Annotated in this window: 209 protein-coding genes and 4 tRNA genes; 100 read left to right on the forward strand and 113 right to left on the reverse strand. The window is 36.6% G+C overall.

Annotated features, from left to right (window positions below):
* Positions 1 to 596 precede the first annotated feature (596 nt).
* Entirely contained in the window at positions 597 to 3464 is a 2868-nt protein-coding gene (locus ACLI50_RS16525) for a M16 family metallopeptidase (protein ID WP_411414256.1), read from the forward strand.
* 114 nt (positions 3465 to 3578) lie between these two features.
* On the opposite strand, the gene ACLI50_RS16530 is transcribed toward ACLI50_RS16525, so the two are convergent.
* The 3 genes from ACLI50_RS16530 to ACLI50_RS16540 all read right to left on the reverse strand — a co-directional run bounded on the left by ACLI50_RS16530 (position 3579) and on the right by ACLI50_RS16540 (position 7860).
* Positions 3579 to 4655 (reverse strand): GNAT family N-acetyltransferase, encoded by a 1077-nt coding sequence (locus ACLI50_RS16530; RefSeq protein WP_411414257.1) that lies wholly within the window; start codon positions 4653 to 4655, stop codon positions 3579 to 3581.
* Complete coding sequence (locus ACLI50_RS16535; RefSeq protein ID WP_411414258.1) at positions 4652 to 5650, reverse strand: polysaccharide deacetylase family protein; 999 nt, start codon at positions 5648 to 5650, stop codon at positions 4652 to 4654. Before ACLI50_RS16535 ends, ACLI50_RS16530 begins: the two co-directional genes overlap by 4 nt.
* Positions 5651 to 5721: 71 nt before the next feature.
* Complete coding sequence (locus ACLI50_RS16540; protein WP_411414259.1) at positions 5722 to 7860, reverse strand: S46 family peptidase; 2139 nt, start codon at positions 7858 to 7860, stop codon at positions 5722 to 5724.
* 292 nt (positions 7861 to 8152) lie between these two features.
* Here ACLI50_RS16540 and ACLI50_RS16545 point away from each other — a divergent pair, with 292 nt between their 5' ends.
* Positions 8153 to 8638: a copper resistance protein NlpE gene (locus ACLI50_RS16545; RefSeq protein ID WP_238349695.1), complete on the forward strand. Its 486-nt coding sequence runs from the start codon at positions 8153 to 8155 to the stop codon at positions 8636 to 8638.
* Between the two features lie 40 nt (positions 8639 to 8678).
* Here ACLI50_RS16545 and ACLI50_RS16550 read toward each other — a convergent pair whose 3' ends face one another.
* Positions 8679 to 9326: an MgtC/SapB family protein gene (locus ACLI50_RS16550; RefSeq protein ID WP_411414260.1), complete on the reverse strand. Its 648-nt coding sequence runs from the start codon at positions 9324 to 9326 to the stop codon at positions 8679 to 8681.
* Between the two features lie 223 nt (positions 9327 to 9549).
* Between ACLI50_RS16550 and ACLI50_RS16555 the strand changes: the two genes are divergently transcribed.
* Positions 9550 to 9948, forward strand: a complete 399-nt coding sequence (locus ACLI50_RS16555; protein ID WP_411414261.1) for an immunity 22 family protein — start codon at positions 9550 to 9552, stop codon at positions 9946 to 9948.
* Between the two features lie 225 nt (positions 9949 to 10173).
* Positions 10174 to 10761 carry a zinc ribbon domain-containing protein gene (locus ACLI50_RS16560; RefSeq protein WP_411414262.1) on the forward strand — a complete coding sequence of 196 codons (588 nt, stop codon included), beginning with the start codon at positions 10174 to 10176 and terminating at the stop codon, positions 10759 to 10761.
* Between the two features lie 57 nt (positions 10762 to 10818).
* Here the strand turns inward: ACLI50_RS16560 and polA are convergent, their stop codons facing one another.
* From polA to tssO, 22 genes are all read right to left on the reverse strand, one after another.
* On the reverse strand, positions 10819 to 13653 hold the full coding sequence (gene polA / locus ACLI50_RS16565; RefSeq protein ID WP_411414263.1) for a DNA polymerase I: 2835 nt from the start codon (positions 13651 to 13653) through the stop codon (positions 10819 to 10821).
* A gap of 158 nt (positions 13654 to 13811) precedes the next feature.
* Positions 13812 to 14225: a type VI secretion system tube protein TssD gene (tssD, locus tag ACLI50_RS16570; protein WP_062675327.1), complete on the reverse strand. Its 414-nt coding sequence runs from the start codon at positions 14223 to 14225 to the stop codon at positions 13812 to 13814.
* A gap of 365 nt (positions 14226 to 14590) precedes the next feature.
* A complete protein-coding gene (tssD, locus tag ACLI50_RS16575) occupies positions 14591 to 15004 on the reverse strand; it encodes a type VI secretion system tube protein TssD (RefSeq protein ID WP_053328223.1) in 414 nt (137 codons plus the stop codon).
* A gap of 272 nt (positions 15005 to 15276) precedes the next feature.
* The gene (locus tag ACLI50_RS16580; RefSeq protein ID WP_227943607.1) at positions 15277 to 16194 is read right to left on the reverse strand and encodes an ankyrin repeat domain-containing protein; all 918 of its coding nucleotides are present in this window, start codon (positions 16192 to 16194) and stop codon (positions 15277 to 15279) included.
* 1 nt (position 16195) lies between these two features.
* Positions 16196 to 17443 carry a Tle-like phospholipase domain-containing protein gene (locus tag ACLI50_RS16585; protein WP_411414264.1) on the reverse strand — a complete coding sequence of 416 codons (1248 nt, stop codon included), beginning with the start codon at positions 17441 to 17443 and terminating at the stop codon, positions 16196 to 16198.
* 17 nt (positions 17444 to 17460) lie between these two features.
* Positions 17461 to 18318: a hypothetical protein gene (locus tag ACLI50_RS16590; RefSeq protein WP_343643206.1), complete on the reverse strand. Its 858-nt coding sequence runs from the start codon at positions 18316 to 18318 to the stop codon at positions 17461 to 17463.
* A gap of 32 nt (positions 18319 to 18350) precedes the next feature.
* Complete coding sequence (locus ACLI50_RS16595) at positions 18351 to 20537, reverse strand: type VI secretion system Vgr family protein (protein WP_343643207.1); 2187 nt, start codon at positions 20535 to 20537, stop codon at positions 18351 to 18353.
* A 193-nt stretch (positions 20538 to 20730) separates the two neighbouring features.
* Positions 20731 to 21144 (reverse strand): type VI secretion system tube protein TssD, encoded by a 414-nt coding sequence (tssD, locus tag ACLI50_RS16600; protein ID WP_053328223.1) that lies wholly within the window; start codon positions 21142 to 21144, stop codon positions 20731 to 20733.
* Between the two features lie 343 nt (positions 21145 to 21487).
* Complete coding sequence (locus tag ACLI50_RS16605) at positions 21488 to 22351, reverse strand: lytic transglycosylase domain-containing protein (RefSeq protein ID WP_411414265.1); 864 nt, start codon at positions 22349 to 22351, stop codon at positions 21488 to 21490.
* Between the two features lie 60 nt (positions 22352 to 22411).
* Positions 22412 to 24910 (reverse strand): ATP-dependent Clp protease ATP-binding subunit, encoded by a 2499-nt coding sequence (locus ACLI50_RS16610; RefSeq protein WP_202843210.1) that lies wholly within the window; start codon positions 24908 to 24910, stop codon positions 22412 to 22414.
* Between the two features lie 265 nt (positions 24911 to 25175).
* Positions 25176 to 25577, reverse strand: a complete 402-nt coding sequence (locus tag ACLI50_RS16615; protein WP_202843212.1) for a hypothetical protein — start codon at positions 25575 to 25577, stop codon at positions 25176 to 25178.
* 39 nt (positions 25578 to 25616) lie between these two features.
* Positions 25617 to 25823, reverse strand: a complete 207-nt coding sequence (locus tag ACLI50_RS16620; RefSeq protein WP_411414266.1) for a hypothetical protein — start codon at positions 25821 to 25823, stop codon at positions 25617 to 25619.
* Positions 25824 to 25920: 97 nt separating this feature from the next.
* The gene (locus tag ACLI50_RS16625) at positions 25921 to 26556 is read right to left on the reverse strand and encodes a PepSY domain-containing protein (protein WP_202843214.1); all 636 of its coding nucleotides are present in this window, start codon (positions 26554 to 26556) and stop codon (positions 25921 to 25923) included.
* Between the two features lie 88 nt (positions 26557 to 26644).
* Positions 26645 to 27181: a hypothetical protein gene (locus ACLI50_RS16630; RefSeq protein WP_123278824.1), complete on the reverse strand. Its 537-nt coding sequence runs from the start codon at positions 27179 to 27181 to the stop codon at positions 26645 to 26647.
* A 119-nt stretch (positions 27182 to 27300) separates the two neighbouring features.
* Positions 27301 to 27909 (reverse strand): toxin-antitoxin system YwqK family antitoxin, encoded by a 609-nt coding sequence (locus ACLI50_RS16635; protein ID WP_238349696.1) that lies wholly within the window; start codon positions 27907 to 27909, stop codon positions 27301 to 27303.
* Positions 27910 to 27915: 6 nt separating this feature from the next.
* Positions 27916 to 29244: a hypothetical protein gene (locus ACLI50_RS16640; RefSeq protein WP_238349697.1), complete on the reverse strand. Its 1329-nt coding sequence runs from the start codon at positions 29242 to 29244 to the stop codon at positions 27916 to 27918.
* A gap of 62 nt (positions 29245 to 29306) precedes the next feature.
* Positions 29307 to 31238, reverse strand: coding sequence for a type VI secretion system Vgr family protein (locus ACLI50_RS16645; protein ID WP_411414267.1), 1932 nt, complete (start codon positions 31236 to 31238; stop codon positions 29307 to 29309).
* Positions 31239 to 31412: 174 nt separating this feature from the next.
* A complete protein-coding gene (gene tssD / locus ACLI50_RS16650) occupies positions 31413 to 31820 on the reverse strand; it encodes a type VI secretion system tube protein TssD (RefSeq protein ID WP_062675339.1) in 408 nt (135 codons plus the stop codon).
* A 357-nt stretch (positions 31821 to 32177) separates the two neighbouring features.
* Positions 32178 to 34583: a type VI secretion system protein TssR domain-containing protein gene (gene tssR / locus ACLI50_RS16655; RefSeq protein ID WP_202843221.1), complete on the reverse strand. Its 2406-nt coding sequence runs from the start codon at positions 34581 to 34583 to the stop codon at positions 32178 to 32180.
* A gap of 47 nt (positions 34584 to 34630) precedes the next feature.
* Positions 34631 to 35542: a PKD domain-containing protein gene (locus ACLI50_RS16660; RefSeq protein ID WP_110011661.1), complete on the reverse strand. Its 912-nt coding sequence runs from the start codon at positions 35540 to 35542 to the stop codon at positions 34631 to 34633.
* A gap of 48 nt (positions 35543 to 35590) precedes the next feature.
* The gene (locus tag ACLI50_RS16665; protein WP_411414268.1) at positions 35591 to 36115 is read right to left on the reverse strand and encodes a type VI secretion system transmembrane protein TssO; all 525 of its coding nucleotides are present in this window, start codon (positions 36113 to 36115) and stop codon (positions 35591 to 35593) included.
* Between the two features lie 11 nt (positions 36116 to 36126).
* The gene (tssO, locus tag ACLI50_RS16670; RefSeq protein ID WP_395972643.1) at positions 36127 to 36663 is read right to left on the reverse strand and encodes a type VI secretion system TssO; all 537 of its coding nucleotides are present in this window, start codon (positions 36661 to 36663) and stop codon (positions 36127 to 36129) included.
* A gap of 179 nt (positions 36664 to 36842) precedes the next feature.
* Between tssO and ACLI50_RS16675 the strand changes: the two genes are divergently transcribed.
* The 8 genes from ACLI50_RS16675 to ACLI50_RS16710 all read left to right on the forward strand — a co-directional run bounded on the left by ACLI50_RS16675 (position 36843) and on the right by ACLI50_RS16710 (position 44093).
* Positions 36843 to 37514, forward strand: coding sequence for a response regulator transcription factor (locus ACLI50_RS16675; RefSeq protein WP_047429454.1), 672 nt, complete (start codon positions 36843 to 36845; stop codon positions 37512 to 37514).
* Positions 37515 to 37832: 318 nt separating this feature from the next.
* A complete protein-coding gene (locus tag ACLI50_RS16680; RefSeq protein WP_002984212.1) occupies positions 37833 to 38123 on the forward strand; it encodes an HU family DNA-binding protein in 291 nt (96 codons plus the stop codon).
* Positions 38124 to 38491: 368 nt separating this feature from the next.
* Positions 38492 to 40051: an Rne/Rng family ribonuclease gene (locus ACLI50_RS16685; protein ID WP_110011658.1), complete on the forward strand. Its 1560-nt coding sequence runs from the start codon at positions 38492 to 38494 to the stop codon at positions 40049 to 40051.
* A gap of 207 nt (positions 40052 to 40258) precedes the next feature.
* A complete protein-coding gene (locus ACLI50_RS16690; protein WP_411414269.1) occupies positions 40259 to 40726 on the forward strand; it encodes an OsmC family protein in 468 nt (155 codons plus the stop codon).
* Between the two features lie 105 nt (positions 40727 to 40831).
* A complete protein-coding gene (locus ACLI50_RS16695) occupies positions 40832 to 41461 on the forward strand; it encodes an NUDIX hydrolase (RefSeq protein WP_110011656.1) in 630 nt (209 codons plus the stop codon).
* 27 nt (positions 41462 to 41488) lie between these two features.
* Positions 41489 to 42295: a lysophospholipid acyltransferase family protein gene (locus ACLI50_RS16700; protein WP_062675350.1), complete on the forward strand. Its 807-nt coding sequence runs from the start codon at positions 41489 to 41491 to the stop codon at positions 42293 to 42295.
* 16 nt (positions 42296 to 42311) lie between these two features.
* On the forward strand, positions 42312 to 42749 hold the full coding sequence (locus ACLI50_RS16705) for a hypothetical protein (protein WP_202843226.1): 438 nt from the start codon (positions 42312 to 42314) through the stop codon (positions 42747 to 42749).
* A 6-nt stretch (positions 42750 to 42755) separates the two neighbouring features.
* Positions 42756 to 44093, forward strand: a complete 1338-nt coding sequence (locus tag ACLI50_RS16710) for a UDP-N-acetylmuramate--L-alanine ligase (protein ID WP_343641527.1) — start codon at positions 42756 to 42758, stop codon at positions 44091 to 44093.
* A 46-nt stretch (positions 44094 to 44139) separates the two neighbouring features.
* Here ACLI50_RS16710 and ACLI50_RS16715 read toward each other — a convergent pair whose 3' ends face one another.
* The 3 genes from ACLI50_RS16715 to ACLI50_RS16725 all read right to left on the reverse strand — a co-directional run bounded on the left by ACLI50_RS16715 (position 44140) and on the right by ACLI50_RS16725 (position 46933).
* The gene (locus tag ACLI50_RS16715) at positions 44140 to 44754 is read right to left on the reverse strand and encodes a hypothetical protein (protein ID WP_343641529.1); all 615 of its coding nucleotides are present in this window, start codon (positions 44752 to 44754) and stop codon (positions 44140 to 44142) included.
* Positions 44755 to 44828: 74 nt separating this feature from the next.
* Positions 44829 to 45887 (reverse strand): NAD(P)H-dependent flavin oxidoreductase, encoded by a 1059-nt coding sequence (locus ACLI50_RS16720; protein WP_411414270.1) that lies wholly within the window; start codon positions 45885 to 45887, stop codon positions 44829 to 44831.
* A 170-nt stretch (positions 45888 to 46057) separates the two neighbouring features.
* On the reverse strand, positions 46058 to 46933 hold the full coding sequence (locus ACLI50_RS16725) for an aldo/keto reductase (RefSeq protein ID WP_411414271.1): 876 nt from the start codon (positions 46931 to 46933) through the stop codon (positions 46058 to 46060).
* Positions 46934 to 47399: 466 nt separating this feature from the next.
* Here ACLI50_RS16725 and ACLI50_RS16730 point away from each other — a divergent pair, with 466 nt between their 5' ends.
* Positions 47400 to 47834, forward strand: coding sequence for a GNAT family N-acetyltransferase (locus ACLI50_RS16730; RefSeq protein WP_411414272.1), 435 nt, complete (start codon positions 47400 to 47402; stop codon positions 47832 to 47834).
* Positions 47834 to 48301, forward strand: coding sequence for a GNAT family N-acetyltransferase (locus tag ACLI50_RS16735; protein WP_411414273.1), 468 nt, complete (start codon positions 47834 to 47836; stop codon positions 48299 to 48301). The genes ACLI50_RS16730 and ACLI50_RS16735 overlap by 1 nt, the downstream gene beginning before the upstream one ends.
* Here the strand turns inward: ACLI50_RS16735 and ACLI50_RS16740 are convergent.
* Together ACLI50_RS16740 and ACLI50_RS16745 are read right to left on the reverse strand one after the other, a co-directional pair.
* Positions 48278 to 49174, reverse strand: a complete 897-nt coding sequence (locus tag ACLI50_RS16740; RefSeq protein ID WP_202843240.1) for a LysR family transcriptional regulator — start codon at positions 49172 to 49174, stop codon at positions 48278 to 48280. The two genes, ACLI50_RS16735 and ACLI50_RS16740, sit on opposite strands and share 24 nt — an antisense overlap.
* Positions 49175 to 49214: 40 nt before the next feature.
* On the reverse strand, positions 49215 to 49961 hold the full coding sequence (locus ACLI50_RS16745; RefSeq protein WP_411414274.1) for a metallophosphoesterase family protein: 747 nt from the start codon (positions 49959 to 49961) through the stop codon (positions 49215 to 49217).
* A gap of 317 nt (positions 49962 to 50278) precedes the next feature.
* On the opposite strand from ACLI50_RS16745, the gene ACLI50_RS16750 reads away from it, so the two are divergent.
* The 6 genes from ACLI50_RS16750 to ACLI50_RS16775 all read left to right on the forward strand — a co-directional run bounded on the left by ACLI50_RS16750 (position 50279) and on the right by ACLI50_RS16775 (position 55222).
* A complete protein-coding gene (locus ACLI50_RS16750; protein WP_202843244.1) occupies positions 50279 to 50896 on the forward strand; it encodes an NAD(P)H-dependent oxidoreductase in 618 nt (205 codons plus the stop codon).
* Positions 50893 to 51777: an NAD-dependent epimerase/dehydratase family protein gene (locus ACLI50_RS16755; RefSeq protein ID WP_202843246.1), complete on the forward strand. Its 885-nt coding sequence runs from the start codon at positions 50893 to 50895 to the stop codon at positions 51775 to 51777. Before ACLI50_RS16750 ends, ACLI50_RS16755 begins: the two co-directional genes overlap by 4 nt.
* Positions 51778 to 51779: 2 nt before the next feature.
* A complete protein-coding gene (locus tag ACLI50_RS16760) occupies positions 51780 to 52067 on the forward strand; it encodes a putative quinol monooxygenase (protein ID WP_110010915.1) in 288 nt (95 codons plus the stop codon).
* A 2-nt stretch (positions 52068 to 52069) separates the two neighbouring features.
* Positions 52070 to 52822, forward strand: coding sequence for a type 1 glutamine amidotransferase domain-containing protein (locus ACLI50_RS16765; protein ID WP_202843248.1), 753 nt, complete (start codon positions 52070 to 52072; stop codon positions 52820 to 52822).
* Between the two features lie 228 nt (positions 52823 to 53050).
* Positions 53051 to 54034: an aldo/keto reductase gene (locus tag ACLI50_RS16770; protein WP_411414275.1), complete on the forward strand. Its 984-nt coding sequence runs from the start codon at positions 53051 to 53053 to the stop codon at positions 54032 to 54034.
* 219 nt (positions 54035 to 54253) lie between these two features.
* Positions 54254 to 55222, forward strand: a complete 969-nt coding sequence (locus ACLI50_RS16775; protein WP_411414276.1) for a cyclase family protein — start codon at positions 54254 to 54256, stop codon at positions 55220 to 55222.
* A 469-nt stretch (positions 55223 to 55691) separates the two neighbouring features.
* Here ACLI50_RS16775 and ACLI50_RS16780 read toward each other — a convergent pair whose 3' ends face one another.
* The 3 genes from ACLI50_RS16780 to ACLI50_RS16790 all read right to left on the reverse strand — a co-directional run bounded on the left by ACLI50_RS16780 (position 55692) and on the right by ACLI50_RS16790 (position 57211).
* The gene (locus ACLI50_RS16780; protein ID WP_411414277.1) at positions 55692 to 56135 is read right to left on the reverse strand and encodes a carboxymuconolactone decarboxylase family protein; all 444 of its coding nucleotides are present in this window, start codon (positions 56133 to 56135) and stop codon (positions 55692 to 55694) included.
* An 8-nt stretch (positions 56136 to 56143) separates the two neighbouring features.
* A complete protein-coding gene (locus ACLI50_RS16785; RefSeq protein WP_411414278.1) occupies positions 56144 to 56575 on the reverse strand; it encodes a DoxX family membrane protein in 432 nt (143 codons plus the stop codon).
* Positions 56576 to 56638: 63 nt separating this feature from the next.
* A complete protein-coding gene (locus ACLI50_RS16790; RefSeq protein ID WP_202843258.1) occupies positions 56639 to 57211 on the reverse strand; it encodes a Crp/Fnr family transcriptional regulator in 573 nt (190 codons plus the stop codon).
* 65 nt (positions 57212 to 57276) lie between these two features.
* Here ACLI50_RS16790 and ACLI50_RS16795 point away from each other — a divergent pair, with 65 nt between their 5' ends.
* From ACLI50_RS16795 to ACLI50_RS16810, 4 genes are all read left to right on the forward strand, one after another.
* Entirely contained in the window at positions 57277 to 57642 is a 366-nt protein-coding gene (locus tag ACLI50_RS16795; RefSeq protein ID WP_047429381.1) for a DUF1304 domain-containing protein, read from the forward strand.
* Positions 57643 to 58171: 529 nt separating this feature from the next.
* Positions 58172 to 59422: a quaternary amine ABC transporter ATP-binding protein gene (locus ACLI50_RS16800; protein WP_202843260.1), complete on the forward strand. Its 1251-nt coding sequence runs from the start codon at positions 58172 to 58174 to the stop codon at positions 59420 to 59422.
* Position 59423: 1 nt separating this feature from the next.
* Positions 59424 to 60251 carry an ABC transporter permease gene (locus tag ACLI50_RS16805; RefSeq protein ID WP_202843262.1) on the forward strand — a complete coding sequence of 276 codons (828 nt, stop codon included), beginning with the start codon at positions 59424 to 59426 and terminating at the stop codon, positions 60249 to 60251.
* Position 60252: 1 nt separating this feature from the next.
* Positions 60253 to 61107, forward strand: a complete 855-nt coding sequence (locus ACLI50_RS16810; RefSeq protein ID WP_202843264.1) for a glycine betaine ABC transporter substrate-binding protein — start codon at positions 60253 to 60255, stop codon at positions 61105 to 61107.
* Between the two features lie 284 nt (positions 61108 to 61391).
* Here ACLI50_RS16810 and ACLI50_RS16815 read toward each other — a convergent pair whose 3' ends face one another.
* Positions 61392 to 61775: a winged helix-turn-helix transcriptional regulator gene (locus ACLI50_RS16815; protein WP_202843266.1), complete on the reverse strand. Its 384-nt coding sequence runs from the start codon at positions 61773 to 61775 to the stop codon at positions 61392 to 61394.
* A 92-nt stretch (positions 61776 to 61867) separates the two neighbouring features.
* Here ACLI50_RS16815 and ACLI50_RS16820 point away from each other — a divergent pair, with 92 nt between their 5' ends.
* Together ACLI50_RS16820 and ACLI50_RS16825 are read left to right on the forward strand one after the other, a co-directional pair.
* On the forward strand, positions 61868 to 62863 hold the full coding sequence (locus ACLI50_RS16820) for an NADP-dependent oxidoreductase (RefSeq protein ID WP_411414279.1): 996 nt from the start codon (positions 61868 to 61870) through the stop codon (positions 62861 to 62863).
* On the forward strand, positions 62853 to 63326 hold the full coding sequence (locus ACLI50_RS16825) for a cupin domain-containing protein (RefSeq protein ID WP_395972610.1): 474 nt from the start codon (positions 62853 to 62855) through the stop codon (positions 63324 to 63326). Before ACLI50_RS16820 ends, ACLI50_RS16825 begins: the two co-directional genes overlap by 11 nt.
* A gap of 202 nt (positions 63327 to 63528) precedes the next feature.
* On the opposite strand, the gene ACLI50_RS16830 is transcribed toward ACLI50_RS16825, so the two are convergent.
* On the reverse strand, positions 63529 to 63990 hold the full coding sequence (locus tag ACLI50_RS16830; protein ID WP_395972608.1) for a thioredoxin fold domain-containing protein: 462 nt from the start codon (positions 63988 to 63990) through the stop codon (positions 63529 to 63531).
* Entirely contained in the window at positions 63987 to 66056 is a 2070-nt protein-coding gene (locus tag ACLI50_RS16835) for a TonB-dependent receptor plug domain-containing protein (protein WP_202843278.1), read from the reverse strand. The genes ACLI50_RS16830 and ACLI50_RS16835 overlap by 4 nt, the downstream gene beginning before the upstream one ends.
* Before the next feature lie 123 nt (positions 66057 to 66179).
* Between ACLI50_RS16835 and ACLI50_RS16840 the strand changes: the two genes are divergently transcribed.
* From ACLI50_RS16840 to ACLI50_RS16885, 10 genes are all read left to right on the forward strand, one after another.
* Positions 66180 to 67331 (forward strand): homogentisate 1,2-dioxygenase, encoded by a 1152-nt coding sequence (locus tag ACLI50_RS16840; protein WP_202843284.1) that lies wholly within the window; start codon positions 66180 to 66182, stop codon positions 67329 to 67331.
* A gap of 425 nt (positions 67332 to 67756) precedes the next feature.
* Positions 67757 to 69268: a succinyl-CoA:acetate CoA-transferase ScpC gene (scpC, locus tag ACLI50_RS16845; RefSeq protein ID WP_202843290.1), complete on the forward strand. Its 1512-nt coding sequence runs from the start codon at positions 67757 to 67759 to the stop codon at positions 69266 to 69268.
* A gap of 220 nt (positions 69269 to 69488) precedes the next feature.
* The gene (locus tag ACLI50_RS16850; RefSeq protein ID WP_110010900.1) at positions 69489 to 70763 is read left to right on the forward strand and encodes an acetyl-CoA hydrolase/transferase family protein; all 1275 of its coding nucleotides are present in this window, start codon (positions 69489 to 69491) and stop codon (positions 70761 to 70763) included.
* Between the two features lie 137 nt (positions 70764 to 70900).
* On the forward strand, positions 70901 to 71692 hold the full coding sequence (locus tag ACLI50_RS16855; protein WP_411414280.1) for a hypothetical protein: 792 nt from the start codon (positions 70901 to 70903) through the stop codon (positions 71690 to 71692).
* Between the two features lie 237 nt (positions 71693 to 71929).
* Positions 71930 to 73060: a 4-hydroxyphenylpyruvate dioxygenase gene (hppD, locus tag ACLI50_RS16860; protein WP_202843296.1), complete on the forward strand. Its 1131-nt coding sequence runs from the start codon at positions 71930 to 71932 to the stop codon at positions 73058 to 73060.
* Positions 73061 to 73129: 69 nt separating this feature from the next.
* The gene (locus ACLI50_RS16865) at positions 73130 to 73591 is read left to right on the forward strand and encodes a hypothetical protein (RefSeq protein ID WP_202843298.1); all 462 of its coding nucleotides are present in this window, start codon (positions 73130 to 73132) and stop codon (positions 73589 to 73591) included.
* A 52-nt stretch (positions 73592 to 73643) separates the two neighbouring features.
* Positions 73644 to 74891, forward strand: coding sequence for a fumarylacetoacetase (fahA, locus tag ACLI50_RS16870; protein ID WP_202843300.1), 1248 nt, complete (start codon positions 73644 to 73646; stop codon positions 74889 to 74891).
* Positions 74892 to 74924: 33 nt separating this feature from the next.
* Positions 74925 to 75056 carry a GxxExxY protein gene (locus tag ACLI50_RS16875; protein WP_411414281.1) on the forward strand — a complete coding sequence of 44 codons (132 nt, stop codon included), beginning with the start codon at positions 74925 to 74927 and terminating at the stop codon, positions 75054 to 75056.
* Positions 75057 to 75079: 23 nt separating this feature from the next.
* Complete coding sequence (locus ACLI50_RS16880; protein ID WP_411414282.1) at positions 75080 to 75331, forward strand: GxxExxY protein; 252 nt, start codon at positions 75080 to 75082, stop codon at positions 75329 to 75331.
* A gap of 60 nt (positions 75332 to 75391) precedes the next feature.
* Entirely contained in the window at positions 75392 to 76216 is an 825-nt protein-coding gene (locus ACLI50_RS16885; RefSeq protein ID WP_411414283.1) for a flavin reductase family protein, read from the forward strand.
* A 173-nt stretch (positions 76217 to 76389) separates the two neighbouring features.
* Here ACLI50_RS16885 and ACLI50_RS16890 read toward each other — a convergent pair whose 3' ends face one another.
* Positions 76390 to 76899 (reverse strand): Ivy family c-type lysozyme inhibitor, encoded by a 510-nt coding sequence (locus ACLI50_RS16890; protein WP_411414284.1) that lies wholly within the window; start codon positions 76897 to 76899, stop codon positions 76390 to 76392.
* Between the two features lie 49 nt (positions 76900 to 76948).
* Positions 76949 to 77791: an alpha/beta hydrolase family protein gene (locus tag ACLI50_RS16895; RefSeq protein ID WP_411414285.1), complete on the reverse strand. Its 843-nt coding sequence runs from the start codon at positions 77789 to 77791 to the stop codon at positions 76949 to 76951.
* Positions 77792 to 77852: 61 nt separating this feature from the next.
* On the opposite strand from ACLI50_RS16895, the gene ACLI50_RS16900 reads away from it, so the two are divergent.
* The 5 genes from ACLI50_RS16900 (at position 77853) to ACLI50_RS16920 (ending at position 83360) form a co-directional block, all read left to right on the forward strand.
* Complete coding sequence (locus ACLI50_RS16900; protein ID WP_411414286.1) at positions 77853 to 79109, forward strand: PKD domain-containing protein; 1257 nt, start codon at positions 77853 to 77855, stop codon at positions 79107 to 79109.
* A gap of 15 nt (positions 79110 to 79124) precedes the next feature.
* Positions 79125 to 79898 (forward strand): HipA family kinase, encoded by a 774-nt coding sequence (locus ACLI50_RS16905; protein WP_202843319.1) that lies wholly within the window; start codon positions 79125 to 79127, stop codon positions 79896 to 79898.
* Entirely contained in the window at positions 79885 to 80268 is a 384-nt protein-coding gene (locus ACLI50_RS16910; RefSeq protein WP_110010891.1) for a DUF3037 domain-containing protein, read from the forward strand. The genes ACLI50_RS16905 and ACLI50_RS16910 overlap by 14 nt, the downstream gene beginning before the upstream one ends.
* A gap of 19 nt (positions 80269 to 80287) precedes the next feature.
* Positions 80288 to 81322, forward strand: a complete 1035-nt coding sequence (locus ACLI50_RS16915) for an alpha/beta hydrolase (protein WP_202843323.1) — start codon at positions 80288 to 80290, stop codon at positions 81320 to 81322.
* A 196-nt stretch (positions 81323 to 81518) separates the two neighbouring features.
* The gene (locus ACLI50_RS16920; RefSeq protein ID WP_411414287.1) at positions 81519 to 83360 is read left to right on the forward strand and encodes a carbon starvation CstA family protein; all 1842 of its coding nucleotides are present in this window, start codon (positions 81519 to 81521) and stop codon (positions 83358 to 83360) included.
* A gap of 73 nt (positions 83361 to 83433) precedes the next feature.
* Here the strand turns inward: ACLI50_RS16920 and ACLI50_RS16925 are convergent, their stop codons facing one another.
* Together ACLI50_RS16925 and ACLI50_RS16930 are read right to left on the reverse strand one after the other, a co-directional pair.
* Complete coding sequence (locus tag ACLI50_RS16925) at positions 83434 to 86214, reverse strand: TonB-dependent receptor plug domain-containing protein (protein ID WP_411414288.1); 2781 nt, start codon at positions 86212 to 86214, stop codon at positions 83434 to 83436.
* Between the two features lie 418 nt (positions 86215 to 86632).
* Complete coding sequence (locus ACLI50_RS16930; protein WP_202843329.1) at positions 86633 to 88963, reverse strand: ATP-dependent helicase; 2331 nt, start codon at positions 88961 to 88963, stop codon at positions 86633 to 86635.
* 303 nt (positions 88964 to 89266) lie between these two features.
* On the opposite strand from ACLI50_RS16930, the gene ACLI50_RS16935 reads away from it, so the two are divergent.
* The 3 genes from ACLI50_RS16935 to secG all read left to right on the forward strand — a co-directional run bounded on the left by ACLI50_RS16935 (position 89267) and on the right by secG (position 93160).
* The gene (locus tag ACLI50_RS16935) at positions 89267 to 90580 is read left to right on the forward strand and encodes a M16 family metallopeptidase (RefSeq protein WP_047429324.1); all 1314 of its coding nucleotides are present in this window, start codon (positions 89267 to 89269) and stop codon (positions 90578 to 90580) included.
* Positions 90581 to 90633: 53 nt separating this feature from the next.
* Complete coding sequence (locus tag ACLI50_RS16940; RefSeq protein WP_411414289.1) at positions 90634 to 92679, forward strand: M16 family metallopeptidase; 2046 nt, start codon at positions 90634 to 90636, stop codon at positions 92677 to 92679.
* A gap of 133 nt (positions 92680 to 92812) precedes the next feature.
* Positions 92813 to 93160, forward strand: coding sequence for a preprotein translocase subunit SecG (gene secG, locus ACLI50_RS16945; RefSeq protein WP_110010885.1), 348 nt, complete (start codon positions 92813 to 92815; stop codon positions 93158 to 93160).
* A 51-nt stretch (positions 93161 to 93211) separates the two neighbouring features.
* Here secG and ACLI50_RS16950 read toward each other — a convergent pair whose 3' ends face one another.
* Both ACLI50_RS16950 and recR read right to left on the reverse strand, forming a co-directional pair.
* Positions 93212 to 94051 (reverse strand): glycosyltransferase family 2 protein, encoded by an 840-nt coding sequence (locus ACLI50_RS16950; protein ID WP_411414326.1) that lies wholly within the window; start codon positions 94049 to 94051, stop codon positions 93212 to 93214.
* Positions 94047 to 94658, reverse strand: a complete 612-nt coding sequence (gene recR / locus ACLI50_RS16955) for a recombination mediator RecR (RefSeq protein ID WP_202843333.1) — start codon at positions 94656 to 94658, stop codon at positions 94047 to 94049. The genes ACLI50_RS16950 and recR overlap by 5 nt, the downstream gene beginning before the upstream one ends.
* Before the next feature lie 237 nt (positions 94659 to 94895).
* Between recR and ACLI50_RS16960 the strand changes: the two genes are divergently transcribed.
* The 5 genes from ACLI50_RS16960 to ACLI50_RS16980 all read left to right on the forward strand — a co-directional run bounded on the left by ACLI50_RS16960 (position 94896) and on the right by ACLI50_RS16980 (position 98723).
* Positions 94896 to 95501: an LURP-one-related/scramblase family protein gene (locus tag ACLI50_RS16960; RefSeq protein WP_202843335.1), complete on the forward strand. Its 606-nt coding sequence runs from the start codon at positions 94896 to 94898 to the stop codon at positions 95499 to 95501.
* Positions 95502 to 95524: 23 nt separating this feature from the next.
* Entirely contained in the window at positions 95525 to 96016 is a 492-nt protein-coding gene (locus ACLI50_RS16965; protein ID WP_202843337.1) for a hypothetical protein, read from the forward strand.
* 80 nt (positions 96017 to 96096) lie between these two features.
* The gene (locus ACLI50_RS16970) at positions 96097 to 97539 is read left to right on the forward strand and encodes an aminoacyl-histidine dipeptidase (protein ID WP_202843339.1); all 1443 of its coding nucleotides are present in this window, start codon (positions 96097 to 96099) and stop codon (positions 97537 to 97539) included.
* A gap of 215 nt (positions 97540 to 97754) precedes the next feature.
* A complete protein-coding gene (locus ACLI50_RS16975) occupies positions 97755 to 98336 on the forward strand; it encodes an LOG family protein (protein ID WP_343641612.1) in 582 nt (193 codons plus the stop codon).
* Positions 98337 to 98354: 18 nt separating this feature from the next.
* A complete protein-coding gene (locus tag ACLI50_RS16980; RefSeq protein WP_411414290.1) occupies positions 98355 to 98723 on the forward strand; it encodes a hypothetical protein in 369 nt (122 codons plus the stop codon).
* A 64-nt stretch (positions 98724 to 98787) separates the two neighbouring features.
* Here the strand turns inward: ACLI50_RS16980 and ACLI50_RS16985 are convergent, their stop codons facing one another.
* Together ACLI50_RS16985 and ACLI50_RS16990 are read right to left on the reverse strand one after the other, a co-directional pair.
* Positions 98788 to 99117, reverse strand: coding sequence for a 2Fe-2S iron-sulfur cluster-binding family protein (locus ACLI50_RS16985; protein WP_034697026.1), 330 nt, complete (start codon positions 99115 to 99117; stop codon positions 98788 to 98790).
* 12 nt (positions 99118 to 99129) lie between these two features.
* The gene (locus ACLI50_RS16990) at positions 99130 to 100185 is read right to left on the reverse strand and encodes an NAD(P)/FAD-dependent oxidoreductase (protein WP_062675398.1); all 1056 of its coding nucleotides are present in this window, start codon (positions 100183 to 100185) and stop codon (positions 99130 to 99132) included.
* 153 nt (positions 100186 to 100338) lie between these two features.
* On the opposite strand from ACLI50_RS16990, the gene ACLI50_RS16995 reads away from it, so the two are divergent.
* Positions 100339 to 101109 carry a DUF3108 domain-containing protein gene (locus ACLI50_RS16995; protein ID WP_202843345.1) on the forward strand — a complete coding sequence of 257 codons (771 nt, stop codon included), beginning with the start codon at positions 100339 to 100341 and terminating at the stop codon, positions 101107 to 101109.
* A 408-nt stretch (positions 101110 to 101517) separates the two neighbouring features.
* Here the strand turns inward: ACLI50_RS16995 and pheS are convergent, their stop codons facing one another.
* Together pheS and ACLI50_RS17005 are read right to left on the reverse strand one after the other, a co-directional pair.
* Positions 101518 to 102528 (reverse strand): phenylalanine--tRNA ligase subunit alpha, encoded by a 1011-nt coding sequence (gene pheS, locus ACLI50_RS17000; RefSeq protein ID WP_343641627.1) that lies wholly within the window; start codon positions 102526 to 102528, stop codon positions 101518 to 101520.
* 126 nt (positions 102529 to 102654) lie between these two features.
* Positions 102655 to 103314, reverse strand: a complete 660-nt coding sequence (locus ACLI50_RS17005; protein WP_343641629.1) for a YceI family protein — start codon at positions 103312 to 103314, stop codon at positions 102655 to 102657.
* Between the two features lie 75 nt (positions 103315 to 103389).
* Here ACLI50_RS17005 and ACLI50_RS17010 point away from each other — a divergent pair, with 75 nt between their 5' ends.
* Positions 103390 to 104325: a sulfate/molybdate ABC transporter ATP-binding protein gene (locus tag ACLI50_RS17010; protein ID WP_411414291.1), complete on the forward strand. Its 936-nt coding sequence runs from the start codon at positions 103390 to 103392 to the stop codon at positions 104323 to 104325.
* 249 nt (positions 104326 to 104574) lie between these two features.
* On the opposite strand, the gene ACLI50_RS17015 is transcribed toward ACLI50_RS17010, so the two are convergent.
* Positions 104575 to 104919: a zinc ribbon domain-containing protein YjdM gene (locus ACLI50_RS17015; protein WP_062675403.1), complete on the reverse strand. Its 345-nt coding sequence runs from the start codon at positions 104917 to 104919 to the stop codon at positions 104575 to 104577.
* A 583-nt stretch (positions 104920 to 105502) separates the two neighbouring features.
* Here ACLI50_RS17015 and ACLI50_RS17020 point away from each other — a divergent pair.
* The 14 genes from ACLI50_RS17020 to ACLI50_RS17085 all read left to right on the forward strand — a co-directional run bounded on the left by ACLI50_RS17020 (position 105503) and on the right by ACLI50_RS17085 (position 119655).
* Complete coding sequence (locus ACLI50_RS17020; RefSeq protein WP_411414292.1) at positions 105503 to 106708, forward strand: RsmB/NOP family class I SAM-dependent RNA methyltransferase; 1206 nt, start codon at positions 105503 to 105505, stop codon at positions 106706 to 106708.
* A gap of 185 nt (positions 106709 to 106893) precedes the next feature.
* On the forward strand, positions 106894 to 108561 hold the full coding sequence (locus ACLI50_RS17025) for a GLPGLI family protein (RefSeq protein WP_202843351.1): 1668 nt from the start codon (positions 106894 to 106896) through the stop codon (positions 108559 to 108561).
* A gap of 321 nt (positions 108562 to 108882) precedes the next feature.
* Positions 108883 to 110550: an asparagine synthase B gene (gene asnB, locus ACLI50_RS17030; RefSeq protein WP_411414293.1), complete on the forward strand. Its 1668-nt coding sequence runs from the start codon at positions 108883 to 108885 to the stop codon at positions 110548 to 110550.
* Positions 110551 to 110814: 264 nt separating this feature from the next.
* Positions 110815 to 111657 carry a hypothetical protein gene (locus ACLI50_RS17035; RefSeq protein ID WP_343643444.1) on the forward strand — a complete coding sequence of 281 codons (843 nt, stop codon included), beginning with the start codon at positions 110815 to 110817 and terminating at the stop codon, positions 111655 to 111657.
* A gap of 137 nt (positions 111658 to 111794) precedes the next feature.
* On the forward strand, positions 111795 to 113198 hold the full coding sequence (locus ACLI50_RS17040; protein WP_343643445.1) for an MFS transporter: 1404 nt from the start codon (positions 111795 to 111797) through the stop codon (positions 113196 to 113198).
* A 101-nt stretch (positions 113199 to 113299) separates the two neighbouring features.
* Positions 113300 to 114175: a pirin family protein gene (locus ACLI50_RS17045; protein WP_411414294.1), complete on the forward strand. Its 876-nt coding sequence runs from the start codon at positions 113300 to 113302 to the stop codon at positions 114173 to 114175.
* 154 nt (positions 114176 to 114329) lie between these two features.
* A complete protein-coding gene (locus tag ACLI50_RS17050) occupies positions 114330 to 114641 on the forward strand; it encodes a GNAT family N-acetyltransferase (protein ID WP_062675410.1) in 312 nt (103 codons plus the stop codon).
* 57 nt (positions 114642 to 114698) lie between these two features.
* Entirely contained in the window at positions 114699 to 115598 is a 900-nt protein-coding gene (locus tag ACLI50_RS17055) for a pirin family protein (RefSeq protein WP_411414295.1), read from the forward strand.
* 21 nt (positions 115599 to 115619) lie between these two features.
* Positions 115620 to 116150 carry an NADPH-dependent FMN reductase gene (locus tag ACLI50_RS17060; RefSeq protein WP_202843361.1) on the forward strand — a complete coding sequence of 177 codons (531 nt, stop codon included), beginning with the start codon at positions 115620 to 115622 and terminating at the stop codon, positions 116148 to 116150.
* Positions 116151 to 116729 (forward strand): TMEM175 family protein, encoded by a 579-nt coding sequence (locus ACLI50_RS17065; protein WP_202843363.1) that lies wholly within the window; start codon positions 116151 to 116153, stop codon positions 116727 to 116729. It abuts the gene before it with no gap.
* 1 nt (position 116730) lies between these two features.
* A complete protein-coding gene (locus ACLI50_RS17070; RefSeq protein WP_110010863.1) occupies positions 116731 to 116949 on the forward strand; it encodes a (4Fe-4S)-binding protein in 219 nt (72 codons plus the stop codon).
* Positions 116949 to 117344: an OsmC family protein gene (locus tag ACLI50_RS17075; protein WP_202843365.1), complete on the forward strand. Its 396-nt coding sequence runs from the start codon at positions 116949 to 116951 to the stop codon at positions 117342 to 117344. Before ACLI50_RS17070 ends, ACLI50_RS17075 begins: the two co-directional genes overlap by 1 nt.
* 1 nt (position 117345) lies before the next feature.
* Positions 117346 to 117633 carry a GNAT family N-acetyltransferase gene (locus ACLI50_RS17080; protein WP_171006298.1) on the forward strand — a complete coding sequence of 96 codons (288 nt, stop codon included), beginning with the start codon at positions 117346 to 117348 and terminating at the stop codon, positions 117631 to 117633.
* A gap of 462 nt (positions 117634 to 118095) precedes the next feature.
* Positions 118096 to 119655 (forward strand): sodium:solute symporter, encoded by a 1560-nt coding sequence (locus tag ACLI50_RS17085; RefSeq protein WP_411414296.1) that lies wholly within the window; start codon positions 118096 to 118098, stop codon positions 119653 to 119655.
* A gap of 75 nt (positions 119656 to 119730) precedes the next feature.
* Here ACLI50_RS17085 and ACLI50_RS17090 read toward each other — a convergent pair whose 3' ends face one another.
* The gene (locus ACLI50_RS17090; RefSeq protein WP_411414297.1) at positions 119731 to 121965 is read right to left on the reverse strand and encodes a reprolysin-like metallopeptidase; all 2235 of its coding nucleotides are present in this window, start codon (positions 121963 to 121965) and stop codon (positions 119731 to 119733) included.
* 322 nt (positions 121966 to 122287) lie between these two features.
* Between ACLI50_RS17090 and ACLI50_RS17095 the strand changes: the two genes are divergently transcribed.
* From ACLI50_RS17095 to ACLI50_RS17105, 3 genes are all read left to right on the forward strand, one after another.
* On the forward strand, positions 122288 to 122806 hold the full coding sequence (locus tag ACLI50_RS17095; protein WP_411414298.1) for a hypothetical protein: 519 nt from the start codon (positions 122288 to 122290) through the stop codon (positions 122804 to 122806).
* Between the two features lie 77 nt (positions 122807 to 122883).
* Positions 122884 to 123768, forward strand: a complete 885-nt coding sequence (locus tag ACLI50_RS17100) for a transketolase (protein ID WP_227944265.1) — start codon at positions 122884 to 122886, stop codon at positions 123766 to 123768.
* Positions 123769 to 123867: 99 nt separating this feature from the next.
* Positions 123868 to 124812, forward strand: a complete 945-nt coding sequence (locus ACLI50_RS17105) for a transketolase family protein (protein WP_110010857.1) — start codon at positions 123868 to 123870, stop codon at positions 124810 to 124812.
* A 195-nt stretch (positions 124813 to 125007) separates the two neighbouring features.
* Here ACLI50_RS17105 and ACLI50_RS17110 read toward each other — a convergent pair whose 3' ends face one another.
* The 5 genes from ACLI50_RS17110 to ACLI50_RS17130 all read right to left on the reverse strand — a co-directional run bounded on the left by ACLI50_RS17110 (position 125008) and on the right by ACLI50_RS17130 (position 128113).
* Entirely contained in the window at positions 125008 to 125526 is a 519-nt protein-coding gene (locus tag ACLI50_RS17110; protein ID WP_343643448.1) for a hypothetical protein, read from the reverse strand.
* Complete coding sequence (locus ACLI50_RS17115; RefSeq protein ID WP_343643449.1) at positions 125504 to 125983, reverse strand: hypothetical protein; 480 nt, start codon at positions 125981 to 125983, stop codon at positions 125504 to 125506. Before ACLI50_RS17115 ends, ACLI50_RS17110 begins: the two co-directional genes overlap by 23 nt.
* Before the next feature lie 135 nt (positions 125984 to 126118).
* Positions 126119 to 126652 (reverse strand): DUF4303 domain-containing protein, encoded by a 534-nt coding sequence (locus ACLI50_RS17120; protein ID WP_343643450.1) that lies wholly within the window; start codon positions 126650 to 126652, stop codon positions 126119 to 126121.
* A gap of 140 nt (positions 126653 to 126792) precedes the next feature.
* Positions 126793 to 127746 carry a DUF3829 domain-containing protein gene (locus tag ACLI50_RS17125; RefSeq protein ID WP_343643451.1) on the reverse strand — a complete coding sequence of 318 codons (954 nt, stop codon included), beginning with the start codon at positions 127744 to 127746 and terminating at the stop codon, positions 126793 to 126795.
* 46 nt (positions 127747 to 127792) lie between these two features.
* Positions 127793 to 128113: a magnetosome magnetite crystal formation protein family gene (locus ACLI50_RS17130; protein WP_343643452.1), complete on the reverse strand. Its 321-nt coding sequence runs from the start codon at positions 128111 to 128113 to the stop codon at positions 127793 to 127795.
* A 238-nt stretch (positions 128114 to 128351) separates the two neighbouring features.
* On the opposite strand from ACLI50_RS17130, the gene ACLI50_RS17135 reads away from it, so the two are divergent.
* The 6 genes from ACLI50_RS17135 to gwsS (ACLI50_RS17160) all read left to right on the forward strand — a co-directional run bounded on the left by ACLI50_RS17135 (position 128352) and on the right by gwsS (ACLI50_RS17160) (position 134945).
* Positions 128352 to 130202: a helix-turn-helix transcriptional regulator gene (locus ACLI50_RS17135; RefSeq protein WP_343643453.1), complete on the forward strand. Its 1851-nt coding sequence runs from the start codon at positions 128352 to 128354 to the stop codon at positions 130200 to 130202.
* Positions 130203 to 130814: 612 nt separating this feature from the next.
* Positions 130815 to 131042 (forward strand): TIGR04139 family peptide modification target, encoded by a 228-nt coding sequence (locus ACLI50_RS17140; protein ID WP_343643454.1) that lies wholly within the window; start codon positions 130815 to 130817, stop codon positions 131040 to 131042.
* A 51-nt stretch (positions 131043 to 131093) separates the two neighbouring features.
* A complete protein-coding gene (locus ACLI50_RS17145) occupies positions 131094 to 131912 on the forward strand; it encodes a GLPGLI family protein (RefSeq protein WP_343643455.1) in 819 nt (272 codons plus the stop codon).
* Positions 131909 to 132811 (forward strand): grasp-with-spasm system ATP-grasp peptide maturase, encoded by a 903-nt coding sequence (gene gwsG / locus ACLI50_RS17150; protein ID WP_343643456.1) that lies wholly within the window; start codon positions 131909 to 131911, stop codon positions 132809 to 132811. Before ACLI50_RS17145 ends, gwsG (ACLI50_RS17150) begins: the two co-directional genes overlap by 4 nt.
* Positions 132812 to 133050: 239 nt before the next feature.
* Entirely contained in the window at positions 133051 to 133857 is an 807-nt protein-coding gene (locus ACLI50_RS17155; RefSeq protein ID WP_343643457.1) for a GLPGLI family protein, read from the forward strand.
* Positions 133858 to 133874: 17 nt separating this feature from the next.
* Entirely contained in the window at positions 133875 to 134945 is a 1071-nt protein-coding gene (gwsS, locus tag ACLI50_RS17160) for a grasp-with-spasm system SPASM domain peptide maturase (RefSeq protein WP_411414299.1), read from the forward strand.
* An 85-nt stretch (positions 134946 to 135030) separates the two neighbouring features.
* On the opposite strand, the gene ACLI50_RS17165 is transcribed toward gwsS (ACLI50_RS17160), so the two are convergent.
* From ACLI50_RS17165 to ACLI50_RS17175, 3 genes are all read right to left on the reverse strand, one after another.
* Positions 135031 to 135408 (reverse strand): hypothetical protein, encoded by a 378-nt coding sequence (locus ACLI50_RS17165; protein ID WP_202843392.1) that lies wholly within the window; start codon positions 135406 to 135408, stop codon positions 135031 to 135033.
* Between the two features lie 69 nt (positions 135409 to 135477).
* Positions 135478 to 135948: an Lrp/AsnC family transcriptional regulator gene (locus tag ACLI50_RS17170; protein ID WP_002984446.1), complete on the reverse strand. Its 471-nt coding sequence runs from the start codon at positions 135946 to 135948 to the stop codon at positions 135478 to 135480.
* 134 nt (positions 135949 to 136082) lie between these two features.
* Positions 136083 to 140873: a translocation/assembly module TamB domain-containing protein gene (locus ACLI50_RS17175; protein WP_411414300.1), complete on the reverse strand. Its 4791-nt coding sequence runs from the start codon at positions 140871 to 140873 to the stop codon at positions 136083 to 136085.
* Positions 140874 to 140877: 4 nt separating this feature from the next.
* Between ACLI50_RS17175 and tsaD the strand changes: the two genes are divergently transcribed.
* From tsaD to ACLI50_RS17190, 3 genes are read left to right on the forward strand one after another with little or no spacing between them, the layout of a single operon-like run.
* Positions 140878 to 141894, forward strand: coding sequence for a tRNA (adenosine(37)-N6)-threonylcarbamoyltransferase complex transferase subunit TsaD (tsaD, locus tag ACLI50_RS17180; protein ID WP_110010838.1), 1017 nt, complete (start codon positions 140878 to 140880; stop codon positions 141892 to 141894).
* Complete coding sequence (locus ACLI50_RS17185) at positions 141891 to 142286, forward strand: hypothetical protein (protein WP_110010837.1); 396 nt, start codon at positions 141891 to 141893, stop codon at positions 142284 to 142286. The genes tsaD and ACLI50_RS17185 overlap by 4 nt, the downstream gene beginning before the upstream one ends.
* On the forward strand, positions 142283 to 142978 hold the full coding sequence (locus ACLI50_RS17190) for an RsmE family RNA methyltransferase (protein WP_110010836.1): 696 nt from the start codon (positions 142283 to 142285) through the stop codon (positions 142976 to 142978). The genes ACLI50_RS17185 and ACLI50_RS17190 overlap by 4 nt, the downstream gene beginning before the upstream one ends.
* A 47-nt stretch (positions 142979 to 143025) precedes the next feature.
* Here the strand turns inward: ACLI50_RS17190 and ACLI50_RS17195 are convergent, their stop codons facing one another.
* Positions 143026 to 143706, reverse strand: a complete 681-nt coding sequence (locus ACLI50_RS17195) for a TrmH family RNA methyltransferase (RefSeq protein ID WP_202843407.1) — start codon at positions 143704 to 143706, stop codon at positions 143026 to 143028.
* Positions 143707 to 143865: 159 nt separating this feature from the next.
* Between ACLI50_RS17195 and ACLI50_RS17200 the strand changes: the two genes are divergently transcribed.
* From ACLI50_RS17200 to ACLI50_RS17215, 4 genes are all read left to right on the forward strand, one after another.
* Entirely contained in the window at positions 143866 to 144882 is a 1017-nt protein-coding gene (locus ACLI50_RS17200) for an asparaginase (protein WP_202843409.1), read from the forward strand.
* 55 nt (positions 144883 to 144937) lie between these two features.
* A tRNA-Ser gene (locus ACLI50_RS17205) sits at positions 144938 to 145024 on the forward strand.
* Positions 145025 to 145210: 186 nt separating this feature from the next.
* Positions 145211 to 145627, forward strand: a complete 417-nt coding sequence (locus ACLI50_RS17210; protein ID WP_034696971.1) for a hypothetical protein — start codon at positions 145211 to 145213, stop codon at positions 145625 to 145627.
* A gap of 404 nt (positions 145628 to 146031) precedes the next feature.
* Positions 146032 to 146826: a DUF2490 domain-containing protein gene (locus ACLI50_RS17215; RefSeq protein WP_202843411.1), complete on the forward strand. Its 795-nt coding sequence runs from the start codon at positions 146032 to 146034 to the stop codon at positions 146824 to 146826.
* 121 nt (positions 146827 to 146947) lie between these two features.
* Here the strand turns inward: ACLI50_RS17215 and ACLI50_RS17220 are convergent, their stop codons facing one another.
* The 7 genes from ACLI50_RS17220 to ACLI50_RS17250 all read right to left on the reverse strand — a co-directional run bounded on the left by ACLI50_RS17220 (position 146948) and on the right by ACLI50_RS17250 (position 157324).
* Positions 146948 to 147643 (reverse strand): hypothetical protein, encoded by a 696-nt coding sequence (locus ACLI50_RS17220; RefSeq protein ID WP_110010832.1) that lies wholly within the window; start codon positions 147641 to 147643, stop codon positions 146948 to 146950.
* A gap of 604 nt (positions 147644 to 148247) precedes the next feature.
* Positions 148248 to 149780 carry a M20/M25/M40 family metallo-hydrolase gene (locus ACLI50_RS17225; RefSeq protein ID WP_202843419.1) on the reverse strand — a complete coding sequence of 511 codons (1533 nt, stop codon included), beginning with the start codon at positions 149778 to 149780 and terminating at the stop codon, positions 148248 to 148250.
* 321 nt (positions 149781 to 150101) lie between these two features.
* The gene (gene map, locus ACLI50_RS17230; RefSeq protein WP_202843427.1) at positions 150102 to 150866 is read right to left on the reverse strand and encodes a type I methionyl aminopeptidase; all 765 of its coding nucleotides are present in this window, start codon (positions 150864 to 150866) and stop codon (positions 150102 to 150104) included.
* Between the two features lie 201 nt (positions 150867 to 151067).
* Positions 151068 to 152525: a TolC family protein gene (locus tag ACLI50_RS17235; RefSeq protein ID WP_202843429.1), complete on the reverse strand. Its 1458-nt coding sequence runs from the start codon at positions 152523 to 152525 to the stop codon at positions 151068 to 151070.
* A complete protein-coding gene (locus tag ACLI50_RS17240) occupies positions 152497 to 155688 on the reverse strand; it encodes an efflux RND transporter permease subunit (RefSeq protein WP_395972559.1) in 3192 nt (1063 codons plus the stop codon). Before ACLI50_RS17240 ends, ACLI50_RS17235 begins: the two co-directional genes overlap by 29 nt.
* A gap of 21 nt (positions 155689 to 155709) precedes the next feature.
* Positions 155710 to 156792, reverse strand: coding sequence for an efflux RND transporter periplasmic adaptor subunit (locus ACLI50_RS17245; protein WP_411414327.1), 1083 nt, complete (start codon positions 156790 to 156792; stop codon positions 155710 to 155712).
* Between the two features lie 145 nt (positions 156793 to 156937).
* Positions 156938 to 157324 (reverse strand): hypothetical protein, encoded by a 387-nt coding sequence (locus tag ACLI50_RS17250; RefSeq protein ID WP_110009503.1) that lies wholly within the window; start codon positions 157322 to 157324, stop codon positions 156938 to 156940.
* A 635-nt stretch (positions 157325 to 157959) separates the two neighbouring features.
* Between ACLI50_RS17250 and ACLI50_RS17255 the strand changes: the two genes are divergently transcribed.
* The gene (locus tag ACLI50_RS17255) at positions 157960 to 158352 is read left to right on the forward strand and encodes a multicopper oxidase domain-containing protein (RefSeq protein ID WP_120233455.1); all 393 of its coding nucleotides are present in this window, start codon (positions 157960 to 157962) and stop codon (positions 158350 to 158352) included.
* Between the two features lie 38 nt (positions 158353 to 158390).
* Positions 158391 to 158825 (forward strand): META domain-containing protein, encoded by a 435-nt coding sequence (locus ACLI50_RS17260; protein WP_110009505.1) that lies wholly within the window; start codon positions 158391 to 158393, stop codon positions 158823 to 158825.
* Between the two features lie 54 nt (positions 158826 to 158879).
* Here ACLI50_RS17260 and ACLI50_RS17265 read toward each other — a convergent pair whose 3' ends face one another.
* From ACLI50_RS17265 to ACLI50_RS17305, 9 genes are all read right to left on the reverse strand, one after another.
* Positions 158880 to 159140, reverse strand: a complete 261-nt coding sequence (locus tag ACLI50_RS17265) for a SemiSWEET transporter (RefSeq protein WP_343644050.1) — start codon at positions 159138 to 159140, stop codon at positions 158880 to 158882.
* Positions 159141 to 159174: 34 nt separating this feature from the next.
* Entirely contained in the window at positions 159175 to 160209 is a 1035-nt protein-coding gene (locus ACLI50_RS17270) for an NAD(P)/FAD-dependent oxidoreductase (protein WP_343644052.1), read from the reverse strand.
* A 138-nt stretch (positions 160210 to 160347) separates the two neighbouring features.
* Complete coding sequence (porN, locus tag ACLI50_RS17275; protein WP_110009508.1) at positions 160348 to 161286, reverse strand: type IX secretion system ring subunit PorN/GldN; 939 nt, start codon at positions 161284 to 161286, stop codon at positions 160348 to 160350.
* A gap of 22 nt (positions 161287 to 161308) precedes the next feature.
* Complete coding sequence (gene porM / locus ACLI50_RS17280; protein ID WP_202843440.1) at positions 161309 to 162901, reverse strand: type IX secretion system motor protein PorM/GldM; 1593 nt, start codon at positions 162899 to 162901, stop codon at positions 161309 to 161311.
* 51 nt (positions 162902 to 162952) lie between these two features.
* Positions 162953 to 163645, reverse strand: a complete 693-nt coding sequence (gene porL / locus ACLI50_RS17285) for a type IX secretion system motor protein PorL/GldL (RefSeq protein WP_110009510.1) — start codon at positions 163643 to 163645, stop codon at positions 162953 to 162955.
* Between the two features lie 56 nt (positions 163646 to 163701).
* Positions 163702 to 165123, reverse strand: coding sequence for a T9SS ring complex lipoprotein PorK/GldK (porK, locus tag ACLI50_RS17290; protein ID WP_110009511.1), 1422 nt, complete (start codon positions 165121 to 165123; stop codon positions 163702 to 163704).
* Between the two features lie 108 nt (positions 165124 to 165231).
* Positions 165232 to 167085, reverse strand: a complete 1854-nt coding sequence (glmS, locus tag ACLI50_RS17295) for a glutamine--fructose-6-phosphate transaminase (isomerizing) (protein ID WP_110009512.1) — start codon at positions 167083 to 167085, stop codon at positions 165232 to 165234.
* 30 nt (positions 167086 to 167115) lie between these two features.
* Positions 167116 to 168765 (reverse strand): DUF4270 family protein, encoded by a 1650-nt coding sequence (locus tag ACLI50_RS17300; protein WP_411414301.1) that lies wholly within the window; start codon positions 168763 to 168765, stop codon positions 167116 to 167118.
* A gap of 14 nt (positions 168766 to 168779) precedes the next feature.
* Positions 168780 to 169550 (reverse strand): glycogen/starch synthase, encoded by a 771-nt coding sequence (locus ACLI50_RS17305; RefSeq protein ID WP_411414302.1) that lies wholly within the window; start codon positions 169548 to 169550, stop codon positions 168780 to 168782.
* A 170-nt stretch (positions 169551 to 169720) separates the two neighbouring features.
* Here ACLI50_RS17305 and panC point away from each other — a divergent pair, with 170 nt between their 5' ends.
* Positions 169721 to 170569, forward strand: coding sequence for a pantoate--beta-alanine ligase (gene panC / locus ACLI50_RS17310; RefSeq protein WP_330745365.1), 849 nt, complete (start codon positions 169721 to 169723; stop codon positions 170567 to 170569).
* A gap of 183 nt (positions 170570 to 170752) precedes the next feature.
* Here the strand turns inward: panC and ACLI50_RS17315 are convergent.
* The 3 genes from ACLI50_RS17315 to ACLI50_RS17325 form a co-directional block, all read right to left on the reverse strand.
* Positions 170753 to 170825 (reverse strand) — tRNA-Lys (locus ACLI50_RS17315).
* Positions 170826 to 170880: 55 nt separating this feature from the next.
* Positions 170881 to 170963 (reverse strand) — tRNA-Leu (locus tag ACLI50_RS17320).
* A 35-nt stretch (positions 170964 to 170998) separates the two neighbouring features.
* Positions 170999 to 171071: transfer RNA gene (locus tag ACLI50_RS17325), tRNA-Lys, on the reverse strand.
* 115 nt (positions 171072 to 171186) lie between these two features.
* Between ACLI50_RS17325 and ACLI50_RS17330 the strand changes: the two genes are divergently transcribed.
* Complete coding sequence (locus ACLI50_RS17330) at positions 171187 to 171702, forward strand: shikimate kinase (protein ID WP_047428102.1); 516 nt, start codon at positions 171187 to 171189, stop codon at positions 171700 to 171702.
* 19 nt (positions 171703 to 171721) lie between these two features.
* On the opposite strand, the gene ACLI50_RS17335 is transcribed toward ACLI50_RS17330, so the two are convergent.
* Complete coding sequence (locus tag ACLI50_RS17335) at positions 171722 to 172159, reverse strand: RNA-binding S4 domain-containing protein (protein ID WP_110009516.1); 438 nt, start codon at positions 172157 to 172159, stop codon at positions 171722 to 171724.
* A gap of 55 nt (positions 172160 to 172214) precedes the next feature.
* On the opposite strand from ACLI50_RS17335, the gene ACLI50_RS17340 reads away from it, so the two are divergent.
* Positions 172215 to 172982 (forward strand): hypothetical protein, encoded by a 768-nt coding sequence (locus ACLI50_RS17340; RefSeq protein ID WP_411414303.1) that lies wholly within the window; start codon positions 172215 to 172217, stop codon positions 172980 to 172982.
* 64 nt (positions 172983 to 173046) lie between these two features.
* On the opposite strand, the gene ACLI50_RS17345 is transcribed toward ACLI50_RS17340, so the two are convergent.
* The 5 genes from ACLI50_RS17345 to ACLI50_RS17365 all read right to left on the reverse strand — a co-directional run bounded on the left by ACLI50_RS17345 (position 173047) and on the right by ACLI50_RS17365 (position 179800).
* Complete coding sequence (locus tag ACLI50_RS17345; protein ID WP_202843453.1) at positions 173047 to 174564, reverse strand: FMN-binding glutamate synthase family protein; 1518 nt, start codon at positions 174562 to 174564, stop codon at positions 173047 to 173049.
* Positions 174565 to 174618: 54 nt separating this feature from the next.
* Positions 174619 to 175965 (reverse strand): tRNA (N(6)-L-threonylcarbamoyladenosine(37)-C(2))-methylthiotransferase MtaB, encoded by a 1347-nt coding sequence (mtaB, locus tag ACLI50_RS17350; RefSeq protein WP_202843462.1) that lies wholly within the window; start codon positions 175963 to 175965, stop codon positions 174619 to 174621.
* 66 nt (positions 175966 to 176031) lie between these two features.
* Complete coding sequence (locus ACLI50_RS17355; protein ID WP_411414304.1) at positions 176032 to 176622, reverse strand: DUF1572 family protein; 591 nt, start codon at positions 176620 to 176622, stop codon at positions 176032 to 176034.
* Between the two features lie 84 nt (positions 176623 to 176706).
* A complete protein-coding gene (locus ACLI50_RS17360; protein WP_411414305.1) occupies positions 176707 to 178809 on the reverse strand; it encodes a T9SS type B sorting domain-containing protein in 2103 nt (700 codons plus the stop codon).
* Between the two features lie 193 nt (positions 178810 to 179002).
* On the reverse strand, positions 179003 to 179800 hold the full coding sequence (locus tag ACLI50_RS17365) for a hypothetical protein (protein WP_202843467.1): 798 nt from the start codon (positions 179798 to 179800) through the stop codon (positions 179003 to 179005).
* Between the two features lie 203 nt (positions 179801 to 180003).
* Here ACLI50_RS17365 and glgP point away from each other — a divergent pair, with 203 nt between their 5' ends.
* Positions 180004 to 181668: an alpha-glucan family phosphorylase gene (gene glgP / locus ACLI50_RS17370; RefSeq protein WP_202843469.1), complete on the forward strand. Its 1665-nt coding sequence runs from the start codon at positions 180004 to 180006 to the stop codon at positions 181666 to 181668.
* Positions 181669 to 181670: 2 nt separating this feature from the next.
* Here the strand turns inward: glgP and ACLI50_RS17375 are convergent, their stop codons facing one another.
* The 5 genes from ACLI50_RS17375 to ACLI50_RS17395 all read right to left on the reverse strand — a co-directional run bounded on the left by ACLI50_RS17375 (position 181671) and on the right by ACLI50_RS17395 (position 187140).
* A complete protein-coding gene (locus ACLI50_RS17375) occupies positions 181671 to 182768 on the reverse strand; it encodes a formylglycine-generating enzyme family protein (RefSeq protein ID WP_238349700.1) in 1098 nt (365 codons plus the stop codon).
* A 42-nt stretch (positions 182769 to 182810) separates the two neighbouring features.
* A complete protein-coding gene (locus tag ACLI50_RS17380; RefSeq protein ID WP_411414306.1) occupies positions 182811 to 184421 on the reverse strand; it encodes a sulfatase in 1611 nt (536 codons plus the stop codon).
* Between the two features lie 16 nt (positions 184422 to 184437).
* Positions 184438 to 186033, reverse strand: coding sequence for a sulfatase (locus tag ACLI50_RS17385; protein WP_395972542.1), 1596 nt, complete (start codon positions 186031 to 186033; stop codon positions 184438 to 184440).
* A gap of 430 nt (positions 186034 to 186463) precedes the next feature.
* On the reverse strand, positions 186464 to 186652 hold the full coding sequence (locus ACLI50_RS17390) for a DUF6496 domain-containing protein (protein WP_202843477.1): 189 nt from the start codon (positions 186650 to 186652) through the stop codon (positions 186464 to 186466).
* 14 nt (positions 186653 to 186666) lie between these two features.
* Complete coding sequence (locus ACLI50_RS17395; protein WP_062675487.1) at positions 186667 to 187140, reverse strand: hypothetical protein; 474 nt, start codon at positions 187138 to 187140, stop codon at positions 186667 to 186669.
* A 120-nt stretch (positions 187141 to 187260) separates the two neighbouring features.
* Here ACLI50_RS17395 and ACLI50_RS17400 point away from each other — a divergent pair, with 120 nt between their 5' ends.
* On the forward strand, positions 187261 to 189390 hold the full coding sequence (locus ACLI50_RS17400) for a S9 family peptidase (RefSeq protein ID WP_343643734.1): 2130 nt from the start codon (positions 187261 to 187263) through the stop codon (positions 189388 to 189390).
* 55 nt (positions 189391 to 189445) lie between these two features.
* Here ACLI50_RS17400 and ACLI50_RS17405 read toward each other — a convergent pair whose 3' ends face one another.
* The 3 genes from ACLI50_RS17405 to ACLI50_RS17415 form a co-directional block, all read right to left on the reverse strand.
* Complete coding sequence (locus ACLI50_RS17405) at positions 189446 to 190267, reverse strand: GLPGLI family protein (protein ID WP_343643735.1); 822 nt, start codon at positions 190265 to 190267, stop codon at positions 189446 to 189448.
* 6 nt (positions 190268 to 190273) lie between these two features.
* Positions 190274 to 191833 carry a vitamin K epoxide reductase family protein gene (locus ACLI50_RS17410; RefSeq protein ID WP_202843488.1) on the reverse strand — a complete coding sequence of 520 codons (1560 nt, stop codon included), beginning with the start codon at positions 191831 to 191833 and terminating at the stop codon, positions 190274 to 190276.
* Positions 191834 to 191905: 72 nt separating this feature from the next.
* Positions 191906 to 192094 (reverse strand): hypothetical protein, encoded by a 189-nt coding sequence (locus ACLI50_RS17415; RefSeq protein WP_120233440.1) that lies wholly within the window; start codon positions 192092 to 192094, stop codon positions 191906 to 191908.
* A 262-nt stretch (positions 192095 to 192356) separates the two neighbouring features.
* Here ACLI50_RS17415 and ACLI50_RS17420 point away from each other — a divergent pair, with 262 nt between their 5' ends.
* The 6 genes from ACLI50_RS17420 to recG all read left to right on the forward strand — a co-directional run bounded on the left by ACLI50_RS17420 (position 192357) and on the right by recG (position 201317).
* Positions 192357 to 194012, forward strand: coding sequence for a peptide MFS transporter (locus ACLI50_RS17420; RefSeq protein WP_202843490.1), 1656 nt, complete (start codon positions 192357 to 192359; stop codon positions 194010 to 194012).
* 134 nt (positions 194013 to 194146) lie between these two features.
* A complete protein-coding gene (locus tag ACLI50_RS17425) occupies positions 194147 to 195901 on the forward strand; it encodes a peptide MFS transporter (RefSeq protein ID WP_343641818.1) in 1755 nt (584 codons plus the stop codon).
* Positions 195902 to 195959: 58 nt separating this feature from the next.
* On the forward strand, positions 195960 to 196952 hold the full coding sequence (locus tag ACLI50_RS17430; RefSeq protein WP_202843498.1) for a PDDEXK nuclease domain-containing protein: 993 nt from the start codon (positions 195960 to 195962) through the stop codon (positions 196950 to 196952).
* Between the two features lie 23 nt (positions 196953 to 196975).
* Positions 196976 to 198487 (forward strand): peptide MFS transporter, encoded by a 1512-nt coding sequence (locus ACLI50_RS17435; protein WP_343641814.1) that lies wholly within the window; start codon positions 196976 to 196978, stop codon positions 198485 to 198487.
* A 41-nt stretch (positions 198488 to 198528) separates the two neighbouring features.
* A complete protein-coding gene (locus ACLI50_RS17440; RefSeq protein ID WP_202843502.1) occupies positions 198529 to 199062 on the forward strand; it encodes a thioredoxin family protein in 534 nt (177 codons plus the stop codon).
* A gap of 167 nt (positions 199063 to 199229) precedes the next feature.
* On the forward strand, positions 199230 to 201317 hold the full coding sequence (recG, locus tag ACLI50_RS17445) for an ATP-dependent DNA helicase RecG (RefSeq protein WP_202843505.1): 2088 nt from the start codon (positions 199230 to 199232) through the stop codon (positions 201315 to 201317).
* Between the two features lie 613 nt (positions 201318 to 201930).
* Here the strand turns inward: recG and ACLI50_RS17450 are convergent.
* The 4 genes from ACLI50_RS17450 to dapA form a co-directional block, all read right to left on the reverse strand.
* Complete coding sequence (locus tag ACLI50_RS17450) at positions 201931 to 202377, reverse strand: response regulator (RefSeq protein ID WP_202843507.1); 447 nt, start codon at positions 202375 to 202377, stop codon at positions 201931 to 201933.
* On the reverse strand, positions 202370 to 202951 hold the full coding sequence (locus ACLI50_RS17455; protein WP_110009546.1) for a helix-turn-helix domain-containing protein: 582 nt from the start codon (positions 202949 to 202951) through the stop codon (positions 202370 to 202372). The genes ACLI50_RS17450 and ACLI50_RS17455 overlap by 8 nt, the downstream gene beginning before the upstream one ends.
* A gap of 293 nt (positions 202952 to 203244) precedes the next feature.
* Complete coding sequence (locus tag ACLI50_RS17460; RefSeq protein ID WP_411414307.1) at positions 203245 to 203748, reverse strand: GNAT family N-acetyltransferase; 504 nt, start codon at positions 203746 to 203748, stop codon at positions 203245 to 203247.
* Between the two features lie 117 nt (positions 203749 to 203865).
* Positions 203866 to 204738 (reverse strand): 4-hydroxy-tetrahydrodipicolinate synthase, encoded by an 873-nt coding sequence (dapA, locus tag ACLI50_RS17465; protein ID WP_202843509.1) that lies wholly within the window; start codon positions 204736 to 204738, stop codon positions 203866 to 203868.
* Positions 204739 to 204845: 107 nt separating this feature from the next.
* Between dapA and ACLI50_RS17470 the strand changes: the two genes are divergently transcribed.
* The 4 genes from ACLI50_RS17470 to recO are packed head-to-tail and all read left to right on the forward strand — an operon-like array spanning position 204846 to position 209494.
* A complete protein-coding gene (locus tag ACLI50_RS17470) occupies positions 204846 to 205601 on the forward strand; it encodes a 5'-nucleotidase C-terminal domain-containing protein (protein WP_202843511.1) in 756 nt (251 codons plus the stop codon).
* Positions 205602 to 205603: 2 nt separating this feature from the next.
* A complete protein-coding gene (locus tag ACLI50_RS17475; RefSeq protein ID WP_202843513.1) occupies positions 205604 to 206554 on the forward strand; it encodes a bifunctional metallophosphatase/5'-nucleotidase in 951 nt (316 codons plus the stop codon).
* Position 206555: 1 nt separating this feature from the next.
* On the forward strand, positions 206556 to 208808 hold the full coding sequence (gene porZ, locus ACLI50_RS17480; RefSeq protein WP_202843518.1) for a type IX secretion system anionic LPS delivery protein PorZ: 2253 nt from the start codon (positions 206556 to 206558) through the stop codon (positions 208806 to 208808).
* Positions 208808 to 209494 (forward strand): DNA repair protein RecO, encoded by a 687-nt coding sequence (gene recO / locus ACLI50_RS17485; protein ID WP_411414308.1) that lies wholly within the window; start codon positions 208808 to 208810, stop codon positions 209492 to 209494. Before porZ ends, recO begins: the two co-directional genes overlap by 1 nt.
* 6 nt (positions 209495 to 209500) lie before the next feature.
* Here the strand turns inward: recO and ACLI50_RS17490 are convergent, their stop codons facing one another.
* The 10 genes from ACLI50_RS17490 to ACLI50_RS17535 form a co-directional block, all read right to left on the reverse strand.
* On the reverse strand, positions 209501 to 212161 hold the full coding sequence (locus ACLI50_RS17490) for an MGH1-like glycoside hydrolase domain-containing protein (protein ID WP_411414309.1): 2661 nt from the start codon (positions 212159 to 212161) through the stop codon (positions 209501 to 209503).
* Positions 212162 to 212289: 128 nt separating this feature from the next.
* On the reverse strand, positions 212290 to 213099 hold the full coding sequence (locus tag ACLI50_RS17495) for a glucose 1-dehydrogenase (RefSeq protein WP_343641800.1): 810 nt from the start codon (positions 213097 to 213099) through the stop codon (positions 212290 to 212292).
* A gap of 73 nt (positions 213100 to 213172) precedes the next feature.
* Positions 213173 to 213646, reverse strand: coding sequence for a GNAT family N-acetyltransferase (locus ACLI50_RS17500; protein WP_411414310.1), 474 nt, complete (start codon positions 213644 to 213646; stop codon positions 213173 to 213175).
* 4 nt (positions 213647 to 213650) lie between these two features.
* Positions 213651 to 214268 carry a DUF1684 domain-containing protein gene (locus tag ACLI50_RS17505; protein ID WP_411414311.1) on the reverse strand — a complete coding sequence of 206 codons (618 nt, stop codon included), beginning with the start codon at positions 214266 to 214268 and terminating at the stop codon, positions 213651 to 213653.
* Between the two features lie 381 nt (positions 214269 to 214649).
* On the reverse strand, positions 214650 to 215711 hold the full coding sequence (gwsS, locus tag ACLI50_RS17510) for a grasp-with-spasm system SPASM domain peptide maturase (RefSeq protein ID WP_411414312.1): 1062 nt from the start codon (positions 215709 to 215711) through the stop codon (positions 214650 to 214652).
* Between the two features lie 175 nt (positions 215712 to 215886).
* On the reverse strand, positions 215887 to 216789 hold the full coding sequence (gene gwsG, locus ACLI50_RS17515) for a grasp-with-spasm system ATP-grasp peptide maturase (RefSeq protein ID WP_411414313.1): 903 nt from the start codon (positions 216787 to 216789) through the stop codon (positions 215887 to 215889).
* Positions 216786 to 217697, reverse strand: a complete 912-nt coding sequence (locus ACLI50_RS17520; RefSeq protein WP_411414314.1) for a hypothetical protein — start codon at positions 217695 to 217697, stop codon at positions 216786 to 216788. The genes gwsG (ACLI50_RS17515) and ACLI50_RS17520 overlap by 4 nt, the downstream gene beginning before the upstream one ends.
* 89 nt (positions 217698 to 217786) lie before the next feature.
* A complete protein-coding gene (locus ACLI50_RS17525; protein WP_277115577.1) occupies positions 217787 to 217975 on the reverse strand; it encodes a grasp-with-spasm system A modified peptide in 189 nt (62 codons plus the stop codon).
* Between the two features lie 560 nt (positions 217976 to 218535).
* Positions 218536 to 219336: a GLPGLI family protein gene (locus ACLI50_RS17530; RefSeq protein ID WP_411414315.1), complete on the reverse strand. Its 801-nt coding sequence runs from the start codon at positions 219334 to 219336 to the stop codon at positions 218536 to 218538.
* A 21-nt stretch (positions 219337 to 219357) separates the two neighbouring features.
* Entirely contained in the window at positions 219358 to 219678 is a 321-nt protein-coding gene (locus tag ACLI50_RS17535) for a hypothetical protein (RefSeq protein WP_411414316.1), read from the reverse strand.
* 328 nt (positions 219679 to 220006) lie between these two features.
* Here ACLI50_RS17535 and ACLI50_RS17540 point away from each other — a divergent pair, with 328 nt between their 5' ends.
* Positions 220007 to 221587: a GMC family oxidoreductase N-terminal domain-containing protein gene (locus ACLI50_RS17540; RefSeq protein ID WP_411414317.1), complete on the forward strand. Its 1581-nt coding sequence runs from the start codon at positions 220007 to 220009 to the stop codon at positions 221585 to 221587.
* Positions 221588 to 221589: 2 nt separating this feature from the next.
* Here ACLI50_RS17540 and ACLI50_RS17545 read toward each other — a convergent pair whose 3' ends face one another.
* The 4 genes from ACLI50_RS17545 to ACLI50_RS17560 all read right to left on the reverse strand — a co-directional run bounded on the left by ACLI50_RS17545 (position 221590) and on the right by ACLI50_RS17560 (position 225730).
* Positions 221590 to 222456 carry an AadS family aminoglycoside 6-adenylyltransferase gene (locus ACLI50_RS17545; RefSeq protein WP_395972522.1) on the reverse strand — a complete coding sequence of 289 codons (867 nt, stop codon included), beginning with the start codon at positions 222454 to 222456 and terminating at the stop codon, positions 221590 to 221592.
* A gap of 6 nt (positions 222457 to 222462) precedes the next feature.
* Positions 222463 to 222864 (reverse strand): hypothetical protein, encoded by a 402-nt coding sequence (locus ACLI50_RS17550; protein WP_034693615.1) that lies wholly within the window; start codon positions 222862 to 222864, stop codon positions 222463 to 222465.
* Positions 222865 to 222927: 63 nt separating this feature from the next.
* Positions 222928 to 224433 carry a malate dehydrogenase (quinone) gene (gene mqo, locus ACLI50_RS17555; RefSeq protein ID WP_343641783.1) on the reverse strand — a complete coding sequence of 502 codons (1506 nt, stop codon included), beginning with the start codon at positions 224431 to 224433 and terminating at the stop codon, positions 222928 to 222930.
* 256 nt (positions 224434 to 224689) lie between these two features.
* Positions 224690 to 225730, reverse strand: coding sequence for an NAD(P)H-dependent glycerol-3-phosphate dehydrogenase (locus tag ACLI50_RS17560; protein WP_343641820.1), 1041 nt, complete (start codon positions 225728 to 225730; stop codon positions 224690 to 224692).
* Positions 225731 to 225955: 225 nt separating this feature from the next.
* Between ACLI50_RS17560 and ACLI50_RS17565 the strand changes: the two genes are divergently transcribed.
* Positions 225956 to 226981 (forward strand): M23 family metallopeptidase, encoded by a 1026-nt coding sequence (locus tag ACLI50_RS17565; RefSeq protein WP_411414318.1) that lies wholly within the window; start codon positions 225956 to 225958, stop codon positions 226979 to 226981.
* Positions 226982 to 227283: 302 nt separating this feature from the next.
* On the opposite strand, the gene ACLI50_RS17570 is transcribed toward ACLI50_RS17565, so the two are convergent.
* The 4 genes from ACLI50_RS17570 to ACLI50_RS17585 all read right to left on the reverse strand — a co-directional run bounded on the left by ACLI50_RS17570 (position 227284) and on the right by ACLI50_RS17585 (position 230613).
* Positions 227284 to 228456 carry a MoaF-related domain-containing protein gene (locus ACLI50_RS17570; RefSeq protein ID WP_411414319.1) on the reverse strand — a complete coding sequence of 391 codons (1173 nt, stop codon included), beginning with the start codon at positions 228454 to 228456 and terminating at the stop codon, positions 227284 to 227286.
* A gap of 17 nt (positions 228457 to 228473) precedes the next feature.
* Entirely contained in the window at positions 228474 to 229127 is a 654-nt protein-coding gene (locus tag ACLI50_RS17575) for an NAD(P)-dependent oxidoreductase (protein WP_227942311.1), read from the reverse strand.
* Between the two features lie 59 nt (positions 229128 to 229186).
* Positions 229187 to 229597 (reverse strand): Rrf2 family transcriptional regulator, encoded by a 411-nt coding sequence (locus tag ACLI50_RS17580; RefSeq protein ID WP_202843540.1) that lies wholly within the window; start codon positions 229595 to 229597, stop codon positions 229187 to 229189.
* Between the two features lie 65 nt (positions 229598 to 229662).
* The gene (locus tag ACLI50_RS17585; RefSeq protein WP_202843542.1) at positions 229663 to 230613 is read right to left on the reverse strand and encodes a hypothetical protein; all 951 of its coding nucleotides are present in this window, start codon (positions 230611 to 230613) and stop codon (positions 229663 to 229665) included.
* Positions 230614 to 230686 lie beyond the last annotated feature (73 nt).

Here is a 230686-nt window from a genome sequence, read left to right on the forward strand (position 1 = left end):
AGACCTTAGATATTATCCTGCCAACTTACAAGCGTTCTTGTAAAGAATTTGGATTCCTGCGGAATGATACAATGGGAATAGGGATTTATACTCAATAATATGTTTACATAGAAATCTGCAATATGAAAATTCAATACCAATATTCCTTTTCTACCTGGAAACCCGAACCTCGAAACTCAATAACCAGAACCTCATCATTCATCATTCATCATTCATCATTCATCATTAACCACTTATCATTAACGACTCCTACCCTAGCCCTGATAGAAATGGTTACCCCGCAGCTTGGGTTAGAGGGTGGGGGGCTCTTCGGCTTCGCTCAGGGTGACAGCGTTGGAGTGCGTGGGCGCGAGGAGTATGAATGGATAGCAGGAAGTAGCTCCTGAAAAAATTGGAGAGTTGGAGAGTGAAAAAGTTTGAGGGTATTGGATGAAGAATTAAAAAGCTTATTCCTTTCTGCATAGCTGATTCTTGCTTATAATTCACTTTTTCAACCGTAACAATAGATGTAATAATGATAAAAAAGGATCAACATTTTTTTTGAATCCTTACATTTGTAGTCCATTCCGGTTTCTAAGGAATGAAATGAGTTTTATATGACAGACAGAAAATATAAGGAAACGGTACATACGGATAAAAACCAATACAAATATATTACGGTAACCCATGACGAAAATAACGTCAGAATCTATACTTTGAAAAATGGATTAAAGGTTTTTCTTGCTCAGAATTTTGATGCTCCGAGAATACAGACCTTCATTCCGGTAAGAACAGGAAGTAATAATGATCCAGCTGATAATACAGGGCTGGCACATTATCTTGAGCATATGATGTTTAAAGGAACTTCAAAAATCGGAACTCAGAACTGGGAAAAGGAAAAAGAACTTCTTGATCAGATCTCGGCTTTGTATGAAGAACATAAAGCGGAACAGAATCCTGAAAAGAAAAGGGAAATCTACAAGAAGATTGATGAAGTTTCCCAGGAAGCCAGCCAATATGCCATTGCCAATGAATATGATAAAGCGATTTCTTCTCTGGGAGCCAGTGGTACCAATGCGCATACCTGGTTTGATGAAACGGTTTACAAAAACAATATTCCGAATAACGAACTTGAAAAATGGCTGAAAATAGAGAAGGAAAGGTTCTCTGAAATTGTACTTCGTCTTTTCCATACTGAGCTGGAATCGGTATATGAGGAGTTCAACAGAGCGCAGGACAATGACACAAGACTTGTGAACTACGAACTGATGGATGCTCTTTTCCCGACTCATCCTAACGGGCAGCAAACAACACTGGGAAAACCGGAACACCTGAAGAATCCATCGATGAAGGCTATTCATAAGTATTTTGATGAATATTATGTTCCTAATAATTATGCTATGGTACTGGTTGGGGATCTTGACTTCGATGAAACGATCCAATTAATTGATCAGTATTTCGGGACTCTACCTTATAAGGAGCTTCCTAAAAAGACACCCATTACTGAACAGCCTATTACAGAAGTTGTAGTCAGAACGGTAAAAAGTCCTACTACTCCACGTACTCAGATTGCATGGAGAACGGATAGCTATGGAACAAGAGAAGCAATGCTGACTGATGTAGTTGCGAATATTCTCAGCAACAGAGGAGAAGCCGGATTATTGGATTTACACATTAACCAGACGCAGAAGATGCTTTGGGCTCAAGCCTTTTCTGTAGGACTAAGACAGTATGGATATTTCTCCATTGTTGCGGTTCCTAAGGAAACACAGACTCTGGAGGAAGCAAAGAATATGGTATTGGATGAAATTGAGCTGATCAAGAAAGGAGATTTTCCGGATTGGATGCTGCCAGCCATCATCAATGATTTCAAACTTCAGAGAATGAAAGGTCTTGAGACCGCCGAAGGTCTTGCCACCAATCTTTACGATTCTTATATAAAAGGAAGAACCTGGGAAGAGGAACTGAATGAAATGGATGAGTATGCCTCTTTCACCAAAGATGACGTAGTGAATTTTGCCAATGAGTTTTTCAAGGAAAACTATGTGGTTGTTAATAAAGAAAAAGGGGTAAACGACAAACTGATCAGAGTTGAGAATCCAGGTATCACTCCTGTTAAGATCAACCGTGATACGCAGTCAGAGTTTCTGAAAGAGATTTTAGCGGATAAAACTGAGGATATCAAGCCTGAATTTATTGATTATCAAAAAGAAATCGTTACAGATCAGCTTAACGGAAAGAAATTAAGTTTCGTAAAGAATAAATACAACGATATTGCTCAGGTACATTTCATTTTCTCTTTTGGAAGTGATCATGACAGAGATTTAGGGGTTTCAACTCAGCTTCTTCAGTATTTGGGAACTGATACCCTTTCGCCGGAGGATTTAAAAAAGGAATTTTTCAAAATCGGAATCAGCAATGATTTTAAAACAACGAACAATCAGTTGACCATCTCGCTGAGCGGACTGGAAGAAAATATAGAAAAAGGAATTGCCCTTCTGCAGCATTGGATGCGTGATGTGCAGCCTGATCAGGAAATCTATAATCAGTTTGTGGGAACAGTACTGGAAAACCGCCAGGCCATGAAGAAAGATAAAAACCGTATTATAACAGCCCTGAACAATTATACAAAGCTGGGCAGCAACTCACGTTTTACGGATGTTATTTCTAAGGAAGAGCTTGAAAACAGCAGTGCTGAAGTTTTTACAGACAGAATGAAAAAGCTTTTCCAATATCCTTACCAGGTATTTTTCTATGGTAAAAATTTTGAAACCTTTACAAAATACATCGGTGGGTACATAGAACCTGAAACCCTTCAGATACCGGAAGCCAAACTGTATCCGGAACCGGCAACGGGAGGAAACGTGTATTTCATCAACTATGATATGGTTCAGATGGAAATGAGCAAGATTGGTAAAGGAAACGAAGTGAACCCGCTTCATTTTGGAAAGATCAATGTTTTCAATGAATATTTCGGAAGAGGATTATCTTCCATTGTTTTCCAGGAGATGCGGGAAAGTAAAAGCCTTGCCTACTCTGCCTATGTATCTTACGCGGCAAATTCTGAGTTGAACCATCCTGATTATGTAACGACCTATATCGGAACCCAGCCTGACAAGCTTATGATCGCTGTAGATACCCTGAATGAACTGATGAACGAGCTTCCGGAAGTTCCTATTCAGTTTGAGAATGCCAGAAATGCAGCTTTGAAACAGATTGCTTCAACAAGGGTTACCCGAAACAATATATTCTTCAATACCTTAAGACTGCAGAAATTAAATATCTATCATGATTTCAGAAAAGATATTTATGAACAGATCCAGCACTTGGCATTTGAGGATATCAAGCATTTTTATCAGACAGAAGTCAAATCAATACATTTTAACACCGCTATTATCGGCAAAAAAGAGAATCTTGATATGGAAGCTGTCAACAAAATGGGGATATTTAAAGAAGTAAGTCTGAAAGATATTTTTGGACATTAAAAACAAACCGCCTGATCATTCTATCGGGCGGTTTGTTTTTTTATAAGTAATGAATGATAATTGATCACGTGTAGCTCATCCTTCATCATTCATCATTCATCATTCATCATTCTATTACGTCATCATGCAATCTCCGTCACCATCCTGATAGTTTGGGTTAAAATGACCGGGAAGCAATTCCAAAAGATTTTTATGAAACAGGTACTCCCTTTTAAAATCACGTTCATAGATAGGGGAAAATACTTTTGACTGTTGTATTTCCCTGTTTAGTACGGTTTGATAAGAAGTAAAGCCTTTTACTTTATGACTCACGATGAAATACTGTAAAAACCGGATAACCTCATCGAAATTACCGTCCGTAAAAAGGTAAGGTATTTTAAGATAGCCATCACGGAGCTGCAGCAGAAAACAGGATGTAATCTTGTTATTTTTATTTAAAATTTTGATCCAGAAATATTTAAAGCTGTCGGCAAAACTTGAAAACAGGTATTTTTCATCTTTTTTGCCTTCCAAAACCCAGGGATTTTCTATAAAAGAATTGATTTCGTCTGCATTGCGCATCCCGGGAAACCTGTTCATAAAATATGCACTTTCTTTGTCGATATGATCCAGAATTTCATATTTAAAATCTGGTTTTGGTGCGGCCAGGTTCTTTATTGAGATCACTCCATTGGCAGCGGCATCCAGAATTTGAAAAAGAGGTTTCAACGGTTGTGTTCCCGGTTTCTTTTCAGGAATCATTTTAGCGGCATCGGTTCTGAAGTAGTAGCGTTTGCCTTCTTTGGGAAAGACATATTCAAAAACACCCATAATATTGTAGAGTGCTTCTGCTTCTTTGGTAAATTCTGTAATGGCAATCCGGCCTTCGTATTGTTCAAAAACTTTTTTCAGCAATGCTTTCGCCGGTCTTTTTTTTCTGTATTCCGGGTTTACATACAGGGTACTGAGCCAGGCATAGCGGATTTCTTTTCCATCAATGATAAAACAATCCGGAAAACATCCCACATAACCGATCAGTTTATCTTCATAAAAAGCAAGAATAAGAAGTGCATCTTCGTCTGCTGCTTTTGGATTCTGAATATGAGACAGCGCACGGTGTCTGGTAACCGGAAGAAAATCATACTGCCGGAAAGCTCCGGAGGATATAAAATCTTCCAGTTCTTTTCTATTGAATGTTTTCAGCGTTATCATTTTCTCACAATCGTATTTTTATTCATCAGGCTTTTCAATCTGAAGTAAGCTGTTTCTTTTTTCAATATCTGTGCTCCGCTCTCTCCCATTTCCATTGGAATTCTTTGAAAGTTTCTCTTCACACTGTCCAGTTTTATACCGGCACACCCAAAGCTGCAGTAGATCTCTTCATTTTTATAAAGTTCATCAAAAAAATCTTTCTTTACTTCAAAATCGGTAAAAGGGAATGCAAAACTTTCGTACAAAAAACCATTTTCTTTTAAATAGCCAAAAGTTCTGTTGGTTGTTGCCATTTGTTCTTTCAAAGACAGATCGCCATATTTGGGATGATCCCAGCTGTGCGAAGAGATTCCGAAGCCTTTTCGGGTAAGTTCTTTTAATTGATCTGTACTTAAATAAGGTTGGTACTGTTTTGAATAGGCTTTAAAATCTACCTCAAGTTTTTCACCAAGCTGATCCAGAATATCTTTTTCCTGATAATTTATGGATAAAATTTTCTTTTGTAAAACCCTTCTATCCATATTTTTCAACGACAGGATAAAATAAATTTCGGGATCTATGGTTTTTATTTTTTCAGCAGCATCGGCAACAAGGCTCGCTTTGCACCTGAACATCATCTCTTTATTATCTATGAAAGCCGGATTGATAAAATTACAGGCATATATTCCTTTTCGTTCCAGAATGGGAGCCGCAATATCGTAAAACTCTCTGAAACCATCATCAAAAGTTAAAAGGGCAATTTTTTTTGAAGGTTTAAAGCTTCCGGCTATATAATCCTTAAACTCCTGCCAGTTCACAAACTGAAAATTACTGGCCATGTGATCCAGATCGTCTTCAAACTGCTGAGTCGTTTTATAACGGATCACATGTTTTAAATGAGGAAGTTCTTTATCGGAAACACTGTGATAAAGCGGCAGACAGTAATCCAGCGGAAATGATTTTCCGATATTCCCAGTTTCAAAAGCTGCCAAAACATTGATGATCCTTTCTTTCATCCTATTGTAAATAAAAAAGAATCTATTCAAAATTAAATTCAAATAGATTCTTAAAGGTATAACTTTTAAAATTATTTTATAATCTTCATTTCATCAACAATCCACTTTGAGTCTGCGAACTTATCAATAATGAAAAGAATATATTTTGTATCTACCATGATGTTTCTGCTGAAACGCGGATCATAATTGATGTCACTCATTGTTCCTTCCCACTGTCTGTCGAAATTCAATCCGACAAGGTTTCCGTTAGCATCAAGAGCCGGGCTTCCTGAGTTTCCTCCGGTTGTATGGTTGGTAGCAGTGAATCCTACAGGAACATCACCTGTTTTATCTTTATAGATTCCGAAATCTTTTTTGTTGTAAAGATCAATCAGTTTCTTTGGAACATCAAATTCGTAATCTCCGGGAACATACTTTTCCATTACTCCTGCAAGGTGAGTCTGGTATCCGTAAGAAACGGCATCTCTAGGAGTGGAACCTTTCACTTTACCGTAAGTTACACGAAGCGTTGAGTTGGCATCCGGGAAGAATTTTCTGTCTTTATCCGTCTTCATCTGCTGCGCCATGAATTTTTTCTGCAAAGCATCAATTTTTGCCTGCATTGAAGTGTATTGCGGATCTGCAGTTTTCATATAGGTTTCTTTCATCGAAACATATAATTGATAAATAGGGTCTTTCTTTAAAGTTCTGATCAGTTTATCCTGATTAGAAAATGCTTTATCAATATCAGCAGTTAAAGTTCCTCCGTTTACAGCAGTTCTTCCTGTAATGACAGAGTTTTTAGACATATCTTCTACAACAGGAATATTAGCGTTCTCATCTTTATATTTGCTGAATCCTGCCGGTAAAAACTGTGGTGCTGTTTTATTAACGTACAAAGCCAATAGTTTTGCAGTTACTTTTGCATCAAGCTCAGCACTGTAATCTTTATAGAAAGAAGTTAATTTCGTTTTCAGCTTTGATAGTTCTTTTTCATCCATTCTTCCTGCTTCTACAGACGCAACGAAATCATAATAATCACCAGCTAATTTCAAAGTCTCCGCATTTTTGATTACTTCTGTATAGTAAGCGTTGTTTAATGCATAAGGAGCCTGATCGTTGTACAGTTTATTCAGCTGATCCAAAGTAGTCTTGATCTCAGGATTTTTAGCGACCAAAGAACCTTCATACATTACTTTCTTTTCTACAGCATTGGATTTTTTCAATCCTTCTACTTCACCGATCCATTTTTTCCAGTAGTTGGCTACTGAAGCATATTTTGAAGCATATTTGATACGGGTTTCATTGTCAACACGCATTTTTTCGTCCAACGTTTTCAGAGCCACATCACGTACCGCAATTCTTGCAGGGTCAATATCTTTCATGATCTTCTCTACAGCGATTGCAGGAAGGTATTCTGTAGTTCTTCCCGGGAATCCGAAAACAAAAGTAAAATCGTTCTCGTTTTTATCTTTGATAGAAACCGGTAAATAGTGCTTTGGAACGTATGGTACATTGTCTTTTGAATATTCTGCAGGTTTGTTGTTCTTGTCTGCATAAATTCTGAACATCGAGAAATCTCCGGTGTGTCTCGGCCAAACCCAGTTGTCTGTGTCGCTTCCGAATTTCCCGATGCTTTGAGGCGGAGCTCCTACAAGACGGATATCTTTATACGTTTCGATGGTATAAGCATAGTATTTGTTTCCATAATACATTGGTTTTACCATGATTGACTGGTAAGATTCAATTTTCTGAGAGTTTTTATACACCTCAATATTGTTGTTGATCTTTTTAGTAAGTTCAGGTTCTGTAAGATTGTCCGTACCTTCTAAAATAGGATCAGTAACTTCTTTTATATCTACAATAAAATCTACTTTTACTCCCGGATTAGGAAGTTCACCTTCTGTATTTTTTGCCCAAAATCCGTTTGAAAGAAGATCATTCTGAACGGTAGAGTGTGCCTGAATCTGCCCAAAACCACAGTGATGGTTCGTTAAAAGCAATCCTTTAGGCGAAATAATTTCTGCAGTACATCCGCCGTTAAACTGTACAACCGCATCTTTAATGCTTGGTTTCTGAGGATTGAAAATATCTTTTGCAGAAATCTTCATTCCTAAATCCTTCATTTCCTTTTCATTCAGCTCTGTAGGAATCCACATTCCTCCATATTGTTGCGCAAATGCCATTGCAGCTGGCAAAAGAAATACAGATAAAAGTATCTTTTTTGTCATAATCAAAATTTTGCCCCAATTTACAAAGAAAAATAGGAACAGGCTTTATAAAACGGGTGGAAAAGTTACTAAGAGTTCGTTTTTGGAAAATAGTGATGGTCAATAGTGAATCTTGCTTCACAAGTGAATAGTGAATTTTTATAATCAAACAGTAAGTAAATTCATTAAAAATTGACAAGCGGAGCGAATTGACTATTCACCATTGCTCAATCTGCTGTTCAATGTTCTTCTGGCTCAATTTTTGTTGATTGGAAGTAACTTTATTATTAAAAACATCCTTAAATTAATTATTATGATGAAAAGTAAAATGCTCATGTTGGGAATGGCATCAGCTCTGTTCCTTGCTTCATGTTCTAAAAAAGAAACCACTGAAACAACAGCGACTACAGATTCTGCTACGGCTGTACAACCTGTTGCTGCAGACAGCATCACTAAAGCTACTCCTACAGCTGCTGGTGATACGTCTGAAAATGCTCTGGACTGGGCCGGAACTTATGAAGCAACAGTTCCTTGTGCAGACTGTCCGGGAATCAAGACTTCTTTAACATTGAATGATGATAAAACATTCAGTATCACGGAGGAATATCTTGAGAGGAATTCAAAAAATCAGGATAAAGGCACTTTTGAATGGGATGCTACAGGAAGCATGATTACTTTAAAAGGGAAAACAGCCCAATATAAATATAAAGTGGGTGAGAATATGTTGATCCAACTGGATATGGAAGGAAAAGAGATCGATGGCCCTAACAAAGATCTTTATGTATTTAAGAAAAAATAAAAATAAAGGCTTCGGCCTTTATTTTTTTGCTTTTTACCGTCTAAAACTGATACGCTTTAATTTTCGGATCATCCACCAGACGGCCGATGACTTCCTCATGATGGCTATTTTTTCCCGTAAGCCTCCATATTACGGTAAAGCTTTCCTGGGAATACTGCTGTTTAAGCATCTGATATCTTAAATGATTTTCTTTAAATATATTTTCACAATATTTAATATCCTGCGAGTCTGTTACGGCAATTTTGTATTCCCTTACTTTATTATAATTATCAATAAAATTCTGGAGATAAGTCAGGGCACTTAAAATAAGTAATACCAACGTAGTTCCCAACAATGCAATATAAACATAGCCGGAACCTACAGCCATTCCAATAGAAGCAGTTGCCCAGATAGTGGTTGCTGTGGTAATTCCTTCAATTTTATTATCTCCTTTGAAAATGACTCCTGCCCCCAGAAATCCGATTCCTGTAATAATATTGGCGGCAAGACGATCCGGATTGTCCACACCTATTTTTATAGAAAGTATCGTAAAAAGGCAGGCACCGAAGCACACGAGAATAAAGGTCCTGAGACCGGCCGACTTATTACGGTATTCACGTTCAGCACCAATAAACAGTCCTAGAATAACTGAAATAAGGATCAGCAGCAATTCATTTTTAATAATATAATGGTCCTGAAGAAAATCCATCTTTTATAATTTAAACAGAGAATAAATTTACAATAAATCCTATTAAGGAACTATCTTTGCTGAGGAGATTTTGCGTTGCTGCCTCAAAAAATTTGTTTCACAAAAAACTTTTGTAATGTTACATTTTAATTGCGGAAATTTTCTTGTATAAAAGGGATATTCATCAACGCAGGAAAATGTCACTTATTAAAAAAATCAAAAAAAATAATACTTATATACTATTATGGATAAAGAAATTTCACACTTCTGGTTAGGATATTTCAAGAGTGAAGAAGACTTTTACAACTTTGTAGAAGAGGATGAAAATTACTATATAGAGGAAGAAACTGATGATCAGTATGTTTCCAGGTTTGCAGAATCACAGAACATCAAATGGTTTGATGATGATTTTATTGAATATGGTTTTGAGGATGAAAGCCTTAGTCTTTATGATAAGTTTGCAGAGTATTCTTATGCTGACCAATGGCTTCCGGTTCTGGAAAATAAATTAAACGAACTCAGTCTGGATACACCCGTAAATGCTATTATTTTCGCCACAAGATTTGTTATTCCTAATCCTGTTTCTGTAGAAAATGATGATTTTTCACTGCATTATGTGGGAGAAATAGAATACGATATTTAATAACCAAAGCAAAACTGCTTTCTCAACACCGGCAACAAGTGATTTCATGATACGTGTGATCACTTGTTGTTAATAGAAGAATAAAAGCATTTGGGAAAGAAGATAACAAAAGAAATTGATCTTTAATTTATAGAAAAACACTTTTATAATTTGGCGCTCTAATTACGGAAAACCGTAAGTTATTCTCGGTTGTCCAAAATATTTTTGCTTATCAAAAATATAATTATGTCTATTAAATGTCCAAAGTGCCAAAAAGAATTAAGTAGTACCGATATCTTTTGTTCACAATGTGGCTATTCCATTAAAAATGAATCCACAAAAAATTCTTCACAAAAAATTTCTTATAATACACCTCAAAAAAAGGGTAATGGATGTGGTATTGCTTTACTCATATTTATTGCTTTTTTATTTACAATATTTCTGATTAGAACCTGCTCTAAAACAGAAAATACGTCTAGTCTAACAACCAATTCAGTATCTCAATTATCTAAAGAGGATAGCATTAAAAATAAAATACGAATTGACAGTATTGATAAACAACAAAAAATTGAGGAAGAAAAATTCTTAAAAACAAAAGCAGGAAAAATTTATAAAAAGCATCGCGAATGGTCTAAGGAAGACTGCATTAAAATTGCAGAACATCAGGTGTGGATTGGAATGCATTATGATATGCTCGTATATATGAGAGGAAAGCCTAATAATGTCAACACATCAAACTATGGTGATGGCCCACATTATCAGGCATGTTGGCATGATTATGACCCATCTTGTTTTTATTTTGATGAAAGTCAAATTATAACTTCTTATAATTAAAAAGGTGAGCAAATAGCTCACCTTTTTACCTATTTTTAAACTACTATTTAATAAAAATTAATGTGCTTCAAGCCAGTTATTTCCTACTCCAATTTCTACCAATAAAGGAACCTGCGTTTTCAGGGCACTTTCCATTTCAGTTTTGATCAGTTTTGAAGCGGCATCAATCTCATCTACCGGAGATTCAAAAACAAGTTCGTCATGTACCTGAAGAAGCATTTTTGTTGTAAGCTGCTGCTCTTCAAGCTCTCTGGCGATTTTGATCATGGCAATTTTAACGATATCGGCAGCACTTCCCTGAACTGGTGCGTTTACCGCATTTCTTTCTGCATGACCTCTTACCACGAAATTGTTGGAATTGATATCTTTCAGATGACGCTTTCTTCCCAATATGGTTTCCACATACCCCAACTGGCGTGCTTTGCTCACCTGCTCAGCCATGTATTCCTTCAGTTTCGGATAGGTTTCGAAATATGCTTCGATCATTTGTTTAGCTTCTGTACGGGACAATCCGGTTTGTTCTGCCAAAGCAAAAGCTCCTTGTCCGTAGATAATTCCAAAGTTTACAGTTTTAGCCTGGCTTCTCTGGGTTTTGGATACCTCAGCCAAAGGAATTTTAAAGAGTTTTGCCGCTGTGGAAGCGTGGATATCTTCTCCATCCTGAAAAGCTTTGATCATATTATCTTCTCCTGAAATTTCAGCAATTAAACGAAGTTCAATCTGTGAATAATCGGCAGAGATAATCTTTTTTCCTTCTCCGGAAACAAAAGCACCACGAATCTGTTGTCCTCTCACCGTTCGGATCGGAATATTCTGCAGGTTGGGGTTTACACTCGCCAAACGGCCTGTAGCCGCTGTGGTCTGTGAGAAGTTGGTGTGTACTCTGTTATCTTTTTTCTCGATCTGTGAAGGCAAAGCGTCTACATAGGTTGATTTTAATTTCTGGTATGTTCTGTATTCCAGGATGTGTTTGATGATTTCATGTTTTGAATTCAGCTTCTGAAGCACATCTTCTGATGTTGCATATTGACCTGTTTTTGTTTTCTTCGCTTTTGGATCGAGCTGTAATTTTTCAAACAGAATCTCTCCCAGCTGCTTCGGTGAATTCATATTGAATTCTTCTCCTGAAAGTTCAAAAATCTTTGTTTCAAGCTGTTTCAGATCATTCTCAAGGTCAACACTTTCCTGTGCCAACCATTTTTCATCCAAAGAAATCCCTGAAAGTTCCATTTTTGCAAGTACTTCCATCAGAGGCATTTCAATGTTAAAGAAAAGCTCTTCCAGGTTCTCCTTTTTCAGCTGTGGTGCGAATAGCTCATACAACTGGAAAGTTACATCTGCATCTTCTGCTGCATAATCTGTTTGTGTTCTCAGATCAGCATCTCTGAAATTCCCCTGTTTTTTCCCTTTTTTTCCGATAATGGTTTCAATGGATACCGGTTTATAGTTCAGATATACTTCTGAGAGATAATCCATCCCGTGTCTTCCGTCCGGGTTCAGGAGGTAGTGGGCAATCATGGTATCAAACATGGCGCCTTTCACGGTGATGTCGTATTGTTTTAAAACTTTGTAATCAAATTTAAGGTTGTGCGCTACTTTCAGCAGGTCTTCTTTTTCGAAAAACGGTCTGAAAATCTCCAGGGTCTGCAACACTTCTTCCTTGTTTTCAGAGAACGGAATATAGTAAGCAAGTCCTTTTTTATAAGAGAAGCTCATTCCTACCAGTTCTGCTTCAAGCTCGTTTAATGATGTCGTTTCCGTATCGAAACATACCACTTTCTGCTGCAGCAGATTGTCAACCAGTTTTTTCTGTGCTTTCGGGTTATTGATAAACTGATACAGATGATCATTATTCTCAATCGTAGACTTTGTAGAAGTTGCCTGATCCAGTTCCTCAAAATTGGCAAAAAGATCAAGCTGCATAACCTGTCCTTTTACTTCGGTTCCGGCCGGAGTCTGTTTTACTTCTACTTCACTTACAACCACTGTTTCTACAGCTGCAGGAGCGAAAGCCCTGTAAAGGTTTTCGTATAGTCTTCTGAATTCTATTTCGTCAAAGACCTCTTTTACTTTTTCAAAATCCGGAGTTTCCAGGTCGTATTGTTCCTGATGGAATTCTACAGGAGCATCACAGATGATAGTGGCTAATTTTTTAGACATAATACCACGTTCTGCGGAAGCTTCTACTTTTTCTTTCAGTTTTCCTTTCAGTTTATCCGTATTGGCTAATAAATTTTCAATGCTGCCGAATTCTTTCAGGAATTTCATAGCAGTTTTCTCTCCTACTCCTTCCAATCCAGGAATATTATCTACTGCATCTCCCATCATGGCAAGGAAATCAATCACCTGCTTAGGATCATCAATCTCATATTTTGCCTTTACTTCTTCTACTCCTAAAATTTCAATGTCACCGCCTTTTAAACCTGGCTTATAAATTTTAATTTTATCCGTAACCAGCTGTGCAAAATCTTTATCCGGTGTCACCATGAAGGTGGTGTATCCTTCTTTTTCGGCTTTGCATGCAATAGTCCCAATGACATCATCGGCTTCATATCCTTCTACCCCAAGAATCGGGATATGCATTGCTTCCAGAATTTTGTGGATATATGGAATCGCAATTTTGATTGCTTCGGGAGTTTCGCTTCTGTTGGCTTTATATTCTGAGAAATCATCAGTTCTTACACTGGCCTGTCCAACATCAAAAACTACTGCCAGGTGTGTTGGTTTTTCTCTTCTGATCAATTCGATGAGAGAATTGGTAAAACCGAAGATGGCAGAAGTATCCAGACCTTTGCTGGTGAGTCTCGGATTCCTGATTAATGCGTAATATCCTCTGAAAATCATCGCATAAGCATCGATGAGAAACAGCCTTTTATCTTGTGTTGCGTCCATATTTTGAATAATGAACAAATATAAGAAAATAGGAGTAAAAGTTGATAGTTTGAGGAAGGGTTTCGGGGTATCGGGATGCGAGGTTCGGGATGGGGTTAAAAAAACAAAACAGCATACCCGAAGGTACACTGTTCCTTTTTTTATTTAAGTTTATGGGATTATTTACCTGAAGAAGGCCATAGTCCTGCGTACTGAGAAGTACCGTAATCAATGGTTTCAGCACTTACTACGAAGCTGATCAGCATACTGTTGCTGTCTACTGCATCGAAATCTACTTCGTGCTGGATTACGTATCCGTTCTCCCATTTCAAAGTGATCAGTGTTCCTTCTTCGTGAGATTTGTTGAAAGTGATCTCTCCTACTGTCGGCTTGTATTTACCGTTTAGTAAGCTTTCAAGGATGTCTGACTTTTCAGTAGCTTCTACTGTCACCTTGATTAATGCATTGGAAGGATCTGATGCTACACGTCCTGAAACGTCTGTAGATCTTGATACACTGTAGTTCATTTTTAACAGTTTCTGCCCTTCACCGTTGTTGAATTTTAAGATTCCTCTTGAATTTCTTTCTGCCATGATTGTAAATTTTAATCGTTAGTAATAAATTGTAATTCAATAATTATATAACAAAGATAGCCTCCTTGGGTTTGATAAAAAAGCAATTGAAGGGAAATCTGAAAAAGTGTCGTAATTGTACGATTTGATGTCGTAGTTCTACGATTTATTGTCGTAATTCTACGACATTAGATTTAAAAACAGAAGATAAATACCTTATAACAAATATAGTAAGGGCATAAACAGAAATTTATTATTACACCTTAAAGAGATATATTACTTTAATATGATTTTAAAAATTCTGATCCTGCTAAATAAAAAACAGAACAGCGTCTCTTGTCCGCTGTTCTGTACCAATTTTATTTTTACTAAGATGATGAATAGGCTTATTTACCTGCTGAAGGCCATAGCCCTGCGTACTGGGAAGTACCGTAGTCGATGGTTTCAGCACTTACCACGAAGCTGATCAGCATACTGTTGCTGTCAATAGCATCGAAATCTACTTCGTGCTGGATTACGTATCCGTTCTCCCATTTCAAAGTGATCAGTGTTCCTTCTTCGTGAGATTTGTTGAAAGTAATCTCTCCTACTGTCGGCTTGTATTTACCGTTCAGTAAGCTTTCAAGGATGTCTGATTTTTCAGTAGCTTCTACTGTCACCTTGATTAATGCATTAGAAGGATCTGATGCTACACGTCCTGAAACGTCTGTAGATCTTGATACGCTGTAGTTCATTTTTAACAGCTTCTGTCCTTCTCCGTTGTTGAATTTTAAGATTCCTCTTGAATTTCTTTCGGCCATGATTGTAAATTTTAATCGTTAATATTGTTATTCAGTGATTGTGTTAGCAAATATAGAAGCTCTTTACGGCTTAAAAAAAAATTTGAATATAAAACTGAAAAAGTGTAGTAATTCTACGATTTCTTGTCGTAATTCTACGACAATGGATTTACATATTAAATTAATACACTAATTATAAACACGTTACATAAAAAACAGAAAATCTTTGAAATTAAAATATTTCATACGTCAAAGACAAAAAATCGTCCGGAATAATCATGTTATAAACACTGTCATTTTCCTTTAACTCTGTTTAAATCTTCCTGATAAAGATTTTCTCCGTAATTTTTTTTGAAATTCACGGATAGCTTATCTTTAGAACTTAAAGATTCATACTGTCTTATTCTAAGTTTTGCTTCTTCTATTGTGTCTTTTTTATACGGGAACGCTACATTATATTGATCAACCAGCTGTTTTTTAATTCCGAATAATTTTTGATAATAAGGAGAGTCTGGCAGATTACGGTCACTTTTCTGCTTTTCCTTATACTGAATATAATCTGCCATTGGGCAAAGGTCTGTTCCTTTTATTTTAGGCAATCCTCCTTTGGACAGAAAGTATTCTGCCATATCCAGATCATCCCTGGCTGCACTTTCCATAATGTTGCTTCCGTTATAAGAAACATTATTGATGTCAGCGCCATTCTGAAGTAAGTAATCAATCATTTTCTTTTCGGTACTTTCCTCACCTCCAAGGGTCATTGCATCAGATAACGGGGAATTCCCTACAGCTGGGTTAGGACTGGCTTTATATTTGAAAAGTAATTGCAGCATTTCGTAATTATTAAGTGCTACAGCATGATTCAGAGGAGACTCAAAACCTTCATGAGGTATTATAATATTGGGATCAGCTCCCAGCTCTAAAAGCTTTTCCATAGCTTTCAAATCTTCAATAATAGAAGCATACATCAGTAAGGTATACCCTGTGTTCTCCTGTAATTTATTGATATCAATATTTTTTTCCTTAATAATTTCTTCCATGCCTTTCAGATCTCCATCAAACATTTTCTGGGCAGCTGATAAACCGTCTCCTGTAAACATTCTTGAAGGAGGATATTGATTTCTATTTTCGTTTTTACGCGACCTAAGATTAAAATCTGAACAGGAAAAAAGTGTCATGATAGAAAGTATTATTAAAATAAATGGTTTCATATTATATATTATTAGCTACAACATCAGTATTTATAGTGGCCAGCATCGCCTGAAACGCATCGTTGTATGCGCTATGTCCGCTTCCAATGGTTTTTAGGCCAAGCCCTTCATTATCCTCAATGTACCCGAAGATTTCATTCTGTTCTCCCAGCGCTCTCGGAACACCTCCTGTAAGACCTCCGAAAATTGCAATTTTGTTGAGCCCCGGAATTCTGGATAAAGCCAATGTAGAGAGCAGACCTTCCCTGTTATTTTGCAGCCCGTTAAGAATATCATTACTTGTACTGTAATTGATAATTCCGGAAGTTGATTTTACGGCTCCTTTTTTATCGAGATAATCGAGTGTATTGCCATGTACTCCTCTTGCATTGAAGGTATATCCCGGAAGTCCTGTGTAATAGGAAGCCATGGCACTGTTTCCTCCTCCTAATGAGTGTCCGGTAAATTTCACTTTTCCTCCGGTCGCATTATCCATTTTTTCCGCAAGCATTCTCGTTTTTTCTATCTGAGGCGTTGCGAAACCAAGAGCCTGTCCTCCATCTTCGATGAACCAGTCATGATAAAACTGCATTCCTTTAGGTTCTGAGCCTCTGAATGCCACAAAATAATCTCCTGTTTCTTTATTATAATATAAAGAGGAAAAGAAGCCGTTATCTTTATTGGTATTGAAATCTTTGCTGGTTAACACGCCCGGACCGAACAGCTTATCCAGCTCAGCCTGATCATCTGTATTGATTCGTGTGTACCCATCAATACTGGTATTCTTCCCGTTATCTTCGTAAGAATCCTGGGCCATTCTACTGGCAATAGAGGCTTCCTGCAGCTGGGCAACAGGTAAATGAAAGGTGATTTTACCTCCTATGAAACAGTGTAGACTGGAATTTTGCAACAGAGGTTTTTTATTTTCAATTTTTACTTTTGGATGGGTATTTTGCCAGTCGCTTCCCTTGCATAGAAATGAACAGATATTGAGGCAGTCATCTATAAGGGCACTTCCTGCCCAGGCGGCTGCCGCTAAAACAAAAAGCCCACCGGAGAAAGCTGCCGCTACTGCTACCCCTGCTAATGCTCCTGCCATCATCATTTCAGGACAGATAAAATTGTCTTTAAAACGGTCCTTTTCCGTGGCCATCAGCTTAGCTCCTTTTTTCAATTTTACGGAAGACTGGGAACTGACTCCAATTCCTATAAGTCTTCGGCCTTTACTACAAGTAAGCGGAGTATCCTGTGCGATATATAATTGACTCATAGTGATCGTATTAATTGTTATTTTTCACTTAATCTTATGTGGTACCTGCATACATAGATCATCTTTTCATTCAGTTCTTCTTTCACATGAAATATAACCTCTGATAGTACAGAATCTTCATTATAAATATACTCTCCCTCGATGGCATACTTATATTCCAGAGCATTTCCGAGCGTTCTCTGATATTTATCTTTATAAATACTTTCAAAGCGGGACTGATTTCCTTTACTTTTTCCATCCAGTTTCACAGTGAAGCCTCCTTCTTTGTTTTTTAAAATTTTATACGAGGAACTATAATCAAGTTCTTCTCCCGGAAAAAGGGTTGACAAAGCTGTTCTTACAGGAATTTCATCTGTAAAACTTCCCCCGCTGAATGCCGGTAAAGGATAAAACATGATCTGATACAAAAAGTTTTGTCTGATATTACGATCTATATTGTTAAATTCTTTATCATAGATCTGAATAAATACCTTATAACTTTCTTTTACCAGCTCAAAAAAATGCAGATCCTTCTTTATCTCTTCCCACCTGCTTACAATTTCACCTTTATTGGTTACTTCGTGGATACTTTTATCCGTATTTAAAGATAATTCAACAACCTCAGTCGCTTTATTTATTTTTTCAAGAATTTCATAAAATGGCTGCATCTGCCCGTCTGCCTGAATATATCGCTGGGTAGAAGACTGTATGGTAATATGATTATATTCTCCCGGTATTACTACCCAGTCTTCTTCTATTTCCGTCTGGTTGGCTTTTCCTGTCCCTAAAGTAAGATAGGATTTTATATTGATATTATATTCTCTTTTTTTGTACCAGGCATATTTGAATCCTGCCAGCTGGTCATTTTTTTCAACTTTATTCGGTTCCAAAGTCATGTTTTAATACGTTTTAGAATATATTCGCGGCATCAGTTGATATCAACATTACTTCCGGTAATAAATATATCTCCTGTAGCATTCATTGAAGTGACTGCTTTACTGTGAATACTCAGGTTATCCTGTGTTACCAGTAATGCATTTTTTAATGAATTCAAATCCAGCATTCCTTCTTTTGCAGATATAGTAATCCCTTCTTTAGTGATTGTGATACTGTTTTCACCAACTCTTAATTCAATTTTTGTTTTTCCTTCCAGAGCAATATTTCCGGCTGCGTCCATTGTCAGGACTGAATTGGCTGCCCCGCCTTCTTTTCCTCCGACATTAATAGAATTTGTACTGCCGGCATTTACCGTATTATTATTTCCTACGTTAACCGTTTTATTGTTATTGGCATTCGTCTGGGCATTTCCAGCCCCGTCAAACTTCATGTTGGCCCCGCCCTGATCCGTCAGAAATACAGAGCCTTCACCATCATTTAATTCTAATTTATTTCCACTTCTGCTGCTCAGGCTTTTGATATTGTTACCGGCTCCGCCACCGCCACCTATTCCCCCATGGAACATTCCTCCCATCACAAACGGACGGTCCGGGTGCTGATGTACAAAATTGACAATAACCTGGTCTCCCACTTCCGGAACAGCCATAAATCCTCTGTTCTTATTTACTTTATCACTGCTTCCTGCATCCGGGGTCATTACGCGGACAAATTCAGTAGTATCAGGTCCGCTTTGCCAATCGAACTGCACACGTACTCTTCCCTGATTTAAAGGATCTGTATTTGAAATCACTTTTCCAAACTGGGCTTCTGCTTTGGGCATCTGAAATTCGGGACGAGGAATAAATCCTGTATCTGCTGCAATTGCTTCAAATTTGCCATCATAATAGCCTCTGGCATCCACTTCATGAGAAACTTCAATAATCATCAGTTTTGTAAAATAAGCGGTTTCATTGCTCTCTGTTTTACGCATTTCGATATCTGCGATACATCCCGGATATAAGAAAGGAACTGTTGTAGTTCCCGAAGTAACGAAAACTTCTGCAGCCTTGCTTCCTGCGGTTCCCTTCTGGGAAGCATTAATATCCATAAAGGAAGATGCTTTAATAGGCGCCACTCTCAAAGAAGGAGTGGTAAAAGTTTTTTCTGATATTTCGTAAGCACGTCTTGCAATATCTGAAGTATGGTTAATTTTCGAACTACCAGCCGTCAGCTTCTCATTTTTACTGCTGTTATAACCATAAAAAGTGGGACTTACATGCTGGGCCTTCATTTTGATGGCTATGTCACTTACACTACTTCCGTAAGTAAGCCTGACAGGTTTCTCCTGTGGCGGCAGCTTTCCGAAGTGCAGAACTTCTCCATCATAATAAAATTGCTCTCCATAAGCTTCTGCCATTCTTGCGAGATAATTATAATGGGTTTCTTCATACTGTGAGCTGTACGATATATTTCCATGCTGGGCATCTACTCTGAAATCAAATTTATGCTGTCCCAGCCCTTCTTTAATTACCTGATCAGCAATACTGTTCAAACTTACAGGCTGACTTCCTCCAAAGCTCTGAATATGAGGGGCTGCATCCAAAAGTACAGTTGGACTGTAACCTTTGATGATAATATTTCCAAGACTTCCTTTCTCCTGGCTGAAACCTACTTCTGTAACCACTCCTACAAAATTACGTTCGGCTCCTTTCTCAATATCTTTATATTTGAAAACAACTGTGATTCTTTTTCCTAAAAATTTCTGAGCTTCTTCCAAATTGTGATTTTCCGGTTTACCCAAAGTATCATGAGCCAGTATCAGACTGAACTCATGGTGTCTGGTAGCACTCTGTACCAGCTTAAAATGCTTGAAATGATTAATGATCTCACCTTCTATGATTACATCAAGCTTGATAACCCGGTTGATTCCTGCTATATAGCTCTGAGAAATTGCTTCTGCATTATGTATTTTTGAAGTAGGCTGTTTGGCCCATACTTTTGTCTCAACAACGGAAGGGTCGTTAGAAACCAGCGTTTGATTCAGAAACTTTCCTGTTTCCTGTGCTGAATTTAAATGCTGTGCCGCTTCTGCTGTCTTTTTTATTTTATTCCCTGCCTCGTTTACCTTTTCATCTGCTTTCGTAACCGCATTTTCCTGCGCAGTTTTTTTGATCGTCTCTGTATCCTGGCTGATAGATTGCTGAGAATTCTTTACTCTAATTTTATCATCTTGAAACATAGTGTTACGTGTTTTTAAGTTAATAAATGTTGAATTGATGCTGTAGGTATCATTACAGGCTTTGTAAATTCCAGATATTGGTTTCTGTAAGGATTATTTATCTGAAACTTATTGTAAAGCAGAAAACAGAACAGCAAACTTTTACAAGGGCTGTTCTGTACCAATTTTATTTTTACTAAGATGATGAATAGGCTTATTTACCTGCTGAAGGCCATAGTCCTGCGTACTGGGAAGTACCGTAATCAATGGTTTCAGCGCTTACTACGAAGCTGATCAGCATACTGTTGCTGTCGATAGCATCGAAGTCTACTTCGTGCTGGATTACGTATCCGTTCTCCCATTTCAAAGTGATCAGTGTTCCTTCTTCGTGAGATTTGTTGAAAGTAATTTCTCCTACGGTTGGCTTGTATTTACCGTTCAGTAAGCTTTCAAGGATGTCTGATTTTTCAGTAGCTTCTACTGTAACTTTGATCAAAGCGTTGGAAGGATCTGATGCTACACGTCCTGAAACGTCTGTAGATCTTGATACGCTGTAGTTCATTTTTAACAGCTTTTGTCCTTCTCCGTTGTTGAATTTTAAGATTCCTCTTGAATTTCTTTCGGCCATGATTGTAAATTTTAATCGTTAATATTTTGTGATTCGGTGATTGTGTTAGCAAATATAGAGGCTCTTTTCCGCTAAACAAAGCATTTGAATGGAAATCTGAAAATTTGTAGTAATTCTACGATTTCTTGTCGTAATTCTACGACATTGGATTTAAAAAACCTACCACAAACCCTATTAACAAAGGATTTAACTCATTAAAAAGAAGTATAAAAAATCAATAATTTTCCACATCATTGAGAAATATTAAGATTTTATTAGTAAAAAATTGGTCTGTTTTTAACAGATTGTACAATAAAAAAAGCAATCAGTTTTGCTGATTGCTTTTTTATATCGTTGATATATTTTACTGCTGAATTTTTCCTCCTTCTTTTAGGGAGCGAACCAATATTTTATTTTTCCTTAGCAGAAAGTCCGGCATCAGATCCATCGGAAGATAGAATGGGCTTTCTCCTTTTTTCTGAAGCTCTTCCATAATTCCGGGATTCCAGGCAAGAATTTTATCCACTTCTACATTCAGTTCAGCGGCGACAATATTAAGGTTGAATCCTGCATTGATCTCCGTTTCTGAAAGCGCTGCAGCAGTCTCTTTCCGGTTTCCCTGAAAGAAAATCTTATTGATTCTTGCAGAGTTATAATTATTCAGTACACTCTGAAGTTCTCCTGTGGCATAGCATGCATTAAGATATTTCTTTACATGATTAATGGTTTCCCCCGGAAGGTATTTATAAAATTCATGGTATTGGGTAGAACCTGCAGCTTCCATCGCTTTGGCAATATTCCCTTCTCCGCAGTTGTAAGCAGCGACTACTGTCACCCAGTTATTGTACTTTTTATAAAGATTACTCAGTGAAATAGCAGCTGTTTTGGTACTTTTATAAATATCGGTACGTCCCTGCTCGGTAAGTCCGTATTGGTTGGCATGTGCTGTCATAAACTGCCAGATCCCTACTGCTCCGGCTCCTGAGGTAATATTTCTGTCAAAATGGGATTCAATCAGGGCCAGGTTTCTCAAATGTTTGGGAAGACCTTTCTGAAGGAGTAACTGTTCAATAAATTCTACAAGATCTTTATTGGCATTAATAATACCCTTATACTTCTTCACACTGCTTTCCGAGGTGTCGGAAGCAGCAAGAAACTGTCCGTTGATCATAATCACGGATCCTAATAATAGAAAACCTGTAAAGATATTTCTGACAATTGTTTTCATTTTAATTTTATTTATAAGCAAAAGGGTAAAAGCTGGCTGCAAATACCCTTTGCTTTATACTTAATCTACTTTCCAGCTTAGTTTTTCTTCGTCTTTATTCCAGTCTACATGAATAGTCTGGCCGGATTTTACTTCTTCTCTCACAATCATTTTAGAGATCGGTCTTGCAAGCTGTGCACGGATGACTCCAGAGATCTGTCTTGCTCCATATTTGCTGCTGAATCCTCCTAATGCAAGATTTTTAACCGCTTCATCAGTAATTTTTAAAGCAATTCCCAATCTTGTTAATGAAGTATGAAGTGACTTCAGCTGAATGTTAAAGATTCTTTCTGCAATAGATTCCGTGATCGGTGCAAAAGGAATGATCTCCGTAATTCTTGCCAGGAACTCAGGTCTGAATCGTCCGGAGTTTGACATAATCTGCATCAGTGAAGATGATTCCGGAATTTTTCCTTCTTCGAACTGTTTTACAATTTCTTCACTTCCGATATTAGAGGTAAACAGGATCAGTGCATTGCTGAAATCTCCTTCCTTACCTAATTTATCATGAACTTTTCCTTCATCCATAATCTGAAGGAATACATCAAAAACGGAATGGTGAGCTTTTTCAATCTCGTCAAATAACACAACGGTATAAGGCTGTTGTCTGATTTTGTTTACCAGCATACCACCCTCTTCGTATCCTACGTATCCCGGAGGCGCTCCGTATAGCAAAGCTGCGGAATGCTCTTCTTTAAATTCTGACATATCAAAGCGTACCATGGCTTTCTCGTCATTGAACAGTAATTCTGCCATTGATTTCGCCAGTTCTGTTTTACCGGTTCCGGTAGGTCCCAGAAGGAAGAAGGATCCGATAGGCTGTCCCGGTTTATTCAATCCGCTTCGGTTTTCAACAATAGCGTCGGAAAGGATTTTCAATGCATGGTCCTGTCCTACGACTCTGTTCAACAGAAGAGATTCCATATTCAGGAGTTTTTCTTTTTCCTGAGCCTGGATTTTTCCGATCGGAATATTGGTTTTGGCGGCCATTACAGCAGCAAGCTCCAGTCTGTCTACTTTTTCTCTTTTTTTGGCGGCATGCTGTAAAAGTTCTGCGTAAGTATCTTCAATAATCTTCTGGATCTGATCTACGGGCATAGAGTTGTCGATGGACGGCTGCTCACTCAGTGATCCCCAGAGAATCGGACTTATTTTGTCTCTCAGCAGGTTGTAAGTCCAGATCAGTTCATCCGCTTTATCTTTGCTGTCGGCATATTCTTCTGTTAAAATCGCATCATAACTTTCTTTCCAGCTTTCAAGTTCTTTTTCGGAAAGTTCATCAAGCATTTTGATGGCTGCCATTGTTCTGTCTAATAAGTCAATAGCGGCATCCGGTAATTTTTTACCTTTGGCATATCTTTTTGCCAGACGTACACATTCGGGAAGGGCAGTTTTTTCCACTTCAATACCATGGTGTTTTTTGTAGCCTTCCAATAGGACATCAATCATTTTGACACAGGTCTTCTCATCCGGTTCAAGAACGGTTAACACTTCAAAACGACGGTTGAAAGCCTGTTCCGGCTCTATAATTTTTCTGTATTCTTCCTGCGTTGTAGCTCCGATTACGGTAATTTCACCTCTCGCAAGTTCAGGCTTAAGGAGATTAGCAACATTTCCAATACTTCCTTTCGGGTCTAAAAGGGTGTGGATTTCATCAATAAAGAGAATGGCTTTTTCAATTTTCTTACATTCATTGATTACTTTTTTCAGGCGGTCTTCAATTTCACCTTTATAAGAAGTTCCCGCCAGTAATGCTCCGGTGTCCAGTTCTAAAAGGGTACCGTTTTTAAGCATTTCAGGAACATTTCCTTTAATAATTTCTGTAGCAAAACCTTCTACCAAAGCTGTTTTTCCTACTCCCGGCTCCCCGATGATGATCACATTCGGTTTGCTTCTTCGGCAAAGGATTTCCACCAGCATTCTGAGTTCTTTGTCCCTGCCGATGATATTTTCGATTTCTCCTTTTCTCGCCTGCGCCGTTCTGTCTACACAATAGCTTTTAATGGAAGGAAAGGAAGAGTCTGAATAATCTGCTGAACCATTTGAAAATAATGATGAAAAATCTCCTTCTTCTGAAACAGTAAACGGAGTATCTTTTCTGTACAGATTGAAGATCTCATGTTCTCTCAACGGAAGTGATTTTAACTGTTGAAGAGAAAATACAACCTGTGGTTTTACAATGGCTGTCAGAATACAGATAGGAGTAATCTCATCCAGTCCAAGCTTTAAACGGATATCATCAGCTTCTTCAATAAGGGTATCTACCGCTTCATCCTGTCCTACTTCATCGGGAAGATGGCTGGTTTTCGGATATTCTTCGATACGAACATCTGCCCATTCATAGAAATAACCCGGATCTTTATCTATACTTTTCAGGAATTCATTAAGGCCGATATCTTTATGCATTAAAGCCTGCAGGATATGCGGGCCTCCATAAGTTCCATTATAGTTTTCCTTCGCTATCGACTGAGCAATATGAAATAGTTGCTTTACTGTTTCGTTGGTTACTAGTACTCCCATTTATAATTTTCTTATATTAATATATTTGCGTTCTGTTTATTATGCAGATTTGATGATTTTGATCTTTATTTTTCATTCATTTTACCAAGACATAAAAAATCGTTCTTTTTGTGATGCTAAAATTAATTATTTTATTCTAAACGATATAAAGATAGTTAATTCTTCAATTAGAGAAGTAACAACGGTGTTTTTTGTTTTAAGACTGATTTTGAAGGTCCATTTTTATGGCAAATTACCCCCCTACTTGAATAGTATGGTTAAGTTTTTATTGAAAATGATAGGATTCACCATTTTCAAGATAAGGTTTGTAAGCTCTTAACCATATTCCAGTTTCCATATATTTTGCAATCCCCGTTTTACTATCAACCCATATTCCACTTGTTGAAGCTTCTGGAACTTTCGGATGAAAATAAGAGGTAAAAACATAATTATTGTCTATTATAAAGAAGCTATAAGATTCAGGTTTCTTATTATTTTTTATAGCAAAAGCTGCTTGAATCTGTTTTGCTTCGTCAGGTTTTATGTTTGCAGTATTAATAAAATCTTCTGCTTCCTTAGTCTCATAAAGAATTACTTTATGATTATCCAAAAATTTTTGCTCTTTACTTTTGCATCCTAACAATGAAAATAAACTACATATTAATGCCATGTAAATTAATTTTTTCATAACTACCTAATTTATAAAAAGAATCTCCATGATAAATACTTATTCTGTATACAGCTTTAGAAGCAGAAAAGATTTCTTTTCTTTCCTCTGGAGTTTCAATACATCTGTCATCATCTTTTTCTTAGAATTCTGTATAGTAATCTTTTCAAATTCATTAGTAATTTTTGGAATCATTGTCTTTTGTAATTCCTGCGATTGAAATTGAGTAAAAAAAACTAACCCAGCTAATATTATTATTTTATTCATAATATTCTTTTTGTACATTGATTGTTTTTCAATAATACAGTGTATATGTTAATGACATTCAAAATGTAATTCCCACTGTTAGTTCATAACTAAAAAATCAATTGTTTATAAATTCTGACTCTCTTCTTGAAATTACTTTACCGGAAATACCATCCAAAATTATATTTTCAACACGATTCGACTTCTTTAACCATTCTATTTCCCAAATAGGTTTTTCATTTTCTATTCTTCTTGAAATTATAGTATGAAAACCTGTACTTTGTAATACTGGACCTTTTGTAATGGGAATAGCTTCTTTTTCACAGAATTTTAAAATATCTTCAAATGTATATTTGTAAGGCTTATCATAATCAATCTCTTTAATCAGCTTTCCATTTTCATCAAAACCATACCAAATTCCTTTTTGAAAAGGAGCTCCCCAAGGAACATTAAACATGATACCTTTATCTTTTATATTTCCACTGGTGTAATAAGATTTAGATATCATAAAATAGGAATCTTTATATGATTCGGTATAATATTTACCAGAGTTTGCCATACTCATTTCAATATAGTTTCCATTGGGCAGAAACTCTCTTACAACATCAGTTTCTTTTTTTGTTGATTTACTAAATTTATCTATATCAAACTTTTCAAATTTGTTACTAATTTTAGGGATCATTGTCTTTTGTAATTCCTGAGATTGAAATTGAGTAAAAAGACCCAACCCAACTAATATTATTATTTTATTCACAATATTTTTTATAGGTTATTGTTTTTTTACATTGGGAAAAATAAAAGTATAACAGTAAAAAAAAACTTTTAATTTCATAATTTAAAAGCTACTTAACTTCATCAAAAAAAAGCTGGTTATACTTTTCTATCGTTTTATCATCTGAAATATTATTAGCTTTATAAAAATCGTTTTTTGGCATCAATGTTTTCATAAATCCATGATGCTTAACCACATCTGATTCTCTTCCGATATAAATAACATTTATACTATTATTTTCTTCATTCAAATAAATATGATTAATATGATCATTTGCATTTCTCATTACATTTTCAAATTTCAATATATTAACTAATGAATCTTTATAAGAAACATAAAGTTCATAGGTAGCACCTGCTTCCGTTTCTGCATTTATGTCATATTCTTTTCCTAAAAACAATAATGTATTTTCAGTTTTTGCTCCTCTATCATCTATCTTTATGATATTAATTTTAGTATTCTTCAATATATCTTCTTTTCCAAATACTTTAAATGTTTGTTCATTCATTTTTGTACAAGCTACAGTAGTTATTAATAATAATTGTAAGAAAACCTTAACGATGGTTGTTGAAAATCCCTTGATGTGTTGATTTAATAAGTTTTCCATTTTTATAGCAATTCATATTGTTAACTTTTAAATATCTTACCATACCAGCCGTTCTTTTTTCATCAAGGCTTCTTGCTAAATTAAATGCTCTAGTAATCTGTTCATAAAAGTATTAGCAATTATGGGTTATAAAAAGGTACTGTATTCTTTTGAAGCTCTTTTCCTGTTTTACCATCCAGAATGACTTCTTCTATTTTGTCGCCAGCAATTTGATGAGAAATCCGCCATACTTTTTTGCCTTCCAAATCTCGTTTTAGTACTCTTGTCTGATAACCTGAATCATGATAGCCTTTTGGGAGATTAATTTTATTTTTTTCGCAGTATGAAATAACATTTTCAGGTTTAAAATCGTAACCTTCATCCGTGTTTTCCTTCTTCACAAGTTTACCAGATTCATCATAGTAAAACCATATGCCTATTTCAGTACCATTATTGAACGTAATTCCTTTTTCCTTAATTTTCCCAGTCGGGTAATATAGGACGGTATGACAAAAAATATCATCTTTCTTGTATACCTGTTTTATAAATCCATATGATTGTTTATCCTCTAAGACAGTAGCATTATTAGACTTTAAAATCAAGGTTCCTCTTACAGAATTTTTTTGAAAATTTTCAATATCAAATTTTTCATACTTATTGTCAACAATTGGTATCATATACTTATCTATTTTTTGAGACTGGCATTGTATAAATATACTCAACCACATTAACATTATTATTTTATTCATAACTATCTATTTTATAGATGAATTGGCTTTTTTCCATTGCCAGTAATATAATGAACATCGCTTATTATCATTTCCTCCATGATGCGAATAGTCCAGTAAATTATCTGTCTTTTTATATTCATAAGTATATAACGCATGAGAAGACGCTTCTTTATTGGAAAATGTATGGGCTAAATTCATAGAATGAAGAAACTCATGGGCTGCAGTCTGATCATTTTTGCTTTTAAATACCACTACATAATCCGCTCCATAATTTGAATAGCCAGAGACATGTCCTCCTCCTGCATTGTAACCATGTTCTGCAAAATAAAAAGCTTTGAAATGCTTAGTATATTTCTTGGGATAGACTTTTTCCAATTGAACTTTCAAATAATCCTGCAATTCTTTTCCACTGCTCTTTTTATCAGAATCTACTTCTCCATTGGTTACAAAATCAACAAAATTTTTGTCTGTCGTTAAATCTAATTCAACAATATCAGAGTCATTAGATAACTTGATATATGCTTGCTCGAGATACTGATTAATCCTATTTTTCTCATCATTTATTGAGGGCTTTTCTTCTTTTTTTGAAGATATAGCGGGAGTTTTTATTTCCACAAATACAACATCTTTTTTCTTTTGTTTAGTATTATCATTTGCCCAGACATTTAGTTTTCCTACAATAGCCTCAATGGTTTTCCCATCTTCAGTTTTAAAAGCTTTTAACTCTATAGTTTGGTTACTTGTAAACTCCTTTATGCATTTGATTGTCACTTCATAATCATTCAAAGATATTTTCTTTTTCCCTTTTATCTCTATTTTATTTGGAGTAAAAGTAAAATAATCAGACTTTGTAAATTCCAAATAATCAGCCTCCTGTTGAATTTCTGCAAAAAAAGTGATCTTAACTTCTTTATCTTTTATAATGGACAACCATGGTATAAAATATTCTTCCGGAATATCTTTTCCAGTATTTTTATCTTTTTTCGTTTTCCATAAAATAGAGAAAGGATTATATTCTTTTTTAAGGTTATTAAACATTGTTTCATCAATCTTAAAATATCCCTTATATTTATTACCATCTTTTACTTTCGTAGTAAATTTAGCATCCTCATACTGATAAGCTATAATATCACTAAACTTTTGATCATTAAAAAGACTGGTATCACCTATTCTCATCCAATCAAACCCAAATTCTCCTTTCCACCCCTTATTAGGTCTGAACTGAACAATAAGTTGAATGGGCTGAGGAGCTAATGGAGGAGATTGTGGCGTATTATGACTCACTCCTTTATCATTACCCTTTTCAGAAATCCATTTCATGGCACGTGAAATAATACTCTCCTGAGAATACATATTATGATTTTCATGAGAGATTTTGTTGTAGGTGCCTTTTACAATTCTCGTTCTGCTCATAATTAATAGGCTTTAGATCTTTCTCCGCTGTTGTTTTGTACTTCTTGCTGGGCGTGTTTATTGATGGAAGCATTGGAGGTAATGTTAATTTCTTTTTCAGAAATTTCATTTCTTTCCTTCTTTGTTTCGCTGTATACATCTCCTTCAATAATTTCAGTAAGTTTACCCGTAATGAATGTACTTACATTTCCTATAACCGAAGTAAGTTTCATAGCGCCTACAGTCTCAGTATTATTTAATCCGATACTATCAGACTTATTCATTCCCACCGTCGTCGTCATATTCTCTCCTACATTAATATTCATATTCTTACAGTTCAGGGTCATGGTTTCCGGTGCCGTGATATTGATATTACTGCCCGTCGTATCCAGATGGATCTCATTGCCGCTTTTGTCTGTAATAATGATACTTTCATCTTCTGTGAAAACGATTCTGTGGCCGCTTCTTGTCTGAATAGATTTCACACGGTTGTCAGCTCCTCCACCAAGGCCTACTCCGCCATGAAACATTCCTCCCATTACAAATGGTCTGTCCGGATGACTGTGTACGAAATTAACCATCACCTGATCGCCTACCTCGGGAATAGCTACATAACCACGATTTTGAGTGATCTGATCGGTTCCTCCTGCATCGGGGCTCATTACTCTTACAAAGTGAGTGGTATCATTGATCTGCCAGTCGAATCTTACCTGAACTCTTCCCTGTCCTTCCGGATCAGTATTGGAAATTACCGTTGCAATCTGTGGCTGAGCAGCCGGTACCGTAAATTCCGGTTTGGGCAGAAAACCCGTGTCTGCTGCAATGGATTCGAAAGTTCCTGTGTAATGTCCGATCGTATCAATTTCATGAACGGCTTCTGTCACCATAACCTTCGTAAAATAAGATGTTTCACTGCTGTCCGGTTTTCTCATATGAATATCAGCAATACATCCGGGATGCAAAAAAGGAACGGTTGTAGATCCGGAAACCGAAAATACATTAACCGCTTCACTTCCTGACGCGCTTCTTTGAGAATGCTCCACATCCAGGTGTGTTGTTGCTTTAATAGGTGCAACCTGCAGTGCCGGAGTTTTATATATTTTATTGTTATGGCTATATGCTGTACGGGCCAGATCACTTAAATGGTCAACCGGAGTTTCCCCGGAAGTCAGTTTTTCATGTTTACTGCTGTTATAGCCATAATACTGAGGTTTTGTATGAACCGCTTTTAGTTCTACCCTGATATGATCCGCATTGCTCCCATATAATAATTTTATAGGTTTATTTTGTGGAGGAAGCTTTCCAAAATGCAAAACTTCGCCATCATAGTAAAATTGTTCTCCATAAGCTTCTGCCATTCTCGACAGATAATTATAATGGGTTTCGTTATACTGGCTGCTGTAAATGATCTGGGAATAATCATTGGTATCGACTCTTATATCAAACCGTTCTTTATCTATTCCCTGCTGTATTACTTCTTTGGCTATGATTCCCATATTAACGGGCTGGCTGCCGCCAAAGCTCTGGATATGCGGAGCACCGTCCAGCAGGATCGTCGGGCTGTATCCGGAAAGCACAATATTTCCCAGACTCATTTTTTCCTGACTGAATCCTACTTTGGTAATAACCCCAACAAAATTCCTTTCCGGACTTTTCTCAATATCTTTGTAGGAAATAACAGCTGTAAGACGTTTTCCCAGAAATTTATTGGCTTCCTCAAGGGTATGGCTCTGCCGGTCTCCCAATGCATCGTGAGCGAGAGTAAGGTTGAATTCGTGATGGTGACCCGCTTTCTGTTTAAGAGTGAAATGCTTATAGTACTTAATAATTTTACCTTCTACAACCAGTGATAATTTGACCAGCCGGTTGATCCCTGCGTGATGATTCGCGGATATCCCGTCCGCATTCTGAGATGGACGGAAAGAAGATCCTTTGGTCTTTGATTCGGTTTTCATATGCTTTGTGTTTGTGTTTAGTATTAAAGATAACAATATTTTATATAACAGACATTATATAAACACGTTATAAAATAAAATTCTCAGGTTATAATTTTTCTTTCAGGCAAAAAAAGACCGTCTTAAATAGGGACAGTCTTTCTTCTTATGAATGTTGATAATGTGTGTCAGTATTTAGCTGGATGGCCATAGCCCGGCGTATTGAGAAGTACCATAGTCTATTGTTTCAGCACTGATTACGAAGCTGATCAGCATACTGTTGCTGTCGATGGCGTCGAAATCTACCTGATGCTGGATTACATATCCGTTCTGCCATTTCAGTGTAATCAATGTACCTTCTTCATGAGATTTGTTAAAAGTAATCTCTCCTACAGTCGGCTTATATTTACCGTTCAGCAAACTTTCAAGGATATCTGATTTTTCAGTAGCTTCTACTGTAACCTTGATTAATGCGTTGGAAGGATCTGATGCTACACGTCCTGAAACATCTGTAGATCTGGAAACGCTGTAATTCATTTTTAACAGCTTTTGCCCTTCTCCATTATTGAATTTTAAGATTCCTCTTGAATTTCTTTCAGCCATGATTAGTAAATTTAATCGTTAGTAATATTTTGTGATTCGGTGATTGTGTTAGCAAATATAGAGGCTCTTTTCCGCTAAAAAAAACTTTTCCCTATAAATCTGAGATTTTGTAGTAGTTCTACGATTTCTTGTCGTAATTCTACGACAATGGATTTATCAACCTTACGATAACAACCATAAATACAGCGTTTTAAATTATTTCTCTTTTTTTAGATAAAAAATAATTTTACACATCAAAGAGAAATAACAAGGGTTCAAAGTTTAAAAATTTAAGATTTAAGGTTTGTTGATCTGTCTTTATACTACAAAAAAAGCAGAAGTATATACTCCTGCTTTTGATATCATAAAAAAATGTTTTTAATGCTTTGTGTATTCCGGTTGTTCTGTTGGAATTCTGGATGGAGTAAAGTACTCATTAAGCCAGTAGAAAGTTTGTCCGTTCTGCTGAATTTTTACAGCAGGGTTGTTTCTGTTGGCAAGCATTCTGTCCGCTAAGTTTTTATAGTGCTGGAAATAATTTTTTACCGTTTCACTAGGAACGACTTTTGATTTTTTCCAACCTTTCAGCTTATATTTAGCCATCAATTCTTCTTCAGAAAGATCAAATCCGGTACTCATTCCGATCGCATAAGACATTGGCAGCTCATAAAGCGCTCCTTTATCCAAGAATTTTATCGTAGGATTGTACTTCTTCAGTAATTTAACATATTCTTTAATGGCTCTTCCCTGATTAAAATCTGCACGATCTGCCTGAGTATTTCTGTATACTTCCGTGTAGAAAGCTTTTAAGTTATCATATTCCGATTCAGAAATAAGGATTCCCTTTTCTATTGCCGGAGTAAAATCTTTCAGATCTTTTGGAATATATCCTTTTACAAGGAATGGGCTTCCATAGTTGATCAGCTGTGCGGCAATTCCTGCAGAAACCGGATTGGTAAGTCCCGGATACAGGTATTTATATTTTAAATCCACATCTGTTCTACCTGCTCCTACGGATGAATGGAAATATTCATTAAGAGATTTATCAATAGTCTGATTATCCAGAGTAACCTGTGCAATAAGGCTGTCAACAGATTTTTTCAGGAATCCCGGAGTCGTAATGTCTCCTTTCTTAGGGAAAATAACGAATCCCTGAGACATACTCTGTTTAGGGTAAGCTAAAGAGAAGAATCCTGTATCTCCTTCCACAAGGCTGAAATTATTCTTGGTAAGCACATCATTTTGGTTGATGATCTTTTGTTTTTTAAGTTCAGCAATATTTTTGGCTGTATTGGTAACCACATTTTCCGCCATCAATACAAAATCATTGTAGGTATCTGATGATCTTGCACTGGTCTGGAACATGATCAGTCTTGCCTGAGCCTGGGTAAGAGAACTGATTACACTGTACATATTTCCGCTTTGGTTGGCAGAAGTTCCTACAGTAACAACGATATTGGTTTCATCAGGAACATTGGAAAGAAGGTTTCCTGCTGCCGTAAGAGCTTCTCCTACCGGCTGATAGCCGCTATTGCTGGCACAGTTCATTTCATTCGTTTTCTGATCAATAAATGATGAAATCTTACTGTAATCTGTACTTAAGCTGGAGACAGAAACATTATCTCCGCAAGGATTGTTCTTGTATAAAACCGCTCCATATTTAACATTGCTAAAATAAGAAGGTTTTTCAAACCTAAGCTGAAGATCCTGTAATAATGATTTTACAATAGGTGCATAAGGCGCATTACCGGCACTTACATCTAATGCAAAGACAATATTGATGTTTTTATCTTTTTCCGTGATCTCTCTGTAACGGTCGAAATAAATCGGTTCACCCAGTACATTGGATACGAAATTCTTGCTGTAATCTAAAATATTGGTGAAATATTTTGTCTTGGTATCAGGAGTCGGAGCTTCTTCTAAAGGAAGATTTACCGGAAAGATATTTTCCAGCTGTGTTCTCTTATTCACATCGGTAAGAAGAATAGCTGTTTTGTTGGACGCATCCGATGCTGATCCACCCGGATACCCTTCATGAATTCCCAGCGTTGTATCGGTAATTCCTGTTGTATTTTTAAGTCTGATAGCGGAACGTTCTCCCCAGGTGGAGATTACATTGGAGCTTACCCATCCGTAAAGTCCTTTATTGATACTGTCCATATCAACAGACGGTTTTTTACCTACCAGAAAACGTTTGTTATTTTCGGCCATCTTGTACACATATACAATTTGTCCGTTAGGAATTTTTACATTGGCTGTTTCAATAAGGCTTGGTGAGTTGAACACCATAATAGAGTCGTTTTTATAGTATCTTTCAGCATTTCTGATGACTTCGCTGTTATTAGGTACTACTGCCACTCTTACAGGATAACCTGTCTTTTCACTTTTTAAAGCGTTATTCCAGAGAAGGAGATCAGACTCCTGAATCCAGCCATATGTTTTGATCGATTTTGACGAAACTTTCTTCATTAAAGCATCCGGAACATATTCCGCTACTTTTACCATTCCGTCTCTATGTTTTAAAACCATTAAAGGTTCAAGGAATTTTACTTCTTTGTAAGACTTCTCATCATCTTTATCCAGATAAGCCGTATTTCTTGACCGGTCTGAAATAACGATCCATGGCACTGACTTTTTCGGATATCCGTTAACGACAGGGGATGCATCCACCTGCCCATACTGTGAAGGCTCCGGGGTTTTCTTTGACGGCAGTTTTACCTGACAACTCGTCAATAATACTGTTAACCCTATATAATATGCTGCTAGAGGAAATTTATTTTTCATCCTATTTAATCTTTTTATGATTGGTACATCCGTAAGACCGGATGAAATTATTTGCTTTGATTAATATCTACTTTAGTTACACAGTTCTGTGTGTCGTCCAGGTTTACTTTTACCGTCTGAATCACTGTATTCTTGTCAAACTGAAGGCCTGCACAATACATGTAGAAGTTATTCACTTTGCTGTCATTTACTTTTACCACTGTATTTTCATTGTTACACAGATAGGTTTTCAGCAGGTAATTGTAGTGCATATTGAAACTGTTTCCGTTGGCAATCTGCTGCAGGTGATATTTAAAATCATTATCTACTTTGGCATAAGAGTCTTCCACTGAAACTTCATCTTCAGCAAGAGCATCATAAGCAGGAAGAATTTTAATACGGTGATAAATAGGATCCTGGCTTTGTTCTGTGTAAAGAGTCACCAGATACTCTCCAGGTTTTTTATAGGAATAGATGGTAAATTTGTCCTTAGCATCTGTATTTCCGGACTCACCGAATTTCCATGCAAACTGTTTTGCATCAGAAATAGCACGGAAGGTCACGTTTTCATTTTGCATTGCCTGACTTACGGCTTCGATCGTTGTTTTTGCCGTTGCAGTATCTTTTGGTTTCTGAACGCTTCTTGCGCTTACCATTACAGGGAAAGATTTCGTGTACTTGTTGTCGACGATCAAAATCACCTGATAATATCCCGGTTTATTATAGAAGTGAATACCACTGTTTTTATCTGAAGTTGTCCCATCTCCGAAATTCCATCTCTTGGTTTTGGCAAACTGGGTTTTATCTTCGAATAAAAGCGTGTCTCCTACCGCCAGTGAAGACGGATAAACCACCCCAACAATATCATCTGCTGAATGTATTACCTTTTTCTGCAGCCACAGAGCAACCAATGCTGCGATCAGCAAAGTTGCAATAACACCGATAATAATGTTTTTCTTGTTCTTTTGAAAATAATTCATAGTTAGTAATTGTGATGTGTTTTATGTATGTTCCTAGTATTTATTTGCTTACTGCATTCTTGCTTTCAGATCCTGCTCGCGCTGATAAAGCTTATTCTGCTTATCTTTAAATCCGATTCTGCATTCATCCACCTGTTTCTGGAAAATTTTAATGTCTTCAGAAGTTGTTGAAATGACTTTTTTGTCATCAAAATACATTTTATAGAATTTCGCGATCTGCGGATAGGCATCTTTACGGATATCCACAACATCGGTACTGTTGAAATAGCTGTTAAGGTCGTTAACACCCAGCTGGATATTGTTTTCGATAAAAGGCTGGGGTCCGTTATCAGTAAGCTTGGTGATCATGGTGTAGGTACTGTCCATGATGGGAAGAACAACTTTCTGGTGTTGTTCAAATTCGGCTTTCTGCTCAAGATTCTGAATGCCTCTTACATCTTCATCAGAAAAAGGGGATTCAAATCCTTTCAGAAAGATCACTCCCAAAAATAACATGGCAGTCACCAGCATCAGTATTAAATAAAAAAACTGATAATGCCTTTCTTTCTTCGATAATGTGATTTGTCCTTGCATATCTTTTCTTTTTATCTTCTTCTTCTACTTCCTGTGAAATTTCTCGTAGGGTCTTTCCGAAGTTCGTTGTTGGTTACTTTAATCTTGCCCATGCATTCATCAAGATCCCGTAAAACGGTTTTTTTCTGATACTCTACTTCGATGATCTTTGCTTTTAAAGTCATCATCGGTACAATCTGCTTCATCAGTACGGCATAATGTTTAAAGCTCTGCACACTGTCTTTACCCATAATATTTTTGGCATCTCTTACATTATCCATAATACTGGTTCTCAGAAATACCTCATTCTCCACCTTATTGATGCTAAGCTGGTTCATTTTGTCGTAAATATCATCAATGTGATCCTTAAGCACGTCGCTTCGAAGCATCAGTTCTTTATACGCTTCAGCTTCACGGCTAATTCCTTCCCGCTGTATATCATAACTCTTAAAAAAGAGAAATAAGCAAGCAAAAGATACAACCGACAAAACGACAAATGACAGAATAAACTTCCAAATGCCCGTTCTGACGTCAGATTTGTTTAATTTTTTTTCCCTGTTAGAAGACATAATTTGCGATTTGTTTGGCCTGTGAAAATATAAAAAAAAATTTTTATGCACAATACGTAATTTCCCCAACCCTGTTTCGTGAAAACCCTGATTAAATTAATATTAATTTTCACTTTGATAAGTTTTTCATAAATTAGACCTCTGAATTTTAAATATCATTCGCCAAATCGATATTAAGAATGAGTAAAATATTATCTAATACCGTACGTTTTTCCATTGCTGACAGTGATTTTTATTTTAAAAAAATAATGATCAAAACACTTATGGAAAATCCTTTCTATATGCTTCTGAATGATTGTAACAATGGGCATGAGCTGGTAAACAGAATCTACAGAAGACAGGAAGATGTGTTCATTATTGAACTCTTTATGCCGGTATTAAGTGGAATTGAAGCTATTAAGTATATCAGAAAAAACAATACTGAAACCCCTATTATTACGTATTCCGGCACTTATCAGGAAGATATGGCGGAAATCCTTTCAAAGATTCCCAATATCTATTACTGTCAGAAAAAAAGCACCATTATAAAGGATATTATTAAAGGAAGTATTGCGTCTGACGACTTCGACTATCAGGCTTATTCCAAAGAATGGGAACAGCAGCCGCTTGCCGTACAGGAATATATGGACAGGCAGAAAAAAGGACAGGAAGAACTTTCCCCATCTGAAATACAGCTCATGAGGTTCTGCTATGAAGGATTCAGCAATAAAGAAATTGCAGAAAAGCTCAATCTCAGTACCAGAACAATCGATACCTATATCAACAGACTTACTGAAAAGCTGGGATTGAAAACCAAACTTCATCTTATCCGCTTCTGCGTAGAAAACGGATATTATAATTCCAGTTTATAAAAAATCTGATTTCAATTGAAAAATTCAATTCCAGGAGGCTCGATAAGGGCAGATAAAGAATCTCAAAAATAGTATACTAAGGACCATAAAGCGCTGCCAGACCTGTTATAACCAGCATTTATTAAATTTTGTTCATCAATTTTTTGTACCTTTATCCGGTTACATTATTTTATTGTTAAATTATCACTATCCTGCCTTAATATAGTGTATACATAAAAAGTCCAACTCTTTGAATAAAAATATTTTGCCACTAATTTGCTAGTATTCAATTTTTTTAACTAAATTTGCACACCTAAAATTTAAAATTAAAATAAGGAAATGACAAAGGCAGAATTGGTAAACACCATCTCAAATAAGTTGGGAACAGAAAAGAATGAAACACAGAAAGTTGTAGAAGCTTTTATGCAGGAGATCAGAACTTCTATGTATAATGGGGATAACGTTTATCTAAGAGGTTTTGGATCTTTTATCATTAAAACAAGAGCTGCTAAAACAGGAAGAAATATTTCTAAAAACACTGCAATTGAGATTCCTGCTCATAACATTCCTGCTTTCAAACCTTCAAAATCTTTTGTTGAGAAAGTAAAAACTAAAGTTGCAGTAAAATAAGAACATTAACTGAATATTAACTAGTTACTAAAAAATTAAAATTATGCCAAGCGGAAAGAAAAGAAAAAGACACAAGGTTGCGACTCACAAAAGAAAGAAAAGGAGAAGAGCAAACAGACATAAGAAAAAATAATCTCTTTTTCTCGAGATTTACAATATAATAATATAGTTGGTGGATTTAAATTTTTAAAGTTCACTAACTATATTTTTGTTTGCAACTATAAGATTCCGCGGAAAACGGAGGGTTTCAAATATTATTTTAATAAAAATATAATGGTTTTCATTCAAAATCCTTATATTTAATAGATGAATTAATCAATAAAAAACATCCACTTCCTATAATCTTAACAATTTTATCTTATTAAAAAATGAAGAAAGAACTAATAGTTTCGCATGAAGATGATCTTACAAAGATTGCGCTGCTGGAAGACGGAAGACTATGTGAACTTCATGAGCAAGAAGACAAAAGCGATTTTATAGTTGGAGATCTGTTTATAGGAAAAGTAAAAAAACTTGCCCCAAACCTGAATGCAGCATTCGTCAATATCGGATATGACAAAGATGCATTTCTGCATTATCAGGATCTGGGACCTCAGTATCTTACGTACAGAAAGTTTTTAAAAGATACTATTTCTAAAAAACAAAGCACTTCGAGCTTAAAAAATTTCGAGATACAACCCGAAATAGACAAAAACGGAACGGTAGACAAAGTAATTGCCAAGGACGATCTTGTTCTGTTACAAATTACCAAAGAACCTATTTCTACCAAAGGTCCAAGAATTTCTACCCAGATTTCATTAACAGGACGTTTCCTGGTTTTAATTCCTTTTGACAATAAAGTTTCTATTTCCAAAAAAATCAGAAGCTCTGAGGAAAAAGAAAGACTGAGAACCCTTATCGACAGTATTAAGCCTGAAGGATTCGGAGTGATCATCAGAACAGTGGCAGAAGGAAAAAAAGTAGCCGACCTGCATAATGACATGAACCAGCTGGTTCAGAAATGGGAAAGTACTTTCAAAAACATCCAGAGAAATAAAGTTCCGTCTAAAGTTTTAAGCGAAGAAGACAAAGCTTCAGCTATTTTAAGAGACAATTTTAATCAGGACTTCGTCAATATCATTTGCGATGATGAGCAAATGGTGAACGAAATGAAAAATTACATTGAAGTAATTGCCCCTGAAAAGAAAAATATTGTCCAGTTTTATGATTCCCATATTCCACTTCTGGAATATTACAATGTTGAAAAACAGCTTAAACAGAGCTTCGGAAAACACGTCAACATTCCGAGTTCCAAAGGAGCCTATCTTGTTATTGAGCACACAGAAGCACTTCACGTAGTGGACGTCAACTCCGGAAACAATATTACAACCGGAGCAGCTGTCAACAAAGAGCATGCACTGAAAGTGAACAAAATGGCTGCTACAGAAATCGCAAGACAACTTCGCCTCCGCGATATGGGAGGGATCATCGTTATCGATTTCATAGATATGCCGAATTCTGATCACAGAAGAGATCTTTACGAGCATCTTAAAGAGGAAATGAAGCGCGACAAAGCACGCCACAAAATCCTTCCTCCAAGTAAATTTGGTCTGATCCAGATCACCAGACAGAGAAACCGTCCGGAAAAACAGATCGACACCAAAGAAGAAAACCCGAACAAAGACGGAGAAATTGTAGCTCCTATTGTTATCGTAGAAAGAATGGGTGAAACCTTAAGAAATATCCTGCAGAAAGAAAAAGGAAAAATCTACCTGCACGTACACCCATTTGTGGAAGCCTACCTTACAAAAGGCATTAAAAGTATCCAGATGAAATGGTTTATCAAATACAAAAAGTGGGTAACCATTGTTCCAAGGGATTCTTTTAAATATTTAGAATACAAAATCTACAATGCCAAAAAAGAAGAATTGATAGAATTCTCTAATTAAAAAATTTAAAACCTTCAGTTTTCTGGAGGTTTTTTTATTACCTTTCTTGCTATAAGTTTCGGCTAAAGCCAATAGATGTTTTTTGTTTATGTAGGCGGGCTAAAGCCCACCCCTATTGAATTTTAACAGCAAGATCTTTTATCTTTTATCTTTTATCTTTTATCTTTTATCTTTTATCTTTTATCTTTTATCTTTTATCTTTAAAATATGAAAAACCACCATTACAAAATGACCATCCAGTGGACGGGAAACCAGGGAACAGGAACCAGCGGTTACAGAGATTACGGGAGAAGCCATACTATTTCAGCAGAGAATAAAGTTGTAATTGAAGGATCATCTGATCCGGCATTCCGTGGCGACCGGACGAAATATAATCCTGAAGAAATGTTTTTATCTTCACTTTCTTCCTGTCACATGCTTTGGTACCTTCATTTCTGTTCTGAAGCAGGCATTATTGTTACAGATTACACTGACGAAGCAACGGGCATCATGGCAGAGACAGCCGGTGGCAGCGGCCACTTCACAGAAGTAACTTTACATCCTAAGGTAACTGTTGCAGCAGAATCCATGAAAGAAAAAGCAGAACAACTTCATCATAAAGCCAGCGAATATTGTTTCATTGCCAATTCCGTCAATTTTCCGGTACAACATCTCCCTGTTATTTCAGTTAAATAATTACCCTGTAAGATTAAGGGGGTTAAAGCTTTAAATCCTGATATTTCACAGGTTAATTAATGTTAAGGCATTTATTTCTTCGAGATATATTGCTAAATTTGAGCTATGGAAAATTTTGGAAAAGATTTATTGAGAAAAATAAAAAGCGTGGAACTTCCAGGTGAGCACGCCCATGGAGTATTTTCACCTCCCTACCGCCCCGTTTTTACGTATGATGAAGTATTGTCAAAGAATCCCAAATTTGCGGCGGTTAATATTGTTTTATATCTGAAAGACAACGAGTGGTATTTTCCATTGATCCAAAGGACAATTAATGAACACGACAGACACAGCGGACAGATATCTCTGCCCGGAGGAAAGCGTGAGGAAATGGACAGGGATTTTGCTGAAACGGCAGTTCGGGAAACCTCCGAAGAAATCGGAATAGATAAACATTATGTAAGAATCATCAGGGAAATGTCTCCGATTTATATTCCACCAAGCAATTTTTATGTCTATCCCTATATTTCTTATACAATAAAGAATCCTGCTTTCGTTCTTCAACAGACGGAAGCTGTGGAAACCATAGAATTTCCGATCACTTCCTTTTTAAACCTGTCGGACACCCCGGAAATCATGGCTTTGCCAAGTGCAGGCGGACATGAAGTGCCCGTGATTAATTTCAACGGATACATTATCTGGGGAGCTACAGCGATGATATTAAGTGAATTCAGTCAGTTGCTGAAAAAAATGTAACTTTGCACTACCGTGTTTAATTGAGAGATGGCGAAGAAAAATATTTTCACCGATGCATTCGGAACTCCTTATTTTTTGAAAAGGTTTATTATTTTTATTTTAGGAATTGTATCTTACAGAAGATTCAATGGCTTTAATAAGTTAAAAATAACCGGTACAGAACACCTTGTGGATCTTCCGGACTCTAACGTACTGTTTGTATCCAACCATCAGACCTATTTTGCAGATGTGGCGGCCATGTACCATGCCTTCTGTGCTGTGAACAACGGATATCTCAATACAATAAAAAACCCGATCTATCTTTTGAATCCGAAGATCGATTTTTACTATGTGGCAGCAGAGGAAACCATGAACAAAGGTATTCTTCCCAAAATTTTCAAAATTGCAGGAGCTGTAACGGTAAAAAGAACATGGAGATCTGAAGGGAAAAATGTCAACAGAATGGTAGACATGAGCGAGGTAGATAATATTATGAAAGCATTGGACAATGGCTGGGTAGCTACTTTCCCTCAAGGAACTACATCGGCTTTTGCACAGGGACGAAGAGGAACTGCCAAACTGGTAAAAAATCAGCGTCCTATTGTAATTCCAATCAAAATAAACGGATTCAGAAGAGCTTTTGATAAAAAAGGACTCCGCGTAAAGGTAACCGGTGTAAAACCTACGATGGAATTCAAAGCTCCTTTGGATATTGATTATGATAATGAAAAAGCACCGGAAATTTTATTGAAAATTATGACTGCCATTGAGCAGACAGAAGATTTCAATCTATTACACAGTTATGATGAAGAACTTAAAGCTAAAAAATTAGAACAAAAGGATTCAAATAATTAAAGTAAATAGAAAAATTATGAAAAAAATACTTGGAGTATTATTCGCAATCATAGTATTAGTTTCATGCAACAGCCAGAAAGTATATTCGGATTTTGATATCAGTTATTCGAAAAGCGGAGGCTTTGCTCCTGTCTATGAAAATCTTCTGATCAAAGGGAATAATGTACACTACTCTTTTGAAGGCCAGGGAAAAAAATATAAACAGGATTTTAAAATTTCAGATGAAGATTTAAAGAAACTGGATCAGGTTCTTTCTCAGAATAATTTCAGAAGAATACAGGAAGACCGTAAAAAATTGTACGACAATATTTCAACGTCCATCAATGTCAAGAAAGGTCCCAATGAAGGCAGTAAATCGGATGCGAGTATGATCATTCCGAATTATCAGACCAACTGGAACAATATTCTTGAAGCTTTCCAGCAGATCATTAATATTAATGTTAAAAAACAGTAAATACAATTGAAAACCCACTTCATTGCCATTGGCGGAAGCGCCATGCATAATCTCGCCATCGCATTAAAAGACAAAGGATATCAGGTAACAGGTTCTGATGATGCTATTTTTGAGCCTTCAAAAACCCGTTTGGAAAAGAAAGGAATTCTGCCTCAGGAAATGGGCTGGTTCCCGGAAAAGATTACTCCGGATATTGATGCTGTTATTCTCGGGATGCATGCCCACCAGGATAATCCTGAGCTGGCAAGAGCAAAAGAACTGGGCCTGAAAATATATTCTTATCCTGAATTCCTGTACGAACAGTCTAAAAACAAGACAAGAGTTGTTATTGCAGGATCACATGGTAAAACAACCATTACGTCAATGATTCTCCACGTTTTGAATTTCCATCAGAAAGATGTGGACTTCATGGTAGGTGCGCAGCTTGAAGGTTTCGACTGTATGGTAAAACTGACTCAGGATAATGATTTCATGGTACTGGAAGGTGATGAATACCTTTCCTCTCCTATTGATCTACGTTCTAAGTTTTTACTGTATCAGCCGAATATTGCTTTAATGAGCGGCATTGCATGGGATCACATCAATGTATTCAAAACATTTGATGATTATATTGATCAGTTCAGAAAGTTTGTGGCAAGCATTACGGCAGGCGGAGTTCTTGTGTATAATGAAGAAGATCCGGAAGTAGTGAAAGTAGTGGAAAATGCAGAAAATTATTTCAGAAAAATCCCTTACAAAACTCCTGAATACGAAATCAATAATGGTAAAGTATATTTAAAAACTGAAATGGGAGATGTTCCGCTTTCTGTTTTTGGAGCACACAACCTGCTGAACCTTGAAGGTGCAAGACATATCTGCCAGCAATTGGGTATTATGGATGAGGATTTCTATGAGGCAATCATGAGTTTCAAAGGAGCTTCCAAGCGTCTGGAAAAAGTGGAAAGAGAAGATAAGGGAATCCTTTACAAAGATTTTGCCCATGCACCAAGTAAGGTAAAGGCTGCGGTAAAAGCCTTTGCAGAGCAATTTAAAAATAATAAGAAATACGGATTCCTGGAGCTTCATACCTATTCCAGTCTGAATCCGGCTTTCCTTGAGCAATATGATCATGCAATGGACGGTCTGGAGGAAGCTGTAGTTTTCTATTCTGAAGATGCCTTGAAGATCAAGAGAATGGAACCTATCTCTCCTGAATTTATCAAAGAAAAATTCAAGAATGAAAAGCTAAAGGTTTTCACGAATGCTGAAGATCTACACGCCTACTGGAATACATTGGATAAAACAGATGGTGTTTATCTCATGATGAGTTCCGGAAATTTTGGTGGATTAGACTTAACAAAATAAATAAAAAGCTTCAGAAATTCAATCTGAAGCTTTTTTATTACGTATACTAATTATCATTCAATTTTTTGTTATTGGTCAGTTCGATACTTTTTATGGAACCTATCGGAGCTATTTTTATCGTTTTATTTCCTTTAGCAAGATAAATATAATACATACTGTTGGATCCTATCAGATGTACCTGATCAAAGCTTTCATCTCCATAGTTTAATTTATAGTCATATTTAAGCTTATTCTCCTTGATCTTCCTGGTGAGCCCAAGACCTTCCCCCCATCCTATTCCTACAAAGAAAGACAATAACATCATGGCAAGAAATCTCACAAACATATTGGTAAAATGATTCTCAATAGCTTCTTTACTCATGTTTTCATGTTCTTTAAGAGATGCCATTTGTAATGCCCAACGTTTATTTTTATTAGCTTGTTTCGATAAAAAAGAGGGAAAAGCAAATGAAAATACAACAACCCCAATCAGGGCAATCAGTATTACCGGATGAGCCGTTAAAGTAGCAATCGGACTTATCAGAATGTCCATGATTGTTGAATATTTCAGAATATTGATACCTATCTGATAATAGAACACACTCTCTTTTAATATTCCCATTATGACGAGAAAAAGATACCCGAATGGAAGTGATCTCTGAATTCCTTCTGAATATTTCATAGATATATTGGCTGGTTTTAGTTTTTATATTTCACGAAAATAGAAAATTACCAGCAAATGGAAAACATATGGATCTATATTTCACATTCTTTGATCAGTTTCTTTAAAATTTCCTCTGTAGACTGTTCGCTGTACCGGTGAATGGACTGCCCCACCCAAATTCCCACAAATTCTGGATTTTGCAGAGTTTTAGCTGCTTTTCGTAAAGCATTCGTCAGTTTGTTCTGATAAGGGTATGGTAAAATATATTCAGAATTCTCAACTTTTTCTATAAACTTGTTTTTCACTCCTCTTGCATACCGTCCGGAAAAGCTCTTCGTAAGAACAATTTCTTCTTCTTTCACTTTTTTCAGTCTTTCCTTTTCAAAAGGCAGTAAAGCACTTTCCTGAGAAGCCAGCAAAAGATTACCCACCTGGAAAGCCTGTGCACCTAAGTCTTTAACGGCTTGTAATGTTTTTGCTCCATAAATTCCTCCCGCATAGATCAAAGGAACATTTACGTGATCGTAGATCTGTGATAGTAAAGATAATCCTCCGATCTGGGGAATATTTTCGGCTTCAAAACTACCTCTGTGGCCACCAGCTTCTATTCCCTGCACACAAATAATATCAATACCGGATTTTTCAAGCAACAAAGCTTCCTTCACAGAAGTACAGGTTCCGATAAGAGTAACTCCGTTTTCATGTAATTTCTGAATACTTTTATCATCAAGATTTCCGAATGTAAAACTTACAATTTTACATCCTTCTTCAATAATGGCATCAACCTGTTCATGATAGCTGTTGACACTGATTTCTTCGATGTCGGGAAGATTTACTTCTATATGATTTTCTCCGGCCAGTTCTTCGATAAACTGCTTGGTTTTGCTATATTTTTCTTTTAAATCGTCCGTCACTTCAGGAATGTGATGGACAAATATATTGGCAGCAAAGGGCTTATCAGTCAGTTTTCTTGTTTCCCTGATTAATTCCACAGACTGGTCTGCAGAAAGATCAGCCAGTGCCAGTGATCCCAGACAGCCTGCTTTTGCAGCGGCAACAGCCATTTGTACAGTACTTACTCCAAACATCGGAGCCTGAATAAGAGGATATTGTATTCCTAGTTTTTTACTGATTGTATCCGGCCAGAACATAAAAAATTATTTTAATTAAAAAGTACAAAAAATAAGAACACCTCATTTTCAACAGGATATGATATTCCTCACCTGAATAAAAATACAATTCCCACAGATCTCACAGAAAACACAAATCATAATCTGTGAACTAGTGAAAACTGTGGGAATATTTTGATTCTTTATTTTTATTAAATATCCGCTACAGAATTTAACATTTTCTGTTCCCAATCAGGATCTTTAGGGTCAAAAAATAATCTTTTTCCTGTATCTAAAGAACGGACAACATTCATTTCATCTTCTGTCAGTTCAAAATCAAATACGTTAAAGTTCTCTTCAATTCTTGACGGTGTCACCGATTTTGGAATTACAACGAAACCTTCCTGAAGGTGCCACCTCAAGATTACCTGAGCTACTGTTTTACCATATTTTTCTGCAATAGCTTTCAGGTCAGGATTGCTTAAAAGATTAGCGTTACCGTTGCCTAGCGGGCTCCATGGCTGTGTTATGATATTATTTTCTCTGTCATACACCTGCAGTTCTTTCTGCTGAAATACAGGATGCAGCTCAATCTGATTGATAACCGGTAAAACAGTTGAATTTGCTTTTAATTCTTCAAGTTTTTCGACGGTAAAATTACATACTCCAATTGCTTTGATCTTCCCCTCCTGATAAAGCTCTTCCAAAGCTTTCCATGTTCCCAGAAAATCTCCATACGGCCAGTGGATAAGATACATATCAAGATAATCCATCTGTAATCTGTCCAATGTTCTCTGAAAAGCGCTTTTCGCCTTTTCGTATCCATGATCCTGAACCCATACTTTGGAGGTGATAAACAGTTCGTCTCTGTTTACACCACTATTTTTTACGGCTGTACCTACTGCAGTTTCATTCTGATAAATAGCAGCGGTATCGATCATTCTATATCCTGTCTGAATAGCTTTGATTACTGCATTTTCACATTCTTTCAGATCTTCCATCTGCCATACTCCAAATCCTAAGGCCGGAATATCCACACCGTTATTTAATGTTACCACAGGTTGTCCTGTATAGGTTTTCTTTTGCATAAATCTTTATTTTAATGATTAATATAAAGTGATAAACAAATTTGCAATAAAAAATTGAAAATTCTGCCTACCATTTTTACTGTTTTTCTTCTAAGAAAGGTATTTTATTAGCCCCAGAATAGGTTAGAAAATGTAAAGGTGTAAAGTTGTTTATTTTGATTAATCAATTTTATCGAAGATAAAATCTTTGCGTCTTATCTATTACGTCTTTAGAAAGATTTCTTGCGTCTTTGCGTTAACCAAAACATTATATACCTTTTAACTACCCCGTCTTTTTGCTTTGCAAAAATCCACCCCTTCAGAGAAGGGGAATAAAGTGGTCGATAAAACCAATCGTGCACACTTCTAACTTCCATCACCCAGCTTCCAGCCTCTAGCCTCTAGCCTCTAGCCTCTAGCCTCAAAATTCACCCTTCTCCTGGCATCTCCCCTCTATTTTCCCTATTTTTGCTTAAAATTTAAAATCATGTCACAACATATCAGATTGGCTACAGCAGAGGATTATCCGAGAATTATGGAAATATGGGAATCAGCAGTAAAAGCAACTCACGATTTTCTTGCTGAAGAGGATTTCAATTATTTTAAAGAAGTCATTCCAAGAGACTATCTTCCTCATCTGGAAGTCTATTTAATTACTGAAGATCATGAAACTAAAGGATTTGCTTCCGTAGCAGAAGGCAACCTGGAAATGCTTTTCATCCACAACGATACACGTGGAAAAGGCTATGGTAAAACACTTTATCAGTTTATGAAAGAAAAAACCGGACTGACGAAAGTAGATGTCAATGAACAAAACCCTCAGGCCATCGGTTTTTATGAAAAAATGGGTTTCAAAAAAGTCGGAAGGTCTGAAAAAGATGGTTCAGGAAAAGATTATCCACTTATTCATATGAGTCTGTAATGGAAGATTTCACTTTTCATCAATTAAATTCCGATTCGGAAATTCCCTACCATCTCCTGTTATTGGCGGATGAAACCAAGGAAGCGATTAATCAATATATTTTCAATTCCGATATTTATCTTTTGCATAGCGGTACTGAAAACATTGCAGTGATGGCATTGTACAAGAAAAGCAATACGGAACTGGAAATAAAAAATGTTGCCGTCATTGAAAGCTACCGTAGCAAAGGAATCGGAAGTATCCTGATGAACAAGGCTAAAGAAATTGCCAAAGAAAACCACTATAAAATACTGACTGTCGGAACCTCGGATACGGGATTCCAACAGATCAGATTTTATGAGAAAAACGGATTCATCAGAAGTGGAATTCTGAAAGACTTTTTTATTAAAAATTATCCTGATCCAATCTATGAAAACGGTTTACAGATGCGCGATATGGTTGTCTTAAGCCATCACCTGGCGGAATAAACCTTTAATGTGTTCTATTTCAGCCTGGTAATTGGTTTTCTTACGACATCCGAAATACAGTGTGTTTTCCAGTTTCTTTTTTCCTTCCCAGATCAGCTGTACTTCACCGCTTTCGATATCATTCCTGCAAAGAAAATCAGGTACAACAGCTAATCCTGTTCCTCCCTTCAGACAGCGGATAATTGAATTCAGGTTGGGAACGATATAATTGGGGCGGAAATTCGGTTTATGACCAAAATTTAAGGTCCAGAACTGGAAAAGGTGTTCCATATCTCCGGTGGTTCCATACCATTTTTCATTCTTCAGCCACTCTTCAATCTGCTCTGCATCTTTTGTTTTCAACACTTTATTGAAAGCTGCTTTATCTACATCTTTCCCCCCAACCAGAATAATTTGTTCCGAAGAGAAGGCTTCATGCTCGATATTGGGTGAAGACCCTTTTTTAGGAGTGATGATCAGATCGAGAATTCCCTTATCCAATTGATCCAGCATTTCGGGGTATTCTCCAAAACTGATGATCAGATTAAAAGGTAATGAAGAAACATATTGCTCCAGAGTAGTCTGAAAAGTCTCAAAACACATCCCTACACTGATGGTAGGCGTATGTTTCTCTGTAGATTTCTGAAAATTCTTTTCTACATCTTCCAGCTTAGTGAGCGGTTCAGCAACTGCATTAAACAATACTTTACCACGCTCTGTCGGAATCATTTTCCTACCGGTCCTGTCAAACAGCTTGTAACCCACATAAGCTTCCAGAGAACTTAAGTGAAGGCTTACTCCCGGCTGTGATATGAATAAGGCATCAGCTGCACCTGTCAATGTCCCGGTTTTATAGATCGCCTTAAAAGTACGATACCATTCTAAATTAACCATGACTTAATTATTAATATTATAATGCAAAGTTACAAAATAATTATAATATTAATACATTTTCATTCTTCAGAAACGAAGCATAATAATCCGGAATCCCGCTTTCATGTATCTGGCGGATAGTTTCATCAATCGGATAAGATAACTGTACAATTTCAGGGGTGATTTTTTCTTCATCCAAAGTCAGTACCAGATAAGAAGCCAGTCTGTTTTCTTCTTTGGAGCGGCCTACAGAACCGCAATTAACGGCCCATGTATTATTTCCGAACTGTTTTTTAAATGATAAATGGGTATGTCCCATTACGATCAGATCGGCTTTTGCCCATTTCAGCATAGATGTAAAAACCTCATCATTTTCTGATTCATACAAATAAGTATCATTGCTTTCAAGACTGGAATGAACCAGCTGGATGTTCCAGTGCTTTTTACCTGTTTTGTAATTTAACTTTAAGTGAAAAGGCAACCCGGAAAGAAACTTTTTATTCGGTTCTGTAATATATTTTTTAGAATGATCTATAGCAATAAAGCGGGCAGTAGTTTCTTCTTCTGAATGCTTAGGCAAAGGAACAACAGGAATATCAAAAGCAATTCTTTCATCGTGATTTCCCATCAGACATGGAATGTTCAGACTCCTTATTTTTTCTATTACTTCATTTCCCCAGGGTGCAAAATCTACCAGATCTCCCAGGCAGAACTTCTGGCTTATTCCTCTCTGCTCAATATCCTTCAACACCACTTCCAGTGCAGGAAGATTTCCATGCACATCACTAAAAACAGCTATCTGTATCATTGTCCTTCAATTTGTTAGGCAAATTTACCTGTCGGAAAATAATTCCGGTTCAGGGATTATATGATATTTTACCATGAAAGGGGAAATTGTCAATCGTCAATTTTTGCTTCGCAAAGTCAATAGTGAATGATTAGCTGCTGGTTAAAATAACCTCGAAACCCACAACCCATAACCCGTAACCCGCAACCCGAACCTCATAACCCGAATCAAAAAAACAAGCTATCACAAAAATAATAACATCCTATAATTTATATTATTTTTATTATACAATAATCTGATCTAACTTTGCAGAGTAAAATTTAAACAATCATAAAAAAATGAAAAAAGTACTAATCATCAACGGAGGACAGAATTTCGGACATTCCGGAGGAAAATATAATCAGACTATCGCAGACAATACATTAGCCGTTCTTAAAGAATTTGAAAATGTAGAAGTAAAGATAACGAATGTAAGTGAAAATTATGACAAACATGAAGAAGTGCAGAAGTTTGTCTGGGCAGATTACATCATTTACCACACTCCTATCTGGTGGTTCCAGCTTCCGAACGGATTGAAAAAATATATTGACGAAGTCTTCACGGCAGGTCATGCAAAAGGAATTTATATGAGCGACGGAAGAAAGGCTGAGAGTCCTGAAATCAACTATGGTACAGGAGGAATGCTTGGCGGGAGAAAATATATGTTAACAACAAGCTGGAATGCTCCTGCAACTGCTTTCACACTTCCCGGAGAATTCTTTAATGAAAAAAGCGTGGACGAAGGTCCTTTATTTGGATTCCACAGAATGAATGCCTTTGTTTCAATGGAAAAAATGGAAAGCTTCCACTTCCACGATGTGGAGAAAAACGCCAATATAGAACGCGATATGAAGCTTTACAAAGAACATGTGAGAAATGTTTTTGAAAAAGAATTAAGATCTGAACTGGTATCATGAAAAAAATACTGATCACAGGTATTACCGGCTATATAGGCGGAACTATCGCAAAAAAACTCCTCGACAGGAATTATGAAGTGACAGGACTAGTTCGTAATGAAACCCATGTGCAGGAACTGGAATCATTAGGAATCAAAACCATTGTGGGAAATATTCATGAGGAAGACCTCATCAGAACAGCGGTTTCTGATATTGATGCTGTGATCCATAATGCAGATTCAGCAGATGATGCGTATGCAGCAGATAACTTTATCAAAGCTCTGGAAGGAAGTCAGAAAACCTTTATATTCACTTCAGGCTCTGCCATTTTTGGTGGAAAAGAGAATGGTAAAAAAAGTGACTTTATATTCAGAGAAGATTTCCCTTTGCAGCCAAGACTGGAAATGGCATCAAGAGTATTGATCAACAATTACGTCCTGCAATCTGCCAGCAAAGGCATACGAAGTATTGTTATTGTTCCTACCATGGTTTACGGAGAAGGTTTAGGAATTAAAAAAGACAGCATTCAGATTCCGGCTCTTATCAACTTTTCTAAGGAGAAAGGGCATGGAGTTTATTTTGGTGAAGGTGAAAATATCTGGTCCAACTTACATATTGAAGATCTCGCAGATCTGTATGTACTCGCATTGGAAAAAGCAAAAGGAGGCTCTATCTATTATGCAGAAAACGGTTCATCTTCTCTGAAAAACATTGCAGAAAAGATCAGTAAAAAATATAACTTACAATCAGCTAAATCATTAAGCATACAGGATGCGGTTGACAAATTTGGTCCTGCAGGAGGTTATTTCGGTTTTGCATCCAACAGCAGATGCAGTTCAGATAAAGCTAAAGCAGAACTGGATTGGAAACCTATCTATAACTCTATTGAAAATTTTATTTAATTATGAAAATTCATCTTACAGCCATTATAAAATCCAAGGAAGAACATCAGGCAGAAGTACTGGAAGTTCTTCAGAATATGGTAAAAGAAACAAGAAAAGAAGAAGCTTGCGAGCTTTACAGCCTTCACCAGGGAATTGAAGACAAAAATGAATTTGTTTTCTACGAAATCTGGAAAAGTAAAGAAGGACTGGATCAGCACAATCAGCAGCCTTATATCCAGGCTTTCGGAGCTTTGGTTGAGGAGAAACTTCAGGAAAAACCACAGATTTATACCACCAATCTTATTTAACAATGAAAAAATTAGTGTTTTTAATGCTTGCGGTCTTTACGATAGGATTCGTACAGGCACAAACCAAAAAATCAAAGAATATGAAAAAGAAAATATTATTCGTCGTAACCAGTCATGACAAAAAAGGCAGTACAGGTGAAGATACAGGATATTATCTGGGTGAAGTTTCTCATCCGTGGGAAGTTCTTCACAAGGCAGGATATGAAATAGACTTTGTAAGTCCGAAAGGCGGAACTCCTCCGGTAGACGGCTTCGATTTGAAAGATCCTGTCAACAAAGAATTCTGGGAGAACAAGGAATATAAAAACAAAATTGATCACTCAATGACTCCGTCACAGGTCGATCCTAAAGAATATTCAACCATCTTTTATGCAGGAGGACACGGAGCAATGTGGGATTTTGCAGACAATAAGGAACTTTCAGATATCGCTTCCAAAATTTATGAAAACGGAGGTATTGTTGCCGGAGTATGTCATGGTCCCGCAGGTTTGGTGAATATCAAACTGAATAACGGGAAATATCTTGTAGACGGTAAAAAAATCAATGCTTTTACCAATGAAGAGGAATCTGAAGTAAAATTAACAAACGTTGTTCCATTCTTACTGGAAGATAAACTGAAAGAAAGAGGAGCAAAATTTGAAAAATCCGGGCTTTGGCAGAATCATGTGGTAACCGATCAGAGAGTGATCACAGGACAGAATCCACAGTCAGCAAAAAGCGTTGGAGAAGCTATCGTAAAGGAATTAAATAAGTAACAAACAATTTTTAACCACAAAAGTCACAACAGTTTTCAGTCACTTAAGTAAAAAAAGATGCTATTCAGAATACAGAGAAGAACACTTAAGTTCTTTTTAAATCCGAAAAGTTCTTAGAAGTGTCACTATTGAAACAGCGAGAATTCCCCTCCTCCGGAGGGGTGGCGAAAATTCAAAGAATTTTTGACGGGGTGGTTTAACACAACAACAATTTTTAAACAAACAAAAATGGAATATAGAAAATTAGGAAACACAGATTTAGAATTATCAACTATCACACACGGTGCTTTTGCTATTGGTGGAAATATGTGGGGCGGTAATGAAAAACAGGATTCTATCAATTCTATTCACGCATCATTAGATCATGGTGTAACTTCTATCGACACGGCTCCATTCTATGGTTTCGGACTGAGTGAAGAAATGATCGGTGAAGCTATCAAAGGAAAAGACCGTTCAAAAATTCAGCTTTTAACAAAATTTGGATTGGTATGGGACGGAAGCAACAACGGAAAAGGAGAATTTTTCTTTGATGCAGAAGATGAAGGAAAAACACTTCCGGTTTATAAGCTGGCTTCAAAAGAAAACATCATCAAAGAAGTTGAAGAGAGTTTAAAAAGATTAGGTACAGATTATATTGACCTTTTACAGCTTCACTGGCCGGACAGCACAACGCCTATCTCTGAAACTATGGAAGCAATGGAACTATTGATCCAGCAGGGAAAAATCCGTGCTGCTGGAGTAAGCAACTACAGCGTGGCTCAGATGGAAGAAGCTAACAGGACTTTAAACCTTGCCAGCAACCAGGTTTCTTACAGTATGCTAAACCGTGCAATCGAAAATGATCTTGTTCCGTATTCTCTGGAAAACAATTCTGGAATTATCGTGTACAGCCCGATGGAAAGAGGTCTTTTAACCGGTAAATATTTCAAGGAAACCCAATTGAAAGATAACGACCACAGAAACGGATATTTCTCTCAGTTTGATCTGAATAAGGTAAAAACTTTCTTAGAAAAAATTGAGCCTATTGCACAGGAAAAAGGAGCCAGCCTTTCTCAACTGGTATTAAGATGGACTACGTTACAACCAGCTATTACAGTTGTACTGGCAGGAGCCAGAAATGCACAGCAGGCTATCGAAAACGCAAAAGCAATGTCTATCGACCTTTCACAGGAAGAATTGAACTTCATCAATTCTGCTTTGAACGAAATATAATATAAAGCTGGAAGAAGGAGGCTGGAAGATGGAAGTTATTGATGTCGGATAACCAATAGATTGGTTTACGATTGAACTTCAACTGTCATTCCGACGAAGGAGGAATCTCTTTGTTACATGCAGAAAAGTGCATAGAAACCACCTAATTATCAATACACTAATAGAACTTCCCTCTCCCAGCTTCTGCTTCCCTCTTTTAACCCCCAAATCTTTTTAAAAATGAAAAATAATCTGATCAGAATGTTCGGGTTAGCTACACTATTGACTATCAACAACATTAATTTAAAAGCTCAGACACTCGTCAATCCTGAAGATCAATCATGGTATCCTTCGGCTTACGGTGCGAAAGATGAGATTGGAGCAGCCAATCTGTTAACACCGGAAGTTGTAAAACAAGCACTAGGACTGGTAAAACAAGGTAAAACGTTAGCACTTGCCGTTCCTATTGATAAAAACCTGCCTGCTTTCAGACACAGAAGTTTCAATTTATACAATATCCAACCCGGAGAACAGGGCGGAAAAAGCATAGGTCCTAATAAATTTACTTTCAATGACGAACTGGTGAACGGATGGACCGGAGTAGGAACACAGCTGAACGGTATCGGACACATTGGTATTGACAATACTTACTACAATGGAAATAAAGCAACAGACTTTGTAACGGTAGAAGGCGTAAAAAAACTGGGTGTCGAAAAAGTACCTCCTTTTGTAACCCGTGGTGTGGTCCTTGATATGACTGTCCATTATGGTAAATCAATAGTACCCGGAGGAACAGAATTTACTGTAGAAGATATTAAATCTGTTCTCAAGAAACAGGGCCTTACCCTGAGAAAAGGTGATATCGTTCTTTTCAATACCGGATGGCTTGAATTGATCGGTAAAAACAATCAGCAATTCCTGGAAACAGAACCCGGAATCGGAATGGATGCCGCAAAATGGCTTGCCGATCAGGGAATCGTAGCTTTTGGCGGCGACACCTGGGCTTCCGAAGTATATCCTAACCCAAAAAGTAAGGAAGAATTTCCCATCAACCAGTTTATGCTGGCAAAAAAAGGAATTTATAACCTGGAGCTGATTGACAGCCGTCCATTGGTGAAACAAAAAGTCTGGGAATTTCTATTCGTACTGGGCCAGCCTTTATATGTAGGTTCTACGCAGGTGAATGTAAATCCTGTGGCTATTTATTAATTTAAATGCTTACAGTAGGTTGTTTAAACTTTTATATTTATTATTTTAACCACAAAAGGCACAAAAGTTTTTTCAGAACCAAGCCTCATACGTAATAAGTACACCTAAGTTTTGTGAAAATCTCTGATTTTCATCTTGTGTGAACTTTTCTGCAGTATCATTTTAAACTTACTTAAGTGAACTCAAGTGTTTTAAAATGAACCCTTTTGTGACTTTTGTGGTTTGGTAAAATTCAAACAACTTTTATATCCGAGAAACGAAGAGACAATGTAGTTCTGTTTAAAAAAATAAAGCTAACCTTAGAATTTATTTTAGAATTAATACCTGAACCGTGTTACACTGCCACTTTGCATCTTGCATCAAAACGGCCTTTCAAAAATTTGAAAGGCCGTTTTTATAAAAAGTAAACATCCGTAATTACGCAGCCTTCATCAACTTCCATCTTCCATCACCCAACTTCCTGACTCCGTTATTTTGCAATTGGAAGGTGCGTGCTCACTGCAATTCTGTTCCAGGCATTGATGGTAATGATCGCCATAATGATCTGAGCGATCTGGTGATCATCAAAGAATCTTTTCGCCTTCTGGAAGGTTTCTTCTGTTAATCCGTTTTGACTGATCAGTGTAATTTCTTCTGTCATTGCCAAAAGTACCTGCTCTTCTTCAGTGAAAAATTCTTTTGCTTCTGTCCATCCGTTCAGAATAAAGATTCTTTGAGGATTTTCACCGTATTTGATGGCATCTTTGGTGTGCATATCAAGGCAGAACGCACATTTATTGATCTGTGAGGCCCTGATTTTAATTAATTCCTTCTGAATATGGGTTAAAGAAGTGGTCTGTAAGTATGCTTCTAATCCCATCATTGCTTTGTAAGCTGCTGAATCTACTGTTGCAATATTTAATCTTGCGCTCATAATATGTATTATTTTTTGGTTAATTGATCTATACTTAAAGAATAATGCTGCTGTACCGCCAGTAAAAGAGTGGCTGCACTTCCCACCCATACAGAATAGTTTAGTGGGGCTTTCGGACCAGATGCAATGGTCATAGAGATGGCAAAAATTAACAGCAGTGCACTGCTTCCATAGGCTGCAAATTTTGTTTTAAATCCAAAAATCAGCATCAAAGGAAAAAGAATTTCTAAAAAGGTTGCGGCATACGCTGAAACCGTACTCAATGCTTCCGGTAGAAAAAATGTAAGCTGTCTTGTGTATTCTTTAAAACTCTCCATGTTTCCCCATGAAGAATTTTCTTTACTCCACCATCCGAAACGGTCTGCCACCGCAGAAAGCATTGTAACGGCGAGAGCCAGTCTTAAAAAAAGTTGAGGAAATTGATTTTTTTGATCTGTCATTGCATTAGCTTTTAATCACATGACAAATTTCCGGCTTATGATCCGTAAAAAACTTAAACTGGTTTAAGATCGTAATTTTGCTCTGATTTCACTCAGATATTCCGGAGTAAGATTCAAAAAAGAAGCTATAAGATATTGAGGAATCCTTTGAATAAACCACGGATACAATGTACTGAAATGCATATAAAGCTCTTCTCTGGACATTTCATACAAATAACGGATCCTGCGTTCCGCAGCAGCATATGCCCGCTGGTAGATCATGCGGAAATACCTTTCCATAACAGGATGCTTTTGTAATAATTCTTCCTGACGGTCCAGATCAATCATCAAAACAGAAGAATGTTCCACCGCCTGTATCGAAAAGTTAGTTTGTATCTGCCTTTCGTAAGCGAATGTATCTGTAATCCACCAGTTTTCAATGGCAAATTCCGTCGTCTGCTCTACCCCTTTTTCATTGATAAAGAACTTTCTCAGACATCCTTTCACTACAAAATACATGGTCCGGCAGACTTCACCTTCCAGCACCAGATTTTGCTTCTTTTTTACATCCATTACCTCGAAAAATGATACAATAGAAGTATATTCCTCGTCAGTTACCGTAATAAATTTGTTTAAATGTGATTTGAATAAGTCCATGGTAAGAATTAATACTCAAACTTAACTTTATTTTTTTAGTTTTACAATGAGAAAAATATTGAATCATGGAAATCGTTGCTAAAATTCTGATCGCTGTCGTTGCACTGGAACACCTTTATATTCTTTGGATGGAAATGTTCGCATGGGAAACCAAAGGAAAAGAAGTTTTTAAAGCAGCTCTGCCTGCAGAAATGTTTAAACCAACGAAAGGACTTGCTGCCAACCAGGGACTTTACAATGGTTTCCTGGCTGCCGGACTGATCTGGTCATTCCTGATTAAAGATCCGCAATGGCAGACCAATGTGGCATTATTCTTTTTAGGATGTGTAGCCGTTGCAGGAATCTATGGAGCAATCTCTGCCACTAAAAAAATATTCTTCGTACAGGCACTGCCTGCCATTCTTGCTATTATTGCCGTTTTATTGAAATAATCTTACAGGTTATCTTTTAAAATAATTACCATATCCATCTGCTCTTACCTTTAATGATAAGAGAAAAATTCGTCATGAAATCACCTCTTTAAAACTATATTGAAAATCAACAATTTACATAAGTAAAAATCCATTTAATATAAAATTCGTAAATTTGCACCGTCATAAAAAATTGATATACAGTTTTTTGATGCTGGCAAGCATTTTGATGAAATGTAGCCATTCAAGTTGTTCAGTATACATATCTTTAATTACCTCATCAGTAATTTAATTGTAGAATCTATGTAAAAGATCAGTTTCTTTTTACATAATACACTCTTTTTCTAGAGTATAATCTATTGAAATATTTAAAATAAACATAAGGCCAGCAGGTCTTTATGCTATTATTTTTTTGTTTAAAGCTTTTATCACCAAAGGCTTGGCAATTTATTTTATCCTATTGCCAACAGCAGAACAACGAAAGCTAAATATATATAATGAATTGGTGTACAATTTTTTATATCAAATTATTAATTGAAAAATTCTGAATATGGAAAAAAATGAAAACACTCGAAAAGTAAAACTTAAAGTGGAAGACCTGACGATTATCTTTGGTAAAAACAAAGAAAAGGCACAGGAACTTCTGGACAAAGGTTTTTCCAAAAAGGAAATTCTTGAAAAAACAGGCTGCACCATAGGAATCAACAAAGCCAGTTTTGAAATCTATGAAGGAGAATTCTTTGTGATCATGGGACTTTCAGGAAGTGGAAAATCAACTTTACTGCGCTGTTTGAACAGACTGAATGAACCCACGTCAGGAAAAGTATTCATCAATGACGATGATATTACCGGGAAAAACAACAAAGAACTGCTGGAAGTAAGAAGAACAGAAATGAGTATGGTATTTCAGAAATTCGGATTACTGCCTCATCATACAATTCTCGACAATGCTGGTTTCGGGCTGGAAATAAGAGGAGAAGACAAAGCTTCACGCGATAAAAAAGCACAGAAAGCGCTGGATATCGTTGGATTAACTGGTTTTGAAAATCAATATCCTTCACAGCTTTCCGGAGGAATGCAGCAGAGAGTAGGATTGGCAAGAGCGTTGGCCAATGATCCTGAAGTTTTGCTTATGGATGAAGCATTCTCTGCACTGGATCCGCTGATAAAATCTGAAATGCAGGATCAGATGCTTGAACTGCAGAATACCTTACAAAAAACCATTGTCTTTATTACGCACGATCTGGATGAAGCCATTAAAATCGGAGACCGCATCGTCATCATGAAAGATGGTGTCATAGAACAGATAGGAACTGCTGAAGATATTCTAACCAATCCGGCAAGTGATTATGTAAAAGCGTTCGTAGAGAAAGTAGACCGTAAAACGATTATTACCGCCAGATCTTTAATGTTTGACAAAGCGACAGTTGTACGTTTCAGAAAAGACGGTCCTGAAGGAGCTTTAAGAAAAATGAGAGCTACGGGGCTGGAAAACTTACCTGTAGTAGATTTTCAAAATAAATTTCTGGGTTTTGTAACCCTTAATGATGTTGTCCGCATTGCCAAAAAGAAAGAACCTACGGTAGAATCCATTATCAACAGTAATGTTCCTTCGGTTTATCCTGAAGTAACGGTAGAGGAAATGCTGCCGCTGATCTCAGAAAATAAATCGTCCATTGCTGTTATTGATGAAGACAATAAATTTTTAGGTCTTGTCACCCAGTTATCTCTGGTCATAGAAGCGACCAAATTTAACGAAGAAGAGATTATTGAATTAAAAGAAATCGCAAACAACCAATAAGATGAATAAAACTATAGATATAGGTCAATATGTAGAAACTGCAATCAATTGGCTCACAGAAAACGGAAAACCTGTATTCGATGTTATAAAACACTTAGGAAATGCCTCTATTATGGGGATTGAATGGGTTTTAACAAACACACCTTTTTATGTAATCATTCTCTTTTTTACCCTGCTGGCGTTATGGAAAGCCGGAAAAGGCATTGCTGTAGTAACGGCTACCGGATTAAGTTTAATATTTTTAATGGGTCTATGGAAAGAAACCATGGAAACGCTGGCACTTATCTTTGTATCCACCATTACCGCTCTTATTCTTTCTATTCCTTTGGGAATTTTAGCAGCTAAAAGCAAAATAGCCGACAAAATCATTCGTCCTTTACTGGATCTGATGCAGACCATGCCCGCTTTTGTCTACCTGATCCCGGCTGTACTGTTTTTCAGTATCGGTAAAGTACCGGGTGCTTTTGCAACCATCATTTTCGCCATGCCGCCAGCAGTTCGATTAACGACATTGGGAATTGAAGCCGTTCCCAAAGATATTGTGGAAGCTGCCAGAGCTTTTGGAGCCACCAACCGTCAGATCCTGTTCAAAGTAGAGCTTCCTTTAGCGATGAAAACGATTTTAACGGGAATCAATCAGACAATCTTGTTATCATTATCCATGGTCGTTATTGCAGGAATGATTGCTGCAGGCGGTTTAGGAGAGAAAGTACTGGAGGGAATTAATAATCTGGATATCGGATTAGGATTTGAAAGTGGTTTATCCGTAGTGATATTGGCCATTATCCTCGACCGTATTACCCAGGGATTTGTAAAGAAAAAGCAATAAGATGAAACAATTTAAATATCTGTTTTTGCCCGTTTTAATGTTACTATTTACAGCATTAAGTTCGTGTGAAAACATAAAAAACTCAAAATACATTACCATAGGAATGGTAGATGGCTGGGCAGAAGATGTTGCGATGACGCATGTTGCAAAAGCCATTCTGGACGAGCAGGGATACCACGTTATTATTCAAAAAGCTTCTACGGATATGATCCTGGCTTCGATGAATAATGAAGATACAGACCTTTTCATGGGAGTCTGGCTTCCTTATACTCATGCTAAAAAACTGGCTAAATTTCCGGAATTAGTTCGTCTGGGAACCAATTACGACAATGGACGTATAGGACTGGTGGTTCCTGATTACGTTCCTGTTAACTCCATTGAGGAGCTCAATCAATATAAAAAACAGTTCAATCACAGAATTATTGGGATTGAAAAAGGAGCCGGGCTAACCACCGGAACGGATAAAGCTATTGTTGACTATAAACTGGATTACCAACAGATCAATTCCTCTACGATTGCCATGATCACCGAATTACAGAATGCTATTCAACGTAAAGAATGGATTGTGGTAACCGGATGGCAGCCTCACTGGATGTTTGGAAAAATGAAGCTTAAGTTTCTTGACGATCCCAAAAAGATATTTGGTGAAGCAGAACAGATTAAAACTTACTCCAGAAAAAGCTTTGCAAAAGATCATCCTGAGCTGGCCAAATTCTTTTCAAAACTCCATTTTGATGATGAAAATATGTCTGATCTTTTAATGAAAATGGAACAGAGTAAAAATAAAGAAGCCACCGCCAAAGAATGGGTGAAAGATCACCCGGAACTGGTACAGTCCTGGCTAGATAAAAATTAATAAACAGTTTGGTATTATTTAAAAATCCTCAACTCAACATGGGCTGAGGATTTTTTATCGACATAGATTAGTTGATTTTTTCTCTATGAAGCCATATTATTAGTAATCGCAAAGACGCAAAGAAATTTAATAACATACTGCTTTAAGGCGCAAGAAAATCAAAGATTTTCAGCAAGTTTGTTTCAGTTAAAATTCAACAGAATTAAATTTTATCAAAGATAAAATCCTTGCGCCTTAAGGCATATTTAAAAGAAAATTGTTGCGTCTTTGCGTTTTTCAATATCTCATAACGATCCCATTGATTCTTTGATTTTCTCACGATGAAGGATCCCCCAATTCACCAATGTTTCTGTGACCGGAAATACAGATTTCCCGTATTCGGTCACCGCATACGTTACCGTAATCGGCTTTGTATCCTGAATGGTTCTGGTGATCAGGAGATTCGTTTCCAGTTCTTTTAATTCTTTGCTTAACATTTTCGCAGAGATACCTTCTATACTGCGTTCCAACTTTTTAAAATGAATCATCTGATCCGGTCTGTTCGTCAGATACCGTAAAATCATCAGTTTCCATTTTCCTCCCAAAACGTCCAGACTGTCGCGCATCGCGAACAATTCCTCTGTGCAGCTGGCCTCTCTTTCAATGCCGTTTTCAATGATTTTTGCCATAATAGTTTCATGAAGGTAACTAGTTACCATTGGTTAACTAGTAGCAAATATAAACTATTCCCGCTTTACATTTGTGTATCAAATTTTAAAGTATGAAAACAGTTATTTTAAATAAAAACGGAAAGTTGGAAGACGGATTTGCAGAACAGCCAAAACCCAAAGGCAATGAAGTTTTAATTCAGATTAAAGCAAGTGGTTTCAACCCCATCGATTATCAGATGCTGGAAAATGAATTGGAACGGAAACTGATCAGTTCCCCGATATTAGGAAGAGAACTATCCGGAATTGTAGTGGATAAAGGTTCAGGAGTTAAAGAATTCAATATTGGAGATGAAGTCTATTGTGGCAGCGGTTCCATGGGAAGCAACGGCACTTACGCTGAATATATTGCAGTTCCTGAAGCCATTGTTTCCTTTAAACCAAAAAATATTTCTTTTGAACAGGCGGCTGCCATTCCTTCAGCAGGGCTTACTTCTTTACAAATTTTTAATCGTCTGAAATTAAACCCCGAAAATACAGTTTTGGTAACAGGAGCAACCGGAGGAGTCGGTTCATTTCTGATCAAACTTTTATTAGCACATAATATCCGACAGATCACAACCACAGTGGGCAGTGAAGAAAACAGACAGATCCTTCTCAATCTGGGATTGAAAAATCATCAGATCATCAACTATAAAGAAGAAAATCTTATCAGTAATATTCTAAAAGCCAATAATGATCAACCTTTCGAATATGGAATTGATCTGGTGGGAAACTATATGTCTGAAATCACCGCAGAAGTTTTAAAAATCAACGGAACCTATGTGGATGTCACGGCTTTGGTAACAAACGAAGCTCATGAAATACTGTTCAACAAAGGAACACTGATTATGAATATTTCCAATTACACTTACGGAATGATTAAAAAATATGAGTATTATAAAAACAGTTTATTAGAAATAAAAAGACTCATTGAAAACGAAACGATCCTTCCTCCTCAACATAAAATCATAGGAAATCTTTCTTTAGAAACTGTTCTGAAGGCGCATTCTCTATTAAAAAATAATCAGACTCAGGGTCATAAACTTATCATGAGAAATGATGAATAAAATACCACGACGAATTGTTACAGGAATTAAAGATGGAAAATCCGTTATTATAGAAGATCAGCAGGTTGAAAACGCTGTAGAACATTTTCCGGGACTTATCATTTCAGATATATGGAATACGCAAACAATGCCTGCAAGTCTGGATTTTGAAGCCAGAATTCCCAACATAGGATTTCCACAGACTCCTAAAAATGGAACTTACTTCCGGTATGTCGTTGTTCCTCCCGATAAAAATTTAGGTATAGAATGGAAAAAGAATGAACCTCATCCAATGATGCATCAAACGCCAACACTGGATTATATCATTATTCTTTCCGGCGAACTTTACCTCATCATGGAGGAAGGAGAAACGCTTTTGAAACCTGGCGACATCGTCATTCAAAGAGGAACAAATCATGCTTGGAGCAACCGGTCTAATGAACCTTGCATTCAGCTGGCTGTTTTGATTGATGCAGAAATTTAATTTGTTGGAAAAACGCAAAGACGCAAGGATAAATAAATAATGTATTGTTTTTAAGGCGCAAGAAAATCAAAGATTTTCAGCAAGGATTAATGCATATAGTATTAGAATTAGACAATTTTATCGCAGATAAAATCCTTGCGCCTTACAGCATAATAATAGAAAATACTTTGCGCCCCTGCGCTTTCCAATAAAAACTCCCAATTTACAAAGCAGAAATCTCCAACAGTTTCTGCTTCATTTTTTCAGTCGTCATCTGCCCTTCCTGATAATACACCAGATTCTGATGCTTATCCAGAAATATCCACAAAGGATAAACAGGCTGATTTTTATTTTTTGACAATGCCAGCGCCAGCTCATGAATTCCGGAATTTCCATTCTGCAGATATTCAAACTCCTGATTCTGGAAATGAATTTTCTCCTTTGTCTTCTCTGACTCAAAGTTGATAAAATAAAAGTGATCATTGATCATACTCACCAGCTCTTTATCTTTATTCATACGGTAAGACTCAATCTTACAGACCGCACACCAATCTGTATATAGATGAATCACAACCGGTTTAGGATTTTCTTTCTGCTGAACCTCAAGATCAGAAAAAGTGCCTGTCTTCATCTGAGACAGATAAAAACAGGGCACTAACATTAAAAATAAAGCTATTTTTTTCATTTCAAAGTATATTTTACACCCAGAAATCCTCTGATTCCCTGCATCGGGGCGTAACCGTATGCCGTATCAAAAGTATAGTGATTAGGATTGTTGACAGGATCATCAACATATTTATCAAACGGGTCAAACGGTCTCATCAAAGGATCTTTAGGTCTGAAATTGAATAGGTTTTTTATTCCGCAATACACTTCAAATCCGGATTTAAAGCTCTTAGACACCTGAATATTGGCCAGAGAATAAAACGGTGAATATTCAGGGCGGTAGTCGTTTACCAGAACAGGAAGCCTCATGGGCCCGTAGAATTGTCCTGTAAAATCGATGGTCAGATTATTGGCGAACTTATATGTCAGATTATAAGTACCACTCCATTTCGGAGCATGCAATTGCTGTGTTTTTTGATTTTCATTATCAAATTTCTGATAGACATCCAGATACGTCACTCCCAGATTGACACTAAGAGGGAATTGAAAACTAAAATCCACATTCAGGGAAGCTCCCCGTGAAATTCCGTACCCATGAAGATTGTCATAAATAATTTTATCAGGGTCCGAATCAAAATCTCCCACGATTTTATTACTGAAATACGTATAAAATGCCGACGCATCAAGATTCACCATTCGGTTTCCTACAGGAATTTTCCAGATATAATTCAAGTTTCCGTTGATCGATCTTTCGGGCTTCAGGTCAGATTTTACCACCACTTCCCTTGAACCTGTCAAAGCAGCATGATCTTCCGTAAACAAATTCACTACTCGGAAGCCTGTTCCAAAGTTAAAACGTAAGGTATGGTATGGATTAGGATTAAATTTCCATGCAAACCTCGGTGAATGTACGGAATGATGCACTTTATCATAATCATATCTGTATCCAATCAGCAAAGTATTTTTATCATTGATTTCCCACTGATCCTGGATAAAAGCTCCCCAGATCGGTGATTTCATCGGCGCATTAGTGATACCATCCGCAGCTAATGTTCCCGGAGTATTATCATCGTAAAAAGTTCTTTTGAAAGTAAGTCCGGCCGTGATATCATGTTTCCCGAAACTTCTGTCCCAATACGTCTGTATGAAAGCTACTTTCTGTGTCGCATTGAATGGATTGGAGCCATAAAATGAATTCTGGTCATGGTAATTATAAGAAAACTGAGTTACAATATGTTCTTTCATCGGCCATTCGTACAATCCGAAAACCTCTGCTCTGTTCGTATAAATACTTTCTCCGTATACTTCATCACTGCCACGGAAAGATTTATTCCACTGCATTTCACCGCCAAAGCGGTCTTCATACAGATATCTCATGGCAAAACTTGCCTGTCTGTTTTCCTTTCTTTTAAAATTCCACTTATTGAAAACCGAAATTCTGCTTTGTAAAGTAGCATCGGTGAAATTATCTTTATTCTGATCTATTCTTTCCTGAAAACTGAAATAATTTAAACTTAATAAAGAAGCAGCTTTCTTTCCTACGTTGAATTTGGTGGAAAGATCCAGATTATTTTCAAACCAGCTCGATGTCATCAGGTCAACACTTAATTTAGGAGCAGTCAGTGCATTTTTGGTGATAATATTAATGACCCCTCCCATGGCTTCAGAACCATAAATAGAAGATGCAGGACCTTTTACAACTTCAATTCTGTCTACCAGACTATTGGGGATTCCGCTTAATCCATATACGGTGGAAAGCGAACTTACAATCGGCATTCCGTCAATCAGAATCATGGTATATGGCCCTTCCAATCCATTAATATGGATATCTCCCGTATTGCACACAGAACAGTTCAGCTGAGGTTTTACTCCATTCACCATGGCAATGGCCTCAAAAATACTGGGAGTAGGATTTTTCTGGAAAAATTTCTGACTATAAATCTCTACAGCGACAGGACTTTTCGACCTGCTCATCGGTTTTATGGTTCCGGTAACTACTACATCTTCAATGTTACTGGTCTTGAATTCCCTCTTCATAACTTTTGCAGAATCCTGCCTTTTAGACTGCTGTAAACTCAAACTGTCCGTCTCCTGCGCAAAGCAATAGCTAGATAAAAAAGTAATAGAAAATAATATTCGCTTCATGAAATTAAAATTGTTAGACAAATCTAACAATTATTTTTCAAATACAAAACTTCTTCAAAAAAATATAGATGGATTGAATTCATGAAAAATGATTAAATTTGAGAAACTACATATGAAAGTAAAATGAGATATCATCAATTGGGAAATATCCCACAAAAAAGGCATACGATCTTTAAGTCTCCGGAAGATAAATTTTACTATGAACAGCTTTTCGGTACAGAAGGCTTCCATGGTATTTCTTCTCTGTTATATCATATCCACCGCCCTACACAAATCAAATCTATCGGTGAACCGAAAGATGTTACTCCAAAAATCGCTGTGGAAAAAAATGTGGCTCCGAGAATGTTTAAAGGAATGAACGTCACTCCTGAAGATGATTTTATGGACAGCCGAAAGATCCTTTTGATGAATAATGACCTGAAAATGGGACTGGCCAAGCCAAGAAAATCGATGGATTACTTCTACAAAAATGCAGAATGTGATGAACTTTTATATGTTCACCAAGGAAACGGAATCTTAAAAACATTTGTAGGTGATCTTGAATTCGTAACCGGAGATTATCTTATTATTCCGCGAGGAACTATCTATCAGGTAGAACTAAAGTCTGATGACATTGTGTTTTTCGTATTGGAAAGCCACTCTCCTATTTACACTCCGAAAAGATACAGAAACGAATTCGGGCAGCTTTTGGAACATTCTCCATTCTGCGAAAGAGATATAATTGCTCCTACTTACAGAGAACCCATCGATGAAAAGGGAGAATTCTTAATTAAAGTAAAAAAAGAAAACCAGATTACCGATTTCATCTACGCGACTCACCCGTTTGATGTAGTAGGCTGGGACGGATATTTTTATCCTTATAAATTCAACATTAAAAACTTCGAACCGATTACCGGAAGAATTCACCAACCACCACCTGTTCACCAGAATTTTGAGGGACACAATTTTGTAGTCTGCTCATTCTGTGCAAGAATGTATGATTATCACCCACAGGCGATTCCGGCACCTTACAACCACTCCAATATTGACTCTGATGAGGTATTATTCTATACGGAAGGAGACTTCATGAGCCGTAATCATATTGATTTGATGGACTTCACCCTTCACCCGGGAGGAATTGTACACGGACCTCATCCAGGTGCTATGGAAAGAAGTATCGGCAAAAAATTCACAGAAGAATATGCCGTAATGGTAGACCCTTTCCGCCCTTTGAAAATTACTGAAGAAGCTTTAAAAGTGGAAGATCCATCTTATAAAACTTCATGGCTGGAATAGTCTACAAAGAATTAAAACAGTTTTAAACTTTACTATCAACCACAAAAGTCACAAAAGATATAAACACTAAAGGTTTATAGGTGAATCTTTATTAATTATAAAGAACACAAAAGTCTTGAAAATCGAAGATTTTCCTCTAATGTAAACTTTATGCAGTATTAATATTGGCTTTTTCATTAAACAAGAGTATTTAACCAAGCTTTGTGACTTTTGTGGTTGAAAATTCAAATAGATTTATCTAATATTAAAAAAGTCTATTAAGTTCATATTAAAAAGTATTACTGAATACATACAAAAGACGCTTTAAATCCTTTATTTAAAGCGTCTTTTTTTGTAAATTTGTGAGGTATGGTTACCATATTGGCCATCATTATTTTTCATGACGCATCCTAAGTAATGGTGGTTTAAAACAAAATCAATATTACATGTTAGAAAGAATCAGATTAGAAAGTCTACGCGAAAAAGTAACTACCGCTGAAAACGCAGTAAAAATCATTAAAGACGGTATGACCATCGGGTCCAGCGGCTTTACGAAAGCAGGTGACAGCAAAGCCATTTTGCCGGCACTGGCAGAAAGAGGAAAAACCGAAGACCTTAAAGTCACTTTAATGACGGGAGCTTCACTAGGCCACGGTACCGATGGAAAGCTGGCTGAAGCCAATGTTCTGAAGAAAAGGATGCCTTTCCAGGTAGATCCTGTTTTAAGAAATAAAATTAACAATGGCGAAATTCTATTCATCGACCAGCATTTAAGTGAAAGTGCCGAACTCCTTCACACCAAAAATCTTCAGAGTATTGACGTAGCTATTATTGAAGCGGCCTATATTGAAAGAGACGGAAGTATTGTTCCTACCACTTCTGTAGGAAATTCGGTGACATTTGCTGCTTTGGCTAAAAAAGTGATTATTGAAATCAATACCGAAGTTCCAGAAGAAGTTTACGGAATCCACGATATTTACCAGGCTGAAGATTATCCTTACAGAAATGTTATTCCAATCGTAGCGCCATGGAATAAAATCGGGAGAAAAAGCATTCCTGTAGATCCTGAAAAGATTGAAGCTATTGTATTTACCAACCGTAAAGACAGTCCGGCAGATATTGCAGAACCTGACGAAAAAACAACAGCAATCGCCAAACATCTTCTTGCGTTCTTTGAAAATGAAGTTCTTTTGGGACGGCTTACCGACAGACTACTTCCTCTTCAGGCAGGTATCGGTAAAGTGGCCAACGCTGTTCTGACAGGTTTCAAAGACAGTAATTTTTATGATCTGACAATGTTTTCCGAAGTACTTCAGGACAGTACCTTCGATCTGATCGATTCCGGTAAGCTAAGCTTTGCCTCAGCATCTTCCATTACCGTTTCTCAGGAATGCTACGAAAGAGTATTAGGAAATCTTTCAAAATATAAAGACAAATTCGTTTTAAGACCTCAGAATATTTCCAATACACCGGGACTGATCCGAAGATTGGGAGTGATTGCCATCAATACCGCCATTGAATTTGATATCTATGGAAATGTAAACTCTACTCATATCGGAGGAACCAAAATCATGAACGGAATCGGAGGTTCCGGAGACTTCGCGAGAAATGCTTATTTAAGTATTTTCGTAACTCAGGCTGCTTCAAAAGGCAACAATATTTCTCACGTCCTTCCAATGGTTTCTCATACCGACCATACGGAACATGATGTTGATATTCTGGTAACAGATGTCGGATTGGCTGATTTAAGAGGTTTAGCTCCAAGAGAAAGGGCACAGAAAATCATTGACAACTGTGTTCACCCGGATTATAAAGAAGAATTACAATCTTATTTCGACAGAGCCTGCGAAAAAGGAGGTCATACTCCTCATTTATTACAGGAAGCCTTCAGCTGGCATTTACGATTTGCAGAAACCGGAAGTATGAAACAGAAAACAGCTGTAGAAGCCGCTAATTAAGATTTTCATCAAAGACCAAATAAAACAAAAAGGACTGAATGCCAATGCATTTGGTCCTTTTCCCGTTAATTGATATCCTGTTGATTCATATGACAAAAATCTGTACAATATCCTCAAAAAATTTATATGAACATAAAATTATAAAGATTATCTTTGAAAGAAGAGCGGTATTTTTATGAGATTTAAAATACGTTGAACACCCTTTTAAAAAAGACAAAATATGAATAATTACATCAGCGCAGAAGAAGCAATATATACAATAAAAAGCGGAAACCGTGTGTTCTTTCATGGCAGTGCATGTACCCCGAATTATCTGATTGACGAGCTGGCAAGACAGTCCGGCCGGTTGCAAAATGTGGAAATGGTTTCCATTACCCAGCAGGGAAATGTGGAAATTGCAAAACCACAATACAAAGACAGCTTTTTCATCAATTCTTTATTTGTTTCCACACCTGTGCGTGATGCAGTGAATTCTGACCGCGGAGACTTTGTTCCTGTTTTCTTAAGTGAAATTCCTATTTTATTCAGAAAAAACATCCTGCCACTGGATGTGGCAATTGTCACCGTTTCTCCACCAGACCAACATGGTTTTTGTACGTTGGGAACTTCAGTGGATATTGCGAGAGCCGCTGTAGATACGGCAAAAATCATTGTGGCCATCGTAAACCCAAGAATGCCAAGAACCCACGGGGACGGAATGATCCACATCAGCAGAATCCACAAGCTGGTATGGCATGAAGAAGAGCTTCCAACAGTAGATTATGGCTCAAAAGTAGGCCCTGAAGAAATGCTGGTAGGAAAAAATGTTGCGGAGCTTATTGAAGACAGATCGACCCTCCAGATGGGTATCGGAACCATTCCTGATGCGGTTCTGAAATGTCTTACCAATCACAAAGATCTGGGAATTCACACAGAAATGCTGAGCGACGGTGTTATCGATCTGATTCAGGATGATGTGATCAATAATAAATACAAAGGCTACAACGATAACAAAACCATCACAAGTTTCTGTTTCGGAACCCGGAAACTCTATGATTATGTGGATGATAACACCGTTTTTGCTTTCAGAGACGTAAGCGAGGTTAATTTTCCAATCAATATCATGAGAAACAAAAAGATGGTTGCCATCAATTCTGCTATTGAAATAGACCTTACAGGACAGGTATGTGCCGACTCTATCGGAACGCTCCAGTACAGTGGAATCGGAGGACAAATGGATTTTATGCGCGGTGCTGCTTTAAGTGATGACGGAAAACCTATCATAGCCATTACCGCAAGAACCAAAAAAGGAATTTCCAGAATCGTTCCCTTTCTTAAGCAAGGCGCTGGTGTAGTTACTACAAGAGGGCATATTCATTATGTAGTAACTGAATACGGAACAGCTTATCTGTACGGAAAAAACCTTCGCCAGAGAGCACAGGAACTTATCAGCATTGCCCATCCGGATGACAGAGAAATGCTGGAAAGAGCTGCTTTTGAAAGATTTAAACATTGATAATCAAACCATAAAGTTTTCAAAACTATTTTTGCTATAAAAATTAAAACAAATTTTGAATTTAACATCATAGAATCATATGAAAATATTAATTTTTTGGCAGTATATTTGATAAAATTCATTCAAAAACAAGGAAATTGAAAACTATATATAATTCGATACGAGACGAAGTTATAAAACATTCCAAGGTAAGGAATTCTGTTTTGGGGAATGTGAATGAATGGAAGAGAAGCCATTATATTATTCTTTCCGAAATCATCAAAGATGAACTCTCTGAGGCTGAAGAACTGAAGGGAGGAAAAAAATTTGAAATCGGAAATACCATTTCCCATGTTACCCTTCAACGTTTTTTTGAAAACGATTATCAGGATAAAACCCACAGTGATCTCAGATTTTTAAAAACACTGGATAAAATCTGTATCTTTTTAGGATATAAAGATCTTAATGATTACATCCTTACGGTAAGGTACAGAAAAGAGAATGATGAGGGAACAGATGACCAATCCTATCTTACACAGATGGTATATGATTACTGTGCTGCCGTTTTTGAATTTTATAAGCTGTTTCCGACTCACAATACCGAACTTTTAAAAGGTCTGGTATTTGACAACTCTCCTTTTCTGGAAAGAGCTTCACAGTTTAGTAAAGAGTTGTGTGATAAAGATTTTCACCTGGTTACAAAAAACAACAGATCCAATTATGAAGTATTTGATATTCACGTTGTCACAGACGAACCGGACAAAAAAATACTGGAGTCTCAGGAATTCTGGAATCTTCTGTTCAAAGTGGGAGAAACCGGCGAAGAACATTTCGTGAATCAACTCAGTACCCAGATCTATTTTATCCGAAAAATAAATGATACCTGGAAGATATGGGATAATTATAATCCCGACGCAGGAATGCTCAACCGAAAAATTGAAACAATCTAAAATAAAAAGCCGCAGAGAAATCTACGGCTTTCATGTTTCGAAATATTTTTTTTTCACTTGTCTTTTTGTATAACAAATGTAGGCAGACGATTTTAAACTTATGAAACTTAAATATACTTAAGTAAACTCTTCTTTAACGTTATGTTAAATATATTCAATGAATCCGGGGGAATATTTTCGCAATGTCTAAGAATTTTGTAATTTGCATACCAATAAAATAAAAGTAAAAGAGAAAATATGTCAACACTTACATTTGCCGAGAAAATAGCTCAAGCAGAAAATTTCTTACCAATTAATGGTACAGATTATATTGAGTTTTATGTAGGAAATGCAAAACAGGCTGCCCATTATTACAAAACCGCTTTCGGTTTTCAGTCTGTAGCTTATGCGGGTCCTGAAACAGGAGTAAGAGACCGTGCATCTTATGTGCTTCAACAAGGAAAAATCAGATTGGTATTAACAACAGGACTTAAATCTGACTCTCCTATCAGTGAGCACGTAAAAAAACATGGTGACGGAGTAAAAATTTTGGCACTTTGGGTAGATGACGCTTATGCAGCTTTCGAAGAAACAACTAAAAGAGGAGGAAAACCTTATTTAGAGCCTGTAACGTTAACTGATGAGCAGGGTGAGGTAAGAATGTCCGGTATCTACACCTATGGAGAAACCGTTCACATGTTTGTGGAAAGAAAAAATTATAACGGAGCTTTCATGCCTGGTTACGAAAAGTGGGAAAGTGATTATAAGCCTGAAGAAGCAGGTTTATTATACGTAGACCACTGTGTAGGAAATGTTGACTGGAACAGAATGATCCCGACCGTAGAGTGGTATGAAAAAGTAATGGGATTTGTTAACATCCTTTCTTTTGATGATAAGCAGATCAACACAGAATATTCTGCACTGATGTCTAAAGTAATGTCAAACGGAAACGGATATGCAAAATTCCCGATCAACGAACCTGCAGAAGGTAAAAAGAAATCTCAGGTAGAAGAATATCTTGATTTCTATGAAGGAGAAGGGGTACAGCACATTGCTGTAGCGACGAAAGATATTATCCATACCGTAACTGAATTGAAGAAGCGTGGTGTTGAATTCCTTTCTGCTCCACCGGAAGCTTATTACGACATGGTTCCTGAAAGAGTAGGTCATATTGATGAAGATCTTAAAAAACTTCAGGAGTTAGGTATACTTATTGATCATGATGAAGAAGGGTATTTATTACAGATCTTTACGAAGCCTGTAGAAGACCGCCCTACTCTATTCTTCGAAATTATTGAAAGACACGGTGCACAAAGTTTTGGTGCCGGAAATTTCAAGGCGTTATTCGAAGCATTAGAAAGAGAACAGGAAAGAAGAGGTAATCTTTAATTTTACAATAAAATATAAGTTTTGTCAGAATACTGTATTCTGGCAAAACTTTTTTATAAAACACAGTATATGAGAAAACTTTTTATCGGGATTTTCCTTCTGGGAACCTTAGGGCTTAAAGCCCAATATGGAACTTTGAATGAAATCCTTAACCGACTTGAACAAAGAAAAGGCATCAATCAGCATCTTGAAAATGTAAATATTGATAACAAAAAGTTTGTTTTCATCAAAGATGAAGCCGATCATACGGAACGTGACTTTATTATCATCAAAGGGAATAATGCCACGTATGTAGAAGTTTTCGATGATAAAGCAACAGGAGAAAGCAGTTCCAATGTTTTCACCGGTGATATCATCAGGAAAAAAAATATTATTTCTTTACGGGCAGACATGCTTGAAAACAAAAAAATCCCAATGCCTGTCACGAAGACTTTACTGCTGACACAACAGGACAATATTTTATACCTCATCGATGTCAATACCAGAGACAGATGGATAGATGAAGCATCTTACTCAAAAAAGGCCAAATAAATGTTCCGGGGAATTCTCCGGATGATATTGAATCTAACTAAAATCTAAACTTATGAAATCATTTGTAGACTATTCCTCAAATTCGGATTTTTCTATACACAATATTCCTTTCGGAGTCGCAGTTTTTAACAAAGAATATATCGGATGCTGTACAAGAATCGGAGATCAGGTCATTGACCTTGCTACATTGTACGATCTTGGGTATTTTGAAGATATTGAAGGATTAGACGACAATGTTTTTGAAGCGTATACCATCAACGAATTTATCGAGCTGGGTAAACCTGTTACCAATGCTGTTCGTATTAAAATCCAAACCTTATTACAGGAAGGATCCACTTTATCAAAAGATCAGAAAACTATTGAAGAGGCTTTCTATGACCTGGATAAAGTAAAAATGATGATGCCTGTTCACATCCCGAATTATACAGACTTCTATAGCAGCATCGAACATGCTACCAATGTTGGAAAAATGTTCCGTGATCCTGCAAACGCATTATTACCCAACTGGAAACACTTACCGGTAGGTTACCACGGAAGAGCATCCTCTATTGTAGTTTCCGGAACGGAGATCAACCGTCCGAAAGGTCAGACAAAGCCTGCCGATGCAGATAAACCGTTTTTCGGACCATCTAAACAACTGGATTTCGAACTGGAAATGGCTTTCATCATCAATAAAAATACAGAGATGGGAGAAAGTATTTCTACTAAAGACGCTGAAGATGCCATCTTTGGAATGGTCGTTTTCAACGACTGGTCTGCAAGAGATATCCAATCCTGGGAATATGTTCCGTTAGGGCCTTTCCTTGCGAAAAACTTCGGTTCATCCATTTCTCCATGGGTAGTTACCCTTGAAGCTTTGGAGCCGTTCAGAACCGCTTCCCCGGTGCAGGATCCTGAGGTTTTAGACTATTTAAAATTTGAAGGTGATAAAAATTACGATATCAACCTTGAAGTATATATCCAACCTGAAAACGGAGATCAAAATCTGATCTGTGAAAGCAACTACAAACACATGTACTGGAATATGACCCAGCAACTGGCACACCACACCGTAAACGGTTGCAACGTAGAAGTTGGTGATATGTACGCCAGTGGAACCATTTCCGGAAGTGACCCGAAATCTTTCGGTTCTATGCTTGAACTTACATGGAGAGGACAAAATCCTTTGTCATTAAGCAACGGAGAAGAAAGAAAATTCATTGAAGATAATGATACGGTTACCATGAAGGCCTGGGCTGAAAAAGACGGTGTGAGAGTAGGTTTCGGTGAAGTTTCAGGTAAAATCATTCCAGCACTTTAACTTTTTTTTACCACAAAAGTCACAAAAGAATTTATGATTACGCAATCATTTTTAACAGATCTTACCTATAAAATAAATGGTGCTTGTATAGAAGTTCACAAAATTTTAGGGCCTGGTTTATTGGAAAGCGTATATCATAAATGTCTGGAAGAAGAATTTAGATAAGAAATATTAATTTTAAATCTGAATTGAAAGTTCCTGTACATTACAAAGGAAAAGAAATTAACTGTGATTTCTTTTGTGACTTTTTAATTGAAGACCTAATTGTGGTAGAATTAAAGTCAGTTGCGAAGCTTAATGATATTCATAGAGCTCAACTTCTTAACTATATTAACTTAATGAAGAAACCCAAAGGCATTTTAGTCAATTTTAATGTAAAAAACCTATATCACGAAGGGCAAGAAACCTTTGTAAATCAATATTACGATATGCTTTTTTAAACTTTAATGATTAAAAGTATTTTACTTAAAACTTTTGTGCCTTTTGTGGTTAAATAGAATATGAAAACAGTAATCCCCTCCGAGATAACCTCCGTACAACTACAGACCATTATGCAGACCGCCGTTTCACCACGACCGATTGCACTGGCATCTACTGTAGATAAAGACGGTAATAATAACTTATCTCCTTTCAGTTTTTTTAATATGTTCAGTACGGTTCCTCCGATTTTGATTTTTTCACCATCGAGAAGGGTTCGTGACAATACTACAAAACATACGCTGGAAAATGTTCTTGAAGTACCTGAAGTAGTCATCGGAACAGTCAATTTTCCGATTGTACAACAGATCTCTTTAGCATCTACAGAATACGAAACCGGAGTGAATGAGTTTATCAAATCCGGTCTTACCATGAAAGATGCAGATCTTGTACAGCCTAAACTTATTGAAGAGTGTCCTGTTAACTTTGAATGCAAAGTTTTAGAAGTAAAATCATTGGGTGATCAGGGCGGTGCAGGAAATCTGGTGATCTGTGAAGTTCAGAAAATTCATATCAGGGAAGAATATCTGAATGAAGCCGGAAATCTGGATCAGAAAAAACTGGATATGGTAGCCCGTTTAGGCAGCAACTGGTATTCCAGAAGCAATGAAAACAGTCTTTTTGAAGTACCAAAGCCTTTGGTAACAAAAGGAATTGGTTTTGATCTGCTGCCAGATTCTATCAAGTACAGCAAAGTATTTACAGGAAATGACCTTGGAATGCTTGCCAATACAGAAGTGTTGCCTGAAGGTGACTTTCATGCTGATGAAAACATTCATCTCGACGCACAGAAATTACTTCTGGAAAGCAAAGTGGAAGAAGCGTGGGTTTTGCTCACTATTAAATAAAAAAATAAGCCTGAAATTTCAGGCTTATTTTTTTATGCTGGAAGTAAGAAGCTGGAAGTATATAAAGTCTTATGAATAGCTTTTTGTCCAAATTAATACCCTTTGGAAAATAGTTCCATTTTGATTTCAATAGATACTGAATACTATTACCTTCCAGCTTCTCGCTTACTTTTTTATTTTGCTTTCAGTAATTCTGAGACCGTAATTTTCCCTTTTTCAGCAAATTCTGTTATCTTGCCGTTTTTATCTATGGAAACGTTCAGATTATCATTTTTAGCATCGTAATAAATGCTTGTCGCGTATCCCGGACAGTCGTGCTGTTTACATCCTGTCAGTTTGTAGATTCCATTTTCTGATACAACAGGACTTTCCACATTGAAATTCTTTACCATCTCATCATACTGAGCACCAGTAAGTTTTTTAAGTCTTTCTGAAATACCTTTATCTTCAAAGAATTTAATATCATGAGGATATTTCCCAACGTTTTTGGTAATAACATTATCCGGAGCAGGAGCAGAAGGAGCTGCAGTTGCTGCTGAATCTGTTTTTGGAGTTGTTGCGGAATCCTTAGGCATTACCGTTGCCAAAGTATCACTGCTTACAGAAGATTCTGTTTTTGTTTCTTTTTTACATGAAACAACACATAATGAAAGCGCAAATGCGCCTGCAATAATTTTTTTCATAAATATATTTTTATGGTGGTTACCATATAATAACGTAGTTTTAAACGTTTTATTTCAATTTTTCATTGATAAAATCAATGCATTTTTCAGTTACAGTATGGAGATCTTTTGGTAGATCATTTTCTTCCCATGGTTCTTTTGCCCCGAAAGTATGGTTGGCATTTTCAATAAGAAACAATTCAGAATTGGGGTGGAGAATATGAAGATGTTCAGCCTGCTTCACCTCTACCGCTTCATCTTCTGTACCATGAATAATCAGCATATGAGCCTTAGCCATTTCTGTAGCTCGTTCTACATCAAAACGGTGAATATCTTTTTCAAAATCTTCATAAAACTGGTAATAATGAGGCATTTCCTGTTTTGTACGGCCGTTCAGCGCATAATACACTCCATTATTCTTCCAGTTTTCAAAGGCTTCTCCTTTTGGAAAACGATCTAATGTGTCAACACTGGCCAATGTAATCAAACCGTTGATTCTTTCATCTTCAAAAGTTTTGATAATGGATATTCCTCCTCCCCTGCTGTGTCCGATCAGTACAATCTTTTCATCATCCACATGAGGATCTTTACTGAAATGATCAATTACTACTCCAAGATCGGAAAGTTCTTTAGAATAATTATTATTTCCAAAAGCTTCGAGGTCTCCAAAGTTAAACGGATCTTCTGTTGTTGTTCCGTTATGTGAAAAATTAAACTTGACAAAGAAAAAGCCTGCTTCCGCAAACTTTTCAGCCATCAGGTTCCAGGCGCCCCAATCTTTATACCCTTTATATCCATGAACAAATATAATCAGGGGAAGTTTTTTTTCCGTAGCCGGATAAAAAATATCAGCAAGAAAACCTTTTGTTTCTTTATTTTCTAAATATATATTCTTTTCGATAATCAAATTCATAAAATAAAAGGGTTTTATTTAATATTATTTATATTTATGGGATTAATTCAAACTGAAATTTATGAAAAAAACTCTACTTCTTTTATCTTTAATTACATTTTCTTTAATCCTGAGCCAGACGACCAAAAGGGTCTTTTTTATTGGAAACAGTTATACTTATGTTAACAATTTACCTGGCCTTATTCAAAGCATTGCTGCATCTAATGGTGATGTATTCGAGCATCACAGCCAGACTCCTGGAGGTGCTACCCTGCAGGATCATGCCAATAACCCGAATGTCACTACAGACATTAATCAGGGAAACTGGGATTATGTGGTATTGCAGGAACAGAGCCAGCTTCCTTCGTTTCCTGATTCCCAGGTACAAAACCAGGTGTATCCTTATGCGCTTCAGCTTTCTAATTTAATTAAAGCATCAAATCCTTGTGGTAATGTTATTTTCTATATGACCTGGGGCCGTAAAAATGGTGATGCAACCAACTGTCCGGGACTTCCCACAGTCTGCACCTATCAGGGAATGGACACTCAAATTTATAACCGTTACATGGAAATGGCAATGAACAATGAAGGCATTGTCTCTCCTGTAGGTAAAGTCTGGAGAACAATCAGAGAGCAAAACCCGGCCATTGAATTGTATGATCAGGACGAATCGCACCCGAGCTACATTGGTTCTATGGCTGCTGCGTACACATTTTATACTATTATATTCAAGAAAGATCCTACGCAGATTCCTTTTAATGGAAATCTTACTCCGGCACAGGCTCAGCTGATCAAAGAAATTGTGAAAACAGAGGTCTATAACCAGCCTGGTCAATGGTATGTAACCAACAATGATGTTCACAGCAGATTTACTTATCAGCTTACCGGAGCAGGAACCGTTCAGTTTACTAATACAACACAGAATGCAGCTTCTTATTTATGGGATTTTGGTGATGGTACAACATCTACTTTGGAAAATCCGACGCATACCTATACTGCAGTAGGAAATTATAATGTTAAACTGACAACCGATGCCTGCGGAGCAACAACTACCAAAACAAAACTGGTGGTTATAAATACATTAAATACTGCGGAAACAACTATAGAAAACGGAATTCAAATCTATCCAAATCCGGTTCAAAACCTTATTAACATTATTTCTAAAAAACAATTTGAAGTCGTTTCACTGACAGAAGCATCTGGAAAAATCATTCCCTATCATTTGAATAAGACAGAGGACGGCTGCAGTATTTCACTTCAGCATTTAGCCAGTGGAATTTACTTCCTGAAATATAAAACAGGTGAAAAGGAATTCACTAAAAAAATTATTAAAAAATAAGCTTATTTTTGCTGCATGCAGAATTTAAGAACTGTAACCGTGATGCGTTACATTCTGCCCCTGAGAGAAGGAGGATCTCTTCCGGCTCTGGCAGAAGCTGATGATGATTTTAAATATGTTTTAAAATTCCGTGGTGCAGGCCATGGGGTAAAAATGCTGATCTCCGAACTTTTGGGCGGGAAAATTACCGAAGCTTTGGGACTTAAAATTCCTGAACTTGTTTTCGTTAATCTTGACGCCGATTTCGGAAGAACGGAAGCCGATGAGGAAATACAGGATCTTCTTAAGTTTTCCGAAGGGCTGAATCTCGGTTTACATTATCTTTCCGGTTCTATCACCTATGACCCGGGAGTAAGTGTTGACCCGCTTCTGGCGTCAAAAATAGTATGGCTGGATGCATTCATTACCAACATCGACCGTACTTTTAAAAATACGAATATGCTGATGTGGCATAAAGAACTTTGGATCATCGATAATGGTGCTTCGTTCTACTTCCACCATTCATGGCAGAATTTTGATGCAGCGGCCAAAACACCTTTCAAATATGTGAAAGACCACGTGCTTCTTCCTAAGGCCAAAATGCTTGACGAAGCGGATAAATTTGCTCATGAAGTTTTGAATGATACTCTTTTCAGAGACATTGTCAACATGATTCCTGGAGACTGGCTGCACTGGAATGATGCGGATGAAACACCGGAAGAAATTCGTGAGATCTATTTTCAGTTTATGAAAACCAGATTAGAAAATTCTCAAATCTTTGTAAACGAAGCGAAAAATGCAAGAGGATAAAATATATGAATATGCGGTAATACGCCTGGTACCTAAAGTTGAAAGAGAAGAATTTTTCAATATCGGGCTGGTGATGTTTTCCAAAAAGGAAAAATTCATCAGAGTGGAATTCTATTTGTGTCCGGACAAATTCAAACTGATGCACAGCAAACTGGATTACGATGATATCATCCACAATCTTGAAAGCTTTCAAAAAATTGCTAACGGTGAGAAAGATGGCGGTCCTATTGCTTTTCTTGATATTCCGGAACGTTTCCGATGGCTGACAGCGGTAAGAAGTTCTGTCGTACAGACCTCAAGACCTCATCCGGGAAAATCAAAGGATCTGAATGCCACTTTTGGTAAGCTTTTTGAGGAGTTAGTAAAATAACACTCCTTAAAAATTTATTATGAAATTACACATCAACAACATATCAACATACAGGTTTTTCACAAACCTGTTTTTTATTTTATTTTTAAGCTTTACAAATTTATTTTTTTCACAAGACCTACCATTAAGACCAAACAAACCTTCTGCTGTAAAAAGTACATTACTTCCTGAAATTGCAACAGTTTCCGAAGATATCGTGTACAAAACAAACAGAAAGGGCAAACCTCTCGCTCTTGATCTCTATACACCCAAGAATGCCACCACTGAAAAACTTCCGGTATTGATCTACGTTCATGGAGGCGGATGGGTAGAAGGTGACAAAGTGGTAAATGCAGATAATTATCTTGAAACAACTGTAAAAAAACTAATAGACAAACAGTATGCGGTGATCAGTATCAATTATACGCTTTTAAGTGACAGCATTCATTTTCCTCTGCCGTTGGAAGATACCAAAGATGCCATAAGATGGGTAAGAAAAAATGCTGAAAAATATAACCTTGACACCAACAATATCGGACTTTTCGGGGCTTCAGCCGGAGCCCATCTTTCTCTGATGGCAGCCTATACACCAGACAATACTTATCTGGGTAATCCTGAACTTTCCTCTTATTCGGCTAAAGTGAATTATGTGATTGATCATTATGGCCCTGCAGACCTCAACAAACTTTTCCATACAAGATTAGGAACAATTCCGGTGGGAATGATAGGATTAATGTCTAAAAAAATTGTCGGTTTACAGGAAAATCTTGTCAAAGGAATTTCCGGATATAATATCAGAAAAGATCAGGACAGCGCTATTGACTATCTTAAAACGATTTCCCCTGTCTATTTTGTTTCCGGAGGAGTTCCAACTTTAATTGTCCAGGGGAATAATGATAAAATTGTTCCTTTAAGCCAGTCTAAAAAGCTCCACCGAAAATTAAACAGAGCCAAAATACAGAACTCCCTGATCGTCGTTGATGGCGGAGTGCATGGCTTTGGCACTACTGATAAAGCTTATCTGGACCAACTTACAGATAAGATGGTAGATTTTGTTCTTTCACAAAAGAAATAAGATATATATTTATCTATCAGAGCACAACACAAAATCCTATAAATCAAATTAATAACATAAAGAACAAATACAAATTTGCTAGATTGATATACATATTATTACTTTTTCATTGAGAATTAATTACCTTGGCTATTGTTTAAATTATTAACAACAAAAACACCAATAGTTTAATTTTTTATCAACAAAAATAAGCAATATGGAATCTTTAAACAATATCAATGCACTTACACTCATCTTTGTATCTGTTCTTCTTTTTGCGATAGCTTACCGTTTTTACGGTATTTTCATTGCCAATAAAGTTCTCCGGCTTAATGACGGGAATACAACACCTGCTGTAGAATTTGCAGATGGTAAAGATTATGTGGCTACCAATAAAAATGTACTTTTCGGGCATCATTTTGCAGCTATTGCAGCTGCGGGACCTTTGGTAGGCCCTGTTTTGGCGGCACAATTCGGGTATCTTCCCGGCGCATTATGGATATTGATAGGATGCGTACTGGGAGGCGGAGTGCATGACATGATCGTTCTTTTTGCTTCAGTGAGGCATAAAGGGCAAAGTCTAGCCACGATTGCTTCCAAAGAAATCGGGAAAGCAACGGGTACGGTAGCAGGTTTTGCAATCCTCTTCATTTTGATTCTTACGCTGGCAGGTTTATCTTTGGCTTGTATCAACGCGATGCACGAAGCTTCATGGTCTCTTTTCACCGTTGTGATTACCATGCCTATTGCTATCATTATGGGGCTGATTATGCGTTATAAAAAGAATAGTGTCCTGTTTGCAAGTATTTTGGGAGGTATTCTTTTGGTTGCAGGAATTATCGGAGGGCACAGCCTTATGCAGAATCCTACAATGAATAATTTATTTTCATGGGATATTAAAACCATCTCTATAGCGATTCCTCTGTATGGATTTATTGCTTCGGTATTACCCGTATGGCTTCTTTTGGTTCCCAGGGATTATCTATCGACTTATTTAAAAATAGGAACGATTATCATGCTGGCTATAGGGGTAATCGTTATCCATCCAACGATACAGATGCCGGCTATCACAGCATTTGTGAATGGTGGCGGCCCTATTATTGGTGGTCCGGTGCTTCCTTTTATTTTCATTGTAATTGCCTGCGGAGCGATTTCCGGGTTCCATGCGGTGATTGCTACGGGAACCACTCCAAAAATGCTGAATAAAGAAAGAGAAATTCTTTTTGTTGGTTACGGAGCCATGCTGGTAGAAGGCTTCGTGGCATTGATGGCACTTATTGCTGCATGTACGCTGATGCCGGGTGATTATTTTGCGATCAACACACCCAAAGAAGCCTATGATTCATTTCTTGCGGCGCATCCTTCCCTGCACGGGGTAGATATTGATTATTACTCCCAGAAAATAGGTATTGATCTGTATGGCAGAACCGGAGGTGCAGTATCTCTGGCTGTGGGAATGGCCCATATCTTTAATAAAATCCCGTATATGGATCAGTTGACGGCTTATTGGTATAATTTTGCCATTATGTTTGAAGCAGTATTTATTCTTACTGCCATTGATGCAGGAACAAGAGTCGGACGCTTCTTCTTACAGGAAATGCTGGGGTCCGTAGTTCCAAAGTTTAATGATAAAAACTGGATTCCGGGAATCATTATCAGCAGTCTTCTTTTCACTTTTGCCTGGGGATATCTGGTATATACAGGAAATGTAAACAGTATCTGGCCGTTATTCGGAATCAGTAACCAATTGCTGGCAGCCTGCGGGCTTATTGTCTGTACAACGATGCTGATCAGAATGAACAGGGGAAAATATGCTTTATGCTCGGCTATTCCGGGTGTATTCATGGCTGGAATTACCTTCTGGGCGGGTTATATTCAGGTGACCGCCATTTACATTCCTAAAGGGCAGTATTTGCTGGCTGCTTTAGCGGTGACAGCCATGGTTCTGATGCTTATTGTATTTGCAGGAGCTTTCAGAAAGTGGTATCAGCTGCTTCAAATCAAAACAACTGAAATTGACCATTATGGTGAACCAGTGAAAGAACTGGTAGAAAGATAAAATTCAAATTTTATACAGAAAAAACAGTTCAGGATTTCTGAACTGTTTTTTTAAGCATTATCTTTTGTTTTATTTAAAAATTGAAATTCAATCTTGCAAAAACATATCTTCCATTCTGCCCAAACTGTGAAGTAGATCTTGAATAGATGAATTGGTCATTATTGGTAGAAGCGGTAAGGTTTTTCGTTGGATAGATATCAAACAAATTGTTTACTCCTAAAGTCAGTCCTACATTTTTAGTAAACTGATAAGCAGCAGATAAATCCGTAATGATCTTATCTCCGATCTGCTGATGTTCGTTAAAATCAATGATTCCGTCTCCGTTTACATCAATAATATCAGCACCTGTTACTTTTCCGAAATAGGTATTTCTGAGATATAAACTTGCATTCTTCCATGAAAGGGTGTGAGAAAGACTCGCTTTTACTCTAGGCACAGCCTCTTCAAGATATACTCTTGATTTTTCAGAAAAATAAATCTTTTCAAGCGAAGGAGACTGCAGCAGCCCGGCCGAATGAATTTCTCCTACCTGTTTGGTTTGGTTCAGATTAATCGCAAAGTTATTGTCCAGTTTAAATCCTGAAAACCTTGCATTATGTGAAATTACCACATCTAAACCTTTTGTTTCTGTATCGATAGCATTTGTGAAGAACTGGGCACCATTCACATTTAATTTATCATATTCTTTTTGTGCATCTGAAGGTACATCTTTTCTTAAAAACTGATCAGTAAGAATGATACGGTTATCAATTCTCGTAAAATATCCGTCCGCGGTAAAGCTAAGCCCGGCCGAAGGAATTCTGTAAGTAAATCCTACACTTGCTGATTTGGAAGTTTCCTGCTTCAGTTTTGGCATACCCAGCAGTCCTGCCAGCTGAGAATCATTACTGAAAGTTCCTACTTCCAACAGTTGATTATTGGTGAACAACGTAGAGGTTACATTATAATAGATCTGGTGGATAGATGGTGCTCTGAATCCTGTAGATCCCGCAAATCTTACATTGAAATTAGGAGCTACTTTGATTCTTGAAGCCAGTTTATAATTGAATGTAGATCCAAAATCCGAATAGTTTTCATATCTCGCCGCTGCATCTACCAATAACCAATTGGTAAAGTTGAATTCAACATCTGCATACGCTGCTACCGACTGTCTGTTTTTATCGACTGCATTTCCAGGCCTGAATCCGTTGAATACCTGAGAACCTCCCGGCAAGGGTTGTCCAAAAAAGTCTGTGGCTCTCTGGCTTGGATCTCCGTTCCAGATATTTCCAAACTGGTCATATGTCTGATAGGATGCTTCTTCTCCCTGGGTAATTTTAAAATTCTCATAACGGTGCTCACCTCCAAAGGCTACATTGATTCCTTCCCATACATCATATTTCTTAGAAAAATCTAAATTGATCGTATTTTGAGAAAATCTTAAACCACCTGCATTAAACTCCCTTGGTGAAGCAAAACGCAAAGAGGTATTTCCTGTATTCTGAATATTATAGGTAAATGAATTCTGTCCGTACGTATTACTGAAATCAATATTCCAGCCTTCCCATTTTCCTTTGATTCCCGCTGCCAATGAGATATCCTGAATATCTGTTCCGATCTGTGGAAGATAACCGTTAGGATACAATCCCGTAAACGTTCTGCTTTCTCTCGGTCTTCTGTAAAATCCTCCGGAAGTTCCATGTCTTAAACTGTATCCTCCAAAAGTATATACTTTCCAGTTATCACTTACAGGGATTTCAGCATTCACAAAAAGCTGGTGATTGTTAAGTTTAGACTGTCCTACCTGCATATTAAAATCCTTTCTGACCTGTCCTCTGTAAGCCAGTTCCTGATCTGTCACATCGGCACTCAATAAAGACCAAAGTCCTTTCTGAAGAACATTTCCTGAAGCATCCGTAATGTCTTTAAATGTATTTGCATTTTGTATGTCAGAGAGCTGAGTTGCACTAAAATAGTTCACTCCCTGAGCATACTGATGTACATAATCAATAATCTGCTGTGAATTGGGAGTATTATTTATATTGGTAAAAAGAGAAGAAAGATTGACTCCGTCATTCAAGGCACGTTGTTCTATCGCATTATAAGCATTGTAGATTTTTCCACTTTCAGTACCGGCGCGGTAGGTAGGATTTCTGAATTGTGAAGACCAGGTAATATTAAAGAACCCTCCTTTGGTTCCGATTTTATTTCCATAGTTCAAATCCAGCTGAATATTCTGACCGTCAAAATCTCCGGTATGATCATTAGCCGTTGGCGTAAGGTTTCCTCCATAGCTTATCTGTCCTGCCAGTTTTCCTGTATCTCTTTTCAGGTCAAGGTTGATAACACCGGCAATGGCATCAGATCCGTATTGTGCGGCAGCTCCGTCTCTTAATACTTCAATCCTGTTCAAAGCGAAAGATGGAATGGCATTCAAATCGGTTCCTACGGTACCTCTTCCAGGTGTTCCGTTGACGTTCACCAATGCTGAAGTATGTCTTCTTTTTCCATTCACCAAAACCAAAACCTGGTCTGGCCCCAAGCCTCTCAGCTGTGCAGGATCCAGGTGATCTGTTCCATCTGAATTCGTTTGAATGGTAGAAGTAAATGAAGGAGCAACCGCATTCAGAATCTGCCCGATATTGGTTTGCGGGAGTATAACTGAAGATTCTTTAACATTAAATACATCTACAGGAACCGGACTATCTGTTTTGGATCTCGCCCCGGCTCTGGAACCCAGTACGACTACTTCTTCTACATTATTGGTTTTTATGGTGTCTTTATTTGCTTTTATGCTGTCTTTTTCCTGTCCATAAGTAAATACACCGAGGAAAAATAAAACAGAGGCCGAAAGAATAGTTTTCTTATTTTTCATAGTTTAGAATTTTGATAACATTTATGTTTTTACAGGGTGCAAATGTAAAATTTATTTATTAGTCTACAAAACAGATAGACTTTGTTTTTATAAAAAATAGTTATCGTTTCTTTCTATCCCTTATTTAAAGTTATGATAATTTAAGAACATTTCAATAAAAAAACATTGTTTTATAGAAGGTTAACAGTAAAATAAATTTTGAAAAAACGCTATGTGCGCTAAGAAATTCTTACTTAGTGATTATTTTTACGATCGCAACGGCATCTCCGTTCAGCAATAAAAATCATCTCTGCTAAGTGAAACGCCCTTGCGAAAAAAAAAAATAGCAGATCCAGATAATCACATTGCGAACTTTGTATTTAAAAATAAAAACGGATCCAAAAATTGAATCCGTTTCTTTGTATCTTTATTTTTAAATTTAAATCTTAGTCAGTTTAGCATATTTCAGGATCAGATTTTTTTCTCCTTCATGCATGAAAACTACTTTTGCTTTGATATTCTGAGGATCTGTTCCATCCAGGAAAGTCACTTCTCCAATTCCGAAACGATCGTGTCTCACTTTATCACCCACTTCAATATCCTGAGAAGAAGCTCCGCTTGGATTGATAATTTTAGCCGTACTTACCGGTTTCAGTTTTCTGACTTCAGGAGCAGGTTTGGAAGTATCTCCTCTGTCGATGGTCTTTTTCTCAACCTTTTTGAAAGATCTCATTTCAGATGGATGCTCATCAAAGATATTGGATTTCACTCCTGAATTATTGATAAACCTTTTTTCCAAAGCCGGATTAAGGAATTCAATATATTCATCATCAATTTCGCTTAAGAATCTTGAAGGTTCAGCATCTGTAATTTTTCCCCATTGAAAACGGGAAACCGCATAAGAAAAGAAGGCTTGTTTTTCCGCTCTTGTCAATGCCACATAGAATAATCTTCTCTCCTCTTCCAGGTCTTCTCTGGTTGCAGAGCTCATAAAGCTAGGGAAAAGGTTTTCTTCAAGTCCTACCAGGTGAACCACCGGGAACTCCAGCCCTTTTGAAAGGTGAATCGTCATTAAAGAAACCATGTCATCTTCCAGATCTTTATCCTGGGTATCTGCAGAAAGGGCAATATTTTCAAGGAAGTTGGAAAGACTAGGATCTCCGTCCTCAAGCTGCATCTGTTCTTCAATGAAACCCTGCATGGAGTTCATCAATTCCTGAACGTTTTCTACTCTGGAAATTCCTTCCGGAGTCTGATCATCTTTTAAAAACTTGATTAAACCGCTTCGCTTTGCCACTTCCATAGCCACGCTGTAAGCTGTTTCTGTTTTCAGTAATACCTGAAAAGCTTTGATCATGGACCAGAAATCGTTCAGTTTGTTTAAAACTCCGTTGTTCAGGCCTAACTGCGGTGCATACATAGGAAGGTTCTCCAACACTTTTGAAACTGCAATATTATGAGCATCTGCAAAAACGATCAGCTTATTCTGAGTAGTTTCTCCAATTCCTCTTGCAGGATAATTGATAATCCTCATCAATGCTTCAGAATCATTTTCATTGATCAGAAGACGAAGGTATCCAATAAGGTCCTTTACTTCTTTTCTTTGGTAGAAAGAAAGACCTCCATACACTTTGTACGGAATATTTTTACGTCTCAGCGCATCTTCAAAAGCACGCGTCTGAGAATTGGTTCTGTATAAGATGGCAAAATCACTGTATTTTCTCTGGTCGCGGTTACGAAGTTCCCAGATATTTCCTGCCACAAAATTCGCTTCATCAGCATCGGAAAGGGAACGGTATATTTTGATCTTGTCTCCTTCTTCATTATCACTGAAAACATTTTTCTTAAACTGCTGAAGGTTTTTAGCAATAACAACATTAGCCGCATTTACAATATTCTGGGTGGAACGGTAATTCTGCTCCAGAGATACCGTTATAGCATCCGGATAATCTTTTTTAAAGTTTAAGATATTGTAGATATTCGCTCCACGGAAAGAGTAGATAGACTGCGCATCGTCTCCTACCACACAGATATTTTCAAATTTCGAAGCCAGAGCTTTTACAATAAGATACTGAGAATGGTTGGTATCCTGGTACTCATCTACCATAATATATCTGAACCTGTCCTGATATTTGGCCAATACTTCCGGAAAGCGGGTCAAAAGTTCATTGGTTTTCAACAAAAGATCATCAAAATCCATAGATCCGTTTCTGAAACACTGGTCTACATATTTCTGATAAATCTGCCCGATGAATTTCATATTCGCTTTTTCATCCGCTTCCATGAGTTCCGGATTGTTGAAATAAGCTTTTACGGTAATCAGATTGTTTTTATAAGTTGAAATTCTTGCCTGAACTTTTTTAGGTTTATAAAGATCAGCATCAATATTCATATCCTTCAGTACTTTTTTAATCACATTCAGGGCATCCTGCTGATCATAGATGGTAAAATTGGAAGGATATCCGAGATAATGGGCTTCAATTCTCAGAATTCTTGCAAAAACCGAGTGAAAGGTTCCCATCCAAAGGCTTCTTGCATTGCTGTCTCCTACTACCTTCGCAATACGTTCTTTCATCTCACGTGCCGCTTTATTGGTAAAGGTAAGCGCCAGAATATTGAAAGGGTCTATTCCATTGTGTATTAAATGGGCAATACGCATAGTCAATACACGCGTTTTACCGGAACCAGCTCCGGCAAGCACCATCAGAGGTCCCTGTAAAGAGGTAACGGCTTCATATTGTGATTCGTTGAGTCCTTTCAAATAGTCCATACAGCAAAAAAATTTGGGAACACAAAATTAAGGTATTCAGAGGAGAATTCAAACTTTCATAGAGAAGTTAGGGATATGAAGCATTAAGACTGTATTGATAGCATTTGTCAATGGTCAATTTTGCTTCGCAAGTAAATCGTAAATGGTTATTCTTAATCTCAAATCCCGCAACCCGAATCACGTAACCTCATTGATAAGCGAAGCGAATTCACCATTCACTACTCACATTTACCTATCTATTTTATACATTCTGTAACATTTAATTCACTTTTCATACTAATTGGTAAACAATTTCTAAATTTTATGAAAAAGCGACTTCTTTCTGCTGCTGCCGTAGCTTTCTTCGGGCTCATGCTGAATGCACAGCAAATCAAATTCGAAGAGTATGACCTTCCCAATGGTCTGCATGTAATTCTTCATCAGGATAATTCGGCACCGGTGGTAACGACAGGTGTAATGTATCATGTAGGTGCAAAAGATGAAGTAAAAGGCAGAACAGGTTTTGCTCACTTCTTTGAACACCTTTTATTCGAAGGAACTCCTAACATCAAGAGAGGAGACTGGTTTAAAATCGTTTCTTCAAACGGAGGGCAGAACAACGCCAACACGACCAATGACAGAACGTATTACTATGAAACATTCCCTTCCAACAATGAACAGCTTGGTCTTTGGATGGAGGCAGAAAGAATGCGTCACGCTGTTATCAACCAAATTGGTGTAGATACCCAGAGAGAGGTTGTAAAAGAAGAGAAAAGATTAAGAATGGATAACCAGCCTTATGGGAATCTTTTCACGACTATTCAGAAAAATTTATTCACAAACCACCCATACAACTGGCCGACAATCGGTTCAATGGAAGATTTAAACTCTGCTAAACTAGAGGAATTCCAGGCGTTTTATAAAAAATATTACGTTCCGAATAATGCTACTTTAGTGGTTGCAGGAGATATCAAACCCGAGCAGACAAAAAAATGGATCGAAACCTACTATGGAGGCATTCCAAAAGGAACCCTTTATCCAAAAGATTTCCCGAAAGAAACACCTATCACTCAGGAAAAAGAAGTAACTGCTACAGATCCCAACATCCAGCTTCCGGCTTATGTGTTCGCATATAGAACTCCGGCTAACAAAGAGAAAGATGCTTATGTTTTAGATATGCTTTCTTCTTATTTAAGCAGCGGTAAATCTTCGGTTTTATATAAAAAATTAGTAGACCAGGACAAAAAAGCACTTCAGGTGGCTGCTTTCAACCAGGGACTTGAAGATTACAGTATTTTTGCCTTCTTCGCAATTCCAATGGGACAAACTACAAAACAGGCTTTACAGACTGACATTGATGCTGAAATCAAAAAGCTTCAGACTACTTTAATTTCTGAAGAGGATTATCAAAAACTTCAAAACCAGTACGAAAACCAGTTTGTAAATGCCAATTCAAGCATTCAGGGAATTGCCGCTTCATTGGCAACCAACCACGTATTGATGGGTGATACGAATCTGATCAACAAAGAAATCGACATTTACAGATCTATCACAAGACAGGATCTTCAAAATGCTGCTAAAAAGTATCTTAATTCCAACCAAAGAATAATCATCAATTACGTACCTGAGAAAAAGTAATCATGTTCAACTTTCAGGTTACCTTATGATTATTAAAAATTAAATTTTTACAAATGAAAAAGCAATTAACATATATAGCTGCAGCATTTTTCTTTACAGGAATGGTTTCAGCACAAAAAATAGATCTTAATGCAATGCCAAAACCAGGACCTACTCCTGCGATTAACATTGCGAAGCCAAAAACTTTCCAGCTAAGCAACGGCCTTACGGTAATGGTGGTTGAGAACAACAAATTACCAAGAGTAAGTGCCAGCCTTTCTATGGACAGACCTCCATACAACGAAGGAGCAGTAACCGGAGTAAGCGAAATTATGGCTGAGCAGTTCGAAAACGGAACTACCAATATCAGCAAAGATGACTTCAACAAAAAAGTGGATTATCTTGGAGCAAACCTTAATTTCTCTTCGGGAGGTGCTTCTGCCAATTCACTTTCAAAATATTTCCCTGAAGTTTTAGGTTTAATGGCTGATGCCATCATTAATCCTAAATTCTCTGCTGAAGAAATTCAAAACTCTAAGGAGAGAACGATTGAAGGATTAAAAGCTGACGAAAAAAATGCTTCTTCTATTGCTGAAAGAGTATCCAACGCTTTGATGTATGGAAAAAATACTTCAAGAGGTGAGTTTGAAACGGTTGAATCTATCAACAAAATCCAGCTTGCTGACGTACAAAATGTTTATAAAAAATACTACGCTCCGGATAATGCTTATTTAGTAATTGTAGGAGACGTAAAGTTTGACCAGGTAAAACCTTTGATCGAAAAAGCTTTCAGTGGCTGGAAAAAAGCAAACACTCCTATTACACCATTGGAACCTGCTTCTAACGTTGCCAAAACGGAGATCAATGTAGTAGACGTTCCTTCGGCTGTACAGTCTGTTGTTTCTTTAAACAACCTGAACACCCTGAAAATGAAAGACGCCAACTACTTCCCTGCTACAATCGCCAATTACATCCTTGGTGGTGGCGGTGAAGCCAGACTTTTCATGAACCTTCGTGAGAAAAACGGATTTACCTATGGGGCTTACTCAGAAATGGTGGCCAGCAAGTATTCTCCACAATTCTCTGCGAGTGCAAGTGTAAGAAATGAGGTTACAGACAAAGCCGTTAAGGAATTCATGAATGAACTTAATGCGATTTCTACCATAAAACCAGAAGAATTAGCGAACGCTAAAGCTAAATTAAAAGGAGCTTTCATTCTTGCCCTGGAACAACCTGCCAATATCGCAAGATTTGCTTTAAACCTGAAGGTTCAGGATTTACCTGCTGATTTTTATACCAATTACTTAAAATCTATTGATAAAGTAACTGCAACAGATGTTTCCAATGCTGTAAAAGCTACAATTTTGCCCAACCAGAGCAGAATTTTCATCGCTGGTAAGGCATCTGATATTTCTGAAGGATTGGAAAAACTGGGTTATCCTGTAAAATATTTCGATAAAGAAGCCAACCCCGTTGCAAAACCAACTGTACAAAAAGTGGATGCCAATGTAACCGTTGCATCTGTTGTTGACAAATACATCAATGCTATCGGAGGAAAAGCTAATCTGGCGAAAATCACTTCTTATACAACCAACGCCTCAATGTCTATGCAAGGACAAAACATCGATTTTAAAATCGTTAAAGCACAGGGCGGAAAAGAGCTTACCACGGTAACGGCAATGGGACAGGTTGTTCAGAAGCAGGTATTCGACGGGAAAACCGGCTATTCTATGCAAATGGGACAAAAGGTTGACATCACACCGGAGGAAATTGCCGAAAAACAAAAAAATCCTGAGATTTTCGAAGAATTGGGATTTGCAAAATCTCCCGATTATAAATTAGGAGGAATTGAGAAAATTGGCGGGGAAGATTCTTATGCTATTAAAGGTGGAAATACAACCTATTACTACAGTGTGGCAACGGGATTAAAAACCGGAGAGACTAAAAAAATAAAAGCTAAAGGTCAGGAAATGACCATTCCGACAACCTACTCTAATTACAAAGATGTAGAAGGCGTAAAAATGCCTTTCACGATCTCTGTAAGCCAGATGGGAATGGATATGACCATGACTGTAAAGTCTTATGAGATCAATAAGGCTACAGATGCTGATTTTAAATAATAACATCCTATTTTTATAGAAAAAACGGCAACAAATGTTGCCGTTTTTATTTTTATCAACATTTGGCGATATCTTTTTTTGTAATTCAGTAAAAAAAGATTAAATTTGCCCATTCAAAAAGATATCAGAATTAATGGATACTATATTTACACTATTGATGGTTCTTATTATGATTGCCAGTGTCTTATTGGTAATTATTGTTATGGCACAAAATCCAAAAGGAGGAGGCCTTTCCAGTACATTCGGAGGTGCATCATCTGCACAGTTCGGGGTACAGAGAACCAATGATTTCATGGAAAAAGCAACATGGACTCTGGGCGGAACTATCATCGTTCTTATCCTTTTAAGCGTTGTTATTACAGGTAAGCCTTCTCAGGCACTTCCTACACAACAGCCTGCTAAGAAAGAAGCTCCGGCAAAACAGTCAGCTCCTGCTTCTTCCACAACTACTCCGGCACAGACTCCTGCACCGGCAAAATAAGAAGAATATCATCTTACATACAACAAAAGCAACTCAGATTGAGTTGCTTTTTTATTTTAACCTGATCTTTTCAATCTGATGCCGAAGCTTTAATCCTGCCTTTAAAAATGAATACTGTACAGGCTTCGATTCTTTATAATATTTATCAATAAAGATCTGCATGGCTCCGTAAAATCTGTTGAGGTATACTTCATCTTTAATGGTACTTTCCCCTTTGTGATGAAGAATTGAAACTTTCCCGTAATAGAAGTTTTGATATCCGTTTCTTAAAAAGGTATAACAAAGATCAATATCTTCTCCATACATAAAATAAGCTTCATCCAATCCTCCTATTCTCTCGTAAACGTCTTTTTTAGCCAATAAAAATGCTCCGGTGATTACTTCCACTTCAGCAATAGCATTTTCTTCTATATCGTTTCTGTAATAGGATTTCGAGTTGTTCTTTTTAAAATTGGTAAACAGCTTTTCAAATGAATTGAACATATCCGGAACCGATCGCTTGCTTTCAGGAAGAAAATTTCCTCCGGCATCATGCATTCTTACTCCCAGACATCCGAATGAAGGCTGTGCATCTGCAAAATCCAGCAGTTCTTTCATATAAAACCCTTCAAATTCAGTATCAGGATTCAAAAGCAAAATATATTCTCCTTTTGCCTTCCGGACAGCCTGGTTATTTGCTTTTGAAAACCCGCCATTTGTTGCAGAAGATATAAAATGTACGTTGGGAAATTCAGAAATAAGATCTCGCCATGAGCTATCCGCAGAAGCATTATCAATGACAATCACCTCATAATCTATATCCTGTACATACTTCCGGAGCGACAGTAGGCAGCTTCTGAGCAATTGGGTAACATTATAATTAACAATAATAACGGACAACTTCATATTAATCCTTTTCGTTGTAAGGCAGTCTGTTGATAATAGATCTTCCTAAAGAAATTTCATCTGCATATTCCAGTTCATCTCCCACAGAAATTCCTCTTGCAATGCTGGAAAAATTCACATTGAAATTTTTAAATTTCTTGTAAATATAATAGGCAGTGGTATCTCCTTCCATCGTAGCACTCAGAGCAAAAATAAATTCCTTTACCTGTCCGTCATTCAGTTTCTTTTCTATGCTTGGAATATTCAGCTGGCCTGGCCCTACTCCTTCCATGGGAGAAATTTTCCCGCCAAGAATCAGATATTTCCCGGTGTATTTTCCTGTATTTTCTATAGCAATCACATCCCGTACATCTTCAACAATACAAATCAGTTCACCATTTCTCTTTTCATTGCTGCATATTTCACAGATGTCAAAATCCGAAAAATTATGACATTCTTTGCAGTACTTTATTTCATTAACAAGATTAATCAGGGAGTTGCCAAGGCTTACAGCTCTGGAATTGGGCTGCTTCAGCAAATGTAATGCTAATCTCAAAGCCGTTTTCCTGCCAATTCCAGGCAGCCCGGAAATTTCATCTACTGCCTTTGCCAATACTTTACTAGGGTAATCCATAAGTACAAAAATAAGGATTAAAGTTGATAATTGATAGTGAATAATGAATCGTCGATTCGCTTCGTTTGTGAATTTGTATAAAGTGATTATTGACTATTGGCTTTGCGCAGCAAAAATTGACTATTGACCATGAGGTTAATGTCCCATTATGATATTTTATATTTCCCGTGTATCTGAGGACACTAAAAAAACCTTTATATTTGCGGCTTAAATTAAATATGAAAAAAATAAACTGATATGGTACTTAACAATCTTAATTATCCTCTGGATTTCAAATTCAAAATCACTACTTTAGCAAGTGACTTCAACATTACTGACAAAAACGGAAATTATGTGGCATATGTCCGTCAGAAAATGTTCAAGTTAAAAGAAGATGTTATTGTTTTTAATGATGAAAGCAAGTCTAAGGAACTTTTCAGAATTAAAGCTAACCAATGGATTGATTTCAACGCTTCTTATTCTTTGAACGACCTCATCGACAACAAAAACTTCGGCAGGCTGGCAAGAAAAGGAATGCGTTCTCTGTGGAAAGCAAGTTATGATATCCTGGATGCACATGATCAGCCTAAGTTTAAAATTCAGGAAGATAGTGCATGGGTAAGATTCTGGGACAGCTTTGTAGGAGAACTTCCTATCATCGGGATGTTTACAGGATATTTCCTTAATCCGTCCTATACTGTGACAGGGATTGATGGAAAGGCTTATTTTAAGCTAAAAAAAATGCCTTCATTCTTCGGAAGAAGATTTCAGCTGGACAGACTGATCGATATTGATGATGAGGAAGAAAGCCTGGTAATCCTTTCTTTATTGATGATGACACTTCTTGAAAGAGCAAGAGGATAAACAAATAATAAAACCACAAAGACATGAAATATGTAATCATTGTATTTTCCGCATTTCTACTGGTAGCCTGTAAAAAGCAAAAAGAAACTGTGTCAGGTTCTGCTCCTGCTGATTCTTTACATATCACTAAAGATACTGCTTCTATCGGACCTTCTTCAGGAAATATTCTGGTGGGAACCATTCCGTTTCCAAAAGAAATCAAAGAATGTTCCTGCTATTTTGCAGCCAGCAAATCTGATTTTGAAAATGAAAGATATATCTATGCGGATGATGCCGGAAAAACAGCATACATGATGCTTGACGGTAAAAGACTGGCGATGAACCTCATTTCATCAAGTGACATGGAAGTAGATGAATTGCTGACCAAGGAAATAGAAAATGATGATTATAAAATTTCTGTAAAAGGTAAAAAAATAAAGGGCGAAGAAGCTTTGCTGTTTGAAGGAACTCTGACTATAGAGAAACCGGACGGAACTACATTTACCACTCCGATCTATGGAGAATGCGGATGTTAATAAAGCTAAATCCTACAAAAATGCTTCTGTATCTCACGGAAGCATTTTTTATTTCGTAAATTTGAGAAAAATAAATTTCAATGGAATTATCTAATATAGAACCGCAGATTATATGGAAAAATTTCTCCAGATTAAATGCTGTTCCAAGACCTTCAAAAAAGGAGGAAAAAGTAATAGCTTTTATCAAAGGATTTGGTGAAAATTTAGGACTGGAAACTACGGTAGATGAAGTAGGAAACGTTATTATTAAGAAACCGGCCACGGCAGGAATGGAAAACCGTAAATCGATCGTGCTTCAATCGCACCTTGATATGGTTTGCCAGAAAAACAATGATGTGAATTTCGATTTTGAAACGGAAGGAATCAAAATGGAAATTGATGGTGACTGGGTTAAGGCTAAAGGAACTACTTTGGGCGCTGATAATGGTTTAGGAGTAGCAACCATCATGTCTATCCTTGAGAGTTCAGATATTCCACACCCTGCATTGGAAGCTCTTTTCACGATTGATGAAGAGACCGGAATGACAGGTGCTTTAGGATTAAAACCAGGACAATTGACAGGACAAATCCTATTGAATCTTGATACGGAAGAGGATGATGAAATTGATATCGGCTGTGCAGGAGGTGTAGACGTGACAATCACTCAAACCTATGCTGCAGAAGCTTCAAAAGGACAAATTGTAAGACTTGAAGTAAAAGGTCTTCAGGGAGGACACTCCGGAATGGATATCCATAAAGGTTTCGGAAATGCCAATATCATTCTGGGAAGACTTCTTTACAGCGGATTGGACAACCAAAATATTGAACTGGTTTCTATCGACAGCGGAGGTTTGAGAAACGCTATTCCAAGAGAAGGAGTTGCTATAATCTCAGTGAGAAATGCTCAGGAGTTTATTGAAAATGTAACGGTTCTTAAAAAAGAGATCTTAGAAGAATTTGCTGCTGTAGAACCGGGAATCCAGATCAATATTGAAAACTCTACGTCTTCCGACAAAGCTATTTCAGAAGCAGATTCCAGAAAAGTGATCCTTACTTTAAAGGCTCTTCACAACGGAGTTTACAGAATGAGCCCGGACGTAAAAGATCTTGTAGAAGCGTCCAACAATGTAGCAAGAGTAGAACTGAAAGGTGGAGAACTTAAGATCTTAAACCTTACGAGATCTTCTGTAGATTCTTCCAAATATTCAGTGGCAGAACAATTGAAATCGGTAGCAGAGCTTGCTGGAATGAATGTTGAATTCAGCGGTTCATATCCTGGATGGAAGCCAAAACCTGGTTCAGAGATTGTACAGCTGATGGAGAAACTTTATATTGAAAAGTTCACTGAAAAACCTCATGTAGTAGCATGCCACGCAGGTCTTGAATGTGGTATCATCGGTGCCAACTATCCTGAAATGGAAATGGTAAGCTTCGGACCTACTATCAGAGGCGCACACTCTCCTGATGAAAGAGCGAATATTCCTTCAACTCAGAAATTCTGGAGCTTCCTGAAAGATATTTTAGCGAATATCCCTCAGAAATAGAACATTAAAATTGCTATATTCAATATCCAAAGTCTTATGATTTTGGATATTTTTAGTTTTAATCTGAATATATTTATTTAATTATAAAAATGCTTCGACAGGCTCAGCATGACGCTGCTAAAAATTTATCTCTAAAAAAAGCAGTTAGTATTAGAGATGTCATGCTGAGCTTGTCGAAGCATCTCAACAATAGCATAAAAAACAAATCTAATACAATGAAAAGTATCACCGTATTCTGTGGCTCAAGCTTTGGTTCGCATGATATTTACAAAGAACAGGCATTTTTATTGGGACAAACTTTAGCTCAACAAGGTATACAGCTTATATATGGCGGTGCTGATGTTGGTTTGATGGGAACTATAGCAGACGGAGCATTAGCCAAAGGAGGCAAGGTTATTGGAGTCCTTCCCCAATTTTTACAATCCAAAGAAATTGCCCACAAGAACCTGACAGAGCTTATTATCGTAGAAACCATGCACGAAAGAAAAACCAAAATGAATGAACTTTGTGATGGAGTTATCGTTCTTCCCGGCGGTTATGGAACGTTGGAAGAGTTTTTCGAGATGATCACCTGGGCACAGCTCGGGCTTCACAAAAAACCGATCGGAGTATTGAATATTGACGGATTTTATGATGATCTGATCAAACTGGTTCAGACCATGGTAGATAAAGGATTTTTAAAGCAGGTAAACAGAGATATGCTGCTGATCAGCGATACCATTGATGATCTGCTGGAAAAGATGAGAAATTATCAGGCGCCTACGGTTGGAAAGTGGATTTCTAAGGAGGAAATTTAAGTTTTTATAGTCTTTCATATGAATAACTACAACGTTAATAAAGAAATGCTTGGAGTTGCCACAGCATTTGTAACTATATTCGTTATTGTTCCTGCTCTTTCCTCTTATTTTATGGAAGATTGTAAGACTGCGATGGAAAGAGTCAAGAAGCAAAAATGTAAAATGAGAGTTGAAAGTATTGAAGGTATAAAATCTCTTAAATTAAAGGGAACTATTCCTGAAAGCATTCAACCTTGTGAATGTTATGAAAACGGCCAATGGTGGGTTTCCTATAAAGATGAAATAGAACCGGGAGATTACTTTATAAAGAATGAAGGTGAAAGTTACTTAGAAATCATTAAAGAAGACACTCTAATCAGACACGAGTATATATGTTCTCAGAAATAAATATAAAAACAAAACCCGTCCGAAAAATCCGGACGGGTTTCTTATTAAGATTAAAAAATATTTTCTAAGGATAAGGAGCAATTTCCACTTCGAGCCCTTCCATAGCATCGGCAATATGTAACTGGCATCCCAATCTGCTGTTGTCTTTCACATGGAAAGCTTCAGCCAGCATGGCATCTTCTTCATCTCCCATCGGTTCCAGACCCGGATCATTGATTACATATACCTGGCATGAAGCGCACATCGCCATTCCTCCGCATACCCCAATAGTACCTTCTTCTGCCAATTCATAGGAACGGATAATTTCCATTAAATTCATGGACATATCCGTAGGCGCTACGACATCATGGGTTACCCCTTCTCTGTCGGTGATTTTAATATTAACGTCTGACATAATTCTGCAAAATTAGTCAATTTTTTTCACAACTGCCTTCTCAGCTTCTTTACGGCTTCCGTCAAATCCGTCTACACCACTTACCGTTGTATATTTTAATACGAATTTTTTACCAGGATTTAGTCTGTTGTACACACTCTGACACATTAAAGTAGCTTCGTGGAAACCACAAAGGATCAACTTCAGTTTTCCGGGGTATGTATTGATATCTCCGATAGCGTAGATACCATCAATGTTAGTTTGATAATCAAGAGCATTGTTTACAACGATTGCATTTTTTTCGATATTTAATCCCCAGTTTCCGATCTCACCCAATTTTGGTGTCAATCCGAATAAAGGAATGAAATAATCTGTTTCAATATCGTAAGCTTCCTGGCCTTCTACTTCTACAGTAATCGCTTCTACTTTTCCGTCACCTTTAATACCGGTAACTTCAGCAGGCGTAATTAGTTTGATTTTCCCCTGGTTTTTCAGATCCTGAACTTTCTCTACAGAATCCAAAGCTCCTCTGAACTCGTTTCTTCTGTGGATCAAAGTTACTTCACTGGCAACATTGGAAAGGAAGATACTCCAGTCTAACGCGGAGTCACCTCCACCAGCAATCACCACTTTTTTATTTCTGAAGTGTTCAGGTTCTTTAACGAAATATTCAAGACCTTTTTCTTCATAGTCAGCGATATTTTCAAACGTAGGTTTTCTTGGCTCAAAAGTCCCTAAACCTCCTGCGATGGCAATCGCTTTACATCTGTGAACGGTTCCTTTGTTGGTAATCACCTCAAACCATTCATCATCTATTTTTGTATAAGAAACAGCGGTTTCCCCTAAGGTAAATCCAGGCTGGAACTGCTTGATCTGCTCCATCAGATTATCCACCAATTCTCCTGCATTCACAGAAGGATAACCAGGGATATCGAAAATAGGTTTTTTAGGATAAAGTTCAGCCAATTGCCCTCCCGGCTGAGGAAGCGCATCAATAATATGGCACTTCATTTTTAATAAACCAGCTTCAAAAACTGCAAAAAGTCCTGTAGGTCCCGCACCTATGATCAATATATCAGTGGTTATCATAATCTTTAAGATAATTTAATTATACATGTAACTGCAAATTTACTAATTTTAATGCGAAGCATATTTAATTGATTCTAAATAAAAACCTGAGATTTGTCAAATATCTATCTTTTAAGATTTTAAATTTGGCAATATTTTTGTAAATGTCTTGTTATGAATAAACTTTTGAACCTTTTTGCTGTATTTATATTCTTTTTAGGCTCTGCCCAGATTGATAATATTGCAGATGGCGAATCTATTACTCTTAGAATCCACTATGGTTTCCTTAATGCGGGAACTGCCAATCTTACTACCAAACAAACTACCTACAAAGGAGTTCCTCATCTTTATGTAAAAGGGACAGGACAAACTACAGGTGCCGTAAAAGCATTCTTCAAAGTAGAAGATTTATATGAAAGTTTCATCAATACACAGACGGGATTACCAAGCTTTTATGTCAGAAATGTACGTGAAGGAAGTTACCGCCAGCATTTTGAAACCGTTTTTAATCACGATAACAACACTTTAATTTTAACAGATAAAAAGACACCAGCCAATGGTTCTAAAGTTCTGAAATCAGTAAAAGGTGTTCAGGATATGCTTTCCTGCTTTTATTATTTAAGAAGTAAAAGCCCGGATGAACTGAAAGTGGGAACTGTTATTAATATGAATGTATGGATTGATGATGAAATGTTTCCTTTTCAGCTGAAAGTAACAGGAACAGAAAATTTAAAAACCAAATTTGGAACTATTAACTGTTTAAAAATTATTCCTTCTGTAAAAAGCGGAAGAGTGTTTAAGGAAAAAGAAGGCGTAACCATGTGGGTTTCCAATGATTCCAACCACATTCCTATGCTATTGAAAGCTGAACTTGCAGTAGGATCACTAAAAGCAAGCATTGATGATTACAAAAATGTGAAGTATCCTTTAAAGTTTAGTAAATAACAATCCACAGTTGTAAAGATAAAACCTGTCTCAAAAGTCAAATAATTTGATTTTTGTCATTGACTACGTCGAATCTTCGATTTCTGACGAAGGAAGAATCTCATCGATAATTAATAACCTGAGATTCTTCACTCCATTTCATTTCGTTCAGAATGACACTTTTGAGACAGGCTTTTTTATTTCCAATGTAATAGAAAGTTAATATTGATTGTCTTTATAATAGAGGCAGACAAAGAACTGCAGCATGTCAATACTTCATTTGAGGTACCTGGTGGACCCGAACCGAAGTATAGGCATAAGAAACAGACACGTGTAAATTTTTCAATAAGATCAGTTTTTAATTACGTTTTGTTTCTTAGGTCAGTAATTAAAAACAAAAAACCTCCGGAGCTCCGGAGGTTTGATTTTTTATAGTGTTTTGAATTGTTCAAGTGTTCTGATATCATTTTCGAAGAACATTCTGATGTCACTCATCTGGTAAAGAAGCATCGTGATTCTTTCAATACCCATTCCGAATGCATATCCTGAATATTTCTCAGCATCGATATTCACATTTTTCAGTACGGCAGGGTCTACCATTCCGCATCCCATAATTTCCAGCCATCCTGTACCTTTTGTGATTCTGTAATCTGTTTCTGAGTTTAATCCCCAATACACATCAATTTCAGCACTTGGCTCTGTGAAAGGGAAGAAAGAAGGTCTCATTCTGATTTTAGATTTTCCGAAAAGCTCAGTGGTAAAGAACTGAATGGTTTGCTTCAGGTCTGCAAAGCTTACATTCTCATCAATATATAGTCCTTCAATCTGATGGAAAATACAGTGAGAACGTGAAGAAATTGCTTCATTTCTAAATACTCTTCCCGGAGATAAAATTCTGATAGGCGGCTGGTTTTCTTCCATATAACGTGTTTGTACGGAAGAAGTATGCGTTCTTAAAAGAATATCAGGATTCTGCTCAATGAAGAATGTATCCTGCATATCTCTTGCCGGGTGATATTCCGGAAGGTTAAGCGCGGTAAAGTTATGCCAGTCATCTTCAATCTCTGGTCCGTCTGCTACTGCAAAACCGATAGATTTGAAGATTTCAATAATTCTGTTTTTTACCAGGTTGATCGGATGTCTTGAACCCAATTCCAATGGAAAAGCAGGTCTTGTAAGATCTTCTTTTTCAACCACAACAGAAGATGCGGAAGCATTTTTCAAATCCTCCAGTTTTACAGCAACTGCCTGCTTCAAAGTGTTGATCTTCTGTCCGAATTCTTTCTTTTGATCGTTAGGAACTTCTTTAAATTTTTCAAAAAAATCATTCAGAACCCCTTTTTTACCATTGTATTTGATTCGGAAGTTTTCGATCTCTTCCTTAGAGGTAGCATTGAAGCCATTTACTTCGACCAGTAATTCTTCTATCTTTTCTATCATTGTTTTACCCTTTCAAAATGTTTTGCAAAAATACGATTTTAAGTTGAATAATAAGTCCGTCAAAAAAAAATCTGCCTCTTTTTCGGGAGGCAGACTTCAATCACTTATTTCACTTAAATAAAAAAATTATTTCTTTTCTAAAGCTTTAACGCTGATCTGAAGAGTTACCTCGTCTTTAATCACGCCGTTTTCAGCAGGAGCCTGAAACTTTACTCCAAACTCTTCTCTCTTGATATCTTTTGGCTCAGTAGCTACACTTACTTCTCCATCTTTCACAGAAACATTAGCTTTAAACTGAACAGGTTTTGTAATTCCTTTAATGGTTAAATTACCATCCAAAAAAGTATTATAATCGCCTTCTGCAGCAGGAGTTACCTTTGTAATTTCATAAGAAGCTGTCGGGAATTTTTCAACTTCAAAGAAATCTCCGCTTTTCAGGTGGCCGTTTAATTTTCCTAAATCCTCAGGACTGTCTTTCAGGTCCACAGAAGTTAAAGAGTTCATATCAGCAACGAATTTTCCGCTTTCCAGTTTTCCGTCTTTCACCGTCACATCTCCGCTTTCAAACCTGATGGTTCCAAAATGGCTTGTATTCTCAGATTTAAATACTTTATATCCCTTCCATTCAACCTTACTGTTTAGCGTATCCAGAGTGAACTGGCTACCTTCTTTAGTAGTCGTCACCTCATTACTTTCACTCGTAAGTGGTTTGTCTTTTTTACAAGAAACCACTACAGCAGCAATAAATAATGCAGGAATAGCTAACGAAAACAGTTTTTTTCTCATTTTTGATTTATTTTTATTAGTTCCGCTAATATAATAAAAAAAATTATGTTTTCATAAAAACCTTACATTTGTAATATGCTATTAGAAATAAACAATTTATTTTTCTCTCATAACAAAGAAAATCCCCTGTTTCAGAACCTTAATCTAAGGTTTGAAGAAAACAGAATTATAGCGCTGGCCGGTGAAAGCGGATGTGGAAAATCTACTCTTCTCAACCTGATTTATGGTCTTTTGGATTGGGAAAGCGGAGAGATTATTTTTAACGGAACAAAGCTTTTGGGACCGAAAGGAAATCTTGTTCCAGGAGAACCGGAAATGAAATTCGTAGCGCAGAATTTTGATCTTATGCCCTACGCTACAGTGGCTGAAAACGTAGGAAAATTTATTTCTAATATCAATTTAAAACAAAAAAAAGAAACTGTAACGGAGCTTCTTGAGGTGGTAGGGCTTCAGGAATTTGCGAATGTACTTCCAAAATACTTAAGCGGCGGACAACAGCAAAGAGTGGCTATTGCCAGAGCATTGTCTGTACTTCCCAAGCTTCTTATTTTAGATGAACCCTTCAGTAATCTTGATTTTCCGAGAAAAATTGAACTGAGGGAAAGACTTTTCAGATATGTAAAACAACATGGCGTTTCTCTGATTATTTCCACTCATGAACTTCAGGATATCATGCCATGGCTGGACCAGATTGTTATTCTGCAGGATGGAAGACTGATTCAGAATGACAGCCCGGAAGAAACCTACAGAAATCCTTACAACTCTTATGTTGCTAAGCTATTCGGGGAAGTGAATATTTTCAGTGAAGCAGAAGCTGAAGATTTCCAGCTTACCAAATTCTCTTATTATCCCAAAGAAATCAAGATCACAGAAACCGGTCTGGAAGCTGAAGTACTTGAAAGCAGATTTGCAGGAAATTATTACTGGAATAAATTAAGAGCAAAAGGAAAGGAGCTTGTTGTGTATACGGATGAGAAAATATCAGAAACGATCCGTATTTCGTTTATGTAGGCGAAAAACCGAATTACACATAACTTATACATTCACTTATACTTATCAATAAAAAAAAGCACAAACATAAGAAGCTGTTTAAAACTTTTTCTTACATTTGTACTTCTAAAGTATAAGGAAATTTTTGGTTAATTCTCTTTCTGCCTTCCAGACGGACATTAGCAATCTTGCAATTAAGTCTGTTGAAAGATTACACTGTCCAATTTTTTCCTTTTCTTTATTTTCAGGGCATAGAAAAACAAAGTTTTCTTATGCTTTCTTTACAAATTCTGACTTAAGAGCCATTGCTCCGAAACCATCAATTTTACAGTCAATATTGTGATCACTTCCCGGTCTCAAACGGATATTTTTCACTTTAGTTCCGGCTTTTACCGGTTTTGGTGCTCCCTTTACAGGTAAATCTTTTATTACCACTACAGAATCACCATCCTGAAGTTCATTTCCGTTGGAATCCAGGATTTTTCCTTCATTTGCGGCTTCAGCAGCGGCTTCTGCCGGATCCCATTCGTAGAAACACTGGGAACATACCATCATATTATCGCTCGGGTATGTAAACTCAGAGCTGCATTTTGGACAAATTACTGTGTCACTCATATTTTTATTTTTTGCAAAGGTAGAACTTTTTAGAGGTTGAAGTCAATAAATAAAGCTCAGTATAGTAGATCATAAGCTCCTGTTAATTTTACACATATAGGTGAATTAACACAAATTAAATAAACTTGCTGCAAAGAAAATAAAGTATAGTAATAAACAGTGTATATTTTGTCAGCAAATATTTTTCATTAAGCAAAAAACACAGGTTTATCCGTCTTAGAGAAAAGGCTATCGTCAACAAATAAAAAATATAAATAATCGGAAAATCTTTACAATTCAGCATTAAAATTTATTTCTACCATGTAAAAAATTAATAAACATACAGGCCATTCACTACTGAATCTCAGATTGTCAATAGTCAGTTTTTGCTTTGCAAAGTGAATCGTGAATGCGCAACCTTCCATTAGAAAACTGATCTGTACAATATATAATTACTCAAACCTCTCAACCGGAAACCGAAAATTCACAAGCGAAGCGAATTGATCATTCACAATTCACAACCCTTCATCAACTCTCCCACCCCAAATTCCAAACTCTCAATTAAAAGTCGTATTTTTGCAGATTCAAACAGCGAAGCAAATTTATGGAACTTATTCACAGAAACTTGGCAATCGGAATTCACGATGCCTTACAGGAGACATTTTTTGAGAAAAACAAATATGCCGATAAAGTTATTGAAAGACTTTTGAAAGCAAACAGAAAATGGGGAAGCCAGGACAGAGCTGTTGTTTCTGAAATTTTTTACAATATTATCCGTTGGAAGAAACGCCTTGAATACTATATGGGTGAAGGTGTAAAACCCAACAATATCTACAAACTGATTATTGCGTATTTACTCTGGAGTAAAACCAATTATAAAAAATTCGAAGAATTTGACGGAATCAAAATCGCCGATATTCTTACCAAACTTAAAAAGAACACTGTTCCTACAAAAGCAATAGAACACTCTATTCCTGAATGGCTTGCTGAAACTCTTGAAAAAGAACTGGGTGCCAGCTGGGAAAGAGAAATGATTGCTTTAAACGAGCAGGCTCCTACGGTTTTAAGAGCCAATTCTTTAAGAACAACCACCAAAGAGCTTATCTCTGATCTTTCAGATGAGGGTGTTGTTTCTTATCCTGTTAAAGGTTATCCTGACGCTGTTCAGCTGGAAGAAAAGAAAAATGTTTTCCTTACCACAGCTTTCAAAGAAGGATTATTTGAAGTTCAGGATGCTTCTTCTCAGAAAATCGGGTATTTTCTTGATGTAAAAGAAGGACAAAGAGTAGTAGACGCATGTGCAGGTGCAGGAGGAAAAACATTGCACTTAGCCGCATTAATGAAAAACAAAGGTCAAATCGTAGCATTAGACATCTTTGAATGGAAGCTTGCAGAACTGAAGCGTCGTGCCAAAAGAGCCGGAGCACACAACATTGAAACCCGTATGATTTCCGATAACAAGGTGATCAAACGACTTCATGAAAAGGCTGACAGACTTCTGATTGATGCACCTTGTTCAGGTCTGGGTGTTTTGAAAAGAAACCCGGACAGTAAGTGGAAAATTGATCAGGACTTTATTGACAGAATAAAAAAGGAGCAGCAACAAATCCTTCAGGACTATTCTAAAATGCTTAAAAAAGGAGGAAAAATGGTATATGCTACCTGTTCTATCCTTCCATCTGAAAACAATCTTCAGGTAGAAGAATTCATCAAAAACAATCCGGGATTCAAGATGCTTAAAGATGAAAAAGTAATGCCTAGCGAAGGATACGACGGATTCTACATGGCTTTGATTGAAAGAGTTTCTTAATCTAAATCCTCTAAACGATATTTAAACTACTCTATTTTCTGGAGTAGTTTTTTTTATTTAAATCTTTCAAAAAAAAAATGTAACATTTTTTGTAACATTTACAGTACGTTTTCTACTAACTGTATAGATTAAACCGGTTTGACGCTGTGAAAAGTTAAGAGTAACTTTGCAGTAAACTCATTTTTATGCATACAAGACTTGTCTTCAATTTTCTGGCTGTTTTTTTATATTGTCTGTTTTCTGCACAGACCTATGAAATTCAGTACTCCAGTTCTTATAACGGAAAAGCATTAACAGATCAGCCTTCTACAATTATCTGGGTCAATGAAAAAGAAAACTTCATTCTTAACAGCACGATCAAAGAACAAAAAAGCAGCTATCCTTATGAAATCACTAAGGTGGAAAAGCCATCCAATACTATAGTTTCTTATGCCTTTTTAAAACCCGGCTCAATCATCTCAACCTCAGATGCTGAATCTGTAGGAAAACAGGATTTTGAACTGACTAATGAAACGAAAAAGATCTTAGGGTACAACTGTAAAAAAGCCTTTACGAAAATCAATTCAAATACCATTGAAGTCTGGTATACGAATGATCTGAAACTAAAAGGCGGCCCATCTGTATTGGGGCAGAATTTAGGATTAGTTCTGGAAGTGGAAAGAAATAAGAACTCTTTAACGACTGCCGCTTCAATCAAAAAAATAAAGAACACAGGGATTGAAAACATATTGAAAGGAAACATACAAATAACCGATCAGCTGGGATATAAAGATCTCCTGTGGAAAAGCAGATTTACCACGCTGAATGTTTTTGAAAACGAAATCATCAATTTCTCTGATGCCTCAAAATCTGACGGCCAAATAAAAAGATACGCCAAGGGAACTATTATCCTAAAAAAAGTAAAATTTCCTGCTATTACAGAAGGAGAGACTATTTTTGCAGAACTAAAACAGCAGTCGAACGGAGATGCTTATGACAGAACCGGAACTGTATTTTTTATTCCGCAGGATAAAGAAAAGTCTTTTTTTGACGGCCTGGAAAAGGGGGCAAAAACACTTCCTCTTTACGAAAACGGAAATGGAAAACAATATTACGGGGTAACGGCTACCGGCAGCTACAGCCCTGCCATGGAAATGATGCGGTTCTTTACCGCTTTTGGCATTCAGAAATTTAATCATATTCAGCTTAAGGGAAAAGACTGGCAGACCATCAGCCCTTACCGGCAGGATATTACAGAATTGAAGCCTGCTCTATCCGGAAAAGAGCTTTGGATAGGAACTTTTATTGGAAATTATGATAAAGGAGGACACAAAGTAAGTCTTGATATTACGATTCATAAAAGCGATCAAAACGTTAATAAAAATAATGTAGCCATCCCGTTATTCAACACTTTAAACATTATGGAAATGGCCGGACAGGACTATTCTACTATGTTCAGTCAGGATAAAGGCCTTCTTGTTGATTTCACTTTGGATAAAGATCTGAAAAACGCTCAGCTAAGATATACCACAACAGGACATGGCGGTTGGGAAAATGGTGATGAATTTGTTCCAAAAACCAATTCTATATTGGTGGATGGAAAACCCGTTTTTTCATTTGTACCCTGGAGAACAGACTGTGGTTCATACCGTTTATACAATCCGGCCTCCGGAAATTTCCAGGATGGTCTTTCGTCATCAGACCTCAGCAGATCAAACTGGTGCCCGGGAACGGTTACCAATCCTGATTTCATTCCTCTTGGGGATCTGAAAGCAGGAAAGCATACGATTCAGGTAAAAATTCCGCAAGGTCCTACTGAAGGAACAAGCTTCAGTTCATGGAATGTTTCCGGAGTATTACTGGGGGTTCAATAAAAACAAAACCTTCTTGCATGAGAATTGCAAGAAGGTAAAAACACAAATGATGAAAAAAAATTATTTCGAGCCACAAAGTAAGGGGTAAAATTCATATAATTACTTACCATAGATTAATAAATATGTCATTTTTATTTCGTATGGAGATTATGCAATTTTAGTCGCGACGAAAAAAATTAATCAAAAACATCATAATTCAAATAAATAGTTAAAATTTTTAACTTCAAAATACAAATTGATTAAAAATTTTCTCATTTAAACATTTTTAATTGTTATTTATAAACATCACTTTTACTTTTGTTCCATAAATAATAAAAAATTATGTGTGGAATTGTATGTTTATTTGACGCCAAGCAAAAAACCGAAGTATTAAGACCTCAGGTATTGGAAATGTCAAAAAAAATCCGTCACAGAGGACCGGATTGGAGTGGAGTTTTCCAGGATGAGAAAGTCATTTTTTCTCATGAAAGACTTGCCATTGTAGATCCAACTTCCGGAAAACAACCTTTATTTACGAAAGACGGAAAAGTAGTATTAGCCGTAAACGGTGAAATCTACAACCATAGAGAATTAAAAGTAGAATTTCCTGATTATGAGTTTCAGACTCAGTCGGACTGTGAGGTGATCCTTGCACTATACAGAAAATATGGAAAAGATTTCGTAGAGAAACTCAACGGAATTTTTGCCTTCGCTTTATATGATACTGAAAATGATGTTTATCTTATTGCCCGCGATCATATGGGAATCTGCCCGCTTTATCAGGGTTGGGACAAAAACGGAAACTATTATGTCGCTTCAGAATTAAAAGCTCTTGAAGGGGTATGTAAAAAAATAGAAACATTCCTGCCCGGTCATTTCGTTTACAGCAAAGATGGCGCTGAGCTTCAGCAATGGTACACAAGAGACTGGGACAGCTTTGATCATGTAAAAGACAATGAAACTGATATTTCAAAACTGAGAAAAGGTCTAGAAGATGCCGTTCACAGACAACTGATGAGTGATGTTCCTTATGGAGTACTTCTTTCGGGAGGTTTAGATTCATCGGTCATTTCCGCTATTACTGCAAAATTTGCCCGCCAGAGAATTGAAAGCGGCGATACACAGGAAGCGTGGTATCCGAGACTTCACAGTTTCGCCGTAGGATTGGTTGGTTCTCCCGATCTGGCAGCAGCTCAGAAAGCTGCAGAACACATCGGATCTGTACACCATGAGGTTAACTTTACCGTACAGGAAGGACTGGACGCTGTACGTGACGTTATTTACCACCTTGAAACCTATGATGTTACCACCATCAGAGCATCCACCCCAATGTACCTTTTAGCAAGAGTGATCAAATCTATGGGGATTAAAATGGTTCTTTCAGGAGAAGGTTCTGATGAATTGTTCGGCGGCTATTTATACTTCCATAAAGCTCCTAATGCAAAAGAATTCCACGATGAAACAGTGAGAAAACTGGGCAAACTTCACCTTTATGACTGTTTAAGAGCCAACAAAGCGTTGATGAGCTGGGGAATTGAAGGAAGAGTACCTTTCCTTGATAAAGAATTTATGGATATTGCGATGACGCTTAACCCTCAGGATAAAATGATCAGTACCGCTGAAGGAAAAATTGAAAAATGGGTATTGAGAAAAGCTTTCGAGGATCTGCTTCCTGATTCTATTGCCTGGAGACAGAAAGAACAGTTCTCGGATGGTGTAGGCTATTCATGGATCGATACTTTGAAAGAGGTGGCTGAAAGAGAAGTGACGGATGAAATGATGGCGAATGCAAGATTCAGATTCCCGCTAAACACCCCTCAGAACAAAGAAGAATACCGGTACAGAACGATTTTTGAAGAACATTTCCCAAGTGAAACCGCCGCTGCTACTGTTCCATCGGTTCCATCGGTGGCATGCTCCACTCCTATTGCTTTGGAATGGGATGAAGCGTTCAAAAAAATGAACGATCCAAGCGGAAGAGCAGTGAAAGTACATGAAACGTCATATTAGAGAATCGATTGATGAATCGTCAATGGTCAATTCGCTGCGCTTGTGAATTTGTTGTGGGATTCGGGTTACGGGATTACAGGTTTATTATTCACTTGCAAAGCAAAATTCACTAATGACATGTATATTTTTCACATTCAAACGTATAACTCCTTCTGTTATAATTTATCAATCCTGTAGCAATACAGGATTTTTTCTTGAATTAACAATAACAATATGGCATAATTTAACTCACAATCCAAAATAATATCTAATAAATAATTATATTTGGAAAACGAAAATATCAATTATAAAAAAATGAGAAGAAACCTTACTGTTTTATTTGCCTTATTAGCGATTAGTTTTGCTTTTGGACAAGGGAAATATGGCAAATATCTGAATTCAAAGAAGCTTGCTTTGGCTTATAAGAGTGTGAAAGACCAGGATAAAGATGACTACTATCAACAATTCTACTGGCTGGTAAAAGCAGAGCAACTGAAAACTTATCCTCACCTTAAAGATATAAAACCTGTCGTTTTATATGAATTTGTAAAATATGTAAACCCTCAGAATCCGACCAAAAAACTGGATGCAAGAGGCAAAGAACTGAGAGCAACTGCAGAATTATCATTAAATCAATATTTTAAAAATAAAAAATTTGAAAACAATTCTGTTTTAATGTATAACCTTGAAACGTATGTAGATCCTTCAAAGGGACAATATTATACGAAGGTTGATCCGGAAAAAATCAAGGAGCTTGTACCGAAGGAGTTATTTGCTTTCAACTCATACAACAGAAATATAGGAGAAGAAAAAACCTATTATCTTTGGATTGACAAGAAAAAAGATGATCTTAATATTGTAGATATCATTCCTAGCGAAAAAGAAGACAAAGCTTTTTATACCAGATTAAGACAATATCTTCCAAGCTATAAATTCTCAAAATATGTTCCTACTGTAAAAAAAGGGAACAAGTCTGACAAAACGGATATCGAATATTATTATATCATGCCTTTTGAACAGAATACCGATAACATCGAATACAAAACCAAGGATTTCAAAACTTTCACTTTAAGCCAGTACAGAAAAGCCGGTGATGAATGGAAAGGAGTAGAAAAGCCTAGAAAATAAATCAAAAAGTCCTGTGAAATTTCACAGGACTTTTTTAATTTTATATGGATTTCTTTATCTAAGAATCAAAACGCTTAGAGTAAGCGGTTCTTCCAATCAAATAAGTCTGGGAATTTTTATAACCCAGCCGGTACAAAATGACAGAAGCAAATACACAACAAACCTCCGTAAAAAAAATACTTCCCTTAATTCTGGCCACTGCTATTTTCATGCAAATGCTGGATTCCACGATTCTGAATACTTCCCTGCCTGCTATTGCAAAAGATCTGAATGAATCTCCCCTCAATATGCAGAACGCTATCATCAGTTATGTTCTGACCCTCGCTGTTTTTATGCCCGCCAGCGGATTTCTTGCCGACCGGTTTGGAACAAAAAAAATATTTATATTTTCTCTGGTATTATTCAGTCTGGGCTCGCTATTTTGTTCTTTGTCTCAAAACCTCACCCATCTTGTTATTTCAAGGGTCGTTCAGGGAGTTGGAGGAAGCCTGATGACTCCTGTCGGAAAACTGGCACTCATTAAAACATTTGATAAAAACGAACTGCTCAAAGCCATGAACTTTGCCATCATTCCTGCTCTTATCGGACCTGTATTGGGACCATTGGTCGGAGGTTATATGGTAGATTATCTTTCATGGCACTGGATATTCCTGATCAATATTCCGATTGGAGTTCTGGGAATTCTTTTAGGATTAAAATTCATGCCCAATTATAAATCCGATGATGTTGATTTTGATTTAAAGGGTTTCCTGATTTTTGCCGCAGCCTCTCTCCTGCTTTCTGTTTCACTGGAACTTTTCGGAGACATTCAGAATATCACACCTGTCTTATTGGTATTTATCATGGGATTTTTGTTCCTGTACTATTATTATAAACATGCAAAAAGAGGCGGAAATCCTATTTTCCCATTAAATCTGTTTCAGGTAAGAACTTTCCGTGTGGGTATTGTGGGCAATCTGGCGACCAGATTGGGAATCAGCTCCGTTCCGTTATTACTTCCGCTAATGATTCAGATTGCCTATAAACAGTCTGCAGTCACTTCGGGCTGGATCATTGCTCCTATGGCTTTGACGGCTATCTTCGGAAAATCATATGTTATTAAAATTTTAGATAAATATGGCTACCGCCAGACTTTGATGATTAATACATTCATCATCGGAACGCTGATATGCCTGCTTGCCATACCTGATATACACACATCTTTGTACTGGTTTGTTCCGATCATCGCAATATTAGGTTTTTTCAACTCTATTCAGTTCACTTCCATGAATACTATTTCTATTGCCGATCTTCGTAACTTTCAGACCAGCAGCGGAAACTCATTACTCTCAGTCAATCAACAGCTGGCGATAGGCTTCGGAATTGCCTTCGGACTGATTGTTTTAAAGTTATTTGAAAATACAGATCTTATTAATGGTGAAATCCATAATGCCTTCCGACTTACATTTCTTACGGTGGGAATACTAACGATTTTATCTGGATTCGTGTTCAGGAGACTGCATATTTCGGATGGAAAGAATATGAAGTCCAAGGAAGATTAAACAGATCTGATCGCAGCTTCATCCTTTCCCACGAACTTAACACAGATCAATGCTTTTCGCATATAACAATGGTAATTTTGTTTACATAAATCAACAATGTGATGGCAACTAAAAAAATAGAAATCGTAGTATCTCCAAAACCTGCGCACTTTGTAGGCGATGGGTTCAGGGTTCACAATTTCATTCCGGGAGTTCCTGGATTGGATATGAAAAGAATGGATCCGTTCATTATGCTTGATTATAATTCAAAATTTCATTTCAATGGTTCAGACAGACCAAGAGGTGTAGGAGTACATCCGCACAGAGGTTTTGAAACAGTAACGATAGCGTATAGCGGAAAAGTAGAACACCATGACAGCGCTGGCGGCGGCGGCGTGATTGGAGAAGGTGATGTTCAGTGGATGACTGCTGCCAAAGGAGTTCTTCACAAGGAATATCATGAAACAGAATGGGCAAAAGAAGGAGGAATTTTTCAGATGGTTCAGCTTTGGGTGAATCTTCCGGCAAAAGATAAAATGAGCTGCCCAAAATACCAGGCTATTGAAAACTCCAAAATGGAAAGAGTTGATCTCGGTGATAATGGTTTTATTGAAGTAATTGCCGGAGACTATGATGGTCATAAAGGACCTGCAAGCACTTTCACTCCGGTTCACATGATGAACGCAAAACTTAAAGCAGGAGGAAAAGCAGAATTTAGTTTCCCTGCTCATTTCAATACCGCGACTTTGGTGATTGAGGGAAGTATTATTATTAATGGAGAAGAGAATGTTAAATCCGATCATTTTGTATTGTTTAAAAATGAAGGCGAAACATTTACCATCGAAGCAAAGGAAGATGCTGTTGTTTTAATTATCAGTGGTGAGCCTATCAATGAACCTATTTACCCTCATGGTCCTTTTGTGATGAATTCCAGAGAAGAAATTATGCAGGCTTTTGAGGATTTTAATACCGGAAAATTCGGATACCTGGAAGATTAAAAGATTTAAATTTATCTTAATCTTTGATTATTCCTTTTTTATTAACTTTATATAATGGCAAACCTTATAGGTTTTATGAACCTATAAGGTTTAATTGTCTTAACAAGCAATTTCCTGCATTTATAGGAAATGCAGCACCCTTAGTACAAATATTATGAAACCAGAATTTGAAAATATACCTCTTGTAAAAGCCGAAAAAAGATTTGAAATAGAATTCAACGGACATTATGCATTTATTGATTACCGTGAAACCATGCATCAGATTTCTTTAATCCATACTGAAGCAGAACCGGAATTAGCCGGAACTGGCGCGGCTGCTGCAGTAGTAGAGAAAACTTTGAATTTTATTGAAGAAAGCGAAAAAAAACTTCTACCCTTCTGTCCTTATGTTTTCGCTTTTATTAAGAAACACCCTGAATGGAAACGTATCGTGGATGAGAGATTTGAAGGCTACGACAAACTGTAAACCTTCATCAATACTCATCAATTTATTTAAATAACATTTAAAAAGTATAACATCATCATGTCAAATATTGGACTTATTATTGAAGAAAAAGCGGCAGATATCGGAAATTTCCTCGTAGGAAGACTTCTTCCTTTCCGTGAGAAAAGAGCCGTTGGACCTTTTGTTTTTATTGACCACATGGGGCCTTCAGAATTAAAAGATTATCAGAATCTCGATGTTCCGCCACATCCGCATATCGGCTTATCTACATTGACTTATCTGCTGGAAGGCTCTATTTTCCACAGAGACAGTATTGGAAGTGCTATAGAAATAAAACCGGGTGCTGTTAACTGGATGACAGCCGGAAAAGGGGTTGTACATTCAGAAAGAACACCTGAATATTTAAGACATAGTGATAAAAGACTTCACGGATTTCAGATCTGGGTAGGCCTTCCAAAGCATCTTGAGCAGTCTGAGCCTACTTTTCATCATATTGAGGCAGATGAAATTCCGGTGTGGGAGGAAGATGGTATTCAGTATAAATTAATTGCCGGTGAAGCATTCGGAAAAACATCTGCAGTTCCGGTACACAGCAAATTATTTTTCCTTGAAATTAAAACAAAAGAAGCCAAAAAAATCAGCATTGGAAAAGATCTTTATGGAGAAGCAGCCATGTACGTTCTGGATGGAACGGTGACCACAGATGGAAATTCTTATGGTTCTAAACAGCTGATGATTGCTAAAGATACCAAACTTTGCGAATTTGAGATGAGCGAAAACGGAACGGTTTATCTTTTCGGTGGTGAGCCATTCGATGAAGAGCGTTTTATATTCTGGAATTTTGTTAACTCTGACAAAGAATTAATTGAACAGGCAAAGGTAAACTGGAATGATCAGAATCACGAAGCATTTCCTCTGGTTCCAGGTGACGAAAATGAATATGTGCCGCTTCCTAAGGCTATTTTAAACAGAAAATAACTTCAGTTCAGATTATTAACTATGAAAATATTAGCATTTGCCGGAAGTACATCTTCCACGTCTATCAACAGGGAACTGGTAAAATTTGTTCTGAAAGATTTTCAGGATGAGGAAATCAATCTGATTGACCTCAACGATTTTACGATGCCCGTATTCTCTGTAGACCTTGAAAAGAAAGGTTTTCCGGATGAAGCGCATCAGTTTTTAAAAGCGATTGAGGAATGTGATGTGATCATCTGCTCTCTTGCTGAGCACAACCGTTCTTACAGTGCAGCTTTTAAAAATGTTTTTGACTGGGCTTCAAGAATTAACGTAAAAGTATTTCAGAATAAACCCATGCTTCTGATGAGCACTTCTCCAGGAGGCTATGGCGGCGGAAATGTGATGAATACGGCAAAAACATTTTTCCCACAGTTTGCGGCAGACATTAAGGATACTTTTTCATTGCCAAAATTCTATGAAAATTTTGATCTGGAAAGCGGGGTCATCAATCCGGATATGCTGAATGATCTGAAAGGTAAAATACAAAACTTTAAAAATCAGATAAAGTAAATGAACAAAGGAAGACTGGAGGCGTTCAGTGATGGTGTCCTTGCTATTATTATCACCATTATGGTACTTGAACTGAAAGTACCTGAAGGAAATAGCTGGGCCAGTGTCAAACCTCTTCTTCCTAAGTTTCTGGCTTATATTTTCAGTTTTATATATGTAGGAATCTACTGGAACAATCATCATCATTTGTTCCAGACAGTAAAGAAAGTAAATGGCAGCATTCTCTGGGCCAATCTTCACCTTCTGTTCTGGCTTTCTCTGATGCCTGTTGCTACGGAATGGATCGGGACAACAAATTTTGCAAAAAATCCCGTTGCAGTCTATGGTATCGGGCTCATTATGTCGGCTATTGCCTATACTATTCTGGAACATGTTATTATCCGTTGTGAAGGGGAAGATTCAAAACTGAAAGAAGCCATCCATTCGAAATATAAAGAGTATATCTCAATTGTATTTTATGTCCTGGGAATCGCTACTTCATTTTTTTATCCTTATATTGCCATAGGTTTTTATTATATCGTGGCTCTTATATGGCTGATTCCAGACAGAAGAATCGAAAAAACATTAAAAGAAAATTGATATGGAAACACACGAATATCCTAATGGAAACATTACTGTCATCTGGCAGCCTAAGAAATGCATCCACTCTGCCATATGTGTAAAAACACTTCCAAAAGTCTATAATCCTAAAGAAAGACCGTGGATAAAAGCAGAAAACGCAAGTCCTGAAGAACTCAAAAATCAAATAGACTTATGCCCTTCAGGTGCATTAAGTTATAAATTCAATACAGAAAAATAATGGCGGTAACGGTAAAAGCAAGTTTAGGAAAAACAAAATATTATACAGAAGTAACAGCCGGCGAAAACACAATCATTACGGATGAACCGATTGATAAAGGCGGACAGAACAAGGGTTTCAATCCGCTGGAAATTTTGGCTACGTCATTGGCAAGCTGTACCGCAGCTACATTGAGAATGTATATTGAAAGAAAAGAATGGGATGTGGAAAACATCAATGTAGAAGTAGAGCTTGAAAATTTCCCATTAACAAAAAGAGCTGTTTTCAAAAGAGATATCAGCTTTGAAGGTATTCTGGATGATGAGCAGCGTAAAAGGCTGCACACTATTGCAGACGCATGCCCTGTTCACAAAATATTAACCAACGACATAGAAATACTAACTAAATTCTCATAATATGATCGAAGTAAAACAAAACAACGACGAAAAACACGGAAGTTTTGAAGCTTTCATAGATGGAAGACGCGCAGGAATGATGACGTATACCTGGGCCGGAGAAGAAAGATTTATTATAGACCACACCGAGGTGGAAGAAGCTTACAACGGAAAAGGCGTAGGCAAGGAAATGCTTCTGGCAGCCGTAGATTTTGCCAGAAAAAATGACAAGAAGATTATTCCCCTCTGCCCTTTCGCTAAGGCAAGTTTCCAGAAAAGTGAGGAACTTCAGGATGTTTTAGTGAATTAGCCACTGTATTACACCCTTACGATACAACCCTTTCAGAGATCGCTCTGAAAGGTTTTTTTATGCAGTTATTTATTCTCAATACCAGATCTCTATTAACGCAAAGTTTATTTTGAATTATATTAAATTTTAAGCAGGCAAAGAGTGAATCAATTTTTAATTGATTTGATGAAGCAAACTGTTTCTATTAACTCAGAAAACAGTATCCGGCTTTAAGACAGAAAAAGTAAAGTTACTTTTTACCGATGTCACCATAAAAAGATGAAAATATAGAGAATCATTTCTTTTATAAGCTTTATAACTTCCAGCTTCCAGCTCCAGGCTTCAGACCTTTCTGAAAATACTGGTTTTATCCCAAGCTTGGATCACTTTCAAAAAAGTAATTATATAAAAATTGTGTCTGAACTAAATTCATGATTCACGACTGATCTTTTTTATATATTTGCTAAAATTTAAAAATCAAGAATGAATCCAGGAACTATCCTTTTGTTATTTGTTTTCGTCTATTTTATCGGTCTTTTGGTGATTTCTTATTTCACCAGCCGGAATTCTGATAACCAGTCTTTTTTTATCGGTAACAAAAAGAGTAAATGGTGGCTCGTAGCATTCGGGATGATAGGAACCAGCCTGAGCGGGGTTACTTTTATTTCAGTTCCGGGAACCGTCGGAAAAATGACCGGCTCCGAATATATTTACGGAGGTTTTGAGTACTATATGATGGTGATCGGTTTCTTCATCGGATATTTTATTGTAGCAGCGATACTTTTACCGCTTTATTACAAGATGAATCTAACCTCTATTTATACGTATCTGGGGAAAAGATTTAACGTGGAAGCTCATAAAATAGGTTCTATCTTTTTCATTATTTCAAGAGCGATTGGAGCTACCGCAAGATTATACCTGGTAGTAAATGTTTTACAGATATTTTTACTTGAAGGATTGGGAGTTCCGTTTTGGGTAACTTCCCTTGTACTTCTGCTGATGGTACTTCTGTACACTTTTGAAGGCGGTGTAAAAACGATTGTTATTACAGATACCCTGCAGACTTCATTTATGATCATCAGCCTTGTAGCATGTATTGTTTATATTTTATCCAACCTGAATTTATCATTCGGTGAAGCTTATACGATTCTGGAACAGAAGAACTATACGCATTTCATCAATTTTGATCCTAATTCCAAAACCTTTTTCCTGAAAACCATTCTGGGAGGAATTTTCATTACCATTGCCATGACAGGGCTGGATCAGGAAATGATGCAGAAGAATATTTCTGTAGACAATCTTAAGAATTCAAAGAAAAATATGCTGACCTTCGCCGGAACACTTCTTATCGTGAACCTTGCATTCTTATTCCTGGGAGGGTTGCTATACCTTTTTGCGCTGCAGCATGGAGCGGAATATGGGACTATAAACGGTGAAACGGTAACGAATATTTTCGGATTTAAAGACCCTTCAGGAAACATTAAAAATGTAATGGGAGACGATCTTTTCCCGGCTTTATCGCTTCAGGGATATTTTCCTATGGCTATTTCCGTTATTTTCATCATCGGATTAATTTCAGCCTTATTCCCTTCTGCAGACGGTGCTTTAACAGCTGTAACAAGCTCATATTGTGTAGATTTATTAAACCTTAATGAGGATAAAACCAAAACTGAAAAAGAGAAGAAACGTCTTCGTATGAAAGTGCATTTAACTTTCACTGTCGTTTTCTTTATTCTGATCATCGTTTTCAAGGCATTAAATGATAAATCCATTGTGTACCTGATCATGGAAATTGCAGGATATACCTATGGACCGCTTTTAGGACTTTTCGCCTTTGGAATTTTCACCAGGTTCCAGATTTCAAGAAAATATTCAATTCTTGCGGTAACTATTTTTGCCCCTGTCCTTACCTATTTAATCAATCTTGCTGTTACAACGTATACAGATTACAGAATCGGTGTAGAACTGATTGTACTTAACGGATTGCTGACCTTCATTGGTCTGTGGCTGGTAAAAAACAAGCAGCACTTAAGAGTCGTTTAACACTTATAAAAACATAAAAAAGGCTGTTTTCAATGAAGACAGCCTTTTTCTTTTTATTGGAATCAATGAAATAGATTATTCTTTAATCCACTTAATTGTTTTCTCTAAGTTCTTAGATTTAACTTTGATCATATAGTCTCCCTGGACAAGGTGAGACAAGTCAAAAGTACCTGTTTTATCATAATTCAATTTGTTATTTGCCTGAGTGAACACTAATTTTCCGCTTACGTCGTATACGGTAATATCATATACTTCATTTGAAGTGGTAAACTTCACATTCAATAATCCTTTACTTGGATTAGGATATACAACAAATACATCTTTATTGGCAGCAGTCTCGTTCACACCCAATGTCTGAGTAATGGTGAAGTTGACAGGGTTAATGTTGTAAAATACGTTCGTTTCTGCAGCCACCATAATTCTTGCCTGTGTTGTATTTACGTTAGGAATAGTAACAGCTTCAGAACCATCATTCGGAGTAGAAGCCAGAATCAGTGTAGGATAGGTAAGACCGCCGTCTGTTGAAAGATAAATATTGACAGTAGCAGCATTCACAGGAAATGCCGTTGTATTGGCGACATCCCATGTTACCGTCTGAGTGGAATTACCAGCCCAGCTTACCGCTGTAGCAGGTGCAGTTACATTAAAAGGTCCGGAATTTCCATCAACAGTAATAACAGCATCATCATTGGCTACTCCGGCGCAACCCGCATTATTATCTCTTACGGTCAGTCTGAACTCCATCGTTCTTGCATAAGATGGTCTAACTTCTCCTTTGGAAACCGTACCATTGATTACATCTGTAAGTTTTGGGAAATATCTGTAAGGAACGGTTACAGGTACGTATGATCTGAACAGGGGTGCATTTCCTGTAGGAGCATTCCAGTCGCCTGCCGGGCCTACATCATTCTGCTCCCAGCTGTATGTAAGAGGATTATTATCGATATCTGTAGCAGATCCTTCCAATCTGAATGGTGTACTCTTCGGGATGGTATAATCACCTCCGGCGTTTACTGTTGGAGCAAAATTATTAACAGGAAGCGTAACCTGACATGTTGTTGACTGAACTTTTGTTGTGATAGACTGATATGATTTGGTATGGAAAGTCGGAATACTGTTAGGAGCCAGGTTATTGGTACTTCCACAAATTCCGGCGTAAGCCATTATGGTAATTCCACTTCCAGGTTCTACAGCATTAGATGCACTACGGTTACCATTACAACTCCCTGTAATGGCATTAAATGTATGCGGCCCACCAAACTGATGCCCTACTTCATGGGCTACATAATCAATATCATAAGGATCTCCAACAGGATTAGGCGAGCCCGTGATCCCTCTTCCTTTATTGGTTGCATTACAGATTACTCCCAATCCGGCTAATCCTCCGCCACCCGTACTGAAGGTGTGTCCGATATCATAATTTGCATTTCCTATCAATAAATCAATCTGAGTCTGGCTCTCATTAATTAACGTGCTGGCATTGTTATTTCCGTTAAACGGATCTGTAGCGGCATTTGTAAAGACCACATTGGCTTCATTATCCACCAGTACCAATCTTGAAGCAACTTCCTGTTCGTAGACTCCATTCACCCTGTTTACGGAGGTTACTATGGCTGAAAGTGTCTGTGCTACAGTAGGTGTGGCGGTACCTGTTGCTGCTACAGCATATTCTCCTGTACAAGCCACCGCAAGTCTGAAAACTCTAATCTGATTTCCTACGCTTGGTGCTACGGTCTTTTGAGCGTTTTTTTTTCCCAGGGGAGAGTCGTCCTCATCCTTTACTCCACAAGACCTTGGGTTTTTATCAATCAAATCACTTTTTTTATAAATGATATAATTGCTGATATCCTGTTTTGCATAGGGGTCAATATAAGAATCTCCGGCTACTATAGATTTTATCTGTGCATGGAATCCCAGCTCTGTAAAATCCAGTTTTATGGTGGCGTACTTGTCGTCAATTCCCTGTCCTGTAAAAGTAACAATCTGAGGAAACTGGCTGGCTAACCCGGGAGCCATCACTGAAGATTTCCAGATTCTGAATTTTGCTTTGGTGCCGTCAGGCATTGGCAGAACAATAATAGGAGCATTGTCTTTACGATCGCTGTCTTTTAACTCCGGAACGGAATTAAAATAACTTTTCATTCCGGCTACATCCAGTGTGTACGTTAGTGCCTTTTCCGGTTGTACTGTTCTGTTTTTAGGGTCTGCTTTAATGGATCTTTCACTAATTACTGTAAAAAAATCCTGTGCTTTCCCGGAGGAAACGGATATTATAAATATCCCCAGATAAAATAATTGTTTAATTTTCATATATAATGGTTTGTAATTTTTATTCATTCAAATAATAAGGCCAAAGCTAAAAGATAATTAACCAAGGAATAATAATTCAAATAATCTGGAATTATAAAATTAATTAAATTAATCAGATTATTACATACAAAAAGTAAAAATTTAAATACAAACCTATAGAAAATGTAAAAATTCGCCTGTATAAAGGCATTAAGCTAAAATAAATTAATTATAATTTTTTCTTTTATTTACACAGATACTTTTACGATTTTAATATCTTTGAAATGTATAAAATAAACAGAATTAAAAATTAATCAAAATAAAAAATACAAACCTAAAAACCATGAAAAAAATTATCTCATTTTTCGCTTTCCTATTAACATTCAGCTTTATGAGCGCTCAGGACAATTTTGAACTATCAACATTAAGAATCGGGCCGTTTAAAGTCTTTATGCCGAAGGCTGAAGCCGAAAAAATTGCAGGAACAAAGCTGGTTAACACGGGTGGAGAGAAAAAAAACATGGTAAAGTATAATGGAGAAACTATACAGATTGATCTTTTTGATAATTACATTAATGAAGCCAATCCAAGTGTTCCTTCGATTACCTATATGACAACAACTAGTAAAAAGTTTAAAACCAAAAGCGGAATCGGAGTTGGAAGCACCCGCGACGACCTGATCAATGCCTACAGAAATTACCCCAACTTTAGTGTACGCCCGGATTGGGACTCTAATGGCAAACCGATTAAAGACAACGGTTATTTTAATCTTGAAGACAGCCAAGCAGGAACGCTGTTAAGCTTTAAATTTGTTAATAATATAGTCACCGAAATCTCCGTTTACCTTAATGAAGGTTGTTAAAAGCAGAAAAATATTAAAATCATACAAAGATCGGGGTTTTACCTCCGGGCTTTTGCATTTCCGTAAGCCGGTAAAAAATTGTAAATTCGCATACAAATAAATCAGATATAATGAGTAAAAGTATTGAGGAGTTAAAGACTCTTACTACGCAGATCAGAAGAGACATTTTAAGAATGGTTCACGCTGTTAATTCAGGACACCCGGGTGGAAGCTTAGGTTGTACAGAATTCTTTACAGCCCTTTATGGTAAAGTGATGAACTATAAGCTTCCTTTCACAATGGAAGGCAAAAATGAAGATCATTTTTATCTATCAAACGGACATATTTCTCCGGTATTCTATTCTACTTTAGCAAGATTTGGTTTCTTCCCTGTTGAAGAACTGAGCACTTTCAGAAAATTAGATTCAAGATTACAGGGACACCCAACTACACATGAAGGACTTCCGGGAGTCAGAATCGCTTCAGGTTCTCTTGGACAAGGGCTTTCTGTTGCACTTGGAGTAGCTCAGGGTAAAAAATTAGATGGTGATCAGTCTCTTGTTTACTCTCTTCACGGAGATGGTGAGCTTCAGGAAGGTCAGATCTGGGAGGCATTGATGTATGCTTCTGCTAAAAAAGTAGATAACATCATTTCTACTATTGATTACAACGGACGCCAGATTGACGGAGATACCGATGATGTATTAAGCTTAGGAAATCTTCATGCAAAACTAGAAGCATTCGGATGGACTGTTTTGGAAGAAAAAAACGGTAATGATCTTGAAGCGGTCATTGCAATTCTTGAGAAAGCAAAAACAGAAACCGGAAAAGGAAAACCTGTAGCCATCCTTCTTCATACAGAAATGGGATACGGAGTTGATTACATGATGGGATCTCATGCGTGGCATGGTAAAGCTCCTAATGATGAGCAGTTAGACACGGCATTCAAGCAATTGTACCTGGAAGCTCCGGCTGATTATTAATTATAAATGATAAATTATTATTGATAAATGATACTCCTGGAACTTTATAATATGATTAATCACTCATCATTTATCAATGATCAAAAACTTTAGTAAAAAATGAAATATACATATACAGAAAAAAAGGACACTCGTTCAGGATTCGGAGCAGGATTAGCAGAATTAGCGGACAAAAATCCTAATGTAGTAGCACTTTGTGCAGACCTTATCGGTTCTTTGAAGATGGAGAAATTCATTGAAAAGGCTCCTGAAAGATTCTTTCAGATCGGTATTGCAGAAGCGAACATGATGGGAATTGCTGCAGGTCTTAGTATTACAGGAAAAATTCCTTTTACAGGAACTTTCGCGAACTTCTCTACTTCAAGAGTATATGATCAGATCCGTCAGTCTATTGCTTATTCTGACAAAAATGTAAAAATCTGTGCATCTCACGCAGGTCTTACTTTAGGAGAAGATGGGGCTACTCACCAGGTTCTTGAAGATATCGGTATGATGAAAATGCTTCCCGGAATGACCGTGATCAACACTTGTGATTACAACCAGACTAAAGCTGCTACCCTGGCGATTGCAGATTTTGAAGGTCCTGTATATTTAAGATTCGGAAGACCTGTGGTTCCTGTATTCATCCCTGAAGATATGCCTTTCGAAATCGGAAAAGGAATTATGCTTCAGGAAGGTACTGATGTAACGATTGTTGCAACAGGACATCTTGTATGGGAATCTCTTGTAGCGGCTGATGAACTTGAGAAAGAAGGTATTTCTTGTGAGGTGATCAACATTCACACGATCAAGCCTCTTGATGAAGAGATCATTTTAAAATCTGTAGAAAAAACAGGTAAAATTGTAACGGCTGAAGAGCACAACTATCTTGGCGGTTTAGGAGAATCTGTTGCAGGTATGCTTGCAAGAAGAAGACCTACAAAACAGGAATTTGTGGCGGTAAATGATACTTTCGGAGAGTCTGCAACACCAGCAGAATTGATGAAAAAGTATCAAATTGACGCGGCTGCAGTAAAAGAAGCTGTAAAGAGAATTTTAGCTTAAAATAAGGTATTATATAGACAAACTCCGGCGGTTTCTTCGAAACCGCCGGAGTTTTTTGCTGGCAGATTTGTGAAAATCTGTTTTTTGTGATGTATCAACCACCCCGTAAAAAATTCTTTGAATTTTTGCCACCCTTCCGGAGGAGGTGAATGGTTATACACCCATTCTTCATTGTATTAGTTTCTACCCTGATTATTATTGTTCCGGTTGATTCAAAGGAATTCCAACAGCGACGAGAACGGGACATAAGATTTCTTTGATGTATTCATCTTCTCTTCTTTCGGAAGCTTTAGATCCGGAAAAGTAATTGCTGATTCTGTAGTTTTTCACAAACTGATTTCTTTTCTTCCCGATGGAATAATAATACCCACCTCTTTCATCGTTAATAAAATAGGTCATTTCATCAAAGTTCATCAGCTTTTTGGAAAGTAACAGTTTTCTGTAAATACACTTTTCTGATTTATCAAAAATATATTTCACAGGAATTATGAAAAGAAGGTCAAACAGGAAATAAATCATATAAACAGCCCATAAGCCCATTGCTATTTTAAACTGGTCGCCAGACATCTTATCCATAAAATAATACACAATAACAGGAAGTGCAATCACTCCCAGTCCCAGCCACCATACCAGAGTGCGTAGGAAACTGTAATTCGGCATAAAGCTTATTTCACTTCCGTTTTCTTCAAATCTATAACGGTCTCTGATATCCATTCTCAGGACTATTAAGGTTCATTATATCTTCCGTCTCATTGACCATTTTCTGAATTCCTTTCTGAGTAAGTGCCTGGCCTATGGTAAGCTGCTTTTCTTTTCCATCTACTTCAAAATACATAGACAACATTACATTTGTGGTGATAAAACCCATGTATTTTGTAGCCAAAACATGAAAATTTCTGAAATTTTCTATGGGATAGGTCTTTACCGGAACAAAAATGGAGTGTTTTCCCGTAACTGTTTTACGGTCCATATCAATAATGAATTTCTTGGTAAAGAAATTGATCATAATAAGTACTACTGTAGCAATAATAACATAACTGAAAGTTCTTAGGCTATTAAAGATTAATGCTGCTACAATCAGGAAAATAATACAAAGCACGGATACAAATACCGGCTGGTTTTTAAAAATATATTGGTTTCCTTCCTGTTTATAAAATTGGTAGTTGTTCATAAGTAATGTAATTGTTCTTTATATTTTGGATGAGATTTTTCTGTTATTATTACTGTATAAGAGGGCTTCTGAGACAATTATTTTTATCGGGCTTCATATGTATATATTTAAAGTGTTTTTTTATGCATCATATTTTTAATTGCCCCAGGCAGCCATCCAGTTCAGATATTCAGTTTTGTATTCATTATCGTTAAGTCTGACGATAAGATCTTTTAGCTCTTCCTTCTCAAACTCATAGTCTGAGACCGTGAAAATCAGGAAAATATCTTTGCCCGTGATCTTTGTGAAAAAGTTCTCTTTTTTAAGTTTTTCCAGCACTTCAATACAGGTAGAATACAACTTCATCTGAAAACCTTCAAACCAATGACCATCGTCATCATGTTTAGTAAGCTCTGCCCTCAATTGGGTACAGATTTCATCAAATTCTTCATTAGCCCCTTCCATTTCATAGGTCCATTCTGCCGGTTCATATTTATAATAAAGAGCATCTTCGTCATCCGTATTCTCCATAGCTTTCAATGTATTGGCAGCAGGGCAAACCGTCATTGCTCCCTCATCGCTGTACAAAGCAAAACTGTAAATACCTTCTGCTCCATGCTTTTCGTACACTTCTAAAAAAGCCTTCTTAGCAGCATCTTCTATCTGCTGTTTCAAAATTTCAAAATCCATACTTCCTTTCTTTTCTAAAATGGGCGGTAAAATTACCTTTATCCTGTTAAATCAGTATATTATATTCTTTAAAGGTATAGCCAGTTTCATGATTATAGCTAGCTGTTTTTATTATATATAATCCAGCCGGGAATTAAAAATCAATCTACAAAAGTGTTATAACGGTCAAGAACATATCCTGCTTCTCTTTCCAGGTTATCAAGATCACGGTTTAGATCCTGACTATTTTCGTTTAGGCTTCGCTGTACGATTCTCATTTTACCCAGGAAATCATTGACAGAACTGTTGAATGCCTGATAACTGTTTTCCTTCTGTTTTTCTGAAGACGGAATTTTCTCATTGATATTCCTTTTATATAATTTTTCCATCTGCTCGTATTGGTGGGAAAATTTGTTTTTATAGACATTCATATCCGCTACATCATAGGAATCATCAATAATTTTCTGAGCCAGCTCCATAACCTCCTTAGATTGAATGATCTGTGTTTTGAGCGGATGATCTTTAAGCATCTCAATTTCTGCTTTATTTGCCCTTGGGGAAAGCTTAGTGAATAAGTCATTGGCCGCAGTACGGTTTTCTTTAATAAGTTGTATTGCTTTTTCGTTGATTTCGGTGACTTTCTTTCCTTTATCATCTTTCCAGTCCTCTGCCTGTTTGTAAGTGTCCAGTTCTTTTTTTAAAGATTCCAATCGGATCATTGTATCCTTCATCTTATCCACAAGTGTCTGAAAATTCTTTCCCAATACATCCGGAGCCTTTAATTCCTGACGGGTGTACAACATCACTGAAGGCGTAAAAATGGGCATAATACCGGAAGCTTTTGGATTGGCACCGGCATTTTTCACATAGTCTTCCATCTGTATCAATATATTCTGAAAATCTTTGATAAAATCTGACTGCTCATCATCCATTTTCACAACTTTGTTATTAAAAGAAATAATATCTCTGTTTACATCCCCGGAATTAGCACTAAAAGGGTTTACCTGCCCTGAATCATTCTGTGACAGCTTTTCTTTAACTTTTTCCAGCTTATCGCATGATATAACAGAAAAGCTAAAAAAAAGCATCCCTGCGATGATTAATGGTGTTTTCATAATTCTATATTAAATGTTAAATAGGTGTTTCCAAAATTTTTGAATCCTATCCGATAAAAGAAAATTTGTCCTCAAATATTTTCCCTATTAATGGCAAAGGCTTTTCAACATCGTTGGCTGCATTAATAATCCCGATAATCATCAACACCAAAGGAATCAAACCCAATATTCCCAGAATTCCGATTTTAGTCACCATCAATACAATATTGAGAATGATAGATAAAAAAATAGAAAAAAGAATTAATCCCAATGATTGTTTCAGATGGTATTTTAAAAGGCTGTCCGACTTTTCTTTTCCGATAAAGAAGGATATCAGCCATCCGAAAAGCGTAATGTAAGAAACAATTGATAAGGTTTTGTTGTCCATAGCTGTAAAATTTTAAATTAATATTCTTTGATTTTTTCTGGCCCAAAATTGCATAAGAAAAAGATCCCAGGCTTCTTTTCAGCAACTACAAAACATCTTCAATGCTGATTACAGATGACTACAAAATGTCTACAAAAACAATTAAACAACTAATATTCAACAAATTAAAATCGAAACATAGTTCTACTTTTTCAGACAGGAAATTGACAGGTGTCTACAATTTTTGTACTTTCACCTTATGAAATTAAAGTACTTACTTTTATACTGTATACTTTTTATCTGCCCACTATATCCCGCACAGAATGCATTTATTGATGGTCTTAAGACCCAGTTGAATGAAGATCATATTTCTACTGCAGAAAAATTCAGAATTTACAATGAACTTACCGAATATTACAGAGTCAGCGATCAATATTCTACAGCTGAAAAATATGTTCAGCAGCAACTTGATCTTGCTAAAAAAGAAAATGATTATGCTGAAGAAGTAAAAGCTCTCAGTCAAAAAGGAGTCATTAAGCTTAATCAGTCTGAATATGATAAGATTCCTCCCATCCTGGATGCTGCGAATGCAATTGTTCAAAAGAGTCATAACAAAACGGCTGAACTATATGCCACCTATCTGAATATCTACTACAGAAATTCACTTGGCGAACTTGAAAGTACAATCAGGCTTGTTCAGGAAGTTCTTCCCACCGTTGAAAAACAACCTTCTGAAATCTTATTAAACGCAAAGCTCAATTATCTTCTCTACGGAATCTATACAGAATGGAACGATGCTGAAAATGCCACCAGATATGCCAAAAAATCCATAGAGCTTGCTGAAAAGGCTGGAAACAAAAATTTACTCAGTTCTACCTATTCAGCACTGGCTGTCTGCTACTCCTTTCAATATGAGAAAAGCGGAAACTTAAAAGATCTTAAACCCGTCATAGAGATGTGTAAGAAAGCTGTTGGCCTGTACCATCAATTTCCCGGTCATGTCTCAGCCCATGTGCATGCAATGGCCTTACTGAATCTTACAAACTATTATCTGAGCTATCCGGTTATGACTCCCGAAATCCGTGAGGAAATTCAGAATAACGCCCATGAAATCCTGACCCTTACCCAGCATACAACTCTTAATCAGAGTATGCAGGCAGGTGCACTTGGTGTTTTGAGCAATCTTGCATCACGGGATCAGAATGATGCTTTATCAGAGCAGTATCTTCTGAAAGCGGAACAGATTCTGCTTACCCAGCAGCCGGTTTATTATCACGTGATGATCAATGTGGTAAAAAACCTTGCAGAACTTTATGCAAAACAGGAAAATTACCGGAAAGCTTATGAGTACGAGACAAAAGTAACTGAATACAGCAATCTTCTCTTTGATGAAGGCCAGGCTGAAACTGCAAAAAGATTGGAAGCCCAGTATCAATCGCAGAAAAAAGAATCTGAACTCAGATCTCTCACCGAAAAAACGGCCAGTCTGAGAAAGGAAAAACTTCTTTATATAATACTGGGAATCATAGGATTGATTGGTGCCTTCTTTATGTTCCGTTCTTATCATTTTAAATTGCGGTATTCTATAGAAAGGGAAAATAAGCTTGATACAGAAAAGCATGAAGCAGAAATGCAGGTCAAACTTCAGGAGGAAGAGCAGGCCCGATTAAGGGCAGAACAGGAACTACTTACCCTTCAGCAGCAAAAACTTCAAAGTGAGGTACTGGCCAGCCAGCTTCATATTCAGCATAAGAATGAGGTTCTGCAGCAGCTTCAGACCCAGCTTTCCGATACGGATATTAATATTCATCAGGTGGTAAAGGGAGAAAACCGGGTTGACAGTGATTTTGAAAAAATCAGATTCACCATTCAGGAACTGCATCCTGATTTCTTCAAAAATATCAATGAAAAAGCTAAACAAAAGCTTACAGCACTGGATTTGAAATACTGTGCTTACCTCTATCTGGGAATGGGCACCAAACAAATTGCCAACCTCCTCAACGTAGAACCCAAGAGCGTAAGAATGACCAAATACCGTCTGAAAAAGAAGTTCGGTCTGGATCAGGACACCGCTTTAGAATCTTTTTTCCAGGGGGTATTTTCTGAGTAACTATATATATTTTATTTTTATACTCAATTGAAAGCTTTTCGTCTTAAGATTGAAAAGCTTTTTTTATACTTAAAATTCATTTGTTAATATCCAAAGTTTTAAAATCAGAGGTTTTTTTATAAAAACTGAGGGGATACTTACGTGGTTTTGGTGCTAAAAAAGTTGATTTTAAATAAAACAAATCATAAGAAGCATACAAATAGTACCCAAAACAAGTTATTCAACATCTTATTTCCAGGCTTACATCACTTATTTTCCGGTATTGTACAATAGAAAATATTACCGTACAAACTATTGTTAGAGTCAGTAGCTTTCTTTTTATAGCCGGTATGTAATTTATACTTTTTCGAATTTCAAATATTTCACCAAAGCCCTGCTCTTATTCAGAGTAAAATTTGCATTTGTACACAAAGCAAAATACAAATCATTTACACATTTTATCCCTATAAAGTGATCTAAATATTTATAGTTTTATCCCATCAACGTTGACAAAATGTATTCTTCAAATTTAAACTACAAGTGTACAGTGTATAATAAATAGGAAGAATTATTCACCCAAAGTCAAGGGTTAATTTGACACAAATGATTTATATAACAACAAAAATTACCAACATGAAAAAATTAAATGGAATGAAGAGTGGCTTCTCTTCTTTGGAAAACAAAAAGTTAAATGATTTAAAGTCAATAATTGGTGGCAGCGGAAGCTCCTATTCAATCAAATGTAATTTAGTTAATTCTGAAGGATGTACAGATACTGATTATTATAATGATGATGGATCTTATAAAACCAGAGGATGGCTTTGTGTAGGGCCTGTCCAAATTTCAAATGATCTAAACTAGGAAATAGGAGAGAGAGATCTCTCCTTTTATTTCAATTCAAAAAAATTAATTATGAAAGTTTTGTTTTTTTTTTGCTATTCTTTCTCTTTATTGATAACATCTGAATTTTTAAAAGCTCAGAAATCCAGCTTTATATATGAATTAAACTACCAACCAGGTTCTGATAGTCTGAAAAAAGAGAAAATTATTTTTAATCTGGATATTAAAGGTAAAGAGTCTTTATTCCGATCAGACAAATTCCGTGAATCGGATTCATTAAAAGTGAATAGAGGCTGGGAGAATGGATTTGATATGGAATATAACAATAAACAGCTGTATGTGTATAAGAAAAATAATAATCGCGAGATTTTTAAATACGTCTTTGTTCCTTTAATTCATAGCGTATATGCTATTCCTATTAATGATGAACTTCATTGGAAAATTATTGAAGAAAAAAAGAAAATAGGTAATTACAATTGTCAAAAAGCAGAAGTAGAATATGGAGGAAGAAAGTGGAATGCCTGGTTTACAAATGAAATTCCTTTACAACAGGGTCCATATGTTTTTTATGGATTGCCAGGACTGATTGTAAAAATCTCTGATGAAAAATTTGATTATGATTTTGAACTAATTCAAATAAAAGACTTTAAATGGAAAGAGCTTTATACAAATAAATTTCAAAAGCAAATTACCTGGGAAGACTTTCAAAAACTTCAAAAAAACTACTATACTGAACCATTATCTATGATCAAAAATTCTGATATAACATCTTATGATGAAAGTGGAAATATAATGAAAACTAATTTCAAAGAAATGAAAGAAAATATTCAAAAAAGAATTCGAGAGAAAAATAATCCTATTGAGCTAAATCATAAAGTAGAATATAAATGATATTAATTATCTCAAAAAATTCTGATAGGTCAACTATACAAGTTATAAAATGGCTTTCTTCAATAGGAAAGAATTGGATTCGAATACATGAGGACGAATTTTTTGAAATCAAAACTATAAAAAAAAGAATCTTCCTTAAAAGCCAAAGAAATAAATTTTTCCTCGACGAAATCGAAAGCGTATGGTATCGTAGAGGTGGAATTAATTTTAAACGTTTACAATACAACAACTCATCTATAAACATTCACATGAATGAAGCTCAGCATTGGCTTGAAGATTATATTATAAAAACTTTGGAATCCAAAAGGCATATTAATACTCAAACGAATGCTCATGTTAATAAACTTGTCGTATTGGAGGTTGCAAAAAAAATTGGTCTTGAAGTTCCTGATTATTTTCTTGCCGAAAATACTGATGATATTATATTGGAACAAACAATAGTAAAATCTATAACTGGAAATGTAATATTAGAATCTATTAATAAAAATGAAGACGGCGTGATGTATACAACGACAATTAAAGAGACAGAAGAAAAGAATTTCTTTATCTCTTTTTTCCAGAAAAAAATTGATAAGGATTTTGAAATCCGAAGTTTCTATTTAAATGGGACATTCAATTCTATGGCTATTTTTTCACAAAATGACGAACAGACCAAAACTGATTTAAGAAAATACAATATGGAAAAGCCTAATAGAAATGTACCATATAATCTACCTAGAGCTGTTGAGGAAAAAGCACAGTTACTTATGACAGCTTTGGACCTCAATTCGGGATCAATTGATTTTATAAAAAGCGGAAATAATTATTATTTTTTAGAAGTAAATCCTATAGGTCAGTTTGGGAATCTATCTACGGATTGTAATTATTCTTTAGAAAGAAAGATAGCAGAATTTTTATAGCATAAAACCAGATGAAAAACAATTTTAATGAAACCAACTTATTACCCCTTACTTTTAAATACATAGAAATATTTAAAAATAAAATCTCTTTAAAAAATAATAAAAAAGAAGAAATCATTTATTTTATAGAATGTCAAAAATTTCATTCCAATTTTTATATAAGAGAAAGACCACTTAAATTCCTTGTAAGACTAATATAACCACTAGAAAAATGGTCCCAATCTAAATTATAAAAGAAAATGAATAAAATAAGTCTAATTTTTGTAATGCTCACTTCCTTTTGCTTCGGACAAAAAATGAGTTTTATTTATGAGGTAAATTATCGGTTAAACCATCAGTTGCCAGATGAATTTACAACCAAAACAATGATATTAGATTTTGTAGACAAAGAATCTGTTTTCAGAGAAAGTATGGATCGAAAATCTGATTCACTGAAAATGAATAATGGCTCGCCCATGCTTTCTTCAGGGTTTGAAAATCAATTTTATATAAAGAAAAACCTTTCAACTAATAAAATATCAAAAATAATTACAAATGGACAGTTCAGCTATCTTCTTCCCATAGAAGAAACGTTAAAATGGAAGATACTTTCAGACAGGAAAAAAATTGGCAATTATGATTCTCAAAAAGCGGTAATCACTTATGGCAATAGAGAATGGACAGCATGGTTTTCTAATGATATACCAATTAATGATGGCCCTTATATTTTCAGTAATCTACCCGGATTAATAGTATCTGTGGCAGATGAAAGTGGTGATTATAAGTTTAATCTGGTACAAATTAAAAAATCAGCAAACCTGTTTAATGTCAGAACAAAACCAATATTAATTGACTGGAATAAATATGATCAATTGGCGAAGGCATATTATGTAAATCCTAATGCTGAAATAGAACAAAAAATCAGAAATGCAAAAAAAGTTGTTATGCAAGATGCTCAAGGAAATGTTATTGATTTTAATATCAGACAAATGAATAAAGATGAGCAAGAAAATATCAGAAAAGATAATAATCCTATTGAACTCAATCACAGAATTGAATATAAGTAGCTTTAAAATGATATCTCATGAAACACTTCAATTTATTCTCAAACATCCTTGTTACGAAAGGAGCCACCAGAATTCTCATTTCAGATCTACAGAGAAATATATCAGAACTGTATCCGCTGGAGTTGTATGAAATTATAGAAGAGTTGAAAAACAAATCCGTTGAAGACCTGATGAAAGATTATGATCAGGAATCCAAAATAATCATTCAGGAATACATCAATCTTCTGTTGGAAAAAGAATATGGATTTATTACAAAGAGTGATTGGGACAGAAATTTTCCTCCTCTTTCTTTTGAACATCATGAGCCCAGTGCTATCACCAATGTCTTTATCGAAATGGAAGATATCGTGATCATAAAGAAGATATTTCCGTCAATAGAAAATCTTGGGATTAAGCATTTGGTTATTTACAGCTTGAAACCTTTACCCTTAAAAGATTGTATAGAAATTGATGAAATTTTTAAAACCTCAGTGTTATCAGGAATAGAAATTTTCTCACCGTTTCACCAGAAAGTCAACCTCTCTTTTATACAGGCTCTTCAAAAAAATACAGTCAGAATATACAGTCTCATTTTTTACAATTGTCCGGAACCTCCTTTCAAAGCCAAAGATGAATATAGATTCTCACTGAATTTTCTGAAAGACGATCTGAAAATATCTACCTGTGGAAAAGTAGAACTGAAATACTTCAACACGAATATTACTAAAGTTATAGAAGCAGTGAACCACAATTCCTGCCTGCATAAAAAGATAGGCATTGATAGAAAAGGTAATATTAAAAACTGTCCACTGATGAATGAAAGCTTTGGAAACATCCAAAAACAAAGCCTTGAAGAAGCCATCAATCAACCTGATTTTAGAAAATACTGGGATCTTACTAAAGACCAAATTGAAACATGTAAAGATTGTGAGTTCCGTTATGTCTGCACAGACTGCAGGGCATATACTGAAAACACGTTAAAAAACAAAGAGGGCCTTAGTATATCAAAACCTCTGAAATGCGGCTATAATCCTTATACAGGCGTTTGGGATGACTGGTCAAAAAACCCTTTAAAACAAGAAATTTTTAATTCCCTGGTACTCAGATAATTTTTTTTCATAATCCCTGTTAATTGAAAACCGCTTTTAAATTAGATTTAAAAGCGGTTTATTATCTTATCATATTGATTACATTTTATTTAAAAAACTTCCATTTTGGGATAATGGCAAGCATTCCAAATCCTGTAAACAGGAAGAGATTGGTTACATCCGTATACAAAAATGTAGACAGGTAGTAATTGTGCATAAAGAAATGCAGCACCAGTAAAGCCGGAAACATAAAGATTCCTGCCTTTTTGTAGAAGAACATCAGCACAAGCCCTATCATCATCAGTATGTCAATAGAAAAAATCACATAGAAGTACCATCTCGGAATCTGAAGGTATTCATGCTGCAGATATTCATCCACATCGATACCAAGTCCCATAATAGTAAACAACATCAAGGCTGCAAACGCCAAAATAAATCCCCATCCTTTCTTTGGGTCTTCGTCAAAATAGCTGTATTCTTCCATACCTACAAAAATAAAGAACTTATGAGAGATTTCATAAGTTCTTTTATAATTATTCGTTTAAAATTTGACTTACACAGAGATTGCGTTGATCAGTCTGTTTTTGTCACTTAAGAATTCCTCCATAGAGATCATACTTTCAGTTCTCATTACATCCTGAATGTCGTCGATCTGGTAAATAATTCTTTTGGCATCATCAGTATTTTTAGCTCTTACTTTACAGAAAATATTATATTTTCCTGAAATAACGCTAGCCTCGATTACGTTAGGAATAGTTGACAATTCTTTCAATACTTCCTGAGTACGGTTTGATTTTGTCAAAAGGATACCTATGAAAGCTGTAAAGTGATAATCCAGCTTACCATAATCGATGTTAAGAGATGATCCCAAAATAATACCTGCATCTTCCATCTTTTTCACTCTTACGTGAATTGTTCCAGCAGAAACATCCATCTGCTTTGCAATTTCAGTAAAAGGCATTCTTGTGTTTTCTACTAAGAAATCAAGAATCTTCTTGTCTATTTCGTCCAGTTGATAGTTCATATTAGTTAAATTACAATTTCTTTAAAAAATCTATGTATTTTTTGCAAATTTACGAAAAATAATTTAACTAAAAAATATATATCAAATATTAACAATAATTAACACAGATGATAAAAATCATTAAAATATTCTAATTATTTACCATTCGATTTTATAGAATCTGTTTTTATTTCACCTTTTGCGTCTGAAGTTTTTTTGTCTTTTTTCTTCTTTTTAAACAAAGAATTGAAGCTTTTACTCCACACTACCCCTCCTCCATAAGCTTGATTAGCAGAACCGTTTGTACTCACCATTCCGATGTTTGTAGGCTTGGAATACGCACGTATCACCAAAGAACCGTCATTCTTTTTAGACAGATCATATTCTACAGATCCTTCCGTGGAAAGGTAATTGTTTTGTGCACCATCCGTTTTTGATAACGGAATACCCAAACCAGTCTTGATATTGACTCTCGGGGAGAGGGCTACACTTACTCCCGCATTGGCTCTGTCTCCATAATTTGAGTTCTGATCTCCTTTCACATAATTAAGGTCAATCTGAAATTCGTTACTCATCGTATTAAGAACGGATCCCAACTGCTTCAGAAGTATATTATATCCTGAGGATTCCGCTACATTTCCTACATTTACATCGAACCCACCAGTGTTGGATACGTTAAAGGTACTCAATAACAATACAGATCCGAACTGGAGAACCTTCTCTCCTTCCTGGCTCATTTTCGCAGCTAGTGTTTCTCTTACCTGGCTTGATACATCCATTGCCGTCACATTAAGATCAATCTGAGGGTCTACCAACGACTGGGTAATATGGGCCTGCAGCAAAATACTGATAGGCTGTAGTTTTCCCATACTAAGATATTCTCCCGCATTGGAAACCATTCTGATGTAGTTGGCATTAATATCCAGCATTGGTTTCATCGCATCACCATCCCACCTTATACTGCTGTTTCTTTCGATCTGGAATGTTTTATTAAGAATGGCCTTAGAGACAAATGTTCCGTTATCTACTTTATAGGTACCGCTCATCGCAATATTCCCCTGTCTGTTCATATGGAACCTCAACGGATCAGCTGATCCTTTTACCGTAATATTTCCCACATCGTCTCCTACCAGTACATTTACGGTGGTTCCTTTATCTACCGCGAGATTGAAGTCAATATTCATATTGGCTCCTGTTTTCTTCTTTTCTTCCAGCGTAATCAGACCATCTTTTCCTTCTTTCAGGAACCTCAGCATTTTAAATTCTTCTACATTGGAAGTAGAGCTGGAATTAAAGGTAAAGGTACTTCCGTTAAGCGCCTTCATATTAGGAGTGGTTATACTTAATCCTGATACAGGTCCGTCCACGTACAGATCTCCCTGTCCGTACACTCTTCCCCAGAAAAGGTCAAAATCTTTTTGCGTGGTATTCAGCATCAACAGGTTGTCTGCTCTCATTACAAGAGATACCCCCATGGAAGAAAGGGTTTCAAACTGAATCGCTCCGGAGATATTCCCTTTGGAATTGGTTCTTCCGTCGTGTACTTCAATATTATTGAGGATAGCAAGTCCTTTGGAAAGCTGAATCACAGTATCATCAAATGAATAATCTACCCCGGTAAACAATAGTTTTAATCCAAAATCTTTTAAAGCAATATCTCCACTATAATCAAGATTGTTAAGCTTTCCATTGATTTTAAGATCCCCTGTTGCCTTTCCGCGAAGGTTTCCGAAAATAGTCTGCACAAACTGCTGCGTAAATGCCAGGTCAAAATCACGCATTTCCGCAGTAAGATCAATAATCGGAGAAGAAGTATTATTATTAACCGTTCCTGTAAGGTTAAGGCTGTTGTTTCCAAGTACGCCGGCAGAGTGAACTTTCACATCAATATCATACACATTCAGCGAGAATCCATTGGTGGCAGAAATAGAGATATCCCCCATATCATCACCATTCATCTTAATATCATCAATGTTAAGATCTACCAGCGGCTGAAGTGTACTTTTATCCATTTTGATCTTAACGCTTCCGTTGGCAAGACCTTTAATATCCATAGTATTTCCTCCGGACTGCATTTCCAGCAGCTTTTCTACCGCAAAATCGTTGATATCTGCATCTACATAAAAGTCTTTCGCAGACTTAAACTGGGCTTCTTTAATAAACAAAGCACTTTTATCGGAATATACCCTCAGATTCCTGATATCAAAATCTCCGATTTTCTTTCTGTAGGTAATAGAGTGATTCAGCTCAGGACTTGTATCTATAGCCCAGGTAACTTCATTGAATTTTACCTCGGTAGGTTCAAACCTGAATACATAATCACCTGCTGCATCAGTAGACTGGTCTACGTTGATGGCGTATTCCTTAAGCTTTTCATTAAGCTCATCATCAGGACTTCCATGCTTGAACACGGTTGCTAAATGAAGTGTATTTCCATTTTCATTATTCCCTTTAAGCTCAAAATCTTTAATTACATTTTTATTATAAATGACCCTGTTGATCTTAGCATACAATTGCTGGTTAAGGTCACCTGTGTTAATTCTCACTTTAACACTATCCACCATTGCACTGTCTCTGCTGAGATTTTTTCGGTCATTAATTTTATAATCAGGATTTGAAGATGCCAGCGCCTGATCAGCATCTGTAATCTCCTCTTCCTTGGTCATTATATATTTTAAAGATGCCGCATCAAGATTCAGGATCAGGTTGTTGGAATTCCCATCATATTCCCCTTCTACAAGAGCTCCCTGTGGTAATCTCAATTCGGGTAAGAAATAATTAACAAGGCCCTGCTGGACATCAAACTTCAACGCAAAATTCTGTCCACGGTATAATTTTCTTGGCGGCGGTCCCACCAATATTTTCCCTACTCCATTTTCTACCATTCCTGCAAGATCTGCAAGGTTATATTTTCCTGAGATTTTACCTGTCGCTGCTCCCGGAGCATCTACATCAATGACACGACCTCCTGCTTCAACAAACGTTTTTAACCTGGCATTCGGAATATTATATTTTTGAGTAGCTGAAGCAAAGTGAAGGTTATTGGCATTCACATCTAAAGTAAGATCGTTGATAGAAGACATGGCCATTTTCCCTTCTACCTGGCCACTTACCACCTGAGTGCCGGGCTTGCTGGTAAAGTAATTCATGTTCAGGTAAGTGACGTCTGCATTAACGTCCATAGCAATTCTTGAAGTACTGAAATCGATCAATCCTTTGACCGTAGCTTTAGCCTGCTCATCATTAACAGTAATAAGTCCGTTATATTTTTTATGATCCAATAAACCATCCAGATACAGATTATTGATCGTTTTATCCATAATTTCAATACTGGCAATCTGAGATTTTGTGGTCAGACGCATGGTATTGACATCAAAACTTTGTCCGTTAAGATCAAATTTACCGGAAATTAAACCTACTGCTTTATTCTTTGTGATGACTGAGGTATTCAGATCTTTTACATCAAGATAACCGGAATATTTCGGCATAGCAGTACTGTAGCCAGTCAGGGTAAGTTTGGAAATTTTCGCCTGCCCGATTCCTGTCATTAAGTTACCATTATCCACATAAATCTGATCCGGATTCACTTTTGCGGTTCCGTTATATTTCAGTTTTCCGAAATCATCTGCAAAGTTCTTCATCTTTTTGGAGATGAATGAAGGCATCATAGCTTTTAAATCCTTGTAGGTAAAATCTGTGGAAAGATCTTTTGTTTCAATAGCAAAATTTCCTTTCAGCAGATTGTCAACCTTCATCGTTTTGGTAGCAATATTGACGTCAGGATTTCTGATCAGAAAGTTTTCCAGGTGGAATTTATTCAATGGCCCAGTCATTACCCCTGAAAGATTAAAAGGTTCAATATTATCCCAGTTAGTTACAAAATAGCTGATATCATATCCGCTTAGCTGGCTTCCCTGTTTAATATTCATGTCCCAGCGTACTTTGTCTGCAAAATCTGCCCAGGATCCGTCGTGAAGATTAAATTTGATATCTCCCTGAAGTAAGGTATGATCTGTATTCAGGGTAAGGTCTTTTAATGACAAAAACTGCTTCGTTAGAGACAGTTCTGTTGAAAAGGTATCCACAAAGTGAGATTTTCCCCACCTTGAAGTTACAAATGACATATTATTAATCAACGCCGAAACATTCGGTCCGTTGACTTTTACATTGGGTGCTTTTAAATTGAACTTTGTGGCTGTCAGCCATTTCCCCTGGTCTCCGGGAGAATTTTCATTAACGATGGAAACCTTAGAATCAATGATCTGAATTCTGGAATTCAGCTGAAAAGGAGGTTTCTTGGGATCTCTTTTCTTACCGTTGTCAAAGAGTTCTACAAACCTTACAAAATTGGATATACTGTCTCCTTTATAAGTAATTACTTTTACATCGGCATTCACAAGAGCCAGAGAGTTAAAACTCAAAGAATTGCTATTTCCTGAGATGGCATTTACCGCAAGAGACATCCAGTCTGAATCTGCACGAAATTCACGGGCTGTAATAAAATCAAAACCTTTATAATCTTTTACTTTTAAACCTTTAATGGTTACATCACCGAAGTAATTGACATCTATACTTTCTGTAGAAAAATCAGATTTAAAATCATTATTAACAAGCTTCAGCGCCTGATCAGCAGCCCATCTTTTCGTTACCGGAAGGTTGATGGCAATAAGGACTCCACCTACAAGGAAAATACCCAGCCAAAAGAGAATCAAGAGAAGCTTTGCCCACCAGGTATAGCTGGTAACATCCTTTACAGCCTGTTTCCCAAACTCTTCAGCTGTTTCTACAGGATGATGTATCGCATCCGAAGCAAGCTCAGATGCTTCTTTCACTGTTTCCCGTACTTTTCCCTCTACATTTTCAACAGTTTTCTGTACCTGATCCCCTAGGTTTTCAGCTACTGATTTTTTATTCTCATTCTCGTTATTATTCTCTAACTTTGCCATTATTATGAGCGACTCTATAATTTTAGGTATTGAATCGTCCTGTGACGACACCTCAGCAGCTATCATCAAGGGAAATTCTATTCTTTCAAACATTGCCGCGAACCAGGCCATCCACAAAGAATATGGCGGCGTTGTCCCTGAATTGGCTTCACGAGCCCATCAGCAAAATATTATCCCCGTTGTTGAAAAATCTTTTTCTAAAGCAAATATACAACAAAATGCTATCTCTGCTATAGGATTTACTCGCGGACCGGGACTTTTAGGATCTCTTCTTGTAGGAACATCATTTGCTAAGTCTTTGGCGATGAGCCTGAATGTACCTTTGATTGAAGTAAATCACCTTCAAGCCCACATTCTGGCCCATTTCATCGAGGATGCAAATCCTGTGCCGCCTACCTTTCCTTTTTTATGCCTTACCGTAAGCGGCGGACATACCATGATTGTATTGGTAAAAGACTATTTTGATATGGAAATCATCGGCAAAACCATTGATGATGCAGCAGGAGAAGCTTTTGATAAAATCGGAAAGATTTTTGACCTTGATTACCCTGCAGGCCCCATCATCGACAGATTGGCTAAGGAAGGAAATCCCGATGCTTTTACATTCAACAAACCGAAACTGGAAAACTACGATTATTCTTTCAGCGGTATTAAAACTTCCGTGCTGTATTTCATTCAGAAAGAAGTCAGAAAAAATCCGGATTTCATTAAGGAAAATCTTAATGACCTTTGTGCTTCCGTACAAAAATCAATTATTGAAATTCTGATGAATAAACTTGAAAAAGCAGCCAAAGATCTCAAGGTAAATCAGGTCGCTATTGCAGGAGGTGTATCTGCCAATTCTGCACTTAGAAAGGCAATGGAAGACAATAAAGAAAGACTGGGATGGAGTATTTATATTCCAAAATTCGAATATACTACAGATAATGCAGCCATGATTGCCATGGTAGCAAAACTGAAGTTTGAACGTGGAGAATTTACCGATCTGAGAACTTCCGCAACGGCAAAATACGATTTATGAAAATACTCTTAGAAGAAAAAGTACTGGGAACACATTCTAAAAAGAACTCAAAATATTACTGGGTATTGGAAACTATCACAGGAAGACATGAGGGCTCAGAAACTTTTTCAGAGTTTAACGGAGAAAGTTCTGAGACTGGATATATTCAGGATATCAAAGAAGAAGTTTTAAAATTAATTAATTCTGAACATCTTTTTAGTTTTCCCTATATTCCAAAAGAAGGAGATTATTTATCCATCAAAAATAATTTGAGAAAACAGGAATATTTAAATCTGATTTTCATTAATAATGTATGGATAGAAGAAATATACATGTGTTCTTACCGGGAATGTGATACAGATATATATACAACCATCAAAACAGGAGTAGCATTTATAAACCAGGATATATGAAACTATTCTACGGAGACATCAACAGAAATAAAGTTATAATCAACGACGAAGAACAGCAGCATATTGTAAAAGTTCTTCGCATGAGAGATGGTGAAACGATTCACGTGACGGATGGAAAGGGAAAACTGGCTTCCGGAAAACTGATTATAGAAGGCAAGAAAGCGGGGATTGAAGTTTCTGAGATCAAAGAAAATCTGCCGGAATTCAATCCTCAACTTCATATTGCGATTGCTCCCACCAAGAATATTGACAGAATTGAATTTTTTGTGGAAAAAGCGGTGGAAATGGGGATTTCAGAAATAAGCATTATTATCACTGAAAAAACGGAGCGTAAAAACATCAACATCGATAAAATCAGGAAACAGGCTGTTGCAGCATCCAAGCAGAGCCTGAGATTTCATTTTCCGGTTATCAATGATGCTGTAAAACTGACGGATTTTCTGAAAAATATTGATCCGGAGCATACCTTTGTAGCGCATTGCCATCAGAATCTGCAAAGAATTGATCTTAAAAATATTCCTCAGCTGAAGCAGCTTACTTTTTTAATAGGCCCCGAAGGTGATTTTTCTGAAAAGGAGATTGCATTTCTGGCAGAAAACAAAGTAAGAGCGGTTTCTCTAGGAAGTCAAAGACTGAGAACGGAAACGGCGGGAGTTTTTGTGGCCGCATGGAATTATTACAATATGATATAAATACAAAACGAGAAGGCACAAAACCTTCTCATTTTTATTTCAGATTACTATTTCCAGTCAATATTATTTTCTCTCAGATATTTTTCAAAAATCTGCTGTCCGCTTCTGATTGAATTGACAGCCCAAAGGATTTGCATCCTTAAAAGTTTTTCTTCATTCAGTTTATAATCAATCCCAGACTTTATCAGCTTTTGTTTCAGTTCGTACATACAAATGGAAGCCGCTACAGAAACATTGAAGCTTCTTGTAAAGCCATACATTGGGATGGCCAGTGTTTCATCGGCAAAATCTAAAATCTCCTGGGAAACGCCCTCCATTTCAGTTCCAAAAACCAAAGCAATGGGTTCTGTTATTTCATATTCAGGTAACATTTTAGCGTTCTTTTCCAGCGAAACAACCACTATTTTATATCCGCGGTCTTTAATATTCTGGAAAGATTCCATATTTCGGGGAAGTTTTTCTACCTCAACCCAGGTATCAGCTCCTTTTGTTACACGAAGATTGGGTTCAAAACTGTATTCTTCCTGCAAAGCCACTACTTTATGGAAACCACAGGCTTCCACAGAACGTACAATGGCTGCTGCATTTCTAAACTGATAGATATCTTCCACCACCGGAAGGACAAAGTCTGAACTTTCCTGAGAAAAATGTTCAATTTTCTCGAGCCTTTCTTCGGTTAAAAACTGTTTTAAATATTCAAAGGTTTGCGCTAAATCTTTCATCCGCATTTAGTTATTTTTTCAATAGCCTTATGAAACATCAGTCATTTTCATTTTATTTTTATAAAATTTCATGATAAGCGTTTCATTCATTTTCAAATCTTTGCAAATTAACGTAATTTTGACCTATGAACCCTAATCGGGGGCCAATTCTTAATAAATTAGTACATGAAGCGAAAAGTCCTGCTCATCTATACCGGTGGAACCATCGGAATGGAAAAAGATTATGAAACCGGAAGTCTCCGTGCCTTTGATTTTGGAAATATATTCGAAAAGATGCCTGAAATGAGGCTTATGGAATGCGAAGTCTTTGTACATCCTTTCGCCAAACCGCTGGACTCTTCGGATATGGGACCTGAAGAATGGAGAGTGATCGCTAATTATATTCACAAAAATTATAACGACTACGATGGCTTCCTGATTCTTCACGGAACGGATACCATGTCTTATACGGCATCAGCATTAAGTTTCATGCTGAAGGGATTAAGAAAGCCTGTCATCATGACCGGCTCCCAGCTTCCGATTGGAGACCTGAGGACGGATGCCAAGGAAAATCTTCTGACCAGCCTTTATTATGCCAGCCTTTATGAAAATGACGAAGCAGTCATTCAGGAGGTTGCCATTTATTTTGAGTACAAATTATTAAGAGGAAACAGAACGTTGAAATATTCCGCAGAATATTTTGATGCTTACGCAAGCCCGAATTACCCTATTCTAGGACAGTCCGGAGTTCATCTGAATATTATTAAAGATAACCTTTTCCGCTGTGACCCGACAGTAGAATTTCATGTGGATGAACATATTTCCGAAGATATTTTATTTTGGAGGATTTTTCCGGGAATGCATCTGAGCCACTTCAGGGAAATTCCTAAAATGAAGGTTCTTATTCTTCAGGTGTTTGGCTCGGGAACCATTTTCAGCAGCGCCAAAACGCAGGAAACACTTCAGGAAATCCGGGATAACGGGACTGAAATTGTAGTGGTAAGTCAATGTATTTCAGGAGGCATCTCATTCGGAAAGTATGAAAACAGTAATATTTTCTCCAGAATCGGAGCGATCAGCGGAAGAGACATGACAGCGGAAACAGCGATTACCAAAGCCATGCACTTAATTGATAATCCAAGTTACTCCGGAAGCTTTGCCGATAACTTCACCAGAAGTCTTTGTGGAGAAATTACAGATTAATTTGTAAGAATAATTTGGATATTCCAGAAAATACACTATTTTTGCAATCTCAAAAAGAAAGGTGTCCGAGTGGTTGAAGGAGCTACCCTGGAAAGGTAGTATACGGGTAACTGTATCGAGGGTTCGAATCCCTTCCTTTCTGCAAGAAAGTAAAGCCTGTGCTATTAAATAGTACAGGCTTTTTTATGATCAAGATTCTTGATTATTTTACATTCGTTCCTATAAGTATTTATACTCAGTTTAATAATTGGTCATTTATACGCTACTGCAGGTGCCTTGTTCTTCGTTACTTTGATACACAATCTAACAAACTAAAAACCAAACCAAAATGACATCAACAAGTGTAAATGCAAATTCTTCAGGTCAGTTAGTACTTGGAAACGGAGCACAATTCTGGGTGTATCTTTCCCCACAAAACGATACCTCTAAAATGATTTCTACATGGCGTGTAACTTTTTCACAAGGAGACTGGAGCGACTTCATCTCAAGTGAAAATCCTACCAAACAGATTCAAACGCCCAATCTTTCGGGAATCTTCGAAATTAAAGTAGAATTATTAAGCGGTTCAACAGGTACATGGCGCCAGATTCCACCTCAGGCTGGAAGTCATAATGAAATAGGCTGTAATTCCAACTGTGCTTCTATGGTAGGAATTGTTGCAGACAGTACAAATCCTCCTATCGGAGCTATTAATGCCCATTTCTGGACAACATGGGATGCTATGTGCGGAGTAAGACAGAATTAATAGTAAATAAACCAGTCCATAAACCAAATTGCCACAGTATTTATATTGTGGCAATTTACTTTATATACCATACAAAATCAAATAATTACACAGTAAACCAATAAATACATAGTGCTTTTCCACAAACTACTAACAAGTTACTCACATTTTATCCACAATTAAAATATTATTACAACATTAAGTTTTCCATTAGAATCTTATTCCTAATTCTATCCTAAATCAGGCCTTTACTTTGTCTTGTTTTTAAACAGTATTAAAAGATTTTGAATAAACATTCTATGAACAAAGCCTCTAATTTTGCTATTATAAAGTATTCTCTCTGCGTATCAACAGTATTCTTATCCGTCTCATGGTTTCGCAGCTATTTAAGATTAACAGTAAAACAGTTATCCATACTATTGAGCATGAAGAAATTTTTTGCAGGATTATTTTTATTGGGATGTATAGGAACATCGATCAAAGCGCAGATCAGTCCACCTGGACTGGGAGATGCCAACAATGCATTCTGGGGAGCCTTCGGAGTGAAGCGACAACTCGACTCTTTGGGTAAAAAACAGGCTTTGAGCTACGTAGCCATCGGGAGAAAAAGCAGTCCGGATGATCATAATCTGTTTTCGAAGCAGGCGATCATTGTTTTAAATCATGAAGTTTATCATTCATTTGCGCCACACCAGCAATATAGTTATGCATTAAGTTATCGGCGTCAGCCACAGTATGAAAGTACAGCTCCTTATGATAAAGAAAGTACGGAACAGGAATTCAGAATTTACGGAAGATATGCCTATACTTTTGATCTCGGCAGGAAATGGAAACTTAAAAGTACCATACGCCAGGAATTCAGGAAGTTTTTCGATGCAGACTTTCATAAAGTCGAAGAGGATTTTCAGTTGAGAACACGGATCAAGAATCAGCTCATCTATAATTTATCTCCAAAAAACAATCAGAAACTGGCCTTGAGTGCAGAAGCCCTGTTTTCTATAAGCCATCTCAATGAGCCGGATTCTGAATGGAATTCGTTTGGATATCGTGAAATGCGTATTGCGGCGTACTATATGTTTACAATTCCGAACTCTCCTTTTACTGTAGACATAGGATATATGGACGATCTGATCAGAGACAGCAGAAGTATTCATCATGGTGGCGTTCATTATCTGGCAGCCGACCTGGTATGGAATATTCCTTATAAAAAAAACAAGTAATACACATAAGCAAGTATTCATACAATTGCAATACAAAATCCCGATCATTACTGACCGGGATTTTTGGTTGAAAACATAAGTTTTCCGCAATATAATTAAGTATGAATGTTTGGTGTAAAATTTAGTTGCACAAAGTCAGAAACTGACGGCTCAACTGCACATTGAATTTGGCTTCCGCTCTTGAGCGTGCATAAATAGTCTGTTTAAAAGCATGCACAGTTTTTAATTTCTGGTCTATAAACTCTGCAATCTGAACAACAGAAAAAAGAAAATCCCTGTATACTGCCATATTAACGGTCTGTCCATAATAGGGAAGATAAGCTTTTAAAAATGGAATGGCTTTCTGATGACGGTTGTAGCTGATACAATACCCTACTCCTTCCATTGAAGTAATAATACTGTAATTATTAATATAGTCCTGAATATTTTTACTTCCATCAAGAGCATGAGCATTTTTTGAACAAAACTTATTGATCTTATCCAGAATATGCTGGGCATACTCCATCATGGAGATATTTTTAAATTCAAATACCTGATTCATTCCATTGGATGGAGAAGTTTCACTATCACAATCAATACAGAAAGAGATTCCGATTTTTTCATGATAAGGAAAAAAGCAGTCTTTCACTTCAATGGAAGCATCCGGCTTTAGCATATCATCTGCAAAGTTATAATACACATAGGGCCTGTAAAGCTCAGCAAGCGCTTCCAGATAATCTGTTTCGCTGGTATTATGATATTCTTCAAACCATTTTTCAAGGTTATCGTAATAATTACTTTCAAAGTCGTTAAAGTTTAAGTAAAATGGCAATTCCATAGCTCTGTAATTTTGATATGACAAAGCTATAGCCGTAATGCGACAAAACTTGACGTAATATATTTTTTTGTAAAAAGATTTTTGTCAATGGTCAATTTTTGCTTCGCAAAGTCAATCGTCAATCATAATTAAAGCTAAAGTTCGCAAGGTCTATTAATATACAGAATTTATCAGTTCGCAAAGGGCACTCCGTTCAGCCAAGACATTAGTGTGTACATTGCTGAGTGAAACGCCTTCGCGATCGTTTTTTATAATAAAATATCGTAGCGGACTTTGTGTTAAAATCTATGTAAGTGTATCAAAAACTTGACGCAATATATTTTTTGTGAAAAAGATTTTTGTCAATGGTCAATTTTTGCTTCACAAAGTCAATCGTCAATCATAATTAAAGCTAAAATTCCCAAGGTTTATTAATATACAGAATTTATCAGTTCGCAAAGGGCACTCCGTTCAGCCAAAGACCTTAGTGTGTACATTGCTGAATGAAACGCCTCTGCGGTCGAAAAAAAGTAAACATCATAAAAACTTTGCGAACACCACGTTTAATTATATACGAGCTTATAAAATTCACAAGCGCAGCGAATTGGCCATTCACCATTGACACTTATTTATCATAATTCTTCATGATGTACTCAAAGTAGTGGATCATTTTCAGATAGTTTTCAATACTAAGATATTCATTGGTACTGTGAATACTCTGCTGCTCGGCACTGTTGATCTTAATCGGCATGAACCTGTAGACGTTTTTGCTTACAATTTCATATTTACCGGCATCGGTTCCAGCCATAGTAAGATAAGGCGTAACAATGGCTCCGGGATGAATTTCTTTCACACCGGCTTCTATCATTTTAAAAGCTCTTGTATTGGTTGGGGAAATAGCGGAGGCTTCCCTTGTATTATCAATTTCTTCTACCTCAACATCAAAACCTTCAGTCGATTTAGCAATATGATCTCTTACATCTTTCACCGAATTTCCGGGAAGTAATCTGAAATTAACCACAAATTCCACTTCTGGAGAAAGGACGTTAGTTCCATCACTTCCTTTCATCATCGTTAAAGCTGTTGTGGTTCTCACCAAAGCATTGGTTGTATTATTTTTGGTAAGCTGGGAAATCAGTACCGGTTTTAAAAGCCATTGATTCGCCAGTGCCATTCTTGTGGCAAAAGGCATTTCACCTCCGATATTCGTAAAAAATTCTTGGATTAAAGGGGTAATAACAGGTTTCATCTGGTGATCTTCCAGACGCTGCATGATAACAGCAGCTTTTCCGATTGCGCTTTCCATAGGAGGCATAGAAGAATGTCCGCCCAGCCCTTTTACTTTGATTTTTGCAGAAAGAAAACCTTTTTCAGCACATCCTACTACGGCAACGTCTGTATCAATTCCGGCTACATTTCCTTTTCTCATAATCAATCCCCCTTCGTCATAGACCGCATCGAACTTCAATCCCTTTTTCTTAAAATAATCGGCAATCTGAATCGCTCCTTTCTTTCCGCCTACTTCTTCATCAAAACCGAAAGCCAGATAAATATCACGCTGTGGAATCTGTTTGTTTTTAATCATAGAATTCATGGATTCCATCAAGGAAAAAAGCATTCCCTTCATATCTATGGCACCTCTTCCGTAGATCCTTCCGTTGGCAACAGCTCCTGAAAAGGGGGCAAATTCCCAATCTTCTGCGACTTTTGAAACGGGTTCTAAAGGTTTATCATCCGGACGGAATACATTTGGATCATTATTCTTTATATCAGCATCTCCGGGAGGAACTACGTCCATATGGGAAAGAAATAAAATGGGTTCCAGAGCAGGATTGCTTCCTTTAAGCCTGAACACCAGTCCATATTGGTTCACCTCAACATTTTCCGTATTTTGATAGACCAATGGATAGGATGTTTTCAGATAGGTTTTAAACTGATCAAACGGAGCATAGTCGAATTCACCCAAACTTCCTGTAGAAACGGTGGGTACTTTTATTCCTCCTGAAAGTCTCATGACTGCAGAATCATTTTTTACCGGTTTCCAGCCCTCGCCTGCCCCGATATTATTTTTTTTAAACGGATAGGTGTAGGTTTTGATTAATACGACAGCAGCCAGAATGACAACGATTCCCAAAAGGATTAAAAGAAATTTTTTCATAGTGAATAGTTTGTGAGGTGATTTTATTCTATAAATATAACAAAGTATTTTATGCCCAACAATTTAAAGCCTGGTTTTTTCATCAATGGAACATTTACAACAGATTCTTTTGGGTATAAGATGACGGATCGTTTTTATAGTAAACGTAAAGTTTTATATTCCTAAAACTGAATATAAGAGAGCTAAGCAGTAATCAACAAGTTGATTCGATGAAGCTTTGAGTCTTTCTAGTACTTTGTGTTTTTTCTTTAACGCAAGGACACAAAGTTTTTTATTACTGATATATTTAAGGCAATCGTTTTCACACCGTTGCGGTTTCTTTTAATCCAGGATTTCGTTCATTTCGGTTAAAATGATAGGTTTTCCATCAGTAATTACAATGGTATGCTCATGCTGGGCCATGTAACCGCCTTTATTACCTACCATAGTCCATCCGTCTTTTAATTCTACAGCAATATTGGAATCGGTGGAGATAAATGTTTCAATAGCCACGACAGAGTTTTTCTTAAAACGTCTGAAATCATAACGGTTTCTGTAGTTCAGCAATTCGTCAGGCTGTTCGTGTAAGCTTCTCCCTACTCCGTGGCCTGCAAGATTCTTAATAACTTTAAGACCTCTTTTCTTCGCTTCTGTTTCCATTAAATGCCCTATGTCTGCTATTTTGACACCACCTTTGATATTGTCGATAGCTTTTCTCAGGATATCCTTGGAAGCTTCCACCAGTTTCTGATGTCCGTGAATATCTTTTCCGATCACAAAAGAACCTCCATTATCTGCCCAATATCCGTCCAGTTCTGCTGAAACATCAATATTGATCAGATCGCCTTCTTTCAAAATCCTTTGATCTGTTGGAATCCCATGGCAGAATTCATCATCCACGCTGATACACGTCCAGCCTGGAAATCCATACGTCAGATAAGGTGCTGATTTTGCTCCGAAACCTTCCAGTATTTGGGCTCCATATTCGTCCAGATCTTTTGTGGTCATGCCGGGTTCAGCATAATCCATCATTTTCTTCAATGTATAGGCAACAGCTTCACTTACTTTTTGCATTCCCAGCATCTGATCTTCGTTGGTGATTGACATAGTTTTGTTTTGATTGTTATTGAATATTACAAAGTTAGGAAATTAAAATATTCTTAGATGATCTGTTTTCATTTAACATGATCCTCCAACTGGCGCGGCCACAACGACAAAAACATGTTGCTTAAAAATAAAAAAGGGCCAACTCAAAAGAATTGACCCTTCCAAAAAACATTAACTGTTTATTGATAGAATTATGATGTTTTATTTCCAGCCTCCACCTAAACTTTTATAGATGTCAACTACTGTGCTGAGCTGTTTCTGTTTTGCCTCAATAAGTTCCATTTTAGCATCCAAAGCATCTCTTTGGTTCAAAAGAACCTCAAGATAATCTGCTCTTGAATTTCGGAATAACTGATTGGCAATATCAATAGACTGATCCAGGGCTTTCGTTTCCTGAGATTTCAGTTGATAATACTGATCTATATTTTTAACCTTTGACATCAGATTGGCAACGTCCAGATAAGCATTCAAAATCGTTTTGTCATATTCGTACAATGCCTGAACCTGTTTTGCATCTGCTGTCTGAAAATTCGCTTTTATGGCACTTTTGTTAATTAATGGTCCTGCTAATTCACCCACAAGATTGTAAGCTATTGATTCCGGCATTTTAACAAGGTATGAAGGTTTGAAAGCCTCCAGGCCTAATGTTGCCGAGATTTCCAGGGAAGGATAAAACTCTTTTCTTGCCGCTTCCACATCCAGTTTTGAAGCTTTTAATTCCAGCTCGGCCTGTTTGATATCAGGACGGTTGGCTAATAACTGAGATGGTATTCCGGTATAAACCGTCGGAGGAATGGTAGACATAAAGTTTTCCTTCGTTCTCACAATCGGCTGTGGATATCTTCCCAGCAAAGCATTAATTTCATTTTCTTTCTCAGTAATCTGCTGGCGGATGGTATATTCTGCCGCTTTGGATTTTGCCAGTTCTGCTTCAAATTTCTTCACCGCCAATTCTGTTGCAGCAGCGGCTTCTTTCTGAATTTTAGAAATTTCCAGTGCTTTTTGCTGAAGCTTGATATACTGCTGTATAATATCCAATTGATTATCCAGCGCCAGCAATTCATAATAATTATCGGCAACTTCTTCAATAAGATTAGATAAAACAAAGTTTTTCCCTTCTACTGTAGAAAGATAATGGGCTACGGCAGATTCTTTTTCCGTTCTGAGCTTTTTCCAGATGTCAATCTCCCAGCTGGCATTTAATCCTGCTTCAAAATTTCCAAGCGGATCTGGCATTTCCTTTCCCGGTTCAATTTCTGTGGTAGCATCACCTGCTCCTTCGCTGGTATAGCGTCCGGATTTTTTCAGTCCTGCTCCTACTCCTGCAGACACCGTTGGGGTTAATCTTCCTTTTTTAGCTAAAACACCACTTTTAGCAATCTCAATCTCCTGAAGAGTAATCAGCAGCTCCTGATTATTTTTTAAAGCCGTTTCAATAAGAGTTACCAGGTTTGGATCCGTAAAGAACTGTCTCCAGGGTGTGGTTCCGCTGTTATTGTTGGCATCCTGCTGCTCTTCCTGATTAAAGTTCTGAGGAATATTTTCTTTTACCTCATCTTTTATAACAGTCGCCATCGGCGCCTTACAACTTGCAAGTACAAGTGATAAGGTAATGGCTGTGATTATATTTTTAGTCTTCGAATTTTCCATCATGTTCATAAGGTTCAGTTTGTTCTGTTAAAGGATTCTCTTCTTCATATCTTGCCAATCGTGACTTATCAGCAATGGTTCCGAAGATATAATACAATCCGGGGATAATCATTAATCCGAAAATAGTTCCGATTAGCATTCCTCCTGCTGCTGCTGTACCAATGGTTCTGTTACCAATTGCTCCCGGCCCCGTTGCAATCACCAATGGAATTAATCCGGCAATGAAGGCAAATGAGGTCATCAAAATCGGACGGAAACGGATGGCAGCACCTTCAATAGCAGCTTTTGCCACTGGGATTCCTTCTTCGGCTTTCTTCTGTACGGCAAATTCAACAATCAACACCGCATTTTTACCTAATAGTCCGATCAGCATCACCATCGCCACCTGTGCATAAATGTTATTCTCCAGTCCTAAGAGTTTTAAGCATAAAAAGGCTCCAAAAATACCTGTAGGCAGAGATAAAATAACCGGAAGCGGAAGGATGAAACTTTCATACTGTGCAGAAAGAATCAGGTAGACAAATCCTAAACAAACCAGGAAGATAAATATAGCTTCATTACCACGGCTTACTTCGTCTTTAGAGATACCCGCCCAGTCGATACCAAACCCTCTTGGAAGTGTTTTATCTGCAACTTCCTGAATCGCTTTGATCGCCTGGCCACTACTGTATCCGGGAGCAGGCGTTCCACTTACTTCTGCAGAGTTATACATATTGTGTCTTGTAATCTCCGATAGTCCGTATACTTTTTCAAGCCTCATAAAATCTGAGTAGGGAACCATCTGGTCTTTATCATTTTTAACATACAGCTTCAACAGGTCAGTTGGAAGTGCACGATATTGAGGGCCAGCCTGAACAATGACCTTATACGGCCTGTCAAAGCGGATGAAACTCGTTTCATAGTTGGAACCGATCAATGTAGACAGGTTATCCATTGCTTTTTCAATGGTTACTCCTTTTTGCTCTGCAAGATCATTGTCTATCCTAAGCATATATTGCGGGAAACTTGCAGAATAGAATGTAAATGCCGAACCAAGTTCCGGGCGCTTCTTAAGCTCCTTCACAAAGTCATTACTCACCTGTTCCATTTTATGATAGTCGCCACTTCCTGCTTTATCCAGCAAACGAAGTTCAAAACCTCCTGCAGCTCCATATCCGGGAACGGAAGGCGGCTGGAAGAATTCAATATTGGCTCCCGGAATATTTTTGGCCTTTTCTTCGAGCTTTTCAATGATTTCGGCAGCAGATTCTTTACGCTCTTCCCAACTTTTAAGGTTGATCAGACAGGTTCCTGAATTAGATCCGGTACCTTCCGTCAAAATCTCATATCCTGCAAGGGAAGAAACTGATTGTACTCCATCAATATCTTCTGATTCTCTCAGAAGTTCTCTGGCAATCTGATTGGTCCTTTCCAAGGTGGATCCCGGAGGTGTCTGAATAATGGCATAAATCATTCCCTGGTCTTCAGCCGGAATAAATCCGGAAGGTAAAGAGTTGCTCAGGAAGAATGTGCATGCACAGAATGCTAATAACAGCGGTAGTGTTATTGTCTTTTTCGTCACTGTTTTATTCAACAGCTTTTCATATCTCCCTGCTCCTTTTGTAAACAGGTTGTTGAATTTATCGAGGAAAAGAGTAACCGGAGTTTTCTTCTTAGCTTTTCCATGATTATTTCTCAGGATCAGAGCACATAATGCCGGTGTCAAAGTAAGTGCCACAACCCCAGATAAAATAATGGACGAAGCCATTGTAATGGAGAACTGACGATAAAATACCCCAACCGGTCCGGACATAAAGGCAATCGGAATGAATACGGATGCCATTACCAGCGTAATAGCGATAATTGCTCCACTGATCTCATGCATGGCCTCCTCGGTGGCTTTTAATGGTGAAAGATGTTTTTCTTCCATCTTGGCGTGAACAGCTTCAATAACTACGATCGCGTCATCTACCACAACCCCGATGGCCATTACCAGGGCAAATAGAGAAATCATATTCAGGGTAATTCCAAAAGCGGACATGACAGCAAATGTTCCCACCAATGAAACCGGAACAGCTAATGCCGGAATCAATGTTGAGCGCCAGTCTCCAAGGAACAGGAATACTACGATAGCAACCAGAATAAAGGCCTCAAACAATGTGTGGATAACTTTTTCCATGGAGGCATCCAGGAATCTTGATACGTCATAACTGATATCGTAATGCATTCCTTTCGGGAAGTTATTTTTTTCAAGATCCTTCATCAATGCTTTTACATTTTTGATAACGTCACTTGCATTGGATCCGTAGGATTGTTTTACGGTGATCGCTGCGGAAGGTTTTCCGTTCAGTGTAGAATAAATATCATACATTGAACTTCCGAATTCTATATCCGCTACATCTTTTAACCTTACAGATTCTCCGTTCGGTTTGGCTTTTAAAATAATGTTTCCATAATCTTTTTCGTTATTAAAACGTCCGGGATATTTTAATACATATTCGAAAGACTGTGAACGTTTTCCTGAACTTTCACCTGTTTTCCCAGGGGAAGCTTCCAAACTCTGCTCATTCAGAGATTCCATTACTTCATCTGCTGAGATGTTATAGGCGGTTAATCTATCCGGTTTAAGCCAGATACGCATGGCATATTCACGGGTTCCCAGGATATCTGCAAAACCTACACCGCTCACCCTTCTCAATTCAGACATTACATTGATATCTGCATAGTTGAAAAGGAATTTCTGATCAGCTTTAGGATCGTCACTGTACAGGTTAATATACATCAACATGTTGGGTTCTTCACGCGTGATCTTTACTCCTTCACGTACTACCAGAGGCGGAAGTTTATTGACTACTGAAGATACACGGTTCTGCACGTTTACTGCAGCTACATTGGGATCCGTACCCAGATCAAATACAATCTGAATGGAAGCTTCCCCGTCATTTCCGGCATCTGAAGTCATGTATTTCATACCGGGAACTCCATTTAATCCTCTTTCTAAGGGGATTACTACGGATTTAATCAACAGTTCGTTGTTGGCTCCGGGATATTCTGCGGTGATATTTACTTTAGGCGGAGAAATGGAAGGAAACTGTGTCACCGGAAGTTTTACCAATGACAATATTCCCATAAATACAATAATCAATGAGATTACTATGGACAGAACTGGTCTGCGAATGAATTTCTTAAACATACTGTTTCGTTTTAGAGACCACTACTCTGCTTTTAGTTTCAATGATTGAAGAACTTTCTTAGGATCCTGGAATTTTGTTTTCACTTTCTGATCATCCTTTACTTTCTGAACTCCTTCCAAAAGAATCTGATCTCCTTTTGAAATTCCTGATGCCACTACATACAAGTCCGGAAGTTCATAGGCTACTTTGATATTTCTGGATTTAGCTACTCCATTTTTATCAATCACAAATACATATTTCTGATCCTGGATTTCATAGGTTGCTTTCTGTGGAATGATCAATGCATTATGAACCGGCATTGACATCTGTACTTTCCCGGTTTCTCCGTTTCTCAGAAGTTTATCAGGATTAGGGAATTTCGCTCGGAAAGCAATATTTCCTGTTTCATTATCAAATTCTCCTTCAATCGTCTGAATTTCTCCTTTTTGTGTATACATTTCTCCATTGGCTGTAATCAGAGAAACCTGGTTGCTGCCACGATCTGCAGCATGAGTCTGATAGCTCAGATATTCAGGTTCAGAAACATTGAAATAGGTATAGATACTTGTATTGTCTGACAATGAAGTCAGCAGATCACCTTCATCTACAAGACTTCCCAACTTCAGAGGAATTCTGTTGATAATACCGGAAAACGGTGCTTTGATGTCAGTAAAGGAAAGATGGATCTGCGCCAGTTTCATTTCTGCGTTGGCAGCATCCAGTTTGGCTTTTGCCATTGCTTTTTCATTTTTAGAAACGATATTGTTTCCTGCTAATGTACTTGCGTTTTTCAGCTCAATGGAAGCCTGTTCCACTTCTGCTTTTGCTTTTAATAATTCTGCCTGATACAATTTAGGCATGATCCGGAACAATGTTTGTCCGGCCTGTACGTACTGGCCTTCATCTACAAAGATTTTTTCCAGGAAACCTTTTTCCTGAGCTCTCACTTCAATGTTTTTTACAGATTGAATCTGGGCTACGTATTCTTTATTGATTACGGTATCCATTACCACAGGGGATGTCACCGGATATACGGTAACTTCTTCTTTTTCTTCTTTTTTCTTATTGCAGCCAACTACCAGCAGAAGGACACTCAGTGCAATTCCCGAAACAACTCTCTTTATCATAATTCTAGAGTTTATATAAATCGTTAATGTTTTGATAGAATAAAACGGTAATAAAAGGAGTACGGTGTGATGATTACCGGCATACACAGCGTAAAGTATTTCTACCCGGAATCAGGCAGAAAATCAATAAAACGGGGAATTCTTAAATTCTAATGGAACGGATAAGAATGAATCTTTTGGTAGATAAGCCAAGAACAAAACCATGAATATCCGGTTTTGACCGCTTACAACTTTTCAATCCAAAAATATAAACAAGACTGAAAACTCCGGCAAAAACAACAATAGCCTGCCATACATCAGACAGCTGGAAATCGTTTTCGGTAAGTTCTAAAGTGGAATTGTCTACATTGTCTGCCATTTGCTGAATGGAGAGCTTTTCAAAAGTCTGATTCAGGCGGTTGGCTCTTTTGGGCATATGATGAGAAACATGACCGGAATAGTCATTTCGAAGCGTTTTAACGTTGAGTCTGCTTTCCACTACAAAGAGCAGAAAAAGACCGGTTAAAAAGTATACTATAAAGTTTCTCATTTTGAAGTTGCAAATGTACACCCAGATTATGATACTATCATAGCAGATTAACAAAATTTAACTCTCCTTTAAAATACCTGAAAATAAAACAATGAAAAGTATTTAACATTTCCTTTATTTAAGCATAATTCAAGCAATTCCAATCTTTCATCTGTGCCCATTTGAATTTTCAAATATTAAGCCACTTTTTTGGATTTAAGGAAATTTTAATTTTAAAGCTGTTGCTTTTTTGAACATTTTCACGTGTCCCGGTATTCTATTTTGACCCACTTATCCAAACTAAACTTTATCATAATTTCAGATTATTAACATTAACTTATTGTTCTTCTCTTCTTTTTGAATTATTTTTGCCAAAAATTTACACAACAAATGAAAAATGAAGAAAAACTACACTATCCTCCTCGAAACAAGTCCTTTTAAAAATCCTGAATTAACAAGGTTTATCCTAAATTTTCCACAATAATTATTACCTTCTGTTTCGTGAATTCTGTTTCAAAAAACTGTGAGTTAAACGAGCTAATATTTTAATTATCTGTTAGTTTATGAAAAATTAACACATATTTATTAAAAATATTTGTAAATTTATATAGCATTAATATCATAATTCATGAAACACTTTAAAATCACTTATCACTATGAAAAATTTATTAGTACCAATCCTTTTCGGATTGACCCTTATTTCCCTAACAGCGTGTAAGCATCCAGGAAAAGAAGCTGAAACCATTACCGCTGCTGCCCCAGAAAATACAGATGACATTTCAAAAAATGTGTATGTTGACAGTTATGGAGAAAAAATAGAAGTGACCATCAACAATACCAAAAATACAGCAACAATACATTTAAACGGTAAAACTTTTGACCTTAAAAAAAGTGATGCCTTACCTGAATATACAGCCTCTAATGAAGAGTATCAATATTCTGATATTAAAGGCAATATCACTTTCCTGAAAAAGAATGTAGATATGGTTCTGTTTCATCTTAAACAGGCAAAAAAAGAGTCTGGTCCTGCAAAAATGGCATCGTATTAGCATAGGGATTAGCAATTCTAATTAAAAAAATAAACATTATGAAAAGTTTATATTATTATTTTTCGGCACTTGTAATCGCAACATTTTTAGTTGTTTCGTGTACAACACAAAATGCTCAAAAAGCGACAACTGATATTACAGGAAAAACGTGGAAACTTACAGAGCTTAACGGGAAACCGATTGAACTGAAGAATCCTAAAAACAATCCTTATTTCAAACTTGAAATGGATGGAATGAGATATCAGGGACATGCCGGATGTAATGGCTTGGGAGGAACATTTGAGATCAAACCTGAGGTAATGAGAATTAAGTTCAATCAGGGAATGTCTACCATGATGGCTTGTGAAGATCTTGATATTGAAAATCAATTTACGAAAGCAATCCTGGCAGCAGATAATTACTCTGTAAACGGAAATACCCTTACTTTAAACAAAGCAAGAATGGCCCCTTTAGCTAAATTTGTTCTTCAATAATTAAATTTCACTTACATAAAAAAAATACGCTTCATCATGATGAGGCGTATTTTTTTATTTTTTTTTATTGTACATCATATAGCATACCAGAAGGCTGACATTGACCAGAACAGCAAATGCGTTTGACAAAATAATGGGAAGTTCATCTTTTGCAAAGCCATACCATACCCACAAAGAAAGCCCTGAAATAAGAACCAGCAGCATGAGTAAGGAAATATCTTCCACATTTTTTTCTCTGATTACTTTGACAAGCTGTGGAATCATCGAAATAGAAGTAAGAACGCCGGCAACGATACCTAATATATTTTCATCCATAGATTTTCAGTTTGGAAATTAACACTAAGATACACTATTGAAATCTTTTCAGTGAAACTTCTTCATGCAATGGAATATCCTGTTCAATAAAACGGAATAAATCTCTTGCAAAATAGCAGCCGTTGAGGATACCACGGGCACCAAGCCCGTTAAAAACGTAAAGATTACCGAATGTTTCATGTCTTCCAATGATGGGTCTTCTATCTTTTACTGTGGGGCGGAATCCAAAATGTACTTCTTCCACTTCAAAATCATAAGGATAAAATTCTGAAAGTCCCTTCACCAATTGGTCAACTGCTGATTCATCAATGTGATGGTGAAGCTGCTCCCTGTCATAGGTCCCTCCATAAAAATACAGTCCGTTTCCGGTTGGAAATAAAAAGTGTTTTTTCTTAATGGTTATGTTTTCAGGAATTGGCTGGGAAAGTTTCACCCTGATGTGGTGGCCTTTGTTAGGATTCACGGTGATCTCCGAAAAATAGGGATTGTCTTTCACACCCATTCCTTCACAGAAAATAATATTTTTGAAGGTATAATCTTTATAAGTGGATTCAGATGGATTTAATTTTGAATAATCAAATTTTTCCTTTACCAATTGATCATTTTTTTCAAAATAATCGAATAAACCGCTAAAAAATCCATTAACATTCAATCTAGCAGATTGATCCACCTTTCCTGTAAGAAAGTCGTTTTTTACTACCTCTAAACGATCAAAATTCTGATCAAGAAAATTCGACAATTCTTCATTTGCGGATTTTTTCAGCCATAAATTCTGTTCATTCTCATCATGAAAAATTCTGTGAATAGGAGCATTGATCAGATAATTTTCCCCTGTATATGATTCTATTTCTTTAAGACTGTCTTTAAGAAAATCTATTTGTTCCTGCGCTTTCCAGAATGTGGTAAACTTCTTCAGGACCACAGGATTGATAATTCCTGCTGAGACCTGGGAAGCACTTTTTCGTCCTTCAGTAAAAATGACGAAAGATTTATCATTTTTAATTAGCTGATGGGCCAGAAAAAGCCCTGCATATCCGTCTCCTACAATAATATAATCTACATGCTTCATATGAGAAATTTCATTTGTTTAAAGGTCATATGTGATCGCCTGTGTCATTGGTTATTGTTCGGTATAAACAAAGGGCGATTTTATCATAAAAAAACCTGAGTAAAAATACTCAGGTTTTCTATAAATATCAAGTGAAATTTAGTAATTCCACATATCATTTTCCATGTCAAGAATCTGTGCTTTGATTCTGTCGCTTTCTTCCAGCTGCTCTTCAGCATTTCTAGGAATATAGTCTTTGATAGTACCATCTCCTAAACCGCTTGAAGATTTGTAGATAATAGAAGAGAACCTTCTTGCATTGATGACATCATCGAAAGATAAGTCAGCAGAAGAATTTTTTCTATTGAAAACATAGTTGTTTGCTAAAATATCACGAGCACTTGGATAGTAAATCCAGAACAAATCGATCAGTTCATCAGCACCAGCTAAAGGTTGACCATCAGGACCAATTCTTCCAACAGATGTCGGATCCGGACCCATAGCTGCGATACCAAGCGGTCTGTATTTCATCTGACCATCTCTTTTATCGATAAACCACATACCCATCACTTTAAGAACTTTTACTTTATCAGTAGTTGTTCTGATGATATCTGTTAATCTTTTCTTCTCGTCTTCTGTAAGTGTTCTTCCAGAGTTAAGGATATCGATAGCTTCTTCGTCAAGTCTTACACTTTCCAATCTTTTCTGAATGGCTTCCGGTGAAAGTCTGGTAACGAAGTTTTCGTCATCATAAACTTCTTTGATGTCACCTTTAAGGGCTCCATCAAGTAATAATTGATATAATGATCTTGTAGAGCTGGAAAGAAGACCATCCGGATTGTCATAATAAAACGGCTGGTTGATCTTATCATTCATATCAATGATTTCCCAAACAAACATACTTTTGTAAATATCCTTGTCATCAACGAAACCATATTCAAGAGGCTTTACTTTATTGCTGATAACAGTATCCCCTGCTTTTCTCATTGATTCAGCTCTCATTTGTCTGAATTCCTCAGGAGAAGCAGCATTCAGAATAGTCTGGGAAAAAGCGAATCCCGAAACTAAAACTAAAAGGGTGCTAATATATTTTTTCATAATATGATTTTACAAATTAACCTTATTGAACATTAATAATTACAGGTGAAATTTCCTTAAGTCTCTGGTTACCCAATCCTGTAGCCGTAGCCTGAATATCATAAATCTGAACTACATCACCAGGTCTTAGGTTTCTAAGCATACCTTCTGCTCCTGATAGTGAGCTACCTTGAATCAGAGTACCTGCTTTTCCTGGAAGCTTAATAATAAAGCTATTAACAGTGAATGAAACAGGGAAGTCAAAGTCTGGTAAAGTAGCAGAAACAATCTGGTTAGGAATAGAACCAACCGGCATAAAGTTTACAGCTTTACCTCTGATCTGACCTTGTGGTCTAGGGATATTCTTAATTCTATATTCAAATACCTGAGAAACTGTTTTACCATATGGATCTGTTCCTGATAATGTTAACTTCACTACATTTCCTGTTGTAGGAGTAACATTCCATTTACCCTGACCTGTACTCTTCACAGTAGCTCCTGCTGCAGATAATGAAAGTTTAGAATTGTCAGCACCTAAGATTGATCCTGAAACAGGGTTCTCAAGTCCTCTATACATTACATTCATCTTATCGGCAGAAAGTAATAATCCTTTTTCAAGTTTTACTTCTCTTGGTCCTGCAATTACATTATAAGTATGTGTCCAAGGGAAAGACTGAGGTTTCCCTGAAGCATCTGTTAATGTAATTGTACCTCCTAATTTATGTTCACCAATTCCAGAACCTGAAATTTGCATAACACCTTTACCGTTTTCTACTCTGCTTACTCCAGAGATGCTGATCTTGTTACTGTTAGAATAAGTTCCCAGCATTACTTTTACTTCAGCCTGTTTTCCTGCCTGGATATCTACCGGACCTGAAACAATAGGCTCATAGCTTGAGAATTTGATATTCGCATCTACTTTTTCCTGAAGTAATAGTGCCAATGCATCAGACTGAACGTTTCTGGCATCATTTTGGATAATTTCCAAATTAGATATCGCAGCGATTAGCGGCTGATGGTAAAATTTATTCTGAAACCAGGTCTTTTCATTGGGAGATGTTCCTTTAGGATACTCCGCAATAAGAGACTTATTGGCTCTTGCTACTAAATCCTGTAACTGGGCATTGCTTCCGAAAGTAGCATTGATGTAGTTTCTTACATCATCAATTTTAGCTTTCAGATCCAGTGCATTCTTTGATGGAGTATTTTCATCTCCTTCCTTAAAGAAATATTCAGTAGTAGCTTCGTTGTTGTTCAATGCAGCAAAGTTTTCACTTACATCAATATCTTTTCCTGTTTTAGGATCCTTATCGTGAAACTCAGATTGTTTTTTCAACAAATCTTTAACATCCTGAGCAGATTTCACCAACGCATCAATTTTGGTTTTCAATACTTTGTACTGAGCCCAAGGCTGTGCGTAAGTATCAGGAACTTGCTGAGCTTTAGCTTCCAACGTTCTCTCAAAGATCTTCTCGTTCTTTCTTTCTGTTAAAGTTCTGGTTTCATTTAATGCTCTGGTAGAGTCATAGTATGATCTGATGATTTCTGCATCAATATTTAGGGCCATCATCGCGATGAACACCAAATACATCAGGTTGATCATCTTCTGACGAGGGGTCTGTTTTCCTTGTGCCATTCTCTTTTCTTTGTTTTTTGATTAAGTAGTTAATTTAGAAATGGTTAGGAATTAAGACTTCATAGCGGTTAGCATACCACCATAAACTCTATTTAAGTTATTAAGATTAGATGTTAAACCTTGTAGCTCTTGGTTGAATTTCTCAGATTGCTCTGCAGATTTCTGCATATCAGCAACATACTTGTTAGCAAATTCAGATTGTCTCTTACCGCTTTCAAGCTGCATTGCATAAAGTGCATTCATACTTTCCATATGCTGAGCTGCTTTATTCAACTGGTCGTTATATTTATGAGTAGAAGCAGATACGTCAACAGTCTGATTAATCTGATCAACAGAGTTTGAGAATTTATCAATTCCTGTTCTTAATCTTTCAAATAATTGAACGTCTAATCTGGCATCTTCAAGCATTTTATCCAATTTGCTGGAAAGAGAGTTTTCCAATTCAGCAAATTGAGCGCTTGTATTTTTAGTTGTTACATTAGAATGTAAAGGATTTGGATTCGCATGTTTATCTAATAACTCAGGATAAACATTTTCCCAGGCATAAGACTCTTCAGTTTTTGGAGGGTCAAATGCAAAGATGATAAAGATAATAGCCTCAGTAATAAGTCCTACAGTAAGCGCGATGTTACCATTAATAGGTCCTAAGGTAATGTGAGTAATTTTAAGCCAAGCTCCAAGAATTACAATTGCAGCACCGAATGAATAAAAGAAATTCATCCAAGCATCTTTAGTCTTAAACATATTGAGTTAGTTTTTTTAATGTTAAATAAAATTGTTATTGAAAATTGTCTGATTAGTTATCTGTTAACTCTTCTTGGTTTAACGGCTGCTTCAGGAATGTCCTGTACAGTTCTGAATCCGATATAGCTTCTTGCGGAATCTTTTCTTTCCCAATCTCTCGCACCTGTCATCAGTGCATATCCTATATCTTTCCAAGATCCACCTCTTACGGATTTCTTCGTATCCTTTTTATCCTTAGTAGAAGGATTTAATGTAGAAGTGAATCCAGCTGAAGAGTTGTTAAAAGAAGATAATGTCCATTCAGAAACGTTTCCAGCCATATCAAATAACCCAAACCCATTTTTCTTAAATTTCTTAACTGGAGCTGTATATGTATAAGTACCTTTTTTCTCGTCTTCCATGTAGTTACCTCTCTTAGGCTTGAAGTTGGCAAGGTAGCAACCTCTGTCATCCATTAAATATGGACCACCCCAAGGGTAAGTAGCATTTTGCATACCACCTCTGGCAGCATATTCCCATTCAGTTTCTGTTGGAAGACGAAATACTAATGGTTTTTGTTTTTTTCTTTTTAAACTTTCGTTGTAATCTGATTTCAATTTAGATCTGAAGTTACAATAAGCCCTTGCCTGATCCCAGGTAACCCCGACAACAGGATAGTCTTTATAAGCCTTGTGCCAGAAATACTGTTCAAACAATGGCTCATTGTAAGCAAAGTGGAAATCTTTTACCCAAACTGTAGTATCAGGATAGATCGCGATACTTTCACTTTTCAGGTAGTTAGCTCCTCTTTCGTTATCTGCAACAGCAGCGTCCATATCTCCCCAACGGTAAGTATATTTCAGCTTACTTACATCTAAAATTCTTTCGTTTCCAATTCTTGAAGAAGAAGGCAGATACATAGATTCTAAAACTTCTGCGTATTCTACATCCGGATATTTTGATGTACTCCAGTGTAAAGGGATTTTCCAATCTAATCTTTTGCTGGCATCATAGCTTCCGTCTTCACGGCCGCCCTGGCCTTCCATATATTCTTGATAAGGTGTTAAATTTTCTTCTTTTTTAGCAAGGTATGCGTAATCTCCTATGCTTGCTCCTTTACGTCCACCTTCGTCACCACCTTCTCCGGCAGCTTCAGCTAGTAAAGTTCTTGCGATAGAGTCTCTTACATAATTGATAAATACTCTGTACTCCGCATTGGTAGTTTCTGCTTCATCCATGAAGAAAGAAGAAACAGTAACTGTCTTCAATGATGCTTTTTCAGGTGTATTCGTCGGATCCTGGTCTGCTAAACCAGCAACAAACGAACCTGCAGGAATTGCGACCATTCCGTATGGTCTTTCCGCAACAAATGATTTAGTTTTTTCTCTTGGTATCAATTCTCCTTTTGTTCCTGGCTTCCCTACAGAAGAGCTGCCACCACCTGAACAAGATACCGATGCTACCGACGCAGACAATAATAAAAGAAATATCCTTTTCATGTTAATTTTTATAATTAAGCCGTAAATATATAATTTTTTTAAGAAACTTTTAAGATTTTTTTTGAAATAACGGAAGAAATCTAAATTTATTTTATTTACAACAACTTTTTATTCCACGGTAACAGATTTTGCAAGGTTTCTCGGTTGATCTACGTTGGCTCCTCTATATACTGCAATATAATAAGCAAGCAGTTGAAGAGGTACGGAAGCAACGATTGGAGAGAAACATTCTGAAGTTTCAGGGATTTCGATAACATAATCTGCCATTTCGCTCACCTGACGGTCTCCTTTATTCACTACAGCGATAATTTTTCCTTTTCTCGCTTTAATTTCCTGAACGTTACTTACAATTTTATCATAGTGACCTTTTCTAGGTGCTATAATTACAATCGGCATGTTTTCGTCGATCAGGGCAATCGGACCGTGCTTCATTTCTGCAGCCGGGTATCCTTCTGCATGGATATAAGAAATTTCTTTTAATTTTAATGCTCCTTCCAGGGCTGCAGGATAATTGTATCCTCTTCCCAGGTAAAGGAAATTGGTAGCTTTCACAAAATCTTTTGCAATATTCTGCGTAAGCTCATGAGTGGTATTTAACACATCTTCAATTTTCTTAGGAATAGCATCAAGCTCAGCAATTAAGCTCATAAATTCTGCGTTTCCTAGGTTTCCGTTGTGTTTTCCTAATTTAAAGGCAATTAAAGTAAGAATGGTAAGCTGTGCTGTAAATGCTTTGGTAGAAGCAACCCCGATTTCCGGGCCAGCATGGGTATAAGAACCTGCATCTGTAATTCTTGCAATGGAAGAATCTACAACATTACATATACCATATATAAATGCACCTTTTTCTTTTGCTAATTTTAAAGCAGCCATTGTATCAGCAGTTTCTCCGGACTGAGAAATGGCAATCACCACATCTTTATCAGTAATAATCGGGTTTCTGTATCTGAACTCTGATGCATATTCTACTTCAACAGGGATTCTTGCATATTCTTCAATCAGATATTCTCCGATAAGACCCGCATGCCATGAAGTACCGCAGGCAATGATAATAATCCTGTTGGCGTTTTTGAATTTCTCAACATGATCCCAGATTCCTGCCATTTTAATAACTCCTTCATCTACAAGAAGTCTACCTCTCATTGTATCGTGTACAGATTTAGGCTGCTCGAAGATTTCTTTAAGCATGAAATGCTCGTAGCCACCTTTTTCTATCTGTTCAAGGCTTAATTTAAGCTCCTGAATTTCAGGCTCAATTTTAGAGTTTTCATTGATGGTTCTGATATCTACTCCGTTTTCAAGAGAGATCGTTGCCATATGCCCTTCTTCAAGATAAATAGCTTCTTTTGTAAATTCTACGAATGGAGAAGCATCGGAAGCGATAAAATATTCTTTATCTCCGATTCCGATTGCAAGAGGAGAACCTAATCTTCCTACGACCAATACACCTGGATAATCTTCATGAAGTACAGTGATGGCATATGCTCCATATACTTCATTCAATGCATATCTCACTGCTGTAGGGAAATCAATTTCAGGATTAAGATCCATAAAATACTGAATAAGGTTTACCAATACTTCAGTATCTGTCTCTGATTTGAAAGTGAATCCTTTTTCAGTAAGCATTGTCTTAATGGTATCATAGTTTTCGATAATACCATTGTGTACAATTGCAATTTTTCCGTTGTTTGACAAGTGCGGATGGGAGTTTCTGTCACTTGGAACTCCATGGGTTGCCCAACGGGTGTGTCCCATTCCAATTTTAGACTTTCCTTTTAGCTCTTTGGAAATATTCACCAAATCCTCCACTTTACCTTTTGTTTTTTCTACTTCCAGCTTGTTATCTGAACCTTCTAAAACAATTCCGGCACTGTCATACCCTCTATATTCCAATCTTCTAAGACCATTAATTACAATTTCATAAGCGTCTTGAAATCCTGTATATCCTACTATTCCGCACATATTTTATTTTGTATAGTGTTGTTTGTTGTTCTATTTTTTCGTTCCGTAAGTCACCAATAACTGGATTCTCTTCGGATTCGTATTGGTTTTATCTACTCCTGTAAGAATAATTCTGTTCATATCAAATGCTCTTGTTGTATTACGAACTCCTAAAAGGGTTCCTGTAGCATTGGCAGCAAATGTTCCTGCACTGATTATTAAAGGTTTATTAACAACCAGCTGTTCAGTTCCATCTACTGTTTCTTTCTTCCCTTCTACAAGATCCTTAACTGTTTTTGTTACGACAAAATCATAATAACCTGGTTCAGGTTTATCTTTAAAATAATATAATCCAAGCCCGTTGGTAAGATCTGAAGTAAACGCCAGTTTTTTGTAGTCAATTTTACCACCAGCATCTAATGTATTGGTTAAAAGTGAAAATCTTCGGTCTTCAGTAGAACCTGTATTTTTCCATGTTGCAGCATCAAGATAGATTCTGATTTTAGCACTTACAATACCTGCTTTATCTTTAACAAAAATATCCTTAAGCTTTGCAATCGTCTCATCTTTAATCTTAACTACCACTGAAGGTCCTCCCATTCCCTGAACAAAAAGTCTTTCATCACCTTCACTAGGATTACTTGCAGCCAATGCAGCCGCAAAAGATGATCCGGATCTGCTGTATTCATACAGACCGAGATGCGCATTAGAACCTCCTAGGTTGAAATTAAGGGTTGTCTGCGGTCTTGTTGTTGTTCCGTTATCCGTTTTATCATATTTATAATACATGATAAGCTGTAAATCATTAGGAGAGAACTGGTAGAGATATTTATCCGTTTCATCCACAGAAATTTTTATTCCTTTAAAATATCTGATAAAGTTGGAAGCATCCTGAAGCTCAGGTTTTCCTTTTTTATCAAGAATATGAGTCTGGAAAAAATCTGTGTTACTCAATTTCATTCTGAATCCTAAGTTTCCGGTAAATACAACTGAGTTGTCAGATTTTTTAGTGATAGATGTAGAACTGATAGTACCGTCAAATACTCCTGATCCCAGCAGTTCACCAGTACTTATTGTTTTATTGGAACGTTTGAAACTGTCATCATTTGCATCTATGAACGTGGTTACTTCATGTACATTGATTTTCATTGATTTTGAACCTGCTGTTTTACCGTATTTACGAACAGGGTACATTTTCTTTTCAATGGAAACTGCTGTAGCAACTCCATCTACCGGAAAATCAGTTTTCTCAAATGTTTTTGTTTTTAATGAATCGCCTTCAAAGAAGTAGGTATTCGCAGCAGTATTTGCAGGTGGTCTCACTACAAGAACTACAGAATCTACTTTTGGATTCGCTCCGTTAAAATCATAATTATCTACCGGCATTCTCAGCTGAGTAACATAAGAAGCTTTCTGCATTCCAAACTGGTTTTCAGTAAATGCTCCAAGAACACCTACATAGGAAGCCGAACCAGATTCGCTCACCGCACTGATCAGTCTGGCAGCATCACTTCTGATTGAATCGTTGTTACTATAATTGTATGCGATAACGGGATATGCAATTTCATTACCTTGTGCTGCATCATCATTAAACAACTGCTCACCAAGAGAATCTGGATCCGGTTCACAGTTATGAAGGAATGTACTTCCGAAAAACGCCATCAAAAGTATGGCGAAGGTCCTTTTAAGATTATGAGTCATTAAAAATGTGTTTTTTAATAAAGTTGATTTATTGAATCTATGTCCAGATACTCTGATTTTTGGGTAGCAGTTTCGTTGAAAGCCTTATCCAGATCTTCATCCAGAAACTCATCACCTTTCACAACGGCATCTACATAGTTCATACTTTCGATAACAAAACTTTTAATCGTTGGGTTATCTAACGCTTTTAATCCTGAAATATTATCAAACTGCAGTTTATCGTCAATCTTTTTATCCAGGTCGGCATCTTTCTCATTGTAAAGAGAAAGTATAATTTTCGCGTCTTTGAAATAAGTATCTGATTCGTAGTACGTTTTAAGATAAATTGGAACAAAAGAAGACATCCATCCATTTAAATGGATAACATCCGGCACCCAGTTTAGTTTCTTAATGGTTTCAATAACTCCTCTGGCAAAGAAAATAGCTCTTTCGTCGTTGTCTTCAAAAGGGTTTCCTTCATCGTCGAAATAATATTGTTTTCTTTTGAAGTATTCTTCATTATCAATAAAGTAAACCTGAAGTCTTTCCCCCGGAAGAGACGCTACTTTAATGATCAGAGGCTGATCCAGATCATTGATAATAATATTCATCCCTGAAAGACGGATTACTTCATGAAGCTGGAATTTTCTCTCACTTATTTGTCCAAATCTTGGCATAAAAACTCTTACATCATTGCCTTCTTGGTGCATCTTAAGTGCCATTTTGTTTACCACTGCAGCCATATTTGTATCTTCCTGATATGGATACATCTCTGTAGTAATGTACAGTATTTTTTGATTCGGCATAAACTTTCTATCTAATTTTTGTAAAAATGCTTTAATGTGCAAAATTACAAAAAAACATCCAACATTATTTTAATTAACATTTTTTTACGAAAATTCCCTTTTCAAATTATTAAAACCACATATTATTATGCGATATTTTTAGTATTTTTGAAATAGTATTAAAATAAACTATGGAAGTTCTAAAAAACAGAAAAGTCCTTCAGGATTTCATTGAAAGACAGAAAGAAATGGGAAAAAGAATTGGCTTTGCCCCTACCATGGGTGCCCTGCACAAAGGCCATCTTTCTCTGTATGAAGAGGCAAGAAAGGAAAATGATCTTGTTATTTCTTCGATTTTTGTAAATCCAACTCAATTTAACAATCCTGAAGATCTGGAAAAATATCCAAGAGATGTCAACAGAGATATATTGATTCTTCAGAATTCTGGTCTTGTAGATGCAGTTTATATTCCGGAGGTAGCAGATATTTATCCTGAGAAAGCCGAAAGCCAGCGATATGATTTTGACGGACTGGAAAATGAGATGGAAGGTAAATCAAGACCAGGCCATTTTGACGGCGTAGGAACTGTTGTGGAAGAACTTTTCAGACAGGTAAAGCCTGATAATGCTTATTTTGGTGAAAAAGATTTCCAGCAGCTTGCTATTATTAAAAAAATGGTAGAGAAAAAGCATCTTCCTGTTAAAATAACCGGAGTTCCTATTTACAGGGCAGAAAACGGACTGGCGCTAAGCTCAAGAAATCAAAGGCTTCATGAAGACCGGAGAGAAGCTTCTAAAGTAATTTATGAGACTTTAAAAAAAGTAAACGACTGGTTCAGAACTGTTACGATTCCGGAAATCAAGGAAAGAGTAGCTGATATTTTTGATGACCAGCAGGGAATGAAACTGGAATATTTCCTGATTGCTGATGAAAAAACATTACAGGAGACTGATTTTTTCTATAAAGACAGAAGTTTCAGAGCATTTATTGTAGTGGTAGTAGATGGTGTAAGATTAATTGACAATATGCATCTGGATTAATCTTTCCAGATTTAAATATCAGATCCCTGACTTAGGTCGGGGATTTTTTTATTGAATAAAGTAAGGCAAACATTATTTTACAACCTTGATGCATACAAAAATCAAAGGCCTCCTGAAGGAAGCCTTTGAAACACCAAATCACAAAATATTAATATGAAAAAAATTTACTTTTCAGTAAACTTGTGACCCGGCTGGGATTCGAACCCAGGACCCATACATTAAAAGTGTATTGCTCTACCAGCTGAGCTACCGAGTCGGCCACAATTAAAATGAAATAAATTTCAATATTAATTATAAAATTTTCTTTGCAGTGCCTGCGACTGGACTCGAACCAGCACATCCTTAGGAAACCACCCCCTCAAGATGGCGTGTCTACCAATTTCACCACGCAGGCAATAAAATCACAAATTAAGTAATTATTATTGCTAGTGACCCGGCTGGGATTCGAACCCAGGACCCATACATTAAAAGTGTATTGCTCTACCAGCTGAGCTACCGAGTCGGCCACTTGTGCAACAAGTTTTCATTTAAGTAATGTCCCTTGTTTTAAGTGGTGCAAAGATATGACTTTTTTCTTTATCTCAAAACTTTTTCGCAAATTTGTTTAAAAAAAATTCATGGTAATTTCATTGATCGGATACATGGGAAGTGGCAAATCGCACATTTCCAAAATATTAAGCGAAAAAATCGATTTTAAATTAATTGACCTCGATAAAGAGATTTCCAGAAGAAATAAATTAACCATCCCCGAAATTTTCGAGAAAAAGGGAGAGATTTACTTTAGAAAACTGGAAAGGGAGGCACTTGAAGAGATATTGGCTTCTGAAGAAAATGTAGTTTTAAGTCTTGGCGGAGGAACCCCGGTGTATTATAATAACATGGAGATCATCAATCACAACTCCAAGAGCGTTTTTTTAAGAACCGGAGTGGGAACACTGGTGGAAAGACTTTCAAAGCAGAAAGAAAAAAGGCCACTGATTGCCAATATATCAGATGAAGACCTGCCGGAATTTATTGCCAAACATTTGTTTGAAAGAAATCAGTTTTACAGCAAAGCACAATTCACTGTCGGGACAGATTCCAGAGAACCGGAAGACATCGTTAACGAAATAATAGAAAAGCTCTATCTCTAGAGCTTTTTTACTTTTTATATTAATCTTCATCCTCACCTTCACTGCCGGTCTCTCCGAAGAAATCATCCCAGTCTGTAAAATCGGAGTCGATATCATTGCCTACATATTCATCCATTTCTCTTCTGTCTTTTTTGGTAGGCCTTCCCTCTCCTTTGTTTCTGTAATAGTCCTGTGACATTTTACGAAGTTTCAGCAATTCGTATTGTTCTTTGTCTGTGACGTCCTGAATGTGAAGAGGTACCAGCTTGGCTCCAATTCTGCTTTTGGGGATCTGAATTACCTTTATTTTATAATCAATCTGATTCTTACGGATTTTGATCGTATCTCCTTCTTTTACCTCTTTAGACGACTTTACGGCAGACGTTCCTATAGAAACTCTGTTTTTTTTAATCTCCTCTGCTGCAATACTTCTCGTCTTATAAAAACGAATGCTCCATAAAAATTTATCTATTCTCATATTTTTTTATACTTTTGCCGTTATATTATTTGTAAAGTAATTAAAGTTTTTTGAAATGAAAAAAATATTTTTATATATCCTTGCAGGATCTTTGTGTTTTTCTGCTTGTAAGAAAGATGATGATGTATCAACCTATGTAGAGCCGGAAGATGTTGCTACGCAAAACACGTATGATGATCAAGCCATTAAGAAGTTCATGGATGAGAATTATCTGGATGCACAGGGTAATATAAAAGCTTTCAGTTCTACAGATACTGCGGATGATACTGAAAAGAAGCTGTCTGAACTGAGTCCCATAACACTGCCTTCAGGAACTATCTACATTATGAGAGACGGAGCTCAGCCACCAGCTGCCTCTGCAAAAACCATTGGAGATACTGATATTATTAAAATCATGGGAAGAGCATACTCTTACCTGGCGGTTAATTCTGACGGAAACACTTCATTTACATCAAAAACCGCTTTTTTAAATACTATTGACGGAACAGGTGTTCCTGTTATTGACCCTACATATTATTATGTAAAAAAATCAATACTGGATGCTGGTACAACTGATGCTGCAAAAAAAGCAAAATATTATCAAATCCCTGGGTTCAGAGAAGCTTTACAGAAGTTCAAAGCATACAATAATCTTTCCAGCGAGGCACCTTACAACCTACAGGGAGTAATCATTGTTCCTTCCAGAGCTGCTTTTGCAAGAAACCCTCATTATCCATATTTAAACATGTCTTACAGAAACAGGACTTTTGTATTCAACTTTCAGATTTATGGAAGAGAGGACAGACCTGATAGTGATAAACAGACAACAGAACAACAACAATAAAAAATATTCATACAATAAAAAAACACCGCATAAATGGCGGTGTTTTTGTTATATGTAATGTTGATTACGATCTTGCTTTCTGTTTTACATTTCCTAAAATATCCGGGAAATAAAGATCTGCAAGGTGGTCAAACTCATCTCCTCTCATAAACATGGTGGCGTCTACTTCTTCATAAGAACTTCTTCCTGCAGCCGCAATGAGTTCATTGCAGGTGTGAAGTGTATTTTTATGGAAGTGATACACTCTTTCTGCCTTATCTGTTACATCGAGTCCTTTAATAAGCATTTTATCCTGTGTAGCAACTCCTGTAGGACAATTGTTGGAGTTACATCTCAGGGCCTGGATACATCCCAAAGAGAACATAAATCCTCTGGCATTGTTACACATATCGGCTCCCATGGCAATGGCTCTCAGAATATCAAGACTGGTAAGAACTTTACCACTGGCAATCACTCTTAATTTACTTCTCAGGTTATAGTTATTAAGCGTTCTGTTCACAAAGATCAAAGCAGGTTCCAACGGCATCCCTACTCCATCTGAAAACTCCGGTGGTGCAGCTCCTGTTCCTCCTTCTGCACCATCTATGGTAATGAAATCAGGATAAATTTTCAATACATTCATCTGTACACAGATATCTTCAAATTCTTTGGTATCACCGATACAAAGTTTAAAACCAATTGGCTTTCCTCCTGAAAGTTCTCTTAACTGCTGTACAAACCTCAGCAATCCGCCAGCATCAGAAAAAGCGCTATGGGATGGTGGTGAAATAACAGTCATTCCCGGTGTGACATGACGAATCGCTGCAATTTCCGGTGTATTTTTTACTCCCGGAAGCACTCCTCCGTGTCCTGGTTTTGCTCCCTGTGATAATTTGATTTCAATCATTTTAACATTAGGAAGCGTGGAATATTTTGTAAATAATTCAGGGTTGAATTTCCCTTCCTCGTCACGGCATCCGAAATATCCTGTTCCGATCTGCCAGCAAAGATCTCCTCCTTCCAGGTGATAAGGTGAAATTCCTCCTTCCCCTGTATTATGATAGAAGTTTCCTTTTTTGGCTCCTCTGTTCAGTGAGATCTGTGCTCTGTCACTCAAGGCCCCGAAACTCATTGCTGAGATGTTAAATAAAGAAGCATGATAAGGCTGTGTACATTGTTCTCCTCCAACCCATACTCTCGGAAGTTCTTCTGATGGTGATTTTGCATAAATAGAATGCTTGATCCCTTCATACTTTCTGTGATTTACTTCCAGCTGCGTACCAAAAGCTACCGTATCACTTAAATTTTTTGCACGTCTGTATACTGCAGAACGCTGGTTTCTTGGAAATGGTTTCCCATCTGTTTCCCTTTCAATAAAGTATTGTTGCATTTCGGGTGAAATACTTTCGAAAAAATACCTGAAGTATCCCAATACAGGAAAGTTCCTCAAAATAGCATGTTTCGATTGGTAAGCATTGTAAACACCCAATGCATAAATTGCGGATAACAGCGTAGGTATCCAATAATGCGCTCTGATCAGTATTGCTACAATCCATGTAGCAGCTACTAATACAATTCCCCAAGATAAAAACTTATCTCTCATGAATGTAGTATTTAAAAGTTTAAAAATAAATTTAGTAGAATTTTTGCAAAGAGCCTATGCTTTTGCTAAAAAATTTTGGTAAGAAGATTGCACAGAAACCGTGCCATCTGACAGGATTTTTTCTAAATTTAGAAATTCAATTTGATTGATGGATGCAGGATCAAAGTCTTTCTGGACTCTCACATAGTTTTCTGTGAAGCCGAACATTTTCCCGTCTTTATTTTCGTGCTCCCAAAGAACAGGCAGCGTTTTTCCCAATTGGGTCTGATAAAATGCCATTTTCTTCTTTTCAGAAAGAATTCTCAGCATTTTATTACGTTTTTTTCTTTCTGCTACGGGAACTACTCCGTCCATAGCTGCAGCTTCCGTATTTTCTCTTTCAGAATAGGTAAATACGTGAAGGTAAGTGATAGGAAGTTCATTAAGGAAATTATAGGTTTCCATAAATCTTTCTTCTGTTTCTCCCGGGAATCCTACAATAACATCTACTCCGATAGCCGCATCAGGCATTACCTCGCGGATCTTGTTCACTCTGTCATTATACAGTTTGGTCAGGTAACGACGTTTCATCCTTTTCAAAAGATCATCGCTTCCGGATTGTAACGGGATGTGAAAATGCGGAACAAAGCTTTTGCTTTTAGAAACCAGTTCAATACTTTCATCTTTCAAAAGATTGGGTTCAATAGAAGAGATACGGATTCTTTCTATTCCTTCTACCTTATCCAGTTCTGAAATAAGATCAAGGAAAGTATGCTCGTGTTTTTTATTTCCAAATTCTCCTTTACCATAATCACCGATATTCACCCCTGTAAGAACAATTTCTTTGATATCTTTCGCAGCGATCTCCGTGGCATTTCTAAGAACATTTTCGATGGTATCAGAACGTGAAATTCCTCTTGCTAACGGAATGGTACAGTAGGTACATTTATAATCACAGCCGTCTTGTACTTTCAGGAAAGCTCTGGTTCTGTCCCCAATAGAATAACTTCCGATAAAGAAATCGGTTTCTTCAATTTCACATGAATGCACTACGCCTTCATTCTCAGATTTCTCCAAATCATCAAGGTAGCTCAGAATATTGAATTTTTCTTTTGCTCCTAAAACCAGGTCCACTCCTTCAATCTGTGAAATTTCTTCAGGTTTTAGCTGTGCATAGCATCCTACAATAACGACCAGTCCTTCCGGATTGGCTTTCATTGCTCTTTTCACGTGAAGTTTACATTCACGGTCAGCATTTTCTGTCACGGAACATGTATTGATAACATACACATTCGCTTTTTCATCAAAGCTTACCTTATCATAACCTGCATCTGTTAATTGACGGGCAATAGTAGATGTTTCTGCAAAGTTTAATTTGCAGCCCAGTGTATGAAACGCGGCAGTTCTGTGAAAAGTAGACATTTGTTACTCCTGAATTTTATGGGTGCAAAGATAGTAATTTTAATAAGAACTCAAGATTGATTCAATCTATTGTTTATATTCATCTCTTACTTCGGGGCTGTTTTGAAAGCAGACGGGCGACGAATTGGAAGCTGTATCCTGACCTGAAAATTTGGTTTTCATTTCTGTATTAAATTCCTGAGATCGGTTTCTGGCAATTGAAAGTGTACTCCAGTCTTCATTTTTTATCATTTTAGCAATATAAACAATCTGTCCGATGTGGTAAGGATAGTGAGCCAATTGACGAAGAACGGCATCAATAACAGGATGTGCTTCTCCTCTGATGTACGTTGTGGAATAGAGATTCTCCTCGTTTATTTTATCAAGAGCATCAAAAAAGCATTCCCAACCCTGTTCCCAAAAATCAAGAACCTGTTGTTTAGTAGTAAATGTATTGACAAATTCTCCGTCACGGTTACGCCAGGATTTCTCACCATCTTCGGTAAGGAAATTAGTCCATCGTGAAAGCATATTTCCTGCAAGATGTTTCACAATCACAGCAATAGAATTACTTTCTTCATTATACTGCCAGAACATCTGGTCATCTGTTAACTGTTCAAAGGTTTTATCACCAAGAGATTTATAGTATTCAAAACGTTTTACAAACAGGTCTTTCATTCTTTCTATTTTATTTCCTAATTTAATAATTTTTAAAACTAAAAACCACCTCAATTGAAGTGGTTTTTTCTATCTGTTTTATTATTATTCTCTGTTTTTCACCAGAACCCAGCCTGTATATTTAATGGCCGTATTCTTTTTATCATTTTCATTCCATGTGATAGAATACCAGTATGTCCCTGTAGGTACTCTTCTTCCACCCTGGGTTCCATCCCATTTGTAGCCGTTGGATCGGTCTGCCTGGAAAATTTTATTTCCATAACGATCGAAAACATTCATGATCAGATTTTGTTTGTTGGCAAGGGCTGAATAGTCGATCACATCATTTATTCCATCTGCATTAGGGGTTATCACATTAATCAAATTAGGTACAACGATTCCAATTTCTATCGGATCACAATCATAGGCATCTTTTACATATACTTTATGATCTCCTCTGGAAAGGTTATTGAAAACATTGGAATCCTGCCAGATGATATTATCTATTGAATATTTATAAGCCGGAGTTCCACCTATTACGGATACTGTGATTGTATTGTTCGAAATATCAATCCCGGAAACAACCGGCTGCTCGGAAGGAAGCACTTTTACCGTTTGTGTCGTCACACATTCTCCTGTTTTAAGTTTTACCCAATATACTCCTATTCCTGCTTTAATGCTTTGCGTAGTAGCTCCTGTACTCCACTCGTAGCTTTTAAATCCGGGTCCTGCATCCAGCGTAGTCTGGTCTTCTGCACAAATTGTCACATCTTTGAGCTTATCAGAATATACAGGCGGAATAACGATTAAAGTAACTTTAGCCACATTATAACAACCCTGAGCATTAGAAACTCTTATATACACAAAGCCATTAGGTGCAATGTAGTTATTGGGATTCAGGATTTCATTGGTCTGGTTAACAGCATCTGTCAATGAAGGATAATATTTTTTTGTCGGATTAGTTTGACCAGTTACTGAAGCATTGACAAGATTGAAAGAAGCGGTGGCTGGACTGGATTCGATGAAGCATGATCTCAAAGTCGTTTCATTTACGACTACAACGGGATAAAATTTCAACGTAATCTGTGCCACTGCAGTACAGCCAAATTCTGATATTACCTTTACGTAAATAACTCCTTCTGCAGAGACAAATGCCATTGGGTTGGTAATCTCATTGGTTCCGGCATTGAGATCCGCCATTGTAGGATAATATTTCTTAGTAACATTAGGGTTTGCAATAACATCTGCTGTGGTTAAATCAAATAAAGCTGTCCCTGCATTATTATTGTTACACTGGGTCAAAGTTGCGTTTGTTGCTGTGATAGAACCATTTTTAAATTTAAATGTTCCAACCTGCTTACATTTGTTGAGCGGATTAGATGCATTGGCCGGATCGGTATAATTGATACTGTAATAATAGACCGTTGTTGTATTGACTGTAATAGGAACTGTAATAGGGTTATTCCCCGTTAAGGCATCATTCTGGCTCAGATGATAACTTACCCCAAAGTTTTGATTTCCATTAAGAATTCCTGAGGATAATGTAGAAAAATCAAATAAAGCTGTTGCAGAACATATGACAACTTCTCTTGGGTCAGCAGGATTGGCAGCCGGAATTCCGGGAGGATTAAATGGCTGGGTCTGAATAGCCGGATCGGTAAATGGTGAAGCCAGTGTTGCAGTTCCTCCCCACGTTAAAGAAAACGGTGCTGTAGTGGAACTGGTACTGCTCACCCAGTTGTCAATAAACAAGTAATAGGTTTGCCCTGGTAAAACATCAAGATATCTGCAATAAGGAGTCAGAGAGCCTCCTGCAGCGCTTAAAAGTGTGCTTGTCATATTCAATCCTGTAGCAGGACCTGGTCCGATAACTGTTGCAGCATTACAACGGATTGGTGATCCTAAACTTCCACAGGTTACATTAGGACCAAAAATCGCCCAGTCATAATCGGCATCCGGATTATTCGGGACAAGGTCGAAGGTAAGTGTACCTCCTGTAGCGATTGTAATTTTATACCAGATTGAGTTGTGTTCTCCCGTAAAATCTATACAGCTTCCGGAATTGACCAGTTCCTTTATGTTACCATATCCGGTAGGACTATACGTGATATTTGAATTTCCGCAAACGGAAAGTGCAGTAGCACAGTCAGCCTGGGCATAGAAAGTATGAGAGAGACAAAGAAGTATGAAAAGTAAAAGTTTCCTCATAGATTTAATGTTTTTATGGTTATATCAGTTACACATTGCATTGATAATCAACGCACATCAAATATAACCTTATTTTAATTAAAAACAATAAAATCTAAACAATTTTACACTATTACAAATTAAAACATAGAATAATTTAAAATAATCCACATTATATCAAATTATACAGCAAATAATCAAATACACATCCTATTTATTTTATACTTGTAATATTTCCACAAAGATTTTCCAGGTGAAATATTTTATGGAAAGGACTTTTTACTTCTTTCAGATGTTCCTTATCCTGAATGAAGGTATATCTTGAGGCAATAGAATTCATATCGGAAACAATCACCAGCCAGCATTCATCTACTGACGTATCATAATAAGGGAATTTTTCGTTCTTCTTTTCAATAAGTTCCAGAATCTTTTCGGAGCACAGTTCATCAAACAGATTCATGCTGTACTCATGGGTTATGAATACATTTCTGCGATGGAAAGATTTTCTCAGACTTTTTACACAGCCTACAGCCTTATTTTTTTTAATGCTTTTATAAATACTGATAACGTTTTCCTGTTGTATTTCCAGATTATCAAATTTGGTTGCCGGGTGGAATTCTAAAAAATAAACACCACGATATTTCGTAGTGTCTTCCTGTTCTAATAATATTTCTGCCTGACGGAACATCTTGTTTAAAGTGCTTTCCACTTTTTTCATTTCCAGATGGTTGATTACTTCGGTCAGTTCTATTCCGATTTTTTTGTCGTTCAGTTTGGCGATAAAGTCCGGACTCTCGCAGGTAAGGTTTTCAAATTTCACTTCGGGAAAATGATGCATAAAAGAGTTGAGAAGAAGAATCTCGGATTTCTTTCTGTATTTTTCACGGTCGTGCAGCGGAGATTCGTCTATGGTACGGTGATACTTCTCTATGGGCTTTTTTTTCAAATGCCTGTTCAGGTAATATAAACTCAGATTCTTGATCAGATCTTCATCAGAAAATGTCTTTTTCATGTGTGATTTTTTTATTTAATTAAAGAACACATGCAGCCATTGGCTTTCATCATTAAAAGTTTTTGATAATCAAAAATTTACACTCTTAAAGATAAGCAAAAAAACAATTCAACACTTAGTTTTTAATTAATTTATCGATTAATTAATGTAAAGTTTATTTTCATAATTAATACCTTTGCCTTTTTAAACACAAACCCACATTTATGGATTTCAGGAATTTCAGAATACCTTACACGATTAATCCTCAATATTCAAAAAAAGCCGTTTATTTCTCAATGGAATTTGCTCTTGAGCAGGTACTTAAAATATATTCGGGAGGACTTGGCTTTCTGGCAGGCTCTCATATGAGAAGTGCCTATAACCTTAAGCAGGATCTTATTGGAATCGGTATCCTATGGAAATTTGGTTATTATGACCAGGCAAGAAACCACGATCAGACTTTACAACCTGTATGGACGAGAAAAATGTACAGTTTTCTTGAGGACACAGGAATAAAATTTCAAATCGAAATCCACAGTGCTCCGGTTTGGGTAAAAGTATGGTATCTTGATCCTGAAATCTTCAATACGGCACCCATGTTTTTCCTTTCTACAGATGTTCCGGAAAATGATCACGTTTCAAAAACAATCTGTCACAAGCTGTATGATGCGAATGAATCTACAAAACTTGCTCAATATATTTTATTGGGAAAAGGAGGAGCCAAGCTATTGGATGAAATGAACATTGAGAGAGAAGTTTACCATCTTAACGAAGCCCATGGGCTTCCGGCAGCTTTTTATCTCCTGAGAAAATATAACGGAGATCTGAATAAAGTTAAAGAAAAACTGGTTTTCACCACTCATACTCCTGAGGAAGCAGGTAATGAAAAGCACAGCTTCAGATTATGTTATGATATGTCCTATTTTTCGGGATACAGCATGGAAGAAGTGAAAAAGATTGAAGGATCTGATGATGACCGTTTCAATCATTCTCTTTGTGCATTGAGAATGGCAAGAATGGCCAATGGAGTTTCCCAGCTTCATGGGGTTGTTTCCAGAGCCATGTGGAATAAATATCCGGGAATCTGTGAAATCACATCTATCACCAATGCTCAGGAATTTAAATACTGGTCTGATAAACCTTTATACAATGCAAAAGATGAAAACGACGCAACTGTTTTTGATTTCCGTAAGAAATATCTGAAGAAAAAACTGTTCAGCATTGTTGCAGATCAGACAGGAAATTTATTTAACCCTAATGTCTTTACCATGGTCTGGGCAAGAAGATTTGCCGGCTACAAAAGAGCAGAACTTCTTCTCCATGACAAAGAAAGATTCTACAGACTTCTGAACAATCCAAAATATCCGGTACAGATTATCTGGGCAGGAAAACCTTACCCAATGGACTACTCTGCTATTTCTACATTCAATACCCTGGTAGAAGAAAGTAAAAATCATAAAAATATGGCTGTTCTTACGGGTTATGAGCTTTCTTTAAGCAAGTCTTTAAAACAGGGCTCTGATGTATGGCTTAATAACCCAAGGGTTCCAAGGGAAGCTTCAGGAACTTCCGGTATGACGGCTGCCATGAACGGATCTGTCAATTTATCTACAGATGACGGCTGGATCCCGGAATTTGCAAAACATGGAGACAACTCTTTCGTAGTTCCCAAAGCAGATTATCTGAATATGAGTATTTACGAACAGGATAATTATGATTTAAATAAGTTGTATGAAATTCTTGAAAATGAAATTCTTCCCACCTATTACGACCGCCCTGATGAATGGAGAAAAATCCAGCACAATGCAATGGATGATGTGAAAGATCATTTCAACAGTGACAGAATGGCGGATGAATACTACAGAATCCTCTATAATAATCAAAAATAGAATTAATGAGCAATGTCTTGAACACACCTGAATCCGGTATGTTCAAGACTTGTATCAGGACTGCTTTTCATACGTCTGGCCACCCTGTATCCACTGCAGTAACTATCATTGCATAAAAAGCTTCCTCCCCGAAGACTGCGTTTAACACTATACGGTTCCTGAGGGTCATAAGATCTGTCAGCGCCCTGAGGATTTAAAACCAGTCTGCCTTCCAGTTTTTTATAGTAATCATAATTGTATAAATCGCTGCACCATTCCCAAACGTTTCCAGCCATATCATACAATCCATATCCGTTGGCTTTAAATGATTGTACAGGGGCAAGGGTACCATAGCCGTCTTTCTTTTCATTGAGGTACGGAAACTTTCCTTCCCAGCTGTTTGCTTTAGGAATTCCTTCATTGATGGGTTCATTGCCCCACGGATAGATATTATTTTTTAATCCGCCCCGTGCTGCAAATTCCCATTCTGCTTCTGTGGGCAAACGTTTACCGGACCATTTACAATATGCCTGTGCATCATCCCAGCTTATATGTACTACGGGATAATTGTCTTTCCCTTCAATATTGCTTGCCGGCCCCTGGGGATGTTTCCAGCTCGCACCTTTTACCCATTTCCACCATTGGCTGAAATCATTCAGATTCACAGGCTTGGTTGTTGGTTTAAACACCAATGAAGCAGCTACCAACAAACTATCCGGAGGTTTTGGAGTACCCTTAGGAAGGTTTTTCTTTAATTCGTCCCAATCGGGTTTACGTTCTGCCGTTGTGATATAGCCTGTAGCATTTACAAATTTATTGAACTGTGCATTCGTCACTTCTGTTATATCCATATAAAACGGAGAAACCTTCACTCTATGTTTAGGGTATTCATCTGGATCAGCCTGACTATTATCGCCTCCCATATCAAACTCTCCTCCGGGGATTAGCACCATTGCTTCCAGAGAAGTTTTTCCATTAAAACTGATATGAGAAGAATCTGTTGTCCCTAATCTCTTCGGAATAGTCATGCAGGTATGCCCGGGTTTATTTCCCACAGGTTCTACGGCTTTATTTTTATTACAGGAACATACCAAACTTAATACTCCTGTACAAATTATCATTTTTATGGAAAACATCATCTTTATCTGAATATTTACAGTTTTTTATGATTTCGGTTTACTGTATCTCCATCCTTTTTTCAACTGAAGTGAAAGCTGATTGACTATTTTTTTAGAAGGAACTTCTTCAGCAATATTTATATTTTCGTCAGGATCATTTTTATGATCATAGAGCTCTCGGGCCAGATAAGCTCCGGGCTTTTCAGTCTCTTTATTCCATTCGAACCATTCTACATATCGATACCTGTCGGTACGGATGGCATATCCCATTCTTTCTACATTTTGTCCCCCTTTGGCTTTTACCCCGTATCTTCCCAATAAAAACTGACTGTAGGCTGCTGTTTTCCATTTACGGTCAGAATCCGAAAGCAGAGGTTTCATACTCGTTCCCTGAAGATAATCGGGAATTTTTATTCCGCTCATATCACATAAAGTAGGATAAATATCTACGAACTCTGTCAGAGCATTGCTGGATTTTCCTTTTGCTTTCACTCCTGCCCCACTGATAATAAGCGGTACTCTGGTATCAATCTCATAGTTGCTCTGTTTGCACCAGCTGTTATGCTCTCCCAGTTTCCAGCCATGATCTCCCCACAATACAATAATGGTATTTTCACTCAAACCTAATTCATCCAGAGCTTTTAACAATCTGCCTATCTGAGCATCTGTATAAGAGACAGAGGCATAGTAGGCATGGATAATTTCCTTTTGCTTTTCCAAATCATATGGCTTTTCCGATGGTAAAGGCAGGTCTGATCTGTCCGTATACCCTCTCAGTTCAGCATCACCATGTACGGCAAATTCCGGAGCATTTTCAGGTATGAATTGATTTTTCGCAAGAGGTATGTCGTTTCTGTTATACAAGTCCCAGTATTTTTTAGGAGCGTTAAATGGTAAATGCGGACGGTAATAACCTACTGAAAAAAAGAAAGGCTTATCTTTTCCTTTTAATTCTTTCAACTTTTGAATGGCCATGGTTGTTTGCGCTCCATCATAATAGGCATCATCATCAACGTCTGCCATTTCAACAGAATTAGCCTTTGTATAGATAAATCCATAAGCATCCGGTTTTCCTTTTCCTATTTTCTCAAGGGCAAGCTCCTTTTCTTTCTGAATCAGTTTGTTTTTCTCCAGCTGATATACTGCGTCCGGATCAAAAGGGTATCCATTTACATGAAGTTCTTCATTCCAGGACTTATCATCAGGTAAAGTATTATGAAAGGTTTTTCCGATTCCTACCGTATAATACCCGTTATTCTTGAATACCTGCGGAAGAGTGATTACATCCGGCAGGTTTTTCCTGAAATCTGTCTGAAGATCCCATACACGAACAGAATCTGGTCTCAAACCTGTAAGGAGGCTTGCCCGTGAGGGGTTGCATACAGCCTGCTGGCAATAGGCTCTATTAAAAACAACTCCTCTTGCTGCAAGTTTGTCCATATTAGGAGTTTTTATAACAGTGTTTCCATAGCAGCCCATTTCAGGTCTTAAATCATCAATAGGAATAAACAGGATATTGGGTCTTGTTTGCTTGATAGCGGATCTTACACTTTTTTTAGGTTTGGGATTATCCTTATTAAAGCTTACACCTCTCACCGCTATGCAATTACAAATCAATATAATGAATACTATTTTTAAAAAGTTGAAATTCTTCATGAGGTATAATTTTCTTTTATTGATAAGACTTATTTGTTATCAGCTTATTTCTCACTTCCTTCCATCCTTTTTTACGTTGTTCAGAAAGCTTGTCAAGGATGTCTTTATTTTCGGGATACACTGCAATATTGAAATTTTCTTTCGGATCTGAGGTAAGATTATAAAGTTCCCGTGCCACAAGTTCTCCCGGCTTTTGGGTTACTTTATCCCAGTAGTACCACTCTATCAGGTGATAATTTTTAGTCACCATTGAATATCCCATATAATTTTTTTTGTTAAGGTCTATCCCTTCTCCTGCCGGACGCAGAAACTGGCTGAATACGGCTCCTTTCCATTCCACGCTGTTTTCATTCAGAAGTTTTTTAAAGCTCGTTCCTTGCAGATAAGCAGGAGTTTCTATTCCTGCAAGATCACAAAGGGTTGGATAAAGATCTACCATCTCTACCAGTTCATTGCTCTTACTTCCCGGATTTTTCATTCCAGGTGCATATACAATAAGAGGAACCCGGGTATCATTTACATAATTAGTCTGCTTACCCCATGCATTATGTTCTCCTAATTTCCAGCCGTGGTCTCCCCATAAAACAATAATAGTATTATCTATTAATTTTTGTTTTTCAAGCTCATCTACGAGTCGTCCAATACAGGCATCAACATAGCTTACAGAAGCATAATACCCATGTTTCAGAATTCTGGCTTCTTTTTCCGGCATTCTGAAGTAGGCAGGATGTTTTACATATTCAAGATCATAACAAGCAGTCATCTCCCTTTGGTTATACATGGCCATGCTTGGTGCATTAAACGGAATAAAGCTGTTATCTGCCATTGGTATTTCCATAGGGTCATAAAGATCCCAGTACTTTTTGGGAGCTACAAAAGGTAAATGCGGCCTGAAATACCCCAGTGCCATGAAGAAGGGTTTCTTTTTATTTTTAATACGGTTGATGGTCTGAATAGCAAGTGATGTCTGAGCTCCGTCATACAGCGAATCATCAGGACAGTCTGCAACTTCTACAGAACGTCCGTATGCCCAGCCATTCCCATATTTTTTAGGATCTTTGGCTAATCTTTCCAATCTTTTGGCAGCAAGCTCAGCTTTAAGTTCACCACTGAAATAAAAAGATTCGGGATCTCTGTCTCTCATATTTTTAACGGCATATCCTTCAGGGCGAAGATCCGGCTCGCGGAAAGAGATAGAATCAGGCATGTGATTATGAAAAATCTTTCCGATGGATACTGTATGATAATTGAATTTTTCGAACTGCTGTGGAATCGTTACCACATCAGGATGTATTTTACGAAATTCTTCTCCCAGCACCCACACTTTGGTGGAATCCGGCCGCAAACCTGTTAAAGCACTGGCTCTGGAAGGAGCACAAACAGCTACCTGGCAATATGCGTTTGTAAAAGTTGTACCTCTTCTTGCCAGCTTATCAATATTGGGTGTTTTAATGATGGAATTACCATAAATCCCCAGTTCCGGCCTCAGGTCATCAACGACAATAAAAATTACATTGGGTTTGGACTTTTTTTGTGCTTGTCCTGCAATTATTGTAAATGATAAAATCAATAGAAGAATATAAACTGATTTTAAAGTTGAAACTCTGAACATATCAATTAGTTTTAAAAACCAGCCTTGTAAGAATGTGAGTTGCACCGTAATAGTAAAGAAAAAATCCCCAAGGCTGTTATTGATTAAATATTGAAAAAAGAAAAACTTTAACATCCACAAAACATTAAGAATTCTTTTTCATCATTTGTGTTTTGTATTGAAATAAGATATAATGAGTTATGGATGTGATGCGAATTTGCAACAAAAAAGAATAAACTCTTGCAAAGTAAACTACATCACATATACATCAATAACACAAGATTCACATTTACAGCGTTTTATAAATCACAAAATGATCAAAACATAGAAAAAATTATAGTTTAGGAAAACAAATCAGCTGATTTTCCATGTACTCCATTTATCTCACTTCATCTCGAAATTTCGAATTAGATAAAAAAAAACCGGAAAGTTGAGCTTTCCGGATGATGAATTACATATTTTTCTTTTTTGATGGTACTTTCATACCTTTTTCCCGCGCTTCAGAAATACCGATGGCTACGGCTTGTTTTCTGCTTGTCACTTTCTTTCCGGAAGAAGACTTTAATTTTCCTTCCTTGAATTCGTGCATTACCTTTCCTACTTTGTCCTGAGCTTTTTCTGAATATTTAGTCTTGCTCATGATCAGATTTTTTTTTAAGATTTTGGCAGGGATACCCCTAATTCATAAACACAGGCATGTTTCAAATATTTTGAACGCTCTCTCGATGTTACCGATTCAAAATGATCGTTTTTGATCACAATAATCGGGTCTTCCGCATTTTCAATCTCAAAATTGGCTAAATATCTTTCATCCGGTGGAGATTGTTGCAGTTTTGCTTTTATTTTCTGCAGCTCATCTGCATATTTTCTAAATCCCGGATCTGAGGAATGGATAAATTTATACTCATCGCCTGCATACACATAGTAATGAATTTTTTTCTCTATCAACCCCGCCTCATCAGTAATTTCGGGATTATCATTTCCGTCTCTAAAAACTACTTCCACTAATGTTCCTCCTTTTTTATGAGCACATTCTTCAGCGTCTTTAAAACTGGAAAAACCTGTATAAACAATCTGATCGTTTAATACATAACGGTTCAGTTTCTGGTTGTATGCATTCGTTTCCATAATTATTATTTGATTTGATTATAAGGTATGATATTCAATTTTTTTGCCAAAAAGCTTATTTGAAAAGCTTTTTTATACATTTAATAAAATTATTATCTTTGAAATCCATTACTATTAGAAATGAAAAAATTACTCTTAACTCTTACTGTTGCGGCGGTATTCCAAAATGTGTCGGCACAGGAAATCACTTTAGATAAAATATACTCAGGATATTACCGTGGAAAAGGGATCGCAGGAATCACTTCAATGAAAAACGGAGAAAATTATCTGGTCATTGAACCGTCAGGAATTGCAAAATATTCTTACAAAACTTCACAAAAAGAAGGGAATCTTGTAGATGGAAAATTTGAAAGCTATATTTTTTCTGATGATGAATCTAAAATTCTTTTACAGGTTGAAAGCCAGCCTATTTACAGACATTCTTTTCTGGGGAAATTTGATGTAAAAGATTTAAAATCCGGGAAAGTAATCAGCCTGAATGAAGGGAAACCTGTTCAGGAGCCTGCGTTTTCACCGGATGCTACGAAAGTGGCCTTTATTTCTGACAATAATCTTTTTTATCAGGACCTTAATTCAGGAAAAATCACACAGATTACAACGGATGGTAAAAAGAATTCAATCCTGAATGGTTTGGCAGACTGGGTATATGAGGAAGAATTCGGGCATGCAAAACAATATGAATGGACAAAAAATTCTGATGCCATCGTATTTGTGAAGTCTGATGAAAGCCAGGTTCCGGAAATCTATATTCCTATCTATGGGAAAACGCTTTATCCTACAGAAATGCGTTATAAATATCCAAAAGCAGGTGAGAAAAACTCCGTAGTTTCAGCACAGCTATACCGTCTTGATAACGGGAAAACAATGCAGCTGAACCTGGGTTCTTTCAAAAATTATTACATCCCGAATGTATTTCAGACTGCAAAGCCGGACGAAATGGTTCTGATCACTTCTGAAAGGATACAAAATGCTTCTGATATTTTAAAAGTGAACACAAAAACCGGAGCAGTTCAGAAGTTATTTACAGAAACAGATGAAAAATGGGTAGATACAGACAGCCCTACTCTTGAATTCCTTGAAGATGATTCCTTCCTTTGGGCTTCTGAGAGAGACGGGAACCGTCACCTGTACTGGTATGACAAAGATGGTAAGTTGAAAAAACAGATCACAAAAGGAAACTGGGAGGTAACCGATTATTATGGGTTTAATCCAAAGTCCAAAGAAATTTATGTTCAGACTACTGAAAAAGGAAGTATCAATAAAGTCATTTCCAAAGTCAATATTGAAAACGGAAAGACCCAGCTGATCTCTAATGCAGAAGGAAACAACTCCGCAAACTTCAGTAAAAACTATAATTATTTCATTGAAACATCTTCTACAGCAGCTAAACCTTATACCTATGTTTTAAAAGACGGTAATGGAAAAGCAGTAAAAGAGCTTCAGAACAACAATGACCAGTTACAGAAACTAAAAGCTGATAATTTTGTTGAAAAAGAATTCATTACGATTCCAAACGCTGTAGGTGATCAGATGAATGCCTGGATTATGAAGCCTAAAAATTTCGATCCTAATAAAAAATATCCGCTGTTTATGTTCCAGTATTCAGGCCCGGGATCTCAGCAGGTAGCCAACTCATGGGATAACGGAAATGCTATTTGGTTCAATCATCTTGTACAAAAAGGATATATTGTTGCTTGTGTAGACGGCCGTGGAACAGGCTATAAAGGAGCAAAATATAAGAAAGTAACTTATATGAATTTAGGAAAATATGAGATTGAAGATCAGATCACAGCAGCCAAGTGGTTCGGAAGCCAATCTTATATTGATAAAAGCAGAATCGGAATGTTCGGATGGAGCTTCGGTGGTTATATGACCAGTTTAGCCATGACGAAAGGAGCTGATGTCTTCAAAGTAGGAATTGCTGTAGCACCGGTAACCAACTGGAGATATTACGACTCTGTATACACAGAAAGATTTATGAGAACACCTCAGGAAAACCCGGATGGATATGATAAAAATTCTCCTACGGAATATGCTAATCTGTTGAAGGGAAAATTCCTTCTGATTCACGGAACGGCTGATGATAACGTTCACTTCCAGAATTCTATGGAGTTCTCTGAAGCTTTGATTCAAAACAAAAAACAGTTTGATTTCATGGCTTATCCGGACAAAAACCATGGAATTTACGGTGGACAAACAAGACCTCAGTTATACCAGAAAATGACGGATTTCATCCTGAATAATCTATAATATTCAATTATAACTCATAAAAAATCCCTTTCAGAAATTCTGAAAGGGATTTTTATTATTTAGGGTATTTCACCGCTTTATCCAGTTCTATAGGATTATTAAAGGCTTTTAACTTTTTTCTTTCGTTGGCTTCTGCGGGTTTCAGCTGTTCTTTGGAGAGAATTGTACCATCATCAAGCTGCAATTTTTGCCCTTCGCGCATGGTCAGATTTCCATTCAAGACATATTTAAAGGGATTGGAATAGAGGTCCAGCCTTAGTTTATTTAAATCCTTCTGGGTAACGGGAATTGCTCTGGATATAGAGGCATTTAATGAATTACGCTGATAATCATCCGGAATCATTTCACTTTTGATTACTTTAAAATAATAAGCTTTTTTTGAATCATATAGCTCCATGATTAAACCAGGTAAACCATTAAATTTATAAGGTCCGTAGGGCATTGGAATATCTTTAGTAAACCATGCGATCCAGTTTCTTCCTCCAAATTTGGTGGTCGCCTTTTGAAGCGAAAGGTGATCAGATATTTTTATGCTGTCTGTAATAGTCCACTGTTGCCTTGGTTCCTCAGACATTTTATAAAAATTCACATCCCCGATATATTCATAGTTCTGATAAGTATTGCTATTGTTCTTTTTGATGAGAAATGAAGTCAGCCTGCCAGGTATATATTGTCCGGTAGCAGTAAATATTGAATCATTAATATAATTCAACCTGTTATAATACGCTATATCCTCTTTTGTGATATCCAGATAATAATTTTCCCTGGTGATATCTTTTGAGGTCGAATCTTTCTTATATTTTACCTCATAGATGAACCTGTTGTTCTGAGCAAACATCATGCATGTTCCCAGCAATATAAATAATAAGTTTTTCATAATAATTTAATTTTCAGATAATAATTCCGGGATAAAGAACTCCAGATCTGCTCTTTCATACTGAACCGGGTATTCCGTGTCATTAATAAAGATATTGGGTGTAAAATGCACCCCATTGCTGCTTACCCATTCTTCATGTCCTTTTAATAATGCAAGTGCATTCTCTGAACTTCCAAAATATTTAGAATACTTATGATACCAGCCACTTTTGTCTTCATTATAGCCCTGAACATCATACCAGCTGCTCAACGCTTCCAGAAATTCTATTTTATTTTCGCTATTGATATAAATATTGGTAAGATTCACATGAACCGTTCTATTATCCAGATCATCCCTGCTAAGATCTATATCAAAGAAAATATTGATTCTCAAATCATTAGAATACTTTTTTACCAGCTTTAGAAAAACAGGATAAAATTCTTTGCAATGTTTACAAAAAGGATTGGTAATAAAGGTTAAAGTTTGATCTGCTTTTTCATTTCCAAACACAAAAGCGTTCGAAAAATCTTTATTCTCAACTTTTTTCTGTAAAGACAAATTATTTTTGAAAAACTGATAGTTTCTCCTGAATTTCAGATTTCTTTTTAGGGTATTTTCATCTTTCTGTCCCTTCTTATTTTTTATCCTAAAATTCATCAAAACAATGAGCGAACCTAAACTTCCTATTAGAAACAGAACAACAGTTATGTCCGGTTTTTTACTGGTAAATGAGATAAGATTGGCAGCCACCAGCTGAATACATACTGAGGTTATGATTACCATGCAGACAGGACAATACTTTTTAACAACAAATACCTGATAGAATAAGGATAAGAAAGCAACGGGTATGAATGCAAATAATCCATATTGATAGATCTCAAAAAAGAATTCAATATTTTTTATCAGACTCAATAAAATAAAACACACGATCTGACTGGTAAAAAACAGCAGTGAAATCTCAGATAAATCTATTTTATTAAAAATCTTCCATTTTTTCGAATTAAAAACCAGGTCACAATCCGTATTCAGATAATTGCTTTTACATACTCCAACCGGTATGAATGTTCCTTTCCCATGCGTTTTTTTGTAGGCTTCACGGGCAAATATGAATCCGATAAGTCCTGTAGCCGCAAAGATCAGTTTCAAAACCAGATTGGAATCATCATAAACGAAAAGGAACAGAAACAGCAGCGTTACAATTCCCCAGTTAATGTATGTATAATCTAGTTTTGATTTTGTATTGAACTGCTCCTCAGGCTTTTCTATAATAAGTATTATATTTTCCCATTCTGAAAAAAAATCTTCCGTTTGAGAACCATTGACTGTTATTTTATCACCTATATTATTCACCACTGCCAATTCTCCTTTTACTAAAGCCAGAAAATCCTCAGGTAAAATATCTTTTTCATCATTATCAATTCTGTAACTGTAATTTTCAATATTGAAAAAATGTAAAGCATCAGAAAATGCCAGAAGGCTTGGAAAATTGGGATGCCCTTCCAATTGAAGTTCAAACTCATCCTTATCAATATGTATTTTATTATCATCCAGGTAATTGATAACAGCAGTATAGCTTTTGCGTGTCATTTTACTATAACTTTTTGTATTTAAAAAAAATAGCAACAGTTTCCTGTTGCCATTTTAAAAGATTTACTTTAATTACCCACAACAAAAAGTACCGTTGCAATACGAATCACCATTCCCATTATGAGTATTTGCACATGCTGCATTGGTACATGCACATCCTGCATCCGAAATAGGATCTTCCTCTCTTAATCCCCCTTTAATGGTTTTCAACTCATTTCGGGATAAACTTCCTTTCATCTTTTTTAAATTGATCTTTTTCATAATAAATGTTTTTTTAATTACGTGTCACTATTGACATAGGCGAAAATAGAAAACAAATATCACTCACAAAGGAAATACATATGCATATTTTATGTTTATTCATTGTATTTTAATTTGTGAAATATGTACAAGTTTTTAAATAAAGAAAACCTGTCTGCACATTCATTTTTCTTATTTATTTCATTAATCATTTACGCAGCTATTATTTATTTTATCAATTAAAATTAAAAAGCTATTTTTGGGAAATTTGAAAATTGATTATATGAAGACTAAACATCCTAAAGGGCTGCCCTATCTATTCTTTACAGAAATGTGGGAGCGTTTCGGGTATTACCTGATTCTTGGAATCTTTGTTCTATATGTTATTGAGCCTACGGGCATGAAAGGCGGACTTGGACTTCCGGATAAAACTGCTGATGACATTTTCGGAACTTATATTGCTTTAACTTATCTGACTCCCTTTATTGGAGGATTCCTGGCAGACAGAGTGTTAGGATATATCAAATCTATTTATCTTGGAGGTTTTTTAATGGCTGCAGGATATATAGGTATGGGAGTTTTTAAAGATTTACCCCTGTTTTATACCTCTCTGGCATTAATTATTATTGGAAACGGTTTCTTTAAGCCTACTATTTCCACATTATTAGGAAACCTTTATTCAGAAGAACCTTATAAAGCTAATAAAGACTCTGGGTATAATATTTTCTATATGGGAATCAATATCGGGGCATTTATCTGTAATATTATTGCCGCTTTCATGCGTAATAAATTCGGTTGGGGTGAAGCTTTTATCACTGCGGGTGTAGGAATGCTTATCGGAATGGTTATTTTTACCATCGGAAGAAAGCATTACATTCATGCTGCACAGATGAAACCTGTACAGGAAGGTGATACAAAACTTTCAGAGATTCTGATCAAAGTATTTGTTCCTGCTATCGTTGCCGGAGCAATAGGTTGGTTTATCCCTGATAATATTTTTGGAAGTGACAGTACGGATGCCTTTATTTTTGCGTGTGTACCTGTTATTTATTTCTATGCATCCCTCTACTTTAAGGCTAAACCTGATGAAAAAGCCTCTATCGGAGCATTACTTTCTGTATTCCTGATCAGTATGTTCTTCTGGGCGGTTTTCAAACAAAACGGTACAGCATTGACAAGATGGGCTAATTATTACACGGACAGAAGTGTTCCTGCTTCTCTTGAAAAGCCATTGGAAGGTATCTATATGGTAGATGGGAAGAGCTATGAAGACAAAGAAACTCCTGTCTATGATAATCAGTTCCGTTCTCAGAAAGATGATAATGGGGAGACTAAAAAAGAAATGGGAAAAGATGTATACTTTAAAAACATATCCCCAGAGCAGCGTGCGACTCTTGAGAAAAACCCTGAAAACAAAGTTTATCTGTACAATACAGAACTGTTTCAGTCTATCAATCCGTTCTGGGTTATTGCGCTAACTCCGGTTATTGTAGGATTCTGGGCATTGTTGAGAAGAAAAGGAAAAGAACCATTAACGCCTACCAAGATCGTTTTAGGTTTATTTATTTCAGGACTTTCCTGCCTTGTCATGGTGTTAGCCGTAATGGCCGGAGACAATGGCGCTGTAAAAGTATCTCCTCTATGGCTGGTTGCCAGCTACGGAGTCATTACTATCGGTGAGCTGTGCCTGTCTCCAATGGGGCTTTCTTTTGTTTCCAAACTTTCTCCTGCAAGGATTACAGCATTGATGATGGGAGGATTTTTCCTGGCCAACTCTGTGGGAAATAAGCTTTCAGGAATCCTGGCAAGTACATGGTACAATTATGAAAACAAAACGAATTATTTCCTTGTTAATTTCGCTTTGTTAATATTTGCTACACTTTTAGGTCTTTCTATGTTAAAAAGGCTGAATAAGATTATGACAGAAAAAGGGCATTAAAATGCTCAATATGATAAAGATAACTAAGCTGCGGAATAGTCCCGCAGCTTTTTTATTTAAAAATAAAATTAAAACCTTGCCAAAAACCCAAAATAAACTATATTTGTCAGTCTTAACAAAAATTAACAATAGAAATGGATAATATTGAAGCATTGAGTCCGAAACCGGATGAATTTGTAGAGAATAAGAATTCCAGGCATCCTAAAGGATTATGGGTTCTTTTCGGAACAGAAATGTGGGAGCGTTTCAACTTTTATGGAATGAGAGCTCTTTTGACGCTCTTCATGGTAAATTCCTTATTGATAAAAGAAGCTGATGCAGCGATCATCTATGGTGGATTTCTAGCTTTATGTTATTTAACACCTCTTTTGGGAGGATTTATTGCTGATAAATATATCGGAAACAGATATGCGATCATCATTGGTGGATCGTTAATGGCTATTGGCCAGTTCTTATTATTCATCAGTGCCTCAACTTTTTCAGCGGATATTGGTAGTGCCAAACTTATCATGTGGCTGGCATTATTCGTGATCATTTTTGGTAACGGATTCTTCAAACCGAATATTTCTTCAATGGTGGGAAGCCTTTATCCAAAACAGGAAAAGTCTAAACTGGATTCTGCCTTCACTATTTTCTACATGGGGATCAACATCGGGGCTTTCCTTGGTCAGTTCATCTGTCCATACGTAGGAGACGTAAAAGATGCAGCAACAGGAGTAAGAGATATCTTCGCTTTCAAATGGGGATTCCTGGCAGCTTCTATTGCCATGGTAATCGGAACGGTAACATTCTTTATCCTTAAAAACAAATATGTAGTAACTCCGGAAGGAAGACCTATCGGAGGATTACCGAAAAACAATACAAGTGCTGACTTTGAAGAAGGAGAAACGCAGACTGCTAAATTCTCTGGCCAGGCTTTAGGAATCACTGGTGGAATATTTGTAGTTTTATTCTTCCTTTTCAGATATCTTCTTGTAGGTGAGTTTGGATTCAATTCTGTAGAAATGGGGCAATTGATTAAAGGAATCATTTATCCATTCATCTATTCAGCTGGTATTTCTCTTGCCTTCTTAATTATGTCTTCTGCTGAAAATAAAGTTGAAAGACAGAGAATCTGGGTAATTTATATCGTATCATTCTTTATTATTTTCTTCTGGGCTGCGTTCGAACAGGCAGGATCTTCATTAACATTTATTGCAGATAACCAAACAGACAGAAACATTTTAGGATGGAATATGCCGCCTTCAATGGTTCAGATCTTCAACGGAATCTTCGTTGTTATTCTGGCAGTTCCTTTCAGTTTAATCTGGGATAAATTAAGAGCTAAAGGAAAAGAACCGGTATCTCCGTTCAAACAGGCAATGGGATTAGCTTTGATCGCTCTTTCTTATTTCATCATTGCACACAATGTAAAAGATCTTGGAAACTCAGGTTTATTAGCCATCAAATGGTTAATGCTACTATACTTCATCCAGACATGTGGTGAGCTTTGTCTTTCTCCAATTGGTTTATCATTGGTTGGTAAGCTGGCTCCGAAAAGATTTGCTTCATTACTATATGGTGTTTTCTTTATTTCTAACGCTGCCGGTTATGCATTAGCCGGTTCATTGGGAGCACTTATCCCTGCAACAGGTGATAAATTCAAGAAAGCTGAAGAAATGGGTGTTAATCTACAGGATGTTTTGGATAAAAAAGTAACCCTGACAGCGGATCAGGTAGCTGCTTTTGATAAAGCTCAGTTACCATTACACAACCCTACTTTTGTAGGATTCGAAATCCATAACTTATTTGAATTCTTCATGGTATTCGTAGTACTTTGTGGGATTGCTGCTGTAATTTTAGGATTAATTTCACCTATCTTAAAGAAAATGATGCATGGTGTAAACTAATTGTATCAACAAAATATCATAAAACCTCTGCCAAGTCAGAGGTTTTTTTTATTTTCGTATGATGGAAATTTCCGAAGATTCTTTATTCCAATCCGTAAAGGAAATCATTAGGCAGTCGCGCGAAAAAGTGTTTCGTATAGCGAATTCTACTCTACTGCTCACTTACTGGCAGATTGGAAAATTGATTGTTGAAGATGAACAACAAGGAAAAGAACGCGCAGAATACGGAAAATATACGCTGAAAAAACTTTCTCAGAAACTTACCTTAGAATTTGGAAAAGGATTTGATGAAAGTAACTTAAGAAACATGCGCTCTTTTTATCATGCATTTCCAATATGTGACGCATTGCGTCACGAATTGAGCTGGACCCATTACAGATTACTGATAAGGCTTGACAATGCTGATAAAATGAATTACTATATCAATGAATCCGTTCAAAATAACTGGAATTACAGAGATCTTAAAAGACAAATCAATTCCCTTGCTTATGAACGCGTTTTAGAACATAAAAAATCTTCTCCGGAAACTATTCACAGTGTTTTAAAAGATCCTTATATTTTTGAGTTTCTCGGTCTAAAAGCTGATGAACAATTTTCTGAAAAAGAAATTGAAACAGCCATTATTGACCATATTCAAAAGTTTTTGCTTGAATTTGGGAAAGGATTCGCTTTTGTAGCCAGACAACAACATATTTCAACAGATACATCGGATTTTTATATCGACCTTGTCTTCTATAATTACATTTTAAAATGCTTTGTCATCATTGACTTGAAAACCGGCGAACTCTCTCATCAGGATATCGGACAGATTGATATGTATGTAAGAATGTATGATGATCTGAAACGCGGTGAAGGTGATAATCCGACCATCGGAATTTTATTATGTTCAGAAAAAGATGAGACCATTGTAAAATACTCCGTTTTGAATGATAAAAACAATTTATTTGCCAGCAAATACCTGCTGTACCTCCCAAAAGAAGAAGAATTAAAACAAATTATTGACCAGGACAGAATCCGTTTTGAACTGGATCAGGAAAATAAAAACCCTTAATTAGAACTTAATCATATATCATTATGAGCTTAACTTTAGATGAAATACAAAATTTCAAAGGAAAATATCCCAGACAAATCTGGAGCCTGTTTTTCTCTGAAATGTGGGAACGTTTCTGTTTCTACGGAATGCGTGGAATGCTGGTCTTCTTCATGATCTCACAGCTTAATTTCCATGAAAAAGAAGCCAACCTTCAATACGGTGCCACTCAGGCCTTTGTATATGCCTTTACCTTTGTGGGAGGTCTTTTTGCTGATAAAATTTTAGGATTCCGAAAATCCCTGTTCTGGGGCGGGCTGCTAATGATCGTAGGAAGTTTAATCCTGGCTACCGATCCCCATAAATTCTTTTTCTTAGGAATAGCTTTCACTGTCGTAGGAACAGGTTTCTTCAAACCTAATATTTCATCTATGGTAGGACAGCTTTACAAACCTAATGATTCAAGAGCAGATGCCGGATTCTCACTTTTTTATGCAGGAATTAATCTCGGAGCATTGCTAGGCGGTTATTTATGTATTGCCATTGGTAAAGGAGAATTCTTAAGCAACATTATTGCAGAAGAAATGAGGTGGCATATTGCTTTTGGTCTTGCTGCAATAGTAATGGTTGTAAGCTTAATTAATTTTGTATTTACACAGAGAACACTAGGAACTATCGGTTTACAGCCGGGACACCCTTTAGCAGAGGTAAAAGCAGCTCCAATTCCAAAATGGAAAGAATACGGAGTATATGTTTTGTCATTGGTTTTTGTACCCATCATCATGACCATGGTAGCCAAGACTGAGTATACAGATTATTTTATGTGGACCATCGGACCTTTAACTTTAATCTATCTGTTCTATGAAATGTCTAAAGTAACGGCATCTGAACGTAAAAAACTTTGGGCAGCTTTGGTTTTCATTATATTTTCAATCATATTCTGGGGAATCTATGAGCAAAGCGGAGGTTCTTTGAGCATTTTCGCAGCTAAAAACCTGAATAAAGATCTTTTTGGATTAGACCCAAATGGAGTGAATAACTCAGGAGGAGCTTTCTTCATTATTTTTCTTGCCCCATTGATCGGACTTCTATGGATCTGGCTGAACAAAAGAAAAATTGAACCCAACACGATTATCAAATTCGGATTAGGATTTATTTTCTTAGGATTAGGATATTATGTTTTATTTGCAACGCGCCTCTTCGCAGACCTTCAGGGAATCACTTCACTGAACTTCTTCACACTGGCATTGCTTATCATTACCCTTGGGGAATTATGCCTTTCTCCTATCGGTTTATCCATCATGACCAAGCTTTCTACCAAGAATCTTCAGGGAATGATGATGGGAATGTGGTTTCTTGCATCAGCGTATGGGCAGTATGTTGCAGGAATTATTGGGGCCAGTCTTGCCACAGCCAAAGAAGGTTCTACCAACTATGATGAATTGATCACTTATACCGATGGATATAAACAATTAGGATTATATGCGGTAATTGCCGGAGTGGTATTAATTTTGATATCTCCGTACGTGAAAAAATTAATGCAAGATGTAAAATAAAAAATAAGTAATCATGCTTATTTTTATCCAAATATCACAATATGAAGAAAATTTTAAGCATAACACTCTTATTTTTATTAAATTTTAGTTTTGCACAAGTAAAGTGGATGACCATTGAAGAAGCTTTAAAAGCCCAAAAGGAAAGTCCCAAAAAAATATTAATTGATTTCTACGCAGACTGGTGTGGTCCATGCAAAATCATGGATAAAAAAACGTACGGCCACCCTGTACTGGCTCAGATATTAAATGAGAATTATTATCCTGTAAAGTTTAATGCAGAAGAAAAAAAGAGCATTGAAATTTTCGGAAGAACATTTTCCAATCCCAATACTGAACATAGAAAGGGAAAAAATTCTCTGCATGAGTTTACCCAGTATATGAATGTAGGAGCCGTTCCAAGTACAGTATTTCTGGATGAGCATGGCGATCCCATCACCATTCTTCAGGGAGAATTGTCTGCCAAAGAACTGGAACCTTATCTGGAACTGATTTCCAAAGATCTGTTTAAAAAGATTAAGACCAGAGAACAATGGGAGGATTACCAGAAAAAATTCAAATCTAAAATCAAAAATTAATTCAGAACTTTGAAACACCGATTTTCTGTTTCAATGCTAAAAAATTCATTATAGAGACTTCCAATTTTTTTGGAAGTCTTTTTTATTTTACCGAAATTCGGACCTTTATTTTTATTATCCGAAATAAGAATCAAAAAGTTCGAAAAACAGTATCCTGAAACCTGACAATGAATCTCGAAACCTCCATAGAATATGTAAAAGGAATAGGTCCGGAAAGAGCCAAACTCATCAAAAGTGTGTTGGGCTTATCTACTGTGGAAGATATGTTGAATTTCTACCCTATCCGTTATCTGGACAAAAGTAAAATCTATACTGTTTCTCAGCTTAGAGAAGAGACCAGTCAGGAAATACAGCTGAAGGGTAGAATTACTCAGGTACAGGAAATTCAGACCGGTAAAACCAAGCGATTATCTGCAAAGTTCAATGATGAAACAGGTAGTATAGATCTGGTTTGGTTTCAATATTCCAAGTGGTTGAAAGAACAGCTTCCCATCAACAGGGAAGTTTATATCTTCGGAAAGATTAATGTTTTCAACCGCCAGTTTTCCATGCCGCATCCGGAAATTGAAGCGGAAGAAAAAAAAGAGGGTGACACCCGCCTTAAACCTATTTATCCAAGTTCTGAAAAACTAACCAAAAGAGGATTAAACCAACGATTTTTCCAGAATGTTTTAAGAAATATCTGCAGAGAGATTCCGAGTCTTATTGAAGAAAATTTTCCGGAATATCTGATGAAAACCTTTAAATTCATGTCCAGGCAGCATGCTTTTCTGAATGTACATTTTCCAAAAGATCAGGAGCATTTTGATAAAGCAGATTACAGACTGAAATTTGAAGAATCATTTTTCTTTCAGTTAGGATACGGTTTAAAGAAGCTTCATCATAAAACACAATCCCACGGTAATCCTTTCCCTATTATTGGAGATCACTTCAATGATTTTTATGAAAACCATCTTCCTTTTGAGCTTACCAATGCACAAAAAAGAGTTTTAAAGGAAATTCGTATGGATATGAAAAGGCCGATTCAGATGAACAGGCTTTTACAGGGAGATGTAGGATCAGGAAAAACAATGGTTGCCCTTCTTACCATGCTTATCGCAATGGACAATGGGTTTCAGAGCTGCCTGATGGCTCCAACGGAGATTCTTGCCCAGCAGCATTACAATGGTATCAAAGAGCTGTTGGAAAAAACAGGAATCAATATCCGCCTCCTCACAGGTTCTACCAAAGCAGCAGAAAGAAGAATTATCCATGAAGAACTGGAAAGTGGTACACTTTCTATTTTGGTAGGAACTCATGCCGTTTTAGAAGATAAAGTTAAATTTAAAAATCTGGGATTAGCCATTATTGATGAGCAGCATAGATTCGGAGTTGCTCAAAGGGCTAAACTCTGGGCTAAAAATAAGATTCCGCCTCATATTCTGGTGATGACCGCCACACCAATTCCAAGAACTCTGGCCATGAGTTTTTATTCTGATCTGGATGTTTCGGTAATTGATGAAATGCCTGTGGGAAGAAAGCCTATTATTACAGCCCACCGCCGGGAAAAAGACAGACTGTATGTATATAACTTTTGTAAAGATGAAATAAAAAAAGGAAGACAGGTTTATTTCGTATATCCTCTCATCGAAGAATCAGAAACGCTGGATTATAAAAACCTTATGGAAGGTTTGGAGCATGTGATGGATTATTTTTCAGAATATAATGTCACTATGCTTCACGGGAAAATGAAACCGGATGAAAAAGATGCTGCCATGGCTTATTTTGCTTCAGGAAAAGCTGAAATAATGGTTGCAACCACAGTAATTGAAGTTGGGGTAAATGTTCCGAATGCTTCGGTAATGGTGATTGAAAGTTCTGAAAGGTTCGGACTATCACAGCTTCACCAGCTCAGAGGACGTGTAGGAAGAGGTGCTGAACAAAGTTACTGTATCCTGATGACTTCCGATAAATTATCAAAAGAAAGCCGAACACGTATTAAAACAATGACTGAAACCAATGATGGTTTTAAAATTTCTGAGGTAGATATGCAGCTTCGCGGGCCCGGAGATATACTGGGAACCCAGCAAAGTGGTGTGGTAGATTTTAAAAGACTGGATCTTATTAATGACTCGGCGATCATCAAAACAACAAAAAATACGGTAGAAAGAATACTGGAAGCTGATCCTATGCTTTCAAGACCTGACAATCTGATCATCAAAAATTATTATATCAGATACTACAAAGGAAAAAACAAGTGGAGTAAAATATCATAAAAAAACCGCAGAAAAAATTTCCTGCGGCCCCCTTATAAAACTGTTATTTAGAAGAAATTACTTTTTGGTATGTCCAAAAAAATTTATTTTAATAGTTCAGGTTTAATATTTTGTGATGTGGTGTGAAAATATTTATATAACAATATAATAATGAGCTAAAACCATAACTATTAAAATAAATTATAAAAAAACAAAATGAATTATTTTTTCCAACTTGCTTATTATAAAAACTAACTGTGTTTCGGTGGAGATGAGGGAATGAAACGAATAAAAATATCTCCAACTACTTATTGAGTTTTCATGATTGTACCGTTTTGTTTAAAGATCTTCTGTGCTTTAAAATTGGAAAATTAGTATAATCCATTTTGTTTAACTAACATCGTGATTTATATAATTTTTTTATTTTTAGAAACAATTACTTCTCATTCATCTGTATCTTGTACTATATAATAAATTTGTGTCTGATTTTACTTTTACAAATGTCCGTATATTAATTCAGATGCCTTTTATATTATTTTAATGATTAGTTATAAAATTTTCACCTATTTGTGAATAGTATGCAATAAATACGATTTTTAAATTATTAACATTAAATTAATAAATCCTTTATTCATCATACTTTCAGGATTAAATTATCTTTATTCAAACCCGACGTGTGATACTGCCAGTTGATGGTAATAACTTCTGTAAGAACCTTTCTGAGTTTATCAAAACAGTCCGGTTTTTTCATAAAAATGTGAGCACCTTTCACAAAAATTTCTTCTACTTCATTTTCCGGAATCGGATCAGAAAAAATGGCTGTAACCATGTTGTTGAATTTTGCATTCGAACTGATATCTTCCAGACATTCCATGCTCTCTTTTCCGGGAATCATATAATTTATAAAAACAAGTTCCGGAACTACGGCATCATCATTATTCAGGTATTCCATTAGGCTGTTCCCGTTACTGAAACATTGAACTTTTATAGAGATTTTCAACTCTTTCAGAATTTTTTTAAAAAAAATCAAGATGTTTTCATCGTTATCTGCTACTATTACGTTCAGAAATTCTTTATTCATACTGCATTTTAGGGTTTATTACCGTGCTTTGTACTCTTCTTCGTCTGCCAATAATTTTTTGAAACTGGGATGGAGTAATTCCTGTTGTATTTTTAAATTGGGTACTTAAATGCGCCACACTGGAATAGTTCAGCTTATGGGCAATTTCTGTAAGGCTTTGTTTGTTTCTTATGATAAGAGCCTTCGCATGCTCTATCTTCTGCAGAATAATAAAATTCTCAATAGAGGTAAAAGCAACTTCTGAAAACAGATTGGAAAGGTATCCATAGCTGTGATTAAGTTTTTCAGAAATATAGATAGATGCTTTTACAGGTATAATTTCATCAGAAAAGACAAGCTCTACAATAGCATCTTTGATTTTCTGTACCAACGCGTTTTTTTGGCTTTCTATGATCTCGATACCATAATCTTCAAGATTTTTCTTAAAAAGATTGTGCTGTTCCTGAGTAAGGGGCTCATAGAATTCCACCTCACCGAAGTTCAGTAACCTGTACTTCAGCCCGTGTTCTTTAAGTTTCTCGTCCAATACCTTTTTACAAAGAGCATTGAAATCAAATTTAACATACATTTTCATCCTAGTATATATAAGCCAATTTATGAAGTAAATATAATAATTTATTTCAAGTAAATGTGAAATAGGTGTATATTTTTAATATTTTACTATAAATACGAAAAAACTCCTGTATTTTAGAATACAGGAATTTAAACACTAAGGATGAAAAAAATATACTGATAAAAAGCTTTTCAGCTCAAAACCAAGCATATGAATGTATTGTATAAGTGATTTGGTTCTGAAGCAAAGATGAATCAAAAAAAGAAATCACTTGTTATAGAATTACAGGATAAAGTTACAAAATTTTAAGTCATTTATCTGTGAATTAGATATTCCATAAGAAAATCATCCATCACAAAACCGTTACCAATATCAAAGACACCTTCGTCATACACTCTATATCCCTGGGATTCGTAGAAGTTTCTGGCTGAATTGTATTTATTGACATTCAGGATAATTCTGTTGTTTCCGTTTTCAGAAACTTTCTCATTCAGAAACTGAAGTGCTCCTTTCCCAAATCCTTTTCCTTTACTCTCAGGAACCAGATAAATCCTGTGTAACTTTGTGGTTTCCTCTTCATAGTTGTGCTCATATCCGATAAAGCCTTCACAAGTATTATTATTTTCATCCTTAATAAGATAATAATGATAATTCGGATTTTGGAAATGATGTAAAATTTCATTTTCAGAATACATTTCTGAGAGCATAAACTCCATTTGTTCTTTGGAAAGAATGTCTGCATAGGCATTTTCCCATGATCGTCTTGCAAGATCCTGAATCAACGGGATGTCTGCAGCTGTTGCCTGTTGTAATTTCATGATTGGTTATATTGTGATGATTAAAAAAAGTGAAAAGCCTAAACTTTTCACTCTTTATATTGTTCAATGATATTGATGAGTTTTAACATGATTAAAATTCATTTTGTCAGATCATTATTAAATCTTAGCCATTTCAGCTTTAATTTTTGCATGAAGACCTTCAGAAGCTTTTACCAAAGGAAGTCTAAGATAATTTTTGATGATTCCTTTTTCAGCCAATATTACCTTAATACCACAAGGATTACCTTCAGCAAAAATCAGGCGGGTAATATCTACCAGTTTGTTGTGAATTTCATAAGCTTCCTTTACTTTACCTTCGAAAGCCAGCTGTACCATTGTTGAAAATTCTTTAGGATACGCCTGTCCGATTACGGAAATTACACCATCTCCACCGGCTAATGTTACAGGTAATGTATATTCATCATCTCCTGAAACTAAAGAAAATCCTTCAGGTTTCTTTCTCAGAATATCAAAATACTGAAGAATGTTAGGAGAAGCTTCTTTAATCAAAAACAAATTCGGGAATTCCTTTGCAAGACGAAGTGTAGTATCAGCTTCTACATTTTGCCCTGTTCTTGACGGAACATTATAAATGATAATATTTTTTCCTGTGGAAGCTAATGCCTTATAATGCTGATAAAGCCCTTCCTGGTTCGGTTTATTATAATATGGAGATACTGAAAGTACTGCTTCAAATGCAGAAAGATCAGCTTCTTCAATCTGTTTCTTGACTTCAAGAGTATTGTTGCCGCCAATTCCCAAAACCAATGGAAGACGTTTATTATTCACCTTAATGATATGCTCAATTACCTGTTTCTTCTCCTCTGCAGAAAGCGTTGCGGCTTCTGCCGTTGTTCCCAATACTACCAAATAATTGGTTCCGTTTTCGATATTGTACTCCACCAGTTTTGTTAAACTGTCGAAGTCTACGGATAAATCTTCATTAAAGGGCGTTACCAATGCAACACCTACTCCTTTTAAAATGCTCATCTGTTAGAATTATTTTTGCCAAATTTAATCATTTACGGTAAGAATTTGTAATAAATAATAATGTTTTATTATACATATAGTTATATTTGCATATACTAAAAGAGATTATGAAAAATAAATTCTTGTTATTAGGAATTGCTCTGGTGTCGCTTACTGCATGCAAAACGGCTTCTGTGCCGCAGCTTGTGAATGTAAAGACCCAGAAAAATATTTCTATTAATAATGAGCTAAAGAATGATGAGGAGTTTGTAAAATTGATCGAACCTTATAAGCAGAAACTGGATCAAGAAATGAACCAGAAGATTTCACATACCAATGTGGATCTTACCAAACAGGGCGATAACAGCAATCTGGGTAATCTTTTAGCTGACTATACGTTTGAAGGAGGTAATGAGTGGATCAAAACTCATCTTAAGCAAAATGTAGATGCTGCACTGATCAATATCGGAGGGATCCGTACCACTATCGGAAAAGGAGATATTTTACTTAAAAATGTATTTGAGGTAATGCCTTTCGAAAATGAAGTAGTGATTGTGAAAATGAAGGGAGCAGATTTACAGGGTCTTTTTGAGTATTATGCAAAAACGCAGGTCAACAATCCTGTTTCTCATTTATACATTGAAACAAAAAACGGACAGGTAACCAAAGCCTTAATCAACGGCAACACAGTAGATCCGGCTAAAGATTATTATATTGCCACTTCAGACTATCTTGCCCTGGGCGGAGACAATATGAAATTCTTTGCTAAAGGAGAAACCATTGCAACAGGGATTAAAATGAGAGATATGTTTATCGATTATTTTAAAAAATCACCTGAAGTGGTGGTTAATTCGGATGTTCGTTTAAATTTTATCGGGAAGTAATAATGGATAGAAAAAGTTTTTTAAAAGCAATAGGAGGCGGATCTTTAGCAATGGCTTTAGCTCCCAATATGATGATGGCGGAGGAATTAAAAATTCTTAATTTAAAATCTGCAAATAAACTGACTATTCTTCATACCAATGACCAACATAGCAGAATAGAGCCTTTTGACGCGAGCTATACCAAAAATCCCAATCAGGGAGGTTTTGCAAGAAGGGCAAGCTTAATCCAACAGATCAGAAACCAGGAAAGCAATGTTCTTCTTCTTGATTCAGGGGATATTTTTCAGGGAACACCTTATTTTAATTTCTTTGGAGGTGAGCTGGAATTCAAATTAATGTCTATGATGAAATATGACGCCTCTACCATGGGAAATCATGATTTCGACAATGGACTTGATGGATTTTTAAAGGTGCTTCCAAATGCGAAGTTTCCATTTATCTGTTCCAACTATGACTTTAAAAATACCATTCTTGACGGGAAAACCTCTCCTTATCAGATATTCAACAAAAATGGAATCAAAGTAGGGATTTTCGGGGTGGGAATCCAGCTGGATGGTCTTGTAGGTAAAAAACAGTACGGGGAAACTGTTTATTCCAACCCGATTGATGTAGCACAGCATTATTCAAATTTTCTGAAAAAAGATCAGAAATGTGATCTGGTGATTTGTCTTTCGCACATCGGATACGACTACAGAGACGAACCGGATAAAATAAGTGATAAAATTTTAGCGGCCAATACAGAAAATATTGATATTATCTTAGGAGGCCATACTCATACATTCTTACCGGAACCACAATCCTTTACCAACAGACAAGGCAAAAATGTTCTTGTCAATCAGGTGGGATGGGCTGGTCTTCTTTTAGGTAGGATAGATTTTTATTTTGATACAAACAAAAACGTACAGCATATTTCCTGGAACAATCAGGTGATAGATAGCAGCATAACCGCATAATATGAAAAAACTTTCTCTAATTTCTCTTGGTATTTTAGCATCCCTGCAGCTGACAAAAGCACAGGTTATTTCATCAAAAAAATGGGCAGATCTGTTTTCCTATAATAATGTCTTAGCCATGAAAGAAGACAATGGAAAAATCATTGCAGCCACCCAAAACGGAATATTCTATTATACAATATCAACCGGAGAAATTACGAAGTTATCTAAAGCCAACGGGCTGCATAATATCGGAATCACAGCTTTTGATTATAATCCACAGACTAAAACAGGACTTATCGGTTATGAAAACGGTTCTATGGATGTTATTACGCCTCAGGAGATCAAATATATTGTTGATATTCCCATTGCTACAGGATATAATGGGGACAAAAAGATCAACCACATTTCCATAACCGGAGATCAGGCTGTCATTTCTGTTGGGTATGGAGTTTCCATCTTTAACCTTCAGAATAAAGAATTTGGTGATTCTGCATTTTTCCTGACCGGTGGGATTTATCAGGCAAGTAATGAAGCCACCATATTTGGGAATAAAGTATATTCTGTAACGGATACAGGTTTGAAAAGCCATCAAATGAATACTACATTTCCTGTATTTTCTACATGGACAACGGAAGCTCCCGGAGCTTTCAAACATATAGATTCAGAATCAGAACTGGTTTTCTCAACGGCTACAGCAGCTTATATTTATAATAACGGTACCCCGACACAACTTCCTACTACTTTTGAAAAAATCAGGGATGTTGTTATTACCTCCAATAGCATTGTCGTTACAGATAACAGAGTATATACTTATGGAATCAATGGAGTATCACAAAATGCGGTAAGTCTTGGTGAAGAATGCAATACTGCATTAACAGCTGGCGGAAAGATTTTAGGAGGAACGGTATTATCGGGAATTAAGGATGAAAGTAACAATACTTTTAAACCTTCCGGACCTTACTTCAATTTTGCTTATAATATCAATCTTTTTGATAATAACCAACTTCTGGTTTCTACCGGAGCAAGAGCGAATAACTATAACGAACCGGTTAGTAATCCTAAAAAACCTGGATTTTACTATTTTACTGGTACAGAATGGGTGTATCCTTCTTTTTTTGTTAATAACCCACAGTCTATCAATGTACTGGATGCTACATTAAGTCCTTTTAGTAATAATGAAGTATTTTTCACCAATTATACGATGTTTGATAATGGGGTCTACAAAATGAAGTACAATGCTACCAGCAAGGATTTTGAACTGGTAAAGTATTATAATCTTGGAGCACAGCCTTATTACAGACGCCCTGTAGGTTTTGCCACAGACTCTCAGAGTAATCTTTTTGTATCTTTTGGTTTCAATGATGGGAATCCATCTATAGGAATTTACGATAAAGCAGCAGATGATTTTGTTATTAAGAAAATAGTTCTGGCCAGTGATGGTACTCAAAAACCGGTTTTCCACGAAAATATGTTGTGGACTCCGCTGCCAAGATCCAATAACTTCTGGGTATATGATTATAAAAATGCTCTTAACCTTTCCGATGATTCAGATTATATTCTGGGAACATCTAATGGATTTAACAGTTCAGGAGGAATTTTATCTGTAGCCTTTGATAAGGCTGGTGATGCATGGATTGGTACGGACGGAGGTCTGAGGATCATGTCAAACTCAGCATCAGAAATAAAAAGTGCCCAGCCTAAAGTAGAACCTATAGTGATAGAGCAGAATGGTTTGGGTGAAGAGCTTTTCAGAGAATCAGCAATTCTTCAGATTGCAGTAGATGGAGGTGATTATAAATGGGTATCCGTTGACGGCGGCGGTGTTTACTATCTGTCTTCAGACGGTCAGAGAACCATAAAACATTTTACAAAGGAAAATTCACCTCTTCCTACCAATAGTGTTACTGATATCAAAATTGATAAAAAAACAGGCAAGGTGTATTTTGTAACGTATAATGGTATTGTAACCTATCAGGGCGATGTTGCTGATGTAACATCCAATTTCGGTGATGTTGTAGTATATCCTAATCCTGTTGTTTATTCAAACTTTAAAGGAAAAGTAACGATAAAAGGTCTTGCAGAAAAAACCAATATAAGAATCGTGGATGCTGCAGGAAATGTAGTACACTCTGCCGTTGCACGTGGAGGTTATTATGAATGGGATCTCAATAATCAGAAAGGAACAAGAGTAGCTTCAGGGATTTATTTTGTCCTGATGACGAACGAAGACGGATCTGATAAAGCTACCGCCAAAATAGGAGTGGTTAATTAATGAATTCACAAAACGGTTTTTTACTTTCATTTATCAAATACGGGGAAAATGATGCGGTATTGCATTGTTTTACAGAAGAAGAGGGTTTTCAAAGCTATTTTCTGAAAGGAATTTATTCCAAAAAGAACAAAAAGAAAGCCCTGCTTCAGCCGCTGAGCCAGCTCAATTTTTCCATTAATCCAGCACGGGGCAACGGAATCCCGACTGTTTCAAAATTTGAATTGGTAAAAAACAATGACATTTATACAGATATAAAGGTCAATACTGTCATTTTCTTTATCTCGGATTTTCTGAGTCATATCCTTAAGCATGAGAATAAAAATATTCCGGTCTATTCCGGTATTGATCATCTTATCAGTGAGCTGACCAATAGAAATTATCAGGCACATCTTCTATTTTTGCTGGCTTTTTTAAAAATTCAGGGTGTAGCTCCATTATTGAGTGAAGGTAATTTCTTAGATCCGGAAACCGGCACTTTTTCTCCGGGAATAAGTCATCAGCTTTTTAATGAAGAGATTTCAATGATATGGAAAGAAGCTCTTTGTGCAGAAGATTTTTATGCCACAAAAATCCGTTCTTCTTTGAGAAAAGATTTCCTTGACAGTCTTTTGGTGTACTATCATTATCATATCACGGACTTCAAAACTCCGGCCTCACTTGAAATTATACAGCAGATATTTGAATAAACCAACTTATTGTTTTTCTGCATTATCCGGCATTTCAGTTTCGGATTCTGCCATTTCTTTTTTGGAAAATCTGGGCTGAAGAATCTTAGCAATAAGTCCCGTCCAGCCTGTCTGATGGGAAGCTCCTACTCCACGGCCGTTGTCTCCATGGAAATATTCATAGAAAAGGATATAATCTTTAAAATCCGGATCGGTCTGAAATCTTTCATACTGTCCATGAACCGGGCGTTTACCATTTTCATCCTTTAAAAATATTTTCGCGAGCCTCTTATTTAAGGCATCTGCAATCTGATCAAGGTCTGAATAATTACCGCTGCCCGTAGGATATTCTACCAAAAAATCCGGACTGTAATAGAAGAAAAAACGCTGAAGACTGTCAATAATAAGAAAATTGATCGGAAACCATACGGGGCCGCGCCAGTTGCTGTTTCCACCAAACAAGCCGCTGTCACTTTCAGCAGGGGTATATTTAACAGTAAAATCCGTTTCATTCAGAGTTAAAGTATAAGGATTTCTTTCATACTCTTTGGATAAGGCTCTTACTCCGTAATCACTTAGAAACTCATCCGGATTCAACATCCGGTTTAACAGCCTTTTCAGACGATGTCCCCGAAGCAGAGATAAAAGATGTTTTGAATCCTGTCCCTTCACTTCCCATCTTGAAACGAGAGAAGCGAGTTCAGGTTTATTATCCAGTACCCATTTCATTCTTTTTTTGAAATTGGGAAGGTTTTCAATCATTTCATCATCAATAACCTCAACAGCAAACATCGGAATCAACCCAACGATGGTTCTTAATTTCAGATACATATGAGTTCCGTCGCTGGAAGTAATTGCATCATAGAAAAATTCATCCTGCTCATCCCAAAGACTGAAATTCTCATCTCCCATATTATCCAATGAATGGGCAATTGACAGGAAATGTTCAAAGAATTTCATCGCCATCTCTTCATACACCTTATTGTAAAGAGCCAGTTCCAGGGCAATTCTCATCATATTGAGGGCAAACATAGCCATCCAGCTCGTTCCATCCGACTGTTCCAGCTGTTCTCCGTTGGGTAAAACAGAATTCCTGTCAAAAACACCGATATTATCAAGCCCCAGGAATCCTCCTTCAAAGATATTATTACCATTAAGGTCTTTTTTGTTAACCCACCAGGTAAAATTCATGAGCAGTTTTTGGAAAGCACTTTCCAGAAATTCCAGGTCCGGTTTGTCTTTTAAATATTCATCAATTTTAAATACCCTGAAAACCGCCCAGGCATGTACAGGAGGATTCACATCACTCAGGTTCCATTCGTAGGCAGGAAGCTGTCCGTTGGGATGCATATACCATTCAAACAGGAAAAGCTTTAACTGATGTTTGGCAAAATCCGGATCTATCAGTGAAAAGCTGATGGTGTGAAATGCAAGATCCCACGTTGCATACCATGGATATTCCCATTTATCAGGCATTGAAATGATATGCTCATTGTTCAGATGTTTCCAGTCGTAGTTTCTTATCGTTTCCCGGGATTTTGGCGGAGGCATTTCGGAAGGATCACCTTTCAGCCATTTTTCTACATTGTAATGGTAAAACATTTTATTCCAAAGCATTCCTGCAAAAGCCTGTCTCTGAACCAGTTTTTCATCTTCCGAAGCAATTCCTTTCTGGATTTCTGCATAAAACTCGTCTGCTTCTTTTTGTCTTTGTTTAAAAAGAATATCGAAATCTTTAAAAGGTTCTCTTATATCTTTATCTGAAAGCATGAATTCAAATATTTTTGATTCTCCCGCTTTAAAATCTTCATCAATAAAGAAAGAAGCTTTGGTTCCTGCATTTTGTGGATTTACAGACTGGGAATTTCCCGTCATCACAAAATTATTTATTCCATCTTTACAGTATTTTGAATCATTAGAACATTGATAAAGCTTTTCATTATTGGTTTCATTATTACAAAACAAGGTCTTTAAGGACTGTTTTGCATACACATTTTTAATCTCAATATCCTGATGATTGACTTTAATATGGTCAGCATCTTCCGCAGACAATTGGGGTTTATAATCATCATATCCCCATTTCCAGGTATTTCTGAACCAAACTGTCGGCAAAATGACCAGAGATGCTTCTTTTTCAGATTTATTGATAATTGTTAATCTTACTAGAATATCATTCTGACTTTCCTTTGCATATTCTATAAAAATATCAAAATAGTCATTCTGATCAAAAATTCCTGTATCAATCAGCTCATATTCCGGATCCTCTTTTCCTCTTTCAGCATTTATTTTTACAAGCTGCTCATAAGGAAATGCATTCTGAGGGTACTTATACAGCATCTTCATATAAGAATGTGTAGGAGTAGAATCAAGATAATAGAAATATTCCTTTACATCTTCACCATGATTTCCTTGTGCGTTGGTGAGTCCAAAGAACCGCTCTTTCACCATTTTGTCCTTTTTATTCCAGAAACCTACAGAGAATACAAGTTTCTGAAGATCGTCACAGATTCCGCATATCCCTTCTTCACCCCAACGGTATGTTTTGGCTTCTGCGGTATCGTGGCCTGTGTAATTCCAGGCATCTCCGTCTTCACTGTAGTCTTCACGAACGAGCCCCCATTCGCGGTTGCTTACATAAGGGCCCCATTTTTTCCATGAAACATCTGAAATTCTCTGTTTTTCCGACATAAGCGATAATTATGAGTAATGAGTAATAACCAATGAGTAATATTTTGATTCCGTTTCAAACTCTATGAACAACCTCAAAAACTTTAAACTTTAAACCTTGAACCTTGAGCATTAAACTTTGAATTCCTCTATCCTCCCGTAGAAAAGCTCTCAAAGGTAGTCATCCCGCCATCTACGAAAATGCTTGTTCCGGTAATATAATCTGCAAGATCACTGGCAAGAAATGCTGCTAGGTTGCCGATATCCTGCGGCTGTCCGATCCTGTTATAAGGAATAAGGCTGAGAAGAGAATTAAGAGCTTCCGGAGTATCCCATGCATTCTGGTTAATCGGCGTCTGAATCGCTCCCGGACAAATGGAATTGACACGGATTTTGTCCGCACCATATTCCTGAGCAAGCGTTTGCATCAACATTCTGATTGCCCCTTTACTGGAAGCGTAATTAGCATGCCCGGCCCATGGAATAATTTCATGCACTGAACTGATATGAATAATTTTTCCACAGGCAACAGACCGTGACGGATCTATTCCCCTTCGCAGAAACTCTTTAATGGCTTCTCTGGCGCATAGAAATTGTCCCGTCAGATTAACTCCTATGACAGCATTCCATTGGTCAAGAGTCATTTCAGTAAATTTCGCGTCTTTCTGAATCCCTGCATTATTGATCAGAATATCTACAGTCTGATACTCAGCAATGACATCCTGAAACATTCTGATGACCTGATCTTCTTTGGAAACATCACATTGGTAGGTCATTCCTTTCCCTCCGGCATCCGTTATTTCCTTTAAAACAGCTTTGGCTTCATCCGTAGATCTTTCTGAAGAATGGTTGACAATGACTGTTGCTCCTGCTGCGGCCAATGATTTTGCAATTCCTGAACCGATTCCACTGGAAGCTCCTGTGACTACAGCCACCTGATTCTGAAGTGATATTTCCATGTTTTGTAATTTGATGTTACTCAAAGTTATGGAAAGATATCAGCAGATAAAAAATTATGATTTTAAAATTTTATTAAAGTTTTTTGTACATCAGATATTGAGGCCCGCTTCTTCCGATTCTGGTCTTACCGTCGTAAATATATCCTGCCATAAGGTAAATATGGTAAGCAGAATCGTTTTTCTGATTGACGGCCAATACAATTTCATCGCAGGTTTTAAAGTGGTTTCTGACAAAATGCCCCACTTCAAGCATCGCCGCTTTTCCAATTCCTTTGCCCTGCATCCCGGGATTCACAGATAGGGATCGTAACAATGTTGAGTTTTCATTATCAGTAATTTCCAGTTTATCTTTCCCGAAATCAAGGACAAAAAAGCCTGCAGGCAGATCGTTGTAAAATATAGTCACGGGAAATGCATCGTTATCATCCCGCTCACTGATGCTTTGCAAAGCCTGTTGAGCAGTCGCTGTAAATCTCATCTGATTTTCATCCAAAGCATAGCTGACCCCGGAAAGATCTTCTGGTTTAAAGAATTCTAAATGTATCATAGTATTAGTGATGGTAAATATCTTCATACATTACCCCTGCACGGATTTCCACGGGAAGCTTATTTTCCTCCGGAACAATCGGGCAGTTGTAATCATAAGCATTATAAGCACAGAACGGATGGTAAGATTGATTAAAATCAAGCACAATGGTATTTCCTTTCGGAATCTTGAGATCCATATATTTCCCTCCTCCATAGGTTTCTTTTTCATTGGTTGCATCACGGAACGGAAGGAAAAGATAGTCTTTGTATTTTTCCTGTTTGATCAGATCCAGGCTTTGGTATAACGTTACAGTATACGGCTTGCCATCTAATGTAAAGGTTGCTTTTCCATATTCCTGATACGATTTGGTTTTCCCTGAAGACGTAGGAAGGTCAAAGGGTTTTGTATCTTCTGATTTTACAAATTGTGCAGTAACTCTGTATTTAGCATCAAAAGGGAAGAAAGGATGTCCTTTAAAATTTTTAAAATTATCACCTCTTAATGGAGTTTCCTTTGGGTTAAGATATTCTGCATTGAGTTCTTTCTGAAACTTCTGTACCTCTTTCTCTTCCTTTGACATCTTTTTCTGAGAAAAAACCCATAGAGGAAGCAGTAAAAAGAGTATGATATATTTTTTCATGAATTTAAAATTATAAGTAAAGCTATGAATTTTCATTCCAACAAAAGTTAAAATTGTAATAAAAAATATAATCTGTTTTAAATAAAATTAACCTTTGATAATCTAGCACACTTTTTGAAAAACAAAGCTCATGGACAGAAAAAGCTTCATAAAGACCAGTGTTCTGGCAATATCAGGATTTTATTTTCTAAACTTAATATTTCATCCAATTTTCTGTTTTTAAAATAAATCGATTCAATATTGAAGTTTGTTTTCTATCTGGAACTAATAGAAACCAGAACTAAAAACTTCTGCTGTTAATTCTACTTATTATATTTTAAAGGCATTGAGATAACTAGGTCATTTTTAATGTATACTTTATTGATTTTTATTGAATAATTGTCATAATTTTGTATAGTGTTTTTGTTTAAGGGGGTTTTTACTCCAATCTTCCCAAATACCAGTATATGGATTGTACCCACATTTTAAAGGTTTAGACGTATCTAAACTATCTTTATTTATATGCGTTTTTTCAGTAAAAGCCCTGCAATCAGTACAGATATACCTGAATTCACAGTCTTTACATGTTTCTATATGGTCTTTAGTAATATTCCAGTATTTTTTAAACCCTGGATTTTTGATAACATTTTCTAAGCTGGTATCATGAATGTTTCCAAAACTTTCGGGCATTAAAGGACAGTTTTTTATATTACCATCACTGTCAATTCCAATTTTTTTATGTAAACAAGAGTTATGATTGAAAGCTTCCAGAACTTTTGTGATATTGGTGTTAAAGTATTTTATATCAATTTTTCCACAGGAAGATATATCTATGTTGTCTTTTATAAAGTTTAAAATAAACCGGTACTCATCTTTCACCCTGAACGGAACTTTTTTACAATTGTAAAAGGTAAGATGATATACCCTAATAGTTTTTACATTAAGTTCTTCGATGAAATTTCTGTCTATATTTTTGTGATAAGGAGAAAAAATTTCAATTCCTGATAAAACAGAATCGGCGAACGTTTGTTCAATTCGGATAATATCTTCAACAGTAAAATAATTTTTACTGTGAATCACTAAATATTTTATTCCTAAGTTTTCTACAGATTGTTTCAATTTTTCCAAAATAGAAATATCACTGAGTTCAATAAATAAATCATTAATAAATGATGGATTGTTATACTCGTATGAAATAGGTGGAAAGCTTTTATCCCAATCATTTTCCGTAATAAAGCCGTATTCTTTATCTAATAGTAAATTCAAATATTGGCTAAAAATTTCTTTAGATTCATCATCATAAAGAGTTGAGATTTCTTCTATAGACTTTACTTTTAATTCTTCGATTATATCATAAAACTCCAAAGGATATACTTCAGATGTTTCCCTTTGCAGATCAGAAATTAGTATTCTTTGCGCACCTCTTGTAATTAGAGTATTGCTGAATAAATTGAAATACCTCATAGTAATCTAGTAAGAGCTTTAAACGGCTTTTCCCGGAAATAAAAATTAGATCTATATTTTTTAGAATCTAAAAAATATACTGTATTACTGTTACGTTTTACATTTGTTCTACTTCCAAATTTCGTTATATTTTTAAATGTTAAAGGGAGTTTATGCTTTTCCCCAAATGTGTTTATCATAGATATTCTGCTATTTCTTTTTCTAATGAATAATTACATATTTTAGATAAATACCCAAATTGCCCTATTGGGTTCACTTCCAAAAAATAGTATTTCTCTCCGCTTTTCATAAAATCAAGAGAACCACAGTTAAGATCAAGAAGCTGCATCAACTGATGAACTTTTTCTTCAATCTCATTTGGTAGGTTATATCTTACATTTTTATTACGCTTTTCATAATTATAATTTCTAAAATCGACTTTAGTCTGCTCATCATTTTGTGAAAAGATAGCTATTGACCAACATTTACCATTTAAATAAAATGTTCTTATTTCAAAATCCTTTTCAATTTTTTCCTGAAAAAAAGTGGGAAAGAAGTCTTCATTTTCATATTCTTCTACTATAGAAGTGAACATCATTCCATTAGAATTTTTATAAAAAGATTCAAGCATTGCGTTTCCTGCAATAGTTTTTACTATCGTTTCACCTAAAATAACATTATCAGTATTTTCAGCCAGATAATAGGACGGAACATCTAAACCCACTTTTTCTGCTTCTTCTAATACTAATAATTTATTTACTAAGCTATTACTCTCTTTATTGATATGTTTTATAGTTTCAAGTTTTTTCTTTACGTAATCTTCCAGCCAGTGCTGGGTTTCGTTCATGTTGATATTAATGGAATTATTTTTATATCGAATACGCTTAAAATTCAATCCTCCCCTTCTATACCAAACACTGCTTATATCATCTAAAAAAAATCGGTTAGAAGAACTTTCTAAAAAAAATCTTTTTTCGATGATTTTAATTTCAAATATTTCATCCTCATGTATACGTATAAACTTTTTCTCTAATACTATCAGCCATTTTATAACATCCGTAGTAGAAATATCATTATTATCAGAAATTATTAATATCATTTTTTACTTGAATTATTCTTTAAAAATTCTTTTGTTATTTTTCTTCTAACTTTGAAGCTTTGTAGCCCAATAAGTCTTCTATTACGATTGATATTTGCTGAATCCTTTATGATTTCTTCATCAGTACTTTTCACGCCATATACGGGCCTTAAATGATTAATCTGAACATATCTTTCTACCATTTCTACATAATCTCTTGGTGGGAGATCTCCGGATCTTACATAGTCTACCAGCTTCGTTTTGAAATATTCATAATCTTCTATTTGAGACATATGATTTAAATAAACTAACATTGGCATGAAAACACCATCATCCGTTTCAAGTCCAATTTTTTGCAAAGACGGATAACCATAATTATTAAGAGTCCACTTTAGTAGTTCAGCATTTTTCTTGAAATTTTTTAATGATTGTTGTCCTGTTATAGAATCTTTAGCCTGATCCCTGATAAAAGCTATTCTAAAAGAATCAATAAGCTGTTTGTTTAGAGACTTTTTCCATTCTGTAACTTTCTGCTCAACAGTTATACTATCAATACCATACTTTTTATATAGCTTAAAAAAATCTTTGTTCTCTCGTTTGAACTTCCAGTATGGAGCAACTAACGGGATAAGTTTATAAAGACTTTTTTTTCCTCCAAAGTTTTTATTGTATTTATCAGAAAACTTAATATAATTTTCATATTCTTCCATTCGTTCATCATTTCTCGGCTGATATTTCCGGAATAGTTTTCTAAATTCTTTTATAGCCGCAAGAGTATCATTCTTTAATCTATAGGTACTATCAATAGAATTTACACTATTGTAATATGCAATATAATCATGTTGATTATTTCGACAGGATGTTAAAAAAGAAAAACTGATTAATAGAATAACTCCGCTTATCTTAATACATATTTTTTTATAATTCATTAAAAAAGATTTTAATTGACACCCTTATAAAACCAAAAAAAGCTAAAGAGAAATCCTCTCCTTAGCTTCTAAATGTTTAAATGTACTGCTTAGGCAGGTTCTGTAATAACAGCAACTAGCTTATTGTCTACATATACTCCTGTATCGCTTCCACTTCCTGTTTCATAAGTCCACTGCTTACTTGTTTCTGCCATTAACCCACCTGTGATTTTTGATAAATCATTTAATTTTTTGTTTTCTAATGAAGAGAAATTCTTCATTCCATTTAGTTTTTTCATAATTGATATTGTTTTAAGGATATAAATATATAAAACATTAATTAAATAACTCTACATAAAAGTGATTTTTTTATTATGTTAAATACCTAAATTAAAGCCTGTTACAATTAAAATAAAAATCATATTTTTTCACTCATTTTAGAATAATCGAAAGTATAGAATATTTTTATATAAGTTTATAACGTTTTTTCTAAAAAAGTCCTTAATTATTTATCTTTACAGAATGGTAATAGGTACAAGACTTAAGCAAACAAGAGAAAGTTAGAGAATGAGCTAGGAAGAATTGGCACTTATATCAAGAACAACACAGAAAACTATCTCAATCGGGAGAATGACAAGAGCATTCCCCTTTTAGATCATTTTTGATTTAATCAGATGGAAGAGTTTTAACTTCAGGATATTTTTTTACCTAAAGAAGCAGTTAATTGATAAGCTATATTCTTACTCGATAATTCGATATCTAAATCTTCAATTTCAGAATTGTTATGATCTAATAATCATTACAGATTAATGAAACCATTGACAGTTTCAAAATGGTGATACCATTCCGGCAGAAGTTTTTATTTATAATTGATTTTGTGATTCAACTCTAAAGGATTATTTTCTTCAAGAATGGATTTTTGCGCTTCTCTGATCATTTCATTCATATCTTTTTCATTTCCCTGAGGATCTGTAAATATAACTTTTTTGGCGGTTTTGGTATTCCAGGGGTCATTATAATATGATTTTCCTAGCTGCTCATATTTTGTCCAGTCGATTTTAATGGTTTTTGTCCTTACATCAAACCAAATGCTGCCTTTTTTTACCTGTATTAAATTGAATGAGTAATCATGTTCTGTATCTTCAATGGAAATGATTAAACCAGGTAATCCATTGAAAATATAGGGACCATCATTAAAAGGCAATTCCGTCGTAAACCAAGCAATCCAGTTTCTACCACCATAACTAACTTCTGCTTTTTGCGATTTATATTTTCCAATAGTTTTTTGTTCCGGTATGATTTTCCAATTTAGCTGTTCATCAATCGGTAGAACATAATTTGCCTTTAAGTAAGTAATAATTTTCTCTATTTTTTTATTAATGATATCTTTTTTAATATAAAATTGATTTTCAACCCCCATTATATAGCCTCCACTTTTATTAATGAGCTTCAGCGAATCAGCATTTCTGGACATGGAATCTCTAAAAATAGAAGTATTATTCTCCAAATCCAAAATCATATTTTCAGTATTAATATTTTCAGGTTTTTCCTTACTTGTTCTATATTTAGCCTCATAAATAAAGCTAAACTTTTGTGAAAAAATAGATATTGATAGTAGTAAAAAAAATAAAATAAATTTCAATTTGTGTGGTATTTTCATAGAATCTATCGTTATTTGAGATTAATTAGATATTAATATTTTTTTTATTGAATTTATACTTTCAGAAAAAAATTCTAAATATCCTTTTTTTTCAAATGCTCTTCTCAATCCATCATTATAAAACCAAATTTCTGTAATAACATCATTTTTCTTTTCGATATGACTGCCGTCTAACTTGTTAGCAATTTTTGAAATTTCAAAAATTTTCTTTTCTGAAAGCACATATTCTTTAGATATTATTTGATATGCTCTATCTATTAAATACCACTTATCATCAATATTTTTAACAGCATAAGGAAAAGTATCTCTAAGTGCTATAAACTTTTTTAAACTACTACTCATTTTATCGATTTTTAAGACTATTTATGTTTAAGATTCTGTATTCTTAACTTTAAGCAATTTAAGGAATCATGGTCATATTTAATACTAAATTTCTTTTAAAAAGACAAAAATCCTAACTTTAAAGTTAGGCAATCTAATCTTTTTCTGAGAAAAAACCCATAGAGGAAGCAGTAAAAAGAGTATGATATATTTTTTCATGAATTTAAAATTATAAGTAAAGCTATGAATTTTCATTCCAACAAAAGTTAAAATTATAATAAAAAATATAATCTGTTTTAAATAAAATTCACCTCTGATAATCTAGCATACTTTTTGAAAAACAAAGCTCATGGACAGAAAAAGCTTCATAAAGACCAGTGTTCTGGCAATATCAGGATTTTATTTTCTTCAATCCGAATTATTTCATGCAGCGGAAAGAAGAAACAATCAGATCGTTGAAAACAACGACGTTCCGATTGTTATTATTGGCAGTGGATATGGCGGAGCGGTTTCAGCTTTGCGTCTTTGTGAAGCAGGGAAAAAAGTAGTGCTGCTGGAGATGGGTCTTAACTGGGAAAAAGCAGGAATTCCGTTTTCCAATCTGCTGAAACCCGGGAAAAGCTCTGCATGGCTGAAAAACAAAAGCATTGCTCCCTTTATGAATATTTTTTCTCTGACTCCTTTTACCGGAACTCTGGACCGTCTGGATTTTGATCATATTAAAATCTGGGTAGGAAGAGGGGTTGGCGGAGGTTCTCTGGTGAATGGCGGAATGGCTGTCACTCCCAAAGAAAGCTATTTCAGAGAGGTTTTCCCTGATCTTGATGCTGAAAAGTTTTATAATTATTATTTTCCTCTTGTACAGGAAGAACTCAAGGTAAATGTGATTGATGAACAGTTTCTGAAAGACTGTCCTTATTATAAATTCACCCGGGTAGGTGAAGCAGAAGCTCACAAAGCTGGTTTTAAAACCATTCGGGTTCCCAATGTATATGATTTTAAATACATGGAAAAAGAATTCAGGAATGAAGTTCCCCGCTCTGCTCTCAACACTGAAGTGATTTATGGAAATAACCATGGAAAAAACAGTTTAGATAAAACCTATCTCAGAAAAGCACTGGAAACAGGAAATTTAGAAATCCTTGACCTTCATCGTGTCCAGACTATTCAACTGAATGATGACAAAAGCTATACATTAAATGTCCGGCAGACAGATACTTCCGGAGTTATGATTGCGGACAAAGTTTTCCACTGCAAAAAGCTGATTCTTTCCGCAGGAACAATGGGCACTTTGCAGCTTCTGTTACAGTCTCATGCAGAGAACGGATTTCCCATCAATGAAAAGATTGGTAAAAACTGGGGAAACAATGGAAATTTCATGACCGGAAGAAACTGGGTTAAGCCATTGTCTGGCGGCACCGGAGCTAAGCAATCCACTATTCCGGTAGGAGGAATTGATAACTGGGATGATCCGGAACATCCGTTTTTCACAGAAATTGCTCCTCTGCCCATGGGAATGGATGTGGCTACTTCTTTATATCTGCTCATCAACAGGGTTGATAAAAAGGGAGAAGTTGCCTATCATAAAGCCAGCCAATCCCTGACATTAAACTGGGATGAAAGCAATACCGCTAAAATGAGAGAAAATGCCCAATATTTTATCCGTAAAATGAATAAGGCTAATGGCGGTACAAGAAGCCATTTACTTTTTAATAATGGGTTTGGGGCAGATATCTGTTATCATCCGCTTGGAGGGTGTGTTCTTGGTGAAGCTACCAACGAATATGGAAAGCTAAAAGATCACGAGAATCTGTATGTGCTGGATGGTTCTTTAATTCCGGGAACCATTGGTGTTAATCCGTTTGTTACGATTACTGCGATTGCTGAATATTGTATTGAAAATCTTATTAAACAGAAAGAATTTGCCTGAAATTAAGGCATCTTCCTTACTTCGTTAAGATAGTTCCTGATATCATGCTCCAACTTTGAAGGGTACATACAATGAAGCTTTTCTGCCAGTGAAGTTCCCAGCTCATGAACCACATCTGCATAGGCAAACAATGCATTCCAGTTTTCTTCAATATCGCTGCCGGAGAAAGTTTTTTCCACTTTATTCCATAAATCAGATGAGAGATATTTTTTGAAGAGTCTTCCGTGTTTATTGGTTGTGATATTATTCCAGTCATGATTTTCGGCAATATACCATTCAATCAAAGGGACAAGATAATCTGTACGCAGGATATTTTCAGACATAAATTTGGCGTAAAAAATGTCTCCGCGTTTCAGGCATTTTGCAACATAAGTTGTATCCCACCAGAAGTCATTCATCCGCTGCTGAAATTCTTTTTCTGTCGGCTGCTGAATCATTATTGACTGATAGGTAGGCGGTTTCATACCATTGGTCAGGTTATCTTTATCTATTAAAACTTTATAGCCAACATCCCAATCTTCGGGAAGGTTTTCCTGATTGATTTCTTCAATAAATTCCGATACCTGATAAAGCTTAAAATCCACTTTTACATGATCTTTATATAAGACCATTTTCATAGCATGCTTTCCGTCAAAAACACGATCATCTTCTTCAATCATGGAAATGGGTTCACCAAAAAGGCTGATCCATTTATTTTCCGACTCATAGGATGATCTGTTACCAAAAACAAGCTCCACATCAAGATCACTAAAATCATCTACCGGAGCGTAAGGGTTTACCAATGAGCTGGTCAGGAGAACAGCCCGGATATCAGGATTGTTTTCAGACCATTGGATAATCTGTTTCAGTTTTTCCTCCCTTGCATTCATACTTACTTAATAAGACTCTGATATTTTGACGCGATACACATCAGAAGAGTTTCTTTTAATTGATTCTACAAAAAAACCTCCTTCCTCAGGAATAACTTCTTTCAGATCAAAACTTTTGCAGTCTTTTGGCAGCCCGGAAAAGATCAGGGTAAACCAAAAGTCTTTCATAAAGGGAACCGGTGTCCAGTATGGAGAAATTGAAATGTTTTCCGCATGAATCATTTTGCTTCTATGCTCAGACTGATTGTCAAAAAGATAGGTTGAATGCCAGATTCTGATCAGGTTTCCTAAGAATGGTGATGCCGGAAAGCAACAGTGTACAATAACCTGCCTCTCCTCTTCTGTTTTCGCCTGAAGAGATTCAAGGATTTCCTTGGCAATGACTGGTTTTACAATTACTTCTTCCACCTTTTTATGAGTAATAGGTAATGAGCAATAAATAATAGGATTACTTATTGCTCATTATGGATGTTAATATTCTAATTCTAATTTTTCTTTGGTGTAATTTCTTACTTCCCGGGTCAGTTCAGGGTTATCAGCCAGTTTTTGACCATAGGAAGGAACCATTTCAAGCAGCTTTCCTTTCCATTCTCCATGCAGTTTTTCAGGGAAGCATTTTTCCAGCACATTCAGCATGGCATATACTGCTGTGGATGCACCCGGTGAAGCTCCCAGCAGAGAAGCAATCGTTCCGCTCTTGTTTACGACCACCTCAGTTCCGAATTCCAGTTTACCACCTTCTTTTTCATCTTTTTTGATGATCTGAACTCTCTGTCCTGCTACTTTCAGTTCCCAGTCTTCTTCTTTAGCATCTTTGATAAATTCTCTCAAATGCTGCATTCTCTGAGACTTTGTCATGGCAACCTGCTGAATCAGATATTTTGTAAGCGGAATATTATGCCACCATGCCCCAAAAAGTGACCTTAAATTCTTCGTATTTACACTTTCAGGAAGGTCAAGATAACTTCCTTCTCTTAAAAATTTGGTTGAGAATCCTGCAAAAGGTCCGAAAAGAAGCGCTTTTTTCCCATCGATAATCCTAAGATCAAGGTGTGGAACAGACATTGGCGGAGCATCTACCGTAGCCTGAGTATATACTTTAGCATGGTGCTTTTCCACCAGTTCCTGATTATGACTTACCAGCCACTGCCCTGAAACCGGGAAGCCTCCGTATCCTTCACTTTCTTTAATATCTGAGCTGTCCAGTAGGGGAAGCGCGTATCCTCCCGCACCGATAAATACAAAATCTGCTACCACTTCCTGTTTGTGGCTATGGATTCTGTCTTTCACTTTCATTTCCCATGTACCGTTTTCTCTAGGGCTGATATCTTTTACTTCGTGGTATAAGAAAACCTCAACATTAGAATCTTCCAGAAGATGTCTTCCCATTTTTCTCGTCAATGTTCCGAAGTTTACATCTGTTCCCATATCCATCTTCGTTGCAGCCATTACTTCAGACTGATTTCGTTTACTCATCACCAGAGGAATCCATTCTTTCAGTTTCTCATGATCTGTAGAAAATTCCATTCCTGAAAAAAGAACAGACTCTGCCATTTTATCGTGGCGTTTTTTAAGGTATTCAGCATCTTTTTCTCCGAATACAAGGCTCATATGAGCACAGGAATTGATAAATTCTTTAGGCTCACGGATATATCCTTTGGTAATCAGATAGGACCAGAATTGTTTTGAAATTTCAAACTGCTCTGCAATGCTTTCGGCTTTGGTAATATCAATAGATCCGTCCGGTTTTTCAGGGGTATAGTTTAGCTCACAAAAAGCGGAGTGGCCTGTTCCGGCGTTGTTCCATGCAGCTGTACTTTCTTTGGCAAATCTTCCGAGTCTTTCGAAGATAGCGATTTCAAGATTTGGATCAAATTCATGAAGCAGCGTTGCTAAAGTGGCGCTCATGATTCCGCCGCCTATCAGTACAACGTCGTATTTAGGTTTCGGTGTTCTGCTTGTAAGCGATTGTGACATAATTTTAAAATTTTACTTCAAATTTCGGGAAAAGTTTTAAAAATCTGCACGATTTAATCCGTTATTTTTTTGTTCAAAAGACTTCTTGAGTACACAACAAAAAACCATGGAAAATTTCAATAAAGTACCATTGAAATGATTGATAATATAAAATAGCAGTACGGGTCGCTGCCAGGATTAGTCAATAAAAAAACTTAAGCATTTACTGCCTAAGTTTTTCTATGTATGTTTAACGAGCTTTTATTCCAGCTCCATTTTAATTCAATTTTGCAGTCAGTTTTTTAAACTGTTTTTCAGCATTTTTACCTTCATACAAAATAGCATATACCGTATCAATAATCGGGAGTTTAAGATTTTTCTGTTTCGCTGTTTTATAAATGGAATCTGCAGCATAATATCCTTCCGCCACCATATTCATGGATTGAATGGCAGACTTCACGGTATATCCTTTTCCGATCAGGTTTCCAAGGTTTCTGTTTCTTGAGAAAAGTGAATACGCCGTTACCAAAAGGTCACCTAGATAGGCACTTTCGTTCACATCTCTTGGTGCTTCGTAAATAGCTTCAAGGAAAGTTTCCATTTCACGGATTGCGTTGGAAACAAATACTGCGGTAAAGTTATCTCCATATCCTAATCCACTGGCAATTCCTGCTCCTATTGCAAAAATGTTCTTAAGGATTGCACTGTATTCATTTCCTAAAATATCTTTACTCGTATGCACTTTGATGAAATCTGAACTGAATATTCCTTCAAGTTTTTCAGCGGTTTCATCTTCTACTGCTGCAATCGTAAGATAAGAAAGTCTTTCCATGGCTACCTCTTCGGCATGACAAGGTCCTGCAATAACAGCCTGGTTTCTGAAACCAATTTTAAATTCATCACGCAGATAATGCGCCACCACATCATTTACTTTTGGAATAATTCCTTTAATTGCAGAGATAAAGATTTTATCTGAGTAATCACAGGTCATCTTATCCAGAGTATCGGACAGGTAAATAGACGGTGTTGCCAGCACAATAACATCACAGGCAGATACCAGCTCGTTAATATCTGTTGTCAGTTTTAAACTTTTAAGATTAAAATGTGCCGCCGTAAGATAGGTTGGGTTATGCCCGCGCAGCTCGATAGCTCCTTTTACAAATTCATTTCTTACGCACCAGTGTACAACTTTACAGTTTTCAACAAGCATTTTTACGATAGCGGTTGCAAAACTTCCGCTTCCTACAACTCCTACAGAAATATCCTTTTTATTCTTTTTTGGATTCGAAGATGCTGAAATAATTTTCTTTTTAGCCATAATTGGAATGTGAACTGCAAAGATATTAAAACAAAGACGTAACGCGGGCTTTGAAACTATGATAAAAGCCATTTTCTGAAAAAATTAACACTTCAACACAATTAAATAGTTAATTAGCCGTTAAATACAGAAAAAACTGAATTTTAAATAAAAATAACTCACAAAACTTATTTTTATTTAAATTTGCAGCTTCAAAACCGTTTTAAACTGACTAAGAGAAGAAATATGAAAAAATTTCTAAGCAGCAAGAAGAACGTAAACATTCTCCTGGGAGGACTTTTACTAGTAGTTTTTGCACAGGGTATCTTCATTGCCAAGCTCTTTTCTGAGAGAGATGACAAAACCTACGAAGTGAACCTTGTAAAAATAAACACTGAAAAAGACAGTGTAGATTATCTAAAAATGAAAACTGATCTTACTCTTGTAGATCAGACTGTTGCCCAGCTCAACTCTTTCCTGAAGTCCAAAGACATTACCAACGAAAAGCTGATGATGCTCAGCCAGGACAGTATTTCAAATTCTATTTATCTTTCCAAGCAGGCTAACCGATACAGCCAGTATCTGATGGATCTTCAGAAAAAACTGATGCAGGTTCCTCTAGGAATGCCTACTGACGGCTATATTTCGTCCAATTTCGGGATAAGAAAAAATCCTATCCCGTTCAAAACTGTTTTTGCTTCGGTAAAATCTGGTGCAGCGACTGAGACAAAGCCAGCTGCCGTTACAGCAGCAAAACCTGAAGTAAAAGCCGAACCCGTTGAGAAAATTGTAGAGCTTACTGACAGCTATGGAAATAAAAGAGAAGTAAAAGTAATGGTTACCCCAAAAGCGGCTCCTGTAGCTGCTGCTCCAGCTCCTTCTACAACGAAAACTGTTGCGGGTAATACTGCAAAAACTACCATTGCTGAAAAAAACAATCCACCTGCTGAAGCTGATCAGATGCAGTTTCATAAAGGACTGGATATTGCTGTGGCCTATGGTTCCGATGTAAGAGCCGCCGCTGCCGGAACAGTCATTTTCTCCGGACAAAAAGGAGGCTATGGAAACTGTGTAATTGTTTCTCACGGAAACGGACTGGCCACACTATACGGACATTTATCTGAACTTGTTGCTAAGGTGAATGATAAAGTAAAAGTAGGCCAGGTCATTGCGAAATCCGGAAATTCAGGGCGTTCTACAGGACCTCATCTGCATTATGAAGTACACAAAAACAATACTCCGATTAACCCGAAATTGTTTATGAATCTATAAAAAGAAAACTGTCTTATGAGAGGCAGTTTTTTGGTTTTAAAAATTAAAGTATTCATTTAGAGGTCTTTTTTAAACACGAAGAGCACGAATATAACGAATCACGAATATAATTCTCATGATCATAGATCTTCAAAATCTATAAAATCTGCGAGAGAATATTTTAATTCAAAGTTTTTAATTTGCTTTCTTTTGATTCTAAGGAGGCAAAGTTGGAATCAGCAAGCTGATTTAATGAAGCTTAAGGATATTTTCATTGTTAATTCTTATGATATAAAAAAACAGCTGCATTGGCAGCTGTTTTTTTACTTTAAGATTTTAAGCGTTCCTTTCGGATGGGTGAATGTACCGTCCGGACCTGCAATATTTGAATACACGATATTTTTATTATAATCCTGAATATGGGTTACATTGAAACCAAGGTGCGGCTCATGCCAGTATACCATAAAAACATTTTTTGCTACTTCTACTGCAGTATATTCTACAGTGTCCGTACTGTTTTTTGAACTTCCTTCTGTTCCTGTAAACGTCATGGTTTTGTTATCTTTAAAATCAAGAATGAATTTAACTTCTCCAAAGTCCACTTCCACTTTACTTCCGATTGCCGGATAGGGTGATTTAAGATCCCAGTCCATTTCTTTAAGATAAACCTTTACTCCCATTTCAAGTTCTTCTTTTCCTGGCAGATCAGGGTATTTTTTTACCATAAAATCTACAATTGCAGATGTAGTTTTGTTCTCTGTTACTGCCTGCCTGTAATTTTCCAGATAGCTTTTCACAAAATCAAGAGATTGTGGTGATGTGGAAAGTTCTGCAAAATGAGAAGGAATAACTTTTTCCGGTTTCAAACCTTTCATAGCATCAATCTGCCCGATCCATTGATCAATGGCTTTTACATTCTGAGTGTCCGCCATCCAGAGATGTGAGCCTACAGAAACCGAAATCCCGCCGGCAATGGTTTTAATGGAAGGAATCCACAGAAAACTGTGTGCCGGATCTTCCGGGTTTTGTCTGATTTCAATTTTATTTCCTTCAAGATCAGGAATTGAAGTAACTGCTTCAGGAATTATAATTTCCGATGGTGCATCTGCCTTCAACTGTGGTTTCCACACTCCCATTTTATCATCTTTTGAAGCTGATATAAGATAAGCAGTCTGTGCCGTTGAGATAATTTTAGCATTAGGAAAAGCTTTTCTAATCACATCCAATCCAAAATAAAAATCCGGATCACTGTGAGAAATAAAAACGGTTTTCAGGTTCTTTCCTGTTGCTTTTATTTCTTTTACCAGCTGTTCTGCATACTGTTTCTGAAACTGGGCATCTACAAGTATCGCATCTTTATCTCCATAAATAATGGTAGACGTAATAGGAAAAATAGCTTTGGCTCCCGGATTATAAACTTTCACTTTGAGATTCCCTGCAAATATGCTGATGAATCCCAAAAGTGCTAATACCGACCATAATTTTTTTTGTATCATTTTTGTTCTTTTATAGATTAGTAAGCTGCTGTGAAACGTTCACGGATGTGATTGTTCTGTTCCAATTCATCTACCAGCACTACCGCTACATCTTCTACAGAAAGACGGCTTCTTCCGTTTTCATCAAATACCGGAGTTTCCAGTGAAGTTCTGTATTTTCCTGTTCTTTCTCCTACATTAGCCTGATTCATTTCGATAGCAGGGCTGAAGAATGTCCAATCCAACGTATTATTCTCTTTGATCTTGTTTAAATAATCTCTTGCCGCTGTTGCCCCTGGTTTGTAAGCTTCCGGGAAATCAGGAGTATCTACAATCTGTACGTTATCCGGTGTGTAAAGGCTTCCTGCTCCACCTACTACAATCAGTCTTTTTACTCCCGACTGTTCTACAGCTTTTTCAATGTTCTCGGAACCGTTTAAAAAATCGTTGTAAAGGTTAGGGTTGGTCCATCCTGCATTGAATGTACTGATTACGGCATCGCTTCCTTTCAATGCCTCAGCCAGTTCGTTTACATTGTTTACATCAACACTTTTTGCAGTTACATTTTCCTGTGTTTTCACTTTTGATGCATCTCTTACCAATGCTTCTACAGCATATCCTCTGTCTGCTAATTCTGATACTACGTGTGCTCCTACAAATCCTGTTGCACCGATTACTGCTACTTTTTTCATAATGTTTTATTTTTAATTAAATTGTAATAAATTTTGTTACATTTAAGGCTAAAAAATTTTTATTCAAACTGGTCAGTGAATTCCTGTAATGACTTGTCTCCTAAAAAGTTTACCACCAATTGATCTGTTTCTTCAAATAATGTATTTAAATGATTGTTGATCTCTTTTCCAACACTGCATGCCGGATTGGGATTCTGATTTTTTTTACCTAATACTTCTGTATTTTTTACTGCTTTATAGATCTCGGAAATAGTGATCGTTTCAGCATTCTTTGCAAGCTGGCTTCCTCCCTCTTTTCCCTGTCTGCTGATAATAAGGCCTGCTTCTCTCAATACGCTGATCTCCTTTCGGATAATCACCGGATTCACATTGATACTACCGGCCATCCAGTCAGAAGTAAGCCACTCCTGAGGACTTTTCGCCAATAATGTCATAATATGTACTGCCGTAGCAAATCTTGTATTGTTCATTGTAATTACAGGGCAAAGATACACATTTTTTAAATGTAACAAAATTTATTACAGTTAAATTTTTCTTAAAGGATCAGTTTATCCAGATCCAGTAACAGATAATTGATATTCTGATTAATGGTACGGGTTGCCGACTGCATCTGATTCAGCATAGCAGCGCGGTTATGAAGATCATCAGCCCTGTAAAACCCGCCATCACTGAAAATCACAGATTTATCCGCCGCTTCCTTACTATCATCAAACTGGTAATGCAGCCACCTCTGTTTCATATTCCCTATAATGGAATGCTCTTCTTTATTGGAAAACTTTTTCTCTGTGTACATATACCAGATAAAAGGGGGAAAATTCGGAGACTCTAATTTTTCTTTCCAGATATCTCTCAAAAGGTTTCTCTGGTGAATAAACTCTACCTTTTTCCCTTTTGGATTAAGGGTTGCCAGTCCAAAACCTGCTCCCAGAACCCCTCCGCCTATATCGATGGCATTACTCCAGCCTTGATCATGTACAATTCCTCCTGCTATTGAAGCTGCTGCTCCTGCAACAATTGAATATAAAATAAGCTTATTATTTCTTGATGAATTTAAGTTATCCACATAATTTCCAATCTGGGCTACTCTTTCTCCTTCACAGTCGAACTCTGCAGCTACTGCATCCAGTTCCGTAAGAGCAATCGTTATTTTGCTGTTTATTTTTGTCTTCAACTGTAAAACCTTAACCTGGGAAGCAAGGGATGAATCTTTTTTAAGATCAATAATCTGATGAACTTCATCCAGGTTATCCAGTGCGTTTAAGATGAGGATGCTCTGATCAGAAAATACTTCTTTTAATTCTTTATTGGCAGCCAGTATAGAATCTGAATTATAAGACGGAAGTTTGTTGCTGTAGTTATATTTGAACGGCGCTTTACAGTAGCTGTCTTTCAGGGTGAGAATATTCTGCTGAATAGCCTGATTCTTCCTGGAAACACAAGAAGTAAGAAGCCCGAAAACAATCAATAGGTAAAAAAGTTTTTTCATTCAGTGATTTTTTGTGTTATCAGGTATATTGCAATATAAATTTCTCCATTTTCACAATTCTCCTATACGAATA

Origin of the sequence: Chryseobacterium cupriresistens, from assembly GCF_046614675.1 — a bacterium.
Classification (GTDB): domain Bacteria; phylum Bacteroidota; class Bacteroidia; order Flavobacteriales; family Weeksellaceae; genus Chryseobacterium; species Chryseobacterium cupriresistens.

Excerpts from the sequence above, each read along its gene's own strand:
- ACLI50_RS16525 (WP_411414256.1), top strand. The coding sequence starts at position 597 with ATGACAGACAGAAAATATAAGGAAACGGTACATACGGATAAAAACCAA.
- ACLI50_RS16530 (WP_411414257.1), bottom strand. The coding sequence starts at position 4,655 with ATGATAACGCTGAAAACATTCAATAGAAAAGAACTGGAAGATTTTATA.
- ACLI50_RS16535 (WP_411414258.1), bottom strand. The coding sequence starts at position 5,650 with ATGAAAGAAAGGATCATCAATGTTTTGGCAGCTTTTGAAACTGGGAAT.
- ACLI50_RS16540 (WP_411414259.1), bottom strand. The coding sequence starts at position 7,860 with ATGACAAAAAAGATACTTTTATCTGTATTTCTTTTGCCAGCTGCAATG.
- ACLI50_RS16545 (WP_238349695.1), top strand. The coding sequence starts at position 8,153 with ATGATGAAAAGTAAAATGCTCATGTTGGGAATGGCATCAGCTCTGTTC.
- ACLI50_RS16550 (WP_411414260.1), bottom strand. The coding sequence starts at position 9,326 with ATGGATTTTCTTCAGGACCATTATATTATTAAAAATGAATTGCTGCTG.
- ACLI50_RS16555 (WP_411414261.1), top strand. The coding sequence starts at position 9,550 with ATGGATAAAGAAATTTCACACTTCTGGTTAGGATATTTCAAGAGTGAA.
- ACLI50_RS16560 (WP_411414262.1), top strand. The coding sequence starts at position 10,174 with ATGTCTATTAAATGTCCAAAGTGCCAAAAAGAATTAAGTAGTACCGAT.
- polA (WP_411414263.1), bottom strand. The coding sequence starts at position 13,653 with ATGGACGCAACACAAGATAAAAGGCTGTTTCTCATCGATGCTTATGCG.
- tssD (WP_062675327.1), bottom strand. The coding sequence starts at position 14,225 with ATGGCAGAAAGAAATTCAAGAGGAATCTTAAAATTCAACAACGGTGAA.
- tssD (WP_053328223.1), bottom strand. The coding sequence starts at position 15,004 with ATGGCCGAAAGAAATTCAAGAGGAATCTTAAAATTCAACAACGGAGAA.
- ACLI50_RS16580 (WP_227943607.1), bottom strand. The coding sequence starts at position 16,194 with ATGAAACCATTTATTTTAATAATACTTTCTATCATGACACTTTTTTCC.
- ACLI50_RS16585 (WP_411414264.1), bottom strand. The coding sequence starts at position 17,443 with ATGAGTCAATTATATATCGCACAGGATACTCCGCTTACTTGTAGTAAA.
- ACLI50_RS16590 (WP_343643206.1), bottom strand. The coding sequence starts at position 18,318 with ATGACTTTGGAACCGAATAAAGTTGAAAAAAATGACCAGCTGGCAGGA.
- ACLI50_RS16595 (WP_343643207.1), bottom strand. The coding sequence starts at position 20,537 with ATGTTTCAAGATGATAAAATTAGAGTAAAGAATTCTCAGCAATCTATC.
- tssD (WP_053328223.1), bottom strand. The coding sequence starts at position 21,144 with ATGGCCGAAAGAAATTCAAGAGGAATCTTAAAATTCAACAACGGAGAA.
- ACLI50_RS16605 (WP_411414265.1), bottom strand. The coding sequence starts at position 22,351 with ATGAAAACAATTGTCAGAAATATCTTTACAGGTTTTCTATTATTAGGA.
- ACLI50_RS16610 (WP_202843210.1), bottom strand. The coding sequence starts at position 24,910 with ATGGGAGTACTAGTAACCAACGAAACAGTAAAGCAACTATTTCATATT.
- ACLI50_RS16615 (WP_202843212.1), bottom strand. The coding sequence starts at position 25,577 with ATGAAAAAATTAATTTACATGGCATTAATATGTAGTTTATTTTCATTG.
- ACLI50_RS16620 (WP_411414266.1), bottom strand. The coding sequence starts at position 25,823 with ATGAATAAAATAATAATATTAGCTGGGTTAGTTTTTTTTACTCAATTT.
- ACLI50_RS16630 (WP_123278824.1), bottom strand. The coding sequence starts at position 27,181 with ATGGAAAACTTATTAAATCAACACATCAAGGGATTTTCAACAACCATC.
- ACLI50_RS16635 (WP_238349696.1), bottom strand. The coding sequence starts at position 27,909 with ATGAATAAAATAATAATGTTAATGTGGTTGAGTATATTTATACAATGC.
- ACLI50_RS16640 (WP_238349697.1), bottom strand. The coding sequence starts at position 29,244 with ATGTATTCTCAGGAGAGTATTATTTCACGTGCCATGAAATGGATTTCT.
- ACLI50_RS16645 (WP_411414267.1), bottom strand. The coding sequence starts at position 31,238 with ATGAAAACCGAATCAAAGACCAAAGGATCTTCTTTCCGTCCATCTCAG.
- tssD (WP_062675339.1), bottom strand. The coding sequence starts at position 31,820 with ATGGCTGAAAGAAATTCAAGAGGAATCTTAAAATTCAATAATGGAGAA.
- tssR (WP_202843221.1), bottom strand. The coding sequence starts at position 34,583 with ATGAAAAATAAATTTCCTCTAGCAGCATATTATATAGGGTTAACAGTA.
- ACLI50_RS16660 (WP_110011661.1), bottom strand. The coding sequence starts at position 35,542 with ATGAATTATTTTCAAAAGAACAAGAAAAACATTATTATCGGTGTTATT.
- ACLI50_RS16665 (WP_411414268.1), bottom strand. The coding sequence starts at position 36,115 with ATGCAAGGACAAATCACATTATCGAAGAAAGAAAGGCATTATCAGTTT.
- tssO (WP_395972643.1), bottom strand. The coding sequence starts at position 36,663 with ATGTCTTCTAACAGGGAAAAAAAATTAAACAAATCTGACGTCAGAACG.
- ACLI50_RS16675 (WP_047429454.1), top strand. The coding sequence starts at position 36,843 with ATGAGTAAAATATTATCTAATACCGTACGTTTTTCCATTGCTGACAGT.
- ACLI50_RS16680 (WP_002984212.1), top strand. The coding sequence starts at position 37,833 with ATGACAAAGGCAGAATTGGTAAACACCATCTCAAATAAGTTGGGAACA.
- ACLI50_RS16685 (WP_110011658.1), top strand. The coding sequence starts at position 38,492 with ATGAAGAAAGAACTAATAGTTTCGCATGAAGATGATCTTACAAAGATT.
- ACLI50_RS16690 (WP_411414269.1), top strand. The coding sequence starts at position 40,259 with ATGAAAAACCACCATTACAAAATGACCATCCAGTGGACGGGAAACCAG.
- ACLI50_RS16695 (WP_110011656.1), top strand. The coding sequence starts at position 40,832 with ATGGAAAATTTTGGAAAAGATTTATTGAGAAAAATAAAAAGCGTGGAA.
- ACLI50_RS16700 (WP_062675350.1), top strand. The coding sequence starts at position 41,489 with ATGGCGAAGAAAAATATTTTCACCGATGCATTCGGAACTCCTTATTTT.
- ACLI50_RS16705 (WP_202843226.1), top strand. The coding sequence starts at position 42,312 with ATGAAAAAAATACTTGGAGTATTATTCGCAATCATAGTATTAGTTTCA.
- ACLI50_RS16715 (WP_343641529.1), bottom strand. The coding sequence starts at position 44,754 with ATGAAATATTCAGAAGGAATTCAGAGATCACTTCCATTCGGGTATCTT.
- ACLI50_RS16720 (WP_411414270.1), bottom strand. The coding sequence starts at position 45,887 with ATGTTCTGGCCGGATACAATCAGTAAAAAACTAGGAATACAATATCCT.
- ACLI50_RS16725 (WP_411414271.1), bottom strand. The coding sequence starts at position 46,933 with ATGCAAAAGAAAACCTATACAGGACAACCTGTGGTAACATTAAATAAC.
- ACLI50_RS16730 (WP_411414272.1), top strand. The coding sequence starts at position 47,400 with ATGTCACAACATATCAGATTGGCTACAGCAGAGGATTATCCGAGAATT.
- ACLI50_RS16735 (WP_411414273.1), top strand. The coding sequence starts at position 47,834 with ATGGAAGATTTCACTTTTCATCAATTAAATTCCGATTCGGAAATTCCC.
- ACLI50_RS16740 (WP_202843240.1), bottom strand. The coding sequence starts at position 49,174 with ATGGTTAATTTAGAATGGTATCGTACTTTTAAGGCGATCTATAAAACC.
- ACLI50_RS16745 (WP_411414274.1), bottom strand. The coding sequence starts at position 49,961 with ATGATACAGATAGCTGTTTTTAGTGATGTGCATGGAAATCTTCCTGCA.
- ACLI50_RS16750 (WP_202843244.1), top strand. The coding sequence starts at position 50,279 with ATGAAAAAAGTACTAATCATCAACGGAGGACAGAATTTCGGACATTCC.
- ACLI50_RS16755 (WP_202843246.1), top strand. The coding sequence starts at position 50,893 with ATGAAAAAAATACTGATCACAGGTATTACCGGCTATATAGGCGGAACT.
- ACLI50_RS16760 (WP_110010915.1), top strand. The coding sequence starts at position 51,780 with ATGAAAATTCATCTTACAGCCATTATAAAATCCAAGGAAGAACATCAG.
- ACLI50_RS16765 (WP_202843248.1), top strand. The coding sequence starts at position 52,070 with ATGAAAAAATTAGTGTTTTTAATGCTTGCGGTCTTTACGATAGGATTC.
- ACLI50_RS16770 (WP_411414275.1), top strand. The coding sequence starts at position 53,051 with ATGGAATATAGAAAATTAGGAAACACAGATTTAGAATTATCAACTATC.
- ACLI50_RS16775 (WP_411414276.1), top strand. The coding sequence starts at position 54,254 with ATGAAAAATAATCTGATCAGAATGTTCGGGTTAGCTACACTATTGACT.
- ACLI50_RS16780 (WP_411414277.1), bottom strand. The coding sequence starts at position 56,135 with ATGAGCGCAAGATTAAATATTGCAACAGTAGATTCAGCAGCTTACAAA.
- ACLI50_RS16785 (WP_411414278.1), bottom strand. The coding sequence starts at position 56,575 with ATGACAGATCAAAAAAATCAATTTCCTCAACTTTTTTTAAGACTGGCT.
- ACLI50_RS16790 (WP_202843258.1), bottom strand. The coding sequence starts at position 57,211 with ATGGACTTATTCAAATCACATTTAAACAAATTTATTACGGTAACTGAC.
- ACLI50_RS16795 (WP_047429381.1), top strand. The coding sequence starts at position 57,277 with ATGGAAATCGTTGCTAAAATTCTGATCGCTGTCGTTGCACTGGAACAC.
- ACLI50_RS16800 (WP_202843260.1), top strand. The coding sequence starts at position 58,172 with ATGGAAAAAAATGAAAACACTCGAAAAGTAAAACTTAAAGTGGAAGAC.
- ACLI50_RS16805 (WP_202843262.1), top strand. The coding sequence starts at position 59,424 with ATGAATAAAACTATAGATATAGGTCAATATGTAGAAACTGCAATCAAT.
- ACLI50_RS16810 (WP_202843264.1), top strand. The coding sequence starts at position 60,253 with ATGAAACAATTTAAATATCTGTTTTTGCCCGTTTTAATGTTACTATTT.
- ACLI50_RS16815 (WP_202843266.1), bottom strand. The coding sequence starts at position 61,775 with ATGGCAAAAATCATTGAAAACGGCATTGAAAGAGAGGCCAGCTGCACA.
- ACLI50_RS16820 (WP_411414279.1), top strand. The coding sequence starts at position 61,868 with ATGAAAACAGTTATTTTAAATAAAAACGGAAAGTTGGAAGACGGATTT.
- ACLI50_RS16825 (WP_395972610.1), top strand. The coding sequence starts at position 62,853 with ATGATGAATAAAATACCACGACGAATTGTTACAGGAATTAAAGATGGA.
- ACLI50_RS16830 (WP_395972608.1), bottom strand. The coding sequence starts at position 63,990 with ATGAAAAAAATAGCTTTATTTTTAATGTTAGTGCCCTGTTTTTATCTG.
- ACLI50_RS16835 (WP_202843278.1), bottom strand. The coding sequence starts at position 66,056 with ATGAAGCGAATATTATTTTCTATTACTTTTTTATCTAGCTATTGCTTT.
- ACLI50_RS16840 (WP_202843284.1), top strand. The coding sequence starts at position 66,180 with ATGAGATATCATCAATTGGGAAATATCCCACAAAAAAGGCATACGATC.
- scpC (WP_202843290.1), top strand. The coding sequence starts at position 67,757 with ATGTTAGAAAGAATCAGATTAGAAAGTCTACGCGAAAAAGTAACTACC.
- ACLI50_RS16850 (WP_110010900.1), top strand. The coding sequence starts at position 69,489 with ATGAATAATTACATCAGCGCAGAAGAAGCAATATATACAATAAAAAGC.
- hppD (WP_202843296.1), top strand. The coding sequence starts at position 71,930 with ATGTCAACACTTACATTTGCCGAGAAAATAGCTCAAGCAGAAAATTTC.
- ACLI50_RS16865 (WP_202843298.1), top strand. The coding sequence starts at position 73,130 with ATGAGAAAACTTTTTATCGGGATTTTCCTTCTGGGAACCTTAGGGCTT.
- fahA (WP_202843300.1), top strand. The coding sequence starts at position 73,644 with ATGAAATCATTTGTAGACTATTCCTCAAATTCGGATTTTTCTATACAC.
- ACLI50_RS16875 (WP_411414281.1), top strand. The coding sequence starts at position 74,925 with ATGATTACGCAATCATTTTTAACAGATCTTACCTATAAAATAAATGGT.
- ACLI50_RS16885 (WP_411414283.1), top strand. The coding sequence starts at position 75,392 with ATGAAAACAGTAATCCCCTCCGAGATAACCTCCGTACAACTACAGACC.
- ACLI50_RS16890 (WP_411414284.1), bottom strand. The coding sequence starts at position 76,899 with ATGAAAAAAATTATTGCAGGCGCATTTGCGCTTTCATTATGTGTTGTT.
- ACLI50_RS16895 (WP_411414285.1), bottom strand. The coding sequence starts at position 77,791 with ATGAATTTGATTATCGAAAAGAATATATATTTAGAAAATAAAGAAACA.
- ACLI50_RS16900 (WP_411414286.1), top strand. The coding sequence starts at position 77,853 with ATGAAAAAAACTCTACTTCTTTTATCTTTAATTACATTTTCTTTAATC.
- ACLI50_RS16905 (WP_202843319.1), top strand. The coding sequence starts at position 79,125 with ATGCAGAATTTAAGAACTGTAACCGTGATGCGTTACATTCTGCCCCTG.
- ACLI50_RS16910 (WP_110010891.1), top strand. The coding sequence starts at position 79,885 with ATGCAAGAGGATAAAATATATGAATATGCGGTAATACGCCTGGTACCT.
- ACLI50_RS16915 (WP_202843323.1), top strand. The coding sequence starts at position 80,288 with ATGAAATTACACATCAACAACATATCAACATACAGGTTTTTCACAAAC.
- ACLI50_RS16920 (WP_411414287.1), top strand. The coding sequence starts at position 81,519 with ATGGAATCTTTAAACAATATCAATGCACTTACACTCATCTTTGTATCT.
- ACLI50_RS16925 (WP_411414288.1), bottom strand. The coding sequence starts at position 86,214 with ATGAAAAATAAGAAAACTATTCTTTCGGCCTCTGTTTTATTTTTCCTC.
- ACLI50_RS16930 (WP_202843329.1), bottom strand. The coding sequence starts at position 88,963 with ATGGACTATTTGAAAGGACTCAACGAATCACAATATGAAGCCGTTACC.
- ACLI50_RS16935 (WP_047429324.1), top strand. The coding sequence starts at position 89,267 with ATGAAAAAGCGACTTCTTTCTGCTGCTGCCGTAGCTTTCTTCGGGCTC.
- ACLI50_RS16940 (WP_411414289.1), top strand. The coding sequence starts at position 90,634 with ATGAAAAAGCAATTAACATATATAGCTGCAGCATTTTTCTTTACAGGA.
- secG (WP_110010885.1), top strand. The coding sequence starts at position 92,813 with ATGGATACTATATTTACACTATTGATGGTTCTTATTATGATTGCCAGT.
- recR (WP_202843333.1), bottom strand. The coding sequence starts at position 94,658 with ATGGATTACCCTAGTAAAGTATTGGCAAAGGCAGTAGATGAAATTTCC.
- ACLI50_RS16960 (WP_202843335.1), top strand. The coding sequence starts at position 94,896 with ATGGTACTTAACAATCTTAATTATCCTCTGGATTTCAAATTCAAAATC.
- ACLI50_RS16965 (WP_202843337.1), top strand. The coding sequence starts at position 95,525 with ATGAAATATGTAATCATTGTATTTTCCGCATTTCTACTGGTAGCCTGT.
- ACLI50_RS16970 (WP_202843339.1), top strand. The coding sequence starts at position 96,097 with ATGGAATTATCTAATATAGAACCGCAGATTATATGGAAAAATTTCTCC.
- ACLI50_RS16975 (WP_343641612.1), top strand. The coding sequence starts at position 97,755 with ATGAAAAGTATCACCGTATTCTGTGGCTCAAGCTTTGGTTCGCATGAT.
- ACLI50_RS16980 (WP_411414290.1), top strand. The coding sequence starts at position 98,355 with ATGAATAACTACAACGTTAATAAAGAAATGCTTGGAGTTGCCACAGCA.
- ACLI50_RS16985 (WP_034697026.1), bottom strand. The coding sequence starts at position 99,117 with ATGTCAGACGTTAATATTAAAATCACCGACAGAGAAGGGGTAACCCAT.
- ACLI50_RS16990 (WP_062675398.1), bottom strand. The coding sequence starts at position 100,185 with ATGATAACCACTGATATATTGATCATAGGTGCGGGACCTACAGGACTT.
- ACLI50_RS16995 (WP_202843345.1), top strand. The coding sequence starts at position 100,339 with ATGAATAAACTTTTGAACCTTTTTGCTGTATTTATATTCTTTTTAGGC.
- pheS (WP_343641627.1), bottom strand. The coding sequence starts at position 102,528 with ATGATAGAAAAGATAGAAGAATTACTGGTCGAAGTAAATGGCTTCAAT.
- ACLI50_RS17005 (WP_343641629.1), bottom strand. The coding sequence starts at position 103,314 with ATGAGAAAAAAACTGTTTTCGTTAGCTATTCCTGCATTATTTATTGCT.
- ACLI50_RS17010 (WP_411414291.1), top strand. The coding sequence starts at position 103,390 with ATGCTATTAGAAATAAACAATTTATTTTTCTCTCATAACAAAGAAAAT.
- ACLI50_RS17015 (WP_062675403.1), bottom strand. The coding sequence starts at position 104,919 with ATGAGTGACACAGTAATTTGTCCAAAATGCAGCTCTGAGTTTACATAC.
- ACLI50_RS17020 (WP_411414292.1), top strand. The coding sequence starts at position 105,503 with ATGGAACTTATTCACAGAAACTTGGCAATCGGAATTCACGATGCCTTA.
- ACLI50_RS17025 (WP_202843351.1), top strand. The coding sequence starts at position 106,894 with ATGCATACAAGACTTGTCTTCAATTTTCTGGCTGTTTTTTTATATTGT.
- asnB (WP_411414293.1), top strand. The coding sequence starts at position 108,883 with ATGTGTGGAATTGTATGTTTATTTGACGCCAAGCAAAAAACCGAAGTA.
- ACLI50_RS17040 (WP_343643445.1), top strand. The coding sequence starts at position 111,795 with ATGACAGAAGCAAATACACAACAAACCTCCGTAAAAAAAATACTTCCC.
- ACLI50_RS17045 (WP_411414294.1), top strand. The coding sequence starts at position 113,300 with ATGGCAACTAAAAAAATAGAAATCGTAGTATCTCCAAAACCTGCGCAC.
- ACLI50_RS17050 (WP_062675410.1), top strand. The coding sequence starts at position 114,330 with ATGAAACCAGAATTTGAAAATATACCTCTTGTAAAAGCCGAAAAAAGA.
- ACLI50_RS17055 (WP_411414295.1), top strand. The coding sequence starts at position 114,699 with ATGTCAAATATTGGACTTATTATTGAAGAAAAAGCGGCAGATATCGGA.
- ACLI50_RS17060 (WP_202843361.1), top strand. The coding sequence starts at position 115,620 with ATGAAAATATTAGCATTTGCCGGAAGTACATCTTCCACGTCTATCAAC.
- ACLI50_RS17065 (WP_202843363.1), top strand. The coding sequence starts at position 116,151 with ATGAACAAAGGAAGACTGGAGGCGTTCAGTGATGGTGTCCTTGCTATT.
- ACLI50_RS17070 (WP_110010863.1), top strand. The coding sequence starts at position 116,731 with ATGGAAACACACGAATATCCTAATGGAAACATTACTGTCATCTGGCAG.
- ACLI50_RS17075 (WP_202843365.1), top strand. The coding sequence starts at position 116,949 with ATGGCGGTAACGGTAAAAGCAAGTTTAGGAAAAACAAAATATTATACA.
- ACLI50_RS17080 (WP_171006298.1), top strand. The coding sequence starts at position 117,346 with ATGATCGAAGTAAAACAAAACAACGACGAAAAACACGGAAGTTTTGAA.
- ACLI50_RS17085 (WP_411414296.1), top strand. The coding sequence starts at position 118,096 with ATGAATCCAGGAACTATCCTTTTGTTATTTGTTTTCGTCTATTTTATC.
- ACLI50_RS17090 (WP_411414297.1), bottom strand. The coding sequence starts at position 121,965 with ATGAAAATTAAACAATTATTTTATCTGGGGATATTTATAATATCCGTT.
- ACLI50_RS17095 (WP_411414298.1), top strand. The coding sequence starts at position 122,288 with ATGAAAAAAATTATCTCATTTTTCGCTTTCCTATTAACATTCAGCTTT.
- ACLI50_RS17105 (WP_110010857.1), top strand. The coding sequence starts at position 123,868 with ATGAAATATACATATACAGAAAAAAAGGACACTCGTTCAGGATTCGGA.
- ACLI50_RS17110 (WP_343643448.1), bottom strand. The coding sequence starts at position 125,526 with ATGGATATCAGAGACCGTTATAGATTTGAAGAAAACGGAAGTGAAATA.
- ACLI50_RS17115 (WP_343643449.1), bottom strand. The coding sequence starts at position 125,983 with ATGAACAACTACCAATTTTATAAACAGGAAGGAAACCAATATATTTTT.
- ACLI50_RS17120 (WP_343643450.1), bottom strand. The coding sequence starts at position 126,652 with ATGGATTTTGAAATTTTGAAACAGCAGATAGAAGATGCTGCTAAGAAG.
- ACLI50_RS17125 (WP_343643451.1), bottom strand. The coding sequence starts at position 127,746 with ATGAAAACACCATTAATCATCGCAGGGATGCTTTTTTTTAGCTTTTCT.
- ACLI50_RS17130 (WP_343643452.1), bottom strand. The coding sequence starts at position 128,113 with ATGGACAACAAAACCTTATCAATTGTTTCTTACATTACGCTTTTCGGA.
- ACLI50_RS17135 (WP_343643453.1), top strand. The coding sequence starts at position 128,352 with ATGAAATTAAAGTACTTACTTTTATACTGTATACTTTTTATCTGCCCA.
- ACLI50_RS17140 (WP_343643454.1), top strand. The coding sequence starts at position 130,815 with ATGAAAAAATTAAATGGAATGAAGAGTGGCTTCTCTTCTTTGGAAAAC.
- ACLI50_RS17145 (WP_343643455.1), top strand. The coding sequence starts at position 131,094 with ATGAAAGTTTTGTTTTTTTTTTGCTATTCTTTCTCTTTATTGATAACA.
- gwsG (WP_343643456.1), top strand. The coding sequence starts at position 131,909 with ATGATATTAATTATCTCAAAAAATTCTGATAGGTCAACTATACAAGTT.
- ACLI50_RS17155 (WP_343643457.1), top strand. The coding sequence starts at position 133,051 with ATGAATAAAATAAGTCTAATTTTTGTAATGCTCACTTCCTTTTGCTTC.
- gwsS (WP_411414299.1), top strand. The coding sequence starts at position 133,875 with ATGAAACACTTCAATTTATTCTCAAACATCCTTGTTACGAAAGGAGCC.
- ACLI50_RS17165 (WP_202843392.1), bottom strand. The coding sequence starts at position 135,408 with ATGGAAGAATACAGCTATTTTGACGAAGACCCAAAGAAAGGATGGGGA.
- ACLI50_RS17170 (WP_002984446.1), bottom strand. The coding sequence starts at position 135,948 with ATGAACTATCAACTGGACGAAATAGACAAGAAGATTCTTGATTTCTTA.
- ACLI50_RS17175 (WP_411414300.1), bottom strand. The coding sequence starts at position 140,873 with ATGGCAAAGTTAGAGAATAATAACGAGAATGAGAATAAAAAATCAGTA.
- tsaD (WP_110010838.1), top strand. The coding sequence starts at position 140,878 with ATGAGCGACTCTATAATTTTAGGTATTGAATCGTCCTGTGACGACACC.
- ACLI50_RS17185 (WP_110010837.1), top strand. The coding sequence starts at position 141,891 with ATGAAAATACTCTTAGAAGAAAAAGTACTGGGAACACATTCTAAAAAG.
- ACLI50_RS17190 (WP_110010836.1), top strand. The coding sequence starts at position 142,283 with ATGAAACTATTCTACGGAGACATCAACAGAAATAAAGTTATAATCAAC.
- ACLI50_RS17195 (WP_202843407.1), bottom strand. The coding sequence starts at position 143,706 with ATGCGGATGAAAGATTTAGCGCAAACCTTTGAATATTTAAAACAGTTT.
- ACLI50_RS17200 (WP_202843409.1), top strand. The coding sequence starts at position 143,866 with ATGAAGCGAAAAGTCCTGCTCATCTATACCGGTGGAACCATCGGAATG.
- ACLI50_RS17210 (WP_034696971.1), top strand. The coding sequence starts at position 145,211 with ATGACATCAACAAGTGTAAATGCAAATTCTTCAGGTCAGTTAGTACTT.
- ACLI50_RS17215 (WP_202843411.1), top strand. The coding sequence starts at position 146,032 with ATGAAGAAATTTTTTGCAGGATTATTTTTATTGGGATGTATAGGAACA.
- ACLI50_RS17220 (WP_110010832.1), bottom strand. The coding sequence starts at position 147,643 with ATGGAATTGCCATTTTACTTAAACTTTAACGACTTTGAAAGTAATTAT.
- ACLI50_RS17225 (WP_202843419.1), bottom strand. The coding sequence starts at position 149,780 with ATGAAAAAATTTCTTTTAATCCTTTTGGGAATCGTTGTCATTCTGGCT.
- map (WP_202843427.1), bottom strand. The coding sequence starts at position 150,866 with ATGTCAATCACCAACGAAGATCAGATGCTGGGAATGCAAAAAGTAAGT.
- ACLI50_RS17235 (WP_202843429.1), bottom strand. The coding sequence starts at position 152,525 with ATGAACATGATGGAAAATTCGAAGACTAAAAATATAATCACAGCCATT.
- ACLI50_RS17240 (WP_395972559.1), bottom strand. The coding sequence starts at position 155,688 with ATGTTTAAGAAATTCATTCGCAGACCAGTTCTGTCCATAGTAATCTCA.
- ACLI50_RS17250 (WP_110009503.1), bottom strand. The coding sequence starts at position 157,324 with ATGAGAAACTTTATAGTATACTTTTTAACCGGTCTTTTTCTGCTCTTT.
- ACLI50_RS17255 (WP_120233455.1), top strand. The coding sequence starts at position 157,960 with ATGAAAAATTTATTAGTACCAATCCTTTTCGGATTGACCCTTATTTCC.
- ACLI50_RS17260 (WP_110009505.1), top strand. The coding sequence starts at position 158,391 with ATGAAAAGTTTATATTATTATTTTTCGGCACTTGTAATCGCAACATTT.
- ACLI50_RS17265 (WP_343644050.1), bottom strand. The coding sequence starts at position 159,140 with ATGGATGAAAATATATTAGGTATCGTTGCCGGCGTTCTTACTTCTATT.
- ACLI50_RS17270 (WP_343644052.1), bottom strand. The coding sequence starts at position 160,209 with ATGAAGCATGTAGATTATATTATTGTAGGAGACGGATATGCAGGGCTT.
- porN (WP_110009508.1), bottom strand. The coding sequence starts at position 161,286 with ATGAAAAAATATATTAGCACCCTTTTAGTTTTAGTTTCGGGATTCGCT.
- porM (WP_202843440.1), bottom strand. The coding sequence starts at position 162,901 with ATGGCACAAGGAAAACAGACCCCTCGTCAGAAGATGATCAACCTGATG.
- porL (WP_110009510.1), bottom strand. The coding sequence starts at position 163,645 with ATGTTTAAGACTAAAGATGCTTGGATGAATTTCTTTTATTCATTCGGT.
- porK (WP_110009511.1), bottom strand. The coding sequence starts at position 165,123 with ATGAAAAGGATATTTCTTTTATTATTGTCTGCGTCGGTAGCATCGGTA.
- glmS (WP_110009512.1), bottom strand. The coding sequence starts at position 167,085 with ATGTGCGGAATAGTAGGATATACAGGATTTCAAGACGCTTATGAAATT.
- ACLI50_RS17300 (WP_411414301.1), bottom strand. The coding sequence starts at position 168,765 with ATGACTCATAATCTTAAAAGGACCTTCGCCATACTTTTGATGGCGTTT.
- ACLI50_RS17305 (WP_411414302.1), bottom strand. The coding sequence starts at position 169,550 with ATGCCGAATCAAAAAATACTGTACATTACTACAGAGATGTATCCATAT.
- panC (WP_330745365.1), top strand. The coding sequence starts at position 169,721 with ATGGAAGTTCTAAAAAACAGAAAAGTCCTTCAGGATTTCATTGAAAGA.
- ACLI50_RS17330 (WP_047428102.1), top strand. The coding sequence starts at position 171,187 with ATGGTAATTTCATTGATCGGATACATGGGAAGTGGCAAATCGCACATT.
- ACLI50_RS17335 (WP_110009516.1), bottom strand. The coding sequence starts at position 172,159 with ATGAGAATAGATAAATTTTTATGGAGCATTCGTTTTTATAAGACGAGA.
- ACLI50_RS17340 (WP_411414303.1), top strand. The coding sequence starts at position 172,215 with ATGAAAAAAATATTTTTATATATCCTTGCAGGATCTTTGTGTTTTTCT.
- ACLI50_RS17345 (WP_202843453.1), bottom strand. The coding sequence starts at position 174,564 with ATGAGAGATAAGTTTTTATCTTGGGGAATTGTATTAGTAGCTGCTACA.
- mtaB (WP_202843462.1), bottom strand. The coding sequence starts at position 175,965 with ATGTCTACTTTTCACAGAACTGCCGCGTTTCATACACTGGGCTGCAAA.
- ACLI50_RS17355 (WP_411414304.1), bottom strand. The coding sequence starts at position 176,622 with ATGAAAGACCTGTTTGTAAAACGTTTTGAATACTATAAATCTCTTGGT.
- ACLI50_RS17360 (WP_411414305.1), bottom strand. The coding sequence starts at position 178,809 with ATGAGGAAACTTTTACTTTTCATACTTCTTTGTCTCTCTCATACTTTC.
- ACLI50_RS17365 (WP_202843467.1), bottom strand. The coding sequence starts at position 179,800 with ATGAAAAAGACATTTTCTGATGAAGATCTGATCAAGAATCTGAGTTTA.
- glgP (WP_202843469.1), top strand. The coding sequence starts at position 180,004 with ATGGATTTCAGGAATTTCAGAATACCTTACACGATTAATCCTCAATAT.
- ACLI50_RS17375 (WP_238349700.1), bottom strand. The coding sequence starts at position 182,768 with ATGATAATTTGTACAGGAGTATTAAGTTTGGTATGTTCCTGTAATAAA.
- ACLI50_RS17380 (WP_411414306.1), bottom strand. The coding sequence starts at position 184,421 with ATGAAGAATTTCAACTTTTTAAAAATAGTATTCATTATATTGATTTGT.
- ACLI50_RS17385 (WP_395972542.1), bottom strand. The coding sequence starts at position 186,033 with ATGTTCAGAGTTTCAACTTTAAAATCAGTTTATATTCTTCTATTGATT.
- ACLI50_RS17390 (WP_202843477.1), bottom strand. The coding sequence starts at position 186,652 with ATGAGCAAGACTAAATATTCAGAAAAAGCTCAGGACAAAGTAGGAAAG.
- ACLI50_RS17395 (WP_062675487.1), bottom strand. The coding sequence starts at position 187,140 with ATGGAAACGAATGCATACAACCAGAAACTGAACCGTTATGTATTAAAC.
- ACLI50_RS17400 (WP_343643734.1), top strand. The coding sequence starts at position 187,261 with ATGAAAAAATTACTCTTAACTCTTACTGTTGCGGCGGTATTCCAAAAT.
- ACLI50_RS17405 (WP_343643735.1), bottom strand. The coding sequence starts at position 190,267 with ATGAAAAACTTATTATTTATATTGCTGGGAACATGCATGATGTTTGCT.
- ACLI50_RS17410 (WP_202843488.1), bottom strand. The coding sequence starts at position 191,833 with ATGACACGCAAAAGCTATACTGCTGTTATCAATTACCTGGATGATAAT.
- ACLI50_RS17415 (WP_120233440.1), bottom strand. The coding sequence starts at position 192,094 with ATGAAAAAGATCAATTTAAAAAAGATGAAAGGAAGTTTATCCCGAAAT.
- ACLI50_RS17420 (WP_202843490.1), top strand. The coding sequence starts at position 192,357 with ATGAAGACTAAACATCCTAAAGGGCTGCCCTATCTATTCTTTACAGAA.
- ACLI50_RS17425 (WP_343641818.1), top strand. The coding sequence starts at position 194,147 with ATGGATAATATTGAAGCATTGAGTCCGAAACCGGATGAATTTGTAGAG.
- ACLI50_RS17430 (WP_202843498.1), top strand. The coding sequence starts at position 195,960 with ATGATGGAAATTTCCGAAGATTCTTTATTCCAATCCGTAAAGGAAATC.
- ACLI50_RS17435 (WP_343641814.1), top strand. The coding sequence starts at position 196,976 with ATGAGCTTAACTTTAGATGAAATACAAAATTTCAAAGGAAAATATCCC.
- ACLI50_RS17440 (WP_202843502.1), top strand. The coding sequence starts at position 198,529 with ATGAAGAAAATTTTAAGCATAACACTCTTATTTTTATTAAATTTTAGT.
- recG (WP_202843505.1), top strand. The coding sequence starts at position 199,230 with ATGAATCTCGAAACCTCCATAGAATATGTAAAAGGAATAGGTCCGGAA.
- ACLI50_RS17450 (WP_202843507.1), bottom strand. The coding sequence starts at position 202,377 with ATGAATAAAGAATTTCTGAACGTAATAGTAGCAGATAACGATGAAAAC.
- ACLI50_RS17455 (WP_110009546.1), bottom strand. The coding sequence starts at position 202,951 with ATGAAAATGTATGTTAAATTTGATTTCAATGCTCTTTGTAAAAAGGTA.
- ACLI50_RS17460 (WP_411414307.1), bottom strand. The coding sequence starts at position 203,748 with ATGAAATTACAACAGGCAACAGCTGCAGACATCCCGTTGATTCAGGAT.
- dapA (WP_202843509.1), bottom strand. The coding sequence starts at position 204,738 with ATGAGCATTTTAAAAGGAGTAGGTGTTGCATTGGTAACGCCCTTTAAT.
- ACLI50_RS17470 (WP_202843511.1), top strand. The coding sequence starts at position 204,846 with ATGAAAAATAAATTCTTGTTATTAGGAATTGCTCTGGTGTCGCTTACT.
- ACLI50_RS17475 (WP_202843513.1), top strand. The coding sequence starts at position 205,604 with ATGGATAGAAAAAGTTTTTTAAAAGCAATAGGAGGCGGATCTTTAGCA.
- porZ (WP_202843518.1), top strand. The coding sequence starts at position 206,556 with ATGAAAAAACTTTCTCTAATTTCTCTTGGTATTTTAGCATCCCTGCAG.
- recO (WP_411414308.1), top strand. The coding sequence starts at position 208,808 with ATGAATTCACAAAACGGTTTTTTACTTTCATTTATCAAATACGGGGAA.
- ACLI50_RS17490 (WP_411414309.1), bottom strand. The coding sequence starts at position 212,161 with ATGTCGGAAAAACAGAGAATTTCAGATGTTTCATGGAAAAAATGGGGC.
- ACLI50_RS17495 (WP_343641800.1), bottom strand. The coding sequence starts at position 213,099 with ATGGAAATATCACTTCAGAATCAGGTGGCTGTAGTCACAGGAGCTTCC.
- ACLI50_RS17500 (WP_411414310.1), bottom strand. The coding sequence starts at position 213,646 with ATGATACATTTAGAATTCTTTAAACCAGAAGATCTTTCCGGGGTCAGC.
- ACLI50_RS17505 (WP_411414311.1), bottom strand. The coding sequence starts at position 214,268 with ATGAAAAAATATATCATACTCTTTTTACTGCTTCCTCTATGGGTTTTT.
- gwsS (WP_411414312.1), bottom strand. The coding sequence starts at position 215,711 with ATGAGGTATTTCAATTTATTCAGCAATACTCTAATTACAAGAGGTGCG.
- gwsG (WP_411414313.1), bottom strand. The coding sequence starts at position 216,789 with ATGATATTAATAATTTCTGATAATAATGATATTTCTACTACGGATGTT.
- ACLI50_RS17520 (WP_411414314.1), bottom strand. The coding sequence starts at position 217,697 with ATGAATTATAAAAAAATATGTATTAAGATAAGCGGAGTTATTCTATTA.
- ACLI50_RS17525 (WP_277115577.1), bottom strand. The coding sequence starts at position 217,975 with ATGAAAAAACTAAATGGAATGAAGAATTTCTCTTCATTAGAAAACAAA.
- ACLI50_RS17530 (WP_411414315.1), bottom strand. The coding sequence starts at position 219,336 with ATGAAAATACCACACAAATTGAAATTTATTTTATTTTTTTTACTACTA.
- ACLI50_RS17535 (WP_411414316.1), bottom strand. The coding sequence starts at position 219,678 with ATGAGTAGTAGTTTAAAAAAGTTTATAGCACTTAGAGATACTTTTCCT.
- ACLI50_RS17540 (WP_411414317.1), top strand. The coding sequence starts at position 220,007 with ATGGACAGAAAAAGCTTCATAAAGACCAGTGTTCTGGCAATATCAGGA.
- ACLI50_RS17545 (WP_395972522.1), bottom strand. The coding sequence starts at position 222,456 with ATGAATGCAAGGGAGGAAAAACTGAAACAGATTATCCAATGGTCTGAA.
- mqo (WP_343641783.1), bottom strand. The coding sequence starts at position 224,433 with ATGTCACAATCGCTTACAAGCAGAACACCGAAACCTAAATACGACGTT.
- ACLI50_RS17560 (WP_343641820.1), bottom strand. The coding sequence starts at position 225,730 with ATGGCTAAAAAGAAAATTATTTCAGCATCTTCGAATCCAAAAAAGAAT.
- ACLI50_RS17565 (WP_411414318.1), top strand. The coding sequence starts at position 225,956 with ATGAAAAAATTTCTAAGCAGCAAGAAGAACGTAAACATTCTCCTGGGA.
- ACLI50_RS17570 (WP_411414319.1), bottom strand. The coding sequence starts at position 228,456 with ATGATACAAAAAAAATTATGGTCGGTATTAGCACTTTTGGGATTCATC.
- ACLI50_RS17575 (WP_227942311.1), bottom strand. The coding sequence starts at position 229,127 with ATGAAAAAAGTAGCAGTAATCGGTGCAACAGGATTTGTAGGAGCACAC.
- ACLI50_RS17580 (WP_202843540.1), bottom strand. The coding sequence starts at position 229,597 with ATGAACAATACAAGATTTGCTACGGCAGTACATATTATGACATTATTG.
- ACLI50_RS17585 (WP_202843542.1), bottom strand. The coding sequence starts at position 230,613 with ATGAAAAAACTTTTTTACCTATTGATTGTTTTCGGGCTTCTTACTTCT.